The 228,494-nt window shown below is 69.7% G+C and carries 190 protein-coding genes, 1 tRNA gene and 25 pseudogenes (1 of these 216 running past the window's edge); 106 read left to right on the forward strand and 110 right to left on the reverse strand.

Annotated features, from left to right (window positions below):
* Positions 1 to 192, reverse strand: a pseudogene (locus FBY22_RS44555) (hypothetical protein); the annotation flags it as partial.
* Positions 193 to 1,220: 1,028 nt separating this feature from the next.
* Here FBY22_RS44555 and FBY22_RS45980 point away from each other — a divergent pair.
* Together FBY22_RS45980 and FBY22_RS45165 are read left to right on the forward strand one after the other, a co-directional pair.
* Positions 1,221 to 1,495: pseudogene (locus FBY22_RS45980) on the forward strand (AfsA-related hotdog domain-containing protein); the annotation flags it as partial.
* A 207-nt stretch (positions 1,496 to 1,702) separates the two neighbouring features.
* The gene (locus tag FBY22_RS45165) at positions 1,703 to 2,062 is read left to right on the forward strand and encodes an AfsA-related hotdog domain-containing protein (protein ID WP_260845011.1); all 360 of its coding nucleotides are present in this window, start codon (positions 1,703 to 1,705) and stop codon (positions 2,060 to 2,062) included.
* A 1,446-nt stretch (positions 2,063 to 3,508) separates the two neighbouring features.
* Here the strand turns inward: FBY22_RS45165 and FBY22_RS19775 are convergent.
* A pseudogene (locus tag FBY22_RS19775) lies at positions 3,509 to 3,981 on the reverse strand (DUF6584 family protein); the annotation flags it as partial.
* A gap of 100 nt (positions 3,982 to 4,081) precedes the next feature.
* On the opposite strand from FBY22_RS19775, the pseudogene FBY22_RS45170 reads away from it, so the two are divergent.
* The 3 genes and pseudogenes from FBY22_RS45170 to FBY22_RS19785 form a co-directional block, all read left to right on the forward strand.
* Positions 4,082 to 4,258: pseudogene (locus FBY22_RS45170) on the forward strand (transposase); the annotation flags it as partial.
* Complete coding sequence (locus FBY22_RS45175) at positions 4,219 to 4,353, forward strand: hypothetical protein (RefSeq protein ID WP_260845007.1); 135 nt, start codon at positions 4,219 to 4,221, stop codon at positions 4,351 to 4,353. The pseudogene FBY22_RS45170 and the gene FBY22_RS45175, both read left to right, overlap by 40 nt.
* A 291-nt stretch (positions 4,354 to 4,644) precedes the next feature.
* Positions 4,645 to 5,721: a medium chain dehydrogenase/reductase family protein gene (locus FBY22_RS19785; RefSeq protein WP_142146913.1), complete on the forward strand. Its 1,077-nt coding sequence runs from the start codon at positions 4,645 to 4,647 to the stop codon at positions 5,719 to 5,721.
* A gap of 539 nt (positions 5,722 to 6,260) precedes the next feature.
* Here the strand turns inward: FBY22_RS19785 and FBY22_RS19790 are convergent.
* Positions 6,261 to 7,129 (reverse strand): annotated as a pseudogene (locus tag FBY22_RS19790) (NAD(P)H-binding protein).
* 433 nt (positions 7,130 to 7,562) lie between these two features.
* Between FBY22_RS19790 and FBY22_RS19795 the strand changes: the two are divergent.
* Positions 7,563 to 8,252, forward strand: a complete 690-nt coding sequence (locus tag FBY22_RS19795) for a ScbR family autoregulator-binding transcription factor (protein ID WP_142146909.1) — start codon at positions 7,563 to 7,565, stop codon at positions 8,250 to 8,252.
* A gap of 311 nt (positions 8,253 to 8,563) precedes the next feature.
* Here FBY22_RS19795 and FBY22_RS19800 read toward each other — a convergent pair whose 3' ends face one another.
* From FBY22_RS19800 to FBY22_RS19805, 3 genes are all read right to left on the reverse strand, one after another.
* Complete coding sequence (locus FBY22_RS19800) at positions 8,564 to 10,171, reverse strand: FAD-dependent monooxygenase (RefSeq protein WP_142146907.1); 1,608 nt, start codon at positions 10,169 to 10,171, stop codon at positions 8,564 to 8,566.
* Between the two features lie 401 nt (positions 10,172 to 10,572).
* Entirely contained in the window at positions 10,573 to 10,713 is a 141-nt protein-coding gene (locus FBY22_RS44560) for a hypothetical protein (RefSeq protein ID WP_222127780.1), read from the reverse strand.
* A gap of 536 nt (positions 10,714 to 11,249) precedes the next feature.
* Positions 11,250 to 11,326: transfer RNA gene (locus FBY22_RS19805), tRNA-Trp, on the reverse strand.
* A 260-nt stretch (positions 11,327 to 11,586) separates the two neighbouring features.
* Between FBY22_RS19805 and FBY22_RS43955 the strand changes: the two genes are divergently transcribed.
* A complete protein-coding gene (locus tag FBY22_RS43955) occupies positions 11,587 to 11,745 on the forward strand; it encodes a hypothetical protein (RefSeq protein ID WP_160159900.1) in 159 nt (52 codons plus the stop codon).
* A gap of 246 nt (positions 11,746 to 11,991) precedes the next feature.
* Here the strand turns inward: FBY22_RS43955 and FBY22_RS19810 are convergent, their stop codons facing one another.
* Together FBY22_RS19810 and FBY22_RS45180 are read right to left on the reverse strand one after the other, a co-directional pair.
* Complete coding sequence (locus tag FBY22_RS19810) at positions 11,992 to 12,471, reverse strand: class I SAM-dependent methyltransferase (protein ID WP_260844924.1); 480 nt, start codon at positions 12,469 to 12,471, stop codon at positions 11,992 to 11,994.
* Between the two features lie 461 nt (positions 12,472 to 12,932).
* Positions 12,933 to 13,437, reverse strand: a pseudogene (locus FBY22_RS45180) (Ku protein); the annotation flags it as partial.
* Between the two features lie 135 nt (positions 13,438 to 13,572).
* Between FBY22_RS45180 and FBY22_RS19825 the strand changes: the two are divergent.
* Together FBY22_RS19825 and FBY22_RS44225 are read left to right on the forward strand one after the other, a co-directional pair.
* Positions 13,573 to 13,974 carry a hypothetical protein gene (locus FBY22_RS19825; protein WP_142147846.1) on the forward strand — a complete coding sequence of 134 codons (402 nt, stop codon included), beginning with the start codon at positions 13,573 to 13,575 and terminating at the stop codon, positions 13,972 to 13,974.
* A gap of 1,819 nt (positions 13,975 to 15,793) precedes the next feature.
* Positions 15,794 to 15,934 (forward strand): hypothetical protein, encoded by a 141-nt coding sequence (locus tag FBY22_RS44225; RefSeq protein ID WP_174267219.1) that lies wholly within the window; start codon positions 15,794 to 15,796, stop codon positions 15,932 to 15,934.
* A gap of 3 nt (positions 15,935 to 15,937) precedes the next feature.
* Here FBY22_RS44225 and FBY22_RS19835 read toward each other — a convergent pair whose 3' ends face one another.
* Positions 15,938 to 16,834: a hypothetical protein gene (locus tag FBY22_RS19835; RefSeq protein WP_142147849.1), complete on the reverse strand. Its 897-nt coding sequence runs from the start codon at positions 16,832 to 16,834 to the stop codon at positions 15,938 to 15,940.
* Between the two features lie 186 nt (positions 16,835 to 17,020).
* Here FBY22_RS19835 and FBY22_RS45185 point away from each other — a divergent pair.
* Positions 17,021 to 17,134 (forward strand): annotated as a pseudogene (locus FBY22_RS45185) (ATP-binding protein); the annotation flags it as partial.
* Between the two features lie 114 nt (positions 17,135 to 17,248).
* Positions 17,249 to 17,612, forward strand: a pseudogene (locus FBY22_RS19845) (phosphate signaling complex PhoU family protein); the annotation flags it as partial.
* 165 nt (positions 17,613 to 17,777) lie between these two features.
* Here the strand turns inward: FBY22_RS19845 and FBY22_RS19850 are convergent.
* From FBY22_RS19850 to FBY22_RS44565, 4 genes are all read right to left on the reverse strand, one after another.
* Positions 17,778 to 18,788, reverse strand: a complete 1,011-nt coding sequence (locus FBY22_RS19850; RefSeq protein WP_142147851.1) for an alpha/beta fold hydrolase — start codon at positions 18,786 to 18,788, stop codon at positions 17,778 to 17,780.
* A gap of 310 nt (positions 18,789 to 19,098) precedes the next feature.
* Positions 19,099 to 19,797: an SDR family oxidoreductase gene (locus FBY22_RS19855; protein WP_142147853.1), complete on the reverse strand. Its 699-nt coding sequence runs from the start codon at positions 19,795 to 19,797 to the stop codon at positions 19,099 to 19,101.
* 33 nt (positions 19,798 to 19,830) lie between these two features.
* Complete coding sequence (locus FBY22_RS19860; protein ID WP_260845012.1) at positions 19,831 to 20,298, reverse strand: PaaI family thioesterase; 468 nt, start codon at positions 20,296 to 20,298, stop codon at positions 19,831 to 19,833.
* Positions 20,299 to 20,389: 91 nt separating this feature from the next.
* Complete coding sequence (locus FBY22_RS44565) at positions 20,390 to 21,082, reverse strand: MFS transporter (RefSeq protein WP_222127806.1); 693 nt, start codon at positions 21,080 to 21,082, stop codon at positions 20,390 to 20,392.
* 32 nt (positions 21,083 to 21,114) lie between these two features.
* Here FBY22_RS44565 and FBY22_RS44570 point away from each other — a divergent pair, with 32 nt between their 5' ends.
* Complete coding sequence (locus FBY22_RS44570; protein ID WP_222127807.1) at positions 21,115 to 21,288, forward strand: hypothetical protein; 174 nt, start codon at positions 21,115 to 21,117, stop codon at positions 21,286 to 21,288.
* Positions 21,289 to 21,407: 119 nt separating this feature from the next.
* Here the strand turns inward: FBY22_RS44570 and FBY22_RS44575 are convergent.
* The 8 genes and pseudogenes from FBY22_RS44575 to FBY22_RS19900 form a co-directional block, all read right to left on the reverse strand.
* Positions 21,408 to 21,671, reverse strand: a pseudogene (locus FBY22_RS44575) (MFS transporter); the annotation flags it as partial.
* Positions 21,672 to 22,249: 578 nt separating this feature from the next.
* Entirely contained in the window at positions 22,250 to 22,756 is a 507-nt protein-coding gene (locus tag FBY22_RS19870) for a nuclear transport factor 2 family protein (RefSeq protein ID WP_222127808.1), read from the reverse strand.
* Complete coding sequence (locus tag FBY22_RS19875; protein ID WP_142147857.1) at positions 22,753 to 23,607, reverse strand: enoyl-CoA hydratase/isomerase family protein; 855 nt, start codon at positions 23,605 to 23,607, stop codon at positions 22,753 to 22,755. Before FBY22_RS19875 ends, FBY22_RS19870 begins: the two co-directional genes overlap by 4 nt.
* A 59-nt stretch (positions 23,608 to 23,666) precedes the next feature.
* Positions 23,667 to 24,284: a class I SAM-dependent methyltransferase gene (locus tag FBY22_RS19880; protein WP_142147859.1), complete on the reverse strand. Its 618-nt coding sequence runs from the start codon at positions 24,282 to 24,284 to the stop codon at positions 23,667 to 23,669.
* 57 nt (positions 24,285 to 24,341) lie between these two features.
* Positions 24,342 to 25,001 carry a response regulator transcription factor gene (locus FBY22_RS19885; protein WP_142147861.1) on the reverse strand — a complete coding sequence of 220 codons (660 nt, stop codon included), beginning with the start codon at positions 24,999 to 25,001 and terminating at the stop codon, positions 24,342 to 24,344.
* A 315-nt stretch (positions 25,002 to 25,316) separates the two neighbouring features.
* A complete protein-coding gene (locus FBY22_RS19890; protein ID WP_142147863.1) occupies positions 25,317 to 26,465 on the reverse strand; it encodes a low temperature requirement protein A in 1,149 nt (382 codons plus the stop codon).
* 162 nt (positions 26,466 to 26,627) lie between these two features.
* Positions 26,628 to 27,479 carry an alpha/beta fold hydrolase gene (locus tag FBY22_RS19895; protein WP_142147865.1) on the reverse strand — a complete coding sequence of 284 codons (852 nt, stop codon included), beginning with the start codon at positions 27,477 to 27,479 and terminating at the stop codon, positions 26,628 to 26,630.
* A 60-nt stretch (positions 27,480 to 27,539) separates the two neighbouring features.
* Entirely contained in the window at positions 27,540 to 28,358 is an 819-nt protein-coding gene (locus FBY22_RS19900) for an oxidoreductase (protein ID WP_142147867.1), read from the reverse strand.
* A gap of 165 nt (positions 28,359 to 28,523) precedes the next feature.
* Here FBY22_RS19900 and FBY22_RS19905 point away from each other — a divergent pair, with 165 nt between their 5' ends.
* A complete protein-coding gene (locus FBY22_RS19905) occupies positions 28,524 to 29,102 on the forward strand; it encodes a TetR/AcrR family transcriptional regulator (RefSeq protein WP_142147869.1) in 579 nt (192 codons plus the stop codon).
* A gap of 301 nt (positions 29,103 to 29,403) precedes the next feature.
* On the opposite strand, the pseudogene FBY22_RS19910 reads toward FBY22_RS19905, so the two are convergent.
* From FBY22_RS19910 to FBY22_RS19945, 8 genes and pseudogenes are all read right to left on the reverse strand, one after another.
* Positions 29,404 to 29,542: pseudogene (locus FBY22_RS19910) on the reverse strand (IS5/IS1182 family transposase); the annotation flags it as partial.
* A gap of 35 nt (positions 29,543 to 29,577) precedes the next feature.
* On the reverse strand, positions 29,578 to 30,783 hold the full coding sequence (locus FBY22_RS45190) for a hypothetical protein (protein ID WP_260845013.1): 1,206 nt from the start codon (positions 30,781 to 30,783) through the stop codon (positions 29,578 to 29,580).
* A 214-nt stretch (positions 30,784 to 30,997) separates the two neighbouring features.
* Positions 30,998 to 31,477 (reverse strand): annotated as a pseudogene (locus FBY22_RS45985) (TniQ family protein); the annotation flags it as partial.
* Positions 31,478 to 31,483: 6 nt separating this feature from the next.
* Entirely contained in the window at positions 31,484 to 31,789 is a 306-nt protein-coding gene (locus FBY22_RS19925) for a hypothetical protein (protein ID WP_142147875.1), read from the reverse strand.
* A 614-nt stretch (positions 31,790 to 32,403) separates the two neighbouring features.
* Positions 32,404 to 33,000: pseudogene (locus FBY22_RS19930) on the reverse strand (Ku protein); the annotation flags it as partial.
* Positions 33,001 to 33,018: 18 nt separating this feature from the next.
* The gene (locus FBY22_RS44440) at positions 33,019 to 33,357 is read right to left on the reverse strand and encodes a hypothetical protein (RefSeq protein ID WP_186363022.1); all 339 of its coding nucleotides are present in this window, start codon (positions 33,355 to 33,357) and stop codon (positions 33,019 to 33,021) included.
* 118 nt (positions 33,358 to 33,475) lie between these two features.
* Positions 33,476 to 33,913: a hypothetical protein gene (locus tag FBY22_RS44445; protein WP_186363023.1), complete on the reverse strand. Its 438-nt coding sequence runs from the start codon at positions 33,911 to 33,913 to the stop codon at positions 33,476 to 33,478.
* A 1,719-nt stretch (positions 33,914 to 35,632) separates the two neighbouring features.
* Positions 35,633 to 36,589 (reverse strand): Ku protein, encoded by a 957-nt coding sequence (locus tag FBY22_RS19945; RefSeq protein ID WP_142147879.1) that lies wholly within the window; start codon positions 36,587 to 36,589, stop codon positions 35,633 to 35,635.
* Between the two features lie 320 nt (positions 36,590 to 36,909).
* Here FBY22_RS19945 and FBY22_RS19950 point away from each other — a divergent pair, with 320 nt between their 5' ends.
* The 3 genes from FBY22_RS19950 to FBY22_RS19955 all read left to right on the forward strand — a co-directional run bounded on the left by FBY22_RS19950 (position 36,910) and on the right by FBY22_RS19955 (position 38,557).
* Entirely contained in the window at positions 36,910 to 37,188 is a 279-nt protein-coding gene (locus FBY22_RS19950) for a hypothetical protein (RefSeq protein WP_142147881.1), read from the forward strand.
* Between the two features lie 388 nt (positions 37,189 to 37,576).
* On the forward strand, positions 37,577 to 37,741 hold the full coding sequence (locus FBY22_RS43960) for a hypothetical protein (protein ID WP_160159918.1): 165 nt from the start codon (positions 37,577 to 37,579) through the stop codon (positions 37,739 to 37,741).
* Between the two features lie 564 nt (positions 37,742 to 38,305).
* Positions 38,306 to 38,557: a hypothetical protein gene (locus FBY22_RS19955; RefSeq protein ID WP_142147222.1), complete on the forward strand. Its 252-nt coding sequence runs from the start codon at positions 38,306 to 38,308 to the stop codon at positions 38,555 to 38,557.
* 367 nt (positions 38,558 to 38,924) lie between these two features.
* On the opposite strand, the pseudogene FBY22_RS19960 reads toward FBY22_RS19955, so the two are convergent.
* Positions 38,925 to 39,778: pseudogene (locus FBY22_RS19960) on the reverse strand (IS5 family transposase).
* 149 nt (positions 39,779 to 39,927) lie between these two features.
* Between FBY22_RS19960 and FBY22_RS19965 the strand changes: the two are divergent.
* A pseudogene (locus tag FBY22_RS19965) lies at positions 39,928 to 40,318 on the forward strand (transposase); the annotation flags it as partial.
* 110 nt (positions 40,319 to 40,428) lie between these two features.
* On the opposite strand, the gene FBY22_RS19975 reads toward FBY22_RS19965, so the two are convergent.
* Entirely contained in the window at positions 40,429 to 41,106 is a 678-nt protein-coding gene (locus FBY22_RS19975) for a metalloregulator ArsR/SmtB family transcription factor (RefSeq protein ID WP_142147885.1), read from the reverse strand.
* Between the two features lie 85 nt (positions 41,107 to 41,191).
* On the opposite strand from FBY22_RS19975, the pseudogene FBY22_RS19980 reads away from it, so the two are divergent.
* The 3 genes and pseudogenes from FBY22_RS19980 to FBY22_RS19995 all read left to right on the forward strand — a co-directional run bounded on the left by FBY22_RS19980 (position 41,192) and on the right by FBY22_RS19995 (position 44,693).
* A pseudogene (locus FBY22_RS19980) lies at positions 41,192 to 41,633 on the forward strand (hypothetical protein).
* 662 nt (positions 41,634 to 42,295) lie between these two features.
* Positions 42,296 to 43,411: a transaldolase gene (gene tal, locus FBY22_RS19990; RefSeq protein ID WP_142147887.1), complete on the forward strand. Its 1,116-nt coding sequence runs from the start codon at positions 42,296 to 42,298 to the stop codon at positions 43,409 to 43,411.
* A gap of 31 nt (positions 43,412 to 43,442) precedes the next feature.
* Positions 43,443 to 44,693 (forward strand): NAD(P)/FAD-dependent oxidoreductase, encoded by a 1,251-nt coding sequence (locus tag FBY22_RS19995; RefSeq protein WP_142147889.1) that lies wholly within the window; start codon positions 43,443 to 43,445, stop codon positions 44,691 to 44,693.
* A gap of 661 nt (positions 44,694 to 45,354) precedes the next feature.
* Here FBY22_RS19995 and FBY22_RS20005 read toward each other — a convergent pair.
* Positions 45,355 to 46,384: pseudogene (locus FBY22_RS20005) on the reverse strand (FGGY-family carbohydrate kinase); the annotation flags it as partial.
* A 78-nt stretch (positions 46,385 to 46,462) separates the two neighbouring features.
* On the opposite strand from FBY22_RS20005, the gene FBY22_RS20010 reads away from it, so the two are divergent.
* Entirely contained in the window at positions 46,463 to 47,797 is a 1,335-nt protein-coding gene (locus FBY22_RS20010) for a hypothetical protein (protein WP_260845015.1), read from the forward strand.
* Between the two features lie 25 nt (positions 47,798 to 47,822).
* Here the strand turns inward: FBY22_RS20010 and FBY22_RS20015 are convergent, their stop codons facing one another.
* Entirely contained in the window at positions 47,823 to 48,104 is a 282-nt protein-coding gene (locus FBY22_RS20015) for a hypothetical protein (RefSeq protein WP_142147893.1), read from the reverse strand.
* 12 nt (positions 48,105 to 48,116) lie between these two features.
* Here FBY22_RS20015 and FBY22_RS20020 point away from each other — a divergent pair, with 12 nt between their 5' ends.
* The 3 genes from FBY22_RS20020 (at position 48,117) to FBY22_RS20030 (ending at position 50,002) form a co-directional block, all read left to right on the forward strand.
* Positions 48,117 to 48,695, forward strand: a complete 579-nt coding sequence (locus FBY22_RS20020; RefSeq protein ID WP_142147895.1) for a Ku protein — start codon at positions 48,117 to 48,119, stop codon at positions 48,693 to 48,695.
* A gap of 84 nt (positions 48,696 to 48,779) precedes the next feature.
* Positions 48,780 to 48,968, forward strand: coding sequence for a hypothetical protein (locus tag FBY22_RS20025; protein WP_142147897.1), 189 nt, complete (start codon positions 48,780 to 48,782; stop codon positions 48,966 to 48,968).
* A gap of 17 nt (positions 48,969 to 48,985) precedes the next feature.
* Entirely contained in the window at positions 48,986 to 50,002 is a 1,017-nt protein-coding gene (locus FBY22_RS20030; protein WP_142147899.1) for an ATP-dependent DNA ligase, read from the forward strand.
* 598 nt (positions 50,003 to 50,600) lie between these two features.
* Here FBY22_RS20030 and FBY22_RS20035 read toward each other — a convergent pair.
* Together FBY22_RS20035 and FBY22_RS20045 are read right to left on the reverse strand one after the other, a co-directional pair.
* Positions 50,601 to 51,485, reverse strand: coding sequence for a Ku protein (locus FBY22_RS20035; RefSeq protein WP_142147901.1), 885 nt, complete (start codon positions 51,483 to 51,485; stop codon positions 50,601 to 50,603).
* A 151-nt stretch (positions 51,486 to 51,636) separates the two neighbouring features.
* Positions 51,637 to 52,878 carry an IS701 family transposase gene (locus FBY22_RS20045; RefSeq protein ID WP_142152409.1) on the reverse strand — a complete coding sequence of 414 codons (1,242 nt, stop codon included), beginning with the start codon at positions 52,876 to 52,878 and terminating at the stop codon, positions 51,637 to 51,639.
* Between the two features lie 228 nt (positions 52,879 to 53,106).
* Here FBY22_RS20045 and FBY22_RS20050 point away from each other — a divergent pair, with 228 nt between their 5' ends.
* The 5 genes and pseudogenes from FBY22_RS20050 (at position 53,107) to FBY22_RS20070 (ending at position 59,965) form a co-directional block, all read left to right on the forward strand.
* Positions 53,107 to 53,319, forward strand: coding sequence for a hypothetical protein (locus tag FBY22_RS20050; protein WP_142147903.1), 213 nt, complete (start codon positions 53,107 to 53,109; stop codon positions 53,317 to 53,319).
* A 341-nt stretch (positions 53,320 to 53,660) separates the two neighbouring features.
* Positions 53,661 to 55,388 carry an aldehyde dehydrogenase family protein gene (locus tag FBY22_RS20055; RefSeq protein ID WP_142147905.1) on the forward strand — a complete coding sequence of 576 codons (1,728 nt, stop codon included), beginning with the start codon at positions 53,661 to 53,663 and terminating at the stop codon, positions 55,386 to 55,388.
* Between the two features lie 960 nt (positions 55,389 to 56,348).
* Positions 56,349 to 57,044: pseudogene (locus FBY22_RS20060) on the forward strand (DUF6891 domain-containing protein); the annotation flags it as partial.
* Positions 57,045 to 57,102: 58 nt separating this feature from the next.
* Positions 57,103 to 58,089 carry an IS481 family transposase gene (locus tag FBY22_RS20065; RefSeq protein WP_142147907.1) on the forward strand — a complete coding sequence of 329 codons (987 nt, stop codon included), beginning with the start codon at positions 57,103 to 57,105 and terminating at the stop codon, positions 58,087 to 58,089.
* A gap of 319 nt (positions 58,090 to 58,408) precedes the next feature.
* A complete protein-coding gene (locus FBY22_RS20070; protein WP_142147909.1) occupies positions 58,409 to 59,965 on the forward strand; it encodes a DUF1109 domain-containing protein in 1,557 nt (518 codons plus the stop codon).
* 206 nt (positions 59,966 to 60,171) lie between these two features.
* On the opposite strand, the gene FBY22_RS45195 is transcribed toward FBY22_RS20070, so the two are convergent.
* The 3 genes and pseudogenes from FBY22_RS45195 to FBY22_RS45200 all read right to left on the reverse strand — a co-directional run bounded on the left by FBY22_RS45195 (position 60,172) and on the right by FBY22_RS45200 (position 63,947).
* Complete coding sequence (locus tag FBY22_RS45195) at positions 60,172 to 61,116, reverse strand: hypothetical protein (protein ID WP_260845017.1); 945 nt, start codon at positions 61,114 to 61,116, stop codon at positions 60,172 to 60,174.
* 1,660 nt (positions 61,117 to 62,776) lie between these two features.
* Positions 62,777 to 63,690 (reverse strand): annotated as a pseudogene (locus FBY22_RS20085) (IS3 family transposase); the annotation flags it as partial.
* A 125-nt stretch (positions 63,691 to 63,815) separates the two neighbouring features.
* Positions 63,816 to 63,947, reverse strand: a complete 132-nt coding sequence (locus FBY22_RS45200; RefSeq protein ID WP_260845347.1) for a hypothetical protein — start codon at positions 63,945 to 63,947, stop codon at positions 63,816 to 63,818.
* Between the two features lie 224 nt (positions 63,948 to 64,171).
* On the opposite strand from FBY22_RS45200, the gene FBY22_RS20090 reads away from it, so the two are divergent.
* Positions 64,172 to 64,630, forward strand: a complete 459-nt coding sequence (locus tag FBY22_RS20090; protein ID WP_142147912.1) for a hypothetical protein — start codon at positions 64,172 to 64,174, stop codon at positions 64,628 to 64,630.
* A gap of 1,381 nt (positions 64,631 to 66,011) precedes the next feature.
* Positions 66,012 to 69,311 (forward strand): S8 family peptidase, encoded by a 3,300-nt coding sequence (locus FBY22_RS20110; protein WP_174267358.1) that lies wholly within the window; start codon positions 66,012 to 66,014, stop codon positions 69,309 to 69,311.
* 272 nt (positions 69,312 to 69,583) lie between these two features.
* Here FBY22_RS20110 and FBY22_RS20120 read toward each other — a convergent pair whose 3' ends face one another.
* Entirely contained in the window at positions 69,584 to 70,018 is a 435-nt protein-coding gene (locus FBY22_RS20120) for a hypothetical protein (protein WP_186363024.1), read from the reverse strand.
* A 509-nt stretch (positions 70,019 to 70,527) separates the two neighbouring features.
* Between FBY22_RS20120 and FBY22_RS20125 the strand changes: the two genes are divergently transcribed.
* Together FBY22_RS20125 and FBY22_RS20130 are read left to right on the forward strand one after the other, a co-directional pair.
* A complete protein-coding gene (locus FBY22_RS20125) occupies positions 70,528 to 71,415 on the forward strand; it encodes a radical SAM protein (protein WP_142147918.1) in 888 nt (295 codons plus the stop codon).
* A 14-nt stretch (positions 71,416 to 71,429) separates the two neighbouring features.
* Entirely contained in the window at positions 71,430 to 71,846 is a 417-nt protein-coding gene (locus FBY22_RS20130) for an NUDIX hydrolase (RefSeq protein ID WP_142147920.1), read from the forward strand.
* 14 nt (positions 71,847 to 71,860) lie between these two features.
* Here the strand turns inward: FBY22_RS20130 and FBY22_RS20135 are convergent, their stop codons facing one another.
* The 4 genes from FBY22_RS20135 to FBY22_RS20150 form a co-directional block, all read right to left on the reverse strand.
* Entirely contained in the window at positions 71,861 to 73,561 is a 1,701-nt protein-coding gene (locus tag FBY22_RS20135) for a hypothetical protein (protein WP_142147922.1), read from the reverse strand.
* Positions 73,561 to 74,349, reverse strand: a complete 789-nt coding sequence (locus FBY22_RS20140; RefSeq protein WP_142147924.1) for a hypothetical protein — start codon at positions 74,347 to 74,349, stop codon at positions 73,561 to 73,563. Before FBY22_RS20140 ends, FBY22_RS20135 begins: the two co-directional genes overlap by 1 nt.
* Positions 74,350 to 74,556: 207 nt before the next feature.
* A complete protein-coding gene (locus tag FBY22_RS20145) occupies positions 74,557 to 75,126 on the reverse strand; it encodes a hypothetical protein (RefSeq protein WP_142147926.1) in 570 nt (189 codons plus the stop codon).
* 88 nt (positions 75,127 to 75,214) lie between these two features.
* Complete coding sequence (locus FBY22_RS20150; RefSeq protein WP_222127809.1) at positions 75,215 to 75,508, reverse strand: LexA family transcriptional regulator; 294 nt, start codon at positions 75,506 to 75,508, stop codon at positions 75,215 to 75,217.
* Between FBY22_RS20150 and FBY22_RS45990 the strand changes: the two genes are divergently transcribed.
* Positions 75,444 to 76,178 carry a hypothetical protein gene (locus FBY22_RS45990; protein WP_399211523.1) on the forward strand — a complete coding sequence of 245 codons (735 nt, stop codon included), beginning with the start codon at positions 75,444 to 75,446 and terminating at the stop codon, positions 76,176 to 76,178. The genes FBY22_RS20150 and FBY22_RS45990 overlap by 65 nt on opposite strands.
* Here the strand turns inward: FBY22_RS45990 and FBY22_RS44230 are convergent.
* Both FBY22_RS44230 and dacB read right to left on the reverse strand, forming a co-directional pair.
* A pseudogene (locus tag FBY22_RS44230) lies at positions 76,141 to 76,588 on the reverse strand (IS5/IS1182 family transposase); the annotation flags it as partial. The gene FBY22_RS45990 and the pseudogene FBY22_RS44230 overlap by 38 nt on opposite strands.
* A gap of 165 nt (positions 76,589 to 76,753) precedes the next feature.
* A complete protein-coding gene (gene dacB / locus FBY22_RS20165) occupies positions 76,754 to 78,325 on the reverse strand; it encodes a D-alanyl-D-alanine carboxypeptidase/D-alanyl-D-alanine-endopeptidase (RefSeq protein WP_260845018.1) in 1,572 nt (523 codons plus the stop codon).
* A gap of 825 nt (positions 78,326 to 79,150) precedes the next feature.
* Here dacB and FBY22_RS20170 point away from each other — a divergent pair.
* Positions 79,151 to 82,195, forward strand: coding sequence for a serine/threonine-protein kinase (locus FBY22_RS20170; protein ID WP_142147934.1), 3,045 nt, complete (start codon positions 79,151 to 79,153; stop codon positions 82,193 to 82,195).
* A gap of 221 nt (positions 82,196 to 82,416) precedes the next feature.
* Here the strand turns inward: FBY22_RS20170 and FBY22_RS20175 are convergent, their stop codons facing one another.
* Entirely contained in the window at positions 82,417 to 82,653 is a 237-nt protein-coding gene (locus FBY22_RS20175; RefSeq protein ID WP_142147936.1) for a type IV peptidase, read from the reverse strand.
* A gap of 174 nt (positions 82,654 to 82,827) precedes the next feature.
* On the opposite strand from FBY22_RS20175, the gene FBY22_RS20180 reads away from it, so the two are divergent.
* Genes FBY22_RS20180 through FBY22_RS20200 form a run of 5 tightly spaced genes read left to right on the forward strand, consistent with a single transcriptional unit; the run spans position 82,828 to position 88,430 of the window.
* Positions 82,828 to 83,907, forward strand: coding sequence for a GlxA family transcriptional regulator (locus FBY22_RS20180; protein ID WP_222127810.1), 1,080 nt, complete (start codon positions 82,828 to 82,830; stop codon positions 83,905 to 83,907).
* Positions 83,904 to 85,706 (forward strand): thiamine pyrophosphate-binding protein, encoded by a 1,803-nt coding sequence (locus tag FBY22_RS20185; RefSeq protein ID WP_142147938.1) that lies wholly within the window; start codon positions 83,904 to 83,906, stop codon positions 85,704 to 85,706. Before FBY22_RS20180 ends, FBY22_RS20185 begins: the two co-directional genes overlap by 4 nt.
* Complete coding sequence (locus FBY22_RS20190) at positions 85,678 to 86,331, forward strand: SRPBCC family protein (protein WP_142147940.1); 654 nt, start codon at positions 85,678 to 85,680, stop codon at positions 86,329 to 86,331. The genes FBY22_RS20185 and FBY22_RS20190 overlap by 29 nt, the downstream gene beginning before the upstream one ends.
* Positions 86,328 to 87,347, forward strand: a complete 1,020-nt coding sequence (locus FBY22_RS20195) for a 3-oxoacyl-ACP synthase III family protein (protein WP_142147942.1) — start codon at positions 86,328 to 86,330, stop codon at positions 87,345 to 87,347. Before FBY22_RS20190 ends, FBY22_RS20195 begins: the two co-directional genes overlap by 4 nt.
* A 3-nt stretch (positions 87,348 to 87,350) precedes the next feature.
* Positions 87,351 to 88,430: a histidinol-phosphate transaminase gene (locus FBY22_RS20200; protein WP_142147944.1), complete on the forward strand. Its 1,080-nt coding sequence runs from the start codon at positions 87,351 to 87,353 to the stop codon at positions 88,428 to 88,430.
* A gap of 955 nt (positions 88,431 to 89,385) precedes the next feature.
* Here FBY22_RS20200 and FBY22_RS20210 read toward each other — a convergent pair.
* Positions 89,386 to 89,964 carry an alpha/beta hydrolase gene (locus FBY22_RS20210; protein ID WP_260845019.1) on the reverse strand — a complete coding sequence of 193 codons (579 nt, stop codon included), beginning with the start codon at positions 89,962 to 89,964 and terminating at the stop codon, positions 89,386 to 89,388.
* A gap of 105 nt (positions 89,965 to 90,069) precedes the next feature.
* Between FBY22_RS20210 and FBY22_RS20215 the strand changes: the two genes are divergently transcribed.
* Positions 90,070 to 90,525 (forward strand): Lrp/AsnC family transcriptional regulator, encoded by a 456-nt coding sequence (locus FBY22_RS20215; protein WP_142147946.1) that lies wholly within the window; start codon positions 90,070 to 90,072, stop codon positions 90,523 to 90,525.
* Here the strand turns inward: FBY22_RS20215 and FBY22_RS20220 are convergent.
* Positions 90,520 to 91,443: a LysR family transcriptional regulator gene (locus FBY22_RS20220; protein WP_142147948.1), complete on the reverse strand. Its 924-nt coding sequence runs from the start codon at positions 91,441 to 91,443 to the stop codon at positions 90,520 to 90,522. The genes FBY22_RS20215 and FBY22_RS20220 overlap by 6 nt on opposite strands.
* Positions 91,444 to 91,515: 72 nt before the next feature.
* On the opposite strand from FBY22_RS20220, the gene FBY22_RS20225 reads away from it, so the two are divergent.
* Positions 91,516 to 91,905: a RidA family protein gene (locus FBY22_RS20225; protein ID WP_142147950.1), complete on the forward strand. Its 390-nt coding sequence runs from the start codon at positions 91,516 to 91,518 to the stop codon at positions 91,903 to 91,905.
* A 274-nt stretch (positions 91,906 to 92,179) separates the two neighbouring features.
* Here the strand turns inward: FBY22_RS20225 and FBY22_RS20230 are convergent, their stop codons facing one another.
* Positions 92,180 to 92,986: a thioesterase family protein gene (locus FBY22_RS20230; RefSeq protein WP_142147952.1), complete on the reverse strand. Its 807-nt coding sequence runs from the start codon at positions 92,984 to 92,986 to the stop codon at positions 92,180 to 92,182.
* Positions 92,983 to 94,389: a DHA2 family efflux MFS transporter permease subunit gene (locus FBY22_RS20235; RefSeq protein ID WP_142147954.1), complete on the reverse strand. Its 1,407-nt coding sequence runs from the start codon at positions 94,387 to 94,389 to the stop codon at positions 92,983 to 92,985. The genes FBY22_RS20230 and FBY22_RS20235 overlap by 4 nt, the downstream gene beginning before the upstream one ends.
* A 52-nt stretch (positions 94,390 to 94,441) precedes the next feature.
* Here FBY22_RS20235 and FBY22_RS20240 point away from each other — a divergent pair, with 52 nt between their 5' ends.
* A complete protein-coding gene (locus tag FBY22_RS20240; protein ID WP_142147956.1) occupies positions 94,442 to 94,939 on the forward strand; it encodes a helix-turn-helix domain-containing protein in 498 nt (165 codons plus the stop codon).
* Here FBY22_RS20240 and FBY22_RS44580 read toward each other — a convergent pair.
* Positions 94,908 to 95,192, reverse strand: coding sequence for a hypothetical protein (locus tag FBY22_RS44580; protein ID WP_222127811.1), 285 nt, complete (start codon positions 95,190 to 95,192; stop codon positions 94,908 to 94,910). The two genes, FBY22_RS20240 and FBY22_RS44580, sit on opposite strands and share 32 nt — an antisense overlap.
* A gap of 282 nt (positions 95,193 to 95,474) precedes the next feature.
* Between FBY22_RS44580 and FBY22_RS45995 the strand changes: the two genes are divergently transcribed.
* The 3 genes from FBY22_RS45995 to FBY22_RS20255 all read left to right on the forward strand — a co-directional run bounded on the left by FBY22_RS45995 (position 95,475) and on the right by FBY22_RS20255 (position 97,083).
* Positions 95,475 to 96,068: a helix-turn-helix domain-containing protein gene (locus FBY22_RS45995; protein WP_399211530.1), complete on the forward strand. Its 594-nt coding sequence runs from the start codon at positions 95,475 to 95,477 to the stop codon at positions 96,066 to 96,068.
* A 69-nt stretch (positions 96,069 to 96,137) separates the two neighbouring features.
* Entirely contained in the window at positions 96,138 to 96,710 is a 573-nt protein-coding gene (locus tag FBY22_RS46000) for an RNA-guided endonuclease TnpB family protein (protein WP_399212520.1), read from the forward strand.
* 154 nt (positions 96,711 to 96,864) lie between these two features.
* The gene (locus FBY22_RS20255; protein ID WP_142147957.1) at positions 96,865 to 97,083 is read left to right on the forward strand and encodes a nuclear transport factor 2 family protein; all 219 of its coding nucleotides are present in this window, start codon (positions 96,865 to 96,867) and stop codon (positions 97,081 to 97,083) included.
* 149 nt (positions 97,084 to 97,232) lie between these two features.
* On the opposite strand, the gene FBY22_RS20260 is transcribed toward FBY22_RS20255, so the two are convergent.
* From FBY22_RS20260 to FBY22_RS20270, 3 genes are all read right to left on the reverse strand, one after another.
* The gene (locus FBY22_RS20260; protein ID WP_142147959.1) at positions 97,233 to 97,637 is read right to left on the reverse strand and encodes a DUF779 domain-containing protein; all 405 of its coding nucleotides are present in this window, start codon (positions 97,635 to 97,637) and stop codon (positions 97,233 to 97,235) included.
* A complete protein-coding gene (locus tag FBY22_RS20265; protein WP_142147961.1) occupies positions 97,637 to 99,154 on the reverse strand; it encodes an aldehyde dehydrogenase family protein in 1,518 nt (505 codons plus the stop codon). The genes FBY22_RS20260 and FBY22_RS20265 overlap by 1 nt, the downstream gene beginning before the upstream one ends.
* A 126-nt stretch (positions 99,155 to 99,280) precedes the next feature.
* A complete protein-coding gene (locus tag FBY22_RS20270) occupies positions 99,281 to 100,516 on the reverse strand; it encodes a GAF domain-containing protein (RefSeq protein ID WP_142147963.1) in 1,236 nt (411 codons plus the stop codon).
* Between the two features lie 224 nt (positions 100,517 to 100,740).
* Between FBY22_RS20270 and FBY22_RS20275 the strand changes: the two genes are divergently transcribed.
* The 3 genes from FBY22_RS20275 to FBY22_RS20285 are packed head-to-tail and all read left to right on the forward strand — an operon-like array spanning position 100,741 to position 104,058.
* Positions 100,741 to 102,015, forward strand: a complete 1,275-nt coding sequence (locus FBY22_RS20275) for an iron-containing alcohol dehydrogenase (RefSeq protein WP_142147965.1) — start codon at positions 100,741 to 100,743, stop codon at positions 102,013 to 102,015.
* A 10-nt stretch (positions 102,016 to 102,025) separates the two neighbouring features.
* Entirely contained in the window at positions 102,026 to 103,396 is a 1,371-nt protein-coding gene (locus tag FBY22_RS20280) for a MadS family sensor histidine kinase (RefSeq protein ID WP_260845021.1), read from the forward strand.
* A complete protein-coding gene (locus tag FBY22_RS20285) occupies positions 103,393 to 104,058 on the forward strand; it encodes a MadR family response regulator transcription factor (protein ID WP_142147969.1) in 666 nt (221 codons plus the stop codon). The genes FBY22_RS20280 and FBY22_RS20285 overlap by 4 nt, the downstream gene beginning before the upstream one ends.
* 60 nt (positions 104,059 to 104,118) lie before the next feature.
* On the opposite strand, the gene mftM is transcribed toward FBY22_RS20285, so the two are convergent.
* The 4 genes from mftM to mdo form a co-directional block, all read right to left on the reverse strand.
* Positions 104,119 to 105,045 (reverse strand): mycofactocin oligosaccharide methyltransferase MftM, encoded by a 927-nt coding sequence (mftM, locus tag FBY22_RS20290; protein WP_142147971.1) that lies wholly within the window; start codon positions 105,043 to 105,045, stop codon positions 104,119 to 104,121.
* Positions 105,046 to 105,079: 34 nt separating this feature from the next.
* Complete coding sequence (locus FBY22_RS20295) at positions 105,080 to 106,615, reverse strand: VWA domain-containing protein (RefSeq protein ID WP_142147973.1); 1,536 nt, start codon at positions 106,613 to 106,615, stop codon at positions 105,080 to 105,082.
* A gap of 14 nt (positions 106,616 to 106,629) precedes the next feature.
* A complete protein-coding gene (locus FBY22_RS20300) occupies positions 106,630 to 107,847 on the reverse strand; it encodes a MoxR family ATPase (RefSeq protein WP_142147975.1) in 1,218 nt (405 codons plus the stop codon).
* An 86-nt stretch (positions 107,848 to 107,933) separates the two neighbouring features.
* Positions 107,934 to 109,226, reverse strand: coding sequence for an NDMA-dependent methanol dehydrogenase (mdo, locus tag FBY22_RS20305; protein ID WP_142147977.1), 1,293 nt, complete (start codon positions 109,224 to 109,226; stop codon positions 107,934 to 107,936).
* A 398-nt stretch (positions 109,227 to 109,624) separates the two neighbouring features.
* Here mdo and mftA point away from each other — a divergent pair, with 398 nt between their 5' ends.
* From mftA to FBY22_RS20355, 11 genes are all read left to right on the forward strand, one after another.
* Positions 109,625 to 109,732 (forward strand): mycofactocin precursor MftA, encoded by a 108-nt coding sequence (mftA, locus tag FBY22_RS20310; RefSeq protein WP_142147979.1) that lies wholly within the window; start codon positions 109,625 to 109,627, stop codon positions 109,730 to 109,732.
* 10 nt (positions 109,733 to 109,742) lie between these two features.
* On the forward strand, positions 109,743 to 110,054 hold the full coding sequence (gene mftB, locus FBY22_RS20315; RefSeq protein WP_142147981.1) for a mycofactocin biosynthesis chaperone MftB: 312 nt from the start codon (positions 109,743 to 109,745) through the stop codon (positions 110,052 to 110,054).
* Positions 110,054 to 111,355 carry a mycofactocin radical SAM maturase gene (gene mftC, locus FBY22_RS20320; protein ID WP_142147983.1) on the forward strand — a complete coding sequence of 434 codons (1,302 nt, stop codon included), beginning with the start codon at positions 110,054 to 110,056 and terminating at the stop codon, positions 111,353 to 111,355. Before mftB ends, mftC begins: the two co-directional genes overlap by 1 nt.
* Positions 111,352 to 112,524 carry a pre-mycofactocin synthase MftD gene (gene mftD / locus FBY22_RS20325; protein WP_142147985.1) on the forward strand — a complete coding sequence of 391 codons (1,173 nt, stop codon included), beginning with the start codon at positions 111,352 to 111,354 and terminating at the stop codon, positions 112,522 to 112,524. Before mftC ends, mftD begins: the two co-directional genes overlap by 4 nt.
* Before the next feature lies 1 nt (position 112,525).
* Entirely contained in the window at positions 112,526 to 113,287 is a 762-nt protein-coding gene (gene mftE / locus FBY22_RS20330; RefSeq protein ID WP_142147987.1) for a mycofactocin biosynthesis peptidyl-dipeptidase MftE, read from the forward strand.
* The gene (locus tag FBY22_RS20335) at positions 113,284 to 114,069 is read left to right on the forward strand and encodes a mycofactocin-coupled SDR family oxidoreductase (protein WP_142147989.1); all 786 of its coding nucleotides are present in this window, start codon (positions 113,284 to 113,286) and stop codon (positions 114,067 to 114,069) included. Before mftE ends, FBY22_RS20335 begins: the two co-directional genes overlap by 4 nt.
* Entirely contained in the window at positions 114,066 to 115,559 is a 1,494-nt protein-coding gene (mftF, locus tag FBY22_RS20340) for a mycofactocin biosynthesis glycosyltransferase MftF (protein WP_142147991.1), read from the forward strand. The genes FBY22_RS20335 and mftF overlap by 4 nt, the downstream gene beginning before the upstream one ends.
* Before the next feature lie 131 nt (positions 115,560 to 115,690).
* Entirely contained in the window at positions 115,691 to 117,667 is a 1,977-nt protein-coding gene (gene acs, locus FBY22_RS20345; RefSeq protein WP_142147993.1) for an acetate--CoA ligase, read from the forward strand.
* A gap of 218 nt (positions 117,668 to 117,885) precedes the next feature.
* Complete coding sequence (locus tag FBY22_RS44240; protein ID WP_174267220.1) at positions 117,886 to 118,221, forward strand: hypothetical protein; 336 nt, start codon at positions 117,886 to 117,888, stop codon at positions 118,219 to 118,221.
* Positions 118,221 to 118,796: an adenylate kinase gene (locus tag FBY22_RS20350; protein WP_222127812.1), complete on the forward strand. Its 576-nt coding sequence runs from the start codon at positions 118,221 to 118,223 to the stop codon at positions 118,794 to 118,796. Before FBY22_RS44240 ends, FBY22_RS20350 begins: the two co-directional genes overlap by 1 nt.
* A gap of 264 nt (positions 118,797 to 119,060) precedes the next feature.
* Complete coding sequence (locus tag FBY22_RS20355) at positions 119,061 to 119,981, forward strand: hypothetical protein (RefSeq protein WP_142147995.1); 921 nt, start codon at positions 119,061 to 119,063, stop codon at positions 119,979 to 119,981.
* 30 nt (positions 119,982 to 120,011) lie between these two features.
* Here the strand turns inward: FBY22_RS20355 and FBY22_RS20360 are convergent, their stop codons facing one another.
* Positions 120,012 to 121,205 (reverse strand): RNA-guided endonuclease TnpB family protein, encoded by a 1,194-nt coding sequence (locus tag FBY22_RS20360; protein WP_142147997.1) that lies wholly within the window; start codon positions 121,203 to 121,205, stop codon positions 120,012 to 120,014.
* Between the two features lie 158 nt (positions 121,206 to 121,363).
* On the opposite strand from FBY22_RS20360, the gene FBY22_RS20365 reads away from it, so the two are divergent.
* Positions 121,364 to 122,536: an FIST signal transduction protein gene (locus tag FBY22_RS20365; protein WP_142147999.1), complete on the forward strand. Its 1,173-nt coding sequence runs from the start codon at positions 121,364 to 121,366 to the stop codon at positions 122,534 to 122,536.
* A gap of 160 nt (positions 122,537 to 122,696) precedes the next feature.
* Positions 122,697 to 123,332, forward strand: a pseudogene (locus FBY22_RS20370) (MBL fold metallo-hydrolase); the annotation flags it as partial.
* Between the two features lie 49 nt (positions 123,333 to 123,381).
* Here FBY22_RS20370 and FBY22_RS20375 read toward each other — a convergent pair.
* Positions 123,382 to 123,834 carry a hypothetical protein gene (locus tag FBY22_RS20375; protein WP_142148001.1) on the reverse strand — a complete coding sequence of 151 codons (453 nt, stop codon included), beginning with the start codon at positions 123,832 to 123,834 and terminating at the stop codon, positions 123,382 to 123,384.
* Positions 123,835 to 124,230: 396 nt separating this feature from the next.
* Positions 124,231 to 125,346, reverse strand: a complete 1,116-nt coding sequence (locus FBY22_RS20380) for an alpha/beta hydrolase (protein ID WP_142148003.1) — start codon at positions 125,344 to 125,346, stop codon at positions 124,231 to 124,233.
* A 454-nt stretch (positions 125,347 to 125,800) separates the two neighbouring features.
* Between FBY22_RS20380 and FBY22_RS20385 the strand changes: the two genes are divergently transcribed.
* From FBY22_RS20385 to hypE, 7 genes are read left to right on the forward strand one after another with little or no spacing between them, the layout of a single operon-like run.
* Positions 125,801 to 127,519, forward strand: a complete 1,719-nt coding sequence (locus FBY22_RS20385; protein WP_142148005.1) for an enoyl-CoA hydratase-related protein — start codon at positions 125,801 to 125,803, stop codon at positions 127,517 to 127,519.
* Positions 127,516 to 128,112 (forward strand): hydrogenase maturation protease, encoded by a 597-nt coding sequence (locus FBY22_RS20390; protein ID WP_142148007.1) that lies wholly within the window; start codon positions 127,516 to 127,518, stop codon positions 128,110 to 128,112. Before FBY22_RS20385 ends, FBY22_RS20390 begins: the two co-directional genes overlap by 4 nt.
* Positions 128,113 to 128,163: 51 nt before the next feature.
* Positions 128,164 to 128,907: a hydrogenase nickel incorporation protein HypB gene (gene hypB / locus FBY22_RS20395; protein ID WP_142148009.1), complete on the forward strand. Its 744-nt coding sequence runs from the start codon at positions 128,164 to 128,166 to the stop codon at positions 128,905 to 128,907.
* Positions 128,904 to 131,243, forward strand: coding sequence for a carbamoyltransferase HypF (gene hypF / locus FBY22_RS20400; protein ID WP_142148011.1), 2,340 nt, complete (start codon positions 128,904 to 128,906; stop codon positions 131,241 to 131,243). The genes hypB and hypF overlap by 4 nt, the downstream gene beginning before the upstream one ends.
* Before the next feature lie 3 nt (positions 131,244 to 131,246).
* Positions 131,247 to 131,528 (forward strand): HypC/HybG/HupF family hydrogenase formation chaperone, encoded by a 282-nt coding sequence (locus FBY22_RS20405; protein ID WP_142148013.1) that lies wholly within the window; start codon positions 131,247 to 131,249, stop codon positions 131,526 to 131,528.
* Positions 131,525 to 132,667, forward strand: coding sequence for a hydrogenase formation protein HypD (hypD, locus tag FBY22_RS20410; RefSeq protein ID WP_142148015.1), 1,143 nt, complete (start codon positions 131,525 to 131,527; stop codon positions 132,665 to 132,667). The genes FBY22_RS20405 and hypD overlap by 4 nt, the downstream gene beginning before the upstream one ends.
* A complete protein-coding gene (gene hypE, locus FBY22_RS20415; protein WP_142148017.1) occupies positions 132,660 to 133,727 on the forward strand; it encodes a hydrogenase expression/formation protein HypE in 1,068 nt (355 codons plus the stop codon). Before hypD ends, hypE begins: the two co-directional genes overlap by 8 nt.
* Before the next feature lie 58 nt (positions 133,728 to 133,785).
* On the opposite strand, the gene hypA is transcribed toward hypE, so the two are convergent.
* The 8 genes from hypA to FBY22_RS20455 all read right to left on the reverse strand — a co-directional run bounded on the left by hypA (position 133,786) and on the right by FBY22_RS20455 (position 140,181).
* A complete protein-coding gene (hypA, locus tag FBY22_RS20420; RefSeq protein WP_142148020.1) occupies positions 133,786 to 134,133 on the reverse strand; it encodes a hydrogenase maturation nickel metallochaperone HypA in 348 nt (115 codons plus the stop codon).
* A 7-nt stretch (positions 134,134 to 134,140) separates the two neighbouring features.
* Entirely contained in the window at positions 134,141 to 134,326 is a 186-nt protein-coding gene (locus tag FBY22_RS20425; RefSeq protein ID WP_142148022.1) for a hypothetical protein, read from the reverse strand.
* 19 nt (positions 134,327 to 134,345) lie between these two features.
* Complete coding sequence (locus FBY22_RS20430; protein WP_142148024.1) at positions 134,346 to 134,552, reverse strand: hypothetical protein; 207 nt, start codon at positions 134,550 to 134,552, stop codon at positions 134,346 to 134,348.
* A 41-nt stretch (positions 134,553 to 134,593) separates the two neighbouring features.
* On the reverse strand, positions 134,594 to 135,190 hold the full coding sequence (locus FBY22_RS20435; RefSeq protein ID WP_142148026.1) for a DUF5947 family protein: 597 nt from the start codon (positions 135,188 to 135,190) through the stop codon (positions 134,594 to 134,596).
* Entirely contained in the window at positions 135,187 to 135,741 is a 555-nt protein-coding gene (locus FBY22_RS20440) for a NifU family protein (RefSeq protein ID WP_142148028.1), read from the reverse strand. Before FBY22_RS20440 ends, FBY22_RS20435 begins: the two co-directional genes overlap by 4 nt.
* Positions 135,734 to 137,527: a nickel-dependent hydrogenase large subunit gene (locus FBY22_RS20445; protein WP_142148030.1), complete on the reverse strand. Its 1,794-nt coding sequence runs from the start codon at positions 137,525 to 137,527 to the stop codon at positions 135,734 to 135,736. Before FBY22_RS20445 ends, FBY22_RS20440 begins: the two co-directional genes overlap by 8 nt.
* Positions 137,528 to 137,591: 64 nt before the next feature.
* On the reverse strand, positions 137,592 to 138,680 hold the full coding sequence (locus FBY22_RS20450) for a hydrogenase expression protein HypE (RefSeq protein WP_142148032.1): 1,089 nt from the start codon (positions 138,678 to 138,680) through the stop codon (positions 137,592 to 137,594).
* A gap of 1 nt (position 138,681) precedes the next feature.
* A complete protein-coding gene (locus FBY22_RS20455; protein WP_142148034.1) occupies positions 138,682 to 140,181 on the reverse strand; it encodes a hypothetical protein in 1,500 nt (499 codons plus the stop codon).
* A gap of 555 nt (positions 140,182 to 140,736) precedes the next feature.
* On the opposite strand from FBY22_RS20455, the gene FBY22_RS45205 reads away from it, so the two are divergent.
* On the forward strand, positions 140,737 to 141,360 hold the full coding sequence (locus tag FBY22_RS45205; RefSeq protein WP_260845022.1) for a hypothetical protein: 624 nt from the start codon (positions 140,737 to 140,739) through the stop codon (positions 141,358 to 141,360).
* 468 nt (positions 141,361 to 141,828) lie between these two features.
* Positions 141,829 to 143,457: a serine/threonine-protein kinase gene (locus FBY22_RS20465; RefSeq protein ID WP_313905474.1), complete on the forward strand. Its 1,629-nt coding sequence runs from the start codon at positions 141,829 to 141,831 to the stop codon at positions 143,455 to 143,457.
* Between the two features lie 219 nt (positions 143,458 to 143,676).
* Here the strand turns inward: FBY22_RS20465 and FBY22_RS20470 are convergent, their stop codons facing one another.
* Together FBY22_RS20470 and FBY22_RS20475 are read right to left on the reverse strand one after the other, a co-directional pair.
* Entirely contained in the window at positions 143,677 to 145,314 is a 1,638-nt protein-coding gene (locus FBY22_RS20470; protein WP_260845023.1) for a M4 family metallopeptidase, read from the reverse strand.
* A gap of 533 nt (positions 145,315 to 145,847) precedes the next feature.
* The gene (locus tag FBY22_RS20475; RefSeq protein ID WP_142148040.1) at positions 145,848 to 147,197 is read right to left on the reverse strand and encodes a PAS domain-containing protein; all 1,350 of its coding nucleotides are present in this window, start codon (positions 147,195 to 147,197) and stop codon (positions 145,848 to 145,850) included.
* A gap of 364 nt (positions 147,198 to 147,561) precedes the next feature.
* Here FBY22_RS20475 and FBY22_RS20480 point away from each other — a divergent pair, with 364 nt between their 5' ends.
* From FBY22_RS20480 to FBY22_RS20490, 3 genes are read left to right on the forward strand one after another with little or no spacing between them, the layout of a single operon-like run.
* Entirely contained in the window at positions 147,562 to 148,935 is a 1,374-nt protein-coding gene (locus FBY22_RS20480; RefSeq protein ID WP_142148042.1) for an acetyl-CoA carboxylase biotin carboxylase subunit family protein, read from the forward strand.
* Positions 148,932 to 150,962, forward strand: a complete 2,031-nt coding sequence (locus tag FBY22_RS20485; protein WP_142148044.1) for a PEP/pyruvate-binding domain-containing protein — start codon at positions 148,932 to 148,934, stop codon at positions 150,960 to 150,962. Before FBY22_RS20480 ends, FBY22_RS20485 begins: the two co-directional genes overlap by 4 nt.
* Positions 150,959 to 152,341, forward strand: a complete 1,383-nt coding sequence (locus FBY22_RS20490; protein ID WP_399211547.1) for an MFS transporter — start codon at positions 150,959 to 150,961, stop codon at positions 152,339 to 152,341. The genes FBY22_RS20485 and FBY22_RS20490 overlap by 4 nt, the downstream gene beginning before the upstream one ends.
* Positions 152,342 to 152,346: 5 nt before the next feature.
* Here the strand turns inward: FBY22_RS20490 and FBY22_RS20495 are convergent, their stop codons facing one another.
* The 3 genes from FBY22_RS20495 to FBY22_RS20505 form a co-directional block, all read right to left on the reverse strand.
* Positions 152,347 to 152,859 carry a hypothetical protein gene (locus FBY22_RS20495; protein WP_142148048.1) on the reverse strand — a complete coding sequence of 171 codons (513 nt, stop codon included), beginning with the start codon at positions 152,857 to 152,859 and terminating at the stop codon, positions 152,347 to 152,349.
* 133 nt (positions 152,860 to 152,992) lie between these two features.
* Entirely contained in the window at positions 152,993 to 154,819 is a 1,827-nt protein-coding gene (locus FBY22_RS20500) for a serine/threonine-protein kinase (protein WP_142148050.1), read from the reverse strand.
* 133 nt (positions 154,820 to 154,952) lie between these two features.
* Positions 154,953 to 155,942, reverse strand: a complete 990-nt coding sequence (locus tag FBY22_RS20505; RefSeq protein ID WP_142152415.1) for an ornithine cyclodeaminase family protein — start codon at positions 155,940 to 155,942, stop codon at positions 154,953 to 154,955.
* Between the two features lie 362 nt (positions 155,943 to 156,304).
* Between FBY22_RS20505 and FBY22_RS20510 the strand changes: the two genes are divergently transcribed.
* Both FBY22_RS20510 and FBY22_RS20515 read left to right on the forward strand, forming a co-directional pair.
* Positions 156,305 to 157,942 (forward strand): serine hydrolase, encoded by a 1,638-nt coding sequence (locus FBY22_RS20510; protein ID WP_399211549.1) that lies wholly within the window; start codon positions 156,305 to 156,307, stop codon positions 157,940 to 157,942.
* A gap of 235 nt (positions 157,943 to 158,177) precedes the next feature.
* Complete coding sequence (locus FBY22_RS20515) at positions 158,178 to 158,495, forward strand: hypothetical protein (RefSeq protein WP_142148054.1); 318 nt, start codon at positions 158,178 to 158,180, stop codon at positions 158,493 to 158,495.
* A 309-nt stretch (positions 158,496 to 158,804) separates the two neighbouring features.
* Here FBY22_RS20515 and FBY22_RS20520 read toward each other — a convergent pair whose 3' ends face one another.
* The 3 genes from FBY22_RS20520 to FBY22_RS20530 form a co-directional block, all read right to left on the reverse strand.
* On the reverse strand, positions 158,805 to 159,797 hold the full coding sequence (locus FBY22_RS20520) for a caspase family protein (protein ID WP_142148056.1): 993 nt from the start codon (positions 159,795 to 159,797) through the stop codon (positions 158,805 to 158,807).
* Positions 159,794 to 160,078, reverse strand: coding sequence for a hypothetical protein (locus tag FBY22_RS20525; RefSeq protein WP_142148058.1), 285 nt, complete (start codon positions 160,076 to 160,078; stop codon positions 159,794 to 159,796). The genes FBY22_RS20520 and FBY22_RS20525 overlap by 4 nt, the downstream gene beginning before the upstream one ends.
* 338 nt (positions 160,079 to 160,416) lie before the next feature.
* Entirely contained in the window at positions 160,417 to 161,208 is a 792-nt protein-coding gene (locus tag FBY22_RS20530; RefSeq protein WP_142148060.1) for a class I SAM-dependent methyltransferase, read from the reverse strand.
* A 459-nt stretch (positions 161,209 to 161,667) separates the two neighbouring features.
* On the opposite strand from FBY22_RS20530, the gene FBY22_RS20535 reads away from it, so the two are divergent.
* The gene (locus FBY22_RS20535) at positions 161,668 to 162,540 is read left to right on the forward strand and encodes a MurR/RpiR family transcriptional regulator (RefSeq protein ID WP_142148062.1); all 873 of its coding nucleotides are present in this window, start codon (positions 161,668 to 161,670) and stop codon (positions 162,538 to 162,540) included.
* A 93-nt stretch (positions 162,541 to 162,633) separates the two neighbouring features.
* On the opposite strand, the gene FBY22_RS20540 is transcribed toward FBY22_RS20535, so the two are convergent.
* The 6 genes and pseudogenes from FBY22_RS20540 to FBY22_RS45210 all read right to left on the reverse strand — a co-directional run bounded on the left by FBY22_RS20540 (position 162,634) and on the right by FBY22_RS45210 (position 167,905).
* Complete coding sequence (locus FBY22_RS20540; RefSeq protein ID WP_142148064.1) at positions 162,634 to 163,923, reverse strand: cyanophycinase; 1,290 nt, start codon at positions 163,921 to 163,923, stop codon at positions 162,634 to 162,636.
* A 117-nt stretch (positions 163,924 to 164,040) separates the two neighbouring features.
* A pseudogene (locus FBY22_RS20545) lies at positions 164,041 to 165,261 on the reverse strand (M20 family metallopeptidase).
* A pseudogene (locus FBY22_RS20550) lies at positions 165,258 to 166,010 on the reverse strand (amino acid ABC transporter ATP-binding protein). The pseudogenes FBY22_RS20545 and FBY22_RS20550 overlap by 4 nt, the downstream one beginning before the upstream one ends.
* 8 nt (positions 166,011 to 166,018) lie before the next feature.
* Positions 166,019 to 166,962: pseudogene (locus FBY22_RS46005) on the reverse strand (amino acid ABC transporter permease).
* Positions 166,963 to 166,982: 20 nt separating this feature from the next.
* Positions 166,983 to 167,696, reverse strand: coding sequence for an ABC transporter substrate-binding protein (locus tag FBY22_RS20560; RefSeq protein ID WP_260845024.1), 714 nt, complete (start codon positions 167,694 to 167,696; stop codon positions 166,983 to 166,985).
* The gene (locus FBY22_RS45210; protein ID WP_260845025.1) at positions 167,687 to 167,905 is read right to left on the reverse strand and encodes a hypothetical protein; all 219 of its coding nucleotides are present in this window, start codon (positions 167,903 to 167,905) and stop codon (positions 167,687 to 167,689) included. Before FBY22_RS45210 ends, FBY22_RS20560 begins: the two co-directional genes overlap by 10 nt.
* An 867-nt stretch (positions 167,906 to 168,772) precedes the next feature.
* On the opposite strand from FBY22_RS45210, the gene ctaD reads away from it, so the two are divergent.
* On the forward strand, positions 168,773 to 170,503 hold the full coding sequence (gene ctaD / locus FBY22_RS20565) for a cytochrome c oxidase subunit I (RefSeq protein ID WP_142152416.1): 1,731 nt from the start codon (positions 168,773 to 168,775) through the stop codon (positions 170,501 to 170,503).
* On the forward strand, positions 170,500 to 170,865 hold the full coding sequence (locus tag FBY22_RS20570) for a hypothetical protein (protein WP_260845026.1): 366 nt from the start codon (positions 170,500 to 170,502) through the stop codon (positions 170,863 to 170,865). Before ctaD ends, FBY22_RS20570 begins: the two co-directional genes overlap by 4 nt.
* A gap of 241 nt (positions 170,866 to 171,106) precedes the next feature.
* Here FBY22_RS20570 and FBY22_RS20575 read toward each other — a convergent pair whose 3' ends face one another.
* From FBY22_RS20575 to FBY22_RS20585, 3 genes are all read right to left on the reverse strand, one after another.
* Entirely contained in the window at positions 171,107 to 171,559 is a 453-nt protein-coding gene (locus FBY22_RS20575) for a hypothetical protein (RefSeq protein WP_142148066.1), read from the reverse strand.
* Between the two features lie 453 nt (positions 171,560 to 172,012).
* Positions 172,013 to 174,436: an ABC transporter permease gene (locus FBY22_RS20580; protein ID WP_142148068.1), complete on the reverse strand. Its 2,424-nt coding sequence runs from the start codon at positions 174,434 to 174,436 to the stop codon at positions 172,013 to 172,015.
* Positions 174,433 to 175,137 (reverse strand): ABC transporter ATP-binding protein, encoded by a 705-nt coding sequence (locus FBY22_RS20585; protein WP_260845027.1) that lies wholly within the window; start codon positions 175,135 to 175,137, stop codon positions 174,433 to 174,435. The genes FBY22_RS20580 and FBY22_RS20585 overlap by 4 nt, the downstream gene beginning before the upstream one ends.
* 188 nt (positions 175,138 to 175,325) lie before the next feature.
* On the opposite strand from FBY22_RS20585, the gene FBY22_RS20590 reads away from it, so the two are divergent.
* A complete protein-coding gene (locus FBY22_RS20590; RefSeq protein WP_142148072.1) occupies positions 175,326 to 175,892 on the forward strand; it encodes a TetR/AcrR family transcriptional regulator in 567 nt (188 codons plus the stop codon).
* Positions 175,893 to 175,987: 95 nt separating this feature from the next.
* Here FBY22_RS20590 and FBY22_RS20595 read toward each other — a convergent pair whose 3' ends face one another.
* Together FBY22_RS20595 and FBY22_RS20600 are read right to left on the reverse strand one after the other, a co-directional pair.
* Positions 175,988 to 176,182, reverse strand: a complete 195-nt coding sequence (locus tag FBY22_RS20595; RefSeq protein WP_142148074.1) for a hypothetical protein — start codon at positions 176,180 to 176,182, stop codon at positions 175,988 to 175,990.
* A complete protein-coding gene (locus tag FBY22_RS20600; protein ID WP_142148076.1) occupies positions 176,154 to 176,375 on the reverse strand; it encodes a hypothetical protein in 222 nt (73 codons plus the stop codon). The genes FBY22_RS20595 and FBY22_RS20600 overlap by 29 nt, the downstream gene beginning before the upstream one ends.
* On the opposite strand from FBY22_RS20600, the gene FBY22_RS20605 reads away from it, so the two are divergent.
* The 3 genes from FBY22_RS20605 (at position 176,374) to FBY22_RS20615 (ending at position 178,528) form a co-directional block, all read left to right on the forward strand.
* The gene (locus FBY22_RS20605) at positions 176,374 to 176,727 is read left to right on the forward strand and encodes a hypothetical protein (protein WP_142148078.1); all 354 of its coding nucleotides are present in this window, start codon (positions 176,374 to 176,376) and stop codon (positions 176,725 to 176,727) included. The genes FBY22_RS20600 and FBY22_RS20605 overlap by 2 nt on opposite strands.
* Positions 176,728 to 176,862: 135 nt before the next feature.
* The gene (locus FBY22_RS20610) at positions 176,863 to 177,732 is read left to right on the forward strand and encodes a DUF2182 domain-containing protein (RefSeq protein WP_142148080.1); all 870 of its coding nucleotides are present in this window, start codon (positions 176,863 to 176,865) and stop codon (positions 177,730 to 177,732) included.
* 139 nt (positions 177,733 to 177,871) lie between these two features.
* Positions 177,872 to 178,528 carry a DUF1326 domain-containing protein gene (locus tag FBY22_RS20615; protein WP_142148082.1) on the forward strand — a complete coding sequence of 219 codons (657 nt, stop codon included), beginning with the start codon at positions 177,872 to 177,874 and terminating at the stop codon, positions 178,526 to 178,528.
* 117 nt (positions 178,529 to 178,645) lie between these two features.
* Here FBY22_RS20615 and FBY22_RS20620 read toward each other — a convergent pair whose 3' ends face one another.
* The 3 genes from FBY22_RS20620 to FBY22_RS20630 form a co-directional block, all read right to left on the reverse strand.
* Complete coding sequence (locus FBY22_RS20620) at positions 178,646 to 179,890, reverse strand: ThuA domain-containing protein (RefSeq protein WP_142148084.1); 1,245 nt, start codon at positions 179,888 to 179,890, stop codon at positions 178,646 to 178,648.
* Between the two features lie 196 nt (positions 179,891 to 180,086).
* Complete coding sequence (locus FBY22_RS20625) at positions 180,087 to 180,935, reverse strand: SCO6745 family protein (RefSeq protein ID WP_260845028.1); 849 nt, start codon at positions 180,933 to 180,935, stop codon at positions 180,087 to 180,089.
* Positions 180,936 to 181,237: 302 nt separating this feature from the next.
* Positions 181,238 to 181,858, reverse strand: a complete 621-nt coding sequence (locus tag FBY22_RS20630; protein WP_142148086.1) for a hypothetical protein — start codon at positions 181,856 to 181,858, stop codon at positions 181,238 to 181,240.
* Between the two features lie 368 nt (positions 181,859 to 182,226).
* On the opposite strand from FBY22_RS20630, the gene FBY22_RS20635 reads away from it, so the two are divergent.
* The 5 genes and pseudogenes from FBY22_RS20635 (at position 182,227) to FBY22_RS20655 (ending at position 188,062) form a co-directional block, all read left to right on the forward strand.
* Positions 182,227 to 185,070, forward strand: coding sequence for an amino acid ABC transporter substrate-binding protein (locus tag FBY22_RS20635; protein ID WP_142148088.1), 2,844 nt, complete (start codon positions 182,227 to 182,229; stop codon positions 185,068 to 185,070).
* Between the two features lie 151 nt (positions 185,071 to 185,221).
* Positions 185,222 to 186,058: pseudogene (locus tag FBY22_RS20640) on the forward strand (penicillin acylase family protein); the annotation flags it as partial.
* Positions 186,051 to 186,468, forward strand: a pseudogene (locus FBY22_RS20645) (GNAT family N-acetyltransferase). The pseudogenes FBY22_RS20640 and FBY22_RS20645, both read left to right, overlap by 8 nt.
* On the forward strand, positions 186,465 to 186,689 hold the full coding sequence (locus tag FBY22_RS20650; RefSeq protein WP_222127813.1) for a hypothetical protein: 225 nt from the start codon (positions 186,465 to 186,467) through the stop codon (positions 186,687 to 186,689). The pseudogene FBY22_RS20645 and the gene FBY22_RS20650 overlap by 4 nt, the downstream one beginning before the upstream one ends.
* Positions 186,690 to 187,234: 545 nt before the next feature.
* Complete coding sequence (locus tag FBY22_RS20655) at positions 187,235 to 188,062, forward strand: hypothetical protein (protein WP_142148092.1); 828 nt, start codon at positions 187,235 to 187,237, stop codon at positions 188,060 to 188,062.
* A 303-nt stretch (positions 188,063 to 188,365) separates the two neighbouring features.
* Here FBY22_RS20655 and FBY22_RS20660 read toward each other — a convergent pair whose 3' ends face one another.
* Positions 188,366 to 189,064, reverse strand: a complete 699-nt coding sequence (locus FBY22_RS20660; protein ID WP_142148094.1) for a GAF and ANTAR domain-containing protein — start codon at positions 189,062 to 189,064, stop codon at positions 188,366 to 188,368.
* A gap of 614 nt (positions 189,065 to 189,678) precedes the next feature.
* Here FBY22_RS20660 and FBY22_RS20665 point away from each other — a divergent pair.
* Complete coding sequence (locus tag FBY22_RS20665) at positions 189,679 to 190,203, forward strand: hypothetical protein (RefSeq protein ID WP_142152419.1); 525 nt, start codon at positions 189,679 to 189,681, stop codon at positions 190,201 to 190,203.
* 117 nt (positions 190,204 to 190,320) lie between these two features.
* Here FBY22_RS20665 and FBY22_RS20670 read toward each other — a convergent pair whose 3' ends face one another.
* The 4 genes from FBY22_RS20670 to FBY22_RS20685 form a co-directional block, all read right to left on the reverse strand.
* Positions 190,321 to 191,028, reverse strand: coding sequence for a YqjF family protein (locus FBY22_RS20670; RefSeq protein ID WP_174267224.1), 708 nt, complete (start codon positions 191,026 to 191,028; stop codon positions 190,321 to 190,323).
* Between the two features lie 101 nt (positions 191,029 to 191,129).
* Complete coding sequence (locus FBY22_RS20675) at positions 191,130 to 192,224, reverse strand: glutamate--cysteine ligase (RefSeq protein ID WP_142148098.1); 1,095 nt, start codon at positions 192,222 to 192,224, stop codon at positions 191,130 to 191,132.
* A gap of 267 nt (positions 192,225 to 192,491) precedes the next feature.
* Positions 192,492 to 193,082, reverse strand: coding sequence for a hemerythrin domain-containing protein (locus tag FBY22_RS20680; protein WP_142148100.1), 591 nt, complete (start codon positions 193,080 to 193,082; stop codon positions 192,492 to 192,494).
* 10 nt (positions 193,083 to 193,092) lie between these two features.
* Complete coding sequence (locus FBY22_RS20685; RefSeq protein WP_142148102.1) at positions 193,093 to 194,292, reverse strand: hypothetical protein; 1,200 nt, start codon at positions 194,290 to 194,292, stop codon at positions 193,093 to 193,095.
* Positions 194,293 to 194,719: 427 nt separating this feature from the next.
* Here FBY22_RS20685 and FBY22_RS20690 point away from each other — a divergent pair, with 427 nt between their 5' ends.
* The 7 genes from FBY22_RS20690 to FBY22_RS46015 all read left to right on the forward strand — a co-directional run bounded on the left by FBY22_RS20690 (position 194,720) and on the right by FBY22_RS46015 (position 198,811).
* A complete protein-coding gene (locus FBY22_RS20690; protein WP_142148104.1) occupies positions 194,720 to 195,358 on the forward strand; it encodes a hypothetical protein in 639 nt (212 codons plus the stop codon).
* A 53-nt stretch (positions 195,359 to 195,411) separates the two neighbouring features.
* Positions 195,412 to 195,816 carry a hypothetical protein gene (locus tag FBY22_RS20695; RefSeq protein WP_174267225.1) on the forward strand — a complete coding sequence of 135 codons (405 nt, stop codon included), beginning with the start codon at positions 195,412 to 195,414 and terminating at the stop codon, positions 195,814 to 195,816.
* Positions 195,817 to 195,937: 121 nt separating this feature from the next.
* Positions 195,938 to 196,426, forward strand: coding sequence for a DUF2243 domain-containing protein (locus FBY22_RS20700; protein ID WP_142148106.1), 489 nt, complete (start codon positions 195,938 to 195,940; stop codon positions 196,424 to 196,426).
* Complete coding sequence (locus FBY22_RS20705; protein WP_142148108.1) at positions 196,423 to 197,262, forward strand: cytochrome c oxidase assembly protein; 840 nt, start codon at positions 196,423 to 196,425, stop codon at positions 197,260 to 197,262. Before FBY22_RS20700 ends, FBY22_RS20705 begins: the two co-directional genes overlap by 4 nt.
* A gap of 588 nt (positions 197,263 to 197,850) precedes the next feature.
* Positions 197,851 to 198,159 (forward strand): hypothetical protein, encoded by a 309-nt coding sequence (locus tag FBY22_RS20710; protein ID WP_142148110.1) that lies wholly within the window; start codon positions 197,851 to 197,853, stop codon positions 198,157 to 198,159.
* Between the two features lie 104 nt (positions 198,160 to 198,263).
* Entirely contained in the window at positions 198,264 to 198,401 is a 138-nt protein-coding gene (locus FBY22_RS46010) for a WD40 repeat domain-containing protein (protein WP_142148112.1), read from the forward strand.
* 215 nt (positions 198,402 to 198,616) lie between these two features.
* The gene (locus FBY22_RS46015; protein ID WP_142148115.1) at positions 198,617 to 198,811 is read left to right on the forward strand and encodes a hypothetical protein; all 195 of its coding nucleotides are present in this window, start codon (positions 198,617 to 198,619) and stop codon (positions 198,809 to 198,811) included.
* Between the two features lie 132 nt (positions 198,812 to 198,943).
* Here FBY22_RS46015 and FBY22_RS20725 read toward each other — a convergent pair whose 3' ends face one another.
* The gene (locus tag FBY22_RS20725) at positions 198,944 to 199,240 is read right to left on the reverse strand and encodes a hypothetical protein (protein WP_142148117.1); all 297 of its coding nucleotides are present in this window, start codon (positions 199,238 to 199,240) and stop codon (positions 198,944 to 198,946) included.
* 689 nt (positions 199,241 to 199,929) lie between these two features.
* On the opposite strand from FBY22_RS20725, the gene FBY22_RS20730 reads away from it, so the two are divergent.
* From FBY22_RS20730 to FBY22_RS20765, 8 genes are all read left to right on the forward strand, one after another.
* Entirely contained in the window at positions 199,930 to 201,978 is a 2,049-nt protein-coding gene (locus FBY22_RS20730) for a SpoIIE family protein phosphatase (RefSeq protein ID WP_142152421.1), read from the forward strand.
* A gap of 139 nt (positions 201,979 to 202,117) precedes the next feature.
* A complete protein-coding gene (locus FBY22_RS20735) occupies positions 202,118 to 204,199 on the forward strand; it encodes a HEAT repeat domain-containing protein (protein ID WP_142148119.1) in 2,082 nt (693 codons plus the stop codon).
* Between the two features lie 180 nt (positions 204,200 to 204,379).
* Complete coding sequence (locus tag FBY22_RS20740; RefSeq protein WP_142148121.1) at positions 204,380 to 204,895, forward strand: TspO/MBR family protein; 516 nt, start codon at positions 204,380 to 204,382, stop codon at positions 204,893 to 204,895.
* Between the two features lie 129 nt (positions 204,896 to 205,024).
* The gene (sigJ, locus tag FBY22_RS20745; protein ID WP_142148123.1) at positions 205,025 to 205,969 is read left to right on the forward strand and encodes an RNA polymerase sigma factor SigJ; all 945 of its coding nucleotides are present in this window, start codon (positions 205,025 to 205,027) and stop codon (positions 205,967 to 205,969) included.
* A gap of 121 nt (positions 205,970 to 206,090) precedes the next feature.
* Positions 206,091 to 207,287, forward strand: coding sequence for an NAD(P)/FAD-dependent oxidoreductase (locus FBY22_RS20750; protein WP_142148125.1), 1,197 nt, complete (start codon positions 206,091 to 206,093; stop codon positions 207,285 to 207,287).
* Positions 207,288 to 207,561: 274 nt separating this feature from the next.
* Complete coding sequence (locus FBY22_RS45220; RefSeq protein ID WP_260845030.1) at positions 207,562 to 207,696, forward strand: GNAT family N-acetyltransferase; 135 nt, start codon at positions 207,562 to 207,564, stop codon at positions 207,694 to 207,696.
* Positions 207,697 to 207,858: 162 nt separating this feature from the next.
* Entirely contained in the window at positions 207,859 to 208,890 is a 1,032-nt protein-coding gene (locus FBY22_RS20760; RefSeq protein ID WP_142148127.1) for a hypothetical protein, read from the forward strand.
* A 61-nt stretch (positions 208,891 to 208,951) separates the two neighbouring features.
* A complete protein-coding gene (locus FBY22_RS20765) occupies positions 208,952 to 209,530 on the forward strand; it encodes an SMI1/KNR4 family protein (protein WP_142148129.1) in 579 nt (192 codons plus the stop codon).
* Between the two features lie 59 nt (positions 209,531 to 209,589).
* Here FBY22_RS20765 and FBY22_RS20770 read toward each other — a convergent pair whose 3' ends face one another.
* From FBY22_RS20770 to FBY22_RS20820, 11 genes are all read right to left on the reverse strand, one after another.
* Positions 209,590 to 210,525, reverse strand: a complete 936-nt coding sequence (locus tag FBY22_RS20770) for a hypothetical protein (RefSeq protein WP_142148131.1) — start codon at positions 210,523 to 210,525, stop codon at positions 209,590 to 209,592.
* A 16-nt stretch (positions 210,526 to 210,541) separates the two neighbouring features.
* Entirely contained in the window at positions 210,542 to 211,267 is a 726-nt protein-coding gene (locus FBY22_RS20775; RefSeq protein WP_142148133.1) for a gamma-glutamyl-gamma-aminobutyrate hydrolase family protein, read from the reverse strand.
* Entirely contained in the window at positions 211,264 to 212,754 is a 1,491-nt protein-coding gene (locus FBY22_RS20780; RefSeq protein WP_142148135.1) for an aldehyde dehydrogenase, read from the reverse strand. Before FBY22_RS20780 ends, FBY22_RS20775 begins: the two co-directional genes overlap by 4 nt.
* A 109-nt stretch (positions 212,755 to 212,863) precedes the next feature.
* Positions 212,864 to 214,324: an APC family permease gene (locus FBY22_RS20785; RefSeq protein ID WP_142148137.1), complete on the reverse strand. Its 1,461-nt coding sequence runs from the start codon at positions 214,322 to 214,324 to the stop codon at positions 212,864 to 212,866.
* A gap of 267 nt (positions 214,325 to 214,591) precedes the next feature.
* Positions 214,592 to 215,206, reverse strand: a complete 615-nt coding sequence (locus tag FBY22_RS20790) for a TetR/AcrR family transcriptional regulator (protein WP_142148139.1) — start codon at positions 215,204 to 215,206, stop codon at positions 214,592 to 214,594.
* A 28-nt stretch (positions 215,207 to 215,234) separates the two neighbouring features.
* A complete protein-coding gene (locus tag FBY22_RS20795; RefSeq protein ID WP_142148141.1) occupies positions 215,235 to 216,080 on the reverse strand; it encodes a fumarylacetoacetate hydrolase family protein in 846 nt (281 codons plus the stop codon).
* 36 nt (positions 216,081 to 216,116) lie between these two features.
* Positions 216,117 to 217,070 carry a 3,4-dihydroxyphenylacetate 2,3-dioxygenase gene (locus FBY22_RS20800; protein WP_142148143.1) on the reverse strand — a complete coding sequence of 318 codons (954 nt, stop codon included), beginning with the start codon at positions 217,068 to 217,070 and terminating at the stop codon, positions 216,117 to 216,119.
* Positions 217,063 to 218,526 carry an aldehyde dehydrogenase gene (locus FBY22_RS20805; protein WP_142148145.1) on the reverse strand — a complete coding sequence of 488 codons (1,464 nt, stop codon included), beginning with the start codon at positions 218,524 to 218,526 and terminating at the stop codon, positions 217,063 to 217,065. The genes FBY22_RS20800 and FBY22_RS20805 overlap by 8 nt, the downstream gene beginning before the upstream one ends.
* Positions 218,527 to 218,560: 34 nt before the next feature.
* A complete protein-coding gene (locus FBY22_RS20810; RefSeq protein WP_142148147.1) occupies positions 218,561 to 219,367 on the reverse strand; it encodes an acetoacetate decarboxylase family protein in 807 nt (268 codons plus the stop codon).
* 29 nt (positions 219,368 to 219,396) lie between these two features.
* Positions 219,397 to 220,605 carry an NAD(P)/FAD-dependent oxidoreductase gene (locus FBY22_RS20815; protein ID WP_142148149.1) on the reverse strand — a complete coding sequence of 403 codons (1,209 nt, stop codon included), beginning with the start codon at positions 220,603 to 220,605 and terminating at the stop codon, positions 219,397 to 219,399.
* A gap of 3 nt (positions 220,606 to 220,608) precedes the next feature.
* Entirely contained in the window at positions 220,609 to 220,797 is a 189-nt protein-coding gene (locus FBY22_RS20820) for a ferredoxin (protein ID WP_142148151.1), read from the reverse strand.
* 354 nt (positions 220,798 to 221,151) lie between these two features.
* On the opposite strand from FBY22_RS20820, the gene FBY22_RS20825 reads away from it, so the two are divergent.
* Together FBY22_RS20825 and FBY22_RS20830 are read left to right on the forward strand one after the other, a co-directional pair.
* Entirely contained in the window at positions 221,152 to 222,507 is a 1,356-nt protein-coding gene (locus FBY22_RS20825; protein ID WP_142148153.1) for a glutamine synthetase family protein, read from the forward strand.
* Between the two features lie 74 nt (positions 222,508 to 222,581).
* Complete coding sequence (locus FBY22_RS20830) at positions 222,582 to 223,874, forward strand: cytochrome P450 (RefSeq protein WP_142148155.1); 1,293 nt, start codon at positions 222,582 to 222,584, stop codon at positions 223,872 to 223,874.
* Positions 223,875 to 223,955: 81 nt separating this feature from the next.
* Here the strand turns inward: FBY22_RS20830 and FBY22_RS20835 are convergent, their stop codons facing one another.
* Both FBY22_RS20835 and FBY22_RS20840 read right to left on the reverse strand, forming a co-directional pair.
* Positions 223,956 to 225,812, reverse strand: coding sequence for a hypothetical protein (locus tag FBY22_RS20835; protein WP_142148157.1), 1,857 nt, complete (start codon positions 225,810 to 225,812; stop codon positions 223,956 to 223,958).
* A protein-coding gene (locus FBY22_RS20840) for a DUF5682 family protein (RefSeq protein ID WP_142148159.1) crosses the window boundary here: on the reverse strand, positions 225,809 to 228,494 show its 3' portion. Its footprint extends 875 nt past the window's final position; 2,686 of the gene's 3,561 nt are visible here — the last part of the coding sequence; its start codon lies beyond the right edge, outside the window; the stop codon is at positions 225,809 to 225,811. The genes FBY22_RS20835 and FBY22_RS20840 overlap by 4 nt, the downstream gene beginning before the upstream one ends.

The raw sequence follows: 228,494 nt of genomic DNA on the forward strand, positions 1-228,494 counted from the left end.
CGGCGGCCTCGTCCTCGACCGCGCGCGCAGGTCCTGCTTGCTGGCGAAGTGGAAGTGCAGCGCGCCGTTGCTCACCCGGCCCGCTTGCTGATCGAGGTCAGCGAGGCCAGCACGAAGCCGTCCGGGCGAACCCTCGGCCGCCGCCCGCACCAACGACTGACGCGTACGCGCAGCCCGCTCCTGCTTCACCATCGCCCACTCTCCCTGACCTGCGGCCGGCCGCCACCGACCGGCTCCACCATTGCCGCCCGCCCGCGCGGCCCACCCCCCGGCCGGACCGCCCCGCCCGCACACGGCAGCACGCACCGCCAACAGACCAGACCAGACCGGGCCGGGCCGTATACGGCCCCACCAAAACAACCGGGCACAAATCCACAGGCGTCCGGGCGACTCGGCACGACCCCGGCCACCGAACCGCACGACACCGCACACGAGACACGCGAGAGCGCGCGCGCACGCACGCTCCCCTGCCTCGCAGACCGTCACCGCCGGCCGACCCACAGGATGGTAACAAACCGCGCACGCGGTCTCTATTTTAAATGTGAAGGTCTTGCAGAGCCAAGGGCCGCGCTCATGCGGTTTTCCGGGGACCGGAGCGCGGGAGCCGGGACGTCGGTGGCAGCCAGGCCGCCGGCGCCTCCCCCGGCGTCCGCCGCGCCCCCGCGCCGGCGGGCCTCTAGGCCGGACCGCGGCCGCCAATCCGCCCGCACGATCCCTCCCGGCCACCGTGATCAGGGAATATGCCCGCCGCATGGGAGAGACCCTCGGGCAGGCCGCTCGAGAACGACTCGAGAAGACGTGCGGAGGACACCCCCGCCGGCCCGGGGACCGCCGGAAGGCTCCACGGCGCCGCGAGGGTGCCGGAGGTGCCCGTTCAGCAGGGATAGAGAGCGCTTCGAGCACTCCTCTGCGGATTGGGAACGAGGTGCTCCACATTTTGCCCATGGGAACTCCGCATTCCTTCTAGAAATTAAACCGGGTGGTATGTATCTTCACTGTCCTCGGCGCTCCACCACCCACATTCCGGCCACATCCAGGCCACGGCGGCTCGGGGGGAAACCATGTCCATGTCTGTGAGCACCTACCGCACCACCCGCGTGATACCCGGCCTGACGCAACCGGCAGGCCCCGGCGCCCCCACCGGCGGCGCCCCCGTCTTCCAGCCACTGACCAGCACCGTCCCCAAAGAACTCGTGCACCGCGCATCCGTCGCCGAGGTCATGCTGACCGACTGGGCACGCCGGAGCGAGGACCACTTCACCCTGGCCGCCCAGTGGCCCCGCGGACACAGCTTCTTCACCACCATCGACGGCTGCCACGACCCCTCATCGCCGCCGAAACGATCCGCCAGGCCGGCCTGCTCCTGGCCCACGCCGAATACGGCGTCCCCCTCGGCCACTGCTTCCTGGTCAGCGACCTGAGCGTCGCTGTCCGCCCCGCACAGATGCGCGTGGCCGCCACCCCCGCCACCCTCGAACTCGAGTCCGCGTCCGCGACATCAAACAACGCCGCGCGGGAGGTGACCGGCTTCCGCATCGAGGTGGCCCTCCACCGGCGAAGGACAGGCTCACGCCACCGGATGGCGGCACCCCATACCTGCATCGCCCCCCGCGGTCTACCAGCGCCTGCGCGCCGCCCGCGGCCCCGGCGACTTCCAGGTCCGCCACTCACCGCCCCCGAACCCCCCCAGAGGGTGGGCCGCATGTCCCCCACCGACGTCGTCCTCTCCCCCCTCGGCCAGCCCCACCGCTGGCAGCTGCGGGTCGACACCCGCCACCCCGTCCTCTTCGACCACATCGTCGACCACGTCCCCGGCATGCTGCTGATCGAAGCCGCCCGCCAAGCCGCCACGGCCACCCTCGGCCACACCACCCTCCCCTCGCCATCACCAGTGAGTTCCTGCACTACGTCGAACTCGACACCTCCTGCACCGTCGAGGCACACCCGACCGACGGCACAGGCACCGACCCGGGAGGCACCCGAACCGTCCACGTCACCGCCCGACCAGAACGAAGAAGACGTCTTCCGCTGCACCCTCACCATGGCCCCACCCCTCACCTGACCACCACCCCGCGGGACATCTGCCGGACCCGACGGGCGGGGCAGGCCGTCGGGGACAGCAGATGCCACCCAGCACGGCAGCCCCGCCCACCACACCGAGGCGGAACGCACCCGGCAGGACCGCAAGAAGTACCAGCGCACCGGCCAACCCGCCTCCATGACGGGGCACTTGGAACGGACCCGCGGACTCCTCCGACCAGGCCGGCGCCTGCCACAGCGTCGCCGCCAAAACCCACCGCGTGACCCCGGCCGGCGGGGATGCCGCGTCCGCAGGAACCAACAGCCCATGCCGCGCGAGCACCGCCTGAGGGGAACCGATTTACCGGGTCGGGGCAGGGTGTGGCGAGACGCGCGGAGTCGTCGGCTTTCCGGGCTTGGCATCGGCATCACCGAGGTTGGAGACAGCTCCCGATTCACGACGAGGCGTGTTCACGAGCAGAAGGCCGATGATCTGCCCCCGTGTGTCCCGAACCTGCCAGGGATCGGGACCTCCCCAGTACACCTGCTGGTCGCTACGGTCTCCGGAGCGAGTCGTCCGCTCATGTCATGGCAGTCACGCCCACGGCTGTCGGCACACTCGAACAGGACAGCTGGGGAGCCGGTGTCATTGACGAAGGCGACAGAGCTGAAGTTGGCGGGGTCCGTGATATCCACGGTCGCCGGATCGCAGCACTCAGAACGCCCGCGACGAGTGCGGCGGCCAGCCAGGATCTGTGCGGGCCACCATCCACATCAAACCTCCGTTCGGCGACGGAGAGCCTACAGAAGGCACACGTTGCCTGACGGGGCGCCACGAACGTGCGGTGACCTGCCCGTCAGGCCGCTGTTGTGCAGCCAGCCCCGCTCGGCGAGCTTGGTCATTTTCGGCCCCCAGCGGCTCCAGCCTGCCGCGCACCGACACGTCCAGGCCGTGGCTCGCCAACCGCCCCGGCCTGCACCGGGCCATCCGCCTCCCGCACGATCACCAGGATCCGCGGCAGTCGGCCGGCAGCGCGCCCTCGCCGGCGGCGTCGGGCGGGCATCAGCAGACCGCCTGCACGGCACGGCCCCCTTCGCCGGCACCGAGCGAGCGTCGGCATCGGCCTGTCCTGCGCGGGCAGAGGATCCAACACCCGCTCGCGATCACCGGTTCCTCCGCTCGACCGCACCTCCTGCGGTAGTGCTCGGGTCAACTGCTCGGCGAGAGCATCCAGTTCGCTCCGGCGAGCGGGTGATCCTGCCGCTCCTGCCCTTCGCAGCCTCCCGCGGTCTCATGGCGTGCCGACTTGCTGACGAATCGCAGGCGGGGCCCGTCACCGGTGCAGTCGAACCCGGCCCAGTCCGCCGGAACCGGACACTGCCCGATGATCCACGCCAGGTCATCCGCCGCCAACCGGCATCAGTCCCCCGTCACGCACACCAGAGCCGTGACCTGTGATCTCACGAGGCACACCCCCCGGTCAGCCGAAAGGGAAAGGAGTCCCTTCACCCAGATCGCGAGGAACAAGAGAACGGCCAGCCGCTGGCCGCCAGCACACCGCCGACCGTCCACGGCTCAAAGGGCGCCTCGCGCTTGCCTTCCAGGCCGTCCCGGTAGGAGACGGGGTCGTCCCAGTCAACGGGGTGCCCCACCTCCTGGGCGCAGGCGGTCCGCACCATGACCAGCTGCTCCTTAGCGGAAGCGGTGACGGCCTTCGCCTGAAGGCCCCTGCCGGCAAGGGCCTTCATCCGCCACCCGGCACAGACATACCGCGCCTCGAAGGCAGCGGTCTCATCGGCGTTGCGGTCCTCTTCGAGGTACATCCAGCGTCCAGCCTCGGCAGCATCGCCGTAGAGCCGGTACACCTCCGCCAGACGACGACGGAGCGACAGATCGTGCGGGAAGGACGAGATGAGACCGCGCAGGCGCTGGCGCGCAAGGCGAACCCGGCCGCCGGCCAGGTCCGCATCAACTCGAGCAAGGGTCTCTCACCGGCATGAACGCATGATCAGCCACCACACGATGATGTGGCTGCCGAGTGCCTCCGGTAGATCGTCTTGCGTGACGCAAGCGCAACTGACGGATGAGGATCGGGAGTTCATCGATCCGCACTTGCCGACAGGCCGGTACGGCCCGTACCCCGAGCAGCTACGGCAGCAGTTCGAGGGCGTGATCTGGCGGTTCAAGACCGGCGGGCAGTGGCGGGAGATGCCGCGGGAGTTCGGCGCCTGGTCGACCGCTCCACGCATCCGTCGCGCGACGTCTTCGCTGACATCGCGTACACCTTCGACACCTTCGACACCTTCGACACCTTCGACACCTCGACCGCATGAACGCCGACATCCTGGCCGGCATCGACATCGCCGCCTGCGCGGGGCGGACGAAGATGGGAACGTGATGGTCGGCTTGACGGAGAAGCGGAGGAACTGCCTCCGCGTCAGTGCCGTGCCAGAGAATGTTTCTCGGTGGCTCTGGTGCCGTTCGCCGACACGGCGGCGGCCCCCTGCGGACAACAGGAGGCCACCGATTCCGAGAGCAAGAACCGCCGACCTGAGGAGGTCACGATTCCACCACCGCATGATCGATCGGATGCGAGGGCGGTGCAGCCTACCTAGGCTGAAGACGTGAAGCGCGTCGTCATTGATCATTTCGGCGGCCCCGAGGTTTTGCGGGTCGTAGAGGACGACGATCCCCGGCCGGGGCCTGGTGAGGTGTGCGTCAGGGTGCTGGCCGCAGGCGTGTCGTTCACCGATGCCCAACTGCGCGCCGGCACGTATCTGGGCGTACCGAAGCCGCCGTTCACGCCCGGCTATGAGCTCGTCGGTGTCGTCGAGGAGCTGGGCCCGGGCTGCTCGAGGCTGCGAGAGGGGGACCGCATCGGTGCGCTGACGGTGTGGGGCGCCGACGCGGAGCGCGTCTGCGTGCCGGAGGCGGAGGCGGTCGAGGTACCCGAGAACCTCGACCCCGCCGAGGTTCTGAACCTCGTGTTCACTTACATGACCGCCTACCAGCTGCTGCACCGCGTGGCGAGGGTGAGGAGCGGCGAGTCGGTGCTCGTGCACGGTGCTGCCGGCAGGGTGGGCACCGCGGTCCTCGAACTCGGAGCGGCCGCCGGGCTTCACCTCTATGGAACCGCGTCCGCCCGCGACCGGGCCAAGGTCGAACAGCTCGGCGCGGTGGCGATCGACTATCGCAACGAGGACTTCCTGGCGCGCGTACGCGAGCTCCCCGGGAAAGGCGTCGACGTCGTGCTCGACGGCCTCGGCGGCGCGGTGTCGCTGCGCTCCTTCCGCGCGCTGAGGCGCGGCGGACGGCTTGTCGTGTACGGCCACTACGCCACGCTCGAGCATGGGCACAAGAACCGGCGAGCGTGGGCAGAGTGGTACGCGGCTACGGGGGCCGTCGCGCTTTGGAGCCTGCTCTCGCCCCGTCGGCAGGCACTCGCCTACCGGATCCAGAAACTGCACGGTCGTCACCGCCAAGTGCTGCCCGTGGCCGGCAGCCACCCAGCGCTTCCCGTGGGTGGAGGTCCCCGCGACCCGGAGCAGTTCCGGGCGGACTTCCGCGCGCTGCTAGAGCTGCTCCGTGAACACAAGATCCACCCCGTCGTGGCCGAACGCCTGCCGCTGTCGGACGCTCGTCTCGCGCACGAGATGCTCGAGCGCTCGGCAGCGAAGGGAAAGCTCGTGCTCGTGCCATAAGACGAGGCCGAGGAGGACGTTCGCATATGGTGCGCGACCGGCCTGATCGGCGACCGGCACAATGTCGCGCTCGTAGGCACCGACGGGTCGGGGCAGCGGGTGGACCCGAGTCTCACCTGGACGGCAGAGCTATCCCTCGCAGCCGTCGCCCCACGGTGCGAGTTCTGACCCGCTGAAGGGAGCGCGGCGGTGTCCCCGACCTGGACCGTCCGATAGGAGGGCAACCCTGTGCACCGACGGTCCGGTCCGCACAATGCGTCGCACAGCCCGAACAGATCGTCGCCCCGCGCGGTCAGGCACGCCTACACATCCGACCGGAACGCCGTCACCACCATCAACGAGTCTCATTGAACCTCGGACTCGACCAGTCCCACGACCCCGGCCGCCGAGCTGCGCTGTCGATCAGCACGGGATCGGCCCTTGGCCCCTCACTCATCCAGTGAAACCGGGAAAACACCGAAAGAGCCTCGAGACCCCCTCGGCGCAGGACCATCAACGACAAGCTCAAGGGAAAGCAGTCACCCGGGCCCGCCGGCCGGTCACCCGCCAGGCGCGAAGGCCGCCAGATGGTCCCTCGCCCACGCACTGAACGTGCCCGCCGGGCGGCCGGTCAGCGCGGCGACCGTGTCCGTGACTCCCGCCTTCGCGCCGGCCCGCTGACGCTGCGCGCTTGCAAGCAGCGCCTCGGCCACCAGCGCCGGATAACGGCGCGCAAGCGCCGCGCGCGCCTGATCCAGGGAGAACTCCTCACACCGCAACCGGACGCCCAGCAGCCGGCCCAACTGCTCCGTCTGCCCAGCCGCGGTCACGGCCTCCGGCCCGGTCAGGGTATAGGCGCACCCCGCATGCCCCTCCTCCGTCAAAACCCGGACGGCCACCTCCGCCACATCCCGCGGATCCACACAGGCATGGGGAGAGGTCCCGTACAGCGCGCGCACGGTACGCGCGGATCGCACGGACGGCGCCCACGCCAGGGCGTTGGAGGTGAACGCCGCGGGCGCAGCAGCGTCCACTCAAGGCCCGAGCCGTACAGCAGCTCCTCCGCCCCGCGCTGCCAGCGGGTGATCAGATCATTCGCCTGCTCATCCAGCACCGCGGCGGCCGACAGCTTCACCACCCGCCGCACCCCCGCCCCTCGCGCCGCAGCCACAAACCGCTCATCATCCCCGCCCGCCACATCCGTCGTCACCAGGAACGCCGTCTGTACACCCTCAAGCGCCGCAGCCAGCGACCGCGGATCCCGAAAGTCCCCGGCAACCGCCTCCACCCTCCCCGCCACCCCCGCCGCCCGGACCAGCCCGGCCACCCGGCCGGGATCCCTGGCCATCACCCGCACCCGCCAGCCGACCGGAAAACGCCCCAGCAACTCCCGGCCCACCGTCCCCGTCCCCCCGGTCACCAAAATCACCGCACCCACCCCTTCTCTTCCCCGCCCTGCGAACCGTCCATGAACTCCCGCCCCCGGGCCGGAACCCGGCACCCGCCCCCGTTCCCTGGACGTGCCCGGCACCCACCCCGCCGGGTCCCGCGCGTCCCCTCCCTGCCGGGTTGCGGCGCGGACTTCCGCCCCCGGCCCGATGCACGCCTCCCGCCCCCCGGGTCCGGCGCACAACCCCCGCCCCCTCCACCGCCCCGCGCTCACCCCTCCGGATCCGGTACGCGACCGACGCCCCTGCCGCTTGCTGCGCAGCCTCCTGCCGCCCAGGTGGCGGCCCTTGGAGGCACAACTCCTTGAACGTTTCACGGCCGGAAGGGATGCCGCGCCCACCAAACACCTGTAATATACAAACTGGACGGTTTTTTATTGGGTCTTGGGACTCACCGGCAAGGAGGAGGCCGACATGGCGAAACAAGAACGGGCGGTCCGCACCCGGCGCGTCATCCTGTCGGCCGCGGCACGGGTCTTCGAAGAACGCGGCTACCAGGCCGCCACCGTCAACGAGATCCTCGCCAGCGCCGGCGTCACCAAGGGCGCCCTGTACTTCCACTTCCCCTCCAAAGAACACCTCGCCGAGGGCGTCCTGCACGCCCAGGACCTCGACGTGCCCATCCCCGAACGCGCCTGCAAAATCCAGCAGATGGTCGACACCGTCGTCCTGCACGCCTACCGCCTGCAAACCGACGCCATGGTCCGCGCCGGGGTACGCCTCTCCCTCGACCAGCAAGCCCAGGGCCTCGACCGCAGCGGACCCTTCCTGCGCTGGAGCGAGGTCGGCACCCAACTCCTGGATGAGGCCAAAACCCAGGGCGAACTCCTGCCCCACGTCACCCCCACCGAGACCGCCGACGTCCTCGTCGGCGCCTTCGCCGGCATCCAGGCCATGTCCCAGGCCCTGACCAACTACCAAGACCTCCCCACCCGCGTCAGCGCCCTCCTGCGCCACGTCCTGCCCAGCGTCGTCATCCCCTCCGTCCTCACCTCCCTCGACCTCACCCCCACCCGCGGCCACACCGTCTACACCGAACTCCAAACCCTCCACCCCGACCTCCCCACCCTCAACCCGTCGCGGGAACCCGCCCCCGCCGGCTGACCACCCCCACCAGCAGCCCCACCCCGGAGCCAGGCCGACGTACTCCGTCAACTGACGGCCCCGCCGACACACCGGCCCCCACGACGTGAGAGTCAGCACCCTGCCGCGCCGCATCCCGCCCGGCAGGGCCACCCGTTCCGCCCTCGCCGCCGCCGACCCCGATACGAGCGACGCCGGCGCCCACACCGAGCCGCAGGCCCTGCCAGCAACTACCCAGCCTGCAAACCGCGTTGAAGCCCCTATCGGCCAGCTGACCGCCCCGGCCGCCACGTCGGCGGCTTCCACTGCCGCGCCCCGGCCGACACCCTGAGTCAGCCGACCGCCCCGGCCAGCACACCGGGGGCCCTCACTGCCGCGGCCGGGCCGAAGAGCTCCGTCAGCACAGCGGCCAGCCCGCCGGCCCCCGACGCCCAGGCGGCCGCCCCCTCACCCTCCAATGCCCAGGCGACATACCCATCGGGCCGCACCAGCAGCGCACAGGGCAGACCGGACACCGGCTCGGCCTCCACCACCCGCACCCGCCCCGCCCACCCCCCAGCCTTTTCGGCACAGGCGTCGGTGCCACGGTGGCCGCCCAAGAGCAGCAGCAGCGGCAAGCCCTCGCGCAGCAGACCGATCACATCGGCCCGACCGTGGCGGGTGCGCAGGACGGTGTTGTGCAGGAACGTTCCCTCCCAGGCAGAACAGCCCGCACCTCGCGTCGGCAGCACCGTGTCCTGAGCGCTGACCATCGACGCCAGCACACCGCTCTCCCCGCCCCGGGCCAGCAGCTCACCGAACAGCGCCCGCAGCGGGTCCAGTTCCGGGCCGGGCCGCATCAACGCCAGCTGGGCACGCGTATGGTCGATCACCCGCTGCGCCGCAGGCCGCCGCTCGCTGTCATAGCTGTCCAGCAGCCCCTCCCCCGCCCAGCCGCGCACCGCCAGCGCCAGCTTCCAGCCCAGATTCACCGCATCCAGCACCCCCGTACTCAACCCCTGACCCCCGACCGGGAAATGCACATGCGCCGCATCCCCCGCCAAGAAGATGCGCCCCTGCCGGTAGGAGGCAGCCAGCCGGGAAAAATCACTGAACCTGCTCAACCACCGACCATCACGCAAAGTGATGTCCCGGCCGGTGACCCAACACACTTCACGCTGGAGCTCTTCCAGGACCAACGGCCGATCACGATCGGCGTGCGCACCCTGGCAGTTCAGCGTGCGCAGACGGACCCACCCCTCTTCGAGAGGCTTGGCAACGATCCAGCCCCGCTCCGTGCGACGCCACCCCGCCTCCAGACTGCCCCTGTCTCCCTCTACGCGGACATCCCCCGCCATCGCCGACACCGTCGCCGGATAGGCACGGGAGGCGAAGCCGGCCTCACGGCGCACCAGGCTGCGGGCCCCGTCGGCTCCCACCAGGTACCGGCCCGTACACACCACCGCCGCACCACCCGGCCCCCGCGCGGTGACCCGCACCCCACCCGGACCCTGCCGCACATCCGTCACCCGACACCCCCGCAGAACCCGCACACCCACCGCCCGCGCCCGCTCCTCGAAATGCCGCTCCAGCACCTCCTGCGCACACTTCAACACCGGCTCCGGCTCCCCCGCCGGCACCGAAATCACCAACCCCGCCAAACCCGCGAAGTGGAACGGACTGCTCACCGGCCCCCCACCGGTATCCGCCCCACCCGCCCCGCTCTCACGGCCAGTCATCCGCCCGCCGCTACCGGACACCAGCCCCGCGAGATACCCCCGCCGCACCAGACACTGCACCGCACGCGCATGCAACGTCGTCGCCCTCGGACACCGCGAAACCCCCGCCCGCGACTCGACCACCACCGTCCTCACCCCACGCCCCGCCAGCTCACACGCCAGCAGCAACCCCACCGGCCCCCCGCCCACGACCACCACATCCCCCTCAACCCCGTGCACCATCCCGGACCTCCCCCAGACACCGACCCTCACACGCGCGGCAGGGCGAAGGAGGCGCAGCACACAAAACACCCGCCCCCCACCCCGGACAACCCCAGCCCCCGGGAACAACCCACCTCCCCAAGGAAGTTGAACCGCTCCGCTGCTCGTACGGACGAGCCAACACCGAAAAAGATACCGGGTGAGCGGTTTTCCAGCAACGAGCGCGCACCACCCGAAACCCACCACACCCCACCCCAAAACCACACCCATCAACCCCCGAAAGAATCCCCGCCAGCACCCACCGCCGCGAGACCAACCCACCTCAAGCGGCCACCCTCGAAGTGCGGCTCCTCACCCTGATCGAACGCCAACACCTCGACAGACGCCGATCGCCGGGACCGAAAAGCTGGACGCCCGCTTCTTCAAAGTTCGCCGGGATCCTCCTCAGCCTGCAGCCGCGTACTGACGCTGGTGGCCCACTCCACGGCCCACATTCCGAGGTCATCGATCTGCTCGGGCCGGAGGCCGTAATCGGCGTAGTCCTCGTCGTCCCACCATTCCACGCCGCCAAGGCGGTCCCGGCGCTGTGGAGAGGCACTGGGAGGCAGCGTGGACCGTCACGCGCATCACGCCCGGCCCCGAGAAGGGCGGGAGCGGCTCCCGCCCCTCTCTTGGAGAGCGCAGGGCTGGAGCTTGAACCCAACTTCCGCTGATCTCGGCAGCCGGATGCACCACACTCAGCCCGGCCGCCGTGAGGGCGCCGCGACCTTCGGTGCCGCCTTCGTAACCCATCGGCCATCCCGCACCTCCGCCCGACTGCTCCTCGCTCTCGGGCTCAGGGCGGCAGGGGGAAGAGTTTTACAGGCATAGAGGCGCGCCACCTGTTACCGCAGCCCTGACAAGGGCCCTGCATGGGTGACCTGAGTCAGTCGAAGAGGGCGACGAGTCCATTCACCCAGACCGCAAGGAACCCCAGGGCCGCCAGAAGGCAGCCGGCACCCGCCAGCACACCGCAGACCGTCCACGACTGGGAGGGCGACTCGTATCCCTTCCCCAGGCGCTGATAAAAGGGGTGATCGCCGAGGCGGCCAAGCACGAGTGGCAGGGGCGGCAGGAGTCGAACCTGCGGCATCCGGTTTTGGAGACCGGCGCTCTGGCCATCTGAGCTACGCCCCTTTGGTGGTTGACAGCTTGGCATGATCGGCAGGTCCATCGCCAAGGGATTTCCGCCTGTGCAGAGAAGGCGTAGGACGCCGACGACCTTGCCGAGAATCCGTAAGGGGTCATCCGTCGCCTCCCACCAGATCCAGCACCGTGAGGACGACCAGTTGCGCAAGCCGGTCACCTGGTGGCTTCCGCGGTTGGAGACCGCGACTCCGTCCACCCCGGCGTCGGCGGCGAGGCGGGCGTCGCCCCAATCACCTACGTCCTCACCGGTGAAGTCTCTGATCACGGTCCCCCAGGCGCCCCTGTGGGATGCGGGCTGGCGCTGGCTCGGCACACTTGGCCGCTACTCGTGCCCCGACTGCCCGCCCGTCGTCCTCGTCGTGAACGGCGTCCACCGCGCCCCCGGCCGGACGGAGAGCGCAGCATGAGCGAGCAGGCCGTCATGCTGCACGGCCCGGCAGCAGGGAAGGTCTTCGACGTCGAGCTCAACGCCATCGGCCATCCGCCGCACTTCTTGACGGTGATCGCCGACCCGGCAGGCGTCCCCGGCTCGTCCGTCGAGCACCCGCAGCCCTACCGGCTGCTGCTGTGGCGTACCACCAACGCGCCGGCGAAGACGACGACGGCCGCTGGCAGTACGTGTAGCGCGGCGCCGAGGCGCGGTTCGCCTGAGGTCACGCCGGGCGGCGGGCCGCCACTAGCAGCGTCGCGGCCGCGCGCGGCCCCTCACCCGCAGGCCACTCCTCGACGCTGATGTCGGCGAACCCGGCCTCGTCGAGGAACTTGACCCACACCTGCTCCTGCAGCACCCAGCGCGGCATCCACGCGGCCTCGCCGTCCTGCGTCTTCACCGCGATCTGCCGGGAGACGACGTCGGCCTCGGCGACGTCCCCGGACAGGAAGTGGGCCAGCGTGGAGAACACCAGCCGCCCGCCCGGCGACAGCGCCCCACACGCCGCCGGCAGCAGCTGCCGCGGATCGGTGAAGTCGACCGCCCCGAACACGCTGTACAGCACGTCGTAGGAGCCGCGCGCGGCCTGCAGGTGAGCGACGACATTCGCGCCGACGATCCGCAGGCGCGGCACCTGCCCGAACGGGTCGGCGGCCATCGCAGTCTGGGCGGGCGAGGCGTCCACGGCGTCCACCCGGGCCATCGGCTGCCGCACCGCCAGGTGCGCGGCGTGCCGGGGCGGCCCCGCGCCGAGATCGGCGACGTACGCGCCCGTGAGCGGGCCGAGGACGGCCGGGGCCGGAGTCCTGGCCCCAGATCCAGCAGAACGATGCCGGGACGTCGCGGTCCGTTTCGGCGCGCGAGCGGCCCTAGTACTCCAGTGAGAGTTCGTGTCCTGAGCTGCGTTTTCGGTAGTGGCAGCGGCGGGCGGTGGCTTGGTGGTGTCTGCGCCAGTGGGACCAGTTCAGTGCGTGATCTCGTGGATGACCGCGAGGTCGGGGGCGGGTCCAGAGAATGTCCAGGAGCCTTCGGATCTCTGCCACGGTGAGTGCGGTGATGGTGCTGGTGGGGTCGTTTCTGCGGCCCCCTTTGCGGCCTCGTCGGCGGCGAGGCCGGCAAGGAAGGCGTGGGCCAGCATGGCGAGGGTGATGTGCCGGTACCCTTGATCTCGTCCTCGTCCACGTCGACGGGCGGACGGGAGGATCTCGGCGGGGTCGCGGATCTCGTCCGGCCACCGCATCGCGTGCAGCACCAGGGCGTCCTCGTGCACCCGCAGCAGACCCAGGCGCTCACGGCCGGACCATACGTACTTGGCAACAGCCACCTTGCTGGACCTGCCCAGCGCCTCGACCAGCAGCTTGTAGGGCTTGGCCGCCACCGTGCCGTCCGGAGTGAGGTAGTAGCCCTCGCCGATCTGGATCGGGTCGATCGGCTCCAACGGCACGAACGCGGCGATCTCGATCGCCTTCGCCGTGGGCAGCGGCAGGTTACTCAGCTCGTCATCACTGATCGGGACGACCTGGTCCTTGGCGTACTCGTAGCCCTTGCCGATCTCCGCATTCCCGACCTCGCGGTCCTCCAGCTAGCAGAACTTCCGCACCCGCACCCGGCCCATGTCCTCGAGGTGGTACTGGTGGAACTGGATCGCATGCTGCTCGGTTGCGGTGATAGGGCTCTTTGAAAATCGTCAGTGTTGCTCTTCCCTTCATTTGATTGCCTCGTGCAACTTTGTGGGGATGGTGGCGAGCAAGAGCATGGAGAGCCTGTCGGCGGAACTGTTCAGGGCCGTCGGTAGGGTTCGTCCATGGCTGTAAGACCCTCCGAGCATTGGCGTAGGGCGATCGCGGACGAGGCCCGCGCGGTCGCCGCCGGAGCTATGACTCCTGAGTCTGCGTCGTTTCTCGGTGTCTACTCAGAGAGCTTCCTGGCTGACACGGATGCCGCCCTGAAGACCTTTGAAGCCGATGTCAGGGGGCTGACGAAACCGTCGGACGAGCAGGTCTTCGCCATGATTGAGCGGGTAGTTCTGGCGCTGAACACGGTGAACGAGCAGTCCGAGACCGACACTTTCGATACCGACGAGCGAGAGCAACTGTGCCTGTTCATCGACGCGGTGTTGACAGAGCAAGGCATTGACGTTGAAGAGCTAGCCGTCCGTCGGGGCCTGAGCCGGTATGCGATTACCGACAGATGGCGCCGCTGGTGACTTGAGAAGGCAGGCAGGGCCCGCCGGCCGGAGGCCGGCGGGCCCTGAAGATGGGTGACGGTCAGGTGGTGTCCCTGCGGTCACCGGCGAGCTCGGTCAAGGAGTTCTGCGCAAAGGGATGACGTCTGGCCCGTTGGGAATGGCCGGTCGGGCCGCTTCCGGGGTGGCCAGCAGGGCGACGATCGTGATCGGCTGCTGGCAGTGGGGGCAGTTTCGGGTCGCGGCCGGCTCGAGTGGGTCCCGCTGGCTGGACGGGCGCGCGGCTCCTCGTGCTGTGGTCCTGGGCGTTTCCGGCACTGCTGGCAGGGCTTCTCCGAGTCTGAGGGCCCGCTGTTCATCGCGTTCGCGCTCGCGTCGCTTCTCTGCTTCGCGACGGCAGGTGGCCGAGCAGTAGACCTGGCGGAGGCGGGGGTTCGCCATGAAGGAGTCGCAGGTGCTGGATCGTAGAGGCAGACTCTGCGACGTCTTCGGGCAGTACGCCGAGCAGCTCCACGGGCGTGCGTCGCCCCACCAGAAGTTCCTGGCGGGGCGCGGCTTGGATGATCGGCAGGGGTGTTGTGAGTGCCATCGCCAGTGCTGCTGAAGTCACGTGCGGGTAGGGGTCGTGGTGTCCGACCCGTCCGCGAGGTGGATGACCCTCGTTGGTCATCGCAGGGCAGCGAGGGCGGTAGCGATGGCGGCGGCGAGTGTGAAGGTGGCCGTGAAGGCAACGGCGGCGCGGATTTCGCACGTAGTGCGTCACCGAAGACCCAGTAGAAAAGGCCGGTCAAGCTCGGCGGCCACAGCACCAGGCGGGCAGGCGATGGCTGAGCAGATGCTCCCCCACGACCGGCCGGTCCTACCGTGCGGGGTACCGCGCACGGGAGCACAACGAGGCCAGCATGGTCGATAGATGCCGTGATTGCACGCCACCCCGTCGCGCGGGATGCACTGGCCTGAGGGTTCGTCGCTGGGCTGCCACGTCGGGCTCGGTGGTTGAGCCCCATCGCCGGTGATGTGAGGCGTCAGTTACAGTGCCGGGCGGGGCCCGTATCGAGCGCACTCGGTACGGGCCCCGCCATGTGGTCAGCGCGTGTCAGAAGACAGACGGGAGTTTCATTGTTCGGTGCTGAGAGTGGAGCTCGACCCCGACCAAGAAGCATGACGTGCTCCACGAGATGAATCGCGCCAAGAGCCCTGGACCCATCTCCCGTTCATTCCAGCTACTCAGACTCAAAGATGCGTTCTGAGCAACGAAGCATGACCCGGCATGTACCACGGCCAGCTCAGGCGTTCCGGCAGTCGACGCCGTGAGGATGTTGTCCGTGGACAACGAGGATTGTGGAGGGGCCGCCCGGTCTTGTTGTCCGCGGACAACAAGGGTGTCCGCCACACGGCTCTGGGCCGGACGCTTCGCCCAATTTCTCCTGCTGAGGCCGGCTTTGCTTTCCAGTCGGCAATCAGCCCTTCCCCGCAGGCGTTGTGACCGCAGCGCCCGAGCCCGCGATCGGTGGCCTTCTGCCACCGATCGGAGCTCCCGCCTGCGATTGATGACGCAGCTGAACGTAACGCCGGTGACACCATCTAGGTTGGAGCCAGTGATGATGACGACCTGCTGCCGGCCACCGGTCCGGTCGCCGAGGTGACGGTGATGATGGTTGCCGCAGGTGGATGCAGGGCCCCCTACTAGGGATCATAGAATCCTCCACACTCCCATCCGTCCTCGCTGACGGAGATCACAAGCATGCATGGCTGGGCAACCGCCCCGGTGAGGGCATCGCGTAACTCGTCCGAGCTGTGGTCGAGGGTTGGGCGCCTACACCCCCAGCTGGTCAACGTCATGCTCAACTTGGTGGTGTTCCGCTCCGCCGACCAGGATCTAACCACCGCCGGCACCTACATCGAGATGGCGTCCCGCCTGGCCGAGCCCATTCTCCTGGGCCTGGCGGTCCTCGCCGTCCGCAACCGCGTCAAACGCTGACCTTCAATGGCGCCAGCAGCGCGGCAGGAGCGCGGCCCAGGTGAAGCGTAGGCGGTGGACGGGGACAGAGGGGGCCTGCTGGAGAAGTCGGGCGGTTGGCGGGAGCGACGGCACAGTGGGCGTAGCGTGCGGCAGCGATGCTGGGGGCGTGCGGACGTCGGTGGGGGCACTGGCTGCGACGGCGGTTGCCGGGATGGGCAGTTGTTGGGCGGTGGGTTGAGCGCCCCGTTGTGCGTGTTCGCGGGCGCGGCGCCGGCGGTGGCGTTCGCGGCCCTGTTCGGCACGTTGCAGGGCCGACATGGTGGCGTGGGCGGTGGCGGGACGGAAGTCGGGTCGTTTGGCGAGCGCCAGCAGCGGCTGCGGTACCAGGCCCCACCAGGTGGCCCCGTCGGTGGGGCGCGGGTGGGAGATGGTCCAGTCCCGTTTCCAGGAGGCCATGTCGCCGCTCCAGTCTTCGCCGGGCTGAGGGGTGTAGGTGCGTTGGCGGCCGCCGTAGGGGAGGAGGACGGTGTCGCCGGCGAGCCAGCCCACGGTGGCGCCGGCGGTGGCGAGCTGCCGCTGGGCGGGGGTGGGGCGCACTTTGGTGTGCGTGATCGTCTTGTCGTAGGGCTGGACGTTGATGGTGCCGGCTACGTCGCAGTGCAGCGGGTCGTCGCGGTCGAAGATCCACCAGTGGGCGGCCTTGGTGCCGTGCTGGTTGCGCGTGGCGGTGATGCGGTGTGCGACGGCGTCTGGGGTGAGCAGGCGGCGTGGTCGCTCCAGCACGATGACGTGCTCGCCGCGGCGCACGATCAGGGAGGGCGGTATTTCCCAGCGCTGCCCGGCGAGGTCGGGGTCGATGCGCAGGCTCAGGGCCGCCTGGGGCAGGACGCGCAGCAGCTGGTCGTGCAGGGCGAGCATGGTGGTGAGGTCAGCTTGGTGTGACTTTGATCGATAGATGGCGAGGGCGGGATCCCGAAGCACGAGGTCGGAGCCGTTTCGTTGATTCCTTGTTGGCGGCGCTGTTGAACGCTAGTTGGCGAGTTGTTCAGGGATGAGATGGTCGTCGTAGGCGGCGGGAGTGACGCTGCGTAGCTGGCGGTCCTGGCCGCCGATCCGAATAGGGTCGGCCAGCACAGGTTAGAGATCGTGATGGCCGTCTGCCGGAGCTTCGCCGTTCACCGGGAGCCGGTGGGCAAGCGGCTCAGCGGCTGTTTCTGAGCCTTGAGGAGCAGAGGGTCCGTCCCTTCCTGGAACGGGCGAGGGCTCTGCGCGAATGGTCTGCGAGGCTGGCAGCCGGTGGAGACGGGCTGCGGACTGGGCGGTGAGGGCTGGATGCGCGAGGCGTATCAAAAGGAGCTGGAGTCGATCAGCCAGACCGGTGGAGATGGCCAACCTGGTCGGTTCGGCCATGGGCCGAGCCACCGGCGCTCTGCTCGACGCCGATCTCCAGGCGGCGCAGAGCGCTACCTCTACTAAGGAGCAGGTCGAGGAGCTGCAGCGGGATCTGGAGGAACGGGCGATCGCAGTGCTGGCCCGCCAGCAACCGGTCGCCACGGACCTGCGGGTGGTCGTCACCTCACTGCGGATGAGCGCGGACCTTGAGCGCAGCGGCGTGCTGGCCAAGCACGTGGCCTCGGTAGTTTTGCGGCGCCATCCCCAGCACGCGGTCCCGGATGATCTGCGCCGTACCATCCTGGGGCGATCTCCGCGGCCCATGGGACCGGCAGCGGATACTCCGCCGCAGGCGCCGACGCCTCACCCTCGGCCGTGGTTGCCGCACTCCGTTCCGGCGGCGTATGGCCGCCGGTCGACGGTCGCCGTGCCTGTCGGGGCTGGCGACCGTCTCGCGCTACTGGTGCTGTCAGCGGTCGAGGAAGGCGTTCACCTCGGTGCCGAACTTGACGGCGTACTGGTCGAGGAAGCCGTGGCCGGCGTCCGGGTAGATGTGCAGCTGTGCGTGGGGGAGGTACTTGGCCAGGAGATGGGAGTTCGTGGGCGGCATCAGGATGTCGCTGTCGCCGTCGGCGACCAGGACGGGCTGGAAGAGGGCTTTCAGGCGGACCAGCTTGGACTTGTCGGGGATGCCCCAGTCGGACCACGCGGTGAGCTGGTGGTCGCGGGTGACGAGGCTGGAGGGGGCGTCGTGGTTGGTCGTGCGCTGCCCGAGGCGCTGCAGGAACTCCGTTCCGGCGGCCTGGCTGGAGGCGGTGGGCTTGAAGAACAGGAAGAGGTAGTCCTCAGGGCCGGGGTTGTCCTTCAGGGCCCGCTGCAGGATGTTGGGATCGGATGCGCGCTGATTCACTCCGCCCTGAGGGCCGGTGCCGGCCAGGACGACGCGACGGACCTGCCAGGGACGGCGCAGGGCGACCTCCTGGGCCACCTCGCCGCCGATGGAGAAGCCGAACAGGTCGTAGCGCGGCAGCTTGAGGGCGTCAATGAAGTCAATGGCGTCCAGGGCCATCTGCTGGATGGTGCTGGGGGTGGTGCCGGTGGAGCCGCCGACGCCGACGTTGTCCACGAGGATGACCTCGCGCTTGGCAGCAATGGTGTCGATGAGCTGAGGGTCCCAGGAGTCGAGGGTGCCGCGGAAGTGCTGGAAGAAGACCAGCGGCACGCTGCCGGCGCTGGGGTGGCCGAAGCGGCGGTACTGGTAGGTGACGCCGCCTGCGGCCGTGATGCGCAGGTTGGGGGCGGTGCTGGCGCTCTCGGTGCTCTGCGTCTGGGTGACCGCGTGGCGCGTCGGGCGCGAGCTGTCGCCCGCGGCGGTGGCCATGTTCGGCACCGCGCCGGCGACAGCGGCAACGACCGACATGATGGCCAGGGCTGTCGCAGCGCGCCGGGAGATACGGATACGTCGCTTGGTTGAGGACATGCTGATTCCTTGGGGTCGGGCCGGAGGTCTCTCCCGGCGCGTTGAATCTGCCGTGCGCTGCGCGTGCGGATGTTCTGCGGGACGCACGGATCGTGGGGGCTGTTCCTGACCCGGCGACTCGTCGAGCCGGGCCCGCCGCCGTACGGACCTGAAGGCCCTGATGGGTCGGGTGACCTCACGATCGGATCGGGCCCGGAGGTCATGGCCTGCACGAGTGTGGGGAGCGGGGAGTGACGGCGCCGGTGAGCCGGGGGGTTGAAGAAACTCCCGTGGAAATCGACGTGTGCGAAGGTTCCTGGGCAGCTGGCTCTCAGGGCAGTTCCGGGTAGAGCGCCGTGACGCCTCCGGCCAGTCCGGCCTGGACCTGACGGCTGATGTCGTCCGCGAGGATCTCGTACGCGTCGGCGGCGATGCCGTCGACGGCGAGCCGGGCGACCTCGGCGGGGGCGGTCTTGGCTCCGGAGACCTCCCGGATCATGTCGGTGTCCATGGGCCCGACGTGCAGCCCGGCCACCCGGATGCCCTGCTCGGCGAGTTGGGCGCGCAGTGCGTTGGTGAGCGACCACTCGGCGGACTTGGCGGCGCAGTAGGCGCCGGACTGCGGGAAGCTGAACCAGCTCAGGACTGACAGGATGTTCAGGATGGTGCCGCCACCGTTGGCCGCGATCTGGGGTGCGAAGGCGCGGACCACGGAGAGGGTGCCGAAGTAGTGGGTGTCCATCTCCAGGCGGACGTTGTCCAGGTCACCCGCGAGCAGGTCGGTGGTGGTCCCTATGCCGGCATTGTTGATCAGGACCGTCACGTCACCCGTGGCCTTGGCCGCAGCCGCGACCGAGTCCGGGTCCGTGATGTCGAGCGCGATCGGCCGGACGCCCGGCAGGTCGACCTTGTCGGGGTTGCGGGCCCCGGCGTAGACGGTGGCGCCGCGGCTGAGCAGTTCGGCGGCGAGTGCGCGGCCGAGGCCGCGGTTGGCGCCGGTGACGAGGACGGTGCTGGTGGAGAGGTCCATGAGAAGTCCCTGGTGCGTTGATTGGGGGGAAGGTCAGGCGGTCGGGTCGGTGCCCCGGGCGGCGTGCTGACTGATGCGCGCCAGCTGGTGACCGCCGATCGGGAAGATCTGGCAACTGGTGGTGGCGTGGGCGAGCAGCCTCCCGGTGAGGTCGGTGATGGTGGCGGTGGCGTAAGCGGTGCGCCGACCGATGTGGAGGGCGGTGCCTTCGCAGCGGATACGGCCGGTGTCGACGGTGACCGGGCGCAGGAAGGTGACGTTGACGCCCTGCGTGGTGTAGCCGGTTCCGGCTGGGAGGCGGCTGTAGACGGCGGCGCCCAGCGCGTTGTCGGCGAGGGTGGCGAGGACGCCGCCGTGGACGGTGCCCAGCGCGTTGTAGTGCCACTCCGCGGGGGTCAGCTCGAACACGGTGCGGCCCGGTTCGACCTCGCCGAGCTCGATGGCGAGGGTCGCTGTGGCCGGAGGTGGCGGCAGCGTTCCCTTGCCGAAGCTCTGCAGCACCTCCAGGCCACTCAGATGCTGGATGGCCTCGACGGACGGACGGGGGTCCTGCCAGGTGTAGGCGCGGTGGCGGGGCGGGGGGGGCTCGTGTTCACGAGGCGGTGGTCGTGGTAGTGGACATGGGTGTTCCGTTCTGGTGGGGGCGGTTGTGTACGGCGGTCAGGGCCGGCACGGCGGCGGCGAGGAACACGGCGGCGGTGACGGCCAGGCCGACGTGTATGCCGGCGGTGAAGGCGCTCTCGATCGCCGCGCGGCCGGCGCTGGACAGCGGTCGGGTTCCGGTGCTCCCGGAGGCGACGGCCGCCTCGACGGAAGCCCGGGCGGCAAAGGGGACGCCGTGGGCGGCGAGCTCGTGCGGCAGGTCCGCGGCGACGCGGCTGGTGAACAGCGAGCCGAGCAGTGCGGTGCCCATGACTGCACCGACCTGCCGGGCGGTGTTGACCGCGCCGGAGGCCATGCCCGCACGTTCGGGAGCCACACTGACCAGCGCGGCGGCTGTACTGGGCGCAACGACCAGGCCGCAGGCGGCCCCGAACAGGACGAACAGCGGCCACACCCGGTTGTAGGGGGTGTCCGGACCGATCGTGGTCAGCCCCAGGACAGCGAGAGCGCAGAGCAGCAGGCCGAGCGTCAGGGGCGCCTTGAAGCCGGTACGGCGGATCGCTCGGCCGGTGAGGTAGGCCGAGACGATATAGACGCCGAACAGCGGAAGCATCCGCCAGCTGGTGTCCAGCGCGTTCAGGTGCTGGACGTTGTTGTAGAACATCACGACGAGGACGGCCACGCCGGTGAAGCCGAAAAAGCGCCACCGCGGCGATGACCATCACGGCGCTGAACGAGCGCGAGGCGAACAGCCGCACATCGAGCATCGGCGCCGCGGCCCGCAGCTCGACGGCGACGAACGCCGTCGCGCCGGCCGCGGCCACGATGCAGGCGGTGATGACGGGGGCGGCGGTGTATCCGTCCTGGCCGCCCTGGATGAGCGCGTAGACGAGACTCGCGATCGTGACGGTGCCGAGTAGGGCGCCGGGGATGTCGAGACCTCCGCCGGGGCCCAGGGACTCCGTGGTGAACGGGACCGCGACCAGCAGGGTGATGACTCCGAGGACGGCGTTCGGGACGAACACCGCATGCCAGCCGGAGTGGCCAAGCAGGACGCCGGCGAGCAGCGGGCCGATGGCCAGGCCGATGCCCGACGACGCCGCCCACACGGTGATCACCTCGGTCCGCCGGTGCGGATCGGTGAAGGTCGCGCCCAGGATCGCCAGGCTGTTGGGCAGGATCAGCGCACCGCCGACGCCCGAGACCAGCTGTGCGGCGATCACCATGGCGGTGGTGCCGGCGGACGCGGCCAGCAGACCGCCGCCGATCATGACGACCACGCCGACACAGACATTCGTTTGCGGCCCCACAGGTTGCCCAGCGTGCCGGCCGACAGCACCAGACTGGCCACGACCAGCGTGTACGCGCTCGGGATCCAGATGAGCGCGCTCGGGCTGACGTGCAGATCGTCCCGGATCGCCGAGAGCGCCGAGATCGTGGCGGTGACCAGCAGGAACGTCATCATCACGCCCAGGCACGTCGCCACCAGCGTCAGCGTTTCCCTGCGCCGTGCGGACGTTTCCGGATCTGTGCCGGCTCTGCGGCCGCCTCCGCCGGTCGGCGGTCGTTCCGAAGCCGGCGTGGAGGTGCCGGACGAGCGCCTGCTGCGGACGCGGTCCGTGGTCATGGAGAATCCTTCATCGTTCGGCGAGGATGTGGGGGACCACCGGCACGAGCGCAGCCGCGCGGATCGGTTCACCGTCCTCGCACGGTGAACCGCGTTCCTCTCTCACGCGGGGAAAGGGCCACTGGGAGAAGCCGCCGTGACTGCGGCAAGAGACGGATTCCTCATTGCACACAGTCACGACGTACAACGGGTGGCGCGTGGCCGGTTCAGCCCCTGTCGGGGTCAGCCGGCGGCCATGCGCGTGGCCGCTTGCGATGCAAGGATCTGCACCGCGCCGGCGGGGCGCATCATCACCATGAAGTCGGTGATCTTGCCGTCGGCGTCGAACTCGACGAAGTCGGCGCCGGACAGGCGTGCGTCGCCGACGCGGGTGCTGAACTCCAAAACGTAGCCCGTTCCGCTGCCGAAGTGCCGCAGGTAGGTGAAATCCTCCATGAGGTCGAACACGACGCGCAGGATCGCCGACATCGTGTCTTTGCCCTGGTACGGCTCGTAATCTGCTGGAGAGCGGTACGTGACGTTCTCCGCGAGCAGTTGGGGGAGCCGGTCCCAGTCCAGCTCCGCGACGATGCGTCGCCACTCCGTGATTCCAGCCTGTGCCGCCTTGGGCGGCTGGGCCGTCTGTATGTGAGCCATGATGTCGATGTCTTTCGCTTCGGTTCGCTGCGGGTGGTCGACGTGCTTCTCGCCGGCTTCCGTACGGAGGAGGCGACGCGAAGCGGGCGTCATCGCGAGTGGACGGCGCTTATGCCTGTGTCGTTGATGAGGCCGGCGTAGTGGCCCAGGTTCTGCTCGATCTCCTCAAGACCGATCTCGGCGATGGCCTTTCCGAGCTGCGGCACGCGCGCCTGGAACCCCGGCCAGTTGACCGATTCCGCGAACTCCGCCCAGGACGCGCGCAGATCGGCCACCGGCGGCAGGGTCGACCGGTTGATCTGTGCCTTGGCGGCCAGGACGGACTGCTTGTCGAACGAGGCGATGCGCGCTGCCACGCCGCTCACGAGGTTGTCGAGTTCGGCGTCGGCGACGGCCCGGGTCACCCACCCGTACCGCTCGGCCGTATCGGCGTCGAAGTCCTGGCTGGTGAGAATCGCTTCGAGAGCCCGGTCCCGCCCCAGCAGCCGGGACAGACGGTCGCTGCCGCCACCGCCGGGGACGATGCCGATCGCGACCTCGGGCTGGCAGAAGAACGCCTCCTCACGGCTGGCGTAGCGCAGGTCGAAGGCCAGGGTGATCTCGTCCCCGCCGCCCCTGGTCCGCCCGCGGATGGAAGCGATGCTGACGAACGGGGCACTGGTCAGGCTCGTTACCAGGTCGACCCACGTCGGCGTCCCGTCGGCGCTGTTCAGCGCCAGGAGTTCGGGCACCTGGCCGAGATCGGCGTGGTTGAAGAAGTATCCGGGCGTCGCGCTGTCGAAAATGACGACCTGGACCTGCTCGTCCCGGCTCAGTTCATCGACGACGTCGACCAGTTGAGTAACGGTGTCCGCACCGACGACGTTCACCGGCGGATTCGAGAAGGTGACCTTGCGGATCTTCGGCGCCACTGTCTCGATACTGAACATGCTGTGCTGCGTCATGGTGTGCTCCAGTGCTGATCTTCTGAAAGTGCTGAGGGGACGAATGGCGAAGGTGAGAATCAGGGGGGCGTTGTCAAGGTGTTTCCGGAGGCTGTCGTCGGCGGCCTTTTGTGACAGGGCAGGGCGGCGCGGTGTACGTACGCCGGCGGGACGTTCGGCCACACCACCCGACTGCGCTCGACGGTGGAGAATCGCGCGGCCAGCTCGGCGGCGAACCGTCGGGCCGGCGGTGTCCACGCCGCGTGGACGTAGGCGAAGGTGCTGAACCGACCGCTCGGGGCGAGTGAGCCGGCCGCCGCGTCGAGGATCCGGCGCTGCCGCTCGTGCGGCATGACGGTCCACGGCAGACCGGACACGATGACGTCGACCGGATACGGGACGAGCGTCGCCAGGTCCTCGGCCGAACCCTGGACCATCTCGACGGCGCTGTCCTGATATCGGTCCGTGAGCCGGCGGGCGAACACCGGGTTCAGTTCGACCGCCACCAGCCGCGCCCCCGGAGCCAGCCGCCGCAGGATGGCCCCGGTGATCGCGCCGGTGCCGGGCCCCAGCTCCACGACGACTTCGGCGTGGTCCAGGCCGAGTCCGGAGGTCATGGCCTGAGCGAGGGTGGAGGAACTGGGAGCGATCGCACCGGTGAGTCGGGGGCGGCGCAGGAACTCCCGCATGATCGACATGCCCCGAACCTAGGTATCGGCTGTGTCGTCGGGCGTCCTCCCCAGCGCCCAGCCGGGTCATCCACCAGGACGAACCAGCCCGCTCTCGTAGGCAACGACGACGGCCTGTATGCGATCACGGATGTGCAGTTTGGTGAGAATCCGGGCTACGTGGGTCTTGACTGTGGTCTCGCCGAGGAACAGCTTCTCGGCGATCTCCACGTTGCTCAGCCCGCGGCCGACCAGACCCAGTACCTCCCGCTCGCGGTCGGTCAGTGTGTCGAGGCGTGCGTCGGTGAGCGGAGCGACGGTGCCGGTGATGTACCGGTCGATGAGCCGCCGCGTCACCGACGGGGCGATCATCGTGTCGCCGCGCAGCACGCCGCGGAGGGCGACGAGCATCTCGGCGGCCGAGGCGTCCTTGACGAGGAAGCCACTCGCTCCGGCACGCAGCGCCGCGTACGCGTACTCGTCGCGGTCACAGGCACTGAGCACCAGTACGTGTGTCCCGGGCAGTTCGGCGCGCACCTGCGCGGTCGCCGAGATGCCGTCCAGACACGGCATCCGCACCCCCATGACGACGAGGTCCGGGCGCAGAGCGAGTGCCTGCGCCACAGCCGTCTCGCCGTCCCCGGCCTCGCCGACGACCGTGAGGTCCGCCTGGCTGTCGACCACCCCGCGCAGGCCGGCCCGCATCAACTCCTGGGCGTCACAGATCAGTACGCCGGCCTCTGTCATGGCGCGCCGCCCTCTGACACGGCCACCCGCTCACGCGCACCGGTCGGCCTGTGTGCGAAAACCGGATGGCCGGGGTTGCGGGTACCGGCGTGGACGGCCGTGCCAGGGCCGAGCGGCTCGAGGGCAGGTGTCGGGGCGAGGCCCCGGTCGGCTTCGGTGGCGAAAACGGTGCTGGTGGACAGGCCCATGGAATCCTCCTGGTGCAAGGGGGTGCGTGAGAGGCGGGTCGGTCTCAGCGAACGGCCTGCCGATGTTCTGTGCGGACCGGACGCGTGTACCGGGGGTCAGGTGATCTGGTCAGTTGTGCGGGCGGCCTCAGGGGGCCGGCCTCGCATGCGCGTCGCCGGTCGGACGGCGTTCTTCGAGCGCGGCCAGTGCGACGATGATCGCCGCGGCGACGACCGCCGCCAGGTACGTGGTGGCCGCCAGCGTGAGCATGCCTGCGATGACCAGAGCGGACAGGGCGAGCAGCCGTGACCAGTGCAGGTCGTCGAACAGGTTGGCCCCGTGCCAGGTCTGCGTGGCGATGAAGAGGGCCGGCCCGCCGAACAGCAGCAGGTTCGTGGTGAGGCCGGCGTGCTCCACGGGGTGGGCGATGACGCGTTCGTCGGCCACAGCGGCGGCGATCAACCCGGTGACGGAGGCCATGAGGCTGATGACACCGCTGCGCCCGGCCCGCATCGGGTCTTCGGTCCGCTCGTAGTGGCGCACGACACGTTCGGAGCGACTGAAGAACAGCCAGAACAACGCGATCGTGCCGGTGAGCGCCACGCCTGCGGTCAGAAGGGTCATCGGCTCGTGCGGCGCCGCGGTGAGTGCGGTGCCGGTGGTCATCACCGTCTCGCCCAACGCGATGATCATGAACAGGCGGCCGCGTTCCAGCAGATGGCCGCCGGCGAAGCCGACCTGCCGGGACTGAAGCCTGCGGCCGGGCAAGGGATGCGCGGTCCAGGTGCCCGCCAACTCGACCAGGGTCGCCGCGGCCCACCACGCCAGCCGCGCGCCGCCGCCGACCGCCGCGCCGGTCAGCCACAGGGGTGCGGCCGCGATGAACCAGATCAGTACGCGAACGAAGTGCTCCTGGTTGACCTCATCAAGGCCCACCCCGAGCAGCCATACCGTCCGGCCGATGTGAATCAGCAGGAAGGTGGCGACGAAGACCCACCCGGCGTCGTTGAAGGCGCGTGGGATCGCGGCGTTCATGAACAGCCCGACGAGCATGACCGCCAGCAGCATCCGCCGGGTTCGCGGGTCCTCGGCCGGGACGAGGGTGACCGCCCAGGTGGTGTACGCCCACGCCGCGTAGACCGCGAGGTAGAGCACGAGCGTCTGGGCCGCGCCGGTCCACGTCGGGTGCGCCAGCAGCTGATGCGACAGCTGCCCGATCGCGAACACGTAGACCAGGTCGAAGAACAACTCCAGCGGCGTGACCTCCCGGCGCGACGGATTACTGGTCAACTCCACGGGGTCTCCTCGGTTGCACAGTCTGAGGGCGATGTCCGACAGTTGCCGGCCGGCCGCCGGCGGAACCGCTCAGGGGTATGTCGTCCCGGGCCGCGGACCTGGACCGTGACCATGGCCGGGGAGGCGTTGCGGTTTCCGGCCTGTCGGGCTTGGGACGAGTGGTCAGTCGGCGAGGAAGGCCGTCACCTGGCCGGCGAAATCCTTGGCGTGCTGGAAGAGGAAGGCGTGGCCGGCGTCGCTGTAGGCGACGAGGGTGGCGTTGGGAAGGTGCTGGACGGCGGTGTAGGCGGCCAGCGCGGGGATCATCGCGTCCTGCATGCCGGTCGCGTACAGGACGGGCCGGCTGATGCTCTCCAGGTCCGCTCGCACCTGCTCGAAGGCAATCGCCGCGTCTTTCCCGATCGCGGTGATCTGGCCCGTGGCCGCCGCCTCGGACACCTCGGGAACGCCGGTGGCCAGCCGGGTGGCCACCCTGGCGAGGTGGGCGTACCCGGCGGCGCGCCCGGTGTCCGTCTCCGGGAAGAACAGGAACACCAGGTCGTCCCCCGTGACCTCGGGCTTGGTCATGGTGGCCCGCACCTTCGGGTTCGGGTCCGGGGCGCCGGGCACCGTGCCGCCGGGGTTGGCGGCGGCCACGACCAGCCTGCGGACCAGGTCAGGCCGGGTGCGGGTGATGTGCTGGGCTACGGTGCCGCCCAGCGTCCAGCCGAGCAGGTCGACCTCCGTGAGGCCGAGGGCCTCGATGAACTCGACGGCGCCCTCGGCGAGTCCCTCAACGGAGTCCCGGGGGGTGCCGGTGGTGTAACCGGTGCCGACGTTGTCGAACACGATCACGTCGTGCTCGGCGGCCAGGTGGTCCAGGAGCTCCGGGTCCCACCAGTCGAGGGTTCCCCGGACCCGGTTCAGAAGGATTAGCAGGGTACCGCCAGTCGGGCCGAGGCGCCGGTAGGTGAACGTCGCGGAAGGACCTTCGACGGTGAGGTTCTCGGCCGCGTCTGCCAGGTAGGTGCTCATGGCGAGCTTCGCTTTCCTGTCGCTGTCGTCAGGTGGTGGCTGTGTGGGTGGTGGGGGGTGTCAGGCGGCGGGCAGGCGGTTGAGCTTGCGCAGCTGCTGGTCGAACATGCGGGTGGGGACGATGCGCCGCATGGCGCGGACGCGTCCGGTGATGCCGCCGGCGGTGTAGCGCAGCTTGGGCTTGGCGTCGGTCGCGGCGGCGACGATCTCCTTGGCGACGACGGCGGGGTCGTCGCCGTCCTTGACCGCGCCGGCCATGTACTCCTCGAAGATGTGGCGCTGGTGGGCGTAGACGTCCAGGGGGTGGTCGGGACGCACGCTGGCCGCGTCGAACGCGGTGTTGGTCCAGGCGGGTTCGACGAGCAGTACCCGCACGCCGTACTCGCGGACCTCGTGGTCGACGGACTCCGAGTAGCCCTCGACGGCGTGCTTGGAAGCCGCGTAGGCCGCCATGTAGGGCTGCGGCATGAACCCGACGATGGACGAGATGTTGATGATGCGTCCGCTGCGCTGGCCGCGCATGTACGGCAGGACGGCGTTCGTCATGCGGATGACGCCGAAGACGTTGATGTCGAACAGGCCTTGCGCCTGCGCGGCGGAGCTTTCCTCGGCGGCGCCCGCCGAACCGATGCCCGCGTTGTTGACCAGGACGTCGATCCGCCCGAACCGGTCCATGACCTCTGCGACCGCGGCGGTCACTGAGATGTCGCTGGTCACGTCGAGGTCGAGGAAAGTCACGCCCTTGAGGGCGCTGACGTGCGCGGTGTTGCGGCTGGTGCCGACCACCTCGTAGCCCGCCGCGGCCAGCGCGAGGGCGGCCGCCTTCCCGATGCCGGAGGAAGCACCCGTCACGAGGGCTACCGGCCGTGTTGTCGTCATCTTGGACTCCTGGTTCCGGGACCGGGGCGATCCCCGATCGGTATCACCAACGTATCAGTTAATTCAGAAGAAGCAACAAGAGAGCATCAATTAATGAGGTAGCCGTAGCGTTCACGTATCCTCTACAGAGGGTCAAGACGTGAGCCGACGAGACAGGAGACAGACATGGGTCGAGCACTGCGGGCAGATGCCGAGCGCAGTGTGCGCGCGATCCTGGAGGCGGCCGAGCGAGTCCTCGCCCAGGACGCGAATGCTTCGATGGAGCAGATCGCCGAGGCTGCGGGGCTGACCAGGATCACGGTGCACCGGCGGTTCGCGAACAGGCAGGCACTCCTGGAGGCGCTCGCCGTGTCCGCGAAGCAGCAGCTCATCGACGCCATCGAGGAGGCTCGCCCCGACGCCGCTCCCGCCCTCGTCGCCCTGTATCGGGTGACCGCGAACGTGCTGCGGGTAAAGAGCGCCTGGCGCTTCACCCTCAGCCACGCCACGGCTCACACCGAAGCGGCCGCTGCCCTCTGGGGCGAGATCAACGCCCACACCGTCAAGCTCTTGACCCGCGCACAACACGAGGGACTCCTCGCCCCGGACACGGATCTGGAATGGACGGGGCAGGTGTACTACGCCCTGATGAGCGAAGCACTCAACAGGCCCGGCGCCGACCAGGACCCTGCCGCGCAGGATCCGGACACGCTGGCCACACTCGTCATCGACACACTGCTGCACGGCGCCGGACCACACGACTGAGCCTGGCTGCTCGACCGAGTGAGTTCGACGCCCCCGCCTCGCGGACACCCTCGCGGTCGTCCTGTTGCGCCTGCCTGCCCAATCTGCGCTCATCATTGTTCCGGCGTTCTTCGACCGGGCCATGGAGCGTGCCAGGCATCCGTGCGGCGTGGTCGGCGTAGATCGTCGCCGAGCGCATACGGCACTTCGTCGACCTGCTGCTGGACCGCTCGGGACCTCGGCGAGAAGGTCGACGTCGGCCAGGGCGGCCGTGGTGGTCCTGTACTTTCGACTGGCCGACGGCAGAGCACGGCCGTCGAGGGGCGGGCCAGGCGGCGGGTCATCAGCGTGATCGCCGCCCATGCGATCAAGCATTCCGAATGCTGAATGAGCCGTTCGTAGTCCCGAGCATGCCGTCGAGCGCTCATCATCCAGGCCAGCGACCGTTCAACGACCCAGCGCCCCAGACGGTCACGTGCTGTGGCGAACCAGCGGTTCACGGCCGACTCGTGAGGATGAGCGAGTCGGAGTAGCGGATGAGGGGTGCTTTGAGCGTTTGGAAGAAGGAGATGCTGGGTGCGGGGCTGCGGAGGAGCTTTCGGACGCGGGCTTCCCTCGGCGGGGTGAGCTCGTCGCCTCTTGGCGTGGGCGCAGTTCTGGTGGGGGCCAGGCACCACTCACTGCCGGTGACACGGGACCAGATGAACTTCGAGGAGCAGTCGCGCAGGAGGCCGGCCGAGTAGGAGAACACGTGGTGGTCTCCGTGTCGGCGGCGAAGTTCTGTTTCGAGGTCTGCCCAGGCGTCTGTGCTCAGGGTCCAGCCGAGGAAGCGGAGGCGTCTGGAGCGGTAGTCGATGTACTCCTGGGCCTGGGAGACGTGTTGTGCCAGGGCGGTGAGGGAGGTGGCCAGGTCTTCTCTGCGCCAGAACCGGTAGTGGCTGTTGTAGCGGATTTTCAGGCCGGCGCTCCTGTTGTGCCCGCGGTGCCATTGGTCGGGGAGACCGAGGAAACTGGCGGCGTCGTTGAAGAGCATGTCGGATGCGATCTGGACCAGTTGAACGGCGGCATAGCGGCGGAAGGCGATGCTGCGGGCCATCGACCGGGCGTCCGTGAACATTACGGAAAACCAGTCGTCCGGCAGCCACTGCGGGATGTGATCTGGTTGGAAATGGCCGATCCGGGCCGGGATGACGGCTTGACGGGCCCGTCGGTGGACCGTTTCGAAGTAGTGGGAGCTGGGAGTGAAGTGGGCGGGGACTGCGCTGATCACGCGCTCTTGAAGCAGGTAGGAGCCGTGTCGTTGCAGAAGCCGCCAGGTGTTTCCCCAGCCGCTCGTCCGCTCGGGCGGCGCGGTGCGCAGCAGGACGCGAAGTGCCTGCTCAAGGGCTCCGGGGGGCAGGGCCAGGAGTCGGGAGCTGATGTCTAGGAGTCCAGCGGTCGCCAGGGTGGACCTCGGTGGCGTCACCCAGCGGTTTACCCTGGCAATGTGTGTCATCGCCGCCGGGTCCGCTTGGCGGACTTCTGCGACGTGATCGTCCAGGGCGCTGGCCAGAGGTCGTTCCGGAGTGACAGCAGCTGCGGCGGGCCAGGTCGCGTTGACGATCGCGGCGATGACCTGGAGATCGCTGAAGGCGGTGAACGCGCTGGTGGCGTCGTGCGAGGGGTGGAGCAGGTCTAGGAGGCGCTGCTGCAGTCGGATCATGTCGGCGCTGGGCGGGGCTGAGACGGTGAGGTGATCTGGGCTTTCCATCCGGTCGCGGCAGAGGTCGGAGGCTCGGGAGCCGACGACGTTGCGGGCACTGAGCCGGGTGCAGGCCGCCGATCGTTGCCGACGCGACGAGCTTGAGCGTGCTGGTCGGGTGGCCGCAGTGAGCCGGCATCGCGCAGGCAGGGCAGGTGTCCTGGAGGAAGAGCCGATGCTCGGTGCAGAGGAACACCACGCCCAGGCGCCATTGCAGTTTCCAGGCCCCGCCGTGCCGACGTTGGATGTCGCTGCCGTCGCCGGCCAGGCAGAAGGGGCAGTAGCGGGTGCTGGCGCCCAGGAGCCACGGAGGGAAGTAGCCGCGGGGGCGCAGCTGGGATGGATCGGTTGGCCGGGTCAGGGCCTCAGTGACGGGTGGAAAGCGCTCGAAGAGCGGTCGCATGGTGAGCTGGTCGGCCTGCTGGGGCGGCAGGCGGAGTGAACGGGCGAAGCGGTCGCGGTCGTTGGAGGTGAGCATCAGCAGGTGGCTCGTGGTCGACCTGCCGATGTGGGCCTTCCCGCCGTGGACCAGGCCCATGGCCAGGGACAGGCGCCCTGGCGAGAGGTCCAGGCGGTGGGCCAGCCGCAGGAGAAGTCCCGGAAGGCTTTCCCCTGGCAGGGGCAGCAGGCTACGCGGGAGCGGGCGGTCGTCCACCTCTGCCTATCCCTGAGCGGCGGAACGGGGCCCGTGGTCATCGAACACGGTGTTCCGGCAAGTGCGGCCGCCCTTCTGCCTCGCCGCGCCGGCCGTCTTGCTCCTGGGCTGGCGGGGGATGCCGGGGACGGGGGGAACTTCACCGGCGCCGGGGTCGCGGCCGGGGTCGTCGAGGCTGATGACGATCTCGTCGAGCAGGCCCTCGTCCAGGAACTCTTTGCCGCTGTCCATAGCTTCCTGGGCGCCGTCCTCGAGGAGCCGTTCGAGGAGGCCGACGACTCCGCCGGTGCGGCGCATCAGGTACTCGGGCATCCCGCCGGCTGTGAGCATGCCGCGCTTGGCCTTCAGCAGACGCAGCTGCTGTTCGATGCCGCGAAGGTGATCGGTGAAGGCCGCGATCTCCGCGGTCGAGGGACTCGCCCAGCCGCGGCGGCGGTGTCGGCTGACGTCCGGCGGATGCCTCGCGGCGCTGGCGCCGGTCAGCGTCGACGGCTTCGGCGACGGTGCGGGCCTGCTCCGGCCAGGGCATCACGTCTGCGGGCGTCTCCTCCTCTCCCGCTGCCGGTGTCCGGTCTAGCTCGGCGGCGCGGCTCTGTGAGGCCTTGCGCGAACGTGCGGTCCGCTCCCGCTTGGTCATCTGCGTCGGCCACTGATCGACCGGGATCGCTGAACCGAGCAGGTCCAGCAGGGTCGGCAGGAGTTCAGCGTCCGACTTCGGGGAGAGACGACGTCTCCTCACCTCGGCGAGCAGTTCCTCCGCGGTCCGGTCGGAGAACGCCGGAACCTCGCCCCTGGGCGGCAGGCCCCTCCAGGGCAGGACGTGCCAGTGGTCGTGGTCGGCCGGGTTCTGGAGGAACACGGTGCGGCGGTCACGGCGGTCAGAGCGGACGACCCACTTGCCTTTGTGCTGCCCGCCTCGGGCGGACGATCAGCTGCCGGGCGGTGTCCATCTCCTTGCCCTTGGCGCCTTCACGGCCGGGCAGCACCGGCAGCTCCTGGTGCGGGTCGCGGACCTCATCCGCCCAGTGCAGTGTGTGCAGCACCAGCACCGGTTCCTGCGCCCGCAATGCGACCAGGTACTGCTTGCCGCGCATCACGAACGTGGCGATGCCGGTCTTGTTCTCCTTCTCCAGCGCGGCCCGCAGCAGCTCGTAGACCTTCGTGTACTCCTCGCCCTTCGGCGCGAGGTAGTAGGTCTTGTCGAAGTACACCGGCTCGACCTCATCGAGGTCGACGAAGCCGCTGATGTCGATGACCTGGGACTTGCCCGGCGCGATCTCGTCCAGCTCGTCCGGCTCGACGATCACGTAGTCGCCGCCGCCCAGGTCGTAGCCTTTGACGATGTTCTGGTAGTCCACCTCCTTGCCGGTTCTCTCGTTCACCCGCCGGTAGCGCACGCGGTCGGAGGTGCCGCGCTGCAGCTGGTGGAAGTGGACGGTGTGGTCCTCGGTCGCGGTGAACAGCTGGACCGGCACCGTGACCAGCCCGAACGTCAGCACCCCGCTCCATATCGCTCGCGCCATGTCCCTGCCCTTTCTGCTTCATGTCCGGTGTGGTGTCTGTTCGGCGAGCTTGTGGACGTGTGCGGCGGCGTCCTTGGCCCGGCGCCGGCTATCGCGCACGGCCCGGTCCGCATCCCGTCGGCGGTCGCGGGCCTTCCGGGCGGCGTCCCGGGCCCGCTGCTGATCACGTTCGGCGTCCTGAAGCTGCCGGGAGAACTCGGTGACGCGCTGCTCGGCCTGCTGCTGCTCGTCCTCCGCCCGGCGCTGCTCCGTCTCGGCTGCGGCCAGCGCGCCTTCCCGGTCGTGGAGCTCCCGCTCGGCGTCCGCGGCCTGCTGCCGGGCCCGCTCAAGGCGCTCCTGCTGCTCCCGGCGTCGCACGCGCGCAGCATCCAGATCGGCTACCTCGCCCGCGGGCCGGGGGCGCGGCGGGGAGCTGGTGCCCGTGCAGGCTGCGGGACAGGGGTGGGGAAGCCGGCCGGAACGCTCAGCGGTTTCGTCAGTCGGCCCTTGGCAAACTGCTCGGCGGCTCTGGGTCGGCTAGCGCCGCGTGCAGGGTGTCCTGGACCTCCTGGCGCACATCGTCGCTGATGCGCTGCCCGGCCTGCGCCGTGAGCTGGCCGGCCTGCCGGGACAGAGTGAAGGTCAGCTGGTGCTGCTGCGCCGACAGCTCCCGCAGCTGCTCGCCGTCCAGGTTCTGGTGGGCCTGCCGCAGCACCTCACCGAGTTGCAGCAGCCGCTCGGTCTCGTCCGGCTGTTCACGCACCAGCAGATTGCTGGCCCACGCCGCCAGAGTCGGTCGGCGCAGCCGACGGATCCGCTCGGCCAGCTCCCGGTCGCCGGCAGCCCGGGCAGCCTTGGCCCGCTCGTCCCGGACGGCTGTGAAGTCACCCGGGGCCAAGCCGTACAACTCATCGGCGACCGCGTCCGGATCCACTCCTGCCTCCCGCCATCACCTCCACGATGTCAATTTTGTCAGTGTTTGATCTGACATGGTCGATGTGGACCGGCAGCCCTCCTGACCGCTCCCGACCGGACTGTTCCCGAGGCCGGAATCCGCCCGCGGGGAATGGCTCGTGGCTGGAATACGTGACGGGTACCAGCAGCCCGCCCTGACCTCTCCCCCGCCGATGTCCCCCTGCTGACGCGCTGATGCGGCACGGGGGCGGCGGCCCCGCCGACGCGCAACCAGTGAGCGCGCCTCGATCCCCGGCTGTGTCCGGCCGCCCATCCCGCCCTCCCTCATCCTCAACTCCAGCCAGGCATGGACGAAGGGGGTCGCAACGGGGATGTCAGCGGCCCGACCACGCCGTACGCCCGTGGTGACCTGGGCGGACTTCGGGGCCGCTGTGGAGGCCGGCGCAACACCTACCGCAACACTCAGCGCAACCTCTACCGCAACGCCCAGCGCAACACGGCGCCTTATGAGAGGAACCGACGGCCGGGCGGGCTGGTCACGGTGTCGCCCTGCGATCCGGTGCCCACGATCTGGAGCTGGTCGCCGGTCGCGCGCATCGCTGTCGCTAGGTCGTGCTCGTGCTCATCGTGCTGCCAGGCCCAACCACCCCGCGGACGGCGTCGGCACGCTGGCCCGGATCCGCACGAGCGACGGCCCGGACGGCGACGTCGTCTTCGAGCGGAGCGCGGAACGACCAATGGGGCTGTGGACCGAAGCCGGGGAGGAACTCCTGCGGATCGTGCCGCTGCTCGGTCCGGACGCGCCGCCGGCGGACGACCTCGAGGGCTGCCGACTGTGCCCCGGCTGCTACCGGCCCGTCTACGAAAGCTCTTCCTCGCACACCCTGATCGGGGCCGGTCCGATGCCAGTGATCGGGCTGTGCAGGCTGTGCGCCGAAGGCACCAGCTTCGCTCGCTGCACCAGATGGACGTCCCGGTCGACCCGCAGCAGCGCGCCGTCCTTGAGACCGTGGCCGCCGCCATGGCGTAGCCGCGTTCCGCCTACCGGGCCGGACGTCGGGCAGCCCCCTTGGGGCGAGACGTGCCCGGCGTCGCGCGCGCCGTCAGCGGCCAGCGGGTTCGGGGTAGCGCTCGCGGCGCCGGTACGGGTCGTCGACGCCGATCTCGTACCAGGGCTCGCCTTGCTGGAGCCGGGGCAGGGTGTCGCGACGCCGTGCGGACCGAACCCGGCTGACTGTTGGCGATAGTTGGCGGATCGCTTGGAGAGTCTCTGCAGGTCGCGGCGTTTCTGTTCACCGCAGTTGTCGGGACCTGTGCACGGTAGTTGGCGGCTCCGGGGCTCTAACCAAGCACTTCAGCAGCGAAGACGCAGCACGTGGTTGCGGCGCCCTCGCCAACTATCGCGAATGGACACACTGACCGAGTACAAGAACCTGGCGATCTTCCGGCTGGTCGCCCAGCGATGAGTTCGTCGCGCTGGCCGTGGCGGTCTGGCGGCTCCCCCGCTCCGCATGGCCCGACATCGCCGCGGTCGCCGTGCTGTCCGCGGCCTCGGTGTACCTGTGGCGGACCTCCGCCAACATGACGCAGCTCAACCAGGACGGCCTCCCCGGCTTCTCCGCCAACGACTGGGCCGCACCCGACCTCACCTACCGCCCAGGGACAACGTCCCTTCACCACCACGCCCTTGATGACGGCCTTTCCTCACCAGCCATTCCCGACCAGAAGGCGCGTCGAGTCACGCGCTGCGCGGCTTACGAGCGGCCGTTTTCTTCGCCGCCTTCTTGGCGGTGGTCGACTTCGAGGCGGTCTTCGTCGCCGTCTTCTTGGCGGGCGTCTTCTTCGCGGTCTTCTTGGCCGGGCTCTTCTTCGCCGTCGACAGGTCGTGGACGTCGGCGTCGCCCGTCTCGCCACGGGAGGTGCGCGCCTTTTGCACCGACTCCTGCAAGGCGGCCATCAGGTCCAGCACCTTCCCCGGCTGCTCTTCCGTCTCCGGGGCTTCGGGCAGCGGCTGGTCTCCCCGCTTCGCCTCGATCACCTTCGCCAGCGCCTCCGTGTAGGTGTCGTGGAACTCCTCATCGTCCAGGTCCTCGCGCGTCATCGTGTCCACCAGCGCCAGCGCACCCTTGATCTCGTCTTCGTCCACCTCCACCGGCGGCGGGACGATCTCGGCAGGATCACGGATCTCGTCCGGCCACCGCATCGCGTGCAGCACCAGCGCGTCCTCACGCACCCGCAGCAGCCCCAGACGCTCCCGCCCGGACCATGCGTACTTGGCGACCGCCACCTTGCTGGACCGGCCCAGTGCCTGCACCAGCAGCTTGTAGGGCTTGCCCGCCACCGTGCCATCCGGTGCCAGGTAGTAGCCCTCGCCGATCTGGATCGGGTCGATCGACTCCAGCGGCACGAACGCGGCGATCTCGATCGCCTTCGCCGTGGGCAGCGGCAGGTTGCTCAGCTCCCGGTCACTGATCGGGACGACCTGGTCCTTCGCGAACTCGTAACCCTTGCCGATCTCCGCGCTCGAGACCTCACGGTCCTCCAGCTCACAGAACTTCCGCACCCGCACCCGCCCCATGTCCTCCAGGTGGTACTGGTGGAACTGGATCGCATGATGCTCGGTCGCGGACGTGACGTGGATGGGCACGGTCACGAGACCGAAGCTGATCGCACCTGACCAGATCGTTCGGGGCATACCTCACCTCCGCGACAAGCCCCGAGCAGGTCCAGCCTACGAGCGCCCCCTCCACCCCGCACGTGTGTGGACGTCACGGGCGGCACGCCGGCGCCGATACTGTCGCGGCCGTCTCATAGCCAGGTAGACCTGGCCGACCTGGGCGGTCGCCGTCGCTCTGAGACCAGATCGTTCGGGGCACGGCAGACAGCGTGTGAGCCCCGAGAAGGCCCAGCCTGCGAGTCCGCCCAGAAAGGAACATATACGACAAAGGCTCTGAATAGGAGTTTCTTTCAGGGGCACACCGTCCAGGGAATGCCACCCCCCGAACGGAGCAGCCAATGATCATCAAGAAGATGCACGACCTGGGCATCCGCAGCGAACACGCTTACACCGCAGCCATGGTCTCTATCGGCCTGTCCGTCCTCACCTGGGCAACCAGCCTCAAAGGCGAACCCGGCAGCCACGCCGACCTCGCCCGCGCCGACCGCTGGGGCATCTTCGTCGGCGAATGGGCACCCACGTTCTTCGGCCTCGGCGTCGCCCTGTCCCACTACGAGCAGCAGGACGGCACGCTGACCGCCACCGTGCACGAGCTGCGCGAACGGAAGGCCGGCTGACCCGCACAAGCGCCCGCCGCGCCACGGGGCAGACACGAGCAACGGCCCCAGCCGCCCGCTCCGAAGAGCAGACGACGGGGCCCACGCACGTGTTGATCAGAGAAGGCACGAGACCGAAGCAGCTGAGGCCGGCCGCCCCGTCATGGCGGGTGACCCGTAGATCCGCTCCAAGGACCGGGAGGTCCTCGACGTCCCCTGGCAGCCGCTTGCCGCTCAGGAGTCACTCGGGCGGCTGATCGCGAAGCAACCAACCTCACTGCGGACTGACGTTATGTCATCTTTTGACCGGTCCGCCGTACTGACGGTAGGAGAAGTACAGGTCGCGGTCGAAGTCGAGCTCAGAGAACTTGCACCCGATGGCCCGGAATGGGGCGGCCTTCTGCGCGACGTGCCCAGGTGGCTCGCCGCCGCCATGTGCCAGGGCGAGAACGCCCGGCTGCGCCTGCCCGGCGGCCAGGAGCGCACCGTGTATCCGGCCGGGATGCCCCGCACGGACGCCCACGAGCGCATGCTGGTGCCGTTCCTGGGTGAGGGCACACCACCAGCCGACTGACGCCACCGACATGCCGCGCCAGCAAGGAAAAGCGGCGCCCATGCTGGACTGTCACCCTTGCAGCCAGGGGTGGATGGCTCCTTGTTTCTGATGCTGCGGAACTCGAAGGCGCCGCCTGCTCTGGCCGAGCGCTCACGACCGTCTTGGCCGAGGAGGCCACTGGCCGGCTTGGCCACGCCGGGGGAAGCGCGGCCAAGCCGGTCGGGCAAGGGCGGTCATCTGCGAAGAGACACCCGCCGGCCCAGGTAACGATGGACCGCCTGGAGCGCCCGGCCGTCGAGACTCCCGCGAACCCGGCGGTCCTCGCCTGCACTGCAGGCGAGTCCCTCGCAACGACGCCCGTGCCACTCCCTGGCGGCATCCAGAGCCAGACGGCCGGTACTGATGAGATCGCCATGCGAGGCGCGAAGGCACCAGGGCAGAGCGGTCAAAAGATCATGAGTCGAGCTGTAGGGCGGTCAGTGCGGTCGTCCAGTCGGTGACGATGGCGTGCTGCGCGGCGGTGAGCGTGATCTGTCCGGCGCAGACCGTGCGGCATGAGTTGGTTGGGGCAATGCTGATTGCATGAGCGATCTCAAGTGGCAGGACGCCCGGTCAGTGCGCCTGAGTGGAGACCTGATCTCTATGACTGTCGAGGCTCGACCTACGGACCTCGTCAACGAAGTCACCGGGGCCAAGGTCGCCTTTGACGGATCCTTCCTCCATATCCATCCGTCAGGAGACGCCCCGGTGACTGTAGTTCCAGCGGCGATGCTGAAGCGTGTGGTGTACGAGCGATCGACACCCTGGGCCGGGGTGGCCACCAGTAGCGGCTGAACTCAGAGCTACGTGTTCGGGGCCTGGCCAGCGGCTGTTTCGGCGCCGACCGGCTCGGGGCCGTCCCGCTGGGCATGCCGAGGAGTTCGTGCATCTCACGGACCCTGAATGTCTGGTCGGGGTGCTGGTTGAAGGCGTTCACGATGGCCTGGTAGGCAGTGGTCGACTCGAGCGGATCGGCCTCGTCTCCGCCTCCGGTCGGCGCGAGTTCGGCGATGACCTTTCGGGTGGTGGCCACGATCCGCGAGGCGGGCCTCGGTCTCGGCGAGCACGGCGGTCAAGTCCTCGATCTGGCTGCGAAGTTCACCGGCCCGGGCCGTGGCTTTGTCGTGGCGGGCCTGGAGATCGGTCAGGAACTCGGTGATGTTCACGCGGTCGCCCGGAGGGTGTCGCGCCAGGTGGGAGCGGGTGTGGTGAGGCGGCGGGTCATGTTCGCGGTGGAGGCCCAGTAGACGCGGGAGGCGGAGGTGTCGGGCCGGTGGTCGTACTCGCGCGCCAGACGCCGGTCCAGCATCAGCGTGCCGTTGACCTGCTCGACCACCCACCGCTTCGGCTGCGGGACGAAGCCCTTGCCCTGATCGGCCGGGTTGCGGCGGACGACCTCGACGGTGATGTCCAACAAAGCGCCGTGGATGATGCTTCGTCCTTGAAGCCCTGGTCCACCAGGGCCTTCTCCAGACGCATCCCGCACCGTTCGGCCGCCTGGTCGAGCAGGGCGGTGCCGGCGGCGTTGTCATGGGCGGAGGCGGCCAGGACGACGACGCCGATGATCAGGCCCAGCACATCGACGACCAGTCCCCGCTTGCGCCCAGGGGTCCTCTTGTTCGCGTCCAGCCCCGTCGTGGTCTTCGGAACCCCCGCGGCCGCGCGCACGGACTGGGTGTCGATGATCACGAGGGACGGGTCCTCTAATCGGCGAGCCTTCTCCCGCACCTGGCAGCGCAGGAGCTCCTGGATCCGCTGGTCGAGCCCGTCCTGGCGCCACAGCGTGAAGTAGTAGAACACCGCCGCCCAGGCGGGCAGATCGTGCGGCAGGTAGCGCCACTGACAGCCCGTCCGGTTCTGGTAGAAGATCGCGTTCACGACGTCCCGCAGATCACAGGTACCAGGGTCTCCCGTCGCCGAACGGCCCACCCGGTCCTACTTCCAGGCCGTGATCATCGGCTCGATCAATGGCCATCGCTCGTCCGACAAGTCGCTCGGATACGGTCTTCGCTCCATGCCCGCATCCCAGCATGATCATGGCGAACGGCCGGCCTGTACGGCGATCAGTACCACGAACGAGCGATCACGAACCGAGGAAGATCGGACTCAACGCCCTCTGAGAGTGCCAGTTGGGGCAGCCCGTGTCCGACGAGCAGCTCGTCGCGATGCTCGTGGAGCGTGTCCGGTCGGAGGCTGCAGTTGACCGGGCAGGGTGGGCTGCTACAGCAGCTGCCGAAGCGGGTGCTGGAGTCCGCCATGGAGGACGAGATCACCGATCACGTCGGCTATGACAAGCACGACGTGGCCGGCAGGAACAGCGGCAGCAGCCGTAACGGCAGCCAGGCCAAGACTGTGCTGACCGACGTCGGGCCGGTCGAGGTGAAGGTGCCCCGCGACACCGCGGGCACCTTCGAGCCGCCGATTGTCCGCAAGCGGCAGCGCCGTCTGACCGGTGTGGACGAGATGGTGCTTTCCCTGTCCGCGAAGGGCCTCACGCACGGGGAGATATCGGCTCATCTGGCCGAGGTGTACGGGGCGGAGGTGTCCAAGCAGACATCTTGCGGACGCGGCGGCCGAGTTCCCGGATCCGGTCGAAGACGACGACGGAGTCGTTGACGGTCAGCAGCGCGGCCAGGAAGACGCCGTCGATTCTGTCGCGTGTTCGATCAGGCGACCGGCTCCAACCGGACACAGCACCGGCCGGGGCTGGGCGACAGACAGGCTGCGTACCCGCACTCGCCCAGTCCGTGAAGGACACCGCGCAGCAGATGCAGGTTCATGCCGCAGACCGTCTGCGTGTACTCACGGGCCAGGGAGTGGAAGGGACAGTTGCCGAGCACGATGGCGCCTTCTCCGTGCCGCGGCTCGAACCCGTAGCGCTCCAGCAGATCGAAAAGACTTGCCCTGCCCGGCTCGCCCAACACCCTGCCGAGCTCTTCGGCCCTGCGGTGCAGCACCTCCTGCACCGGCGCACCGGTTGAGCCGGATTCCTCCACCGACTGTGCCAGGAGCCGCCCGGCGAGCTCGTAACGCCGGTCCGGCAGGCTGACCGCGATCTGTTTCGCCGAACGCCGGTACAGCTTGGCGGGCCGCCCCGCCCCCGGACCCGCCCGCCCGCTACGCCGCTCATAGACCACGTCGAGCAGGGACTCATCGGCCAGGCGGTCGAGATGGAACGCCGCGGTCTGCCGCGCCAAACCGAGCGCGGCGGCTGCCTCGTCCCGGCCGACCGGGTCCGGCTGGCGCACCACATGGTCGTACAGCCTCCTGCGCGTCGGCTCATCCAGAGCGGCGATGGCGGAGACATCGGCGTCGCGTACTTCGTTTGAGTCGTCCACGAACACCAGTGTAAAACCGACAGCCATTGACTAAAGAAGGGATCGGAGATTCTATAAGTAATGAAGTTCGTCGATAGAAAGAGAGGTCGCGATGTCCTCCGCAACCACAAGCCCCACATCCGCTGCCGCCCCGCAGCGTGCGCTTTTCACTGATCCCGGCTACCAGGCGTTCGTCATCCTGCGTACCGCCTTCACGGTGGCGCCGATCGTGTTCGGGCTGGACAAGTTCGCCAACCTGCTCGTGGACTGGCCCGCCTACCTCGCGCCGTGGATCAACGGCCTTGTTCCCGGCAGTGCCCAGGCGACCATGTACGCCGTGGGCGCGATCGAGATCGTGGCAGGCATCGCCGTGGCCCTCGCTCCCCGCTTCGGAGCCTGGCTGGTGGCCGGCTGGCTGGCTGGCTGGCATCATCGTCAACCTCCTGACCATCCCCGACTACTACGACATCGCACTGCGCGACTTCGGCCTCCTCCTCGCCGCTGTCGCACTCGCACGCCTCGCCGAGCGCTACCACGGCAAGCGGCAGCACTGATCATGGACAAGCTCGTCGCCGCCGGCCTGCTGCGCTCCCGCTACGACAGCCCGGACGGCATCCGCCGGATCGGCCGCAAGCCCACGGTCTACGAACCGGCTGACACCGACATCCGCATCAGCATCCCGGAGCGCCGCCCCGACGTGCTCGCGGAGATCCTCCTCGACGCGGTCCCCGACCAGCAGCCGGATCAGGACGCACAGTTGGCCGCACTGCGCTCGGCCCGCCGCCGCGGCGAGGACCTCGGCGCCGCGACGCGCGCCCGCAGCCGTCCCGGCCGCCTGGGACCAGAGCGTTCCGTCACCCTCGCTGAGACCGTGCTGGAACAGCACGGCTTCGAACCCGACCGCCAGGCCTCGACCGAACTGCGGCTGCTCAACTGCCCCTTCCATCCCCTCGCCGCCCGCTCGCCCGAGCTGGTGTGCGCGATCACCACGCCTTCCTCGGCGGATTCCTCACCGGAGTGCAGGCGGCCGGGATCGACGCCGTCCTCGCACCGCACCCGGGACGATGCTGCGTCCAGCCGCGTGCCGCATCAGGCGCCCGCGGCACGCCGAGCCCCACCATCGGCGCCGGAGGAAACGAGCCCGGCGCCATGGCACCGCAGGATCCGGACAGCGCGCCCTGAACGCAATCGCGTGAGGCGACGCAAGGAGAAGATCATGAATGAGAACCTGGACCGGCTGACCGCCCAGGGCGTGGCGATCTGGCTCGATGATCTGAGCCGGGAACGGCTTGCCGGCGGGGGACTCGCCGACCTGGTGCGCGAGCACCGGGTGGTCGGCATCACCAGCAACCCGACGATCTTCGCCAAGGCGATCCGTTCCGGTGACCGCTACGACGAGCAGATCGGTGATCTGACCCGGCGCTGGGTGCGGGTGGAGGAGGCCGTGCGGTTGCTGACCGCATTCGACGTGCGCTGGGCCTGCGACGTGCTACGCCCGGTGTATGAGGCCAGTGACGGGATGGACGGAAGGGTGTCCATTGAAGTGGATCCGCGCGTCGCCCACGACACCGCGGCGACGATTGCCGAGGCGCGCGCCCTGTGGTGGCTGGTGGACCGGCCGAACCTCTTCGTGAAGATCCCCGCCACCCAGAAGAGCCTGCAGGCGATCAGCACGGCGCTCGCGGAGGGCATCAGCATCAACGTGACACTGATCTTCTCCCTGGACCGCTACGACCAGGTGCTCCGGGCCTTCCTGGACGGCATGGCCCAGGCGCACGCAGCCGGACGTGATCTGGCATCCATCGCGTCGGTCGCCTCGTTCTTCGTCAGCCGGGTGGACACCGAGGTCGACAGCCGACTGGACAAGATCGGCACGCGCGAGGCCCGAGCCCTGCGCGGACAGGCCGCGATCGCCAACGCACGCCTGGCCTACCAGCACTTTGAGCGGGCCGCTGCCTCCCAGCAGTGGCAGGCGCTGGCCGCGGCCGGCATGCGCCCGCAACGCCCGCTATGGGCCTCCACCGGGGTGAAGGACCCCTCCTACGCCGACACCCGCTACGTCACCGAACTGGTGGCGCCCAGCGTGGTCAACACGATGCCGGAACAGACCCTGCGCGCGGTCGCCGACCACGGCCGTATCCAGGGCGACACCATCCACGGCACCTATCCGGCAGCCCGCCAGGTACTGGACGACCTCAAGGCCGTCGGCGTGTCCTACGACGACGTGGTGCGAGCGCTGGAGGACGAGGGCATCGCCAAGTTCACGGCGTCCGGGACCGACCTGTTCAGGAACCTGGACACCGTGCTGAACACCAAGCGCGACGCCGCCTGATGACGCCGCGGACCCGAGCAAAGGAGCGGACATGGCCGCGCACACGGCATTGGTGATCGTCGGAGCCGGGCTGGCCGGCGCGAAAGCCGCGCAGACCCTTCGGGAGGAGGGCTTCAGCGGTCCGGTCGTCCTGCTCGGAGAGGAGAGCGAGCACCCCTACGAGCGGCCGCCGCTCTCGAAGGGCTACCTGCTGGGCAAGGACGAGCGGGACACGGTCTACGTTCACCCGCCCCAGTGGTACGCCGACCACGACGTCGACCTGCGCCTCGGTACTGCGGTCGCGGCGATCGACCCCGCCGCCCACGAGGTGGCCCTCGCCGACGGCAGCCGCCTCAGCTACGCGAAACTGCTGCTGACCACCGGTTCCTCACCGCGCCGCCTGCCGGTACCCGGAGCCGACCTCGACGGCGTGCTCTACCTGCGCCGGCTCGACGACAGCGACCGGATCAAGGAAACCTTCGCGTCCGCGTCCCGGATCGCGGTGATCGGAGCGGGCTGGATCGGCCTGGAGACCGCAGCCGCCGCCCGCGCCGCCGGCGTCGACGTCACGGTGCTGGAGAGGGGGGAGTTGCCCCTGCTGCGTGTGCTGGGCCGCGAGGCCGCCCAGATCTTCGGCGACCTGCACACCGATCACGGAGTCGACCTGCGCTGCGGTGTCCAGGTGGCCGAGATCACCGGCGACGGTGGCCGGGCCGACGGCGTCCTGCTGACCGACGGGACTCGCATCGAGGCCGACGCGGTCGTCGTCGGCATCGGCATCACCCCCAACACCGGGCTTGCCGAAGCGGCCGGTCTTCAGATCGACAACGGCGTCCGCGTCGACGCCCACCTGCGCTCCTCCCACCCGGACATCTACGCCGCCGGCGACGTCGCCAACGCCGCCCACCCGCTGCTCGGAACACACATCCGCGTCGAGCACTGGGCCAACGCCCTGAACCAGCCCCAGACCGCCGCCAAGGCCATGCTGGGCCAGGACGTGTCCTACGACCGCGTGCCCTACTTCTTCACCGACCAGTACGACCTGGGCATGGAGTACACCGGCTACGTCGAGCCCGGCGGCTACGACCAGGTCGTCTTCCGCGGCCGTAGCGACACCCGCGAATTCATCGCGTTCTGGCTGTCCGAGGACCGGGTACTGGCCGGGATGAACGTCAACGTCTGGGACGTCACCGACCCGATCCGCGCCCTGGTGACCTCTGGCCGGGCCGTCGACACGACGAAGCTCGCCGACACGAAGGTGCCCCTGGCCGACCTTCTCAGCCAGGTGGACCGGGCCAGTTGACACCCGTGGACGTTTCAGATCAGACGGCGCAGTTGGCCGAGCGTCGCCGACAGAATCGTGAGCCGCCATGTGCCTGAGGCCGGATCCGGTGACACCGGGGAGCAGAGCTTCCGGCGGTGCAATCGGCGCGCTGTGCCTCGACGTCAGCCTCGGAGCAACTCGGCCAGAACCTCGGCTTCGCTGATCTCCGGCTGCTTGGTCGCGGTCAGGAGGGGCCTGCTCCACCTCGACTCCGCCCAGGTCGGCGTGGACCCCAACAGGCCGCGGGGGGTGTGCCGCACTCGCACGAGGGACAACCCGTGCGAGTGCGGGCCCAGGCCACCACCGCGGTCATCGAGTCCGGCCTCGCCGAGCGGATCGGCAGGCCGGCCGTCGAGGCGCTCAAGCAGGCCCTTGCGGCCGACTGGGGAGAGCCACCCGTCGTCCCCACCCGCTGATCGCGATCCCTCGACGATCTCGGCCATCGTGGGGTAACGGGCCGGCCGCCCGAGACCGCTCGAGTACTCGTCATGGCCAGACGTTGGCCTGTGCCCGAAACGTGTCGGGGTCGCTCTCCACAGGGAGTACGCACAGCAAATGACCGCCAGGCACTCGTAGCACTCGGCACTCCTGCCACCGCGAGACGTGCTTGGCGCCCAGGGCGATCAGGCGTGCGGTTTCCGAACCACGCGAAGATGTCGCCGACACCGCTCTGCCCGGCCTCGTAACCCCACAGCCCGGGCAGGATGCCACCGTCCATGACCCCGCACATGCCGGGCACGACACCCTGCTGGTCGGAGCTCATCACATGGCAGGTGGAGGTGCCCATGATGGCGACCATCCTGATGCCCTCCGGCAGCCCCGTCCAGGCGGCGGCCTCGGCCGTCAACACCCCGGCCGGATCGCCGAGTTGACCGACGCGGTGGTCCAGCTTGTCCGTCACGAAGTCGGCGAAGTCCGTGTTCAGGGCGGCGAGATAGTCCCGGGAGGGGTAAGTGCCGTCCTGGTATTGGCCCTTGTAACCGGCTGTGCAGGCGTTGCGGACGTACCTGCCGCAGAGGCGCCACACGATCCAGTCGGCCGCCTCCAGCCACCGCTCGGTGCGCCGGTAGATCTCCGGGTCCTCCTCCAGGACCTGGAGCGCCTTGGCGAACTCCCACTCCGAGGAGATCTTCCCGCCGTACCGCTCCAGCCACGGCTCCTTCATCTCGGCGGCCAGGACGTTGATCCTGTCGGCCTGATCCTGGGCGGAGTGGTGGCGCCAGAGCTTGACGTAGGCGTGCGGGCGGTTCTCCAGGCCGGGGAGTTCGCACAGCGGTGTGCCGTCGGCGAGGACCGGCAGGACCGTGCAGGCGGTGAAGTCGGTGCCGATGCCGATGACTTGCTCCGGCCGCACTCCGGCGCGGACGAGAGCCTCGGGCACGGCGTTGCGGAGCACGTCGATGTAGTCCGAGGGACCTGGAGGGCCCAGTCGGGGGGGGCAGCCGAGTGCCGTCGGGCAGGTTCCGGTCGAGGACGGCGTGGGCGTAGACGTGCTCCGCCGCGGCCAGTTCCGCGCCGTCGCGGACCCGTACCACCACAGCACGGCCGGACAGGGTTCCGAAGTCGACGCCCACGACACGCCGACGGCTGGCGTACAGCCGCCCTCCCGACCACGCAGCGAGCACAGACGGACACCGCGGGGCAGGCGGACTGCGAATCGCCACCCTCATCCGGCATCACCAAAAGCAATGGCACAAGGTGAACTCCTCATGCATTCTGGCGGGTTGCCCACACAGGAGGTCATACCCGTGGCAGAGATCCGCTCGCTGGAGGAGCTGCAGGAACCGGACAGGACAGCGCTTTGCTTCAGCCCGTTCGGACTGGGCCCTGCAATGCCGGCCGAGAAAGCAGCCGAGTTCCTGCAACGGCTGGTCGCGGACTGCGCGCTGGCTCCGGACGTGGCGGAGGGAACACGCCGGGAGTTCGATCGGCTCCAGCGCCTTTTCGCCTACGGTCTGCTCGACTACGACGTCTTCACCGTGGTCGACGACCGCGCCTTGCTGGTGATGGAGCAGGCACTGCGCGAGCGGTTCGTCCAGTGGTGCGCCGGGACGATCACGTTCGAGGAAGCCAACGGTTTGCAGTCGCCAGTAGTTCAGGACGTGCGCACCTACGACGACGTGTTCGCCGCGGTGAAGAAGGCGGGCAGGAGGAGCCGGCGGAGACCGCGGCAGCAGCCCTCGCCGCAGTGGCGGTTGAAGGTCGGCACCACGCTGATCGACTTCAACGGCATGCTGGCCGGGCTGCGGACCTGGGCGCGGGCGGCCGGTCTGCTGCGTGGTCAGCGCACACGTGGCATCGAGCATGCGAAGTCGAAGCTGCGCGATGCTGTGGCCCACCCGACCGGTTACCACCGCACGATGCCCGTGGAGGCGGCACGAACCCTGCATGACCTGGCAGAGTTCATCAATCAGTTGTGGGGACACCCGACCCCTGGCGGGCGCCTGTACCCCGCCCCGGTGGAACGCCACATCGTCGTCATGGCGTGGAACGACGAGGGAAGCGTCGAGATGGCCCATGCCGATGCCCTGCGCGGGGATTCCGATGCCGACGGATACCACTACATCCTGATCCGCAGCGCTTCTGGCCCCGGAAGCCGGTACGAGGACGGGTACTGGTCGGCGTTCGACGCCCGGTTCGAGACCACACAGTTCCCTGCGGACTACCTTTGGGGGCCCGGGAGCCGCCGTGATGCCCTGGCCTGGCTCGATGCAGAGCAGCCGAAGGGGGACACCGTCGACTACGTCGACCGCGTCTTCATGCTCCGCGAGCACGACGGCCAGGTGTACGCGCCGATGCACCCGGAAGTGGCCGCGGGGCTCACCGCGGAAGAGCAACGCGGTACCTGGCACACGGTGCGGGCCGACTTCCCCGAACACGCCTTCGCCCATGTACGCGGTCTCAGCGATGGTCCCGGGCACGCCCGGACCGGCGACTGCAGAAACTGCGCTGCTCATCACCTCGGCAGCGGCAGCCACGAACAGGCCTTGCGGGCCGCCGAAGACACCATCGGTGTAGTCACGCCCCGGAGGCCGCCCGCCGTTCGCATCCCTGACTCGTTCTTCTGGCCACACAGATTCTGAGCTCACGGAAAGCTGATGGGAGGGTTCATCGGTCGACGCCCCTCATACAGCGCACCTTGCACTGCGACCAGGCGTAGGTGGAGGGGCGGCTCCCGGCCCAGGGCGCAGAGTGCCGGGGCCGCCCGCTGGGCGGCGGCCGAAGTAGTTCGCCGAGCTGGTCGAGGCGTTCCTGCAGCGGGCGGGGGCGCCGGTCGGTGCCGGTGATGGCGAGGCAGTCGAAGACCAGGTACACGATCGGTGGCCCGCCGCCGCGGTCGCGACCGCGGCGGCGGGCCAGCGCGGTGAAGTCGAGGCCGTCGCCGACCACGGCGCACAGCTCTTGACGGGCATCGCCACGTTCGTGATGCGCGGCAAGCAGTACCTGGTCGCGTTGCGCGCGCAGGAACAGGTGCTGGTGCTGCACACCCTGCACTGGGCGGATGAGGTCCGCGACCCGCATCAGGAGCTGCCGGTGCTGCCCGGCCGCGAGGACGCCAAGGGCAAGGAGATGGATACCGCCCGGCAGCTGATCGGCGCCCTGTCCATGGACTGGAATCCGAAGGACTACCGCGACACGTACGAAGAGCGGGTCAAGGAGCTGGTCGACGCCAAGGCCAAGGGCAAGGAGATCGTCAGCGAGGAAGCCCCGCCCGAGGCCACCAACGTCATCGACCTGATGGAAGCCCTCCAGCGCAGCGTTGAACAGACCCGCAGCTCCCACGGCACGAAGCAGGAAACGAGTGGATCGAGCGCGGCAGGCAGCCGGGGCACCGGGAAGCGCGAGTTGCGGCAGCTGAGCAAGACGGAGCTGTACCGGCGGGCCACGGAGCAGGACATTCCGGTCCGGTCCAAGATGAGTCACGACGAACTGGTCGACGCCCTCGCTCGGGCCGGGCGCCGCAAGAAGACAGCCGCATAGCGGCCGGCCGAACCGGACCACACAGGCCACCCGCCTGGTGGTGCTCAGATCGCGCCTCGCCCGGCCGCGTCGTAGACAGATGACATGAACGCTGATGCCAAGGGCCAGATCTACCACCCGGGCGAAGTCGTGCCGCAGTCCGGGATCTACGAGTGCGACTGCGGGCAGTCGCACGAGTACAGCACGGACGTCAAAGGGCACCGCTTTCCTCCGCTGCAGGACGGATGCAGCGGCAGTGGCTGGAAGCTGAAGACGGCCGCCCAGCCAGGCTGAATGCCGGAGGCACGCGAATGGTGCTCCACCCGCCGGTGGAGCCGATGCTGGCGCGGGCCCGCGACGACCTGCCTCCCGCCGGTGCGCTCCCCGGCGACCTGGTGTTCCAACCGAAGTGGGACGGGTACCGAGCGCTCCTGTTCACCCCCAGCCCAGCACCCGGGCCTGTGCTCCTGCAGACACGACGGGGCAGCCTCATCGCATCCCGCTTCCCGGACCTGGTACGGGCGGCCTCGCACCTGCCCGATGGCTTGGTACTCGACGGCGAGCTGGTCATCTGGGACGGCGATCAGCTGTCCTTCGAGAGTCTGCAGCGGCGCGTGGCCTCCACCGGCCGCAACACCGCCCGGCTCGCCGAGGAACTGCCGGCGCACTTCGTCGCGTTCGACATTCTGCAGGTTCATGGGCAGGAACTGCTGCAGGCGCCTTACGGCGAACGCCGCACCCGCCTGGAGGCCCTCTTCGCCGAACAGCACCTCACCAACCCGTTCATGCTCTGCCCCGAGACAACAGACGTCGCCCGCGCACAGGACTGGTTCACCAACTGGACCGCCCTACCGGGCATCGAAGGCCTCGTCATCCGCGGCAGCCAGCAGCGCTACCAGCCGGGCGCCCGCGCGCTCATCAAAGTCCGCCGCCGCAACACCACCGAGGCCATCGTCGGCGCCATCACCGGCACACCAGACCACCCCCGAACGCTCCTGCTGGGGCGCCTGGACCACGTAGGAATCCTGCGGCACGTCGGCCGAAGCACGCCGGTGCGGCCCGACACCGCCCGGCAGCTGGCCGAACATCTGACGCCGGCAGCCCCAGGACACGCATGGGAAGGCGTCCGCTTCACCGCCTCCTGGGGATCACGCACTGCGCTCGACGTCGTCCTGGTCGAGCCCGACCTGGTCGCGGAAGTCGTCGTCGACACCGCACAAGAGCGCGGAACGTGGCGGCACCCGATCCGCCTCGCCCGGCTGCGCCTGGACGTCACCACCGCGGACGTGCCGCACTTCGGCGCGGGCGCCACACCCGCCGCAGGGTAGGCCCGCGCGGAACCCGAGTTCCTCCATCATCCGCTGGATCACGGACCATCCTCGCCGAGCCGCGGACAACGGATATGCGTGGCCCCTGTCCATGACTTCACCTCGTAGCGGGTCTGCCCGCCCGGGCCAGTGGTCCTCGGCAGGAAGGTGCCTCGCGGTGACGGGGCGCACGACGTCGACGGAACGGGCGTACGGGCACGTCCTGGCGGGCCATGGTGTCCAGTGCAGAGAAGGCTTCGCAGCGGGTGTGACGCGCGGGAGCGGAAGAGGAAATCCTCCGGTTGGGTGTGCGTGGCCGGGACGGTCGTGGGGTGTCGTCGCTGTGGCGGTTGGTGGGGCAGGATGGCCCTGTGGGAACATGGCGCGTCACGCTGCAGTTCAGGCCCGGCGGCCCGGCAGCGGAGGGCATCTGGACCGACCGCGCGGTGGCGTTGGAGAAGTTCGAGGGTTGGTTGGGCACGCACGGCAGCCGCGACGGGGTGAGCATCGTCTTGCTCGCGGAGTTCGACGGCGTGTGCGAACCGCTCCGCACGTGGACGAAGGAGCGGGGCGAGGTCGTCCATCGGGCCCGGCGAGGCTGCTTTCGCGGTGGGCGGCATCAGGCGCTGCGGGGCTTGCGGCCGGCCGTCTTCTTCGCAGTCTTCTTGGCAGTGGCCGTCTTCTTTGCGGTGCTCGATGCCGTCTTCTTGGCCGGCGTTTTTTTCGCAGTCTTCTTGGCCGAGCTCTTGTTCGCCTTCGCCAGATCGTGGACGTCGGCGTCGGTGCTCTCGCCGCGTGAGGACCGTAGCTTTTGCACCGACTCCTGCAGGGCCGCCATCAGATCCAGCACCTTGCCCGGCTGTTCTTCCGTCTCCGAGGCCTCGGGGAGCGGCTGGTGCTCGCGTTTGGCCTCGATCACCTTGGCCAAAGCGTCGGTGTAGGTGTCGCGGAACTCCCCATCCTCCAGGTCTTCGCGCGTCATCGTGTCCATCAGCGCCAGCGCGCCCTGGATCTCGTCCTCGTCCACCTCGACCGAAGGTGGGACGATCTCCGCGGGGTCTCTGATCTCGTCCGGCCACCGCATCGCGTGCAGGACCAGGGCGTCCTCACGCACGCGCAGCAGACCCAGACGCTCCCGCCCGCTCCATGCGTACTTGGCGACGGCCACCTTGCTGGATCGGCCGAGCGCCTGGACCAGCAGCTTGTAGGGTTTGGTCGCCACTGTGCCGTCGGGTGTCAGGTGGTAGCCCTCGCCGATCTGGATCGGGTCGATCGACTCCAGCGGCACAAATGCGGCGATCTCGATCGCCTTCGCCGTGGGCAGTGGCAGGTTGCTCAGCTCCTGGTCACTGATCGGGACGACCTGGTCTTTGGCGTACTCGTAGCCCTTGCCGATCTCCGCGTTCCCGACCTCACGGTCCTCCAGCTCACAGAACGGCCCATGTTCTCTGGGGGTTCCGGGTCCGTGGTGTGACGTCGTACGGCACCTCCTCGTTGAAGTCATAGGACAGGTTCTCTGGGTGTGTGGCTCTGCGGTGGATCGTTGCGATCGACTCGGCACTAGTACTCCAGTGAGAGTTCGTGTCCTGAGCTGCGTTTTCGGTAGTGGCAGCGGCGGGCGGTGGCTTGGTGGTGTCTGCGCCAGTGGGACCAGTTCAGTGCGTGATCTCGTGGATGACCGCGAGGTCGGGGGCGGGTCCAGAGAATGTCCAGGAGCCTTCGGATCTCTGCCACGGTGAGTGCGGTGATGGTGCTGGTGGGGTCGTTTCTGCGGCCCCCTTTGCGGCCTCGTCGGCGGCGAGGCCGGCAAGGAAGGCGTGGGCCAGCATGGCGAGGGTGATGTGCCGGTACCAGCCCGTGTAGCGGCGGACTTCGTACTCGTCCAGGCCGCATTCGTTCTTCGCGGCCTGGAAGCATTCCTCGATCGACCAGCGCATCCCGGCCACCCTGGCCAGATCCGCAACCGTGCAGGTCATGGGCGCGTAGGCGAAGTAGTAGGCAATCTCCTGTGTCCGTGTCAGGCTGCGGCGGGCCAGCACCCACCGGTGATGGGTGGGCTCGTCGCCGTCGAAGAAGCTGATCGCCGGCAGCCTGGCACTGGCCCAGTCATAGATCCGCGGGCCCTTGGCGCCCATGCCGCAGGAGATCCGTTGCCAGGCATCCTCGGGTGCTTCGCTGATGAGCTGGTCGATCCGCCAGAACCCTGCCAGGCTCTTGACCTGCTGCGACTTGGGAACAGCGACGACGTATCCGACACCGAGTTCCTCGAGCAGGCGGCGGAACTTCCACTCCTGACCGTAGGCCTCGTCCGCGGTTACCCACTCTGCCGGCAGGCCCGCGGCCAGCGTGCGGGTGACCATCACCTTCGCCAACTCGCCCTTGGTCGCGAAGGCCCGTTCATCCGGGATCTTCGCTGCCCGGCACCGCTCACGGTCGGCTGTCCAGGCCCTGGGCAGATACAACTCCCGGTCCACCAGGGCCCGTCCGCGGCCGGTGGCATAGGCGGCGAACACTCCGATCTGACAGTTGTCGATCTTCCCCGAGGTGCCGGTGTACTGCCGGCCCACCCCCGCGGACGTGCTGCCCTTCTTGACGAACCCGGTGTCGTCGATGATCAGCACACCACCCGGGCCGAGCTTCTGCCCGACGTAGTCCCGCACATCGTCACGGACCTCATCCGCCTCCCAGCGGGCTCCTGCCAGCAGGTGCTGCATTCCGGCGGGATCACGGTGACCTGCCCATTCGGCCAGCTGCCAGCTGTTCTTCCGGGCCACCGGAGCCAGCAGACCCCGCACATACCCCCGCATCCGCCACCGCAGATCCACCCGCGAAAACCGACCGGCAACCCGCCCGAACAACGACTCCAGCTCCGCCGCCCACACCTCGGCATCGACCATCCCCACCATGCCCTGACAACGACACACACCAGCTCAGGACACGAACTCTCACTGGAGTACTAGGCATGCCAGAGATCAGGTGTGGTGGCTGTCACCCGCTACATCCTGGACTCAGCCGCCCCGGGACACGCCGCGTCTCGCCCACTTCACCCCGCAGTGTGCGGGAGCCACAGCCGCGGCCTGCGCACACTCGCATCCAGGCCGGGATCAGTGCGAGTCGGAGCCCGGGTGGCACGGCCCGCACTTCGCGGCGTCGTCCAGGCCGGCGCGGCCGCGCAGCGGGGCGTTGCCGACGAGGAGCTTGCCCATGAGGCGTCCGTTTGGCTCATCGAGATCAAGGTCCTGGTCCTGGGCGAGCAGGGCGACAGCGACCCCGACTGCCCCAGCGGTCCCTCCACGATGATCTACTGGGCGATGGCCACAAAATGTCCCGCGAGCTGACCGGAGGATTCACACCAAGGGCAAGTCGGCACAGATCACGCAGCTATACCGATCTGAACGCTGATCAGATGCTCTCCAGATGGGCTTTTGTGACTGACGCGAGGCGACGTCGATCAAACGTTCGCTGTAGCCGCTGTCAGCCCGCGACGGCGACGCGCGCGACCAGGCCGGTGAGAGGGGGCCCAGCGCGCTGGCGGAAGGTTGCGAGTTTTCAGGATCCACGCCAGGTGAATTTTTGTTTTCATCTACCCCTTGACACCACCCCGCGCTCACCCCGAGTATCGGGGCCTGTCAGACAGGCAGACAGCCAGTCAGCCCGCGTCATCGGAGAGGCAGGGCCCATGCACCCTGGACCGTACGAGCGGCACCTGGGACTGCTTCGAGAGATCACCTGCGCCGCGGCGATCGGTGACTGCCGCAGGCCCTTTACTGAGTCGACCGGTCAGGAAGCCTCCGACGCGGGCATGCGAACGGTCCGCACCGCGACAAAGGTCTTCAGCTCGCTCCTGGGACGGCCTTTCGACCTCGACCAGCCCGGCCAGTCGGGATGGGTGGTCACCGAGTCCTCCCCCTTCGGCATTCTCATGGACGTCGGTTACCCGCGCTGTGATCCGGCGGCCGTCGTCGCGGCAGCCGTGCGGGCGACGGCCGGCTGGCGAGCCGCCGGTCTCCGCGAGCGCGCGGGCGTGGCCGTGGAGATACTGCGCCGCCTCAACACCCGCAGCCACGAGCTTGCCCTCGCTGTGCACCACACCACCGGTCTGCCACTCGAGGCCGCGTTCCGCGCCGCCGGGCCCCCCGCCCAGGACCGCGCGCTCCAGACCGTCGCCCAGACCTTCGCCGAGTGCGCGCGCGTCCCCGAGGAGACGCGCGCGGAAAGCTCCCGCCGACGCAGGCAACCACTGACCATCCGGGCTACCTCCACCCTGGTGCCGCAGGGGGTGTCGCTGCTTATCGGCTGCCCCGACCACCCCTTGTGGAACGGCTATCCAGGGATGTTCGCCAGTCTGGTGACCGGTAACCCCGTCATCGTGGGCCCCCACCCGAGGGCCGTGCTCCCCTTGGCGATCACCGTGCGTATCGCCCGTGAGGTGTTGACGGAGGCCGGCCACGATCCGGACATCGTGACCCTGGCCGTGGCCCAGCCCGGCGAACACCTCCACCGCAGGCTCGCGACAGACCCAGCGGTTCGCATCGTCGACTTCACCGGCTCCGCGCGCTTCGCCGACTGGCTCGAGCAACACGCCCGCCAGGCCACGGTGTTCGCCCACCGGGCAGGGCCGAACACCGTATTCGTGGACTCCACGGAGGACTACCGGGGACTGGTGCGCGGCCTCGCGGGTGCTCTCTGCCTGAGCAGTGGCACGGTCCGTACCACGCCGCAGAACATCATGGTGGCGGCCACGGGCATCGCGACCGATGAGGGGCCCAAGAGCCTACGCGACCTCGGCGCCGACCTGCGCGAGGCCCTGGACCGGCTGCTCGGGCATCCGGCACGCGCGGCGCGCCTGCTGAGTGCGATCGCCGGCGACGAAGTGAGAGCCGGGCTGGCGGAGGCCGCGCGGCACGGAAGGGTCCTGCACCCGTCCCAGCGACTGCACCATCCGAACCATCCCGCCGCCGATCTGCGTACCCCGCTGCTGGTGCGGCTGGCGGCACGGGACGAGCACATCTACTCCCGGGGATGGCCGGGTCCGGCCGCGTTCCTCGTGGACACCGACTCCATCTCGCACAGTCTGACGTTGTTCCGACGCGGCGCTCGCGCCCACGGAGCCCTGTTCGCCGCGGTCCACTCCACCAATCCACTGGTGCTGGCAGCCACCGAGGCGGCAGCCCTGGACGTCGGCGTGCACCTGGTGCAGAACCTCAGTGACGAGCTCCCGGCCGACCCGTCCTCAGCCATCACGGACCTCCCCGCCGCGGGCGCCCACTTCATCACCGGGCGATTCCGGGTAGCCCGCTCCTGGCAACACGTCGCCGCCACCAGCTGCGAGCCCGCATCGGTCGGCGCGACAGATTGGTGCACCGCGGCGCATGCCGAGTTCGCGGCTGGTCTGGTCGATGTCTGACCGGGCACCAGGCCTCCGCCTCTGTGGTACCACTGGAGGTCTCTCTCGCCGGGACGACCACAGCTGACTGGCCGTCAAACGGGCTCCGCAGACGCGCAGAAGTCACAGTCGTCCCCGGCCACAGAGAGCGAAGCGGGGCGCAGTACGCCGAGAGGGAGGCGCGAGTCCTGCTGGGGACCGGACCGAATCCGTTGGGGAACTGGTTGGTCAAGTGGTTGCACAAGTCCTACAGCAGGCTGAGCCATCCCGCGCCGGCCAGCGGCGGCACCTCTGCAGTCTGAGGCCGCCCACAGGCACAGGACAAAACCCCCGCAGGGCACACGCCTACGCAGGCGATCATCGCCTACATCCCGCGGCCGAAGCCCTCACCGCCGCCGCCACATCGCAGCCACAACCGGTGGCTGACCGCGTCCTGCAGGCCGGCCTCGATGCCAAGTCGATCGGCGACGCCCTCACCGGCTCGGAGCCCGCGCCCGCCTCGACAGCGATCGGGAATCCCTCCGAAAGGGGGCCCTGGGTCGCCTCTACCTGGTCCGCGCGCTCTCGACGATCTCCCGGCACGTTGCGCTCAGCGGCCCGCCGGATCCACGCCTACACACACGTCACTCCCGTGTACGAGGGTTTCCGGCTCACCGCCTCGGCCCACGACCGGTCCTGGTCGGCCACACCGTGGTGAGCGACCGGCCTCTGATTGGGAGGGTGTCAGGCCGGCGCCCACCTCCTGCGGCGAGCAATCGGGGGCCCCGTCGATATGGGTGACGCGACCTTCTCGACGTCGTGCTCCGCCGGGAGGGCCTGCGGCGGAGCGCTTCGTGGGTGTGTCCGGTCGCGGCCCCAGGGACTGTCGTCAAACCTCGGCCAACGACCGTCCAGTATTAGGACTGGTCGAGCTGTCGCAGCAGCAGTTGCGTCGCGGGTCCCGGGAGGTCTGCAGTGAGAGGGGTATGTCAGAGTCTGCGCATGCTCGAGATCGTGGTGAAGACGGAGAACTGGGAGCGGCATGTCCGTGTGTCCGCCGAGGAGCTGGCAGGGCTGGTCCGGCGGATCGGTGGTGACGGTGACCGGTTCCTGGTGGTCCAGCGGATACCCGACCTGCCTGACGTCTTCGCCCAGGTGTGGCACAAGACCGGTGGTGACTACACGCTGGAGTACCGCGACGGTGCCGCTGACCGGCAGTTCCAGGTGATCGTCGACGGGCCCGAGGTCGTGATTGCGACGATTGCCGGCTGGGCACACCAGGAGGCCGGATGGGACAGTGGTCTGGCTTGGTCGTTGCTGGACATGGGCCCCGCCCGCGAGGTGCCGCCGCTCGACCTCGGCGAAAACGAGCGCAAGGAGTTGGAGAAGTGCGTCCGTGAGGTGCTGGTTGGCGGCTACGCCTCTCGCGCCGAACTGGCCGAACTCGCTGAGGAGTATTTGGTCACCAATGACCGCCGGCCCGTCTCGCCCGAGCAGGCACAAGCGTTGGCCGACCGACTGTGGCTGGAGCGGGTCGCGGAGCAGGCCAAGTGGCAGGGCGAGACGGACCCTGAGCGGCTGACCCGCGCTTTCACCGCCCTGCAGGATGCCGGTATCACGGCCCGAGAGAACTTCACCTGTTGCCGTAACTGCGGCCAGTCCGAGATCGGCGGGGAAGGCGCCCCCGACGCCCGCGGCTTATAAAACTGCCGGACGTTGTTGACACCTGGGTCTCCGCCCACTACGGAGACCTGACATGCCTCCTTCCGTCAGACAGCAGCAGGACCGCCAGGCCCAACGGCGCCTGGCGGTCCTGCGCCACGCCGAGGAAGTCACCGGAAACGTCTCACTGACCTGCCGGTACTACGGGATCAGCCGGAACTGCTTCTACAAGTGGCAGCGCCGCTACCAAGAAGAAGGCCTCGAAGGGCTACGCGACCGCTCCAGCAGGCCCCACCACAGCCCGCACGCCACCCATGCCGACATCGTCAACGAGATCGTCTACCTGCGGAGGAACTACCACTTCGGCCCGATGAAGATCAAGATGTACCTCAAGCGGTACCACGACATCGACATCGCCTGCTCCGCCGTCTACCGCATCCTCAAGAAGCTGGGCATGAACCGGCTGCCCGCCTCCCAGCGTTACAAGCGCCACGACAAGCGCTACACCCGCTACGAGAAGCAACTGCCCGGCAACCGGGTCCAGATCGACGTCAAGTTCATCGAACCGATCGGCGTCCCAGCCGAGCCCGCCTCCCCGTCGCCGGTCACCGGCAAGCCCCCGAAGGTGCGGCGCCGGGCCAAGTACTACCAGTTCACGGCGATCGACGACTGCACGCGGCTGCGGGTGCTGCGCATCTACCCGCGGTGCGACCAGAAGACCGCCATCCAGTTCCTCGACCACGTCCTGGAGCGTCTGCCGTTCCGCGTCGAAGTGATCCAGACTGACAACGGCGCTGAGTTCCAGTCCGCCTTTCACTGGCAGGTGCTGGACAAGGGCATCGCCCACACCTACATCAAACCGGCGTCCCCGCACCTCAATGGCAAGGTCGAACGATCCCACCGCATCGACGCCGAGGAGTTCTACCGCATGCTCGCCGGCATCGTCATCGACGACACCGGCGTCTTCAACGACAAACTCCGCGAATGGGAGGACTACTACAACTACCATCGCCCGCACGGTGCCCTCGGCGGACAAACCCCCTACGAACGCCTCAAGCAAAAGACCCAGACCCCGGTGTAACCCAGCTCCGGCAGATGCACACCTAGCGCGAAGCGGATACCGCTACGGACATCCGTGAGGTGGGGTGGGTCGAAGGCGAGATCCTGTACGGCCGAGCTTCGTTCGAGTTCAACCGGTCCCGCATCCTCACCCAGCCATGAGATTCATGGGTCAGGGCTGGATGTTCTTCAGGTCCTCCAGAGGCTTGGGTGCGTCTGCCGGGTGTAGGCGCTGGACCAGGGCTGGTCGCTCGCGAAGATCTGGCCTGTCGGCTCCTCACCATTGGCCGTACACTGCCAATTCATAAGCAAGCGGGCTGTATTGACGGGGGGAGCCCACCATGTCTGGGGATTTCTACGGCCAGAACAGATTCGTACCGCCCATGCCGTCGAGTCCTCCGCCCGCGCCGCCGGACGCAGGGCGGGCCGTCGCCGTCGCCCTGCTCAACCTCAGCGGTCTGGGCCTGGGTTACGCGCTGATGCGCCGCTGGGTCCTGGCCGCCGTGTGCTGGGCGGCGACCGTCGTCCTGCTGCTGATGGCGCTGCCTGCGGACGCCGACGGCGTGCCCGGGCTCGCGCTCGGCCTGTACGTCGTGTTCCTGGTGCTGACCGCCGTTCACGGCGCCGTCGTCGCACTGCGCACGCGCCTGGCCTGGCCTGGACGGTCGCCGATCGCGATCCTGCTGGGCGTGGCGCTGCTCGCCGTACCGGTGGGCGGGTCCGTGCTGTACGACAACGCCCGCCAGGAGGCCATCGAGCAGGCCCTCCTCGACCGGCTCCAGAAGGCCGACGACCTGGTGACGGCGGCCGGCCGGGACTCGTTCGGCAGCGGCAAGTCCGACTACAGGTCGGCGCTCGAGACCTACCGGAACCTCGCGGTCCACCACTCGGGCTCCCGCGCGGCGGCCGAGGTCCCCGACCGGATGAGGACCTACTACGCGACGGTGGGCGCGGCCTACGGCCACAAGAACTACTGCGACGCCGTCGCACCGCTCGAGTACCTGCGCACGGTGCCCGACACCATGCCCAAGGACGCCATCGGCTCTCTGCGCACATGGCCCGACGACCGGCTTGCCACCTCGCTGTACGAGTGCGGTTCGCAGCGGATGTCCGGTGGCGACTCGGACTGGGTCACGCAGTACGGCAACCTGCTGGACACCTTCCCCGACTCCGAGCCGGCCACGAAGGTCGCCCCCGCGGTGAGTGCGGCCGTCGACGCCACCGCCAAGGAGGTACACGGCGACGACCCGTGCGCCGCCGTCTCCCAGCTGCGCGAGCTGAAGACCCAGATCGGCGACCTGTCCGGCAGCGCGGGCGAGCAGTCGAGCGACCTCGACAAGGACGCCGACCGGGCGGGCGCGAGGGCTGACGCCGGTGACTACGACTGCGGCGTCCACCAGTACAAGCACGGCGACTTCGATGAGGCCCAGCAGACCCTCACCGACTTCGCCTCCGCTCACAAGCACGACAAGAACCGGGCCCGCGCCCAGAAGATCGCCATAGCCGCCGAGATCGCCCAGACCATCCCGGCCGCCGGCAAGAAGCTGCCCACCACCGCCTCCGGCGGCGGCATCTCGGTGACGGTGAAGAACGACAGCCCCGACGACATCACCGTCCTCTACACCGGCCCCGTCACCGGCAGTTTCACCCTCAAGGCTTGCGGCAGTTGCAAGGTCTACTCCTTCGCCGACACCATCACCCCCGGCTTCAAGCCCTGCTCCAGCGGCAAGAGCTACCCCCAGCGCACCATCAGCCTGCCAGCGGGCACCACCTACTTCGTCCACAAGCCCAAGAACCGCACCACCTCGTCGCCCGCCAAGGACACCGCCAAGATCAGCTCCGGCTACATCTACACCGAGTGCTCCTACACCACGCAGAGCCTCGGCAGCGGTCACTGACGGTCCGTTCCCGGCCGGTGGCGCCGAGCGTCACCGGCCGGGGCGAACCGCCGGGTGTGCCATGAGCATGTAGTGCCCTCCTTCATCACGGGTCACGGTGCGATCACGTGCAGATCCGCGAATACCCAGGGACCGGGGCTCCATGCGTCCGGTGTCCGAGGCCGGCCGTCGAGGTGGTGCTCGCCGGCCGGCCACCGCACCGGCGCTCAGTCCTTGGTCTGCTCCAGTGTGGACTTGGTGTCCGACTTCAGCCAGTCACGGACCTCGCTGAGATCCGGCGGGCTTGTGTCACTGTCGTACGTCGTGCGGTACTCGGTGAACTCCATGGTGTACGTCATCCAGCCGTCCCGGACGGCGAGAGTGGCATGGATGGATCCGCTGGTCGTGCCGCTGGTGGTGTCGTTGCTGACGAGATACGCCTCGTCACCGATGCCCTTGACGATCTCCACGTCGTAACCCGAGTGGCTCTTGCGGTAGTTCTTCCACAGAGCGGTGAACTCCGCCGCCGGATCGGTCTTCTTGTGCAGGTCCATCTGCATGGTGAGATAGGCGTCCCCGTAGCTGGACGGGGTCTTCTTCAGGCTCAGGCTGCAGTAACTCTCGTCCAGCGCGTCGGACTTGAGGGAGTTGCGGAGCGGCGAGGAGTCGTCATCCGGGTACTCGTCCTTGAACGACGAGTAGTCCGCGCCTGTGCACAGGTTCGAGGGGGTGCTGTAGCCGCGCAGATCGGCGCTGTCGCCCCGGCCGAGGAGGAACACGCCACCCGCCCATGCGGCGGAGGCGACCACCGCGCCGACGACCGCCCACAGCACGGCCCGCCCGGCGCCGCCACCGCCCCCCGGGGCCGCTGGGACGGGCACGGGGCCGTAGTAGGGCTGCGCGGCATACGGGTTGCCCGGCTGGGGCTGGGGCTGGGCCTGGGGCTGCGCAGGCTGGCCGACCAGGGTGGGCTGGGCGTAGAAGTTCGGCTGGGCCGGTGTGGGCGCGGGAGCCGGCGGTGGGTCGGATCCCGGCGCACCCGGAACCGCGGGCTGCGGATTCGGGGACTGCGGCTTGGGGTGCGGATACGCGCTCGGGGTCTCCGGCGTCTCCGGCGTCTCCGGGATGCCTGGCTGATCAGATGGCTGCGAAGCCTCGGGTGGCGTGGACATGATGTGAAGATAGTCGGCGATAGGCGTCAAGTCCCATGACATCCAGGATCGTTATGGCCTGGGGACGGCTCTGGTACGGCGCAGAGGGAACCGAACGAAGGAACCGCGTTAGTCCGGAACCACCCCCCGTCGACGTCCGTCCCGCCAACGAGGCGGACGTGTCCGCCGTCTACGACCTCGTCAAACATCGCGACCAGCACGGATCAACTTCCGTACGGAGCCGCAAACTCCGCAGGAGTGTTGGACGACTTCACCCGCCTGCGCGCCCGCTACCCCCGGCTGGTCGCCGAGGCGGACGGCCAGATCGCCGGCATCGTACGCCTTCCCCTGAAAGGCCCGGCGCGCCCACGACTGGACGGCCGAGGCCAGCCTCTACGTCTCCCACCGCCACCAGCGCCGGGGCCTGGCCCTGTACACGCATCTGCTGAAAACTCTGGAGGCGCAGGGCCTTCAAGAGCGTGATCGCTGTCATCGGCCTGCCCAACGACCCCAGCGTGCGCCTGCACAAGGCGCTCGGCTTCACCCCTTGCGACACCCTGCGGACGGCCGGCTTCAAGCACGGGGAGTGGCACGAGGTCGGCTTCTGGCAACGAGAGTTCACACTGCCGGCCCCGCCCCGCCCGGTGCGTCCCGTGGCGGATGCCGCCGCAGATTACGGCGTTGTGCCTGATCGCAAGGTCGGCTGTGGACCTCGCTGTCGGCCGGACGCAGGAAGCCACTGACAATGCCGGGTGGGCAGGACCCGTCGCGCTGACCGTGCGTGGTCTCAATTCTGGTCTCGATTGCAACCGGATCCGCTGGCGTCCAGAGCGGTACGGCAGCGTCGGAGCGAAGGGTTGACCAGGCGCGAAGTCGGCAGTCCATCCCGCAGACGACCTCGCCGACGTCGTCCTACAGAGCGATCAAGTCGCGCATCCCAATTGGCGGTCGAGTCGTCGCGGGCGGCCAGCCATGTTCTCTGAGCCATCCGATCGGCTCCTCCATGACAGCCATACCCGGAGCCCCTGGGCCCACCGATCTTACGAATGACCAGCAGAAACCCACGCTTGAAAGGTAGGGTTCCATAATCTTGGGAGCCTGTGCCTGTCAACTCCCGGATGATCGCCAAGCCGGCGGACTGTCAGGAACCGGACGCCCGTGCAGCAACGCTGAAGCCTCCCGTGAGCCCTGCTAGGGCAATCGCCTGAGCCACAACACGGCAAGGCCGTGAGAAACAGCCGACACAGGTAGTCCCGTGAAGAACGTAGCCTCGTACGCCCAGTCGGGCAGCGTGCGCATGAAGAACCCGAACGTGACGTCGCGAGTGACGAGAGAAGCTGCGAGGGCGGCGAACATCGCACCCGCTGACTGTCGGGTCCACCCTCCCGGCTTCGAGGCGACGCGGCGATCCGGGAGAGGAGCAAGAGGGTCTGCCACTCGTTACTTGTACCGGTCCCGATGCCACTCATCAATGGCGCCGGCCCAGGCCCGCACGCAGCAGGGCTTTGACCTCGTCGCACGATCACGAACCGGACATCCTGCGACTACGCCGAAGCCCCGCCCGGGGTTCTGGTCGAAGTTCTGGAGGAATTGCACGATGCGGCGTGCCGAGGCAGTCGCAGCCATTAACGGGACTGTAAGAGAGCACCGGGTCTGATGCAGGTTTGGGTGACAGGTTCGGTCACGCGGCCTTGAGGGCCGGTGTGGTCATTACGGTTTCGAATTCGATGGGGGTCAGCCGGCCGAGTGCGGCTTGTCTGCGGCGTCGGTGGTAGGTCCGCTCGATCCAGGTCACGATCGCGATCCGGAGTTCCTCGCGGGTGGTCCAGGTCCGGCGGTCGAGGACGTTCTTCTGCAGCAGGCTGAAGAAGGACTCCATGGCCGCGTTGTCGCCGGCCGCCCCGACTCTCCCTATCGAGCCGGCCATCCGGTGGCGGTCGAGTTCCCGGACGAATTTCCGGGAGCGGAACTGCGATCCACGGTCGCTGTGCAGGATGCATCCGTCGACCTGTTCGCGCCGGGCGACGGCGTTCTCCAGGGCGGTCACGGCCAGGCGGGACTTCATCCGTGCATCGATGGAGTAGCCCACGATCCTGTTGCTGAAGACGTCCTTGATCGCGCAGGCGTACAACTTGCCTTCTCCGGTGGCGTGTTCGGTGATGTCGGCGAGCCACAGCCGGTTCGGCCCGTCCGCGGTGAAGTCGCGGCGGACCAGGTCGTCGTGCACCGGTGGTCCGGCCTTCTTGACTCTCCCGCGCTTCTTGCCGAACACGCTCCACCAGCGGTTGTCCCGGCAGATCCGCCACGCGGTGCGGTCCGCCATCCGGGCCCCGGCACCACGGGCTTCATCGGCCAGGAAGCGGTAGCCGAACTCCGGGTCGTCACGGTGCGCGTCGAACAGCGCGTTCGCGCGATATGCCTCCTCCAGCATGGCATTGCTCATCGGTTGGTCCAGCCAGCGGTAGTAGGGCTGTCTGGCGAGCTTCAGCACCCGGCACGCAACCGTGACGGGCACCCCGTCCCCGGCCAGCTCCTTCACGAGCGGGTAGATCCTTTTCCCGGTAGATGCGCCTGTGACAGATAGGCCGCTGCCCGCAACACAGGCGTGGGACCGGCTGCACCCGCGGTTGACCCGCCGGGCCGCCTGGCTCGACCATGACGGCCCATCATCGAGGCTGCCGCCTGAACCGGCCCTGGCCCGGCCCGCTCCTGGCCGTCGACTACACCGGCCCCTTGCACACCTGGATCCACACCAGCGCACCCATGACGAAAGCACCCGCCCCGGACGGCAGGTAGGTGATGGTGTGCAGCCACAGACGGTCGGCCGGGCCAAGGCACTCTCTGTCCTGCACGCAGCAGCATCAAGGGACCTCCGTCGAGCTGTGGTCCTGAGCAAGCGTCATACAGTGCTTCGCGGGGCCCGTGTCGAGCGCACTCGATACGGGCCCCGCCACGTAGTTCGTCGCTTGGAGCACAGGGCCAGTACGGTGTGGGGGCGGCTGCGAGGGCCTGCAGCCTGGCTGCTGGCGCTGCGGCACGGGTGAGTGGGGTGCCACGTGTCGGTAGCATCACGGGTATGCCCGGCTTATGGATCGGTCTCGATGCCGCTGCCCGGCGGAGGAATTGGTGGTGGACCGGGTTCTTGACGTTGGTGTGTGTCGGCGCGGCGCCAGCGGTGGCGCTGTCGGAGCCAGCGGCGGATCGATGGTGGTGGGTCGGCGGCGTCGCCGGGTTTTGGCTGGCCGGGTCCTTTTACATGATCAACCGTGGATACGGTCGGACGCTCCTCACGCCTGATGGGATGGAGTTCCGTACCTTCGTCAGTCGCAGATCGGTCTCGTGGTCCGAGATCGCCCGGATTGAGAAGCGGCGCCACCAAGGCCGCAGTGCTGAGTGGTGGGACGTGTCCGCGGTGCGGGTCCGTGGACGAGCGCTCACGATTCCGGGTGTCTTCACCAGCAGGCGGTGGGATGACGACTTCGAGAACAAGGTGGCGGTCATCCGCGAGTACTGGTCCCGCGCGGTCGCCAGCTGATGATTTTCAGGCCTCGTCATGAACAGAACCACCGCTGTGACCCCTATCCCGCCCCTGGCCTCAGAGCCCGATCCGTGTGCACTCATGTGCCCCGCAGACAGTGGGGTGCTGGACTGGCCCGCCTGTGCTCGCCGACGACCCCTGCGACGCTGAGCACCGTTCGGCGCTGGCAGCTCAACGTCGCCACGGTAGCCGCACACGCACTTAGTCTGGCAAATGATCACCACCAGCAGCCCTTGTCACCTAGATCAATGACGTTGCTGCGGTGGAACTGAGCCAGAGATGCTGGACCAATGCCAGGGCAGCGGAAGAGGAAACGTCAGCAGCAGGACGTGAGACGGCGGGCTGCACTCCGCACCCGTCCCGACGCGGGCCACTGGCAGGTGATCTTCGAGACCCAGGACGAGTCGAAGTGGCATGCTCACCTGCGTCAACTGCGTGCCGGACCGGCGCGGATCGACTGGGCAATGACTCGAATCGACACCCTCTGTGGACGCCTCGTGGAGCCGACCACGTACCGGTTGAGTGTGTTCGTACTTGACACTGCGTGCGAGCAGTGACGGCCGACGATTCCGCATCGCCGGTCCCGGTCGTACCCGTCGGCCTGAGCCGGCGGGCCCGGAGGTTCGTCGAGATAGACGGTATCCGTCTCCCTCGCCAGGACGCCCGGCGCCACCGTGACGCGTGGATCAGAGCGGGATCCCCGCCGCGGAGATCGAAATGGCCGCAGCCTTCCAAGACCGTTGGGGCAGCCTCGCCCTCCCACCGGCTCCGTTCTACGAGGGTGGCCCACGCATTCTGAACGCTGACTGCCCCGAAGAATCCGCGGCAGAGGGCTGGTCATTTCCTGCGGGGACTGCCAGGTGTCCATGGCCTACGGATTCGCGATCGGCCCCGATGGGGCATTCGGGATCGACGCCTACTACTGGACGCCTCTGCATGCGAGCACAGATGGATGGGTGGAGTCCCTGGCGCTCGCCGCGCATGCCCGGCGCTGGGCGACGACTGTCACACGGCTCACTTCGGGCACCGGCTCGTGGCCGCCAAGGCCAGTACGGCGGCGGCCTTGCCCGTGACGTCCCGCTGGTCCGGTCGAATGTGAGACCACGTCCACCGTGCGCGCGAACGCAGGTGCCTTGCGTCGCGTAACGCCGTTGAGACGGGCGGGAGTTCGCGATTAGGCCACAGTGTCTGCCCCGGCGCGTAACAGTTGTAGGCAGCGCTTTCACACCAGCCTCTCAACTCTTGAGCCCTCTGATCACCCCCGGCATACTTCGTCGTCCGGGGGGGTCGGTGTACACGTGTACGAGATACCCCTCGGTCGGGTGAACGGGGAATTCGCCCGATACCTCATCTCCAGGGGGAGATCTTGCGCAGACAACTGAAAAGAGCAGCTGCGGCCACAGTGGCCACCGCCGCAGCCGTCGCCCTCGCAGCGGGTATGACCAGCCCGGCGTCGGCGAAGCCCGCGCAGCAAGTCCAAGCCGCCGGCTCCTCACTCACCGTCAAGCACCACGTCACCCTGATCACCGGGGACCGGGTCGACCTCGACGCCAAGGGCCGCGTCGTCGGCCTGCGGCGGGCCAAGGGCCGGGAGAACATACCCGTCCAAGTCCGCAAGGCCCACGGCCACACGCTGGTCGTCCCGGCCGACGCGGCCCGCCTGGTCGCCTCCGGCAAGCTGGACCAGCGCCTGTTGGACATCACCGAGCTGAACAAGGCCGCCATCCGCAAGGCCCAGAAGAACGGCCTGAAGGTCATCGTCGGCTACAGCGGCGCCGCCGCGGCCGCCAGGACCGACGTCCGGGACGCCGGCACCCTGCGCCGCAGCCTGAAAGCGCTGAACGCGGACGCCGTGCAGACCCCGGTCAAGGACACCGCCGAGCTGTGGAACGCCGTCACCAACGGGGACAGGGCCGCCTCCGGCATCGCCCACGTCTGGCTCGACGGCGTCCGCAAGGCCGCCCTGGACAAGTCCGTGCCGCAGATCGGCGCCCCCGTCGCATGGGCCGCCGGCTACACCGGCAAGGGCGTCAAGGTCGCCGTCCTGGACACCGGTGTCGACGCCACCCACCCGGACCTGAAGGCCCAGGTCATCGCGTCCAAGAACTTCTCCACCGCAGCCGACGCCACCGACCACTTCGGGCACGGCACGCACGTGGCCTCCATCGTGGCGGGCACCGGCGCCAAATCGGGCGGCAAGTACAAGGGTGTCGCCCCCGACGCCCAGATCCTCAACGGCAAGGTCCTGGACGACTCCGGCTCCGGTGAGGACTCCGGCATCCTCGCCGGCATGGAGTGGGCGGCCGAGCAGGGCGCCTCCGTCGTCAACCTCAGCCTCGGCGGCCAGGACACGCCCGAGATCGACCCGCTCGAGGCCGAGGTCAACAAGCTCTCCTCCGAGAAGGGCATCCTGTTCGCGATCGCCGCCGGCAACGCAGGTCCCCAGTCGATCGGTTCGCCGGGCAGCGCGGACGCCGCGCTCACCGTCGGCGCCGTCGACAAGAAGGACAAGCTGGCCGACTTCTCCTCCACCGGTCCGCGGGTCGGCGACGGCGCCATCAAGCCGGACGTCACCGCGCCCGGCGTGGACATCACGGCCGCCGCGGCCAAGGGCAGCGTCATCGACCAGGAAGTCGGCGAGAAGCCCGAGGGCTACCTGACCATCTCCGGCACGTCGATGGCCACCCCGCACGTCGCGGGTGCCGCCGCCATCCTCAAGCAGGAGCACCCCGACTGGGGTTACGCCGAGCTGAAGGGCGCGCTGACCGGCTCCGCCAAGGGCGGCAAGTACACGCCGTTCCAGCAGGGCTCGGGCCGTATCGCGGTCGACAAGGCCATCACCCAGTCCGTGATCGCCGACCCGGTCTCGGTCAGCTTCGGTGTGCAGCAGTGGCCGCACACCGACGACAAGCCCGTCACCAAGCAGCTCACCTACCGCAACCTCGGCGACAAGGACGTCACGCTCAAGCTGAGCAGCACCGCCACCGACCCCAAGGGTCACGCGGCCCCGGCCGGCTTCTTCAAGCTGGCCGCGACCTCGGTGACCGTCCCGGCGCACGGCAAGGCCGCGGTCGGCTTCACGGTCGACACCAGGCTGGGCGGCACGCTCGACGGCGCCTACTCGTCGTATGTGACCGCGACGGGCGACGGGCAGACCGTCCGCACGGCCGCCGCGGTGCAGCGCGAGGTGGAGTCCTACGACGTCGCGCTGAAGTTCATCGGCCGTGACGGCAAGCCGGCCCCGTACTACAACGCCGGCCTGACCGGTGTGGCAGGTCTGGCCAACGGCCAGCAGCTGAACCGGTACGACAAGTCGGGCACGGTGAAGGTGCGGGCGCCCAAGGGCACGTACATCCTCAACGCCGCCGTCTTCGGGGACCCGCAGGACGCGAGCAAGGGCATCGACTCGATCGCCCAGCCGAAACTGACGGTCGCCAAGAAGCAGACGATCACGATCGACGCGCGCAAGGCCAAGCCGGTGAACATCACCGTGCCGGCCTCGGATGCCAAGTCCGTGTTCGCCTCGCCCGAGTGGGACGTCACGGTCGGCGACGGCCAGTACGGCTTCGGCTGGTTCCTCGACACGTACAAGAACTTCCATACCGCCCACCTGGGCCCGCAGCTGCCGGCCGGCACGCTGACCCAGCAGTGGGACGGCCACTGGACCAAGGGTGCCACCGAGCAGTACGACGTCACCTCCGGCGGCCCCGTCAGGCAGCTCGCCACCGGCTACACCAAGCACTACAAGGCCAGTGAACTGGCCACGGTGAAGGCACGGCTCGGCGCCTCCGTGAGCGGTAAGAAGGGCTCCGTCTCCGCTCTCGGCTGGCTGCCCGGCGCCTCCGGTGCCTCCGCCGTCTCCATCCCGCAGAAGCTGCCCGGCACCCGCACTCTGCACCTGGCCGCCAAGGGCGGCGTGAAGTGGGAGCTGGAGTTCGAACAGGACGGCGGCCTCGACCAGGACGGCTTCCCGATCGGCGAGGCCGGCTACGCCCTCGGCGCCCAAGCCTACACGGCCGGAAAGTCGTACACGAAGACGTTCAACACCGCGGTCTTCGGCCCGCACCTGAACGCCGACTTCGGTGTCTACCGCGACGGCAACCAGATCTACGGCATGCTGCCGCTGTTCGCCGACGGAGCCAAGCACGCCGGCTCCTCGCTCTTCACCTCGGTGAACACCACCCTGTACCGCAACGGCGACAAGGTCGGCTCCAACCACGACCCGCTGTTCGGCGAGCCCTTCAAGGTCCCGTCCGCAGACGCCGCGTACAAGCTGACCACCTCGGTCAAGCGCGCGTCGAACGTCGCCGCAGTCTCCTCGCGGATCGACGCCACCTGGACGTTCCGCTCCAAGAAGCCGTCGAGCGGCTTCGCCAAGCTCCCCGTCTCCGCCCTGCACTTCGGCGCCACGACCGGCCTGGACAGCCGGGTCGACGCCGGCAAGCAGGTCACCTTCCCGGTGACCGTCGAGGGCGCGGCCGCGGGCGGCAACCTGAAGTCCCTCTCGGTGTACGTCTCCTACGACGGCAAGACCTTCAAGAAGGCCACCGTCCACGGCGGCAAGATCACCGTGAAGAACCCGGCGAAGAACAAGGGCATCTCGTTCCGCGCCAAGATCACCGACAAGAAGGGCAACACGTCGGCGATCACCATCTACAACGCCTACCTCGGCAAGTGACATGCCGGTAGGCCGATGACGGACGGCCCGCGGGAAGCACCGCTTCCCGCGGGCCGTCCGGGTGCGCAGCCCCGGACCCCCGCCACCCGCGCGTCGGCCGAGCGCGACTCGGACGGCGGGCACCGAGCGAGTCGCGTCCATGTACCCGGTGCACCGGCTTGCTGCGTCGACTCGTCAATGTGCCCGGCCTCGGGTCGGTGCGGTGAAATCGGACGCTATGGAACGGTCCCGGCCAGCGCGTGGCAGCCAGGCAGCGTACAGATCTAGATGATCTATTCCAAGGGTCGCTCCTGGCGTTCGTCAGCTAAGTTGCCGTACTGACATGAGTAGATGGCGGTGATCCTCGCCTGTCGCGTCATCGTCGTCCGGTACGCCACTGAGCAGTACCCGCTGGCCAGGACCCAGAAGTTCAAAGCGCACTGCTTGCAGGCGTAGTTGCAGCCGAGGTGGGTCTCCCAGCTCGCCTTGCCGTAGCCCCGCTTCGACGGCTGGCGAACGAGGAGGAAGTCCGCGAGGGGCTGGCCGGTGACGTCCAGGTCGGGCCACGGGGCGGTGACGGCCTCGGCGAGCCAGGCCGGGGCCGGCTGACCCGGGTCGAGGACGCGCAGCTCGTCGTAGGCGGCCTCCGGCAGGAGGGCGCCGCCGCGGCTACCCGGCCGCATGAGGACGTACTGCTCCAGGAAGGGACTGGAGATCAGGGCATGCATGCAGGCTCCAAGCGGAGGGATGGGCCGCCCCGGCCGAAGGAGAGTCATTTCCATCGCGACCGGGGCCGGGGTCTGTGAGGGGGAAGGGCGTCAGTTGCCCGTGGCGAGGCCGCTGATGACTGCAGCTACGACAGCGAGGAGTGCTGAGGTTGTGGTGGATACCTGATCGCGTAGTTGGTGCCTGAAGCGCGCCGGGTTGCGGGGCAGGCGCACGGCGCGCGTTCGGCTTCTGCCGCGCTCACGCGGTGGCCTTCGCCGTGCTCGTCCTGCCCTCCCTGCTTCTGAAGGCGCACCGCCCCGCGTATCTCTATGCGGGGGTGCTGGAGCATGATCCGAGGATGCGGTCGCGCCGGGTTGCGGAGGCAAGCGTCCAAGCGTTTTTCCCGTTCGGCAGAGGCCGCTCACCAACCGGGGTCCTTGGGTAAATCGGCCCCGACTCGTTCTCAGAACGCATCTCGAGACGCGGTTTGCACACTACGCTCATCCTGCGCACGAACATCAGGAGAGCAATGCCCGACCCTGCCCTGCGGCTGCCGGCCTATGTCGATCTTCGTTTGCTCGGCAGATGCAATCTGAGCTGCCCGTTCTGTTTCGGACCTCGGCACGAGGTTCCGTCGATGGACGAGAAGGACGCCTTCCGGGTTGTCGAACTTCTGCGCCGGGCAGAAGTGAGAGGCGTGGTCATCTCGGGTGGGGAACCGACGCTGCTGCCCTATCTGACCGATCTGGTCGCGGAGTTGAGCGAGCCTCTGCCGTCGGGCGCACCGGGCCCGAGGGTCGTGCTGTCCACCAACGGGCTGGCTCCGGTGGTGACGATGAAGCGGATCCTGCCCCATCTCTCCTGGATCGCACTGCCCGTCGAATCCGCCGACTTGGAGCAGCATCAGCGTATGCGTACGGGAGTAGCACCGCACCGCGACCGCGTACTCGGTCTCCTGAAGGAGGTACGCACACGCCATGGACACGTGCGGGTGAAGCTCGGGACGGTCGTCACGCGGCTGAACGCGACCGGGGCGCACAGCGTCCTGGACCTGGTCCAGGAGGACGCCTGGCTGCCGCACGTCTGGAAGATCTACCAGATGTCTGAGACGAACTACGGTGCGGACAACCGCGACTGGCTGGCCGTCAGCGACGACGTGTTCGAGGACGTGGTGGAACGGTGCGCGAAGACGGCCGCCGACCGCGGTGTCCAACTTCAGGTGTACCGCAATTCCACCCGTAGCGGCAGCTATCTCTTCATCGATCCCGACTGCCAGGTGGTCGTCATCGACGAGGGCCGGGAGCGGCGTATCGGCGACCTTTTCGAGGACCAGGAAAAGATCGCCGCTGATCTGCATGGCGCGGTCGATCTCACAAGGAACGCGGGGAATTTTTCGGGCACTTATCCGGATCTGTGACACGGAGGAGAATCATGGACTCGGTCGTTCGTGTCGGCGTGCAGGCCATTGTCCGGTCGGCCGATGGCGTTCTGCTCGGGCTGCGCAAGAACACCTTCGGCCAGGGCACGTGGGGACTGCCGGGCGGGCACCTGGAGATCGGAGAGTCGATCTTTGAGGCGACCGCTCGGGAGCTCATGGAGGAAGTCGGCATCCGCCCCATCGCGCTGCGGGTCGCGTGTGTCACCGACCCTCAGCCCGAGGCCAATCACCACATGCAGATCGGTGTCGACGTGCTCGGACACGAAGGACGCATCACGGTCTGCGAGCCGCACCGCTGCGAGCGGTGGCAGTTCTGGCCGCTCGACGCGCTGCCCGACGCGCTGTTCATCGGTTCGATCAAGGTGCTGGACAGTGTGCGGGCGGGATCACTGCATCTGTCCGCTTCCTGACGACACCCTGCCGGTCAGCGGGAACCCGACTTCTTGTTGGCGTTGGTCAGGGTCGTCATCAGTAAGCGCAGCCGTGACTGGTACTGCTTTTCGTTGCGGCGGAAGTGGTCGAGACTGCTGGCGAGTTCCCACTGGGTCGCGAATCCCGCCAGGCTGTCCTCGTACAGGCGGGTGGCCCGGTTGAAGCGGACTTCGAACGTCTTCATGCCATGGCTGGTGCGGTATTCGGGGTCGGTCGTCACATAGGGCTCGTAGAAGCCGCCTTCCGAGGTCAGCAGCGTGGTCGCGGGGATGTCCATCGGAGTCAGGCGCAGTTCGATTGCCTCGCCGTACGTTCTGCGCAGTTCCTCGTAGGCCTCGGTCACCGCGACGAACGTATCGACGTAGTACCTGCTGTTCCTGATGATGTCGATGATGTTCTCGGCCGTGACCTCCCCATCGGGGTGAAGATCCTTGTTTATGAAGACACCAAGGCTGTTCCACGGATTGCTGATGATGATCTCGAAATGAACGTGCCGGGCCAGCCTTTCGAGGAGGATCGGCCGGAAGCGGTTGGCGTCTTCAAGCAGATACGACGCCCCTCCGTGAGCAATGAGCCTGACCAGCGACCCCTCCCGGCGCAAGGCCTCCTTCTTAGCGGCGTTGCGCTCCTCTCCGTCCTGCGGCAGATAGAAATGGTCGATCCGGTACGGCAGTTCGAGGGAGGAGGGCAGGTCGGGCAGTAGGCGGGCCCGGCTGTCGAGAGTCGCGAGGCTCTGGGGATGGTCGACACCGAGGACCGCGGACGTGGTGCCCGCGATGCGCTCGAGGGCGGCGAGCGCGCTGCTGCCACTGGGGTCGGAGCTGGCGCTGGTGGCTTCGAGTTCGGCGTTGGCGAGGACGGCGCGGACGGCCAGGGCGCGCGGGTCCTCGGTGCCGTAGGTGGCGGACACATGCAGGCCGATGATCTCCAGGGCCTCTCTGCCCCGCGCCGCCTGCTCGGGCTGCCCGGTGGCGGCTGCGTTCTTGATGGCTCGCAACGCCAGGTCGAAGGCGGCATTGAGGGAGAGGGAGTGGTGGTCACCGGCGATCTCGGAGAACGTGCGGGCGGCCTGCGCGAAGGAAGTCGTGGCTCCTAGGTCCTGCACGCCGGCCGGAGTCGCCGTAACGGCCGCCCGCACCCAGTTGATCATCAGCCGGACCGCGGCTTCCTCCTCCTTCCCGTCCCGATCCGCAGGCCAGGAACCGCCCATGGCGTCGAGTGCTTCCTCCGCCGAATCGGCCCACCTGCCGGCGTCCCGTGCGTTGCCCGAACGCAGGTTGACGGCGGCGAGATTGGCGAGGATGCGGGGCCGCAGGGAGTGTGCGCCTTCCCGCGCCTTACTCAGGCCCGTGACCAGCGCCGACCGGGCCTGGTCCAGTTGCTCGTGCTCGGCGAGGAGCACGGCCGCGTCGCTCCAGACCCCGGCCCCGCAGGCGTGCGGACCGGCCTCCGCCAGTTGCAACAGCCGCAGGCCCAGCCATACGACGCGCAGGGATGACGCTTCGAACCGGAGCGCCAGCAGCACCTTCGCCAAGTGGACCAGCCGCTCCGCTGATCGGGGCGGCAGATCGGCGGACTCGAGGTTGGTCGCGTAATCCTCGAACGTCGACTCGTCCGCCCTCTTGGCCCCTTGTGCCACACCGAGGAGAAGATCTTCGGCAAGGGCGACGGCCGAATCGAGGTCGGCATTCATCACCGGCCCTCCGTCTCGTCATTCGCGCGCGTAAGAGCGCTGGGGATGGTGACGGGGGTGACAAAGCCGAACTCGCGCAGGCGTGCGCGCATTTCACTGGCGTACCTGTCGCGGTACGGCGGGACGTTCGCCCGCTGCACCTCGTCGACCCCGAAGAGATCCATGGGCGGCGGGGGCTCCACGGTGGGTGACTGTGGGCTGCCGTCCGTACCCGTGATCGCGGGCCACATCGACTCGACGACCTCGGTGAGGCACAGACAGCGCAGTCGCCGCAGCGCTTCCCTGACCGTTGCCGCGACCAACCGAGGCTGCTCGTCCGGACCTTGGGCGGGGGCGACCGTGTGGTTGAGTCGCACGGCGACACCGAGCACGACGGGGAAACGGGCAGCCCCGGCTCGCTCGATCGGCATTCCCGCGCGCCCCGTGTAGGCCGTGCGGTTCGCCTGCTGTTCCTCGGCGTCGGCGCCGGCACAGTCGAGCACGAGTATCTCGACGGCCGACCGGCCGGAATCCGAGTGGTGGAAGGTGGAGGCCGTGAGCACGGTTCCGTGCAGCATCACGCTGTACGGAGTCGGGCGCGCCGTGCGCCAGGGTTCGCCTCTTCTGGCCTGGTCGAAATAGATCTCGGGACCCGGTAAGTCCTCGCTGTAGAGCCGAATGAGCGCCAAGTCCGCGTCCGGACAACGCTGTTCCACGGTGCCGGAGATTCTGCGGCCCTGCGGCAGCTGCAAATCCACCGTCGTGTCCTCGCGGATCTCGCTGCCGAGATGGTGGTCGGCGGTGAGCACGAAATGCCGTGTCATACGGAATCCCCCACCGAGGACTTTCTCCTTGTGGGACAGCTCCACCGTGTATTCAGCCGACGTCACCCGTGATCCCCCGATCGACGACAGGATCAGTATGCCCACGAGGTATGCTCACGATCCTGAATCGACAAGGATAGCGCGGCGGTTGGTGCGAATCGAGATGCTCCGCCGCAACTCCTGCCGACGCTGTCACGGCCGGTGCCGCCACCAGGTGAGGCGGGACAGGAGCGGATGTGCGGCCCCGTCCGCCTCCGGCTTCGTCTGGATCTCCACCTGGACGATAGCCACAAATTCAAGATCGGATTTTTGGGCGCGTGCCGCTTCCCGCAGCACTGCCGCCCACAGAGGGTCCCCGGCCGGATCCCGGAGGGGGGTTCTGCCCTGTGCCGCCTGCTCTTTCCATACCGCGACGCTCGTGATCCATTCCGTCATCGCGGCGACAGTGCTCGCGTGCGCGTTCACCACCCGGCGAGACCCGTAGATCTTCAGCCGCGCCAGCACCAGATCGGCCTCCACCTCGCGGCCCCGCTGCGCGGGCACCTCGGGCAGCTCACCCGTCTCCAGAACTCCCGCCCTGAACCGCTCCCCGCGGTGGACCGACGTGAGCGCGTCCTCGTAGACCGTCGCACGCCGCTCCCAAATCCGGTTCTCACGGTCACGCGCCAGGGTCGCCCTCTGGATGAGCAGCGTGCTGGAGAACGAAGCAAGTGCGCCCACGGCGGTGCCGATGAGCGTGGCCTCCACCGTAGTCAGCTGCATGGCGCTCATCATGACAGCTCACGGTCGGGCAGGTGCTTTGTGCGCAAGGAGTTCCCGGCGACCTGGGACGCGCCCCCCTGCGGGAGTTTCACAGCACGCGCAGGACTCCGGCAACCTTGCCGAGGATGCGCGCGTCGTCGCCGCGGCTCGGCTCGTAGGCCGAGTTGCGGGGCATCAGCCACACCTGTCCGTCCTGCGGGCGCAGCACCTTCACGGAGGCCTCGTCACCCAGGGGCGCGGCGACGATGTGGCCGTGATCCGCGCTGTCGGTGCGCTGGACGGTGACGATGTCGCCGTCGCAGAACGCCGCGTCGATCATGGAGTCGAGGGAGACGGTGAGGGCGAAAGCGTCGCTGTGGCCGCCGGTGATCTGGCGGGGCAAAGACCGGGAACTGCAACTCCTGCTACGACTGAGCCGTGACCGACTGACCGACTACGGCCTGCCGACCCCGGCCCATCGCGTCCTGGCCGCCCATCCGACGACTTCGGACGACCTGTTGTCCCGGCTGGGCCACGGTGACATCACGGTGAAAACCGCGCCCACACACGCCGACGCGAGTCATGTGTCCTTCGAGGACGGAACGTCTGAGGAGATCGACGCCATCATCTACTGCACGGGGTACGACAGCGCGTTCCCCTTTCCCGACGATGAGCTGATCAATCTCACCGACAACGACGCGGCGCTCTATCGACGGGTCGTCTCCCTCGATCAGCCAGGCTTGTATTTCATCGGTCTGATCCAGCCCCTCGGAGCCATCATGCCGGTGGCAGAGGTCCAGTCACACTGGGTGCCGACCTGCTGCAGGACAGGTGCGCACTGCCCGGACGGGAGGCGATGCTCGACGAGATCCGCGGTTATCGCATCCGAACGGCCCGCCGCTACGTCGCCTCCAACAGGCACACGAACCAGGTGGACGCACAGGCGTACCTCAAGGAGTTGGCCAGGGAACGTAAAAGAGGCCGTAGCCTCGCAGATGACCATGCTGCCGTGCCAGCGCGGACCGCATACGTGCGGTCCGCGTCACGGCGGGGGTACCGGATGCCACGGTTAGCCAGCCATCGTCGCAGGTGCCGATAGTCGTAGCCCTTGTCGCCTTGCGGCTTGCCGGTCCCCCGCACGGCCGTCGGCGGTTCGCGGCGGAGAGGCCTCTCGACAGGGCAACCCGCCGCGGTCGACGATCAGATGGGATTCCGACACGTCCTTGCCGCGGTGGGCCGGTCTTGGTCCCGTTGGCTGCCCCCTCTGAGAGCGCGGACGCTGACCGAGCCGCTCGCGCAACGGGACCAGTCCAGCTCGCCGCGGGAGCCGAACTGATCCAGGACCAGGCGATGGAGTTTGACCCACGTGTGCACCCTGACGTGGCCATGAAGATGATCGCGCCCGGCACCTCACGATCTCCTCGCCGACGGTGGCAGCGCCACCCTGCGTGCGAACGGGTGCCAGCGGCACCAAGCCCTCCATTGCGGCGACTGGTTCGTTCCCAAGATCGCATCAGTCCATCCGCACAGCCGAAGGGGCGGCACACGTGTGGGGCCGGCGGGGTGATCGCACGCCCGGGGCCGGTGAAGAGACGCGATCCCGGGCGTTTTCCGTACCGTTGGCGCTGGTAGCGGTTGCCGTGCGCCGTCACAGGTGTGCCGAGGCCTCCTCCTGCAGCAGTGCGGAGATCTGGTTGGTGTCGTCGAAGATGCGCATGACGCCCTGGATGTCGGGGGCGGTGGCGGAGTTGACCAGTTCAACGAAGATGACCACATGGCCGTCGTTGGTCAGCAAGTAGCCGGCCTGGCTCTGGTCCGCCACGGCGAGTCGGCCGTTGAGCCGGTCCAGGCCGATGACGGTTCCCGGTTTGGCGAAGACCTTGCCTCTGGCCGGGCAGTGAGTGCAGGAGTTCGCATTCGAGCCATCGACCCCCAGGATGGGCAGCGACAGCCGGAAGGCGGTCGCATCGGGAGTGCGCAGCCAGTAGGCGAGAACCTGGGCGAGGCCGACTGGGGTGGCCTTCTCTGTCGCGTCGCCGCCGCGTCCGTCATCGAGTTGGAACTGCGTCGGGTCGACGTGCGCGACCCGGGTCAGGAAGTCGTGCTCGACCCCGAATCCGCCGGCGAAGCAGTCCTTGCTGCCCCGCAGACCGGCCATGTTGCACAAGGCCAGGTTGGCGCCGAGGTTGTGACTGACCTTCAGGATCAGCTTGGCGTACTGCCGGTAGGGCGGGGAGACATAGGCGGCCACCCGCGAATCATGGTCGTAGGACGCGGGCAGTTTTCGCTCGGGGTTGGGACCTGTCTGCCGGGCGCTGACGGTGACGCCTGCCCGGCCGAGCGCCTCGATCAGCGCGGTGCGGCCGAAGGCGTTGGGATCCTGGATGGGTGAGGTCCTCAGGACGGGCTGCGTCCCGGCCGCGATCTGACCGGACACGGTGATCTTGGTGCCGTCCGGGGAGGCCTTGACCTCGATGTTCGTCGTACCGCCGGCGGCCACGGTCTTCACCTTGAAGTCGACGCTGTACGGCTTGACCTGCGGACGCCAGAACAGCTTGGCCGCGTGCCCGGCGGTGGTGGGGGTGGTGAGCAGGTCGATGAGGTTGTCGTTGATGATCAGCGGGGTGGGCTGCGGGTCCAGCTCCGGGGGCGTGAAGAGCCTGGGATCGACGACGACGTCACCCTGAACGCGGGTGATGCCTGCGTCGCGCACCTGCCGGGCGATCTGGTTCACTCCGGCGAGCGGGTTCTCCGGGGTGAGCGTGGCGCCGGGCAGGTCGTTGGCGGACGTGTGGTCGAGGTCGGTGTAGTCCACCGAGCCGTCGGGCTTGGTCCGCCCGCCCATCGTCAGGTCGCCCTGGGCGACCAGTGCCAGGTTTCCCTTCAACGTCGAGCCGTGGCGCGTGCCCGCCGCATACACGGGCGTGGTGAATCGGTGGCCGGGGCCCAGGCTGTGCCAAGCGGCCGAGAGGGTGACGAGTTTGGTGTCCGAGCCGGGGACGAAGGACTGCCGCGCGAACTGTGAGTGGATCACGTGCCCGTCCGAGGGGTCGACCTCGTAGACGCCCCATTGCGCATTCTCGTAGCCGGGCTTGTGCATGATCGCCTCGACGGCGGGCGGGAGGTCGCTGACGTGCCCCGTCTCGAGTGTGCGTGCCGGCGCGGCCGCCAGCGCCGCAGGAGCGGTGACGGCCACGCCCGCCAGGGTCACGATCGTCACGCAGGCTGCGCCCCAGGGCCGCAGCCGACTACGGAACATCGATTTCATGCACACCGCCGATTCGAGGAAGCAGTCCAAACCGAAAAGCCGTGAGGTATACGCCAAATTCGGCAGAATCGTACGGGCCAGGCCCCACTCACCCTTCCGGCTCCACTCCCCGATGACGGCATGTCGGGCGCAGATCATCCCTTCAGCCGATCACAGCCGAGCCCACGCCCCGGCCGGAGGCTGTGGGAGGCCATGTTTCCACCCCGGAAACTGCCCCGCTCTGCCTACCGGACGGGTCGGCGACGTCGTGGGATGCGGAGCGTGCGCCGGATCGGAGGCCGAGGAGCCGCCGTCTCCGGTCGTCACCTGCGACCACCGGTTGACCATACGCAGGATCAGTGACAGCGCATCGTGATGCTGGCCCTTGTCCCGCTCACTCGCGGCAAGTTCCCACTGCACAGTGATCAGTTCCTCACGCAGCTGCGCGGACTCGCACCGCGCCTGGTCACGGTCGGCACGGACAACATGCAGGTTCTTCAGCGCCCCGCGACAACTCGTGCCGCAGACGGCGGAGCCCTTTGGCCGTTCCTCCTCGGCCTGACGATCACGCGATAAGGAGGCAGGCAGTGTTCACCGTCACCGGCTCATTCCACGACGGTGCGATGAGCAACCCGTAGATCAGGGTCCTCAGGAAGCTCCACCCAAGCGACGGTACATGTCGCCACTGCACCGTGCCCGGACGGGTGAACCCGAAGCTGAACGCAATCCGGGGCGTCCGCAACCTCCCCGGACAGGACACCACACGCCACTGTCGGCCAGGCAGCGCCGGCTCCACCGGTGGCGGGATCGATCGTCAAGCCCTTGATGGAGAGGCTGCAGCTGCACGTCTGCGATGAAGGTGGCAAGCACGCACCAACAGACACAACGTCAATGATGATCCGCATCAACCGTTGCCCCCCATATGAGCGAGACATGCACGCTCCCCTGGAAATGGCTCGTGCGAGCGATCAAGTCTCACCGGATTACGGGTACTTTGGAGCGGCACGGACGACCGTGCGCGTGGCGTGTGTGCGCTCCGACCTGGGGGTGGGGTCTGTGGTGAAGTGGGGCAGGCGCAAAGCGAAGGAGACTTCGGACACCGAGGATCGTCCATCACCGTCGGCCGACGCCGCGGCGGCTGAGCAGGCAGGTGGGCGAGGGAACGCCGCCGAGGCCGTGAGCCGCTACGAGGCCGCCGTTGCAGAAGCCGTACGGCAATACGGGCCCGAGGCCATCGAGACACTGGCGATACGCCATCAATTGGCGCACTGGACAGGAGAGTCGGGGCGTCCTGAGCATGCGCTGGAACTGTTCGCCCGGCTGCTTTCGGACCGTGAAAGGCTCCAGGGACCGCACCACCCGGACTCCGAACTCGCCCGGCACCAATTGGCGCACTGGTACGGCAGGGCCGGCCGCTTCCAGGAGGCCGTGAACCGTTACGAGATCATGCGACGAGTGGCCGTACAACAGGACCGCCTCGAGACGGCGTTGTCCATGATGTGCGAGGTCGGGTACTGGCAGCAGCAGGCCGGGGACACCGCGGCCGCGCTGCGTACATTCGCCGAGATGCTGCGCAGTGCGCAGCAGGAACTGGGGCCGACGCACGAGCTGACCGGGATCGCCCGCCAGCGGTATGCGGAACTCGCCGGAGATCTCCCGTTCGGCAATGAGGGGGGCCACGACGGCCTGCAGAACCTCATCGCCGCGGCGGCGGAAGTCGAGGGCCGCGGTGACTTCCGCCGGGCCGGGCGCCTGTACGGGCAGATAGCGGCCCAGTCCGAACGCCTTTATGGACACGCCAGTTCACAGACCCTCGCCGCGCTCGTCGCGCAGGCCAAGGCCGCGGTGAACGCGGGGGACCACGCGGAGGCCGCCGAACGCTTCGACGCGGTCCTCACCTGCATGGAGCTGCAAGGACGCGGGCCGGGAACCCGCGAGTACGACATCCTTCGCGGCCAGCGCGACGAACTCGCCCGCAACGCCACACGCGTCACCTTCCGCATCGGGCAGCAAACCGGCGCGGTGTTGGGGCAGAAGGTGCAGGCCGCCCCCCAGACCGCGTGCGGCGTCCTGGCCCGCCGGCCGGAAGCCACGTCCACCACCTGTGTCGTCGCCGTCCTCGACGACACGGATGACGGTGCGCCGGCCGATATCCCTGCGGAGCAGTGGTCGGCGGTCATACGTCACCTGGCAGAGCAACGGTGGGAAGCGACGGCTGTGTACTTCGCCCGCCAGGACCGTCGGCCTACGGCCGCAGACGCCCAGCTGTGCCGACGTCTGGGGCTGCTGGGCGTGTACGTGTCGTGCATGGACTCCTCGAACGTCCAGGTCGAGGCCTACAGCTTCACCGGTTCTGAACCGGTGTACGCCCCGGTGGTCGTCGCAGCGGAGGAGTCGACCGCCCCTCAGCAGGCAGCCGCACAGCCCGCAGCCGGTGGCGTGGCGTTTCATCCGGGAGCCGAGGCGTTGGGGCAGTGGCGGGAGGTGGGTCGGGTGCGGCCCGCCACGGACGCGGATGGACCGTCCGCGTTCGGCAGCTACGAGGTACTGGAGCGAGTGGGGCGAGGCGGCTTCGGCGACGTCTATCTCTGCCAGGACCCCGACGGTGTGATGGTCGCGGTGAAGACCCTGCACGCCCAGTACGCGAACGTCCCCCCGATCAGGCTGGGCTTCGCCCACGAGGTGCAGGCGGCCCAACGGGTCAGCGGACGGTTCACCGTGCCGGTGATCGCCGCCGACCCCGATGGCGACACGCCATGGATGGCGGTGCCGTACGTGGCCGCCCCCTCGCTCCAGCAGCTCCTCGAACAGTGCGGCAAACTCGACGAGCCGACCGTACGCGGCCTGGGAGCCGGCATCGCCGCCGCTCTGAGCGCCATCCATGCGCAAGGCATAGTCCACCTGGATCTGAAACCGGGCAACGTCCTGCTCACCGCGGACGGACCGCGCGTCATCGACTTCGGCATCGCACAGATCGAGCGGCTGACCGAGCCGCGCCGCGGCTTCGCCGGAACCTACGCGTACGCGTCGCCCGAGCAACTGCGCGAGCAGCCGGTGTTCACCGCGGCCAGCGACGTGTTCTCCCTGGGCACCTTGGTGGCCCGACTGACGCTGGGGCGCAGTCCCTGGGGTGGGGACACGGCGACCGTGGTCGCCAACATCCGGGCCGGCGCACCAGACCTGCGCGGACTGCCCTCCTCACTGCACGATGTGGTGCGCTCGTGTCTGCAGCTCGATCCGACCCGGCGGCCGACGCCTCACGAGGTCGCCGAAGCCCTGCAACCCGGATTGGCAGACGGCGATCTCGGCCCGCTCCCTCTCTCGCAGGAAGCCCAGGACCTCGTCGCCGCGTATGCCACGATGCCCGCCACCCGCTTCTACGAGACACTCGCCGACACCAGGGCCGCTGTAGAGGGCGATGTGGCCCCGACGCGCCCGCCGTCGACCGGCGCCCTCACCGCGACCGTCGCCGACGGCCCGGAAGACGACGCTGACCGGCGTGCCGTGCCCTCCCGCGACACGACACCTGCCCACACGGCCGCCGCAGAACTCGAAGCGCGGATCCATGCGTGGGAGCAAGAGGCCGAGGACAAAGAGCAGGCGCAGACGCGTCACGAATGCGGCGAGTTCATGGAAGAGGCGCGTGCGCTCCTCGGCGCGACCCACCCCCTGACGCTACGACTGCGCGTCTCACACGCGATGCTCGGCTTCGACCAGCCCGGCGGGATGGCAAACGCCGAAAGGGCGATCGGGCAGGCGGCCAGGCACCTCGGCGAAGGGCACCCCACCGTGCGGGACGCCCGCGCGCTGCTGGCGATGGTGAAATCGACCGGAAGGACCTGAGCACCCGCCTTCGTGATCACGGGTGCCTGCGCGCTCAACGATTGCAGCAACGCAAAGGTCCTCATCTGAATGCGTCGACAGCGTCGATGCCGCTCGGATGGGAACGTGCCGGGTGGCACGGTGAGGCGCTCGGGCCCGTGTCCGTGCCCGAGCGGCGGGAGATCAAGAAGATCGCGCAGTCGACCCGATCCAGCGGCCGTCTCACTGCTGCAGCCCGTCTGTCAGGAGCCGCAGAAGCCCACGCCGGCGAGGGTCCGGGCGCGCAGTAACAGGTCGAACGGGATCCTGCTCCTTCGGTCGGCCCGGCCCACGAGCATCATGCCGATCCCGTAGAGCGCGCCAAGCAGGTGGCCGACGAGTGTCCCGACCAGGACGATCGGGCAGCCGTACCGGCCCAGCAGGGCGCCCAGGACGGTGATCGAGGCGTTCAGCGCTGGCCCCAGAGGGGGAACGCCCATGCCGCTGCCGTCGGCCCCGCGTCTGCAGCCCGCGCACTCGCCCAGCACGCCGTAGATCCGTCACAGCCGAGTGGTGGCGCGGTCCGCGCCCTGTGAGCTGTCTCACCCACCCCTGGCCGCTCACGGCACGAACTGCATGGCCAGCACTGCTCTTACGCACTCGACGACCGCTCGTTGGCCGGATACGTCAATGATCTGTCATTGCAGCCAGTGCGGCAGTCGATACAGGCTGTGATCGTGTTTGAGCGACGTGTTGTTGTGGTGGTGTACGCGGGCGCAATGGCGCTGGACATCACCGGACCAATTGAAGTGTTCGATACCGCCAACCGGTTCCTTGCTCCGGCGGGCGCCCCCTACCGGATCGAGCTCGTCTCCCCCGAAGCACCACTGGTGCGCATGAGTTCCGGGATGAAGGTGGAAGCCGCGCCGCTGGAGGCGGGTGAGGGTCCGATCGACACGCTCCTCGTGCCGGGCGGATGGAGCCTCAACGGGGCGCTTCAGGACCGGGCGCTGGTCTCCTGGATCCGCCAGGCAGCGGCCCGGTCCCGCAGAGTCGCCTCCGTATGCGGCGGATCCTTTCTGCTCGCCGAGGCGGGCCTCCTCGACGGCAGACGCGCGACCACGCACTGGGCATACAGCGATGCCTTGGCGTGCCGCTATCCGGACGTGACGGTCGACGCCGAGCCGATCTTCATCTGGGACGGCCCCTTTGTGACCTCCGCCGGCGTGTCGACGGGGATCGACATGGCGCTGGCTCTGGTGGAGGCCGACCACGGCTCGGCTCGCGCCCTGCAGACGGCGCGGTTTCTCGTGCTGTTCCTCAAACGGCACGGTGGTCAGTCGCAGTTCAGCGCAGTCCTCGACGCCCAATTGGCCGACCATCCGCCGATCCGTGCCGCGCAGGAGTGGATTCTGGACAACCTGCACAACCCCTTACCCGTCGCCGAGATCGCCCGGCGAGCCAACATGAGCCTGCGCAACTTCGCCCGGGTCTTCAGGCGCGAGGCGGGCACGACCCCCGGCCAGTACATCGAGCGGACCCGTATCGCCCGCGCCCGCGAGCTGCTGGAAACCACCGATCTGACCATCAGCCAGATAGCGCGCCGCTGCGGATTCGCCGCCCCCGAGACCTTCTTCCGCTCCTTCGGCAGAACGCTGGGACTCACCCCGACGGAATACCGGCACCGCTTTCAACTCATCTCGCCATCCGGCTCCATCGACCCGCACCCCGAGACGGACAGGAGCTCCGTATGACCCCAAAGAACGCGGACTTACCCGAGGCAGGAACGGTACGTCTGGTCGACCACCTGGCCGGCGAACTCGCCAGGGCCGGCGTCACCCACGTGTTCGGGGTCGGCGGCGCGAACATCGAGGACGTGTACGACGCCGTTCACCGCGTCGGCTCGATCCGCGGCGTCGTCGCCAAACACGAGTTCTCCGCCGTCACCATGGCCGACGGATACGCCCGTACGACCAGGCGCCTCGGCGTCGTCGCCGCCACCTCGGGCGGTGGTGCCATGAATCTCCTGCCGGGCCTGGCCGAGGCGTACGCCTCCCGGGTGCCCGTGCTGGCCCTGGTGGGCCAGCCTCCCACCGGGCAGGAAGGCCACGGGGCGTTCCAGGACACCAGCGGCAGGGCGGGATCCTTCGACGCCAGGGACGTCTTCGCACCTGTGTCCCGGTTCTGTGCGCGGGTCGATGGCGCGGAGTCGCTGAAGGAGTTGCTGCCTCGGGCCATAGCGGCGGCACAGGCCGATCCGCGTGGTCCGGCGGTGCTGTTGCTGCCCAAGGACGTGCAGCAGGCACAGGTGCAGTTGCCCGGGCGCAGCGTGGCCCAGATACCGGGTGTGCTGCCGTCGGCACCGACGGCGGCGGCACCGGCGGCACGGCTCGACACCGTGGCCGTCAGCGCCGTGGCGGACACTCTTCGCGCGGCCGGCCGCGTCCTCGTCATCGCCGGTGAAGACGTCGCCGCCACGGACGCACGCGCGGAACTTGCCGAACTGGCCCGACGCCTCGGGGCGTGGGTGGCGGTCACCCCCGACGCCAAGGACGTCTTCGACAACGGTGATCCACGGTTCGCAGGCGTGGCCGGGGTGATGGGTCATGCCAACGTCGAAGACTGTCTGCGGCGGGCGGATGTGTGCCTGCTGGTCGGCACCCGGCTGCCGCTGCTGGCACGCGGGGGCCTCGACCGGGCCCTGGCTGCCACAGAAGTCGTCTGCCTTGGTCCCGAACCGCCGTTCGTTCCGGGCACCACGCTGCTCGGGCATCTGCCGGACACGCTGCGTGCGGTGACCGACCTGCTCCCGCCGCGACGACGCGCCTGCCCTCAGCACTCCGGCCCCCTTCCCACCGTCATGCCGAGCCCGGCCCCTGAGGCCCGAGGCCGCACCATCCGCTACACCGAGGCTGTCGCCGCGGTGGAGGCGGCACTCCCCGACGACGCGCACGTCTTCGTGGACGCCGGCAACGCAGGGGCCAGCGCGGTCCATCTCCTCCCGGCACCGCGCCACGGCCGCTTCGTGGTGGCGGTCGGCATGGGAGGCATGGGATACACCTTCGGAGCCGCAATCGGCGCCGCGCTCGCCACCGGCCGACGCACCTATGTACTCGCCGGGGACGGGGCCTTCTTCATGCACGGGATGGAAGTGCACACGGCCGTGGAGCACGCCGCACCCGTGACCTTCGTCATCTTCAACAACAACGCCCACGCCATGTGCGCGGTGCGGGAGGAGTTCCTCCAGGGCGGCATCCGCAGCGACGACCTCTTCTCCCGGACCGACCTCGGCGCCGGGATGGCTGCTGCCTTCCCGTCGCTGGAGGTCACAGGGGCACAAGACGCCGCGCACCTGCGCAGGGCTCTGCTGCGCAGCAACGCGGGCTGCGGCCCGGCGTTCGTCGCGCTGGACTGCGAGCCAGGTGAGATCCCTCCGTTCCTCCCCTTCCAGTCCTTCACCGAAGCCGCCCGAGCCACCGAAGCCACCGAAGCCGTAGAAGGCACCGACAGCAAGGAGAACTCCCATGAGCGAGGCGTCGTCCACGTTGGCTGACATCCCCGGTCTGATGCGGATCGAGAACACCGGCAAGGAGGAACTGACCGCCCACTGCATGGAGCTCACCCATGCCGTCTACCCCCACCATCAGGTCTACGGGCAGTACTGCACCATCCACGAGTACGTCGACTGCCCCCCGGAGCAGGCCTACGACTACCTGCGCCAGGGCCACCACCTGGAGGAGTGGACCTGCACCCTGCGGGACTTCGCGCCCACCGGCACACCGGGGCTGTGGGCCGGCTACGACCGGCTCGAGGACGACACCAGGATCTACTGCAAGGTGGCCGCCAACCCCGAGGCCATGACCGTGGACTACCACTGCTCCTGGGACCAGAGCGACAGACTGTGGATGATCTACCTGATGCGCGTCGTACCGGCTCGCCTGGTCCTCGGCAAGCCAGGGTCGGTGATCACCTGGACCAACTGCCGCCACCCCTATTACGACGACAATCCGCACCCCGACATGGCTCCCCGCCCGGACCGGCCCTGGGTGGGCGACTTCTGGGATCTGTTCTACGCGGGGCACACCGTGGAGATGAACAACCTCAAGGCGATCCTGGAACACCGCCACCGCAATGGCCTGCCGGTGTGCGTGGCTCCGGTGAAGGCGGTGGCTCGGTGACCACGGTCAGTCTCACCGACGTCGCAAGCTACTTGCCCGGCGAGCCGGTCCCCGCGGCGTTCTACACCGAGTACCCGGGAGCCGAGGACAAGTTGCGCAGCCACCCCATGTTCAAGGTCCCGCCGTTGCGGCACCACGTGGCAGCGGACGAGACCAACGCGGACATGGTCGAGCGCGCCGTACAGCCCCTGATCGATCGGCACGGAAAGACCGAGATCCGAGGTGTGGACGTGCTGCTGGTGCACAGTCAGCTGCCGGACCTGCCGTTCGTGGGCGCCGGCACCGAGGTGGCACGCCGCCTGGGCCTGAACCCGGAGTGGCTGGTCGACGTGGCCAACGCGGGCTGCGCGTCCTTCGTGTACATGTTGAAGCTGGCGCGGCAGATCCTCATGACCACCGACGCCAAGACCGCTTTGATCTGCAATGCGCAGAGCGCCGCGGGCCAGTGGTTCACGCAGTCGGAGGTGCGCAGGCTCGCCCAGGCCGCGATCCCGGGCGACGGATGCGGCGTGGCGTATGTGACGACATCGGCCGACAGCCCCGTACTCGACGTGGAGACCCGGCATATCGGCGAGTACGCCGGGGACATGACCGTGGCGGTCGACGACGGCCGAAAGTACTGGGAGCCGGGAAAGTCCCAACTACGCATCGGATTCACCGACTCCAGCGTCGCCAAGGTCCTGGCACGCGGCAACCGCCTCGTCCCGGAAGTGGTCACAGACCTGTGCCGGCGGCTCCGCGTGGCGACCGCCGACATCGACGTCCTCATCACCAACCAGCCCAACCGCACCTTCCTTCGAAATTGGCGCGAGGCGCTGCAACTGCCCACCGAACGGCACCTGAACACCTTCGACGAGTACGGGAACCTGTTCGGAGCGGCGATGCCGATCACTTTGGACCACGCGGTCCGCTCACAGCAGGTGGAGGACGGTGACCTGGTGGTGCTCGGCGGATTCGCCCATGCGGGCGACTTCGCCGGTGCCGCCGCGGTCCGTTGGCACGGCGGGCGGGGATGACGTATGGACATCCCCGTGCTGCACCGACTGGCGCTGAACGAGAGCCCGTACCCCCCACTGCCGTCAGTCCGCAGGGCGATGCAACGTGCTGTGGCACAGGCCCACCGGTATCCGCCGTTCTACCCCGACGACCTCACGGAGCGGATCGCCGCATGGTGCCAGGTGAGCCCCGACCGCGTCGTGATCGGCAACGGTTCGGTGGGCGTGGCCCTTCAGTTGCTGCAGGCGGTGGTCGAACCCGGCGAAAGACTGGTCTACGCCTGGCGCAGCTTTGACGCGTATCCCCTGCTGGCGGCCATGGTCGACGCTCAGCCCGTCCCCGTGCCCCTGGCCCCGGACGGATGCCAGGATCTGGGCGCCCTGCTCGCGGCGCTCGACGATCGCACCCGCGTCGTGGTGCTGTGCAATCCGCACAACCCTACCGGCAGCCTGATCACCGCCGACGCGCTATCGGCGTTCCTGCGCCAGGTCCCCCGACACATCACCGTGCTCCTCGACGAGGCTTACATCGAGTTCGCCCGTGACACCGACATGCCGGATACACCCATCCTCTTGCTCCACCACCCCAACCTGCTTGTCCTGCGCACCTTTTCGAAGGCGTACGGCCTGGCCGCCCTGCGGGTCGGCTATGGACTCGGCGCTCCCGGCCTGGTGGCACGAATACGCCGGCAACAGCTGCCCTTCGGGATCAACGCGGTGGCAACTGCGGCGGTGAAGGCCTCGCTTCGCGCCGCCGGCGAGCTGCGCCGACGCGTGGACACCGTCATCGTCGAACGCGAGCGGCTCCACCACCAACTCGTTCAGCGAGGCTGGCACATACGCCCGGGCCACGCCAACTCCGTATGGCTCGCTGCCCCCGATCCGGTCGACGAGGCTGCCGCGGCACTCACCGCTGCCCGTGTCCAGGCGCGCCACTACCCCGGCGAGGGCCTACGGCTCACCGTCGGCAGCCGGCAGGCCAACGACGCCGTGCTCGCCGCGTTGACGGGGGTCAACCGGTACAAGGTGTCCGGCGGAAACCCCTCGACCGCACCAGCGGACGGGGCGATCGGCACGTACCGCGGACGGCCGGTGGATAGATAGGGGCCTGCAGACCGCACTCGCGGCCTTGGGCATGGCGGTTCACCGGTGGAGGGGTGCGCGGGGACTGCCGCCGCGGGGGCGGGCACGGCGGGCCGCCGCGACGGTCACCGTACTGATCGACACGGTGGGCGACACCGTGGACTGCGTCGGTGAGGACAGGCGACGGGCACGGCGCTGGTGCCTGTGGTGGTGCGGCGACGGACGTCGGGGAAGCATTGCGCCTCGCATTCACGAAGCCCGTCGACGAGGACGGCCTCATCAGACTCGGGACACACGAGCAGGCGAGGCGCGGGTGAACGGCAAACGGGCTGGCCACGGGCGAGCGCAAGCGGCGAGCGCGCCGCTCTGGTGCCGCAAGTCCCCGAAGACCAGCGAAGTGCTGCCGCTGCCCTGCCTCATGGTCTGTCCTCCGGTGACTTCGTACGGGCGCTTGAGCAGTTCCTCGGCTCGGCGGCCGGTATATCGCCAGGGTCACCCGGCTCACTCACAATGGCAGGGAGGTCATGCCCGAAAAGGGGCTCTGGTCTCGTTGTCCGGTCACTCGCGCCGGCCGGCGCGGACGGTGGTGAGGCGGGTGTCGAAGCCGTCGAGTAGGCCTGAAGGCCGAACGCGAAGGTGTTGTCGGCCGCTCCGGCGTACTTCGTGGCGGCCGTGTTGTCGAGACGTTCACGCGGACGCGGGAACTGCATGGTCGTCTCGGTGGCGCGCGTCGTGGCGTCGGCCATCAGTTGCCAAGCCCTTCGTCGGCCCGCACGCACATGCACCGTCGTCGACGCCCCGGCCGCCTCGAGCTCCGGCGACCGCGCCACCAGCACCGGCCTGGACAGCCTCAACCCCGCCGTGACCTCATTCCAGGCGCCGGCTCCCCCACCCCCACCCTCGCGCCGGCGTCCGGGGCAGAGGGGCGACGGTGGTGTGGCGGGAGATGTCCGTCAGTCGGCCTGCCATACGGCTTTCAGGGCCGTGCGGTGGTGCCCACGCTCGAGTTCAGGAGGTCACGGCCGTGCTGCCACGTGCCCAGGCCGCTGGCGGAGTTGATGTGTCCGCACGCGCCCGCCAGATGCCATCGTGCTCCCCAGATCGCCGCGAACCCGGCGGCTGCCTCGGGGGTGCAGTACGGGTCATTGGTGCTGCCCACCACCAGGGCCGGGCACGGCAGCGGTCGTACCGACGCCTCGGTGAACGTCGCGGCCGCATGGCGTGGAAACGCCGGCCCGTGCGGGTCGGGCGGTGCGACCAGGAACGCGCCGGCTGTCGAGCTCGAGGGGTTCTTGCTCAGCCAGGTGGAGGCGGCCCAGCAGCCCAGGCTGTGGGCCACCAGCACCACGTGGCGGTCCTGCTGGGCAGCGTCGTCGTACGCCTCCTGGACAGCGTCGACCCAGTCATTCAGATCAGGCTCGGACCACGACGCAGGGGAGATCCTCACCGCTGAGGTGCCCCACTGCCGTTCCCACAAGGTCTGCCAGTGCTGTCCGTCCGAGCCGTCGATACCCGGGATGATGACGTACGCGACCACTGCCCACCACCGATTCACTCGTCGACCCCTGAGATCCTGGGGCCCCCTGACGTAGATTCTGTTGGATCCATCAGAGCAGCGGCGCTCAAGCAAGCGATCTCAAAGAAAATGGTGCGGACAAAGATGGAATCACTCGACCGGATAGACCGAGACATCCTCGCCCTGCTCCAGACCGACGGGCGGCTGACCGGCGCGGAGCTAGGGCGCCTCGTCGGACTCTCCCAGCCCGCGGCCAGCGCGCGCATCCAACGGCTTGAGAAGAAGGGCGTCATCACCGGCTACCGAGCCGTGGTCGAGCCGGCAGCCCTCGGTCTGAACATTCACGCGGTCATCCGGCTACGCACCACACACGCCCAGCTCTCACGCGCCCTGGAGTTCGCCTCCCGGACCTCCGAGATTGCCTCCACGCTCAGAGTCACCGGGGAAGACTGCCTCATCTTCGACGTCTACTGCCCGCAGGCGGGACGACTCGAAGAAGTTGTCGACGCACTTGCTCGTTACGGCCCGGTCACTACGTCCCTGGTGCTTCGCACCTACCCTCAAAAGCCCCTGATCCACGCCGCGTCAGCGCCGTCATGACCCCCGACAAGTAGCTTCCGTCGGCGGATCCGGGCTGATGGTCGCCAAGAGCTGTGCGACCAGAGGATTGGAGTCGTTCTCGCGCCAGGCGACGGCCACTCGCGTGCGGGCGGTGCCGGGCTCGATCCTGCGGAAGGCGACGCCTCTGAGGCGGATGCGTCGGATGCTCGCCGGGGCCAGGGAGACGCCCAGACCGGTTTCCACCAGGGCACACACCGTTTGCCACTCCACCGCATGCTGAACCACCTGCGGCGCGAACCCTGCCGCGGCGCACAGGCCGATGATCCGATCGTGCAGGAGGGGACCTGCCGTGCGAGGCAGCAGCACGAAGGGCGAGTCCGCCAACTCTGCCAGCGGTACGGCCCGTAGGGCGGCAAGCGGATGGCTGGGCGGCAGCACGGCCACGAAAGGCTCGGTGAGTACTGTCCTGAAGCCGAGTTCCCTCTCGTCGACGGGGGGTTCGCGCAGGAGCCCGATGTCAATGGTCCTGTCATGCAGGGCGGCGATCTGGGGAGCGGTGGTCATCTCGTGGATGTCCAGGCGGACGCCGGGGAACCGGTGACGGAAGGTGCGCAGCAGGCCGGGCAGGATGGTCAGCGCGAGGGAGGCGGCGAAGCCGATCCGCAGACAGCCGGCCTGGCCGCTGCCGACGGCCCGGGCCGCGGCCAGGCCGTCCGCGAGATCCGTGAGGGCACGCCGGGCGGCGGGCAGCAGTTCGCTGCCTGCCGGAGTCAGGGTGACGCGCCCCGGGGCGCGGGTGAACAGCGCATGGCCGACCTTGTCCTCCAGGCGGCGTATCTGCTGACTCAACGGCGGCTGAGCGATGCCCAGGCGGGCGGCCGCGTGGCCGAAGTGCAGCTCTTCCGCGAGTACGACGAAGGCGTGCAGCTGGGGCAGGGGGAGTTCGGGGCGCTCCATACGTCCAGAGATATCAGACGATGCATGTAGCCGTATTAGACGTATCAGTGCTGGCCACTTAGCGTTCAACGCATGACACAGCGACGCGCGATCCTCAGCGGCTCGACCTTCGAGGACCAGATCGGCTATGCCCGCGCCGTGGTCGACGGCGACTGGGTGCATGTCTCCGGGACGACCGGGTTCAACTACGCCACCATGACGATCTCCGACGATGTGGTGGAGCAGGCAGAGCAGTGCCTGCGGAACATCGAGGCCGCCCTGACCGAAGCGGACTGCACCTTCGCCGATGTGGTGCGCGTGCGCTACCTGTTGCCCGACCGCGAGGACTTCGAGCCCTGCTGGCCGGTCCTGCGCCACTGCTTCGGCGATGTCCGGCCGACCGCCACGATGCTGGTGTGCGGTCTGGCCGACCCACGGATGAAGATCGAGATCGAGGTGTACGCACGGCGGCCCACCGTTTAGCCGTGCACAATCCGGCCGGCCGGGTGGGGCGGCGTGCAGGACTCCATGGTCCTGGATGTGTTGCCCTGAGACACCAGCCCCGTCATCGACAAGCGGATGGCGTCCCAGGGCGTGTCCCTCACGCCTGGACGGCCCGGCGAGTGGTGTGCTCAGATCCCCTCTCGGCCGGCCCACCTGGGCGCGCTGGGTAAGGGAACCGGCTCGCGCGCTGCTCGGCGAGGACACATGCCATGCGAACCAGCGATAGCGGCCCCCTGCCCCGTCCAGTTGAGGACTACGCGAATCTGATGCCCGCGAGCTGGTGGGACTGGGCGACGAGCTCTCCGGCGCTGTCGCGGATGGTGCAGGTCTCGTCCACGCGGCCATGCGCTATGGCGTTGGCCCGCAGCGTGATGTGCACGGGGCCGGGCGCGGGGATCGCGCGGACGTAGGTCGACAGGGAGAGCGTCGGTACCCAGCCGGTGAGCTGGATGTCGAACGTCGCGGGCGGGAGCACGTCGGCGGCGAGCAGCAGCGCGAGCGGGTCGAACGACGGCGTGACCGGGAGGTTGAGCCAGCCGCGGATCTCGCCGAGTCCGCTGGGTTCACCGGCGGCGAATCCCAGCGACTCGGGTTCGACGCGGACCTCGATCTGATCGAGCAGATCGACGGGGAAGATGTCCTTGGGCGGCTGGAAGCGCGCACATTCGGCGTACGGATGTCTGGGCGGCGGGCGGTCACCGGACAGCCACGTCCCGGACGGCGGCTGGGCCGCGAGCGTACCGAGCATGACGAGGGTCTCCACGCACGGCTCGCCCTCTTGGCTGATCCGGGCGCGGACATGCGTGGTCGTGCGCCCGATGCGGAGCACTTCGGTGGAGACGTTCACCTTGTCGGGACGGGGCGTTCGGATGAAGCTGCTCGTCGCGCTCAGAAGTTGCCCATGTGGTGCCACGACGCCTGCCGCGCGGCCCGCGACGGCCTGGAGGTAGCCGCCGTTCGGCTTGCCGACGACCGTCCACAGTGGGTCGAGATCGGCGGTGAACGCCCCGCACCCCGTCTGTGTGATCGCGGTTGCCTCAACGAACGTGCGCGGGCTCACGACGCCGCCTCGGCGGCAGTGCGTGCCGGGGCGGCGACCGGCAGCGGCGTCATGAGCGGGGCGCTGAGGGCTGCGGCCGCCGCGACCGCAGCGAGCAGCCACCACGCGTGCTGAAAGGCGGTGTGTGCCGCGTCGTATGTGGTGGGAGTGCCGAGGACGGCGACCACGAGGCTGACGCCGATGGCCGTGCCGATCTGGCGGCTCATGTTGACGATGGCGCTGCCGGTGGCCCCCTGGGAGGGCGGCAGGTCCGCGGTGGCGGCGGACAGGATGTTCGGCAGGGCGAGGCCGACGCCGGCGCCACCGATGAGCCAGCCGGGCAGAAGCGCGCCGGCGTAGTCCGGGCTCGCGCCGACCTGGGCTGCTACGGCAACGCTGCCCAGGCCGCACAAGAGGCATCCGACGGACACGATGACGCCGACGGGGAGCCGGCGAGACAGGCGGGTGGACACGATGGCGAACAGCGGGACCATCAGCGGGCCGGGAGCGACCGCGAGGCCGGTCTTGATGGCCGAGTAGTGCCAGACCTTCTGCATCCAGAGGATGTTCGTCAGCAGCGCCGCGGCAAAGGGGACGGTGAACAGCAGCGCGGTGACGTTCGACCAGGCGAAAGCCTTCACCCGTATCAGGGCGGGCGCGATGACGGGGGCGGGGTGACGCTTCGAGGACAGCAGGAATCCGAGCAGGGCGACGGCCGTGGTGGCCCAGGCCGCGTTCGTACGACCGCTGATCCAGCCCCACGACGGTCCTTCCACGATCGCGAGGGAGAGGGCGCCCACCGAGAGGGCCAGCAGGATTGCGCCGACCAGATCGGGGTTGCGGGTGATCGAGGTGTCGCGCGAGTCCGGCACCCACAGGATCGCCGCGACCACGGCCGCGACGCCGACGGGGATGTTGACGAGGAACACCCACTGCCAAGAGGCCTCCACGAGCATCCCGCCGACGGCCGGGCCGAGGGCGGCGGCCAGTGCACCGACGGCGGCCCAGATGCGCACCCACGCGGCGCGACGCTCCGGTGGTGCAGAGGCGACCACGAGGCCGAGGCTCGCGGGCGTCAGGATCGCGGCGCCGACGGCCTGGAGCGCCCGGAAGCCGACCAGGGTCCAGATGCTGCCGGCCGCCGCGCACGCCGCGCTCGCGCCGGTGAACAGGACGAGGCCGATGAGGAAGCCGCGCTTGCGGCCGTACCGGTCGGCGAGGCGGCCGGCGGGCACCAGCAAGGCCGCGAAGATGATCGCATACGCGTTCAGGACCCATGAGAGGTCGGTGATGCCGGCTCCGCGGAAGTCTGCCCCGATCGCGTCGAAGGCGACGTTGACGATGAAGACGTCGAGGCTTGCCATGAACGCGGCGAGCGTGAGCACGAAGAGGGTCAGACCCGATCGCTGACTTGTGTTTGCCATAGCCAGCGACCATAGAGGGCTGGCTATGGGCAATACAAGTTAGGCTGAGGATGTGACTCAGAACTCTGCGACCTTCGAGGACCGGCTGGCCGATCGGTCGACCTGGCGCATTGGTGACAACTGCCCGATCGCCAAGGCGCTGGACGTCGTCGGCACGCGCTCGGCCATGCTCATCCTCCGCGAGGCCTTCTACGGCACCACCCGCTTCGACGACTTCGCTCAGCGCGTCGAGATCACCGAGGCCGTCGCTTCGGCACGCCTGCGCGAGCTCACCGCTGCAGGCATCCTCATGCGGGTGCCGTACCAGGAGCCGGGGCAGCGCACCCGGCACGAGTATCAGCTCACCCCGATGGGCCACGACCTCGCGCCTGCGGTGATCGGGCTGTACGACTGGGGAGCCCGGTACCTCTCTCCCGGGGGACGTGCACCCCTCGTCCTCACTCACCAGGAGTGCGGCGCGCCGGTGCAGTCAGAACTCACCTGCCGGGACGGACACCCCGTGGCCATGCCTGAAGTGGTCATCCGCGCCGGAGGGAACCACAAGAACTGAGACCGCGGCGAACCACCGCCCGTGCGTGCTCCTCGAGCGACAGGCTGTCCGCCCCGTCAGGAGTCGCCATGTAGGGGAACACGCTGGACATGCGCTTATGAGCGAAGCGCAGCCACCGCGCCTCGGATCGGTAGCCGAGCAGTTCCTGGGCCACCGCCAGGCAGAGGAGTTCGGAGTCGCTGAGAAGGGGCGGGCGTCCCATCCATCGCGTTCCTCCGATCTCGTCGTCGATCTTCACATACAGTGCGGTCAAGAGGGTCTCCAAGTCGGGCGTCACAACCGGATCTTGGAGGCCCTCGTCCGGTCAGCAGGCCGGACACAACCTCGGCCGACCTCGGCCCACGTGAGGTCTTGGCCCGCTACCGGAGATCATTCGCAGGGCTCCGGCCTTCAGGCCGGGGGTGAGGCGAATCTTGTGGTTGCGATGCGAAGCGTCGCGGTTTCGTTCCGGCGGAGCCGGACCCCGCTTGGCGATGGTGACGGATCATCCCCATTCCCCTGACGACGTGGGATTGACTTGCCTAGTGTGATCGTCATGCAGCTCCGGTACGCCTTCAGGCTGTACCCCGACGCCGCTCAGCAGGCCGCGCTGGCCAGGGCGTTCGGGTGCGCACGCGTGGTGTTCAACGACGCCGTGCGTGCCCGCGAGGACGCCCGTAAGGCCGGAAAGCCGTTCCCGACGGCCGGGCAACTGTCCACCCGCTTGATCACACAAGCGAAACGGACTGCGGAACGGGCCTGGCTGGGCGAGGTGTCGGCCGTCGTCCTCCAGCAGTCTCTGCGGGACGCCGGGCCGCCTACAAGACTTCTTCGCCTGCCTCAAGGGCACCCGGAAGGGGCCACAACTGGGCCCGCCCCGGTTCAAGTCACGCAAGGACGCCCGGCAGTCGATCCGGTTCACCGCCAACGCCCGCTGGAGCATCACCGACGCCGGCCGTCTGAACCTGCCGAAGATCGGTCCGGTGAAGGTGAAGGTCCCGCACCCTGCCCGCCACGCCCACCTCCGTCACCGTCATCAAGGACGCGGCCGGACGGTACTTCGCCTCCTTCGTCATCGACACCGACCCCGCCGCCGACCAGGCACGCATGCCCGAAACCGACCGCACCATCGGCATCGATCTCGGCCTGACCCTCCCCCAGAGGGGGTACCCCCATCGCGGTCCTCTCCGACGGCACGAAGATCGACTCCCCCAGGTTTCTGCGGCGCGCGGAGAAGAAGCTGAAGAGGGCCCAGCAGGAGCTGTCCCGCAAGCACAAGGGATCCAAGAACCGGGCCAAGGCCCGTCTCAAGGTCGCCCGTGCCCATGCCAAGGTCGCTGACGCGCGCCGTGAGTTCCACCACCAGCTCTCCACCAGGCTGATCTGCGAGAACCAAGGGATCGCCGTGGAGGACCTGTCGGTGGCGGGACTGGCCCGCACGAAGCTGGCCAAGTCCGTGCACGACGCCGGATGGTCATCGTTCATCAGCATGCTGGAGTACAAAGCACAACGCTACGGCCGCGCCCTGGCCAGGATCGGCCGGTTCGAGACCTCCCAGACCTGCTCCACCTGCGGAGTCAAGGACGGACTCAAACCCTTAAACGTCCGGGAATGGACGTGTACCGCCTGCGGCGCGGTCCACGACCGGGACCACAATGCCGCGCTCAACGTGAAGACGGCCGCCGGACTGGCGGTGACGGCCTGCGGAGCGCCGGTAAGACCAGGAGCAATCCCGGCACAGCGCAAAGAGACAGGAAGCCACGGATTCCCGACCGGCAACCGTGCCGCATAGCGGCACAACAACCGGTAGAGAAGGCCAGAATCCTCGGGCTTCAGCCCGAGGAGCATGTCAACAGGGGCGCGAAGAGTTTCCGTCCGTCCGCACGGGCTATCGAGCGGCCTGGGGTGCAAGCCCGGCGCAGCCGCAGGAGATCCGCGAAGTCGTCGTGCATGAGAGCACCGACCCGGAGGTGATCGTCGTCGAGCAGATCTTCTCCGGGACTGTGACCACGACCGGCCAGTCCTTCAGCTTCCCCGGCCTCCTCGTGATCCGGGTCCGGAACAGCCAGATCGTGCACGTCCGCGACTACATGGATGGGCTCGGCGTGGCTCACGCGATGGGCCGACTGACCGCCGTGGCCGCCAGTCTCAGCAACCGCTCCTGAGCGTCTGACATCGGACTCATTCGTCTGGGTGCCGGGGCACCTCGTTACGGAGGAAGGGGGGCCGGACGTCCTGCTGTCCGGCCCCACTCTCGCCACCGCCTGCGTGGATGCGGTGGCTGGCGGATGGCCTGGTGCGCCGACGCGTCAGGTCATCCCGTCGTCTCCGCCCCGGTCGGCAGGGGCGGTTCCGCCTCCACGCGCTCCCATTCCTCGTCGTTGAGCAATCGGGAGCGGAGCAGGAACCGCACGCCCTCGGGGGCCTCCAGGGAGAAGCCGCTTCCCCTGCCCGGGACCACGTCGACGGTGAGGTGGGTGTGGCGCCAGTACGCGTACTGGCCGGCGCTCATCCAGAACGGTGTGTCTCCGGCTACGTGGCCGAGCAGGACGTCCGTGCCGCCGACGCGGAACTCGCCGCGCGGGTAGCACATCGGAGCGCTGCCGTCGCAGCAGCCGCCGGACTGGTGGAACATCACCGGGCCGTGACCGGCCGTCAGCTCAGCCACCAACTCGTTCGCCGCGTCGGTCAGTTCGACCCGCCGCACCCGGGTTCCCATCAGAAGAGGCCGACCTTCTGCTCCGAGTAGCTGACCAGGAGGTTCTTGGTCTGCTGGTAGTGGTCGAGCATCATCTTGTGGTTCTCGCGGCCGATGCCGGACCCCTTGTAGCCGCCGAAGGCGGCGTGGGCCGGGTAGGCGTGGTAGCAGTTGGTCCACACCCGTCCGGCCTTGATCTCGCGGCCAAGCCGGTAGGCGCTGTTGCCGTTGCGGGACCAGACGCCGGCGCCGAGGCCGTACAGGGTGTCATTGGCGATCTTCAGGGCCTCTTCGGGGGAGTCGAAGGTGGTGACCGAGAGGACCGGGCCGAAGATCTCCTCCTGGAAGATCCGCATGTCGTTGGTGCCCTTGAAGACGGTCGGCTCGATGTAGTAGCCGCCCTCCAGGCCGGGGACCGTGCGGGGCCCGCCGCCGGTGAGCAGCTCGGCGCCTTCCTGCTTGCCGATGTCGATGTAGGACAGGATCTTCTCGAACTGGTCGTTGCTCACCTGGGCACCGATCATGGTCTGCGGGTCGAGCGGGTTGCCGCCCTTGATGGCCTTGGTGCGCTCCAGGGCGCGGGCCATGAACTCGTCGTAGATCGAGGAGGCGATCAGGGCCCGGGACGGGCAGGTGCACACCTCGCCCTGGTTGACCGCGAACATCACGAAGCCCTCGATGACCTTGTCCAGGTAGGCGTCATCGGCGTCCATGACGTCGGCCAGGAAGATGTTCGGGCTCTTGCCTCCCAGCTCCAGGGTGACCGGGATGATGTTCTCGCTGGCGTACTGCATGATCAGCCGGCCGGTCGTGGTCTCGCCGGTGAAGGCGATCTTGGCGATGCGGGGGCTGGAGGCGAGCGGCTTGCCGGCCTCGACGCCGAAGCCGTTGACGACGTTGAGCACGCCGGGCGGGAGCAGGTCGGCGATCAGGTCGATCACGTACAGCAGGCTGACCGGGGTCTGCTCGGCGGGCTTGATGATCACGCAGTTGCCCGCCGCCAGGGCCGGGGCGAGCTTCCACGCGGCCATCAGGATGGGGAAGTTCCACGGGATGATCTGGCCGACCACGCCCAGCGGCTCGTGGAAGTGGTAGGCGACGGTGTCCTCGTCGATCTCGCCGACCGTGCCCTCCTGGCTGCGCACCACGCCCGCGAAGTACCGGAAGTGGTCGATCGCGAGCGGGATGTCGACATTCAGTGTCTCGCGGACGGGCTTGCCGTTCTCCCAGGTCTCGGCCACGGCGATCTTCTCGAGGTTCTCCTCCAGCCGGTCCGCGATCCGGTTGAGGATGTTGGCCCGCTCGGTGATGGAGGTGCGGCCCCAACGGTCGGCCGCGGCGTGAGCGGCGTCCAGGGCCAGATCGACGTCGGCTGCGGAGGAGCGGGCGACCTCGCAGAAGACCTTTCCGTTCACCGGCGACAGGTTCTCGAAGTAGCGACCCTCCACGGGGGCGACCCAGTCGCCACCGATGAAGTTGTCGTATCGCGGGGCGAAGTTGACGATGCTGCCGTCCGTTCCCGGCTGCGCGTACACCATGGCGGCTCTCCTCGGTGGGCGATGGTGAATGCTGTGTACGACGGCCCTCGCCGTCGTGGTGCGCATCACTGTGAGCCCGCGAGGTTGGCGCAAGGTTGGTGACGCCGGTACGCCGGTGGCGCCGGGTCAGCGCAGGGCGGTGGTGAGCCGGCCGACCGCGATCGCCCGGCGGGCGTCACCCGGACCTATCAGGCGCAGTGCGTGCTCGTGCACCTCGGCGTCGTACGGCGCCCGCTCGCCGTAGCGCAAAGCGTGCTCCGCACTGGCGCTCGCCAGGACCGCCTCCCGTACGGCCACCTCCAGACGAGTGCGCCACTCCTCGATGCCAGGAGCCTCGGAACGAGGGAGCAGCGGACCACGGTAGAGGCGCAGAGCCGTGTCCGTGTCACCCCGCTCCAGCGCGCGCAGCACATCGACGGCGTCGCAGGAGACCGGTGCGGTGAGTGCGTAGCGGCGGGCGGCGATGCCGCCGCCGAGGGCCCGGCGCAGATGCGAGATCTCCGCCTTGAACGTGGAGGCGGTCACGGGCCGGTCGCCGTACAGGGCGTCGCGCAGCCGCTCCGAGGAGAAGCCGTCCGGTTCCAGAGCGAGGAGGGTGAGGATCTCCAGTTGCCGGGGGCGCAGAGCGAGCAGAGCGCCCCCGCGCGTGGCTTTCTCCTCGCCCATGCAGGTCAGCCGCACCTGGGGCACGTCGTCCCGGGGCCCGGCCGGCAGTCCGGCGCGGAGCCCGGCCTCGATGGCGGACGCCAGACCGCGCACCGTGGACATGGCCAGAGGGTGTGAGCGGTCCCAGGTGGTGGACAGGTCCAGGACGCCGAGGATGCGCCCGTCGGGTCCGTGGATCGGCGCGCCGTAACAGACCCAGCCGTGCAGCGCGGCCACCAGGTGTTCGGCCGAGAAGACGGTGCTGGGGCGGCCGGTGCGCAGCGCCAGGGACAGGGCGTTGGTGCCCATGGCCTGCTCGTTCCAGCGGCCCCCTGGGGCGAAGTTGACCCGCTCGGCTCGCCGGAGCATGTCCTGACCGGCGCAGGTCCACATGATCGTTCCCGACTCGTCGGTGACCGCGGCGACGAAACCGGCGTCGTCGGCGACGCTGCGCAGCTCGTCGGAGAGGGCGTCGACCGGCCGGCGCAGCAGCGAGTCGGTCCAGCGGTTCCGGACCGTGCCGTCGTCGGCGGCCGGCGCGCTGTCCCGGGCCGGGTCCACGCTGCCAAGGGAGCGCACCCAGGAGTCGGCCACCTCATGGCGCAGCCCCTCGTGGCCGCTCGGCGCCGAGCCCGTGGATTTCACCAGCGACACCGTCCGGGACCACTCACCCTCGAGTGCGGCCCTGCGCTGCCGAAGGTCACTGCGCTGTGACATGTGCTTCCCTGTCGTAAAAAACGGGGCGAACCACAATTCTTCGCCTCAACGGTACAGGGCACACCTGCCCGGTCAGGCAGGTTCCCCTGTCCGGACGGGCAGGTGCCGCGTCCGGTTGCACGCCCCTAGCTTGGTCTGCGTTTGACGACAGTGTTATCGGCGAATGAAGCAGTGAAATCAAGGTTTCGCACAGGTTGCGGACCGCACGCCCTCGTGGAGGTCACATGTCGCTCACCTCCGGTGCCATGGTGACCAGCGGTATTGACCCGAGTGCCGACTGGAGCCGTGACGAGCACCACGGCGAACTCCTGGGGCCGCAGGAGACGGGCACCGAGGCTCTCCGGCAGTCCGCCAGGATGGCCAAGTTCCATGTGCCCGAGGTTCTCTTCGGGCCCGGCTCGCTGAGCGAGCTCGGTCACTGCGCGCTCAGGCTAGGCGGCCGTCGGCCGTTCCTCGTCACCGACCCGGGGCTGATCGAGGCGGGCTGGGTGGACGAGGCGGTGGGCCATCTGCGCAGGGTCGGCCTGCGGCCCGTCGTCTGGCACGACGTGACACCCAATCCCAAGGACCACGAGGTCGAGGCCGGCTTCCAGCGGTACGCGGCCAGCGGATGCGACGTGATCGTGGGTGTGGGCGGGGGTTCCGTCATCGACGCGGCCAAGGGCGTGGCGATCCTGTCCAGCAACGGCGGGCGCATCCTCGACTACGAGGGCGTGGACCGGGTCGGCCGGCCGATTCCGCCCACCGTGATGGTGCCCTCCACCTCGGGAACCGGGGCGGACGTGTCGCAGTTCGCCGTCATCACGGACACCGCCGAGCACATCAAGATCACCATCGTGAGCCGCACTCTGGTGCCGGAGATCTCGGTCATCGACCCGCGCCTGCTGACCACCATGCCGGGCTGGCTCAACGCGGCGACGGGCCTGGACGCCCTGACCCACGCCATCGAGGCGTTCGTGTCCCGGGCGCACAACCCGCTGACGGACATCCACGCACTCCACGCGGTGGAACTGATCACCCGGAATCTGGTGCGCACCCAGGTGCGGCCCAAGGACTTCGCCGCCCGGCTCGCGATGGCACAGGCCGCGCTGGAGGCCGGCATGGCCTTCACGAACGCGATCCTCGGGGCGACGCACGCGATGAGCCACCAGGTCGGCGGCCTGCTGGACGCCCCGCACGGCGTGGTCAACGGCGTGCTGCTGCCGCACGTCATCCGGTTCAACGCCGAGGCGCGGCCGCAGCGGTTCGTCGCACTCGGGACGGCGGCGGGCATCGCGACCGAGGGCGTACCACCCCGCGAGGTGGCCGCCCGGCTCGCGGACCAGGTGCGCGCGCTGGCGGACGACGTCGGTGTCCCCAAGGGCCTGGCCGGCCTCGGGGTCACGGAGTCCGACGTGCCCGTACTGGCCCGCACCACGCTGAAGGACGCCTGTATGGCGACCAACCCCAGGGATGTCGACGTGCGGGACGTCGAGGCACTGTTCCGCGAGGCTCTGTGAGGAGGTACCGGTGAGCGTCCCCGAACAGCCCGGACACGCCCCCGACCTGGGGGTGCTCACCGGCCTGCGGTCGGGCAAGCGCTCGTACTACCCGGCCTACGTGCGCTCCACCGAGCGGCTGGAGCGGACAGTGGAGGCGCTCGACGGCATCTCCCGGGCCCTGGTGCGGACGGCGGAGGGGCCGCGTGCCCTGGTCGAAGCGGTCGTACGGACCGCGGCCGAGCACCTGCAGGCGCGCTGGCTGCTGCTGGCCGTGGCCGACGGCGCCCTGCGCGCGGCCCGGCCGCGCTTCCTGCTGTACGCCGACGACGTACTGATCGACGACGAGACCCATGTGCCCGCCGAGGTGCGCGAACATCTGCGCGTGCTGCGCACCCGGCCGTGGGAGGCCGCAAGCCCGCACAACGGACCCGGGTGGGTGCGTGCGCCGATGACCCTGGACGGCGAACCGGTCGGCGGGATCGCGGCGCAGCCCGGCGCCGGCGTCGAGGTGGCGGACACCGACCTGGCGATCCTCAGGGTCCTTGCCAACCAGGCCGCCGTCGCCGTGCACAACACGTTCCTCTTCCACGCGGCGGCCACCCTGCGCGGGCGGACGGAGGAACTGTCCGAGGCGGCCGAGCGGCAGGCCCGTGACCTGGCGGCACGCAAGGCCGAGCTGGCCGAGACCCAGGCCCGGCTCCTCGACGCGATGCAACGGCAGGCCCTGGACGACGAGCGGCGCCGCATCGCCCGTGAACTGCACGACAGTGTCACCCAGTACGTGCTCAGCGCGGGTATGACCGTCGAGGTGTGCCGGGCCGAACTGGAGTCGCTCGGCGGGCGGGCCAAGGAGATCGCCGAGCAGCTGGCCGGCGCCAAGGATCTCAACCGGCAGGCGGTGGAACGCCTGCGTGCCGCCATCTACGCGCTGCACCGCACCTCGCAGGAGCCCGCGGGCCCGCTCCCCGTGATGCTCGAACGGCTCTCCACGGTGCATCTGACCACGGACCTCGACGTGCGGGTGCGCGTGGACGGCAGCCCACTGCCGCTACCGGGCGAGGCCGAGCAGTCGCTGCTCCGGCTGACCGGCGAGGCCCTGTTCAACTCCGCCACGCACGGCAGGGCCGGCCGGGCACTGGTCCGACTGCGGTACCTGCCCGGCTCCGTCGTGCTGACCGTCTCCGACGACGGCGGCGGCGACCCGGCCCAACTGCGCCGCGCCCTGCGGCTCGCCCGGGCCACCGACCTGTCCGGTCGCCACCGGGGACTGGCCAACATGCTCGCCAGGACGGAGGAGCTGGGCGGCAGACTGTCCATCCGCCGCTCACGCATGGGAGGCGTCCTGCTGCGAGCCGACATCCCGCTGCCGGTGCCCGAACAACGAGGAGAGCGCCGATGACCAGCGAGCAGCAGACGACGGCCCCCGCGGCGGCCCAGCGGATCGTTCTGGTGGACGACCATGCGATCGTCCGCCACGGGGTGCGCTCCATCCTGGAGCGGGAGAGCGACCTGGAAGTGGTCGGAGAGGCGAGTACGGCAGCCGAAGCGGCCGCCGTCGTCGAACGGACGAAACCGTCCATCGTGCTGCTGGACCTGAAGCTGTCGACCGGGACCGACACCGAGGGCTTGGACCTGTGCGCCCGGCTGACCGAGCGGCATCCGGGGCTGGCGGTGCTGGTTCTCACCACCTTCCTCGACGACTCCCTGGTGGTGGAGGCGATCCAGCACGGCGCCCGCGGCTACGTCGTCAAGGACGTCGACACCACCGAACTGCTGCGCTCCATCCGTGCCGTGGCCCGCAACGAGAGCGCCTTCGACTCGCACGCCGCCGCGGCGATGGTGCGCGCCATGCGCGTGCAGCCCGAGCAGCCCAGATTCACCGAACGCGAGGTAATGGTCCTGAAGCTGCTCGCCCGAGGGTTGAGCAACCGGGACATCGGGGCCGAGCTGTACATCTCGGAGACGACGGTGAAGTTCCACGTCCGCAACGTCATGCGCAAGATGGACGCGAACAGCCGCGCGGAAGTCGTGTACGAGGCGGGCAAGATGGGCGTGATCTGACATTGGGAAGGGCGAGGAGGGCCGGCTGTGGCCGGCGACGGCACCCGCCCGTGTCCGGTGTCAGCCGGGATCGACGATCAGCCAGCCGCCGTGCCAGGAGCCGACGGAGAAGCGGTGGCCGGTGCGGCGGCCCATTTCGGCGAGCTGGTCCTCGTCGAAGCACCGCACGTGCCCGTAGGCGGCGGTCGGCTCGTCCTCGTACGGCACCGCCACCACCACCCGTTTCCGGGCCAGCCGCAGCGCCTCCCGGACGACGGCCTCGCCGTGTCCGGGGTCCAGGTGCTCCAGCACGTGGACGACCGTGACGGTGTCCACCGAGCGGTCCGGCAGCGGCACCCGCGCGGCGTCGCAGACCAGGGTGTCCAGCCGCAGGCCGCGCACCCGGGCCACAGCGTCCAGCAGCCGCATGGTGCCCCCCGCGAGATCCGAGGCGATCACCGTGTACTCCGGCTTCTCGGCGAACAGCAAGGGCAGGAAGCCGAAGCAGGAGCCCAGGTCCAGTACCGTGCCCGCGCCGACCAGGTCCATGGCGTGGTGATACACGGGGGCGAAGCCGGCGATCGACGAGTGGTCGGCCGGTTCCGGGGCCTGCCGGGCTCCCCGGATGCGGGCCAGCGTGTTGGCGTAGAACGTGGTCCAGGCGGGCAGCGGCTCGTCCACACACGAGCGCACCACCCCCGTGAAGACGCGCTCGAAGATGTCACTGCCGGACAGCCAGCCGGGGGCGAACAACTCCTCGGCCAGCAGCCCCGCCAGATCGTTGTCCAGGTGCTCGGGGCGAAGCGAGTGGCTCAGCTCGACGCGTCGGCCGCGGCGGCGCAGGGCGAAGTGCTCGGTGCGGACGACCGGCCGGGGCGCCGCGCCGTCGCCGCGCGGGCTGCCGCGCACCACCCGGACCAGGTGATCGGCGTACACGCCCGGCGGGTTCGGCGCCAGAGGATCGATACGGCGCGCCGCGACGGCGATGCGGATGCTGGGGACGCTCATGACGGCGGCTCCTCCTGGCGGCGGGTGGGTGCGCTCATCGCCCGGTCGCCTCCGCCGCCATCCGGTGGCTCGTGCGCTGCAGTCCCGTGAGGTCCGCGACCACCCGGACGCGGTCGCAGTACTCCGCGTAGCCGGGCAGGTCGCAGGCGCCGAGGCCCCAGGAGTAGCGGGGTTCCGGGGTCAGCCAGACGGTGTGCCGCACCCGGCGCGTGATCTCGGCGAACGTCTCGGTCCGCGGATCGTTGCCGTTGCCGCGGCCGTCGCCCAGCACCAGGAGGGTCGTACGCCGCCCCAGCGCGGCGGAGTGCTCGCCCAGCAGCAGCTCGAACGTCCTGCCGTAGTCGGAGCGGGCGTCCACGTCGAGGAGTCCGCCGGCCGGCAGTCCGTCGAAGACCAGGCCGAGCGCCCGCTCCAGCGGGTGCTCGGCGAACAGCTCGGTGATCTCGGTGGGCTCGTCGACGAAGGCATAACTGCGGACCTGGCCGAACAGCGACTGCAGACCGTGCACCAGGTGCAGGGTGAAGCGCGCGGTGGCCCGGACCGACAGCGAGACATCCGCGAGGATCACCAGGCGGGGTCGGTCCTCGGCGCGGGTGACGGTGACGGGCCGGAAGGGTACGCCGTCGTAGCGCATGTTGCGGCGCATGGTGCGGCCCGGGTGCACGCGACCGCGCGGGGTGGCGCGCTTGCGGCTGGTCAGGCCGCCGTGCAGGGAGCGGCCGACCCGGCGCAGCGCCTCCTCCAGCTGGGCGCGCTCGTCCTCGTCGACCGTCTCGATCCGGGCGCGCTCGGCGATCCGGGCGGACTCCACGGCCACCGAGCGGAGTTCGGCCAGCCGGTCCAGATGGCGCTTCAGCAGTTCCGGCAGGTTCTCGATCACGCCCGCCAGTTCGGCGCGCCGGAAGCCGGGTCGCTCCTCGGCTTCGTCCTCGGGATCGTCCGTGAGGCGGCCGAGCAGGGCGTCCTGCCCGGCGACGGTCAGTGCCGTGTCGACCGGCTGACCGGTCGACGCCGCGAGCCGGCCGGGAACGCCCGCGCCGTGCAGCCGCAGGGTCTCCAGCTGGACGGCGGCCCCCGGGTCCCGGCCGCTGGTGCCGCCGTCCTGGGAGAGGACGATCTCGTCGGTCAGCGAGGCCAGGTCGATCTTGTTGGCCTCCTGGTGGAGGTTGTATTGCTGGGCCAGGTCCTGCTGGTCGAAGAAGTCCCGGATGTCGGACGGTTTGCCGTGGCTGTGCCCCTGCTCCGGGGTCTTCGAGGGCTCGTCGGAGACGGTGAACGCCTGAAGTTCGCCGGTGTCGGTCAGGTCGTCGTGCTCGTGGCCGTGGCCGTGCCCGTCGGGTTCCCCGGCCACCGGGAGGAGTGAGAAGAACGCGGTGAACAGGTCGTCGAACAGGGCGTGGTCGCGCCGGTCCTTCACCAGCGTCATGCGCAGCGCCTCCCGTAGCCCCTCCCGCTCGCCGAGGAGGCCGGGCTGAGCCGCCCCGCGCATGGCGTCCACGGCCTCCGACACGGAGACCCGCAGCCCGAACAGCCGCAGCACGCGCACGAACCGGTGCACACCCGCTTCCATGTGCGCCTCCCCCGTCAGTCGGCGCGGCGCCGCGCGATGGCGGCGAAGGCGCGGGCGCCCTGGCCGCCACCGGCCGCGGGGCGATTGGTCGGTCCGGCTCCGGGGGCGCCGTAGTAGCCCTCGTCGTGTCGGCCCTGCCGGTCCATGGCGGCCCGGACGGCGCGGCCGTCCACCTCGTCGGGCTCCTCGTGTCCCGGCCCGTGGTGGTGGTGCCCGTGGTGGTGATCGTGGTGGTGATCGTGGTGGTGATCGTCGCCGTCGTGCCGGTGCCCCGGCTCGGGCAGGACCCGGTTCGGGTCGATCAGGCGCGGCAGGACGTCCAGGGCACGGTGCAGGTCGCGCTCGTACTTGAGCACGACGTTGGCCGTGTCGGCGAGCACCGCCGGGTCGAGTTCGTCGACGCCCAGCACGGCGAGGGTGCGGGCCCAGTCGACGGTCTCGGAGATGCTGGGACTCTTTCGCAGTTTCAGGTCGCGCAGGCCCCGTACCACCTGCACCAGATGGCGGGCGGTGGCTTCCGGAAGGCCGGTGTCCTTCGACCGGACGATCTCCAACTCCCGCTCCGCGTCCGGATAGCCGAGGAAGAGGTGCAGGCAGCGCCGCTTGAGCGCGGCGGACAGGTCGCGGGTGTTGTTGGAGGTCAGCACGACATACGGGGGGATCTTCGCGGTGTACGTGCCGATCTCCGGCACCGACACCTGGTACTCGGCCAGGCACTCCAGCAGTACGGCCTCCAGTGCCTCGTCGGCCCGGTCGACCTCGTCGATCAGCAGGACGGCCGGATGCTCGCCGCGTACCGCGTCCAGCAGGGGGCGCGGCGCGAGGAAGCGGTCGGAGAAGAACACGCTGTCCTGCTCCTCGATCCGCTGGACGGCCGCGGCGAGGTCGGGGGCGTCGGCCGTCAGATCGCCGATCTTGTCGCGCAGCATCTGGGTGTACAGCAACTGCTTGCCGTAGTCCCACTCGTACAGCGCCCGGCTCTCGTCCTGGCCCTCGTAGCACTGCAGGCGCAGCAGGCGGCGCCCGGTGACGGCGGCGAGCGTCTTGGCGAGCTCGGTCTTGCCGACACCGGCCGGCCCCTCCAGCAGCACCGGTTTGTCCAGCCGGGTCAGCAGGAAAACGGTCGTGGCGAGCCGCTGGTCGGTGATGTAGCCGTCGGCGGCGAACCGCCGGACCACGTCGTCGACCGAGGCGAACGCGGGAGTGTCGGGGGGCTGGGGTGTAGCGGGCACGGTTCCTCCGTCCGGTGGAGCGGGGGCGGGGGACGGCGATGTCGTCGGTCCCCCGCCCCCCTGTGGGAAGGCTCAGCGGGTTCGGGTCAGCTGAGCAGGTCGTCCAGGTCGCCGGTCATGCAGTGCTCCACGACGGGCCGGACGGTGTCGAACGTGCACTCCTTGGCGTTGCCCGGGGTGCAGGCGTCACCGAGGACGTGGTGCGTGATGCGGTCCACGTCGGCGGCGTCGCCCGTGATCGCCTTGGCCTGTTCGTAGAACTTGGTCGGGCCCTGGCCGAGCCGGTTCTTGGAGTACGTGTCCTGATGGATGTCCGTGAACTTCTCCGGGATGCCGACGTCGCGCAGCAGCCGGATGCCCGCGGCGAGCGCCGCCTCGGCGGCCCTGACCTTGGTCATGCCGTGCGTGTCCACGCCCATCGCCTCGGCGATGTCCGCGAACCGCTCGTAGTGGGCGGGCATGTTGAACGCCCACACGCGGGGCAGCGCGATGGCGTTGTTGAGACCGTGGTGGGTGTCGTAGAAGGCACTGACGGCGTGCGAGATGGAGTGGATGATGCCCAGGCCGCCGGAGTTGAACGCCTGTGCCGCGATGTACTGCGCGTACATCATCCCCTCACGTCCGGCCAGGTCCTGGCCGTTCCACACCGCTTGCCTGAGGTGCCGGGCGGTGAGGCGGATGGCGTGCAGCGCGTTGCCCAGCGACGGCTGGAAGTTGAGCCGGGAGACGTACGGCTCGGAGGCGTGCGCGAGGACGTCGAAGCCGCACTGCGCCGTGTAGTCCAGCGGGCAGTCGTAGTACAGCGTCGGGTCGTCGATGGCGAGCGAGGCCACCGAGGCGTCGTCGAACGCCACGTACTTGTGCGGGTTGTCGGGGTCGGTCGTGGTGTCGGTGATGACGTACGCCCACGAGGTCTCCGAGCCGGTGCCGGCCGTGGTGGAGACCGCGATGTGCGGCGGGTTCCTGGGGTTCTCGGACTTGTTGAAGCCTTCGAAGTCGTTGACGTTGCGGCCGTCGTGCGCCACCGAGATGCGGGCGCCCTTGCAGGCGTCGTGCGACGAGCCGCCGCCGATCGACACGAACGAGTCGCACTTGTTCTCCTGGTACAGCGCCACGGAGTCCATGACGTTGTAGTCCTTGGGGTTCGACTCGACCTTGTCGTACACCACGACCTCCAGGCCGTGGTACTTCATCGACTCGACGATCTTGTGCACGGTGTCGCTGCCGCGCAGCCCCGTGGTCATCACGAGTGTCCGCCTGAACCCCAGCTTCTTGGCCTCCGGGCCGATCAGCTCATGGGCGCCGGGGCCCATCAGCGCCCGGGGGAAGGGGTGGAACTCCTTGATCGGAAACGGCTTGAGAAGTTCTTCGACCTGCATGATCGCGACTGTCCTCTCCGCGCGGTGGGCCGCGCGTACTGCGTCGACTGCTCCGTTGCCGGCGGCGCAGAGGTCCGTGGTGAAGCACGGATGGTCCGGTGGGAGCACGGACATGCCCTGTGCGTGGCGTGACTCACCTTCCGACGAAGGCATGGCGGGGCGATACCGGCCGCCCGGACGGCAGCGGGACGCGAACGGACGGGACGCACCCTGCCCGGTCGGAGGGGTGAGCCGCGGACACCGGCATCGGCGGCGCACACCTGCCCGACCGGACAGGGTGATCGCGGCCGGAAGCAGGGCGAGACAGGGCGGCGGCCTCCGTAGCGTCAAATACCGGCCGGTCACCGCACGGCGGTACCGGATCTCCGCGACTCCCCCACCCATTCAGGAGGTTGGCCATGAACGACAACCAGATCAGCGCCGAGCAGGACATCGCCTTCGACGAGGTGATCGAGGAGGTCCTCGTCGAAGAGGTGTCGATCGACGGCATGTGCGGCGTCTACTAGGCCCGCCGCCATGACCACCCACCCGGCGGCCCCGGCCGGCGCGGCCTTCGACACGGCGCACCCCTACCGGCTGAACCCCTCCGTCGCGCTGCGCCCCGAGCCGTTCGGAGCGCTCGCCTACCACTTCGGCAACCGCCGGCTGTCCTTCCTCAAGGCACCCGAACTCGTCGAACTGGTCCGGGGGCTCGACCGGCACCCCAGCGTCGGGGACGCCCTCGCCGGCGTTCCCGACGACCGGCGGGACGCCTTCCTGCGGGCGCTGGCCTCGCTGGCCGCCGCCGACATGATCGTTCCCCAGCGCAGTGGAACCGGAGCGCACTGATGACCCCCCTCCACGAGCCCCCGCACGCCGCCGAGCGGAGCGCGGCCGGAGCGAACGAGGGCGCCCCCGTGTCCGAAGGAGTACCGGGGAAGGTGCCCGCCCTCGTCGAGCAGTTCAAGGGAGGCCTCGCCGCCCCGATCTGCCTGACCTGGGAGTGGACCTACGCCTGCAACCTGTCCTGTGCGCACTGCCTGTCCTCGTCCGGGCGGCGCGATCCCCTGGAGCTGTCCACGGACGAGATCACGTCCGTGATCGACGAGCTTCAGCGCATGCAGGTGTTCTACGTCAACGTCGGCGGCGGCGAGCCCACGGTCCGCCCCGACTTCTGGGACCTCCTCGACTACGCGATCGACCACCAGGTGGGGGTGAAGTTCTCCACCAACGGCGTCCGCCTGAGTCCCGAGCGGGCACGGCGGCTGGCCACCACCGACTACGTGGACGTACAGATCTCCCTCGACGGAGCCACCCGCGCGGTCAACGACGCCGTCCGTGGCCCCGGTTCGTACGACATGGCCGTGCGAGCCATGGAGAACCTCGCGGACGCGGGCTTCCGGGACTTCAAGATCTCGGTGGTGATGACCCGTCACAATGTCGCGCAGCTCGACGACTTCGCCGTGCTCGCCGACCGCTACGGAGCCCAGCTGCGGATCACCCGGCTGCGGCCCTCCGGCCGGGGCGCGGACGTCTGGGACGACCTTCACCCCACCGCCGAGCAGCAGCGCCGGCTCTACGACTGGCTCGTCGGCCACGGCGGGAACGTGCTCACCGGGGACTCCTTCTTCCACCTCAACGCCCTCGGTTCCGAGCCGATCCCGGGGCTGAACCTGTGCGGCGCCGGCCGGGTCGTCTGCCTGATCGACCCGGTCGGGGACGTTTACGCCTGCCCGTTCGCCATTCACGACGCGTTCAAGGCGGGCAACGTCCGCTCACCGGGCGGCTTCGAACGGGTGTGGCGGGAGTCGGACCTCTTCGCCGACCTGCGTCGGCCGTCCTCCGGTGGGGCCTGCTCCGGCTGCTCCGCGTTCGACGCCTGCCAGGGCGGATGCATGGCCGCGAAGTTCTTCACGGGCCTGCCGCTGGACGGCCCCGACCCCGAGTGCGTCAAGGGCCACGGGGCCACCGCGCTCTCGGCCGTCGACCCGGCCGCGCTGCCGGGCCAGGGCAAGGACCACTCACGCCGCACGGTGGCGCTGGGCATGCCCGCCGTCCGCGCCCGCCGCTCCGACCGCTTCTGCGACGAGAGCCCGCTGGCCGGTGCCGACCTGGGCGGCCCCGTACCCGATGAAAGAGGAACGTCATGAGCAAGTGGATCGAGACGGTCGCCGAGGCCCAGCGGCGAGCGAGGAAACGGCTGCCGAAATCCGTGTACAGCGCGCTGCTCGCGGGCTCCGAGAAGGGCGTCTCCTACGACGACAACACCGCCGCCTTCGCCGAGTTGGGCTTCGCCCCGCACGTGGCCGGGCTGTCGGCCAAGCGCGACCAGGCCACCACCGTCATGGGACAGGACATCTCCCTGCCGGTGCTCATCTCGCCGACGGGTGTGCAGGCGGTGCACCCGGACGGTGAGGTGGCCGTGGCCCGCGCCGCCGCCGCCCGGGGCACCGCGATGGGGCTGAGCTCGTTCGCGAGCAAGCCGCTCGGGGACGTCCTGGCGGCCAATCCGCAGACGTTCCTCCAGGTGTACTGGATGGGTTCCCGGGACGCGATGGCCCGGCGCCTGAAGGACGCCCGTGAGGCGGGCGCCAAGGGCATCATCGTCACCCTCGACTGGTCCTTCTCGTACGGCCGGGACTGGGGCAGCCCCGAGATTCCCGAGCGGCTGGACCTCAGGGCCATGACGCGGTTCGCGCCCGAGGCGCTGGCCCGCCCCGGCTGGCTCTGGGACTTCGTGAAGTCCCGCAGCCTCCCGGACCTGAAGGCACCCAACATCGCCGAGCCGGGGCAGGAGGCGCCCACGTTCTTCGGCGCCTACGGCGAGTGGATGACGACCCCTCCGCCCTCCTGGGACGACGTGCGCTGGCTGCGTGAGCAGTGGGAGGGACCGTTCATGCTCAAGGGCGTCTGCCGGGTGGACGACGCGCTCCGCGCGGTCGACGCGGGCGTCACCGCGATCTCGGTGTCCAACCACGGCGGCAACAACCTCGACGCGACCCCTGCACCGATCCGCATCCTGCCCGTCATCGCGGACGCGGTGGGTGACCGGGTCGAGGTGCTCCTCGACGGCGGAGTCCGCCGCGGCAGCGACGTGGTCAAGGCCCTCGCACTCGGCGCCAGGGCCGTGATGATCGGCCGCGCCTATCTGTGGGGCCTGGCGGCGGGAGGCCAGACCGGTGTGGAGAACGTGCTCGACATCCTGCGCCGCGGCATCGATTCCGCCCTGCTGGGGCTCGGGCGCTCGTCGGTCCACGAGCTCACGCCCGACGACGTACTGATCCCGCCGGGCTTCACCCGGGCGCCGGGAGTGGTCTGACATGCCCGGCGCCCGGAATTCGCTCGCGGACCTGCGCTGGCCCGACCTGGCGGACCGCCGTCCCCTGGTGCTGCTGCCGCTCGGCTCCTGCGAACAGCACGGCCCCCACCTGCCCCTGGACACCGACACGGCGGTGGCCTCCGCGGTCGCCGAACGTGCCGCCGCCCGGCTGTGCGGCGAGGCGGATGTACTGGTCGCGCCCGCTCAGCCGTACGGAGCCAGCGGCGAGCACGAGGGCTTCCCCGGCACGGTGTCCATCGGCCACGACGCGCTGCGCCTGCTGGTCACGGAGACCGGTCGCTCGATGCTGCGCTGGGCGTCCCGCCTGCTGGTGGTCAACGGGCACGGCGGCCACCTCACCAGTCTGGCCGAGGCGGTCACCGGTCTGCGCGGCGAGGGTCGCGATGTCGGCTGGTGGCCCTGCCTGCCGCCGGGCTCCGACGCCCACGCCGGGCGTGCCGAGACCTCGATGATGCTGCGGCTTCGGCACGCGGCCGTCCGTGCCGAGCGGGCCGTCGCCGGACCGACCGAACCCGTTCACCTGCTGATGGACCGGCTGGTCGCCGAATCGGTGCGCGGGGTGAGCCCGTCCGGTGTCCTCGGCGACCCCGCCGGGGCCCGCGCGGGCGACGGCGAGCGGCTCCTGGAGCGGATGGCGGACCGCCTCGCCGAGGACGTCCGGGGATGGCGGGTGGGCGCGCGGGGCCGGCTCGGCCGGCCCGAGACGCAGCCGGTCGCCACCCCCGCCGGGGAGGGGCGATGACCGGCCGTCGGGTGGCCGTCGTCACCGGCGCCGCGCGGGGCATCGGGGCCGCCACGGTACGGCGGCTGGCCCGGGACGGCTGGGCGGTGGTGGCGGTGGACCGCTGCGCGGACGACTCCGACGTGCCCTATCCGCTGGCCGAGCCCGGCCGACTGGACCTGCTGGCACAGGAATTCCCCCTGATCCGTACGGTCCGCGCCGACGTACGCGACGCCGCCGCGCTGCAGCGCGCGGTGGAGCTGGCCGAGACCGAGTTCGGCGGCTTCGACGCCGCCGTGGCCGCCGCCGCGGTGATGCTGGGCGGAAACCCGGTGTGGGAACAGACCGACGCCCAGTGGCGGACCCTGCTCGACGTGGACGTCATGGGCGTGGCCAACCTCGCGCGCGCCGCCGTTCCCGCCCTGCTGCGCAGGCCGCACCCCCGGCACGGCCGCTTCGTCGCCCTCGCCTCGGCCGCCGCGCACCGCGGTCTGTGGCGCCTGGGCGCCTACTGCGCGGCCAAGCACGCCGTCGTCGGCCTGGTCCGCGGCCTCGCCTGCGACCTGCGTGACACCGGCGTGCACGCCGTCGCCGTCTCGCCGGGCTCGACCCGCACCGACATGCTGCGGGCCACGGCGGACCTGTACCACCTGCCTGACGTCGAGCAGCTCGCCGCCCAGCAGCTCACCGGGCGCCCACTGGAGCCCGAGGAGGTGGCCGCGGTGGTGGCCTGGGCCTGTTCCCCCGAGTCCTTCGCTCTCACAGGCTCCGTACTGCACGCGGACGGAGGGTTCACGGCATGACGGCACTCGCACACCGCACCCCGGCTCCCCCGACGAGCACTCCGCTGCCCTCTCCGGCGGACACCGCCCTGCCGTCCGGCCTCACCGTCGAACTCGCCGCCGGCACGCACCGGTCCGAGGACGGGCGGCTGCTGCTCGGCGGATCGCCGCTTCGCCTGCTCCGGCTGACCGCCCCTGCGGCACGCCTCCTGGACGGGGGCCGGCTCACGGTCACAGGCCCGGCGAGCGGCGCGCTCGCACGACGGCTGCTCGACGCCGGGATCGCCCATCCGCGCCCCGCGCCGGCGCCGGTGAGCGACACCACGGTGGTCATCCCCGTCAAGGACCGCGCCGACCAGCTGGACCGGCTGCTCGCAGCCCTGCGCGCCGACCAGCCGACCTCCCCCCTGCCGGTCCTGGTCGTGGACGACGGCTCCGCCGACCCCGCGGCCCTGGCCCGGGTGGCCAGCGCGCACGGCGCCGAACTGCTGACCCACCCACGCAACCTCGGCCCGGCAGCGGCCCGCAACACCGGCCTGCGGCACACCCGTACCCCGTACGTGGCGTTCTGCGACTCCGACGTGGTGCCCGAACCCGGGTGGCTCGCCGCCCTGCTGGCGCAGTTCGCCGACCCCGCGGTGGCGCTCGCCGCTCCCCGCGTGGTCGCACTGCCCGTCGCCGAACCCGGGCTCCTGGACCGGTACGAGGAGAAGCGCTCGCCACTGGACATGGGAGCCGGAGAAGGACCGGTCGTGCCGGTGTCCGCGCTGTCCTACGTCCCCAGCGCGACCATCGTGGTCCGCCGTGACGCCGTGGGCACCGGCTTCGACGACCACATGCGCGTCGGGGAGGACGTCGACCTGTGCATGCGGCTGCACGAGGCGGGCTGGCGGCTGCGGTACGTGCCCACCGCGCGCGTGGGCCACCGGCACCGCACCGACCTGCGCGGCTGGCTCGCCCAGCGAGCCGCATACGGCACCGGCGCCGCCGACCTGGCGCTGCGCCACCCCGGGCAGGTGCCGCCGCTGTATGCCGCCCCCTGGTCGCTGGCCGCCTGCGCCCTGCTGCTGCGCGGCAGGCCGGGGCCGACGGCCGTGGCAGCGGCCCTGACGGCGGTGACCGCCGTCCGCGTGGCACGACGTATGCCCGACGCCGACCACCCCTCCCGCGCGGGGGCACTGCTGTCGCTCGCCGCGCTGCGCGGCACCGCCGAGCAGTTGCTGCGCTGCGCCACCCGGCACCACTGGCCCCTTGCGACGGCCGCCGCCGTGGCGAGCCCGCGCGCGCGGTACGTGCTGATCGCCGCGGCCGTCGTCGAGGGGCTGGTGGACCACCGCCGCTCCGGCACCTCGCTCGGCCCCCTCGCGCACTTGGCGATCCGTCGCCTGGACGACCTCGCCTATGGCTGGGGGGTCTGGCAGGGCGCCCTGCGGCGCGGGACCACCGCACCGCTGCGACCGCGCCTCGCCCTGCGCCTGGTGAGCCGTTGGACCGCCGGAGGGCGGCCGTAGCCGCGGCCCCCGACCCGCCGCCAACCTCCCGCCAACCCTGACCGGCCACCGTGTCCACCTGGCGACGGCCGGTCGCGCCCTCGGAACGGCACCCGTGCCGTCAGCACCCGCACCCCACTGGAGGATCTGGTATGTCTCCGCGCTCTGCCCACCCCGCCCTTACAGAGAACCCGCTCGCCCCCCAGGGCGCCGCCGTGTCCGGACCGCTGGAGCCGACCGCGGACGACCGCCTCGCCTTCTGGGCGCGGGAGGCCGGGCAGCTCCACTGGGACACCGGCTGGGACCAGGTGCTGGACTGGACGGACGCGCCCTTCGCCCGCTGGTTCACCGGCGGGAGGCTGAACGTGGCGTACAACTGCGTCGACCGGCACGTCGAGGCAGGGCACGGCGACCAGATCGCCTTCCACTGGGAGGGCGAGCCGGGTGACACCCGCACGATCACCTACGCGGAGCTGAGGCGCGAGGTCTGCCGCACGGCGAACGCCCTGCTCTGCCTCGGTCTGACGCCGGGCGACCGGGTCGCCATCCAGCTGCCGATGATCCCCGAGGCGGTCTTCGCCATGCTGGCGTGCGCCCGGCTCGGCCTGCCGCACAGCGTCGTGTTCGGCGGGTTCTCCCCGGCCGCCCTGCAGTCGCGCATCGACGACGCCCAAGCCAGGCTGCTGATCACCGCGGACGGCCAGTACCGGCGGGGTGAGACCGAGGCCATGAAGGCGAACACCGACGAGGCGACCAGGGACACCCCGAGCATCGAGCACGTCCTGGTGGTCCGGCGCACCGGTACCGACGTGCCGTGGACCGAGGGCCGCGACCTGTGGTGGCACGACCTGGTCGACGCCCAGTCCGACGAGCACACCCCCGAACCCTTCGACGCCGAGCACCCGCTGTTCATCCTCTACACCTCCGGGACGACGGGCAGCCCGAAGGGCATCCTGCACACCTCCGGCGGCTACCTGACCCAGGCCGCCTACACCCACCGCACCGTCTTCGACCTCGACCCCGAGACCGACGTCTACTGGTGCACCGCCGACATCGGCTGGATCACCGGGCACTCCTACATCGTGTACGGGCCGCTCGCCAACCGGGCGACCTCGGTCATGTACGAGGGCACGCCCAACACCCCGCACGAAGGGCGGCACTTCGAGATCATCGAGAAGTACGGCGTCACGGTCTACTACACCGCCCCCACCCTCATCCGCACCTTCATGAAGTGGGGCGAGCAGATCCCCGCCCGCTACGACGTCTCCTCGATCCGCGTACTCGGCAGCGTCGGCGAACCGATCAACCCCGAGGCGTGGCGCTGGTACCGCACGCACATCGGGGCCGGCCGGGCGCCGATCGTGGACACCTGGTGGCAGACCGAGACCGGCGCCATCATGATCTCACCGCTGCCCGGGGGCACCGCCCAGCCCCCCGGGGCCGGGGCAGGGACCGGCGCGAAGCCCGGCTCGGCCCAGGCGCCGCTGCCGGGCCTGTCCGCCAAGGTGGTCGACGACCGGGGCCGTCAGGTCGGCAACGGCGAGAGCGGCTATCTGGTCCTCGACCAGCCCTGGCCGTCCATGCTGCGCGGGATCTGGGGCGACGAGGAGCGGTACCGGGCGACGTACTGGTCCCGTTTCGCCGACCAGGGCTACTACTTCGCCGGGGATGGCGCGCGCTACGACGAGGACGGCGACATCTGGCTGCTGGGCCGCGTGGACGACGTCATGAACGTCTCCGGGCACCGGATCTCCACCGCGGAGGTCGAGTCGGCGCTCGTCTCGCACCCCGCGGTGGCCGAGGCCGCGGTGGTGGGCGCGTCGGACGCGACCACCGGGCAGGCCATCGTCGCCTTCGTCATCCTGCGCGCCGGCGCCGACCCGGACCTCACGGCGGTGCTGCGCGACCATGTCGCACACGAGATCGGCCCGATCGCCAAGCCCCGCCAGATCATGGTGGTTGCGGAACTGCCCAAGACCCGGTCCGGGAAGATCATGCGCAGGCTGCTGCGCGACGTCGCCGAGCACCGGGAGGTCGGAGACGTCACGACGCTCGCCGACGCCTCCGTGATGGACCGGATCAACGCCGGTCTCAGTCATGGGCAGCAGGACAAGGCGGGCCCGGCATGAGGGGCGGCGGCCCGTCGCCCGGCCGGGTCGTGCGCCTCACCGGAGCGAGCGCCGCCGGCGGCCCCGACCGGGCCGTCAACACGGCCGTCGACCGTTGCGGGCGCCTGAATCACCTGGCCGTGTGCGAGGTTTGGTCCAGAGCCGCTGGGAGGCCGCCGGCTTGCGGGCGGCGAGCCGGCCGGCGTCGGACGGCCGCGCAGGACGGACCGGTCGTCGACGTGATCACGGATGCGGTCCGGGAGCGGTCGCGGGACACCGCCCTGGCCGGACTGCCCGGGCTCGCCGGGTGGCCGGCGGCCGAACCGACGCCCGGCACCGGCGTCCACACCGTCATGACCGGTCCGCCGGTCGGCGCGGACGCTTACCGCAGAGCGAACGCCGACGCGCTGTGCGGCCTCCCCGGCCCGCCGCGCGTGCCGGGCACCCGGGCCGGAAGCGGTCCCCGCCCAGGGGCCTCTCCGCCCGTCACGGGCCGCCCGACCGAAGCACGCCGACAACGGCGAAGACCAGGAACGCAGACCATGAACGACCACTGGAAGGCACGCGCGCGCTGATGCGAATCGTCCTCATCGGCCCTCCCGGAGCGGGCAAGGGCACCCAAGCAGCCATACTCAGCGAGAGACTCGGCATCCCGCACATCTCCACCGGAGACCTGTTCCGCGAGCACGTCACCCGCCGGACGCCACTCGGGCAGGAAGCCAAGCGGTATCTCGACGCCGGCGAACTCGTACCCGATCACGTCACCGGCGGCATGGTCCGCCAGCGGCTGCACCAGTCCGACGCCCGGCGCGGCTTCCTTCTGGACGGCTTCCCGCGCACCCTGACACAGGCGCGGGAACTCGCCGCGATGCTGGATTCCACCGGAGCCGGACTGGACGCCGTGGTGGAGTTCACCGCGCCCGAGGACATCGTGGTGAAGCGGCTGCTGAACCGCGGCCGGCCGGATGACACCGAGGATGTCATCCGCCATCGGCAGCGGGTCTACGAACGCCAGACCGCCCCTCTGCTCGACCACTACGCGGACATCCTGCTGACTGTTCAGGCCGTCGGACCGATCGACGGGATCGCCGGGCGGGCGCTCACGGGACTGTCGGGAGAGTCGGTCCGGCACCCTCGGCATGCACGGTGATCCCCTCGTCCCTCAAGGGAGGCAACCGGCCTCGCGGGACGCGGGGTTGGACAGTGGGGGGACGTTCGCGGTGCAAGGCGTTCAGGCTTCCGCCGAGGAAATCCGTGAGGGTGCCGGCCGGCGGGTCTCCGCCCGGCCGAGCCCCGGTCAGGTCATTGAAGTGAAGCGCGTCGCCACCCCGTCGGGCGTGGAGGGTGCACGAGCAAGCGCTGCGGCTGCTCGGCCCGGACGGCGTGTGCTCACCATGCTCCGAGGAGAGTCGCCATGGTGTTCGGTCAATCGGGTAGCACGGAGCGTCTGGCGTACGCGGGCGCCAGGCCTCCGGCCGAGAGCCTGCGAAGCGTTCAGTTCTCCTGTCAGTTGCTCTCCCGCAACCAGGTGCGGTTCGTGGACGGCTTCTACGAGAGCATGGTCGTTCTGGTGCCCCAGGTGCGGGAGTTGCCGCCGCGGGCAGGATGGTCGCTGTGCAACAGGCTGGCTCAGTCGGTGCTGTGGGCCGCACTGACCCAGGACGCACCGGAGGCCGTCGAGGCGACCCTGCGCCAGGTCGGTGGGGCAATCCAGCAGCAGGGATTCTTCGACGGCTGGCACTGGTCGTTCGGTGCGGCCCTGCTCGACACGGTGCGCCAGATACACAAGAGCGAATGGGGCTCCCGGCTCAGTTCCGACTGGATAGCGTTCTACACGTGGCTCAGCGGGAACCTCCGGCTGGGCGCGGATGCCGCCCGGCCGGGAACGGATCGCGCCCAGCCTCCGCCGGACTCCGATCAGTGGCAGGCGCGTCGCGGTACACCGCGGGACGACGGCTCCACTCCGGCCCACGTCGGCCCCGCGAGCGACCCGCCGCGGGAAGAGACACTCAATGGGATCCTCGCCGTGCTGCGCTCCCGCCACTTCCCCGACGACGACCGCGGGCTCGCGGCGATCTGCACCCGGGTCGCCCTGCGCACTGGCGTCGACCTGCGCTCTCCCCGCCCGGACCAGCAGACCGACGCGGCGGTGGTCTCCAGAGTCCTGAGCGTCCTGCTGGTGCTGGGCTTCTCGTTGTCGCCCTCGCCGCACCACCTGCTCTTCCACCCGTCGGACCCGGAGGACAGCGGCTCGCGGCAGCCCGGCGGCCAGCCCCTCGCCGCGGCGGGCCTTCGGCACCGCTTTCGGCGACTTCTGAACAAGGCAGACAGTTGACTTCCTCTCCCTCCTGAAGGAGGGGGAGTCCTACGGCTCGCGCCGTGGGGTTTTCTGCTTCATCGCCGATTGCCCGCCCGGAGTGCTCCGTTGAGGTCTTACATCAGCTCCACAGACAGTCGCCGTCAGCCCGACGGCCAGAATGTTCTTCGCCGCGTTCACGTCCCGGTCGTGGGTCGTCCCGCAGTCGCACGTCCACGCGCGGACGTTGAGCGGCATCGTGTCCTGCAGGCTGCCGCAGGCGGAGCACAGCTTGGAGGAGGGGAACCAGCGGTCGATCGCGATCACTGCGCGGCCGTACCACTGGGCCTTGTATTCCAGCATGCTCCGCAACTCGGACCAGGCCGCGTCGCTGATGGCGCGGGCCAGGCTGCCGTTCTTCATCATGTTCCGCACGGCGAGGTCCTCGATCACGATCGTTTGGTTTTCACGAACGAGACGAGTGGTGAGTTTGTGCAGGTGGTCGAGCCTGCGGTCGGTGATGCGGGCGTAGACCGTGGCCGCCTTCCGGCGTGCCTTGGCCCGGTTCGCTCCCTCCCCCTTGGCCTTGCGGGCAAGCTGCCGCTGGGCCTTGGCCAGGCGGGCTCGGTCGCGGCGCTCGTGCCGGGGGTTGGAAACCTTCTCCCCGGTGGAGAGGGTCAGCAGGTGATCGAGGCCGACGTCGACACCGACGGCCGCGTGGGTGGGGGGAAGTGGCCGGACGGAGAGGTCCTCACACAGCAGGGACACATACCAGCGTCCGGCCGCGTCGTTGGACACCGTCACGGTGGACGGCGACGCACCCTCGGGCAGGGGACGGGACCACACGATGTCCAGCGGCTCCGCCATCTTCGCCAGGGTCAGCCTGCCGTCCTTAAACCGGAACGCGCTGGTGGTGTACTCCGCCGACTTCCGCGACTTCTTCCGCGACTTGAACCGCGGGTACCTCGCCCGCCTGCCGAAGAAGTTCGCGAACGCCGTCTGAAGGTGCCGCAGAGCCTGCTGGAGCGGCACGGAGGAAACCTCGTTGAGGTAGGCGAGTTCCTCGCTCTTCTTCCAGGCCGTCAGCATCGCCGACGTCTGGTGGTAGCTCACCCGCTGCTCCCTCGCCCACGCCTGCCTGCGCGCCGCAAGGGCCAGGTTGTAGACCTTCCGCACACATCCGAACGTGCGCGACAGCTCGGCTGCCTGCGCACCGGTCGGATAGAAGCGGTACTTGAACGCCCGCTTCACGCCAGTGGTCACGGCTCACAAACTAATCCTCCGGCTTGTGACTATGTGCCGGTTCGTGGGAATCGACGCCGGTCCGCCCCGGCGGCGAACCGGCTTTCCCTGCCCTGCTCCGCAGAAGCTTCGCTTCCTCCCCGGCCCGAAGGCCGGGGTATCCACGAAGAAAGGCCCCGATGACGTTCTTCCCTCGCGTCCTACCCGGCGCTGGCGTCGTACGCGCCCATGTCACCGGACCGGCTCCGCAGGCGGTCGACCGGCTGCTGGCACAGCTCGACCGCGATCTGTCGGGACGCCGGGCGGTCGCGGTGATGTACTTCGCCTCCAGTGTTTACGACCCCGCCGAAGTCGCACCCGTCATCAGCTCGCGCTTTCCCGAAGCGGTGGTCATCGGCTGTTCCACCGCCGGGGAGTTCACCGACCTGCATAACGGGACCGGCGGCATCTCGGCCGTGGTGCTTCCGGACGGGCTGATCACCCAAGCGGTGGCGGTCCTCGGCGAGTTGGACGGCGACGCAGGCGACGGCACCGCGGTCGCCGTCCAGTCGCTCGAGGAAGCCCTCCAGGTTCAGCTCCGCCACCTCGACCCGGCCCACCACCTGGGCTTCGTGCTGATCGACGGCCTGCACGGATCCGAGGAGCAGGTCAACGAGATGCTGGGGAACGCGGCACCGCTGCTGGACTTCGTCGGCGGTTCCGCCGGAGACGACTTCGCCTTCCAGGGCACCTGGACCGCCGTGGGCCACGACGTGAGCTACCACGGGGCGGCGCTCATGGTGTGCCGGACCGCCGTCCCGTTCCGGGTGGTCAAGTCATGCTCCTTCACCCCGACCGGCAGGCTCCTGCGGATCACCCGTGCGGACGCCGCGTCCCGGACCGTCCTCGAGATCGACGGCCGGCCGGCCGCGGAGGCGTACGCGGATGCCCTGGGCGTGAGCGTCGACGCGCTCGACGCCGCCTGGACGGAGTACCCGGTGGGCCTCATGATCGACGGCCAGCCGTGGGTCCGCAGCCCTCAGGCGGTAATGCCGGACGGTGGCCTCCGGTTCTACGCCGAGATCATGCCGGGAATGGAGGTCGAGGTCATGCAGGCGGGTGACCTCATCGCCGAGACCACTGCCGCCCTGCGCCGAACCCGCGCCGAACTCGGAGGGCGGGCCGGCGGCGCGGTTCTCTTCAACTGCTGCCTGCGCCGCAAGGAGATCGACGCCAAGAACCTCTCCGCGGACTTCGTCGCAGCCCTGGGCGGCGTCCCGTCGGCTGGGTTCCACACCTACGGCGAGAGCTGGCTCGGCCACGTGAACCAGACCCTTGCCGGTGTCGTGTTCGGGCCCCCGGGCGAGGCGTGAAGCTGACATGGCCCACGCTGATGCCGGTACGACCCCCGCTGTAAAGCAGTCACATGCGCGGCATCTCTGAGTATGGGGATTCTCCATGACAACAATGACAGTCACTCACATCGGCGGTCCCACTATCCTGATCGAGTTCGGCGGATGACGGCTACTTACCGACCCGACATTCGACCCCCCGGGAGGAAGCTACTCATTCGGGTGGGGCACACGCTCTACCAAGCTCGCAGGCCCTGCCATCAGCGCAAGCGAGCTCGGCCCCATCGACGCCGTGCTACTCACGCACGACAATCACAGCGACAACCTCGACTCGCAGGGCCGCGCAGTGCTTCATCAAGCCCCGGTTGTCGTTACGACGGCGTCAGCCACACGGCGTTTGGGAAAGCAGGCGCAGGGGCTCGCACCATGGTCGACGACGTTTCTTCAAAGCCCACGAAGGACAACGATTCAGATCACCGCGACACCAGCACGTCACGGTCCACCTGGCAGCCGCCCTCTCGTCGGGGACGTCATCGGTTTCGCACTGCAATGGGCCGGGCAACAGAACGGCGTGGTCTGGTTATCAGGCGACACCGTGCTGTATCGGGACCTGCGAGAGGCGGTGCAGCAGCTTGATATCGGCGTCGCCATCGTCCACCTCGGGGGCGTGCGTTTCCCTATAACGGGGCCATTGCACTACACGATGACCGCAGAACGCGCGGTGGAATTGTGCAGCTTGATTGAACCCCGGCTTGTGATCCCCATCCACTACGAGGGATGGAGCCACTTCCGTCGGAAGGATCAACAGTGGGTTTGACGCGGCCCCCGCCGGTACCGGCCGACGGGGGCCGTGCGTCCGTCCAGGATCAGCAGGCGTCGTACTTCCAGTCGCCGCCCTCAAGCGCCCACGGCTGCCTCTCCTGATCGAACTTCGGTAGCCCCTTCACCTTGTACGAGACACGGCCCATACCCCCTGAGACGGCGGCGTGCACGTCCATCGCCGGGTGGTCGGGCCCATAGTCCTTCGCAGCCCGCTCCACGGTGGCCGCGTACACGGCCGGGTCCGCCTTGGCCCGGCAACGCTTCGACAAGAAGGCGTAGGCCCCCTTCCCGTCCCCTCCGAAGTAGAGGTCCGTGTACGTTTCCGCCACGCGCTCCAACTCGGTGGCGTCGGCAGGCGTCGGGGTGGTGGTCGGTGTCTCGGCGGTCGTGGTCGGGCTGCTGCTCGGGGGGTCGGCCTTGTCGTCGCTCGACGAGTCGCATGCGGCCAGTGTGGCGAACAGGGTGGCGGCGAGTGTGATGGTGGCGCGGGTGCGCATGTGTCCCCCATGGACTTTTGTGGCTGAAGGGGCATGGTGCCACGCGGGTCGGACAGCGGGCTCACCGGCCTCGACGGCGCGGCCCGACAATGTGGGTACGGACTCCGCGGGCCACGGTGTCGGGAGCCCTCCACACGCCGCTACCTTCTCCGAGCATCCCGCGGACCGGCGAAAAATTGGCCAACTCCCGGCGGTGCGCGGAGAGTCGGGCGACCGGTACGCCTGCACCGAGGAGGAATCCGCAGACGTGTGGCAGGGAGATCACCGCGTGTTCACCGAGGGGATGTGCGCCCTGCATCGCCCCAGCAGTCCGGTGCTGGGCCGGCTCATGGCCTCGACAGCCCGACGTCTGTGGCGCGACGACCCGGCCTACGCGTCACGCCGCCTCACGTTCGGTCAGCGCTTGCCGTGTACAAAGCCGTTGCCGCCATAACTCTCGGCCTGGGTGTCGACGCCCGGGAACCTCCTCGCGCCGGTCAGGACCGGCAGCGCCGACCTGTCGTTCTTCAGAGTGTAGGCGTAGAACGCACGTAGGTAGGTGACCGCGAGGCTCTGCTGCTGCGCGGCGGTCGGCCGCCCCGGGGTGTCCGAGCACGTGGTGTCGTCGCCGTCGGTCGGCCCCGGACCCGTCGTCCACTCGGTGTTGTAGAAGTTGTGGTTGCCCTTCGTCACCCGCAGCCGGAAGCCGCGTGCGCCGGTCCGGCCCCGGGCGTCATCGAAGTAGGCCTCGCCGCCCAGGGACCAGCACCCGGCCGAGACAACGGCGAGAGGTGTCCTCGTCACCAGCGTGTCGTAGAAGCCGCTGGGCCCGGGCGAGGCGACGGCGGCCACGCCGCGGATGCGGACGCCGGCCGGCAACTCGCCGCGGTGGGCGTCGGCGGCCTGGTACATTACGCCCTCGCCGCCGACCGAGTGGCCCATCGTGCCCACGCGGGTCAGGTCGAGCCGGTCTTCGAAGTCGACCCGCACGGGCCGGCCGGTACGCGGATCGGTGAAGTGGCCGGCGAGCGGGCCGCCTCCGGCCGTGTTCAGCTGCTGGAGCAACCGAAGATGCCGGTCGATGAGATGGGCCCGCTGCGGTGCGACGCCCATGTAGTAGTTGACGCCGTTCGCGCTCGGTGACACCACCATGTAACCGTCCCGGGCCAGCGCTTCGGCCAGGTAGTCGTAGCCCCGGTAGCTGGGATAGGGAACCACCCCCGCCGGGCACGGCCAGCTCCCCCAGTCCGCATCGTCGGCGGAGTAGCAGGAGAGTTGCTGCCCGTGCAGCAGTATGACCAGCGGCAGGCGACCTGCCGACTTGAGTGGGTAGTGGACCACCGCCCGGATCTCGGCGACGCCGTCCCAGGCCTGCGGGTCGGTGAACGCTTCGTCGCCCAGGTTGTACTCGACCACCCCGACCGCGTCGGCCGCCTGCGCCCGCGTGCCGGGAACGACCGTCAGCAGGACGGCGACGAGGACCGCGAGCGCGAGCCCGGTGACGCCGAGCCGCACCCGTAATACCTGGAACATGACCTGCCCCTTCGTGATGTGACCCTGACCGGAGGGACCCTAGGCGTCACATGTGAGGAAGACGTCAGCATGCGACCTCGCATGATGCCCAAGGGGCACCTCGGGCGAGTGGCGGACGCGGTTTCGCTCTCGCAAGGCGCGAGAGGTCTTCCGCCGCACGGCCCCTCCGCCGCCCGCCTCTCGCCTCGACGTCACGGCGCGTGCCCCGCCCTCCGCGGTCGGCTGTCCTGCTCCTCCATGCCCCCGCCGTACCCGCCGCGAGCCGTGCTCACGACCTGTGGAACGAGGTCGGAGAGCGCAACCGCAAGCGCCTCGGAGCGGGCCGAACGAGGCCGGCGCGGCGTTCCAATACCTGCGGGGTGCGATCCGGATGGCGGAACGGAACCGTCGGAGGACGACGAAACGCCGCCGAGGTCCTTCTCGGTCTCCTGCGAACCGGCGATCATGCCGCGTCATGGACATCTTGCTCGTCGCCAGCGCGTTCAACAGCCTGTCCCAGCGTGTGTACGCGGAACTGTCGGACGAAGGGCACCGGGTCGACGTCGTTCTCGCCTCGCACGGCGCCGAAGCGGTACGGACCGCCGTACACGAGGTGCGTCCGGAACTGATCATCGCTCCGATGCTCAAGACAGCGCTGCCGGAGGACGTCTGGCGGGAGCACACCTGTCTCGTCGTGCACCCGGGGCCACCCGGTGACCGCGGCCCGTCCTCCCTGGACTGGGCCGTCGCCGAGGACGCACCCCACTGGGGAGTGACCGTGCTCCAGGCCGAGGCGGGCCTGGACGCCGGCGCCGTGTGGGCGTCCGAGTCCTTCCCGATCGCGCCGGTCGGCAAGAGCGACCTCTATCGCAACGAGGCGTCCGACGCCGCCGCGGCCGCCGTCCGGCTGGCCGTTCGGCGGTACGCCGAGGGATCGTTCAAGCCGCAGGCGCAGAGCGATCCCTCGATCCGTGTGGTGTGGCGCGACTTCTTCCGCCAGGAGCAGCGCAGGATCGACTGGCACAACGACGACACCGAGACGGTACTGCGCAAGCTCCGCGGGGCCGACTCCCAGCCGGGTGTACTGGACGAGCTCCTCGGCCACGAGGTGTTCCTGCACGGCGGGCATCCCGAGGACCGGCTGCGCGGACGCCCTGGGGAACTGCTCGCGACGCGCGCCGGGGCGATCTGCCGGGCCACTGGGGACGGTGCAGTGTGGATTCCGGAACTGCGGCCCCGCAAGAATTCCGGCGACCCCGCGCCGTTCCGCCGTCCTGCGGCCTCTGTGCTGGCCGCCTTCTCCGCTCCGCCGCTGCCGCAGATCGCGACCCCGCTCGAGCTGCCTCCCGGCCGTAACACCTGGGCGGACATCCGGTACCGGCAGCACGGTGACGCCGGGTTCCTGACCTTCTCCTTCCCCGGCGGGGCCATGAGCACCGGCCACTGCCGCAGACTGCTCGCCGCCTACCGGTACGCGCTCACCCGCCCCACCCGGGTGCTGGTGCTCGGTGGGTCCCGCGACTTCTTCTCCAACGGCATCCACCTGAACGTCATCGAGTCCGCCGCCGACCCCGCGGGCGAGTCCTGGTCCAACCTCAACGCCATGGACGATGTCGTCGAGGCGGTCCTGCGCACCACCGATCGCCTCGTGGTGGCGGCGCTCGGCGGCAACGCGGCGGCGGGCGGCGTCATGCTCGCCCTGGCCGCCGACCAGGTGTGGTGCCGCGCGGGCACCGTACTCAATCCGCACTACCGGCGGATGGGCCTGTACGGGTCGGAGTTCTGGACGTACACGCTGCCGCGCCGCGTCGGAACGGAGACGGCCCGGCGGCTGACGACAGAGGCACTGCCGGTGAGCGCCGGCACCGCCGCACAGCTCGGCTTGGTGAACCGTCTCGTGCCGGTGCCGGCCCAGGCGTTCGCCACCGAGGTCGCGAACCTGGCGACCGCACTCGCCGATGACCCGGACCTCGATCGGCAGATCACCGCGAAGGCAGCGACCCGCCGGACGGACGAGGAACAACGACCACTGGCCGACTACCGGCGAGCCGAACTCGCCCGTATGCGCGCCATCTTCTTCGATCCGCACGCCCCCTACCACGCCCTGCGCTCTGCCTTCGTCCGTAAGCTGCCCGGCGGCGCAGCCCGGCCCCTGTCCCCGGTCGACGAGCCCGTCGCCGGGGGTGAGCGATGACAGGGTCCGCCACCCGGCTTCTGGTGGCGGGCGTGGGCAACATCTTCCTCGCCGACGACGCCTTCGGCCCCGAGGTGATCCGCGCCCTGGACCTGCGACCGCTGCCGCCCGAGGTGCGGGTGCGGGACTTCGGCATCCGCGGGATGGATCTCGCGTACGAACTGCTGGGCGGCTACGACACGGCCGTGCTCGTCGACGCGGCCGTGCGGGGTCACCGGCCGGGCACTCTGTCGCTGATCGAGCCGGAAGTCCCGGACGGCAGCGGGGTCGCCGCCCCGCCGGAGGCGCACGGCATGGATCCGGCGAAGGTGCTGGCCCTGGCCGCCCACCTCGGCGACGAGCCGCTGCCCCGCGTCCTCGTCCTCGCGTGCGAGCCCGAGCTGCGGCCGCGCGGCGACGAGGACATCGCCCCGGGCATCAGCGCGACGGTCCGTGACGCGGTCGAGCGGGCCGTCACGGCTCTGCACACCATGGTTCCGGTGCTGCTCGCCGACCCCACGGCCACGCCCCCGTTGAGCCGCCCGGACGAATCCATGGGCCCGCCCGCGGCCGGGCTCCCGCAGCCGGTGGCCGGCGGCGTCGAGGATCGGTGACGCAACCGACACCCGGCCCCTCCCCCACTCCGACCGTGAGGAGCACCGCCCATGTGCGAGTCCATGGAGGACGTCACCCAGGCTGTTCTGGCGAAGAACGACGGCCTGGCCGCCGGCCTGCGCGAGGAGTTGGCCCGGCGCGGGGTCGCCGTGGTCAACCTGCTGTCCAGCCCGGGCAGCGGCAAGACGGAACTGCTCGGGCGGGTGCTGGCCCTGGCGGTGGAGCGGGGTGTCCCGGTGGCCGCGCTCACCGCCGACCTGGCGACCGAGAACGACGCCCGGCGACTGGCCCGTTCAGGAGCACCGGTCAAGCAGCTTCTGACCGACGGGCTGTGCCATCTGGAGGCCCGGCAGCTCAGCGGACATGTGCGCGGCTGGCTGCCCGAGGACACCGCCGTGCTGTTCGTGGAGAACGTCGGCAACCTCGTCTGCCCGGCCTCCTACGACCTCGGCGAGCGCCTGCGGATCGTGCTCATGGCGGTGACGGAGGGGGAGGACAAGCCGCTGAAGTACCCCACGGCCTTCGGCTCCGCCCATCTGGTGGTGCTCACCAAGACCGATCTGGCCGAGGCCGCCGGTTTCGACGAGGCCGCCTTCGTCGCCCATGTGCAGCAGGTCAACCCCGGGGTGGAGGTCGTACGGTCCTGCGCCCGTGACGGCGGCGGCGTCGGCACCCTGCTGGATCGGGTGCTGGCCACGCGAGACGGGGCTCCCCTGCACCGTCCGCCGCTGGCCCCGCACCCCCACCAGCATGTGCGGAAGGATTCCGGCCTCGCGGCCGGCCGTCTCTCGTGACCGCCCCGGCCACGCAGGCGATGCGCTGCCGCGTCACCGTGCGCGGCACCGTCCAGGGCGTGGGTTTCCGCCCGTTCGTGCACCGCCTGGCGACCGACCTCGCCCTGTCCGGTTTCGTGAGCAATACAGCGAGCGGTGTCCTCATCGAGGTGGAGGGACTGCCGGAGGGGGTCGCTCGCTTCTGCGACCGGCTGGCCACTGAGCCCCCTCCGCTGGCCGCCGTCACCGGCGTAGGAGTCGAGGACCTGCCCGCCACCGGCGCAGAGGACTCCTTCTCCATCCGAACGACCGAACACTCCGCAGGCCGTACCCAGCTCCCACCCGATACCGCGACCTGCGTCGACTGCCTGCGCGAACTGGCCGATCCGGCCGATCGCCGCCACCGGCACCCGTTCGTCACATGCACCCACTGCGGCCCCCGCTTCACCATCGCCACCGGGATGCCCTACGACAGGGCGCTGACCACGATGACCGACTTCGCGATGTGTCCCAGATGCGCCGGGGAGTACGGCGACCCCGCGGACCGCCGCTTTCACGCCCAGCCCGTCGCCTGCCCGGAATGCGGCCCCCGGCTGCGCCTGGTGCCCGCGGACGGCAGCGGGCTGCGCCCCGCGCGCGACGGCGACGCCCTGGCGGCCGCCCGGGCTGTTCTGGCCGCCGGACGGATCCTCGCCGTCAAGGGCCTCGGCGGCTACCACCTGGCCTGCGACGCCACTGACGCCCGGGCCGTCGACACGCTGCGTGCCCGCAAGGAGCGTGGCGGCAAACCGTTCGCGGTGATGTGCGCGGACCTCGACACCGTGCGGTCGATCGCCGAGCTCTCCGCCGCCGAACGCGCGGTCCTCACGAACGCTCGCCGCCCCATCGTCCTGCTGCGCCGGCACGAACAGGCCGCGCACCTGCGGCTCGCTCCCGGCGTGTGCCCCGGCAGCCCGCACCTCGGCGTGATGCTTCCCTACACACCCGTGCACACGCTGTTGCTGGGTCTACCCGGTGATCCGCCGGGCCCTCGTGTGCTGGTCATGACGAGCGGCAACCGCTCGGGCGAACCGATCGTCACCGACGACGGGGAGGCGCTGACCCGGCTGGACGGGCTGGCCGACGCCTGGCTCGCCCATGACCGGTTCATCGCCTCCCCGTGCGACGACTCGCTGCTGCGGGTGCGCGCCGACGGCACCGAGCAGGTGCTGCGCCGCTCCCGTGGGTACGTGCCTCGCCCTCTGCGTCTGCCGGTGGCCGTGCGGCCCGCACTCGCGGTGGGCGGCGACCTCAAGAACGCGCTGTGCGTCGGCGAGGGCGACCAGGCGTGGCTCGGCCCGCACATCGGTGACATGGGCGACCTGACCACGCTGGAGGCCGCTCAGCGGGCGGAGGGGCACATGCGGCGACTGAGTGGCGTCACCCCCGAGCTCGTCGCGGCCGACCGGCACCCCGGCTACCACTCCTCCCGCTGGGCCGGCCGCCGCGCCGCCCAACTGCCCCATTCCACGCCCGTGTTCGTCCAGCATCACCACGCACACATCGCCTCCGCGATGGCCGAGCACGGCCTCGACGGCACCGCACCCGTGATCGGCGTCGCCTTCGACGGCACGGGCTACGGCGACGACGGCACCGTCTGGGGTGGCGAGATCCTGCTCGCCGACTACACCGGCGCCCGGCGCCTCGCCCACCTCTCCCCCGCGCCGCTGCCCGGCGGCGACGCGGGGGTGGCCAACCCGTGCCGTCTGGCGCTGGCCCGGTTGTGGACCGCGGGCATGCCGTGGGACTGCGACCTGCCCTGCGTCGCCGCCTGCTCGGCCACTGAACTCACCCTTCTGAAAGCGCAGTTGACCCGCGGAGTTGCCTGCGTGGCAACCTCCAGCATGGGACGCCTCTTCGACGCGGTGTCATCCCTGGTGGGGGTGTGCCACCGCGCGGGATACGAGGCTCAGGCCGCCCTGGAACTGGAGGCCGCGGCCGCTGCGGTCCGGGACGCCGACACCTCGGCGTACGCCTTCGGTATCGCCTCCGGGCTGTGCGACCCGGCACCCGCGCTCGGCGCGCTGGTCGCCGACCTGCGTCGCGGCACACCGATCCCCCTGCTCGCGGCGCGTTTCCACCGCGGCGTCGCACGGGCCGTCGCGGAGATCTGCCGGTGGGCGCGCCGGGACACCGGTGTGGCCACCGTTGCCCTCAGCGGTGGGGTGTTCGCCAACGCGCTGCTGGAGGAGGAGTGCACGCGGCTGCTGACCCAGGACGGCTTCGCGGTGCTGCGGCACGGCGAAGTCCCCCCGAACGACGGCGGTTTGGCCCTTGGACAACTCGTGGTCGCGGCGCACGAACGACAAGAGGAGTGACCCATGTGTTTGGCAGTACCCGGCAAGGTCGTCGCGATCGACGACAGTGCCGACCCGCTCACCGGGCTGATCGACTTCGGCGGTGTGCAGAAGCAGGCGTGCCTGGAGTACGTGTCGGACGTACAGGTGGGTGAGTACGTCATCGTCCACGTCGGGTTCGCGCTCCAGCGCCTGGACGAGGAATCCGCCCTGGCCTCACTGAAGCTCTTCGAGGAACTGGGCCTGCTGGAGGAGGAGTTCGGTGACGCCTGGGAGCAGGCGGCGAAGGAGGCCGGTACCGCGTGAAGTACATCGACGAGTTCAACGACCCCGCTCTGGCCCGGCGGCTGCTGGAGGAGATCCGCGCGACCGTCACCCGGCCATGGGCCCTGATGGAGGTATGCGGCGGCCAGACCCACTCCATCATCCGGCACGGCATCGACCAGCTCCTGCCCGAACAGGTGGAGTTGATTCACGGCCCTGGCTGTCCCGTGTGCGTCACCCCACTGGAGGTCATCGACAAGGCACTGGAGATCGCCTCGCGTCCCGACGTGATCTTCTGCTCCTTCGGTGACATGCTCCGGGTGCCGGGCACCGGCCGGGACCTGTTCCGCGTCAAGGGCGAGGGCGGCGACGTACGGGTGGTCTACTCACCGCTCGACGCCCTGGAGCTGGCCCGCCGCAACCCGGACCGGGAAGTGGTCTTCTTCGCCATCGGTTTCGAGACCACGGCCCCCGCCAACGCGATGGCCGTGCACCAGGCCCGCCGCCTCGGCCTGACCAACTTCAGCCTCCTGGTGTCGCACGTACGAGTGCCCCCGGCCGTCGAGGCCATCATGACGGCCCCCGCCTGCCGGGTGCAGGGCTTCCTGGCCGCCGGGCACGTGTGCAGCGTGATGGGCACGGCCGAGTACCCGCGACTCGCCGAGCGGTTCGGCGTACCGCTCGTGGTGACCGGCTTCGAGCCACTGGACATCCTCGAAGGCATCCGCCGCGCGGTGCGCCAGCTCGAGCGCGGGGAGCACCGGGTGGAGAACGCCTACCCGCGTGCCGTACGCGAGGACGGCAACCCGGCCGCCGTACGCATGATCGAGGAGGTGTTCGAGGTCACCGACCGCAACTGGCGTGGCATCGGGCCCATCCCCGACAGTGGCTGGCGGCTGACCGAGGCGTTTCGCGCGTACGACGCCGAGCACCGCTTCCAGGTCACCGACATCCGCACCGAGGAACCCGCCGAGTGCCGCGCCGGCGAAGTGCTCCAGGGGCTGATCAAGCCGACCGAGTGCGGCGCGTTCGGTACGAGCTGCACCCCGCGCACCCCGCTCGGCGCCACCATGGTCTCCAGCGAGGGCGCCTGCGCGGCGTACTACCTGTACCGCCGGATGAACGCCGCGACGCCGCAGGCCACCGGGGCCGCGGACAAGGAGATGAACCCTGTTGGCTGAACTCGCCGAAACCGTCGACCCCGCGAACTGGACCTGCCCCGCACCCCTGCGCGACCAGCCCGTCGTGGTCATGGGACACGGCGGCGGCGGGGCGCTGTCGGCGGAGCTGATGGAGCAGATCTTCGCCCCCGCCTACGGCAACCCCACGCTCGCCGCGCTCGCCGACTCCGCCGTCCTCGAACTGGGTGGCGCCCGGCTGGCCTTCTCCACCGACTCCTACGTGGTCCGGCCACTGTTCTTTCCCGGTGGCAGTCTCGGTGACCTCGCGGTGAACGGCACCGTCAACGACCTGGCGATGAGCGGGGCCAGGCCCGCCTACCTGTCGGCCGCTTTCGTGCTGGAAGAGGGCGTGGAGCTGACCGTCGTCGAACGGATCGCGCGCGCCATGGGTGCCGCGGCCGAGACCGCCGGGGTCGCCATCGCCACCGGCGACACCAAGGTGGTGGAGTCCGGGCACGGCGACGGCGTGTACGTCACCACCGCCGGGGTGGGGCTCGTCCCCGACGGGGTGGACATCCGCCCCCAGCGGGCGCGGCCCGGTGACGCCGTCATCGTCAGCGGGCCGATCGGCCTGCACGGAGTGGCGATCATGAGCGTCCGGGAGGGGCTGGAGTTCGGCGTCGAGCTGGCCAGCGACACCGCGCCGCTGGCGGACCTGGTCGCGTCCATGCTGGCGGTCACGCCGGACATCCATGTCCTGCGCGACCCCACCCGCGGCGGTCTGGCCGCGGCCCTCAACGAAATCGCCCGCGCCTCCGCAACCGGTGTCCGGCTGCAGGAGCGTGCCATTCCGGTGCCGGACGCGGTGGCGAACGCCTGCGGCTTCCTCGGGCTCGACCCCCTCTACGTCGCCAACGAGGGGCGGCTGGTCGCCTTCGTACCCCCGACGGAAGCGGAGGAGGTCCTTTCCGCGATGCGTGCTCACCCGCAGGGCGCCGGGGCCGCGCTGATCGGTGAGTGCGTCGCCGACCACCCCGGCATGGTCGTGGTCGCGACGGGCCTCGGCGGCACCCGGGTCGTGGACCTGCCGCTCGGTGAGCAATTGCCGCGCATCTGCTGACCCCGGATACCAGTAGGGCCCCGCCGACCCAAGGGGTGTCGTCGGGGCCCCGCTGGTGTCAGCGCAGGGCCTCGATCCCGGTGATCTCCAGTTCCCGGCCGCTGCGCAGGTCGGTGGACGGTATGTCGCAGCGCGGGCACCAGAAGAACGGGGGCATGCCCACCGGGAACTCCTCGGCGCACGGGCCGCAGTAGGCCTGTGCGGGGACCTGCTCGACCACGAGCCGGGCGGCGGCCAGGGCCGTGCCGTCACGGGCCACTTCGAAGGCGAAGTCCAGGGCGTCCGGGACGACACCCGACAACTCGCCCACCCGGACGGTCACCGCCGAGACGGTCTCCGTTCCGTCCGCCCGGGCCAGTTCATCGGCCCGCTCGATGATCGCGGTCGCGATCGACAGTTCGTGCACGGCCGGCTCACGGATACCGGTGGCCCGCGCGCAAGCCTCCGGCCATCCGGTAGATCCGCAACTCGCGCCGCAGACTCGGGAACTCGCGGACGAACAGCGCCAGCGCCACGGCCCCGGCCAGGGCGGCCTCGGCCATCAGCAACCGACGTCCCGACGTCCCGTCCTGTGCGCGCTCTCTTCGTTGGATCTTCATTCCGGCTCCCTGCTGTTCCTCATCCCGGCGGGATGTTCGGCATGACGTCCAGCAGGGCGTCGTGCCGCTTCCAATGGATCCCGGTGGAGCGGCGCGCGTCGGCGGTGCCGTCCTCGTGATGCCCGGTCTGATGGCCGTACGGCCCCACGTTGCCCTGGTGCATACCGCGCACGTGCCCGGTCGAGTCGGGCTTGGCCTGGGGTCGGCCGACTCTGATGGTGCCCATGGATGGTCTCCTTCCTCGCCTCCGCGCCGCGGAGTGCGGGCTCATGGCCGCTCGGTGAGGTCCTCGAAGAACCGATCGACAGCGGGCCAGATCCGGCCGCCGCCGGAGAGGCCCCGCCATTCCCGGCGTACGACGGCGACCATCCGGTAGCAGTCGTCGACGGGGACGATCCAGTGGTGGTCGTTGCCGTGGACGGTGTTCACGAGAAGTGCCTCCACGTCGGGTTCCACGGAGGCGAGCTGCGGACACGCCGAGGCCAGCCGCTGCCAGGCCTCCGCGTCGACTTCCCACCGCATGGTCCCGGCCGGGCTGGGGCCCTCGGCGGTGACCGTGCCGTCGGCCCGGGGCACGAAGAAGACCAGGCCGACCGGCACGCCCAGGGCATCAGTGTCCACCCGGGGCAGGCGGATCCGCCTGCGGGGGACGAGCCGGTAGCGTCCCTGCTCGGCACTCCCGTCGGCGAACAGCACCGAGCACGGGCCGCAGGCGCAGCACACCTGCTCGTCCGCGGTGTCGTAGAGGTGAGGGTGCTCGTCGGGCACGGGCGCGGCGCACAGGTCACACCGCTCCGCCTCGGGCACCGCGCTTCGGTCGGCGGAGGAGCGGATGAGGCGGGCCAGAGCGCCGTCCGTGGTCACGGTGTGCCTCGGTGGGTGAGCGTGGTCAGCGGTACGAAGGCCGGCGGCGCCGTGGTCGGCTCCGGTTCCACCGCGGTCAGCTCCGGAGCGACGGCGAGCACCGCCTCGCGGACCGCGGCGGTCACGTCGTTCGTTCCGCCGCCGCATCCGGAGCCGCAGCCTCCACCGGCCGTCAGCCGCACGCGGCCCACCTCTCCGTCCACGCCGGCCCACTCCACGTCGCCGCCGCGTTCCCGGACGGCCGGCCGCAGCCGCTCGACCGCGCGGGCCGCCCGGCGCTCGACGGGCTCCGGGTGGACCCCGTGCAGCACCAGAAGGTGACCCAGCAACTCGTCGTCGGCCAGACGTTCGGACAGCTGCGTGTCCGCGTGATCCATCACCCGGGCCAGTGCCTCGCCGTAGACCTCGGTGAGCAGCCGTACCGCCTCGATCGCGGAGCGGGTGGTCGGGCCCGGAGCGGACTCGAGGCCTTCCAGAACCTGGTCCAGACGGGCGAGCCGGGACTCCACGGCCGGGTCCGCAAGGCGCTCGGCGGTCGTGGCGTCAGCCATGGTTCGCGCCGTACGTCGGCGAGTGCAGGGTGGTCAGCGTCTTGCCCTTGCCGACGTACATGTGCACTCCGCACGGCAGACAGGGGTCGAAGCTGCGGACGGTGCGCATGATGTCGACGCCCTTGAAGTCGTCGGGCCCGTTCTCCTCGAAGATGGGCTGGCCCTGCACGGCGTCCTCGTAGGGGCCGGGGGTGCCGAACTTGTCGCGGGGACTGGCGTTCCACGGGGTGGGCGGATACGGGTGGTAGTTGGCGATCTTCTTGTCCTTGATCACCAGGTGGTGGGAGAGGACACCACGCACCGCCTCGTGGAAGCCGCAGCCGATCGCCTCGTCGGGCACCTCGAAGTTCTCGAACACCTTGGTGTCGCCGGCCCGCACGAGGCCCATGGCCTCTTCGAGGAACTGCAGGGCCATGGCGGCCGCGTAGGCGACGAAGTACGGCCGGGCGCGGTCCCGTTCGATGGTGTTGCTCCACTTCGGGATGCGCCACTCCAGGGTCGTCTCCGGCAGCGACTCGCCCTTGGGCAGCGAGATGCGCACGCTGTTGCCGGTGGCCTTGACGTACGGCGTGTCGACCAGGCCGCTCAGCGCGGTGGACCAGAGACGGGCGAGGGGGCCGCCGCCGGTGTCGAGGGCGAGGTGGTCGCCGCTGCGCCGGTCGTACCAGCGCGGGCTCATCACCCAGCTGTACTTGTCGTCGAAGTCGCGCTTCTGCGGCACGGGGACAGTGGTCTGGTTCCAGGGGTGGCGCATGTCGACGGGGTTGCCGAGCGGGTCGTGGGTGACGAAGGGCTTCTCGTTGACCCAGTCCTCGTAGTAGGAGCTGCCGAGCATGATCCGCAGTCCGAGGTTGATGTCGACGAGGTTGTTGGTGACCAGTTCGCCGTCGACGACGATGCCGGGGGTGACGTACATCGCCTTGCCCCAGGCGTTCATGTTCTCGTAGCGGTAGTCGACGACATCGGGGTCCTGGAAGGCGCCCCAGCAGCCCAGCAGGACGCGGCGGCGGCCGACCTCCTCGTAGCCCGGCAGCGCCTCGTAGAAGAAGTCGAAGACGTCGTCGTTCATGGCGACGGCCTTCTTGACGAAGTCGATGACCCGCATGAGCCGGCTGAGGTAGTCGGTGAAGACGGTCGGCTGCGGCAGCGTCCCCACGCCGCCGGGGTACAGCGTGGAGGGGTGGACGTGCCGCCCCTCCATCAGGCAGAACATCTCGCGGGTGACCCGGCTGACCTTCAGGGCCTCCTTGTACACCTCACCCTCGAAGGGGTTGAAGGCCTTCATGATGTCGGCGATGGTGCGGTAGCCGTGGATGTCCCCGCGGGGGGCGTCGGTGCGCTCGGCGCGGGCGAGCACGCCGGGGTTGGTGGCCTTGACCATGGCCTCGCAGAAGTCCACGAACACCAGGTTGTCCTGGAAGATCGTGTGGTCGAACATGTACTCGGCCGCTTCACCGAGGTTGACGATGTGCTCGGCGAGTCGCGGCGGCTTGACCCCGTAGGCCATCTGCTGGGCGTAGTCGGAGCAGGTGGTGTGGTTGTCGCCGCAGATGCCGCAGATGCGGGAGGTGATGAAGCCCGCGTCGCGGGGGTCCTTGCCCTTCATGAACACCGAGTAGCCGCGGAACAGTGACGACGTGCTGTGGCACTCCACGACTTCCCGGTTGGCGAAGTCGATCTTAGTGTAGATGCCCAGGTTGCCGATGATGCGGGTGATCGGGTCCCAGGACATGTCCACGAGCTGCGGCGGCTTGCGTCCCGTGGGCCGGGACTCGGTTGTGGTCATCGCTGTTACTGCCCCTTGCTGTCGGTGTTCGGTCGCTGCGTGGTGGGGTGGGTCTCGCGCGTGGTCAGGGCCGCCAGTAGGGGTCGTAACCGCTGGTCAGCTTGCGCTTGTTGTGGCGCCACTTGGGTTCGTGGTTCACCAGCTCGTTGGTGAAGCCGCGCAGGCGGCGGATGACGGCGCCGTACGGCTTGACGATCATCGATGACAGCGTCCCGCCGGGCGGCTCGTCCATGAACGGCATGAACGCGTCAGGGAAGCCGGGCATCGTGCAACCGATGCAGATGCCTCCGACGTTCGGGCAGCCGCCGATGCCGGCCATCCAGCCGCGTTTGGGGACGTTGCAGTTGACGACCGGCCCCCAACAGCCCGTCTTCACGAGGCACTTGGGTGAGTTGTAGTCCTTGGCGAAGTTGCCCTGCTCGTAGTACGAGCCTCGGTCGCAGCCCTCGTGGACCGTCTTTCCGAACAGCCATTGCGGACGCAGCATGTGGTCCAGCGGGGGCGGCGGAGCGGATCCGGCGGCGTGGTAGAGGACCCAGATCAGGGTCTCCATGAAGTTCTCGGGCTGGATCGGGCAGCCGGGGACGTTCACGACGGGCAGGGCGCCCTGGGACCTGAAGTCCCAGCCCAGATAGTCCGCCAGGCCCATGCAGCCGGTCGGGTTGCCGGCCATCGCGTGGATGCCGCCGAAGGTGGCACAGGTGCCGGCGGCCACCACCGCCCAGGCCTTGGGGGCGAGTTGGTCGATCCACCAGTTCAGGGTCTGCGGCTCACCGGTCTCGGGGTCGTTGCCGAACGACGTCCAGTAGCCGTCGCCCTCGATGATGTTCTGGTTGGGAATCGAGCCCTCGATGACGAGGATGAACGGGGCCAGCTCACCGCGTGCCGCCGCCCGATAGGGGGCGAGGAAGTCCTCGCCGCCCAGGCTCGGCGAGAGCACCTTGTTGACCAGGTTCACCTTCGGCAGGCCCGGGATCAGGCCGAGCACCAGGTCCTCGATGGAGGGCTGGTCGGCGGCCGTCAGGGAGACGGTGTCGCCGTCGCAGCTCATGCCCTCGGAGATCCAGAGGATGTGGATCTCGTCGAAGCCCTGCCGGTCCTCGGCGCGGTCGGGTTCGCCGCTGACCTCGGTGGTGCTGCTATGGGTTGTCATGTCAGCGGCCTCCGCTGCGGGGGGTGTCGGAGTCGGTCGAACCGAGTGGTTCGAGCTCGTCGGGGCGGAAGTAGTGGAAACGGCCGTACCAGGTGTGCAGTTCGGCCGCCGGATCGTCGTCAAGGGTGACGGCGAGGTGCACACTGCCGTCCACGTCATGGAAGACGGCAGCCACCTCGGCGGTCCGTCCGGCCAGGAACATGTCCTGGGCGTCGGCGCCCTGTCGCCGCGGGCGAAGCCGGACGCGGCTGCCGCCGCCCAGCGGCACGCCGTCGACCAGCACCGTGTCCGTGGACGGAGACAGACCGTCGTCGGCGCCCTCCTGCCACCAGGCGGGACGTTCGGCGGGAGGGGTGGGCGGGGTGACCGGGGACAGGGAGCGGATGGCGCCGTGCAGCCGTTCGAAGACCTCGGTGGGCATGGTGTCGACCCGGTCGAGGATCGCGGCGGCCCGCGGATCGGTGGCGCGTGCCTCGCGCTTCTCCTCGTCGGTCAGCAGCATCGTGCGCAGGGTGAGGATCTCGTCGATCTCCCCCGCGTCGTGCAGGTCACCCGGGCTTTCCGGGGCTACCTGCGGATGGTCCGGAAGGATGATCGGCGAGGCGAGCAGGACATGTCCGACGGCGCCGGCGGGGGAATCGCTCTCTGCCGGTTCGCCGCCGAGGACGGGGAAGCTGAATTCGTTGCGGCATGCGTCCGCATGAGCGCGCAGGTCCTCGGGCGGGTCGATCAATGAGGCGAACTCGACGCCGTCACCGCCGATGAGCGTGTGGATGGCGATGAGCGCGCGGCGCAACGCCTCGTCGCGCAGGGTCCGCGGATCAGGGGCGGGGCCGGTGTTCACGGTGCGTAGGCGCAGCCGGCAGAGGTTCTCCCCGAGCCGCTCGGCACTCACGGTCGTGCTCGCCCGTACCTCCTCGCGACGGCGCACCACCCGCCCGACGTCCTGCGGCAGTGCCTCGACGTCCATGCCGGCCGCGGCTCCGGTCGTCACAGTGCGTTCACCCTGGAGGAGGTCATCCACCGGGACCGCGATGTCGACTTCGCAGGGCACCGCCTCGTCGAAGGTCAGATGCACGGTGCCGTCATCGGTGAGCAGCGACTCGACGGCGCGGTGGCCACCGTCGCGGCGGGTCCTCTCCACCTGCTTGCGCTGCATCTGCAGATATCGAAGCCTCACCCGCAGGAGCGCGTCGGGCCGCCGGATCCTCAGCAGACACTCCGTCTGCTGGTACCAGGAGTCGGCGGACCCGGACACTCCAGGGATGACGGGTCCGTTCTGCTCCACCCAGTCCCGCGGGAACAGCACCCCGAACTGCCACCGGACGCGGTTCTTGGCCGACGACCGCCGGTAGGGATACAGGAGGTAGCCCTCGTAGAGGACCGCGTCGGCTACGGCGCCCAACTGTTCGAAGGCTCTCGGGGCCTGGTCGGAAGGCAGGTCTTTGGCGCCTGTCGTGGCAGCGGACGCCATGCCGCCCTCGACCGATCCGTCCGGCATCGCGCCTCCTCGTCTTCGCGTGCACGCCCATGCCTGCCACCACCGTCACATCGTTCACGCACCCTCGCCTCCCACGGCGCGGCGTGGTTGAGCCGTTGGAGCGAATACTCGGGATGCTCGGGTGTGGTTGGCGTCCGCAAGGGACATGAGGATCGGTCCAGCCTGGGGTGATTCAGCTGGTGTGAGTGGATACGGGCCAGGCGGTGGTGAGCGTGACCTCGCAGGGCTTGCGGCCCTTGTGTGGGGCGCGCAGTTGATGCCCGTTCCCCGCGTACTTCTGCCACCCCCGCAGGGCGGTGGGCCGGTGATCGACCAGGCCACCGTGGGGGCCCGAACGTCTGGCGGCGAGACTCACCGCACAACCGAGAATCCAACGCTCACTCAGTAAGCGTCCTCGGTGGATCCGGCTCCCTCAATGAGCTCACGGCAGTTCCGCGACTCAGCCCCACCTGCCGTTTGATCACGATCAGGTGAAGATGCGAAACATGAGGCAACCACACACTTTCTTCACCAGTCACACACCTGCACGACATCAAGCGCCTCTCAGAGGGAACCATGAGCAACCAATACCCGCAGCAGCCCCAGCCCGGCTGGGGCCAGCAGCCCTACGGGCAGCCTCCCTTCCCGCCGCAGCCCCCGAAGAAGACCGGTCCCGGGAAGATCATCGGCCTGGGCTGCCTCGGCATCGTCGGACTCATCGTGGTCATCGGCGTCATCGGCGCCCTTCTCGGCGGCGGCTCGGACTCGAAGAAGTCCAGCGGCTCGAACGACGTCAAGGCCGCCGCTTCTCCGTCATCGAGCAGCAAGCCCGCCGACGCCGGAAAGTCCAAGAGCAGCGAGCCGAAGGCCAGCCCCACGAAGACGAAGAGGGCGGAGAAGAAGACCGTCGTCTTCAAGGTGTGGGGAACCGCCCCCGCCGGCGCCCTCGGCTCGCTGGACATCACGTACGGCTCGGACTCCGACACTCGCAAGGGGACTTTCAAGAACGGCAAGTTCGAAGCCACGCTGCCCCTGAACAAGGACGCCATGTACTACAACGTCATGGCTCAGCTCCAGGGCTCCGGGGACATCAACTGCTCCGTCACCGTGGACGGCAAGACGAAGAAGGGCCACGCGTCCGGCGGCTACAACATCTGCAATGCGCAGCTGAGTTCCGGACTGCTCGGCGGCTGGGAGTAACCACCTGCCCTCCTGGACCAGGCCCGGCCGCACCCCATGGCGGCCGGGCCTCAGTAGTGAGACCACCGGGAGGGATATCGATGGCGCAAGGGAACACCCGGCAAGACGTGGCTGCTCGTGACGCACACGGCCGGGTCGGCCAATGCTCCGGCGAGCAGATCGTGGAGCCTATGGGTGCCGGCGTACACCACCGACGGGCTCGCGGTGTTGCCATCCTCATGCCCGCGGGACGGTGGCATGCCCGGCGCCAACGCCTTCCCGGCCACTCCACGGTCGCGAGGCCACATCCTCGGACCGGGCAGGCGGAGCACAACAGGATCTCATCTGGCGGCAACAGGAGTGCCGCGGCAGTGATCCCCGCTAGGGTTCACCCGTCGTCCACAAGTGCTCTCGGCGGGGGTTTGGTTCGTGTCTGCGGTCGTTGCTCGCCGTGCTTCGGACCCGGTCCGGATCGGGCGTTTCCGGGTGGTGGGGGTTCTGGGCGCGGGCGGGATGGGCACGGTATACGCCGCGCTGGGGGAACAGGGCGAGCGGGTGGCGGTGAAGGCCGTGCACGCCGGGCAGGCGGCTGATGAACAATTCCGCGCCCGGTTCCGCCGCGAGGTACAGGTCCTCCGACGGGTGTCGGGTCCGTGCCTGGTGCCGCTGCTGGAAGCCGATCCCGAGGCGGACATCCCATGGTTGGCCACTGCCTTTGTGCCCGGTATGACGCTCGGGGAGCACGTCGCGGTACACGGCCCCCTGGACGGGATCCAGCTGCATCTGTTCGCCGCAGGAACGGCCAGGGCCATTGAGGCGGTGCACACAGCCGGGGTGGTCCACCGCGACCTGAAACCCGCCAACGTGATCCTGGCACCGGACGGTCCTCGGGTGCTGGACTTCGGCATCGCCCACGTCGTCGACGGCACCGCGGTCACCTGCACCGGGATGCTGACCGGGACCCCGGGCTGGCTGAGCCCCGAGTACTACCGGGACGGCACCGCAGGCGCGCCCGGAGACGTCTTTGCCTGGGGCGCGCTGCTCGCTTTCGCGGCCACCGGCCGTCACCCCTTCGGCACCGGCAACGCCGAGGCCGTCGCCTTCCGTGTCCTCAATGCCGAGCCGGACCTCGCCGGCATCCCGGATGACCTGCTCAGCCTGGTGACGGCATGCCTGGCCAAAGACCCGGCCCGCCGGCCGTCGTCGGCCGCCATCGCCCAGCAGACCGACCGACTACTGGGCGAACAGGCGACCCAGGTACTCGGCGACATGCACGACCGGCCCACGCAGGTTCCGCGTCTGATCGCCGAGCAGTGGCATCCCCCGACCGTCCAGGATCCCGCCTGGCCCGCTCTCGCCCGCCGCCGAACGGGTCAGCGGGCCTGGCTCACCGTCGTCGCGGCCGCCGTGTTCGCCACAGCCGCGACCGGCACTTGGTTCGCGCTGGCCGCGCATCACGGTCCAGCGCGCGGTGGCAACTCCTCACAGCCAACCGCGGCCCACTCCATCCCGGCCACCCAACCGGCAGCGATCACGTCTCCTCTTGCGCACTCGGCCAACACCTCGTCACAAAGTCCGACCGCCGCGGCCCCGTCCACGCCCGAGCAGACCCAGGTGATCACTCTCAGCCCCTGGACACCGGGCGGAACCCCGGCAACCGGCATCACCATCACCGGCCATGCCGGCGGCTCCTGCTACGAGACCGCCGAATCCACGATGCGGCTCGACGCCTGGCGCTGCACCGCCGGCAACCGGATCCTCGACCCGTGCTTCTCCCCTGACTCCGATCCAGGAGACACCAGCGCTCTGTGCCTCGACGGAGCCCCCGACCGCATGGTGGAACTGTCGGTTCCCGACGGCTTTCCCGGCAACAACGACCACATGCCGGGCGGACCCGACATCGAACCGATCATTCTTGTCCTGGCCAACGGCACACGCTGCTCCTTCGCCGGCGGCGGCACCTCGTCGCTGGCGGGACAGCGACTGAACTACGGCTGCGGCGACGGCGGCTATCTGTACGGCTACCCGAACAAGACCGCCGCCCTGTGGACCATCTCCTACGCCGCCCCCGGCAGCGGAACCAGCGTCTCCACGCCCATCACAACCGTCTACCAATAGCCGCCTACATCCTGAGCCGCCCGCGGCGTCGTCGCCTTGGCCATGCTGGACGCGCCGCCATGCGTCAGGGCACGTCAACCCGCGCCGAGGCGCCCTTCGGCTTCGGCACACTCACCACAGGGACGCATGGCTTGAGCCCTGGCCGGACCGCGTACGCCAGGGCGGCACCCGGAAGCATCCCGGGTGCCGCCCGTCAGACGTACCGTCAGGCGTGCGGTGTCACTTGACGTTCACGGCGCTCCAGGCCGCGGCGACCCCCTTCGCCTCGGCGCTGTCCGCGCCGTAGAGGTCGCCGGCCGCCGACAGGGTGCCCTTGCGGGCGCCGGCGTAGTCGGTGGTGGACGTGAAGTAGGTGGTCAGGGCCTTGTACCAGATCTGCAGGGCCTTGTCCCGGCCGATCCCGGTGACGGTGGAGCCGTCCTGGGTCGGGGAGTCGTAGTCGACCCCGTTGATCGTCTTCTTCCCGCTGCCCTCGGACAGCAGGTAGAAGAAGTGGTTGGCGACGCCGGAGGAGTAGTGGACATCCTTGTTGCCGACGTCTGCGGACCAGTAGTCGGCCGAGCCGCCGTCCTTGCTGGGCTTGTCCATGTAGCGCAGCGGCGTGCCGTTGCCGTTGATGTCGATCTTCTCGCCGATGAGGTAGTCGCCGACGTCGCTGGAGTTGTTCGCGGCGAACTCCACACCGGTGCCGAAGATGTCACTGGTGGCCTCGTTCAGGCCGCCGGACTCACCCGAGTACTCCAGGCCCGCGGTGTTGGACGTGACGCCGTGGCTCATCTCGTGGCCGGCGACGTCGAGCGAGGTGAGCGGGTCGTTGTTTCCCTCGCCGTCGCCGTAGGTCATGCAGAAGCAGCTGTCGTCCCAGAAAGCGTTGACGTAGGCGTTGCCGTAGTGGACGCGGGAGTAGGCGCCGACACCGTCGTTCTTGATGCCGTTGCGGCCGAAGGCGCTCTTGTAGAAGTCCCAGGTGACCTGGGCGCCGTAGGCCGCGTCCGCTGCGGCGGTCGCCGCCGAGGCCGTGGTCCCGTCGCCCCAGGTGTCGTTGTCCTGCGAGAACAGGGTGCCGGTGCCGGATTGGCCGTGGGCGAGGTCGTACGTCTTGTGACCGCCGCGTGAGGCGTCGGTGAGCGTGTACGACGAGCCGGACTGTGTGCTCGTCAGGTCCACCTTCCCGCTGTACTTCGTGTTGCCGACGCCGGTCTCGACGCCCTGGTACTGGAACAGTTTTCGGCCGGTGGTGGCGTCGGTGATGACGTGCAGCTCGTTCGGGGTGCCGTCGTCCTGGAGGCCGCCGACCACCGTCTCGTAGGCGAGGACGGGCTTGCCGGACGCGGCCCAGACGACCTTGCGCGGCGCCCGGGAGGAGCGGGACTTCTCGGAGCCGGCGGCCTTCGCCACCCCCATTGCCTGCTGCTCGGCCCGGTCGGGGGCGATGTGCGGCGTGAGCGAGGCGGGCTTCAGCGAGCCCTGCGCCGCTCTGGTCACGCCCTCGCGCTCGCCGGGCTTCGCCGTGTGCACGATCAGGTCGCCGCCGAGCACGGGCAGACCCGCGTAGGTGCGCTCGTAGCGCGTGTGCACGGTGCCGTCGGCGTCCTTGACGACGTCCTTGACGACCAGCTTTTCCTGGGCCCCGAGGCCTATCGCCTTGGCCGTCGCGGCGGCCGAGGTCCGTGCCTGCTGGAGGAGGGCCGTGTGGGCGGTGGCGGACAGGGCAACCGGCGTCGCGCCGGGCCGGTCCTGTGCGGTCGGCTGTGCCGTGGCCGCGCCGCCGAGCGTGGTGCTGAGCAGTGCCCCGGCCGCGACGGCGGTGGCGAGGGCCAGCAGGGTGTGGTGGTGACGCTGGGAACGGGAGGTCACACAAACTCCTCTGAAGGGGTGTGGGGGGTGGTCCGAGCGGCAGGTGCCGGCCGGTTGGGCGTGGGGGTGGTCGGTGCGGCGCCGCGGCCTGGCCCGCGGACATGCCCGTTCAGCGCGGACTTTGTCCTGGACATGACAAGTTTCAACAACTTGCGGCGCCTTGGACGTTGACGGTCGACCCCGCGTGTTCGCGAGGGGACGGCATGTGTACGGCAAAAGGCGGACGACCGGACGTGCGAGGCCAGACTGCCGAGCGGTCGGCGGGGGCCGCATGCCCCGGCGGCTACGGTCTTCCTGCCGACCCCGGGCTCACCGAGTGACCCGTGGCCACTCGGACGATGGACGGCCTGAAGGTAGCGGTGTGCATGAAGTCTCCATGGAATGTGGGGGGTTGGAGAGCTGAACACGACAGAACCGCAGACATGACCGGGAGCGCTACACCCGTTTCCAAGGTCCGACAACTCCCCCACAGGTCCTTCACCGTCGGGGCACACATCGGCGGCCGGGCCGAGGCACATCGGGAACACGGCCGGTCAGGCGGGGCTGAGCGGATGCGTCGCGGTGGTGGAGCGCGGCGGCCAGGAGTGCGGGGAGAGGATGCCGAGCACGTAGGCGCGGGCCACCAGCGCCGGACGGGTGGCGGCGCCCAGCAGGCGCCGGAGGCGGGCGAGGTGGTAGTCGACCGTCTGCCGTGACAGGCGCAGCGCCGCGGCGACACCGGCGTTGTCATAGCCCGCGGCCAGCAGGGCAAGTATCCGCACCTGGGCCGGCGTGAGCGCGGGATGCGGCTCGTGGCTCAGGCCGGGCCGTGTGATGACCGCCCACACTCCCCCGTCCCGCCCCCGGGTGCGGTTGACGGCGCTCAGGTGGACCCACACGCGGCGCAGGCGCCGGTCCCCGTCGACGAGCACGGCACTGGACTGCGCGTTCCTGCGCCGCCCGCCGGTCAGGTCGCCCCAGACGGCATGCAGCGCGGCACGCTCCGGGGTCTCGGCCAGGAAGGCGTCAGCCGGGGAGCCCACCAGGTCGCACAGCGGCAGACGCAGCAACTCGGCGGCCGCGACGCTCGCTTCGCCCACCACCCCGTCCGCGGACAGCCGTACGCAGGGCAGGCCGCTGTGGTCCCGCAGGGCGCGCAGTTCCTCCTCGGCCCGGCGCCTGCCGTCCAGCGCGTGGGTGTACTCGCTGACGTCCACGTAGGTGCCCGCCACACAGCGCAGGGCACCCCAGGACACTGGAAAGCGGTATCCCGCCGCGTGGCCGGGCGAGCCGTCCGGGCGCCGGTACGTGAGCGTGTGGCGCAGGGAGTGGCCGCCGGTGAGGACCTCGTCGTCGAGCGCCATGAACCGGGCCGCTTCGTCCGGGGCGTCGAACTCGCCGAGGTGACGGCCCACCATGCGGTCGCGAGTGGTTCCGTACAGGTGGGCGTAGGCGTGGTTGGCCCACACATAGCACCCGGCGGCGTCGCGCACGAACATCGCCGCCGGGCTCAGATCGGCGAACGACGCGTAGGCACCGGCTCCCGCCGACGCGCCGCCGCCCACCTCCACCGCCACGCCCCGGCTGCCACGGCGCCGGGCGTCGCCACCCCGGGACGACCAGGTGACGTCGAAGATGCGGCCCTCGAACCGGGTGCGTCGGGGGCCGTCACCCGACGGTGCACCGTCACCGGGCCGGGCATCCTCGCCGAGCCGTACGCCGTCGCCCCACCGGGCGGTCGCCAGGCCCTCCGTTTCGGCTGAAAGGGCTTTCAGGAAACGGTGTGCCGTGCGCTCGTCGGTGAAGGCACCGCCCCCGCTGCGGACCCGCCCCGAATCGACGTCCGTCTCCCACCAGGACACCGGCAGACGGGCGAGCAGCGTCTTGAAATCGGTCTCGTTCACAGTCCAACTCCTTGAATCACGTACCGATATAACGGTGTGTCACATCTCATCCGTGTCCCGTACATGCCGAGCCATGCGGCCCACCTCCGGCCCGCGTGGCACCCGGCCGGCGAGCCCACTCAGGCATGTGCCTGAGACGACCACGCTCGAAGCGACAAGAGCCGGGAAACCCGACTGCTTCGCTGGACGGGAACCGTCACATGGCGCACACGGACGGCGGCCCTTAGGGCAGGCGCAGACACAGAGACGGCGCACCGGAACCCCGCCGCCTCGCCTCGCACTCGTCGCCGCAGCTGCCCCGCCGTCCGTCCGCGCGAAGCGACACCCGAGCAAGCCGCCGAACAGGAAGAGGAGTTGAAGTTCCATGGCCAAGGTGCTGTACGTGCACGCCAAGGGTGGTCCCCCGGTCGGGTACGCCCTGCCCAGGGTGGCCGCGAGGGCCGAGGTGCACCTGCTGGCACTGAGCGAACTGCCCGCCGGCAGCGCGGCGCGCACCCGTGCGTGGTGCGCCTCCGAGGTCGCCGCCGGGGACGTGGGAGCGGACGACCTGGTCGCGTCCATCACCTCCCGGGCCCGGGAGGTCGGCGCCGACGCCGTGGTCACCTTCTCGGAGTACGCGGTCGTCGCGGTCGCCGAGGCCGCCCGTCTGCTCGGCTTGCGCGGCGCCGGCCCTGCCACGGCCCTCGCCCGCGACAAGCGGCTCATGCGCACGGCCTGGGACCGCCAGGGCATCCCCCAGCCCCGCTTCCGCTCCGTCGCCACCTTGGATCAACTGCGAGGCGCCACATGTGAGTTACAGTCCCCGCTCCTGTTGAAGGCGGCCTGGAGCGCCGGTTCGACCGCGCACCAGATCATCTCGGCCCCGGCCGACGCCCCGGCCGCGTGGGCCCGTTCGCGCGCGGTGATGATCGACTCGGCGCGCCTGGGATTCGCCGAGCTCCATGTCGCGGGCGCCGGTGAGGACTTCATCGTGGAGGAGATCGTCACCGGCTGCGCGCAGGAGTGGTTCGAGGGGCCGGGCTGGGGAGACTACGTCAGCGTCGAGGGCGTGGTGGCGCAGGGCGTCTTCCGGCCGGTCTGCGTGAGCGGCCGGATGCCGACCGTGGCGCCGTTCACCGAACGGGCCGGCATCACCCCGGCCGCCGTCACGGGCGAGGCGCAAGCCGCGGTCGTGGCGCTGGCCCGGCAAGCTGTGGACGCGCTCGGCCTGGAGGACTGCGGCACCCACACCGAGATCAAGCTGGGAGCCGGCGGCCGCATGTGGGTGATCGAGACGGCGGCGCGCTTCGGCGGCGCGATGACCGTGCCGCAGATCGAGGAGGTCTTCGGTATCGACCTGGTCGGCCTGTTCACCGACCAGTTGCTCGGCGGCACGCCCGACTGGCCGTCCAGGGCGCTGACCCCCGCGGACGCCCGGGGCGCCGCCGGGTCCCTGGTCGTCCTCGCCGTGGACGGGGCGGGTGCGCCGTGGCCGGACCGGCACCTGTGGGACTCCACCGCGGTGGTCCGGTCCGCTCCGGTGGGAGCGCGCAGCAGGCTGCGCGTCGTCGAGGAGAGCTCGCTGCCGGACGGCGCCCCGGTCCCCGTCTACGACCCGGCCGCGGGCGCCAACACCATGGCCGCGCTGTGCCTGCTGTCGGCGGACCGGCCACAGGCCGTCGTCCGCGACTTCACCGCCCTCGTGGACGCCCTGCCGGACCTCCTGCCCCGCCACGCCACGGAAGGAGCGCGGGCATGACCTCCACCCTGGACCGCACCGACCCGGCCGGGACGGGCGGGGACCGCACCGTCGTCGGCGCCAACCTGACGCTGCCGCTGTTCCGCACCCTGTCCGGGGTACTCGCCGGGCACCCCTACCTGAAGGTCGTGGTCGACCGGCACACCTGCACCTGGCACCTCCTCGACACCCGCGTCCACCCCTTCCACGTCAACTACATCGCCACCCGCATCCTCGGCATGACGATGGACGAACTGGACGCCGACCTCGACGCGTTCAACGCGTCCGTGTACACCGACCCGGACCGCCGCTTCCTGCTGGGCGTGCTGTCCCTGCACACCGACCGGGCGGCGGACGGCACCGAGTGTCCCTTCCTGGTCCTGGAGACCACCGAGGCCGACACCATGCACGGCGCCCTGCTGGAGGAGTTCTACCTCTATGTGCGCGGGCGCGTGGACGGACGCCTCCCGCTGCTGCTGAAGCCCGCCAACCACGGGCAGGAGGGAGAACTCGCCTCGATCCCCGAGACGGTCGTCCCCCGCGTCCTCAGCCACAAGCTGTTCGGCGACCGCACCCGCACCTGCCTCAACCCCGGGCAGGCCGAGGGCCGTCTGCGGCACTTCCGCACCCTGGCCGCGTACGAGGCGGCCGCCGCCGACCTCGGCTGGGCGGACATCGTCGCCATGCCCCGCCTGCCCGACGACGTGCCCAGGGTGGCCGGCTTCATCAACACCGCGCCCACCACCCCGCTGTCCCACACCAACGTGCTCGCCTCCGGCTGGGGCATCCCGAACGCCATCGTGCGCGACCTCGACGCCCTGGACGACTCCGGCACCCTCGACGGGCGGGGCGGCCTGGACGGCACCTGGGTGCGCTACCGGGTGAGCGAGGACGCCGTCACCCTGGAGCCGCTCGCGGCGCCGCCCCGGCTGACCAAACCCGCCTGGCACCAGCAGCGCATCCGCATCGACACGCCCCTGCTCGATGACGCCCCCGTGCTGGCCCTGCACCGGCTGCGGCGCGCCGACCGCGACGGCTACGGCACCAAGGCGGCCAACCTCGGGGAACTTCACCACGTCCTCGACAGCCGTACCGCCGACCTGACGGTGTTCCACGCCCGGCCGCGCCCGCCGCGCCACGACCTCCTCGGCCACCTGGCGGCCCGGCTCGGCGAGCGAGACGCCTCACGCGAGCAACTCCGCGCGGCCGCCGCCCAGTACGTGGCCGACACCGTCCGCGCACCCGAGGGCGTGGCGCTGCCCTTCCGCCTGCACCACCTGTTCCTCACCTCCTCACCCGCCCTCCAACAGGGCATCGGTAAGCTGAAGATGGCCCTGGAACTCGAGGCGTTCGACCTGGTCGACCCCCTGTGCCTGAATCTGCAGCAGCTCGTGCGGTCCACGCCCGTACCGCCGGAGGTGACCCGCGCCATCACCTCCGCGGTGCCACGGCTCCTCGCGGACGGACGCCGCATGGTGGTGCGCTCCTCCTCCAACGCCGAAGACCTGCCCGGCTTCTCCGCCGCCGGGATCTACGACTCGGTGACCACCGTGCGAGGAGCTGAACAACTCATGGACGCGGTACGGCAGGTGTGGGCATCCCTGCTGTCACCGCGCAGCGTGCGCCTACGGCACCAGGTCGGCATCTGCCTGGACGACACCTACATGGGCGTGATCGTCCAGGAGTACCTGCCCGCGAGCCTCGGCGGAGTCCTGGTCACCTGCAACCCCACCCGCCGGGAGGACTTCCGCAACGTGTACGTCAACTGCGCCCCCGACTCGCCCGAGCACGTCGTGGACGGCTCGGTGCTGCCCCAGCAGTACCTGTACAACACCGTCGAGGGCGGTGGGCGCACCCTCGACGTCGGCACCGCCGGTGAGGACCTGCCCGCCCTCACCCGCGCGGCGCTCGCCCGACTGGCCCTCACCGGACGCCTGTTGCAGTCCCACTTCAGCGCGGACGAACCCGACGACGCCCTCGACATCGAGTGGCTGATGACCGGCGAAGGGGACTTCCGCCTGGTCCAGATCCGCCCCTACGCCCGGTGAGCCGCCCGATGCCCGCCCGCGCCGCCCGCCGCTCCGGCCCGGCCCCCTCCCCGGCCGCCCGCCGCGTCATCCGCCTCAACAACGGCTTCCAGCTTCTGTTCAACCTGCTGTGGTGGATGCCCGTCTTCTACGCCTACCAGCGTGACGCCGGACTGTCCGACAGTCAGATCTTCGGCATCCAGAGCATCTACTACATCGCGTTCTGCCTCTTCGAGATCCCGACCGGAGTGATCGCCGACCGCATCGGCGCCCGCAACTGCCTGCGCACCGGCGCCGTCGTCATGACGGCCGCCAACCTGGCGCCCGTCCTCGCCCCCTCCTACACCGGCTTCCTCATCCACTTCCTCGCCATCGCCGCCGGGCGCTCCCTCGCCTCGGGCGCGGCGAGCGCCTACCTCTACGACGCGCTGCGCGCCGAAGGGGCCGACGCGCACTACCTGGACGCCGAGGGCAGCGCGCGCTCCCTCGGGCTGGCCGCCAAGGTCCTGTGCTGGCCGCTGGTCGGCCCGCTGATGGTGCTGGCCCGGCCGACCCCCTACGTCCTCAGCGCGGCCTGCGCCGCCGGGTCGCTGCTGTGCACGCTGGCTCTGCCCCGCCTCGCAGCCCGCCCGGACGCCGGGCCCCGCGCGGGCGGACCGCGGCGCAGTGCCCTCCTGCACGACACGGGGGCCGCCCTGCGGGCGCTGCGCGCCTCACCCTGGCTGCCGCTGCTCATGGTGCAGGGGGTCGCGGTGTTCACGCTCGCCCGCATCTGCCAGGTCAACCTCTTCCAGCCGGTCCTCCTGGACCACGGCATCGGGGAGAACGCGCACGGCGGCGTGCTCGCGGCCATGACGGTGGCCGAGGCGGTGGCGTCGGCGCGTCCGCGGTGGCTGAGCCGCCGGCTGTCCGCCGCCCAGTGGGTGTCCCTGCTGAGCGTGGCGCTGGCCGTGACCCTCGCGGCCACCACCCTCGGCGGGCCGTGGCTCGTCATCGCCCTGCTGTGCGCGTTCGCCGCGATAACCGGGTTCGTGTATCCGGTGCAGCGCAAGCTCGTCAACGACGCCGTCCCGGCCGACGCACCACGCGCAACGCTGCTGTCCGTGGAAAGCATCGTGGACCGCGGTGTGTGCGCACTGGCGGCGGTCGCCGCGGGCGCGTACCTCACGGCCGGACGGCTCGACGACCTGCTGTGGCACAGCGCCGCGGTCACGTGCGTCCTGATTCCGGCCCTGCACCTGGTCCTGCACCGAAGCCGCCGGACGGGCGAGCCCCAAACCGACCACTCCACCGCCCCGACCCCCGGCTCCCAAGTCCCCCGGCCATCGGAGCAGCCGGCCTCCCTGCCGGCGGACGAGGGCGCCGCCCAGCCGCCGCTGGGTCTTCGCCGGAGCCGGTAGGTGCGTCACGTGCGATCGTGGACGTCCGCCGGCCGTGGCGGGGACCAGCCGTGCTGGACGCCGTAGGGCTCGCGGTCGTCCGTCCTGGTCACCACCGGGGTGTCGAAGCCCTGCGTGAGGACCAGGCTGCGCAGGGTGCTGTAGCCGAGCAGGACGCTGCCGGCCGCCGTGAAGAAAAGGCCGAACAGGTCGTCGTACCCCAGCCCGTCCCCTGTGCGCACCACCTGCACCAGGCCCCAGCCGCTCAGCACGGCCAGCACCGCCCAGACCGGCCACAGCAGCCGATGCGCACGCCGACGGCGCCGCACCTCGGCCGCCGACCTGAGGACGACCCGCACGCGGGCGCCGCACTGCTCACAGTGCTCGCTCCGCTCGTTGGTCCGGTCGGCGAAACGCTCCAGGCTCCTCGCCTCCGCGCCGACCAGCGTCTTCGTCTGCGTGCTGTCCCCGACGCGCCGCGTGACGTACGTGTGCGTGATGCTGTACCGGAATCTGTCCGAGATCTCGCTCGCCACCATGCCTCCCCCTTCGCTGGCCCCGCCCAAGTCCATTCCCCGTCGGCGCCGTTCGCACCCACAGGCCGCCGACGCGCTGTGTCCGCCACCGTGTCAGTCCGGTTCGTGGCTCCCCTGCTGCGCCGGCCGTCGCTGCTCAGGACGTGCCGCGGCTGTGGTGCAGGGCGGTGGGCGCACCGGCGGACTGGCTGCCCTCGTCGCCGAGGCTGATGGTGTCGGCAGCGGTCAGCTGGACCACGTACAGGTGGCCGCTCTCGCATTGCAGCGAGGTGTCCGAGCGGTTGGTCGCGTGGCTGGTGGCCGCGACGAACGTGGCCGTCGTGCCGCGCACCGACCGAAGTTCCAAGGCCTCTGTGCAGCCGACCTCGCGGCCGGTGCCGACCTCCTTGATGTTGCTGACCTGTTTGCCGGCCAGTTCGCCCACCTCGGCGGTGTGCAGGGTGAGGGTCACGGTGAACGACTCGGTGCGCGGGTGCTGTTGGCCGTCCGCGTCAGGGTTGCCCGGCCCCGTGCCGGTCCAGACGCCCGCCCACGCGGTGGAGAGGGCGGGCGCGGAGGACGACGGGGTCGGGGAGGCCGTGGAGCCGTCTCCGGTCGCCTCCTTGTCGAACGGGTTCCACAGCAGGACGCCGGTCACCAGGGCGGCCACCGCGAGAGCGGAGCCGGCGAGTGTCCAGCGGAGGCGGCGGCGTGCGCTCCCGTCCGTGTGGGGGGCGGGGGCGCCGTACGGCCCGAACCCGGCGGTGCCGGGGGCGAAGTGGGGCTGGGCGGTGTCAGGGGTGAACGGGCCGTACGGCGTGGGAGTGTCCGGGGCCGGCCGGCCGTACGGTGCCGGGCTGTTGGGAGGCGGCACGTACGGCGCGGCGGGGGTCGCGTGATCGAGGGATGAGGTCAGGGGCCCCGCCCCGGCGGTCGCCGGCACGGGCGGTCTCCCGCCGGCGGACGTCCCCGTGTCCGACGGCCGGAGATCCTGGCCGTGCGGCGGTACCGCGCACCGGTGCGCGACCTCCTCCTCGCGGGCCGCGAGGTCGGCGCCGAGTCCGGGCGGGAGCGCGTCCTTCCACACATCGGCCACTGAAGCGGGCCCGCCCTCATGAGCGGCCGTCCGTGGGTCGTCCGCAACCCGCCCCCGGCGCAGCCGGGCCGCCAACTCGGCGCTGTCCGGCCGCTTCTCGGGCCCCTTCGCCAGGCAGTCGCGGATCAGCGGGGCCAGTTCGGCCGGTACGCCGTCCAGGCGGGGCGGCTCGTGGACGATGCGGTAGAGCAGGGACGCGGCCGAGGGCTGCTCACCGGGATACTCGAAGGGTCCGGTGCCGGTCGCGGCGAACACCAGGACCGCGCCCAGGGAGAAGATGTCGCCCGCCTCGCCGACCGCTCCCCCGGCGGCCTGTTCGGGAGCGAGGTAGCCGGGCGAGCCGATGACACCGCCGGTGCTGGTGTGGCGGGAGTCGTCGGCGGCCCGGGCGATGCCGAAGTCGATGAGCATGGGGCGGTCACGGCCGAGCAGGACGTTGGACGGTTTGACGTCCCGGTGGGTGAGCCCGCAGGCGTGCACGGCGGCCAGCGCCGCGGCGAGTTCGGCGGCCAGGGCGCGCAAGGCGGCGGTCGGCAGTGGCCCGTGCCCGGCGACCCAGTCGGACAGGGCAGGAGCGGCGACGTACTCGGTGGCCAGCCACAGCGGGCGATGTCCGGGCGGGCTGAAGTCCACCACCGAGACGGTCCACGGGGAGCGGACGCGGTCACTGGTGCGGATCTCCCGGGCGAAGCGCCGCTCGAAGTCCGGGGCGGCGGTGAGGTCGGGCCGGACCGTCTTCAACGCCAGGGGACGGCCGGTCGGCGTGCGCGACAGATAGACCTGCCCCATACCGCCCGCGCCGAGCCGCGCCAGCAGCGGATAGCCGCCGATCGTGGCCGGATCCGTGCTCTCCAACGACTGCACGTACGCCTCCCCCTGGTCACTCACCCCGTGAAGGAAGCAGGATAGTAGGCGGCCCCGGCCGTGAACGGACCTCTGAAGGGTGCCTGACCCAACTGTGCGCTCTGCGTTGCGGATCGAGCAGCCGCTCGGGTGGGGCGATCCCCTGCTGGTGGCGGCGTCACTGCAGAGTGATCTCCTCGCCGATCGATTGCTCGCGGGCGGCCGCGACGACCAGGGCCGTGGCTGCGGCGTCCTGTACGGCCACACCGACCGACTTGTAGAGGGTGATCTGATCCGGCGCGGTGCGTCCCGCTTTGCTGCCTGCGATGAGTTCGCCCAGCTCGGCGTGTACGTGATCGGCCGTGATGAGACCGTCACGGATCGGCATGAGCAGGTCGTTGCTGCCGGCGGGTGGCGGGGCGAGCACGGCCTGGCGGGACTCGACGCACACCAGCGCCTCGGCCACCGTGGCGTCGTCGATCTCGCGGCCGGCCGGGTTGTAGCCCACCGAGGTGATGTGCACCCCCGGTGTCAACCAGGGGCGGCGGATCACGGGTTCGACGGCGTGCGTCGTCGCTGCGGCGATGTCCGCGCCGTCCAGCGCCTCGGCGTAGCTGGAGGCGGCCTGCACGTCGGCCTCGAGGACGAAGGAGAGTTCCTCGGCCAGGGCGAAGGCTCTCGCCGGGTCCCGGCCGGCCACACGGATCTGCCGGATCGGGCGGACCCGGCAGATAGCGCGCGCGTGGGAGCGGGCCTGCACACCAGTGCCCAGCACGGCCAGCACCGACGCGTCCTCCCGGGCCAGCAACCGCGCCGACAGCGCGGAGCAGGCGCCGGTCCGCGCTGCGGTGATGGCCGTACCGTCCAGCAGGGCAGCGGGCTCGCCGGTGTCCGGATCGAACGCCACGATCAGCGCCTGATGGGTCGGCATCCGAGCCCCGTCGTTGTGAGGGAAGAGTGACACGAGCTTGGTCATGAGCATCCCGGCCGATGACAGGAAGCCCGGCATGGCCGCCAGAAATCCATCGTGCTCGGGCACCAGGGCGGCGACGCGATCGGGCACCGAGGCACGGCCCGCACTGAGGTCCGCCATCACCGGGGCCAGGGCATCGATCAGCGAGTCCATGTCGAGCAGTTCCTCGACCTGCGAGCGGCTCAGCACCAGCATGCGCCTCAACCTCCTGTTGCCGGTCATTGGGCCGCGACCGCACAGCCCAAGCGTCGAGCATCGGCCGCCGTCGCACCAGTCATGACATGCCCCACTACTGGGCACGTTCATCCGTCCGCGGCTGAGCACATCGGCGTACACGCCGACAGCAGGACAGCAGTCAGGCCTCCAAGACCCTGGCGAAGGTGATGCCGAGGTGCGTGAACCGGCCGGCGATCGAACGGTTCGCGAGGGGCCATTGGGGGCTGTGGAAACGGCTACAGACGAAGCGTCGGGAGGGCGAGCGTGACGGCGTGCCCCGGATCCCCCGAATGGGCTGCCAAGGCGCGACAGGTGCCGGGGCCGGCATTTCCATGGAAGACATGCCCCGACTCGACAGCGCATGCCACCGGCCTCTTCGCTCCGCCGCGGTACTGGGCCTGGTGGCGGCGCTGGCCGTCGGCTGTACCGGGTCCGATGCCGACACCACCGCCGCCGTCGGGGGTGCGGTCGTCCAGGCGTCACCGCTGCCCACCGTCCCACCCGCCCAACCACCGTCACAGCTCACCCGGGCCAAGGTCGACACCGCGGTGAGCCGGCTGGACGGCGTTGTGCGGGACGCCATGCGCCGCACCGGTGTGCCCGGCGTCGCCGTGGGCGTGGTGTACGACGACAAAGTGCTGTATCTGAAGGGGTTCGGCGTACGGAAGGCAGGCACGAAGGAGCGGGTCGGAGCGGACACTGTCTTCCAACTCGCCTCGGTCTCCAAGCCCCTTGCGTCCACCGTGGTCGCCGCGGCGGTGGGCGAGAAGACCGTCGCCTGGGACGACCCGGTCGTCAAGCACAGCTCCGGCTTCAAGCTGAAGGACCCTTGGGTCACCCGTCATGTCACGCTGGCCGACCTGTTCTCGCATCGCAGCGGCCTGCCCGACCACGCCGGAGACCTCCTGGAGGACCTCGGCTACGACCGCTCGTACATCCTGGACCACCTCCGCTACCAACCCCTCGCCCCCTTCCGCGCCCACTACGCGTACACCAACTTCGGGCTGACCGAAGCCGCCGTCGCCGTCGCGCAAGCTGCGGGGACCAGTTGGGAGAAGCTGTCCGCCGAGAAGCTGTACGGGCCGCTCGGCATGAGCTCCACCAGCTCCACCTTCGCCGACTACGAGAAGGCGGCCGACAAAGCCTCCTTGCATGTGAAGACCGGGAACACCTGGAGTGCCGAGCACGTGCGTGACGCGGACGCCCAGAGCCCGGCGGGTGGGGCCAGCTCCACGGTCCGGGACATGACGAAGTGGCTGCGCCTGCAACTGGACAACGGCAAATTCGAGGGGCGGCAGCTCGTCGACGCCGACGCCCTGGAGCAGACCCACCTGCCGCACATCGTCTCCGAGCCGCCGCACGCGTCCGCGGGCAGGGCCGGGTTCTACGGACTCGGCTGGAACGTGAGCTACGACGACCAGGGCAGGCTGAAGCTCGGCCACTCCGGCGCCTTCGCGCTGGGGGCGGCCACCAACGTCACACTGTTGCCCTCGGAGAAGCTCGGCATCGTCGTCCTGACCAACGGCGAGCCCATCGGCGTACCCGAGGCGATCGCCACCACGTTCGTCGACACCGCGCAGACCGGCGGGCCCACCGTCGACTGGCTGACATTCCTCGGGCCACTCATCAAGCAGGCCGCGGCGGGAGAACGCTCGCCGGTCGACTACACCAAGCCTCCGGCCTCGCCCGCGCCCGCCAAGGCGACCAACGCCTACACCGGAACGTACGCCAACGAGTACTACGGCCCGATGACCGTCAGCGCCCAGGGCGGCGAGCTCACCATGCAACTCGGGCCCAAGAAGCAACGGTTCCCCTTGCGCCATTACGACGGTGACACCTTCAGCTACCGCACCACCGGCGAAAACGCCGTCGGTTTGTCCGGCGTGACGTTCACCGTCGGGTCCGGCGGACGCGCCGACAAAGTCCGGGTCGAGAACCTCGACACGACCGGTCTTGGCACCTTCACGAGGAACGAATAGGCCTGGCCAGCAAAAGCTCACACAAATCGCGTGAAGCAAATCCTGGGCCCTCACACACCAAGGGCCCCAGACGCTCCCTTCTGACGCGCATGAGCGACGAGCAGGACTGCCGCCTCACGTCGGTGGGAAGGCTGCGGAATACGGATCCAGAACGACCGCAGTAGCCGTCGCCCTCACGGCACTCGCGGGACTGGCGCTGGCCGGCGCGCCCAGCGCAGCGGCCGAAGACCGGGCCTTGTTCAACCTCACAGTCGGCGTCACCTACTTCAAGGGCACGATCGAGTTCTACAACCGGTCCGTCACTGTCAACGGCGTGCTGCGGGGTCTGAGCACCGGGTGCCGACGGGGCGCGGCCTGGGCGTTCGATTCCGCCGGGTCGCCACTGGACAACCGGTCCACGACCGCGGTGTGCAATGGGGCCGTCTCCAAGACGATCCCGCTCACGGCGGATGTGCCGGGCGGGGCCGCAGAGGTCGAGGTCGATCTCCTCGAAGGCAACGGCCACCGGATCGCCTCCTGCCACGTCCAACGCGGCTTCGAGTACTGCGAGTAGAACGAGCCGGCTCGGGTCAGGCGTGGCGAGGCGAGACGCCCGCGCCACGCCTGGATACTCGGCCCCAGCGCTGTCGTCGTCGGTGGAGTGAGGACCACGAGGGCGACCACGGCGATGGCCATGACGAGGGTGGGTAGTGCGAGGGCGAGGGCGAGGAAGAAGACTCCGGGCACGGCCAGTCCCATGATCAGGCCGACGAGGAGAACGCCGGCCGCGTTCGGGGCGTGGGTGCGGTGGGTGAGGAGGGCCATCGCAGCAGTGCGCGGGTGCGGTGTGCCCTTGCGCCAGGGGGTCCCGCCGCTGAGGCGGTCACCAATGGGGTTTACCCAGTAGATAGGCGAGGCCCAGGAGCACGGCCAGGATCAGCGCCGGGGTCGCCAGGCCCTTCGCGATCGAGGTCACTGTGTGCGTTGACCCGGCTGTCCGCCTGGTGTAGCGCTCCCGCCGTGCTGCTACGTCGTGCCGGGCGAACGCGCTGACGACCAGCGCCAGCGCAGCGGTGATCAGACACACGATGAGCGGTGGGAGGGCTCCGTGCTCGTGGATGTTGTCTTCGACGTTACCGCCCACTCCTTCGTTGCTCCGTTCCACGACGGCCACCGCTGCCGCCTGGAGTGTCCAGATGAGCGTGCCGACCGCCGTGACGGCGAGGGCGAGAGCGGCACCTGCATAGCCCAGAGCGCGTAGGGCCGGGGCTGACTGGTCTTTACGTGTCGGCCTTGCAGGAGTCAGCGGCGGCGTCTTGGGCGGGGGTGGGATGCGCGATGGCTCGACTACCACCGTGTCCTGCATGTCGTGCGAGACCTGCGTTGGTCTGGCGGAGCCGTTCGCGGGCCTGGGTTCGGGCTCCGTGTACCGGGCGGGTTCGTGTGCCGGGCCCACCACAGCCTCGACGTGGATCGCTGATTCGTCGGCCACACCTTTCAATGAGATGTCGCCGGACAGGTGTCCCTCGACAGCCGTGTCGACGCGGACCTCCAGTCCGCTTTGGGTCGGATCGACCCCGCAGCCACGGCTGCCCGGGCTGGGCCACGCAGTGGCGGGCCAGCGGCGGGCCCCGGACTCGCTCTTGAGGCCATGGCAGGAGAAGTGCAGCAGCAGCGTATCGGCGCGGCTGCGGTCGTTGAAGAAGCCTTGGATGCGTCTGCGCATGAGATCGGCCGACGCGTTGTGGATGACTTCCACCTCGAAGTCGCCGATCTGCGGATCGTGCAGCACCCTCTCGAGGGCCGCGGCATCCCGCGTCGGCGCTCTCAGCTTCTTGAGCCCGGAATCGTTGTACTGATCGTTCGCAATGATCAGTGCGTGTCGGGAATCCGGGCATGGTGCCTACCCATCCACGACCGAATCACGGCCATCACCTGGCTCAGAGCGTTGGCCGAGCTGCCCAGGGTAACCAGCAGGGCCCCGACCTGCGCGACGTCCACAGCCCGCGCACCGGGCGGGACCTCCCCGCCGGGGGGCGCCGTGACATCGTCCACGTCAAGATCAAGCAGCTCCTGACGCAGATAACCAGTCAGCTCCGCGACGTCTTCAGTTTCCGCGTCCCGGTCGGTCAGGAGGATGTGCAGTGTGTTCTCCACCGTGTCAGCCCCTTTGTCCGTGCTCCTCGGGGCGGCGCAGAGTCAGACTGCCGACGGCTCTACGTCATATCTACAGTTTCTGCTGCTGACAGATGGGCGGCAAGTTCTCCACAGCAGGTTGAATTTCACCGTTCAACCATGACATTCATCGGTCAACTTGGACGGGTTGTGGTCGGCTATACCCTGCGCTGCAGGGGCAATTGGACAACCGGGGGAGGCTGACAGCCTGTCAGCACACGCGCTCTTCCGAGAGGTTCTCGACACCTATGCATGCCACGGCTGCGCGTATCCAGTACTTGCTGAGACACAGCCGGGATGGCCGGCCAACCACGGCTTTATCAGCCCGGCTTGACCGCCAGCGTCGCAAAATAGTGCGACATGTATGAAGCGGATGCGTTGGATTGATGCGGCGCTTCCGCAAAGCCGGTGAGAACGAACCCCGCGGCGAGTTGTCCTCCGATCTGGCCGGTAAGGGTGTGGCTGTACTCAAGAGGGGCCTCCGCGCCGAATTTTGTGGCGCGCTCCTCGGCGGAGTACTGCGTGACATCGCTGTAGGGCAGTTTGTGCACGACGATCAGCTCGCCGCGCTCGTCGAGCGCCTCGTGGTCGAACAGGTACACGTCAGGATTGAGGAAGCCCGCGAGCAGACTTCCACGCGGTCGCAGGACCCGGAAGCACTCACGCCACACTGCGGCCAATTCGGGTGCGAACAGATTGGAAACCGGATGGAATACGACGTCGAATGTCGCGTCGCCGAAGACGCTGAGGTCGCGCATGTCGCCCAGGACGGTACGCACCTCGAGTCCGTCGCGCTCCGCCACCATCTCGTCCTGGCCGAGCTGGCGGGGTGAGTTGTCGAATACGGTGACCCGCGCCCCCGCAGCGGCGAGGATCGGACCCTGCTGGCCGCCGCCGGAGGCCAGGCACAACACGTCCTTGCCGGTCAGGTCCGCCGGCAGCCAAGAGCGGTCGAGGGGCTCACGCCCGATGAGAACAATCGACCAGTCGCCCGTGCGGGCACGCTCGACATCCTCAGCACTCACGGGCCTCGACCACTCGTTGCCCTCTTGGACCAACTTGTTCCATGCTGCCCGATTGTGGGCAACCGGATCGACAACACTGTCGGACACGTACAACTCCCAACGCGAGCCACGGGGCACCTCTGGCACCGACAGTCCGGTGCCGCCGCTAGAGAACACGATCGCAGGGCGCTACCTCAACGAAATTAGCGGGCACCGACGTGCCCCGGCTCTCAAAGCTCAGCGCGCGGCGCGCGTGTAAGGGGAGCTGACCGTCTCCGAGGTGAACCGGCGCAGCCGTTGCCGGCGCCGGGATCCTCTGTCGACGGAGGAGGGGCATGCCATGGACATGTACACCGCACCCGGTCAGCATGGCAGGTCACACCGGACGCGCCGGCAACCCCCAGCCGGACCTGCCTCACGGAGTCGCCGACAATTACCGCCACTCACGTAACGGGCGGTACATTGGGTACCGTCATCCGTCCCTTTGTATCGTCTCCTGTACGGCGAGCCCCCTGTCCGAGGGACACCAGGATGCCGTGACCTGAAGCTTCCGGGGAGGACCGTGTCATGAGCGGCACGCTGGCCGATGAGATCCGCAGCCGCCTGGGTGATCTCAGCCCTGCCGAGCGTAAGGTCGCCCGGGTGCTGCTGGCGGGCTATCCCGCCGCCGTCTTCGAGACGGTGGCGACCATCGCGGAGCGTGCGGCGGTGTCGACCCCCACCGTTCTGCGCTGTGCCTCCCGCCTCGGCTACCGGGGGTTTCCGGATCTGCAGGCAGCCCTGCGCGAGGAGTTGGACGCCCGCAACGCCTCCCCCATCACCCTGTACGAGTCCCAAGAGATCGCCCCGAGCGGGGAGCTGGACGAGGCCGGGGACGAGGGGCGGTTGCAGGGTCGTCTGGCGTTGATCCAGCAGGCCCTGTCGCAGACCTTCCACGAGGTGTCCCCGCACGAGTTCGAGACAGCAGTCGAGCTTCTGAGCGACGCCCGGCGCCGGGTGCATCTCGTCGGCGGCCGCTTCACGCATCTGCTGGCGCACTACCTCGGTCTGCATCTCATGCAGATGCGTGATCAGGTGTCCTTCGTTCCCGACCGTGACGTTGAACGGACATCCGTACTCACTCAGTTGACGCGCCGCGACGTCATGGTCATCTTCGACTACCGTCGATACGAGGCGGAGATGACGGTCGTCGCCGAACTTGTCCGTGAGCGGGGCGGGAAGGTCGTCGTCTTCACCGATCCCTGGCTCTCCCCCGCATCCGCCCACGCCGACGTCGTGCTCATCAACCAGGTCGCGTCCGATTCGCCCTACGACAGTCTCACCCCGACGCTCGCTCTCATCGAGACGTTGGTCTCGGCGGTGCTCGACCTGCTTGGCCCGGACGCGCACCAGCGCATGAAGGACGGCGAGGACGTCGCCCGCCGAACCGGTCTGCTCTGAGGGGACGTTGGGCTCGCCTGTGTGCGGAATGTCAGCGCGAGGGACGTCGCTTTCGTCAAGAACACGACGTCCCTGGTCATGCGCTCGGGACCGTCAGCGTGGGGCGATCGAGATGCGCAGGCCGACGAGCGTGTCGGCAGTGCTGCCATCGCCGCTCCAGGCAGCGAAGGAGTCGGGCTTGGTGAAAGTGACGTCGAAGCGCGGGCGGGATTCGAAGGTGGAAGCGGTCGCGCTGTTCTGGACGCCGGACTGAGCGAGCGCACGCGCTGTCCGGCGGAAGGAGTAGGCGCTTCCGCCGGAGTTGGCGACGGAGTGGAAGACGTCCGTGTTCGCGGGCACGGGAGCCGCGTCGGCGGCGGTCAGACGCTGCTTGCCGGTGGCGGGGCGCACTCGCCACGTGCGGGCGTCGTAGCGGTCGTGATCGGTGAGGTAGGAGTAGCGCGCACCGCGCAGGCTCCATCCGGTGAATGACGTGATGGCGCGGACGTGGCGCAGGTCAAGGATGGCGGCACCGTTGGGACCGAGGACGGTGAGCTGTTCGTGCGTGCTGCCCGGGTGGTCGACGACGAGCGCGGTGTTCTCGTCGAGGGCGTAGACACGGTCGTGTCCGGTGTCGGCGGCCAAGCGGTAGGCGCGCCCCTCTCGTCCGTACACACCGGTGTGGGTGTCGATGGGGGCCGAGCGCAGGAAGCCGAAACCTCCCCGGGGGATGTATCCCAGGCGGGTGGGGTCTTCGAAGTAGCCGGGAGCGCTGCCGTCGCGCAGTCCTTCGTAGGATTCGCCACCGCTGACCATGTCGGGTCCGGAGGCGATCTGGGCGCCCGCGGAGGATCCGGCGATGACAGCGCCGTGGGCCAGCTTGGCGCGGATGGCGGCCAGGACCTTGGAGTCCTTCTGCCGAGGCCCACGCAACAGGGTCTGGACGTAGCGGTACTGGTCGCCGCCGCCGAAGAAGAAGCCGGTCATGGAGTTGACCTGGGCGACGACGGCGTCGGAGTCGGCGTTGGCCACATGGTCGAGGTCGACGGGGATCCACTGGGCGTCCGCCGCACCGTGCTTCTTGAACAGTGCGGAGTAGTAGGCGCCGTTGCAGGCGGAGTTGCTGCACCGGTCGGGGTCGGCGGCGTCGAGGTCCTGACTTTCGGGAACGGAGGCCGCGGTGATGACGCCGATGCGCGCGCCGGCGCCACCGGCACGGTCGATGATCTCGCCGTACACCTCGGTGTTGTCGTCCTTGAGGGCGCCGCCGACCAGGACGAGTGAGCCGTCGTGGCCGGCAGGTCTTTCACCGCCGGCGTGTGCGACAGGGGCGGTGGCGAGGAGGGTGAGGACGAGGCTGCCGACGAAGGCGGCACGGTGCGTGAGGCCGCGGGGTGCGCGCATGGTCTCTCCAGTCGTGAGAGGTGGATGGAGGGCATGGGGCTGCCCGCCCGCGCCTGCGGGATCGGCCGGCGCGGCAGGTGACGGAAGCGGGTGAGAGTCCTGGCCAGGAGCAGTGGATCAGGGGGAGACGTCGGGCGTGTGGCCGAGCCCGGCGACGAGAGCGGCGAGGAGGGCGATGCGCTGAGGGACGCTGGTGGTGTCGAGCCATTCCTGGGGGGTGTGGTCGGCTCCGCCGATGGGGCCCAGCCCGTCCAGGGTCGGCACGCCGGTGCCTGCGATCAGGTTGGCGTCGCCGACTCCGCCGGTGGTGGTGGCCGCCAGGCTCAGTCCGATGGTCCGGGCCGCGAGTTGTGCCGTGTCGAGCATGTGGCGGGAGGCACCGGTGACCTCCATCGGCGGGCACAGGTCGAGCTGGTGGACGGTGATGCTGGTGCCGGGGACCGCGGGACGGCCGGCCGCCTCCTGGATGGCGCGTTCGACGCGTTGGACGTCGGCGATGGTGGCGGCGCGGACCTCCACGCGCAGCTCGGCGCCGGCGCAGACGATGTTGGCGCGGCTGCCGCCCCTGATGGTTCCGACGTTGACGGTGACGTCGTCCCAGTGGCCGTTGAGGGCTTGCAGGTCGACGATGAGGTGGGCGGCCGCGAGTGCGGCGTTGGCGCCGCGCTCGGGTTCGATGCCGGCGTGAGCGGCCTTGCCGGTGACGATGATGCGGAAGTCCGCGACGCCTTTGCGGCCGATGACGAGATCGCCGTGCTCGCGGGCGCATTCCAGGCCGAGGGCGTAGTGCATGCCGCGGGCGGTGCGCTCGATGAGGGGGCGGCTGGCGGGAGAGCCGATCTCCTCGTCGGGAGTGGCGAGAAGGACCAGCTCGTCATAGGCGGTTCACCGGTGCTCGTCGAGGATCTCCAGTGCGGTCAGGCCGGCGAGCAGGCCGCCCTTGTCGTCGCTGACGCCGGGGCCGTGGGCGAGGGACCCCTGGAGCGTGAACGGCCGTGCGAGAGCGGTGCCGCGGTCGAAGACGGTGTCCATGTGCCCGGCCAGGAGAATCCTGCGGCCGCCATCCGCGGCCGGCAGGGTGCCCTTCTTGCGCGCGACCAGAGCGTCGCCGGCCTGGTACGAGCCGTCGGCGGGGAAGTGCACGCGTTCGACGGTGAACCCCGTCCGTCGCAGGCGCCGTTGCACCCAGTCGGCGACCTGGTTGACGCCGTCGGGATCGTACGATCCGGAGTCGATGGCGACTAGTTCTCTGAGGTCTTGCAGGTATCGGGAGCGACGGGACAGGGCCAGGTCGAGCAGGTCTGCGGCGAGTTCCTGCTGGCTCGTCGGCGCGCTCACAGGACCTTGGACAGGAAGGCGCGGGTGCGTTCCTGGGTCGGTTCGACGAGGACCTGGCCGGGGTGACCGGCTTCGACGACGACGCCCTCGTCCATGAAGACGGCGGTGTCGCCGACTTCCCGGGCGAAGCCGATCTCGTGGGTGACGACGACCATCGTCATGCCGTCGGCGGCCAGTCGGCGCATGACGTCCAGGACGTCGCCGACGAGTTCGGGGTCGAGAGCCGAGGTCGGTTCGTCGAAGAGCATGAGCTTGGGTTTCATGGCGAGAGCGCGCGCGATGGCGACGCGCTGCTGCTGGCCCCCGGAGAGCTGGGCGGGGTAGTGGTGGCCGCGGTCCGCTAGGCCGACCTGCGCGAGGAGTTGCTGCGCGAGGTCGCGGGCCTGGCTCTTGGGAACGGCCCCGACCTTGACGGGCGCCTCGATGACGTTCTCCAGGGCCGTCATATGGGGGAAGAGGTTGAATCGCTGGAAGACCATGCCGATGTCCCGGCGGCGCTGGGCTACCTTCCGCTCGCGCAGCTCGTGCAGCTTGGTGCCGTGCTGGCGGAGGCCGACGAGGTCGCCGTCGACGGTGAGCCGGCCGCCGTCGACCTTCTCCAGGTGGTTGATGCAGCGCAGGAACGTGGACTTCCCCTAGCCTGAGGGCCCCAGCAGACAGCACACCTGCCCGCGCTCGACGGTGAGGTCGATGCCTTTGAGCACCTCGAGCTTGCCGAAGCGCTTGCGCACCCCTTCGGCCCGGACCATGGCAGTGGTCATCGGCCGTCCTCCTTGTTCTTCTTTCCGATCAGGCCGGCGGCACCGCCGAGCATCCGCTGGAGCGGCGAGGTGTGGCCGTCGCGGCCGGTGCCACGCCCGTAGCGGCGCTCCAGCCAGGCCTGGGGGATGCTGAGCACGCTCACCAGCGCCAGGTACCACAGGCTGGCCACGACGAGCATGGGGATGACCTGGTAGTTCTGGGCGTACACGTCCTGGATGTTGGACATCAGGTCGTGGGCGGAGATGACCGAGACGAGAGCGGTCATTTTCAGCATGTTGATGGTCTCGTTGCCCATCGGGGGGATGATGACCCGCATCGCCTGGGGAAGGACGATCCTGCGCATGGTCAGCGCCGGGCGCATGCCGAGTGAGTGGGCGGCCTCGGTCTGGCCGGGGTCGACGGACTGGATACCGGCGCGGACGATCTCGGAGGCATAGGCGGCCTCGTTCAGTCCGAGGGCGAGCAGGGCGGCGACGGCCGGGGTGAGCAGGGCGTTGGTCTCGGTCTGGAAGAACGTGATGTCGGTGAAGGGGACGCCGATCTTCACGTACTTGTAGGGGGCTGCGGCGTATCCCCAGAAGATGATCTGTACGAGGAGGGGGTGCCGCGGAAGACCCAGACGAAGGCGGTGGCGATGCCGTACAGGACGGGGCTGGCCGACAGCCTCATGACGGCGATCAGGGTGCCCAGCCCCAGGCCGAGGGTCATGGCGGCGGCGGTCAGCCAGAGGGTGGTGCCCAGGCCGTCGAAGACGAGGTGGGCGAAGAGGTGGTCGCCGACGATGTCCCAGTGCAGGTTGTCGTTCTTGGCGAGTGAGCCGATGAGTCCGGCGAGCGCCGTCAGGCTGATCACCGCGGCGATCCAGCGCCCGTAGTTGCGCACCGGGACTATTTCGGGTTCCTGATCGCCGGGATGACGGGCAGGTGGGGCGGCGAGCATGTACTTGGTGTCGATCATCGCTAGTCGACCGCCGCGTTCTTGGTGGCTGCCTTCGTGGCGATGGACGCCACGCCGTACTTGTCGTAGATCTTCTTGACGGTGCCGTCGTCGATCAGTGCCTGCAGTGCCTTCTGGATGGCGTCGGTCAGTGCGGGCAACTGCTTGCTGACGGCGATGCCGTTGGGCGAGGCGTTGTAACCTCCGGGCGCGGTGGGGTCCTCGACGAGGTCGAATGCCTTGCCGCCGTCGGCGGTCTTGGCGACCCAGCCGGCCGCGGGCTTGGTCAGGACTTGTGCGGCCACCTTGCCGGAACGCAGGGCGAGTTGGGCGTCGGAGTCCTTGGGGTAGGTCTGGATGTCGATCTTCCCCTTGCCCGCGGCGGAGCAGTCGGCCTGGTGGTTCTTGAGCAGGTCGAGCTGGTTGGTGGCCTTCTGCACCGCGACCTTCTGCCCGCACAGCGTGTCGAGGTTGGTGATCCTGCGGGGGTTGCCGTCGGCGACGAGGATGCCCGAGCCGGACTGGGAGTAGTCGACGAAGTCGACGACCTGCTGGCGCTGCTTGTTGTCGGTGATGGCCGACAGCGCGGCGTCGAACTTGCCGGCCTGGATGGCCGGGACGATCCCGTCGAACTTCTGCGGCGTGAAGGCGAAGGTCACGCCCAGCTTGCCACCGAGCGCCTGCCCCAGGTCGTAGTCCAGGCCGGTCAGTCCGCTCTCGCCCTCCTTCACGAACATCTCGAAGGGCGGATAGGGAACGTCGCCACCCGGACCTTCCCGGCCTTCTTGATCTGGCCGAGGAGCTTGTCGCGCAGGGCCTGGTCCGTGGTGATCTCCACTCCGGCGACCACGGACTTCCCGTTCACTGCGGGCGTGGTGTCGTCGCCGTTGTCTTGGCAGGCGGAGAGCGCGGTGAGAGCCAGGGCTGTGGTGGCGGCAGCCGCCATGCGCCGAGCGAGACGAGCGTTCACCGTGGTGGACCTCTCGGGGATCTCTGCCGACGAACACCTGCCGTCGGCACAGCAGGGAAGTTACAGAAGGAACAGATGTATGACTAGATGTATCGCGCGTTACTTTCGCGCAGCACCGCCACCGACGGCCTGCCCGGCCTGGTCAGCCACGGTTTGCCGGGGTTTTCGCCCCTCCAGAGCCAGCTATAGGCCGGAGAAGCGTCATACATCTTCCGACCATCTCAATGGTTTTGTATCTTCCGCTACCGCACCTGAAGCCTCTCGCGCTCCAGCCCGACGACGCCCCCATTGCCGCCCGGCCAGACACCGCATCACCAACCCCTGGGGCGTCCTCGTGGCGTACCGTCACGCCCGCAACGCCCTCTACGCCGGCATCGCCTGTGCACCCTGCCCCTGCCCTGCTCCAGACCGCACATCACCCCGCCCAGGCCGCCACCAACCGGATCCGACTCGGCAGCACTCCCGATGTCAGCCAACCCTCCTGAAAGAACGGGCCCGCAAGTGAGGTCCTCCCGGGCTCGGCACCCACCTCCGACAGCAAGACACCCGAGTGCGACACCGTCATGACCCTCACAGCGTCAACTCATGCACGACGCGAACCCTCAGTTCCGCGAGCGTCGCAGCGAACAACAGCGGCATTGCGCGCATGACATCGCGCATCCGGCAGGCAAGACGGGCAGTGCGAGCATTCGTCTGCGCGTGGGCGGCGCTCTACCCCCTTAGGGGTAATCGCACTCGGCCGACCGCGTGTTCATTCAACAGGGGGCACGCCCGAGACCTAGCCCTCCGTCAGAATGGCGACGCCTGCACCATAACCTTTCTCCGACTGAAAATGGGCACGACGTGAGCATCCTCAACGATCCCAGGCGTGCCGACTCGCCCGGTGGTCATTACTCCGACGAACTGCCGCTCCGGCGCAAGCGGCCGGGCAATGTCGTAGTGAAATGGCTGACGACCACCGATCACAAGACGATCGGAACGCTCTACCTTTCCACGTCGTTCGCGTTCTTCCTGATCGGCGGTGTCATGGCACTGCTGATCCGAGCCGAACTCGCCCGGCCCGGCCTGCAGATCGTCAGCAATGAGCAGTACAACCAGGCGTTCACGATGCATGGCACGGTCATGCTGCTGATGTTCGCGACGCCGCTGTTCGCCGGTTTCACGAACTGGATCATGCCGCTGCAGATCGGCGCCCCGGACGTGGCCTTCCCCCGGCTGAACATGTTCGCCTACTGGCTGTACCTGCTGGGATCGCTCATCGCGGTGGGCGGCTTCCTGACCCCGCAGGGCGCGGCCGACTTCGGCTGGTTCGCCTACAACCCGCTGTCGAACGCGACCCACTCCCCCGGCGTCGGGTCCGACATGTGGATCATGGGTCTGGCCTTCTCCGGCTTCGGCACCATCCTCGGCGCGGTCAACTTCATCACCACGATCATCTGCATGCGCGCGCCAGGCATGACGATGTTCCGCATGCCGATCTTCGTGTGGAACGTGCTGCTGACGTCCGTGTTGGTGCTGTTCGCCTTTCCGGTGCTGGCCGCGGCACTGTTCGCGCTGGAGGCGGACCGCAAGTTCGGCGCACACATCTTCGACTCGGCCAACGGCGGCCCCCTGCTGTGGCAGCACCTCTTCTGGTTCTTCGGGCACCCAGAGGTGTACATCATCGCTCTGCCGTTCTTCGGAATCGTGACGGAAGTGATTCCGGTATTCACCCGTAACCCGATCTTCGGCTATATGGGGCTGGTCGGCGCAACCATTGCGATCGCGGGTCTGTCCGTGACGGTGTGGGCGCACCACATGTACGTCACCGGCGGTGTGCTGCTGCCGTTCTTCTCGTTCATGACGTTCCTCATCGCGGTCCCGACCGGTGTGAAATTCTTCAACTGGATCGGCACCATGTGGAAGGGCAGTCTCTCCTTTGAGACGCCGATGCTGTGGGCGGCGGGCTTTTTGGTGACCTTCCTCTTCGGTGGCCTGACCGGCGTGCTGCTGGCCTCCCCGCCCCTCGACTTCCATGTTTCGGACTCGTACTTCGTGGTAGCGCACTTCCACTACGTCGTCTTCGGCACCGTCGTCTTCGCGATGTTCGCCGGCTTCCACTTCTGGTGGCCGAAATTCACGGGCAAGATGCTCGACGAGCGCCTCGGTAAGATCACGTTCTGGACGCTGTTCATCGGCTTCCACACCACGTTCCTGGTGCAGCACTGGCTGGGCGCGGAGGGCATGCCCCGTCGTTACGCCGACTACCTGGCGGCCGACGGCTTCACGGCCCTGAACACGGTCTCGACGATCGGCTCGTTCCTGCTCGGCATGTCGATCCTGCCGTTCCTCTACAACGTGTGGAAGACCGCCAAGTACGGCAAGCCGGTCGGCGTCGACGACCCGTGGGGCTACGGCCGTTCGCTGGAGTGGGCGACCTCTTGCCCGCCCCCGCGGCACAACTTCCTCACCCTGCCGCGGATCCGCAGTGAATCCCCGGCGTTCGACCTTCACCACCCCGACATCAGCCAGCTGGATCAGCTGAGCAACGCCGCTCCTGCCATCAGCCCTGCTTCCCCGGGCGAGCGACCGTGACCGCACCAAAGCCTGCCAGGACGTCTCCGCGCACCCAGAGCCCCGCGCTGGTCCAGGAGGTCGAAGGCTATCTGCTGTTGCAGGCCCAACTGGACCAAGCACAGCAAGAGGCCGCCGCACTGTGCGCCTGCCTGCCATGGCTGACATCAGGGCAGGCGGAGGACCTCACCCGGCACTACACCGAGCAGCGCAGACAACTAACACGCCAGATTTTGCAGGCCACCACTCAGCGGGCGGCCCAGCTGCGCAGTGAATACGAGGCCCGATACGTCGAGCTGCGGCGAGCGCTGCTGAGGAAGTACGTGCTGTCGCTGTGCCTCCTATTCGCCTGCTGTCCGGTGAGCTATTGGGCAGTACGCTGACGAGGCGGGCGGCGACTGTGCGGTCAGCGGTGACTCCGGCCCGCCCAGAAGCGGCGTCGAGCGTGACCGGATTGGTGGTCGCCTCCGCGATGATGTTCACCGCCCTCTTGGTCGCACGTCTCCGTGACATGGACCAGGAATCCCTTCCAGCGGGTTCGCAGCGTCGGGCCTAACGGGCGGTCAGATCGTAGAGGGAACGCGCGCGGGACACGCCGGCGCCTGGGTAGCCCGCGCAGGTCCTTCAGCAGGCGTCGTACTTCCAATCGCCTTCCTCAAGGGTCCACGGCTGACGCTGCTGGTCGAACTTGGGCAGACCCTTCACCTTGTACGAGACGCGGCCCATGTCTCCTGAGACGGTGGCGTGCACGTCCGTCGCCGGGTGATCGGGCCCGTAGTCCTTCGCGGCCTGCTCCACGGTGGCCGCGTACATGGCCGGGTCGGCCTTGGCCCGGCAGCGCTTCGACAGGAAGACATACGCCCCCTTCCCGTCACCGCCGAAGTAGAGATCGGTGTACGTTTCCGCGACGCGCTCAAGGTCGACGGGGTCGGCCAGCGTCGGGGTGATGCTCGGCTGCCCGGTCGTCGGGGTCGGTTTGCTGCTCGGGGCGTCAGACTTGTCGTCGCTCGACGAGGAGCAGGCGGTGAGAGTGGCGAGCAGGGCTGCGGCGAGTGTGATGGTGACGCGGACGCGCATGTGTCTTCCCCCGTGGACGTTGTGGTCAGGGGGCATGGTGCCATAGCGAGCACGGGTGAGGACGCGTGCCCCTGACTCCTTGGGGTCCCCGATCTGTGTCTTGGCGAGAAACATCCGGCAACGGCTGGGTGTCGATGGCCAGTTGCAGGCCCCCTCCCTCTGCGATCTCCTCCGCCCCGGACCCAAGCCGTGGGAGGCCGAAGGCGGCCGCGGCGGAAGTCGCTCGCGGCCGCCCGGCCCGACGCGGCAAGGGACGCCCGCTCGGGGTGGGCGGACGTCCCGTAGAGGCTCAGTGGCCGTGGGGGTTGAGGCTGCTGAGGGCGGGGATGCCGTTGACGGTGAAGTGGATGGCCGCCATCAGCAGGCCGACGCAGACGAGGGTCACAAGGATCTTGCGGTTACGGCTCATGGTGGTAGGTCCTCCGGGACGGGTCCTGCGGATCGGAGTGGGTGTTAGAGGCTGACGAGGGCTTCGCGTACGGTCGTCCGCGTGGCGCGTCGGGCGGCTGCGACGCCTGCCGCCGCGGCGCCGGCCAGGGTGAGCAGGCTCCACAGCACCAGTGCGGGGAACGAGAAAACGAAGGGGAGGTCCTGTCGGAATGCCTGAGTGCCGATGAAGTCCCCGAACACCCGGGTCAGGGGCAGGGTTACGACCGTCGCGAGGAGCAGGCTGAGCGTGGCCGTCAGGACGCCTTCGGTGACGACGACTGCGCGGATCGCGGAGGCGGTGGCGCCGAGCGTGCGGAGGACGCCGAACTCCCTGGTGCGCTCCAGGACGCTGGTGCTCAACGCGGAGGCGAGGCCCAGCAATCCGACGAAACCCATCACGACCGCGAGGGCGATCAGGGCATCGGCCAGGACCAGGACGTGCCCGTCCAGCGCCACGCGCAGGGTGTCGATGGTGGTGGCCTGTTGAATGCCCGTGCCCGCTCTGGTCAGGGCGTCGTCCAGCCGGTCGAGGACCACCTGCCGGCTCACGGCGTCGTGGCGGTCGGTGACGACGCGCAGCATCTCGGTCCGGCCGGGGGTACCGGTGACAGTGGCGAAGTCGCGGTCCGTCACGTAGGCCGCGCCGAGGGTGCCGAAGTCGGAGACGATGCCCACCACTCGACGAGTGACGGGGTGCCCGGCGACCGTGACGGTGACGGTGTCGCCGACCGTTGTGCCGGGTGCCTGCTGCGCGGGCACCAGGCTGTTCAGCACGACGGCGTCGGTGTCGTCGGGGCGCAGCCACCGGCCGGCCACGAGCGGCAGGCGCGTCAGGCGAGTGTCGGCGGGTGGCGCCAACACGGTGAAGCTGTCGTGGGCTTCGTCGGGGTAGACGTGCGCCACGTCGATGCGGCCGGCGGTGTGGACGGTGGCCGCGGTGCGGCCCCACGCCTCGGCGTCCGACACGCCTTGGGTCGCGCGTGCCAGTGCCGTGAGTCGGTCGGCGGGGTAGGGCTTGTCGAGCCGTATCTCGATGTCGTAGTGGCGTTGGCCGATGCTTTGGGCGACCAGGGAGCTCCAACCGCCCGCGGTGTTCAGGCCGGTGAGGAACATGGTGCCGGCGACGGCGAGCAGTCCGACGCTGAGGACCAGGCGCCCGCGGCGCCGGAACATGTTGCGCAGGGCCATCATCTGGGTCCGGCTGGGGCCGCGCAGGCGGGTGAGGACCCGATCGAGGAGGCCGCCCGGGGCGGCGGAGTCGGCCCCGTGGTCGTCGATGGCCTGGCGCACGGTGATGCGGCTGCCCCTCAGCAGCGGCACGAGGGCCACCAGCAGGGGTACGCCGATTCCGGCGCCGAGCGCGACGGCGTACACCCAGGCGGGCACGGACTCGGTGGTGATGTCGAGGTTGAGCAGACGGGCACCCTGCTCGGCCAGGGCACGTCCCAGGGCGAGTCCGGGTACGAGCGCGAGTGCGGTGGCGGTGACCGCGATGGCGGCGGCCAGTGCCAGGTACGTCCGCAGTATCTGTCCGGTGCGGGCGCCGACCGCCTTCATCGCCCCGATCTGCCGGATCTGTGCGGTGAGCATGCCGCCGAGCATGGTGGCGACCAGGATCGAGGCCAGCAGCAGCGCCATGAGCCCGAACGCCAGGAGCACGAAGCCGACCATGACCATCTGCCCCTGGTGGGGATGCCGGCCCGGTGGCGGGATGTCGATGCTGCTGACCGGATGGCCCAGTGCTTTCAACCGGGTGGCGACGCGCTGCGCAGTGCGGTCGATGGTCGGGGAGCTGGTGGACACCGTGGAGTGGTCGCCGACGACGATGCGCAGTTGGTCCAGGGTCGGGGGCCGGCCCAGGAAGGTCAGAGCGGTGGTGGTGGCGTAGCCGTAAGCGGTCTGCTCCTGCGCGGCCGGGGCGACTCCGCCGTCGTGCACCGAACCGGCCACCGTCATGGGGGTCGGTGTGCCACCGGGTGCCTCGACCGTCACGCGCTGACCGGGGCTCACCCCCAGGAACGCGAGGGCGGTGCGCTCCAGCAGCAGCGTTCCCTTGGGCGGGGGCCAGCTTCCGCTCTCCACGGCGACGGTGTTGATCCGCTGGGGATCGGCCCGGTCGGCGGTGAAGAGCACCATGGTGCGCCATGGCCCGTCACCGACCTTGACGCGGGCCTGGAGGGTGCCGCGGGCCGTGGCGTCCAGGACGCCGGGCTCGGCGCGTACGGCGGACAGGACGGCCGCGCCCACGCCGCCCGGGATGTGCAGGGTGGCCGAAGCAGGCCGGGTGGCCTGGTAGTTGCGGGTGATCTCCCGGCCGATGATCGCCCGGGCGGAGAGAAAGGCGGTGACCGCGAGCACGCTGACCGCGATCGCGATCGTCATCATCGCGACCCTGGAGCGGGTGGCCCACACGTCGCGCCCCAGTTTCCGCAGGCGCAGTCGGGTCACGAGGCCACGTCCTGTCGTGCGCTCCGGGTCGCCGTGTCCTTGAGGACCCGCCCGTCGGCGAGGGTGATCTGCCGGGTGGCATGGCGCGACAGGTCGCGTTCGTGGGTGACCATGAGCACGGTCCGGCCTTCTGCCGCCAGGTGAGCGAAGAGGTCCAGCACACTGTCGGAAGTGGCCGAGTCCAGGTTTCCGGTCGGTTCGTCGGCCAGTAGCACGGGAGGTTCGTTCGCCAGGGCCCGCGCGATCGCGGCGCGCTGCTGCTGTCCGCCCGAGAGCGCCGAAGGCAGTTTGTCCGCCTGTTCGCGGATGCCGACCTCGGCCAGCAGTTCCAGCGCCCGGCCGCGGCGCTGCCGCGCCGGGAAGGTGTGGCACAAATCCATCGGCAGCATCACGTTCTCCGCCACGGTCAGGGTGGGCAGCAGTTGGAAGAACTGGAAGACCAGGCCGATACACCTGCCTCGCCAGGCGGCGAGCTGCGAGCCCCGGAGCGTGTGGACGGCCGTACCCGCCAGAAGGATCTCTCCGGCCGTGGGCCGGTCGATCCCGGCCAGCAGGTTCAGCAGCGTGGTCTTGCCGCTGCCCGACCGCCCCACCACGGCGACGAACTCCCCTGCGGCGACCCGCAGGTCGACCCCGCCGAGCGCAGTGACCTCACCTGAGGGCAGCGGATAGGTCTTGACGAGCCCGCGAGCGGCGATCACTGGATCGCCTGCGGAGTTTTCCCTCGGGCGTGTCATACGGCACCACCTCATCCTTGTCGCAGTTTCTGGACGCCTGTTCACTAACGGATTAAGGTCCAGAAACGTGAGCCGGACAAGAAGCAGGCCGCGGCGCAGTGTGCCGAACCGGACAGCACTCGACGGCAGCGTCCAGAAACAGGAGGGTGACGATGGTCACAAGGCTCGACCGCAGGGTCCGTCGCACGCAGCAGGCACTCCAGCGCGCCCTTCTCCAGCTCATGGCGGAGAAGGGCTATGAGAGCGTGACGATCCAGGACATCATCGACCGCGCCGACGTCGGCCGCTCCACCTTCTACAACCACTACGCGAACAAGGACGAACTGCTCAAGGACGGCTTCGCCGACCTCCGTTCCCTGATCGACAGGGCTTCACCGAGCGGTGCAGCGGCACCCGATCGGGGCGCCCTGCGTTTCAGTCTGCCGTTCCTGCAGCACATCCACGAGCAACGCACCCTCGCCCAGGCCATCTTCACCGAGAGCGGCCTGCGCCTGGTGCTGAAGCACATCGAGGAACTGCTCGCCGACGTCGTCCGCGACGAGATCCCCGCCACCCCGCCTCACGGAGTGCCACGCGAGGCGGTCGTCCGCTTCGTCGTCGCCTCCCATCTGGCCTGCCTGCAGTGGTGGCTCACCGAGAGCCCGGACAGCACGCCGGAGGAGATCGACGAGATCTTCCGCACGCTGACGCAGCCAGGCATCGAGGCCGACGGACAGTGACCGATGTCCCGGCGGAGTCCGGGGCGGGGCGGACGGGCGCAGGAACCGTCCAGGGCGCCAGGCCAGTGCGCTCCCTCCGGGGGGTGAGTGGGCGTCTAAGAGTCGTCGAGACCGAGGCCGTAGTACATCTGGTCGGCGATCCAGGCGGTGTACTCCTCCTCGCTCCAGCCGCACGCCCCGATCAGGGAGCGGCAGTGGGAAGGATCGTTGAACACCCACACGACGTCCACGGCGCGCCGATCGAGGCCGGGCGGCCGGGCCTCAAGGGCCTCGATGAGATCGATCACCATGGTGGCTCCCGCGCCGGTTGCGCTGCATCGCCTCCCACAGGTCGGCCAACTCGGGACCTTCGTCGGCGGCCCGACGCACCACCTCGAAGACCTCCACGGCGCGCCCGCCGATGATGCGGCAGACCTCGGCGTAGGCGTTCAGGATCGCCTGCGGAGTCCGTCCTCGCCGCACGGGCCGGAGCCTGTCCGTCATGGACAAGGACCGTGTGCTCCAGTGGTACCCGCCGCTGGCCGCCCAGCCGGCCGGGCTCCAGCCGTTCCAGTCGGCACCGATACAGCTCGCCACCGGAGGCCAGGCCGACTTCGAGATCGTTCCGCCGGAGAGCCGGCGCTACCAAGTGGGCACGTTCGGCAACAGCGACGTCGTCCTGGCCCTGTTCGAGGAGACCGCCGACGGTCTGCGGTACGTCTCCGCCGACGACGACAGCGGACAGGACCGCAACGGACGCCTCGATGTCAGGCTCGTGAAAGATCACCGCTATATCGCCCGGACTCGCCTGTACTCCAGCTGGGGCAGCGGCTCGGTCGCGCTCATGTACTGGTGAGCGACCACCGCCGCCCCGGCGCCGGGAACACCCACCGATGGCTTTGGCGCGCATTCCCATAGCTGCCGGGCTGAACGGGCGGCGGCCCGACGGCGCGAAGAACCGCCCGGACCAGGTCGCGCGGAAAGCAGGGAAATGCTCTCCTGGAAGGAGCCGCAGGAGAACACGTCGATGCGCCACAGCCGGAGTTCCGCTGTCGTAGCCGGCCGGTCGGTCGCCCCGACCGGACCGGGTGGAGGTCTGCTGCCCACGCGGGATCTCGCGGCGGCCTGGTTCCTGGTGATTCTGATCGCGGTGCCCGCCTGGGTGCTGACGATCGGCCAAGCCCGGGACATGGGGATCGAGCCCGGCACGATGGGGATGGCGCTGCCGCTGTTCCTGGTGCTGTGGGTGACGATGATGGCGGCCATGATGCTGCCGTCCATGGCGCCCGTGGCGATCACCTGGGTGCGGGGCATCGGCCGACAGTCCTCCGGCTGGACCCGGACCGCTCGTACCGGCGAGTTCGCCGCCGGATATCTGCTGGTGTGGACGGCGTTCGGGCTGCTCGCCTACGCAGCGCTGGCCTTCACCGGCGCCCTCGTCGACGATCACCCCACGGCCGGTCGCTGGATCGGCTCCGTCGCCTTCCTGCTCGCGGGCCTCTACCAGCTGGGACCCCTGAAGAACGTCTGCCTGCGGCACTGCCGCGACCCCCTTGCCCACCTGGTGCACTACTCCGGCTTCCGAGGACCGGCCCGCGACCTGCGGGTGGGCCTCCACCATGGCGTCTACTGCGTCGGCTGCTGCGCCGGCCTGATGGTCGTTCTCGTGCCTTTGGGGGTGATGAACGTGGCGGCGATGGCCGGGCTGGCCGTGGTGATCTTCGTGGAAAAGCTCTGGTCCCGGGGCCTGCACCTCGCCCGCGGCGTGGGCGTCGTATTCCTGATCCTGGCCGTGCTCGCGCCCTTCCAGGACTGGCTGCTGCCGGGACTGCGCGACTCGATGCCACTGATGGACATGTGATCCCCTCCGGACGGTTCCGCACCGGGGACCGGAGGTGCAAGCTGGAAGGGAGACCGTCTCCCGATCCCGGGACCGGGCTCGGCACACGCGGTCTCGCCACTCCGAGTGGGCCCCTGGGGCTCGGCAGGAGGGAAGCGAGATGACTGAGCAAGCCACCCCTGCGACGCGCTGGCACATCACCGGCGACTGGTTCGATGTGTGCAAGTGCGCCATACCGTGCCCCTGCACGTTCGCGCAGCCCCCGACCTACGGCGACTGCGAGGGGGTACTGGCCTGGCACATCAGAGAAGGCCACTACGGTGACGTCCGGCTCGACGACCTCAACGTCCTGATGCTCGCCTCCTTCACGGGCAACATCTGGTCGGGCGAACACACCGACCCGTACGGCGCGGTCTTCCTGGACGAACGTGCCGACGAACCACAACGCGGTGCACTCGGGGCCGTCTTCGGGGGGCAGGCAGGCGGCTGGCCGGCCCAGTTCGTGGAGATGTTCCACGGCGAGATGCGCGGCATGGACTTCACACCCGTCCGAATCGAGATCGACGAGGACCTGGCGGGCTGGCGCGCCGAGATACCCGGCCGGGTCACGGCCACCGCCGAGGCGCTCGCCGGACCGACATCTCCCGACGGAGCGCGCGTCCAGCTCCACAACGCCCCGGGCGCCGAGGTCGGGCCAGGCCAGGTCGCCACGTGGGGCCGGGCCACCGTCGACCGCGCGGACGCGTTCGGCTTCTCCTGGGACCGCTCCGGCAAGTCGAGCAAACACTTCCCCTTCGACTGGAGCGGCCCCGACTGACGCCCCGCTCCCCCGGACCGGCTCAGGCACGACCCTGAGCGGCCTGCTCGGCCTCCTCGCTGCTGAACGTACTCGGCCGTCTCCCCGTACGACGCCTCGTACGTCGGCCGGGATCACCTACGAGGGCAGGGTCCAATTCTGGTTGGGCGCACCGGTGCAGGACCAGATCTGCAGCCGCGTTCCGTCGGCCGAACTCTGTCCAGTGGCATCAAGGCACTTGCCGGACTGCGGGTTGAGCAGTGCCCCGTTCGCTTGTGGCTGCCAGGTTTGCGAGCCGGTGCCGTTGCAGTCGTACAACTGGACCTTGGTTCCGTTCGCCGTGCCGGCTGCCGTGACGTCCATGCACTTGCCCAGCGCGGTCAACGTGCCCGAGCCGGTCACCGTCCACGTCTGGGCACTGGTGCCATTGCAGTCGTAGAGCTGTACGGCCGTGCCGTTGGCGGCGGCCCCTCCGGCGACGTCCACGCACTTGCCGCCGATGCCGCGGATGGGTCCGGTCGTGGTCTGTGGTGGGGTGACCGGACCTGACTGCCCCGCCGCCCACTTGATCTCCTGGAGCAGAAGCTGATTCTGCTGACTGCTGGCGAAGGTCGACGACAGGGTGGTGTTTGTCGCGTAATCCATCGCATTGTGGCCGAAGTTGTTGTAGACCATGCGGTAGTTGCGGTTGGTCCAGACGATCGGGTAGTAGCCGCTGTACCAGGTCTGGTCGGGGTCGGTTCCGATGGGGAACGTGGACTGGTCCATGGACGCCAGAATGTCGATGGCGGGGTTGCTGCGCAGGTCGTTCGACCAGCTGTACCACTCGCTCACCGACGAGGTGATCGTGGCGGGCAGGCCCGTGGTCGCCGCGTGGGATCCGTCCTCTACGCGCAGTGTCTCGGAGGTGGGGCCCCACGTGTTGCTCTTGAACGTGCCGGTGCCGAGGAACGTGTTGTGATACCAGGGCCAGTCGCTGGTGTCGTCGTTGAAGGCGGAGACGTGGAAGCCGACGAAGCCGCCGCCACCGGCCATGTACGCCTGAAATGCCTGCTGTTGGGATGCGGTGTGCGGGTAGTCGTCCAGGAACATGACCACCTGATACGAGGCGAGGCCGGCCGCGTTGAGCCGACTCCAGTCCGTGGTGGCGGTGTAGGTGAACCCTGCCTGTGCACCTTCCTGCGGAAACCACGTGTTGGCCTCGTGGTCGAAGCTGATGTGCGCCGCGTCGTACGTACCGTTGTAGAAGGCCAGTACCTTGAACGGGGTGGCAGCGTGCGCCCGGTATGCGGGGCCGGCCTGGACGCCGAGGATCACGATGAAAAGGGCCAGAAGTCTCGATGCGGTGCGAACCAAACCCGCTCGCGCGCTGAATCCGGTCATGCAGAGGCCTTCCTCGTACAGCTCGTGGGAGTGGAGTGCCTGCCGTGCTCGATTCAGGATTCTAAATCGTGTTCATGTCAATGACTATAGGTCTGGACCAAGCATTCCTGACTGACGGGCCGATGCCGAACCGGACATCGACACCCCTACGGGCAAGTGAAGCCAGATCATGAAGACCTGCAGCACCTTCTGCGTGTCACCGCGAGCCCGCGGTCACCAAGGTCGCCGTAATGGGTTCGAGCTCGGTGATCAGTTCGTCGAGTTCGGCGCGGGACAGGGCGTCGTAGGGCGGGGTGGCGAGTTCGTCGGTGAGGGCTTCGATGCGTGCCTTGGTCGCGCGGCCATCGTCCGTGAAGTGGCCGTCGCTGTCGACGAGTCCGCGTTCGCGCAGACCGTCCATGACCACGGCCAGGCGTTCTTTCGGCAGGTGATGGATGCGTCCGAATGACTCCGGGGGGTGGATGCCCTGTTCGAGAGCGGAGAGCACGTGGGCCTCCGTACCACCGATGCGCGCGCCGACGAGAGCGGCGATGTGCCCGTCGCCGCGGTGCTCGCGCAGCATGGTCGCGGAGTGCCACAGCCGGGCGACGGGGTCGCCGGGTACCTCAAGGGTGCGCATGCCGGCGTACATCACCCGGCCATTGGTGGGGGCGCTCGTCGCGGCCTTGGTGGTCAGGTCTGCGGCTCGCACCAGGCCCGGGGAGTCGGCCAGCTCGCCGAGGATGCGCCGTAGGGAGGCCGCGCTACCCCGCTCCCGCGCGGCGACGGACGCCTCGGGCGGGATCGTCTCCCAGGCGCTGGGGATGTGCCGTGCGGCTTCCCCGTCGGCGAAGTTGTAGAAGGCTGCGTGCACGACCTGCGCCGGCACACGCCCCAGCGGCGCGGCGCGGCTGGCGAAATAGCCGTCCCAGTAGGTGCGGTGGCCGAGCGCGGCCAGTTCCTCGTTGCACTCGTCGGCGAAGAAGGTAACCAGGCAGATCGGCTCCAGGAGCTCGAACATGCGACGGGCGATCTGGGTCATCGAATGCATTCGCATCTTGCTCATCGGGTCCTCCCTTTGTCATGTGTGCCGACTTGGACCGTCCGGCACACCGAAACTCATCGCCCGAAGGAAAGGCGGCCGGGCAGAACCGCACGGGCCCGGCACGTTCAAGCTGGCATGAGACTGATCAACGATGCACACATGACGGAGCCGGGCCTGGCTTCCCCCGCCGACAGGGCAGGCCGAACAGGGCACGGAGGGCGTGCGCGGCAGGCATGCCGTCGCCGACCGCGCTGCTCAGCGCGTCTGCGGCAGGCGCTGAGTACGACCAGAACGAAATCGTCGGCCCGCTCGGCGGGAGTACCTCAGCGGTTCGTCCCTCTTTGCGGATGCTGCACGTCTTTGGCGGGACGCGCCGCCGCGTCCGTGAGAAGGGCGAAGGCCACTGCGAAACCGAGCATGGTGAAGACGCCCTTGGGCCAGAAGATGTGGCTGTCGACGAACGACCAGCAGGCGGCGAGCAGGACGGCGGCACCCGGCAGTACGCGGGCTCCATGCCGCCGCCACAGCACCGTACACGTGGCGACCGAGGCCACGGCCAGTCCGTAGACTCCGGTTCGGCCCAACTCGTCACCGGTCGCGAACAGTTGTCGGGCGGCCCCATGGACACCATGGTCCACCACGGTGCCGGCGGAGATGCCGGCCACCGCGTCCAGACCGGAGTAGTACGCGGCGAAACAGAGGCACCCGGCCCAGGCGAGCAGTGTCAAAGCGCCCTCCGCATCAGGACGTGGTCTGCCCCACATAGGGACCAGCAGTCCAAGGACGAGAAGCGGGAAGACAGGCAGCAGAACGATGTGCAGCCCCGTCCAGTGGCCGGCCGTCGCCGCTGTCAGGTGGCGGGGATGGACCAGTCCGGCGACAGCCAGAAACAAGGGACCGGCAGTCACCAACGCCATCATGCGCAAGGTGCGGAAGGATCGCATCCAGTCACGCTAGGCGGCCGCCAGCCGGTCCGATGCTTCCGTCCGCAACGCGTAAGACATCTGTAAGACGGCTTGTCCACCGGCTGGGGGAAGGGGTGCGGCCGGACCGTTCCTCCTGCAGGATCGCCTACGTCAGTCGCCGGAAAGCCGTCGCGCGCGTCAGCAGCGATCGCCCAGGACCGCTATGTCCGCGCCGAAACCGACTACCAGCCGCCCGTCGGGCCCCCGGAGTCCTTCCGCATCCGTCTGAAGCGAACAGCAAACATCCGTAATCATTCAGTGGGCGCCTATTAGCAACAAACCATCAGAGACCACCCGGAGTTCACCCTAAGCTCGCCTCCTATTTCTCAGGATCCGGGAGGCTCTGCGTGGCCCTGCCCCATCGGACGAGCGAGAGCGATCTCGTCCTGCCCAGCGGCTTCGAGGACGTCGTCCGCATCATCGACCGTTACGTCGTCGACCGGCGAACGGGGGTCCCGACCAGGCATCGCAGGGCCAGACACCGATTGCCCGCGCTCTTGTTCACTCGCGAGCGGGCAGCCGGCGCGACCCCAGAGGGCGACACCGCGGTCGCCGTAGCGGCGGGCGACGCAGGGCGGGGCGAGCCGGACCCGGCGCTCTCGGCCCTGGTGCACGTCTACCACCATCGTCTGGTACGTCTGGGTTCCGGAGACACCGGGCACTTGGCCAGTCTCGTCCCGCACGCGATCGTCGACGAGGATCTGCTCACCTGCGAGCCGTCCGGGGAAGACGCCGGCGGGCAGGACGGCCCTCATGTGCGGCTGCTGGACCGGGTGGCCAGGCAGCTTCGCGCCACCATGCCCGACGGTTCCGGCACCTTGCGTCTGCCCGAGTTCGATGTCTGCCTGGCGGTCCTGCGGGCCAGCATCGCTGCGGGGGACGTGACGGAGGAGCGGCGCGCACTGCGGGACCACGTTTACGACAAGTGCGCTTGGAAGTTCGGGTTCGCCGCCGAGGTCAGCGCCCTCGGCAACGAACTCGGCGCCAAGCGCTGGTCGGCGATCACCAAGGTGTTCACCACCCCGCTGGCGTGGCTGTGGCGGTGGCTGTACGGCCGCCGGATCGACCGCGGCCGCCGCTTCCGCTGGGTAGGCGGCATGCTGGACGAACCGGGGCGCAGCTTCCTCAACGCCTCCATGTCGTTGCGCGACGCGCACGTGCGATCCCGCTCCCAGACCCGCGCCGATGAGGGACCGCCGGCCGACCCCGGGGCTGCGGCGGCCACCGCCAGGTCCGCGGCCGCCGCGGTGGCCGCCCGTGACGAAGCCGTGGTCCGGCAGATCCTGCTGACCGCTCTCATCCACGACCTGGCTCGCGCGGCGCGCCCGCCGCTGTGGAGCGTGCGAGGGCCACGGCGACGATGGCCCTTCGTCCTGCTGCTGCCGACGGTCGGCGGCGAGGACTCCCCCAGCCGCAGACTCCTCAACTCCTTCTCGGCGGTGTCCGAGGAGACCGTGACCTGCCCGTTGTTCGTTCTGGGCGCCGCCACGGCCGACCTCCCGCCGTACGCGGTCGGTCTGCCCCGGCCGGGCATTCCGGGCCAGGGCGTGCGACCGGGCGGCCAGGGCGCCACAGCCCGGGCGGTGGGTTCGCTGCTCGCCGCAGGCGCTTCCGGGCAACCGGTCGAAGCCGTCTATACGGTGCCGCTGTCACCGGTGCCCGACAACGGGACGAGCGCCGAACGACCCGTTGTACGGCGGCCCCTGCGCTCCCGCGAGGCACGCGGACGCGACTGGCTGCGCCCCGGCGTCGCCACAACCGTCGCCCTGGCGGTGGCGGTCGGGCTCGCCGACGCGCTCGTCCACGTGCCCGGACTCGGACGGACACGCCATGCCCCCGCAGCCAAGCCCGTCTCCCGGGCCACCGACACCTGGTGTCCACGCGTCGACACCGGGGAACGCGTGGGACTCACCGACGGCAGCGACCGGTGCGACCTCGCCCACGGCTTGTCCGCACACGAACTGCGCGCCCTCGAAGACCGGTTGGGCCGACAGAACGCGGAGGTCGACCAGACCAAGCCATATCGCACGCTGGTCTTCTTCGCCCCGCTCAGCGTCGGCTCCGCGTCACGCCGGACCGTGCCCACCGGTTTCCAGATGCTGCGGGGCGCGCTGCTCGCCCAGAAGCAGGTCAACGACCTCCATCTCAACACCCAGATGCCGATCCGGCTGCTCGTAGCCAACGCCGGGGAGTACTTCAGGTTCGGGTCGCACGGCGGACTCAACACGAAGAACCACAGCCGTGTCGACGTCGCTCGCATGATCACCGAACGGGTCCACCGCGACCACATCGCCGGCGTCATCGGTCTCGCGCAGAGCCGTCCGGAATCCCTCCAGGCGGCCGTCGAGCTCGACGCCCAGGGTGTCCCGGTCCTCGGCACCGGCGTCTCGGGCCAGCGCATGGTGCGGGACTCACCGGTGTCGTACTCCCAGCTCTCCGCCCCGGACGAGCGGGTGGCCCGCGTCATGGCCTCCTTCGCGCGACGCTCACCCCGGCTGGCCGCCTTGGCCAAGGTCACCGCCGGGCATACGGCACCCGCCGCCGTCCTGGTCTTCGACCCGAAGGACACCTACTTCAGCGTCGACCTGAAGGACCGGTTCACTCACGCCTACGGTTCGGCGGGGCCGGTCCACCCAGTGCCGTACGGCGAAGCGAGCAAACAAAGCCAGACCCCCTCCGTGGCAGCCAGTGTCTGCGCGCTCATCCGCAGGACCGACGGATTCATCCTCTACGCGGGCCGGTCCAGCGTCATGTACGACCTGTTCTACTACCTGCAGAACGACAAGCAGTGCCACACGCACCAAGGTCAGATCGCCGTACTCGCGGAAAGCCCCGCACCCCATCTGATCCAGCACCCAGAGCTGATGGTGCAGCAATACGGCTCCCTCCATCTCTTCTACAACCAGTCCGGTGTGCCTGAGAGCAAGGGCCCCTTCGCCGCGGACTTCAAGAAGGCATACGGAGTCTCCGTCGACAGCGACGCCGCCGGGGGTTACGACGCGGTCAGGGTCTATTTCCGGGTGATGAACGACATACCCGGTGAACAAAGAGGTCGACATCCAGGAGATCACGAGCGACGGCACCACGATCAACGACCTGACCTGCGGGGCCGTCGAAGCGAAGGCGGCCCCGGTGACGCGTTGGGGACCGTCCGGGAACTTCATCTGCCCATCGGACGACTGAGGTGGTGACACACGCGGGGCGTGGGAACAGCCGAGTCCGTTCCCACGCCCCGCGAACGAAATGCGGGCTCGCACCCCCCGATCGGGTTCCCGGGCCTGCTGATGGATCCTGATTCGGACACCGCCCCGCGCCGCGCCCCGAGCCGAAATCGCCGGCGCCATCGCGGTGATGGCCAACCAGCGCGGGCTGGCCACGCCCCTCGGCGTCGAGTTCGCCCCGCCGCACCGCGCCGACCGCATCGCCGCCCTGCTGGCGGAGCAGGACCGCTGGTCGCCCGCCGACATGCCCGCGATCCACACGGACACCCACCTCGGCTCCGCCGCACCCCTGTTGGACCACCTGCGGGCCCTGAAGAACCTGTCCCCCAAGGCCGCCGCCCTCCGCGACCGTCTCCTGGCCTGGGACCGCCGGATGGACGCGCAGAGCACCGACGCGGCCGCGTACGCAGCTGTGCGCGGAGCGGTCGTACGGCGACTCGCCGCGCACCCGGCGTTCGCCGCGCTGGCCGCCCCGCCCTCCTGCCCGGAGGTTCTCCTCCCCTGGCTCGCCCTGCTGCCCCGGATCGCCTTCGCCCTTGAACACCTGCTCCTTGCCGAGGAGTTGTACGAGATCGACCGGTCGGCGGTCGTAGCGGCGGCCTTGGAGGAAGTGGCCGTCCTGGCGCCGGCCGCCCCCTGGGGCCAGAGCCACCGACTCGCCCCGTGGCGTGCGCTCGCCACCACATCCGATGACGAACCCGGCCTCGCCGGCGACCACGACTGCGTGCCGTGCACCTCGTCCGTGCCCGGTCTGACCGACCTGAGCGCGCGAGGGCCCGCGGCCCGTTACGTGTGGGACCTGGCACGGCGGGAGGACAGCCGGTGGGTGGTGCCCTTCGGCGCCTCGGGAGTGCCGGGCTCACCGCATCACCGCGATCAGCTCCCCTTGTGGGTGAGGGGAGATCTCGTCCAGGTCGTCACCGACTTCGAGCAGCTCACCAAGGAGAGCGATGTCTGATTCCTACGACGCCCGCACCGCCGTCCACGAGCAGCGCCTCGACGGCTTCGGCACCGTCCGCATCATGCCGCTCGACCCGCACGCGGACGCGGACGTCGTGCACCGCTGGGTGCGTGAGGAACGAGCCGTGTTCTGGGGCATGAACGGGCTCGACCGAGAACAGGTCACCGAGATCTATGCAGTCGCTGCTCGCTGTCGTGACCGCGTACGTGCTGCCGGGGCTGGGCCGGCACCGGATCGTCGTCGATCCCGATGTGCGCAACGACAAGGCGATCGCCCGTTTTCTGCGGCAGGGCTTCGAGGCGGGGCCGGTGGTCGTCCTGCCGGAGATCGCCATCCCCGACGTGTATCTGCCCGAGAAGACCGCCCAACTCGCCTTCCTGGAAGGGACCGCTGTCTTCCCGACGTGAATTGCGCCGTCGACAAGTTCCCCCTCGGCGCGGTGATCAACAAAGGGCTGACGCTCCGGGGCGCCCAGCAGCACGGCCAAGACCGCCTGGCGGCCGGGGATCTGAGCACCTCACACCTGGCGACCCTCAGCGTGACCCTGGACGAGGCACCGCGGGCCTATGACATGTTCAAGGAGAAGACGGACGGCTGCGTCCGCGCGGTCATCCGCCCGAGCGGATGAGCGGCTGGACCGCCGCCCGCCGCTTGAGAGCCCGCTACTCGGGCACTTCCCGGGGGCGCGACGCCAGGCTGAGAGCGTCAGCATCCGGAAGCGGACTTCCGGTGGAAGGCAGGCCAGTGGTTCACGTCGTGTGGGGTCACGATGTGCCAGCCGATGCGGACGACTCCACCGCGTTCACGATCACCTGTGGTGGCTACGGGCGGAGAGCGGCGATCCGGTAGCGACGTAGGCCCCGCCTCGTAGTAGATCGTGCTCGCACCTAGGGAGCATGCCGACAGGTGTACGCGGCGGCGGCACTGGTGTAATCCGTCGTAGTGAAGACGGGCCCGATGTCGGCGGCGTCGTGATGTGCTGCCCGAGCCACCGACCGGCCTTGCTCCCAACTCTCCGGCGCGGGTGAGCCTGGACCTGCCGCTGGGCGGCGATGCCGGCCCGTCCGGAGCAGCCACACCTCGTGCAGCCTGCCGGTACTGCCCGGCGCTGATCGACGCCTGCCCCGTACCCCACCGAACTCATCGCGCACGGTTGACCGGTACCTTGCCGCCATGTGCATCTCGACGGGTGAGGCCGCGTTCTCCGGCACGATCGTGTATTGCGGAAGGCAGCACCACCCGGTGCATGGCCTGATCCATGTCCTGGGCTACCAGAACACCGCCGTCAATCTGGCGGACGGCCCGAACGCCATGCTCCTGCACCTGCCCACCGCGCAACTCACCCCCGGCCACTTCCTCTCCGCCGGGCGCACCGGCGACGTCCTGCACCGCATGGTCGCCGCCGTCGAACCTGTCGCCGCCGCAGCCGACGACATCGCGTGGATGGGTGCGGAACCGCAGGCCGTCCAGGTCTTCGACCACGACGTCTATACGGTGCTCCTGGCGACCGACCCCACCGCAATCCCCACCGCGCTGCGACAAGTGCCTGTGCATCGCCGCCCCGACCTCGACCCAGGTCTCCTGCGCTTCTACGCCGACCACTTTCCTGACCACGCCATCGCCGTGTGCTGCTTCGACAACGCCGACGCGCAACGGGCCAAGCCCCTGCTGCTGTGGTTTCCGCCGCTCGATCCCGACCAGTTGACCGTGCCGGCCCTGGACAGCCACACCGGAACGGCACCGGACCTCGATGCCGCCGTGACCGTGGACCACTGGGTCCTGTTCTCCACCGACCAAGCGCCTGCCGACTGGGGCGAACCCGTCGACTACCCCAGCAACATGCGCCACAGTCTGCGCGCCTTCCTTCCCTCCGCCGTAATGGGCCGGTACTACGACCAAGGACAGACTCTGCCCAACGGAGACTTCGCCATCAGCCACCGGAGCCTTCTAGCCGGCGACCTTGACAGCATCGGGCGCCGGCAACCGACTCGTCGGCGATAGAGCAGGACGACCGCGTTGCCGCGCGTCCTCAGACCCGGAGGCTGCGCGTTGGCCGTGGCCGGCCGGGCACCGACGCCGGTTGAGGCGGCGAGGGGTTGTCAGTGGCTGGTGGCGGGGTCATCGGCACGGGTTTCGTCCGTATCACTCCGACACTGCCTGTGGACTTGGCCGCGGCCTTTCCGGAACTGACTCCGTGGGTGCGTGCCGTGATTCGGCCGCATCCACGTACCGCGTTGAGCGCCGCTTGCAGCGTAGAAGCGGCAGCTGAATGCCGTGAGCGTACGGCGTTCTTTGGGTTCGCCTTTACGGCGTGTGCGGCGGATTTTTCAGGATGTCCCGGGTGATATCGGTCAGAGACCTGCCGGTGCGAAATGCTTCCGCGCGCATGAGGGCGAGCGCGTCCTCGGGGGTGATCCGCGATCGGGCCGCGAGCACTCCGACGGCACGCCAGGTGTCGAACCAGTGGGCACGGATCACCTCCTCGGGTTGCCACGCTGGGGCCTTGTTCCCCGTGAGGAGCATCTCGCGGGTTGGCATGAGGGCGGCCGTCACCGCGTCAGCCACATGGGAAGCCTGCTGCAGGGCTTCCGCACTGAGTGCGTGCGGTCGCATCGCCAGCAGGTCGACCGACCCGAGAACGTAGTCGCCGAAGAAGAGGGGAAGCGCGTAAACCGAGCGCACCTCTGGCAGCTTCTCGCAGGCCATGGCACCGAACAACGGCCAGGGCACCAATTCGTGCCGCAGGTCGTCCACGGCCATGGGCTCGCCGGTCTCCGCAGCACTGATGCAAGGCCCCTCCAGCACCGTGAACTGGATCTCCTCAAGCAGCAGCGCGGCATCATCCGACGCGGCCAGCAACTGGCGGGCGGGCGTGTCGGTCAGCAACGACACAGTGACACCGTCCACCTCGAGCCCTTCGCGCACCGCCGCGCACACCCGCTGAGGAACCTCTTCGACGGGTGCGCCGACCGAGGCCTCAGCGATCAGCCGCACAGCCTTCATCGCTTCGACCGCCGCCCCAGCCGCCGTTGCCCTGCCACATACGAAACGGGCCACGAAGCTGCGGCGCCGACCACAAGGACGGTCGGCGAGAGCCGTTTGCTGGCCAGGTAGAAGTCGTTCATGAAACCGGTTCCTTGTCGGGGCGCCTCGAGGACGGGTCTGCCGATTACCCCCTGTCCGGTCGGTCACGCCTAGAGCGACCGCCCCAGCCCGGAAAGAGTGCCGGGCTGTATCACACCTATCGCGGGCCTCCCGTGAGCGCGGACCCGCTGTGGTCCGAATACCTCACCAGGGGACGTTGCGCCGGGGACTCCTCCGGCTCCTCGTGTTCCGCGAAGTTTCCGGGCGCTCGATCATCTCCTGGACCATCGCGTGTACGTCCCGGCATTCCCCGCAACTCGCTGAAGACGCGTCGTGTTCGACACCGCCATGGTCCAGTTCGAACAAGACGTCCTCGCGCATCCAAGCAAGGAGGCGGGCGGCAGGGCGTGGTGTCTTTCCCGCATGAGCACCAGATTGGTGTTCGGCCACGCCACTTGTTCGACGGGCGTCCCCGTTGTGCGAAGGCACCGGCCATGAGGGTGAAGGAGGTGGGCGAGGGTACCCGCCGGGGCATGCTCAAGCGCGCGCTGTGGCAGGGACTGCTCGCCGGCACTGCCGGAGGAGTCGTGATGACTCTCGGTGAGAAGGCAGAGCAGGCCGTTACCGGCCGACCCGACTCCCATGTGCCCGCGCGAGTTCTCCAACGGCTGGCCGGCCTGCCCGAACGTCCCGGCAGACAGCCGCTGCCGGTCAACTGGGCCATGCACTTCGGCCAAGCCGCTGTTCTCGGAGTGTTGCGGTCGGTCATGGCCCAGGCAGGACTGCGCGGACCGATGGCCTCCGCCAAGTTCACGGTCGTCCGCCTCACCAACGACCAGATCCTCGAAAACGCGACCGGTGTCGGCGCCCCACCCACCACCTGGCCCCGCCAGGAGCTCGCCGTGGACCTTCTTCACAAGGCCGTCTACGCCTTCACAACCGGCGCTGTCGCCGACGCCCTCGCCGCCCGCAGTGGGCCTGGCCCTGGACAGCGTCATGCTGCGGTCCGCCCCGGCCGCCATGCCCGCTTCGGCCCCGTGCCCCGCAGGCACTCATAAGGTCCGGGGCCGGAGGATGAGTGAACGTCGAGCGCTTCCATCGAAAAGCCGGCTCATCCGCCGGTGCCCGTCAGGCGTGACCTGCGCCGCCTTGGCCCAGTAGGAGGCGGCAGGTGGTCAGGAGGGGCGACCGGCGCGCCTTGAGACGCAGGGCATGGTCAGCCCGAGCCGTACGTGCCTGACGCCTTCCGAGAAGTGCACCACGGGCTCGTCGAGCGGCGCCTCTTCGAGACCCGCCGCGGTCGTCACCGTCTCCTCCAGTACGTCGACGGTGGCGCGGGCCAGCGGCCACGGCTCGTGCTCGACCGGCGTCTCCCAGAGCATGCCGAGCCGCCGGGTGTATGCCCGCCAGCGTGAGGTCAGCCACACGTCGCGCTCCGTCGGCTCAATCGGGTCGCCGCGGCGGACGTGGAGGCGGTAAGAGGCGTCACCACTCCACCGCGAACCGGTGTACGAGAGAGTGCCCCCGTCCGCGGAGACGCTGAGGGTGCCGAGGTTGTACGGCGCACCTATGGCGCGGGCCGCCAGCATCGGGGGGAAGGCCACCTCGATGGACAGGAACCATATTCCGTCGCGCCCATCTCGGTGGCGGACGTAGGTCCGTAGGTTGGTCTCTGCGAACGTCGGGAGACCGGGCAGCGCGGCGGGGACCCCAGGCAGACGCACGTCCGCCATGACAAAGGGCGTCAGTCCCACCCATGCGCCGCCGTCATACTCGTCCACTTCCAGTTCCCCGGGCAGCAGCGCCTGTACCGCCTCCGGCCGGAAGGGCCAGTGGACGAAGGTCTGCGTCATCCAGCCGGCCCTCAGCACGGGCAGACGCACGCGCTGTTCCGCTTCATATGCCGCCACAGGCGGTGAGTCCCCACACGCGACCGAGGAAAACTCACGGGGCTCGCACCCGCCGGATCAAGGGGCGCTACAGGTCAGGGCATTGTGCTCGTGCCGATGATCAGGTCGGTGACAGCGGGCAGGCCGCCTTCGGCCAGGGCGGCGCGTTGGCGATCGGCGCCGGTGCCGTCCTGCAGGAGCCGGTGCACCAGGGCCGTCACCTGCCGGCTGTCACCGGACGCGTCCAGTGCGGGAGCGGCGTGGCGCAGCAGCTCGTACAGCATCTCCCCGGCCCGGCGCTGCCGGCCGCGGGGATCGATCAGGGTGCTGCTCAGACCGTGGCGGGCGGCGTGCCACATGCTCGCCTGCAGCAGTTCCTGGTCGCAGTCGAGTGCGGGGGTGTCGGCGGAGGCCTCCGCCAGCGCGGTCTCCACCAGGGCCCGGACCAGGCCCGTGAGCATCACCGCGTCGTCCACGCGCAGCTGCACGTCCAGGCACCGAACCTCGATGGTGGGAAACCGCGCCGAGAGCCGGGCCTGCCAGTACAACTGGCCCGTGTCCGAGATCAGACCGCTGTCGAGCAGTTGCTGCACGCGCCGATCGTGGTCGGTGATGTCGGCGAAGTGCGGGGGCATGCCGCTGACCGGCCAGCGACTGAAGATCACGGTGCGCCAGCTGGCGAAGCCGGTGTCGTGGCCGTCCCACAGGGGGGAGTTCGCGGACAGGGCCGTGAGGGTCGGCAGCCATACCCTAATCCGGTTCAGGATCCGCACGCCGGTCTCCCGGCTGTGCACGCCTACGTGCACGTGCATGCCGTTGACCAGCTGCTCCGCCACCAGTTGGGGCGCCTGAGCGAGCATGGCACGGTAACGGGCCTGGTCGGTGACGGCCACAGGGTGGCCGTGGCGCAGTGGGGGCGTGGCGCAGGCCGCGATCCGGCAGCCGTGCGCCTCGGCGGCCGCTCCGACGGCGTGCCGCAGCCGGAGCAGGTGTCCGCCGACCTCCTCCAGTGTGCCGCACACCGGGGTGGCCACCTCGACCTGCGCCTGCAGCAGCTCGGAGTGCACCTCTTGATCGGCTACAAGACGCCCCAGGCCGGCCGCGGCGCGCACCTTGTCCGCCACGGGCACCGGTAGACCGGTGACCGGGTCGAGCAGCAGATACTCCTCTTCTACACCGATCGTCGTCATCGATCGCCTTCTGTTCCGCCCGGCTTTGCCGCCGGACCGGCTCCCGATGCCTAACCGGTGCGTTGCACGGGCGAGGACTCGTCGGAAGAGGCACTCGCGCTGTCCGGGTGCCGCACTCACTTCGCGGTAAACCACTACCCGCCGCCGACGACGAACCCGGTGAGGCCTGCCGGCGCGGTATCGCGCCGGCAGGCCTCACCGAGCAACATCGGTCTCGAATCCCCCTTGGCGATCCTGAGGAGGTCGACCTGACGGCTCCCCGGTTTGTCAGCTCTTTCCCATGGCCTTGCGGACGGCGTCTTTCGTGCGGTCCATGAGCGCGGCCACCGGACCGAGGGCCACGTTGGCAGTGGCCGACTGGACACCGGGGTGGGGCCGGGTGGGGGCGATCGCCTCGGCGGCTTTGACGGCCTTGGCCATGGTGGCGAGGTTGGTGACGTCGGTGCTGCGGCGGATGTGGGAGAACTCGTAGCGTTCCTCCGCCCTTGCGTGCTCCTGCACCTCGGTGCGCAGTTGCATGAGCCGGGGCATGAACTTGGGGTCGTCGGTGTCCATGTCGTCCAAGGCCGCGAGGGTCTCCTTGGCCGACTTCTCCTCCGCCAGGCGGTCCTTGACGACCTGCTCGCCGCCCTCGACCGCCTTGCGGACGAAGGGATGGACGACCTCTTCCTCAGCGGTCTCGTGCACGGCCAGCAGGCGTACGAGGCGATGGAAGGCCTCCCGCCGTTCCTCGCCCTCACTCTGCTCCACCTCGTCGAAGAGGTTGCGGATGTCGCCGTGCTGGCGCATCAGCAGAGCCACTACGTCGATGTCGGGCGCCTGGTCGTCGCCGGCCTGAGGTGTTTGCAGCTCGGACATGTGCGGCGCCTCACTTCTCGCGCTGGGTGGGGTCGGGGTGCTCGCCCTCGCTCTGGACGCGGTATTCGCGGCCGAACATCTCATCGTGCTCGGTCATGACCTGCTCGCTCGGCGGGGCCTCGCCGCCGTGGATCTGCTCCTGCATCTTCTCGAACCGTTCGTGCGCCTCACGCACATAGCCGGCGCCGAGCGTGGTCAGGTCCATCTGCGTGTCCAGCAGCTCCCGCAGGTACTGCTTGTTCGGCTCGAACGTGAGCACGTTCGGCAGCTGCGGCGCCAATACCTCCTGCGGCTCCCGGCCGTCGTGGCTGCGCATCAAATCGCAGGCGATGTGCAGGTGCTCCAGCTCCATGTTCAGGTGCAGCTCCCAGATCGCCTTCACCTTGGGGTCGCTCTCCTGTTCCATGAACGAGTAGTACAGGTAGCACTCGTTGTACTCGTGGTTGACCAGCTGCTCCCACCACGTCTCCCCCGGGTCCACCAGGGATTCGTAGTGCGTGACGTGCTCCTCCTCGATCAGCCCGATCTCCTGGTAGAGCCGACGGGCGATGGGCTCCATGTAGGTGGGGCCGGTGTTCATGTAGAAGTTCATGGTCTGCTGCTCGGCGGACATGATCGTCAACGCGTGCAGCTTGGACAGCGGGTCGGTCTCGTCCTTGGCGTACGGGTCGCGAACGTTGTCGACCGGGTTGCGGTGGTGGTAGCGGGTGGGTCGGCCAGGCATGACCTCGGTCAGGCCGTCGACGATCGACTCCGCCTTGCGATGCTCGATCATCTCGTACAGGTTCGCGTACCGGTACAGATGGTCAAAGTCCTCCAGCACACCGAACTGATACGCCTGCTTCAGGTACGGGTCCGGCTCCATGCGCGCGACCCAGGCGGTCAGGTCCACCGCGACCTGCTCGTAGGCGATCGTCGTCTCCAGCACCGAGGAGACGCCGGGCAGCAACCAGTTGACGACCTTCTGCTGCTGGGCCTCGATGTAGCGCGTGGCGGCGAGCTGCCGCTTGACCTCCGGGTCGACGGTGTTGCGGGCGAGCTGGTGGCTGAAGAGGATCGCCTCCACCTCGATGCCGTTCATCGTGATGATCCGGCAGCGGGTGTACGGGTCACAGCGGTCGGGATCGATCGGCTGCACGTTCAGCTCACGCCAGTTGCGCAGCTGGCGGTCCAGCGGGATGCCCCGTTGTTCCAGGGGGTTGAAGGTCATGGCAGGCGCTCCTTGTGGCGGGACGGGCCGACGCAGTACCCCTGGCACCGCACTGCATGTTCGGCACCAGGGCACCGTAGTCACGTTTCAGCCACCCACTGGGCCCGGCCACCGCAAGCCCCCGAACGGCCGCACGCATCCTCCGTCCGGGTGGACCACGGGCTGTCCGGCGAGCGGCCGGGGCCACTCGTATCCGCGCGGCCACGGCCGTACGTTTCCCCCGGCTCGGCAAGGGGACCCGCGGTGCGTGGCGCCCTATCTGCGCGCGGCAGCGGGTGCGGCTGCGCGCGCTGCGGGTGGGCCGACTGACCCAGACGTTCGGAAGGAGTCAGGCATGCGCGGCCGGGAGCCATATTCCTGCCCGCCGGCAACCACCGCTCGCTGAGAACGTGCCACTGCGCGGGTCGATTCCGGTGGAGCCCTGGCAATGAATCCGATTCGCAAGCACGCCGCGCGCCGGCGCCGACTGCGCTTCGAGGGCTGGATCGCAGGTATCGGCACCTCCTCTGGGACCCGCGTCGTGCTCGGCCACTGGCAGCGATCACCGTTCGGCGCGTTCAGCGATGTGATGATGGAGCGGGCCGACGGGGAGCGGCTGCTACTGGCCCCCACGCGCGAGACCGCTGACTTCATCAGTGCCACGTATGTCTTCGACACCATGCGCGTCGTGCCGGTACAGGTCAGCGTCGCGGACCACACCTGGACCGTGGTGGCGGGCTCACTCGAGCTGCGCTTCGTCGCCGAACGGAGCGGACCTCTGGGCCTGATGCTGCGCGCCGTGCCCGGCGCGCTCGCCCGTCGCCCGGCGTGGAGCGCGCTCACCGACGGGCCGGCCCGTCTGCTGCTGCGCGGAGTGCGGACCCGGGGAAGTGCCCGTGCGGGCCGCCGCGAGTGGTACGGCGCTCGGGACCTACGGCCTGTCCGCCTCGTATCGGCGTTCTTCGACGGCTTTGATCTGGGGGTGACGGCCCCCGTCGCACCTCCGGTGCGCTTCGGCTTCGGTTCGGTCCCGAGGAAACCCGCGCTCACCAGGGTCACCACGACCGTGGTCGTCGGACCCGAGTGAGGGATACGGGCCCTGGGGTACCCGGCGGGCCCTCCCGACGAAGGGAAGCGGCGTTGCGCAGGACCACAGCGCGGAAATCCACGGATGGCATCCCCGTCGCCCACGGTGCCTTCAATGTCGTCGGCGGGCTGTGGCCGATGGTCCATCTGCGGAGCTTCGAGTGGGTCTTCGGGCCGAAGAAGGACGAGTGGCTACAGATGACAACAGGCGGATTGCTCGTTTCCGCCAATCTCGCGCAGCTCGCGGCGGCCTCGGAACCGCAGGGTGCTGCCCATGCCCGCCGTATCGGCCTGGGCACCGCGCTGACCTTGCCGGCGATCGACCTGGCCTACGTGCCCAGGGGACGGATCCGGCCCACATACCTCTTCGACGCCCTCATGCAGACGGGCTGGATCGCAGCCTGGCTGTTCAGCACGCGGCCGACGAGTGGGAGAGCAGCCAGGAGCGAGCAACGATGAGCCCCGGCACGCCCGCACGGCCAACCCGGAACTCCATGGAATCCGCTCATGAGCGAGAACACGCCGACACAGGCGGACGGCCCCGCAGCCGACGGGACGGATCAGGAAGGTACAGCCAGCCATGAGCGAGCCGGTCCGCCCTTCTGACCAGCGGGCGCCTGTCGAACGCGCGAGGTCGACGGTCGTGTGCGCGCTGATCGGCGCGGCGGTGATGGCGGCGCTCGATGAGATCGTCTTCCATCAGCTCCTGGGCTGGCACCACTTCTACGACCGGTCCACCGCAGGTGTCGGCCTTCTGTCCGATGGGCTCCTCCATACGGCCGAGTTGCTTGGGCTCGTCGCCGGGTTCTTCTTCTACGCCGACCTGCGCCGACGTCGGGCCTTGGCGCCGGCTCACGCACGGGCCGGGTTCTTCCTCGGGCTGGGGGCGTTCCAGTTGTTCGACGGGATCGTGGACCACAAGCTGCTGCGGGTGCACCAGATCCGCTACGGCGTGGACGTCACCCCGTACGACTGGGCATGGAACGTCGCAGCCCTCGTGCTGCTGCTCGTCGGCGTCGTCCTCGGCCTACGTGCGGTCCGCCGCGACAGGGCCGGTGCGGCGGCGTGAGGCTCGCGCACGTCCACCCGGACGCGGCCACCGGTTTCGGTGCGGCCGGGCTCTTGACTGTCGCGGCGGGACTGCTGGTGGTCGCCGCCTACGGGGCGGGTGCCGCGCGGCTACGGCACCGCGGAGACGCCTGGACTCGCCGACGGGACGCGTCCTTCACTACGGGCGTCCTCGCCATCGCGTGGGCTACTGCGGGACCGACGCCGGGACGTTCCTTCACGGGACACATGGCCGAGCACCTCCTCGCCGGTATGGCCGGCCCCCTTCTGATCGCCGTGGCGCGTCCCCTTACTCTGGCCCTGCGCGCGCTTCCCGCAGGCCCGGTCCGCCGCGGCCTGCTCGCCCTCGCGCACTGCCGGCCCATGAGCGGGCTCGTCTTCCCACCACTGGCGGCGCTGCTGGGCATCGGCGGCCTGTGGCTGGTGTACCGCACCCGGTTGTTCGCCGCCACGGAGCACAGCGCCCCCCTGCACGTCCTGGTGCAGGCGCATTTGGTGGCCGCCGGGCTGTTGTTCTCCTTCTCCATGTGCCAGCTCGATCCGCTGCGTCGTCGCTGGAGCTCCACCGTCCGCGGTGGCGCCCTGCTGGCCGCCGGTGCCATGCACGCCGTGTTGGCCAGGTCGCTCTACGCCTCACCGCCGCCAGGCACGACGTTTACCACCGGCGATCTGCACAGCGCGGCCCGCCTGATGTTCTACGGCGGCGACGTGGCCGAAGTGGGCCTGGCCGTGGTGGTGGGGATCGGCTGGTACACCGCTCGTGAGCGTCGGGACAGGCACGTCACCCCTGCGCTCTCCGCCAGACCGGGATGCCGATCGACCGTTTCCGAGTTGTAGCGCGTCCACGCCGGGCTGAGTACCGCCGTTCGAACGCCCGCCGGGCGGGCGTCAGCGCCGTGCCCCTCGGGCTCGTAAGTCACCGCTTCCACGCTTCCGTCGTCCACTGGTTGCTCTCTGCGGGTGCCTCATCGGCCAGACACCCCTCGACGCGAACGTCCACGCCAACGCAGATGGTTCATGCAGGATGGTGAGTCGCTCCGGCACGCGGCGATGCCCGTGTGAGGCCGAGCGCGGCCAGCTTCCTCGGCCGCACGTAGTCGCTCCGCCGCAGCTGGACGCAAGCCGGTCACGGACGTGAGCCGAGCGCCGAACTGCCCGTATCCGCCGATCAGCGCGCGACGCGGACGCGCGAGGAAGGGGCTTGAGTGAGTGTCAGGTCCATCATGCCTGGTCGGAGACGTTTTCGGTAGGACGAAGCGCACGCCTGTACGACCTTGTTGCGGGTGGTGTCGTACCCGCAGACTCGTCGTCATCCACTCTCCGGCCAACGTGCTGGCATCCTTCATCGGCTGCCGGCGCGTTCGCCGTGCTGTCTCGCCCTGGGACATGGCGCCGGTCGGGGAGGGGCAGGGACGAAGGGGATCGATGGATCGGGACATGGTCGTGCTGGCGAAGGTCAAGTTGCTCAGTGCCAACCGTCGGGTGGTGCGAGGCGTCGAGGGACTGTGGATCTACCGCCTGCTGACGCAGGTCGAGCCGGAGGTGTACGGATCGAAGCTCGCGTTCGTCCTGGTGGAGGAGAGTGACTCACCCCTGGTACGCAAGTTGCCTGAACGCAGGCTGGCCCTGCTCGACGAGGCCGTCGAGGTGGCCAAGGCGCTCAGCCCGGCGAACCCTTACCGGGAGAAGGTACTGCAGAGGGCACTGGCCGCGAGAGCTCGCATGATGCCGTAGACGAGCCACGTGGGGTCACGGTCGAGACCGTGGCCCCACGCCCCTCGGCGGCTGCGGGCTCTGGTAACCCGAGCAGATCGCTGGACTCGGCATCGAAGGAGGCAATGGCCTCGCTGGGACACACCCTCCTTGGCCACATTGACCGCGTCTACGCAGTGGCCTTCCGGCCGGGCGGGCGTGTTCTGGCCAGCGGCAGTGCCGACCAGACGGTCAGGTTCTGGGACTTGGCCGATCCTCTGTGAGCCAAACCGATCGTCTCCCCCCTCTTGGGCCATACCGAGACGGTCTATTCGCTGGTCATCGACCCCGAGGGGAACGTTCTGGCTGACGCCAGCGCCGATCAGAAGGTCCGGCTGTTGAACGCGACTGACCGGGCCAAGTCAGTGCTCCCTCAGCCGCCCGGTCACCGGCCACACCGACGCCGTCTTCTCGGTGGCCTTCAGTCCCAGCGGGGGAATTGCCGGCCGGCGGCAGCGGCGACCACACGATCCGCCTGTGGCGCGTCACCGCATCCACCAGCCCAGCCCCCATCGGGCACCCTGTCACCGGTCACCACGGCGCCGTCTACTCCGTGGCCTTCAGCCCGAACGGCAAACTGCCGGCCAGCGGCAGTGCCGACCAGATGATCCACCTGTGGAAACTCACCCAGTGAACGAGCAGCCGTCTGCCACTGCCCAGCCGCATTGGCGCATTGGATCGGAAGGGGCGGAGTTCCCCCAGCCGCTGGGCTGCCTTGGCCTGGGGGTGGCTCCAGCCCGCCCGGGTCGGCACGTGCGGACATCGCTCAGGGCGTGTCGCCCGAGTGGTAGAGACGGCAGCTCACACCCGGACCTGGTGTACGCGGCTCTCCAGGGCGCGGGTCGTACAGCGCCCGCCCGCCGGGAAACTGCCCGAGCTCGGTGGGCAGGGCCGCACCGTTCTCGATCTCTTCTGGTCGCCAGCCCGTGATGTCCAGCAGCAGTCCGTCCAGCGGCCCACCTATGAGCAGGGCATATGTCTGCTGCGGGCGCGGTCCGGGGTCAGGGTCGTCATGGTCGTGGCCGTAGACCCGGCCGCGCAGCAGCTGCTCATCTCCGTTCATGCAGTGCAGCCTTTCAGCTGCCACTGACAATGCGAGCCTGTCACCGACGCAGGCACGGGCACGGGCACGCCATGTCACATGTCCATAGCCCCTGCCACCGCCCACGACGGCTTCACCATGGGCCCCCGGCTCCTCAGAGGGCAACGGCTTGGTAGGGCGCCGTCACCGCATGGCGGGCGTATTGTCCGTGTATGAATGATCTGCGGTGCGGGTGGGGCGGTGCGGGACCGGCCGGGCCGGCGGCACACGGGGGCCGCTGTTGCGGGCCGGCGCACCGGCAGGCCGTATGGCAGGCCCGGCGCCGGTGGCAGCGGGCCGCGCCCCAGCGGGTAGGGGTGGCCGGGGCAGGTGAGGTCCTCCTGCTACACGCGAAGGGCCTCGCCCAGGGGTCAGGCGGCTCGCCCAGGCCGGGGCCATTGGCGGGAGGGCACTGCGCCACGGTTACCCGGATTACAGACCTGTCCGGAGAGCTGGTCCGTGCGGCGGTTGTCGCGGACGGGCGAACCGCGGCGAGATGGGTCGGGGCCGGTGCGGGGCTGGACATCGCCGCCGAGGCGGCCCGTGCCCCCTTCGAGCGCAGCCGCCGCGCGGCCCGCTCCGGCCGGGGTGGGCGGTGACTCGTGCAGGAGCACACGGCCCACGGCCCCGTTCACGGCACTCCGCTGCCGGACGACGTTCTCGCCGAGGCGATGCGGAGCACCAAGGCCTCCGTGGGGCTGCTGTACCTGCTGCCGCCTGAGGAGCAGGTCCTGTGGCTGGCCCTGGTGGGCGGCGTGTCGGGGCGGATCGCCGCCCCGTGGTCCCGCATCCCACTGGACACCGCGATCCCGGTGGCGGACGCGGTGCGCGATCGGCGTCCGGTCTGGGTGGGCAGCCAGGAGGACATCGCCCGCCGCTACCCGAGGATCGGCATCGTCCTTCCGTACGACTTCAAGCTCACCGCAGCCCCGATCATCGGCAACGGCACCGTGTGGGGCGGCATCGTGCTGCTGTGGCCCGTCTGGCACCCACCCGGGCTCAGTACGACCGAACAGGAGACGATCGATGCCTGCTGCCGCCGTGCCGCAGCCATCCTGGACGGGGCCGCCGACAGTGGCCACCCGCTACACGTTCCCGACGAGCCCCGTATGCTCCCGGTCCCCCGCCCCCAGGACGCCGATCCCGTACAGGCCGCCGCTGCCCTGGCTTTCACGGCGCGACTGCCGGTGGGCTGCTGCGCTCTGGACCTGGAGGGCCGGCTCACCTTCATCAACGCCGCCGGCGCCGATCTGGTCGGTGCCACCTCTGGTTCCCTGCTGGGCTACCGTCCCTGGGAAGTACTCCGGTGGCTGTACGATCCGATGTTCGAGGACCGCTACCGCGCGGCGGTGGTCAGCCGTCAGCCCACCTCCTTCACCGCCAGGCGGCCGCCCGACACCTGGCTGTTGTTCCAGCTCTACCCGGACGAGAGCGGGATCAGCGTCCACATCACACCCGCCGACCGGCTTCCGGCCGCCACCGCACCCCACCTGCCACAGCCGGCCGAGCCCATCGGTGCGACGGCGCTGTACCACCTGACACACCTGGCCACCGCCCTGGCCGAGGCCGCCGGCGTGCACGACGTGGTCGAGCTGGCGGCCGATCAGATCGTGCCCGCCTTCGGCCCCAAAGCACTGGCACTGCTCACCGTTGACGGGGGACGCCTGTGCATCACCGGTTACCGCGGTTACAGCGCCGAGCTGATGGCCCGCTTCGAAGCCGCACCCTTGACCTCCGACACCCCTGCCGTGCAGGTCATCACCACCGGCACGGCCGCCTTCTTCCCCACCTTCGCCGACCTCAAGAAGGCCTACCCGCCAGCCGTGCAGCGGGACGAGATGGCCTCGTGGGCGTTCCTTCCCCTGATCGTCTCCGGCCGCCCGGTCGGCTCCCTCGTGCTCGCCTACGGCGTGCCCCGTATCTTCCCGCCGGCCGAACGCGCCCTGCTCACCTCACTGGCCGGACTGATCGCCCAGGCCCTGGATCGCGCCCGCCTCTACGACGCCAAGAACTCCCTTGCCCACAGCCTGCAGACCGGTCTGCTGCCGCGCACCCTGCCGCACGTCCCCGGCCTCGAAACGGCAGCCCGCTACCGGCCCGCCGGTCACGGCATCGACATCGGCGGCGACTTCTACGACCTCATCCCCTGTGCCAACGGCACCGTCGTCGTGGTCATCGGCGACGTCCAGGGACACGACACCAGCGCCGCCGCCCTCATGGGGCAGATCCGTACCGCCGTGCGCGCCAACGCCACCGCCGGCTCCTCACCCGGCGACGTCCTCGCCCGCACGAACCGCCTGCTGACCGACCTCGACACCGGGCTGTTCGCCAGCTGCCTCATCGCCCACCTCGACCTGGCCCATCACCGCGCCCTCCTTGCCACCGCCGGCCACCCACCGGCCCTGCTCCGCCATCCCACCGGCCGCGCCGACACCCTGCACCTGCCCCCCGGACTACTGCTGGGCATCGACCCCGACGCCGACTACCCCACCACCGACGTTCCCCTCCCACCCGGCGCCGTCCTCGCCCTCTACACCGACGGACTCGTCGAAACCCCCAGCGCCGACATCGGCGACGCCACCGCCGCGCTCGCCCACCGACTCACCACCGCGCCGGACGAGAACCTGGAGACCCTCGCCGACAGCCTCCTCGACCACGCCGAACGATCCGCGCACCGCAACGACGACATCGCGCTGCTCCTCGTCCGCCCGCACCGTTGACCCCGAACCTGCGGGTGCAGGGATCCTGCCGGCCCGGGACCGGCACAGCGACTTCAGCAGGCGCACGAAGCAGGCCCGCTGACGCAGGTCGTCACAGGCCCCCGACCGTCCTGTCAGACCCGGCTGCGAATATCACGCCATGGATCTCACTGACGCCCTCGCCGGTCTCGACGCCCACCCCTGGGCCTCCGTCTCGCACGCCTACGGCACCGCCGAGGACCTGCCCGACCTGCTGCGCGCCCTCGCCGAGGGCGGCGGGGACGCCGAGGAGGCCATGTCCGAGCTGTACTCGTGCATCCTCCACCAGGGCACGGTCTATTCCGCCAGCGTGGACGCCGTCCCGTACCTCGCCCGGATCGCCGCTGCCGCCCGGCCTGGGACGACCGAAGTCCTGTGCCTGCTCGGCGGACTGGCCGAGAGCGATGATGAATGGGCGATCACGCCGGGCGCCGTCCGGGCCGCCGTCGCCACCCAAGTCCCGTTGCTGATACCGCTGTTGGCACACGAAGACGCGGACGTCCGGAGGCTCACCGCGTGGACGCTCGGCCACACCCGGAACGCCGAGGCCGCCTTGGCAGCCCTGCGAAGCCGGTGGACGGCCGAGGACGATCCCGGTGTCCGGGCCGAACTGCTCGTCGCCCTCGGCCGGGTCGACCTCCCCGGAGCCGCAGTCGAGACGCGTGTGCTGTTGGGTGGGGATACGCCCGCGCCGCTGCGCCTGGCCGCGCTCCTCGTCGCCCTGGCCGCCGGTGCGCCGTGGACCGACGCACACCACGATGCCGCGCTCGGCGTACTGCCCACACGTCAACTCACCGTCGACCGGTACAGCATGCACCACCGAGAGCCGCTGCACGTGATCGTCGACAGCCTGCTGGGCCGCGACACCGAGGAAGATCGCGAGAAGACCTTCGCGCTGTTGAACGGCGCCCTGCATGACGACCGCCCCGAGGTGCGGACCGAGGCACTCTCCGCGGCCGATCACGCCTGCTACCTCTCCCGCAGCGCTCCCCGACGACTCGTCCCGGCCATCGCGCCACTCGCCGCCGATCAGCAGGCATCAACCCTGCTCGGCAAGGTCGGCCCGGCCGCCGCCGAGGCCGCGCCCGCCCTGGCCGAACTCGCCGCCCAACCCGACGACGAGGAGGCTGACCAGGCATTGGCCGTCCTCGTGCGGGTCGCGCCCCGACAGGCCGTCCCGTTGCTGGCCCGGGACCTCGGCCGACGCCCCCGCGCCCTCGACGCCGCAGCAGACTTCCACGCTCCCGCCTTCCCCTTCGGCCCGGGCCTGCTTGCCGCCGTCCGCACACGCCTGGCCGCAGACGGGCTCGGCCACAATGACACCGCCGACCTGGTTCACCTGCTGCGCCAGTGGGGCCCGCAGGCCGCTGCCGCCTTGCCCGAGCTGTACGCCGTGCTGCCCCGCTTCCCGTACGCGGCCACCGCCATCACCGCCGTGCTAGCCACTGGCGGTGAGGCCCGGCGCGAGCAGGCCGGTGCCGTGCTGCGTGCAGCGGCCACGTCGCTGATGGTGGCGCGGGCCCACCATGACCTCACCGGCGAGACCGACGTCCTGCTCGACGCCGTCGCCAAGGCGCTCGCCGCCGGCCCGCGCGAGGTAGCCGAGGCCGCCGAGGCCGCAGCAACGCTCGCAGCGGCGGCCGCAGGACTGCTCCCCGCCCTGCGGGCAGCAGTCAGCGAGGACGCCGAGCCGACCACCCCGCAACTGGACTGCGACATCGCGATCGCCACCGCCCTGTGGCAGATCGAGGGCGACGCCGAGGAAGCCGTCACGATCCTGGCCTCCGTCCTCGACCGCACCACTGACAACCAGCCCTGGTACCGGTGGACCGTCGTCCGCGCCATCCGCGCAACCACTCTCCTCGGCGCGGACGCCCGGCCCCTGATCCCCCGACTGGAACTCCTGCTCGCCGACGCCGAGAAGGCCCCAGCCGCCGCCCTCGCCCTGCTCGCCATCACCGACCCCGACGTCGTCGACCTCGGCCGCCTCGCCGAGGCTGCGCTCCACTCCGCCGAAACCGCCGCGGACGTCTCCGGCGCCTGCGAGGCCTTCCAAGCCCTCGGCACCACCGCCCTGAGCCCTCACCAACGCCTGCGCGTCACCGAACTCGCCGAGCGGGACCGGCGCATCGTCGGCTCAGGCCTCGCGAACAACATCATCCGCGAGGACGAGCGACTCCGCGCCGTCCTGACCGCCATCTGATCCCTGGGCAGGGGCGGAAGAGTGACATGTCGGCGCCCTGGTCCGTCCCGGAGGGCGTACTGCCGGATGAATCCTGCTGCTGGGAACCCATGAGGGGATTTGAGCCCGCTCCAGGGCGCGCGATCCTTGCGTGCTGCAATGTTCGGTACGCGCTGTGCGGTGCGGGGAAGCCGTATCGGTATGAAGCTGATCAGCGAACGCACCCGCCCGGGAAAGGCGTCGGAACCATGGATGCGCTACGGCGCCGGCGCCGCGGCTGTGGCTGCCACGGCCGTGGCGGGAGCCGGCGCCGTCGATGCCGACAGTGCCTGGTACAGGTCCCTGCGCAAGCCTGTCTGGCAACCCCCGTCGTGGGCGTTCGGCGTCGTGTGGACGCCGCTGTACGCCACGATCGCCTATGCCGCCGGCCACGCTCTGGGCACCATGCCCGACCGGCGGGAGCGCACCCGCCTGACCACCAGCCTGGTCGTCAACCTGGCGCTCAACGCGGGATGGAACTGGCTCTTCTTCGGTCTGCGCAGCCCCAAGGCCGGTCTGGCCGGCACGCTGCTGCTCAACGTCAGCAACGCGCAACTCATCCGTCGCACCGCCCGCACCGACTCCACTGCGGCCCGTGCCCTCCTGCCCTACGCGGGGTGGTGCGCGTTCGCCACCGCCCTGAACGCCTCCCTTGTCCGGCAGAACAAGACACAGTGAGGGTCGATTCAGACCATGGGCCGGTTTGGTCGTCGCGTCTTTCAGGGCCTCTTCCCGTGTCCATTCACTCCCCGACGAGCCGTTCCACGCACCCAGCCCCCTCGCGCCCGCGCGGACTAGGATCGCGTCATGGCGATCACCGTGGGCGACGTGGAGCGGTTCGAGGAATCCAGGGGGCGGCTGGAGGCCATCGCCTACCGGCTGCTCGGGTCCGCGAGCGAGGCCGAGGACGCCGTACAGGAGACGTTCCTGCGCTGGCAGGCCGCCGACACGGGGCGTATCGAGGTCCCCGAGGCGTGGCTGACCAAGGTCCTCACCAACCTGTGCCTGAACCAGCTCACTTCGGCTCGCGCCCGGCGTGAGACCTACGTCGGCGAATGGCTTCCCGAGCCGCTGCTCGCCGGGGATCCGATGCTCGGTCCCGCCGACACAGTCGAACAGCGCGAGTCGGTCTCGTACGCGGTGCTGGTCGTCATGGAGCGGCTGTCGCCCAACGAGCGGGCGGTGTACGTGCTGCGGGAGGCGTTCGACTATCCGCACCGGGACATCGCCGAGATCCTCGACCTCACGGAAGCCGCCAGCCAGCAGATCTTCCACCGTGCCAAGAAGCACGTGGCCGAGGGCAAGGCCCGTGCCGAGATCGACGAGGCCGCCGCGCGGAAGATCGTCGACGAGTTCCTCGCCGCCGCGACCAGCGGCCGAACCGAGCCGCTGGTCCGGCTGCTCACCCAGGACGCCGTCGCGATCGGCGACGGCGGCGGCAAGATCCCGGCGCGCGCCAAGGGGTTCCAGGGGGCACTCGCCGTCGCGATGTTCCTGCGGGGGCTGTTCAAGCCCGGCAAGGCCAAGCGCGCCCTGGTCGGCGGCTCGCCCGACGTGTACGCGACGACCGCCAACGGCGGCCCCGCCGTGGTGGCCGTGCTCGATGGCCGGGTCGTCGGCGTCATGTGCCTGGAGGTGACCCAGGAGGGCATCGCCGCGTTCCGTAACCAGGTCAACCCCGACAAGCTCGAGCGGGCGACCCGCACGTGGGCGGCCGGTGAGCACGGCGAACCCCTGCTCACCGCCTTCTGAGCCGCCTTCGCGCGCAGAACGCAGCAGTGTGAGCTGCTTCACAGCGGCTTTCTGTCAGGAAACGGCGCGCCGTCCGGTTCAAGGGGCGAACGCCGACCACGGACCAGACAGGAGCACCGTCATGCAGCATCGCATCGTCGTCCTCGGAGCCGGATACGCCGGAGCCACGGCGGCCGGGCGGCTCGCCCGGCGCCTACGCCGCGAGGACGCCTGCGTCACGCTCGTCAACGCCGAACCCGACTTCGTCGAGCGGGTCCGGATGCACCAGCTCGCCACCGGTCAGGACCTCACGCCCCGGCCGCTCGACGAGATGTTCGCGGGCACCGGCGTCGACGTCACAGTCGCCCGGGTCACCGCCGTGGACGCCGACCGCAAGGCCGTCACCGTCACGACCGGCGACGGTACGGACGAGCTGCCGTACGACACCCTCGTCTACGCCCTGGGCAGCCACTGGAACGACCAGGGCGTCCCCGGCGCCGCCGAGCACGCCCATGAGATCGCCGGCCGCGCCGGGGCTCTGCGGCTGCGCCGGGACCTTGCCGATCTGGACGGCGGGCGGCCCGTCGTGGTCGTGGGCGGTGGGCTGACCGGCCTGGAGGCCGTGACGGAGATCGCCGAGGCGCGCCCGGATCTCGAGCTCGCCCTCGTCGCCCGCGCCGGTCTCGGCGACTGGTTGTCCGACAAGGGTCGCCTGCACCTGAAGGCCGTTCTCGAACGGCTCGGCGTCACCGTGCACGAGCACACCGCCGTGACCGCCGTCGAGGCGGACCGCGTCGTCACCGGCGACGGCACGGCCCTGCCGTCCGCCGTCACCGTGTGGACCACCGGCTTCACCGTCCACCCGATCGCTCGTGCCACCACACTGGACGTCACCGACACCGGCCGGATCGTGGTCGACGGGACGATGCGCTCGGTCTCCCACCCCGACGTCTACGCCGTCGGCGACGCGGCCTGGGCGAAGGGCCCCGGCGACAAGCCGCTGCGCATGTCGTGCGCTTCCGGTGTGCCCTCCGCCTGGCAGGCCGCCGACGCCATCGCTGGCCGCCTGACCGGCGCCAAGCACAAGGACGTCCCGCTGCGCTACTTCAACCAGTGCATCTCCCTTGGCCGACGTGAGGGCCTGATCCAGTTCGTCACCGCCGACGACCGCGCCGTCCGCCGCGCCCTGACGGGACGCCTCGCCGCCCTCTACAAGGAACTGGTCTGCAAGGGCGCGGCCTGGGGCGTCGCCCACCCCACCCTCGGCCTGCCGACCCGCCGCCGCCCCGTCGTGGAGCAGCAGACCCCCGCCGGCGCACCGGCCGAGGCCGCCGCGTGAGCGCGACGAAGCCGTGCTGAAGGTCTCGCCCGGACGCGAGGGATCCAACGCCCATAAGCACTGGATCCGCTACCACGGCACCGGCACCGGCACCGCAGGGGCGTAACAGGAGCAGGCAGGGCCCCCGCTCGAGCATCACATCTGCCGACGCGGACGCGGTGTATGAAGCCTGCCAGGACGAGGACATTCAGTTCTATGCCCCGGTGCCGGTGCCGTACCGGCGTGTGGACGCGGAGAAGCCACCCTCGGCGTCCACCGCATCGAGTAGTGGGCCATGGCCGGGAACGCCGGCTCGCGTGCCGTCGCCGAGAAGCTCGGATTCACCGTCGAAGGAACACTGCGCCATCGCGGCATCGCCAACGACGGCAGGCCACACGACCGGTGGGTGGGTGGACTGCTCAGATCCTGATGACGCTCAGGCCGGTGCTACGCCGGCTGCGTCTCAGCTCTTCCGCGCAGACGATCCGGCTCGGACAGTTCACGCTCTCAGGCGCTTCGCCCTCAGCAAGTAGTACGGTCCCTGGGGCGGGGCCCGGTGAGCTCTGCCAACCGCACAGGTAAGGGGGTTGTTGTGAGTCAGGTGCTGTACGGAGAGCGGTCGCGGAATCCGCTCGCACGCACAGTGGAGTTGACCGATGCCGTCCTGCGCAGGGGCAGCTGGACCACGCCTGTGAGCGAGTTGAACCTCGCCGCCATGGCCGAGGCGTTTCAGCGGGGCTATTGGCTCGGTGGCGGCGGAGCGGAACGCCCCCTGGAGCAGTTGGCTGACGGTGCCGGCATCGTCCCGGTGACGCGGGTCACCGGGACTGCCACGCCGGTGAGGGTTCGGCGTGCGGCCGAGTTCGCCCGCAGTCTGGGGGAATTGGCGGTACGGCAGTGCGGCGGGCCCGAGCAGGTCGCTGCCCTGGCGGCCCAGGCACGCGCCGAGGACGTACCTCTGTGGATGGCGCGGCGGCACGCGCCCGGACCCGCCGGGCCGGTCACCGTCGTCGTGGACCGGCGGCTGGTGCGTGTGGACGTGTGGGGCCCGCACGCTCCCGTCGTGCGGATTCGAGCACCGCAGGGCTTCCACCGCGATTCTCCCGAGCCGTCCAAGGGCCTGCGGCTGACCGTCGGCGACGCTCCGGCGCAGCTCTCCCTCAGAAAGAAGCTGCGGAAGTCCAAGAGTTCGGTGGAGGTACGGCTGCCCGGGCAGCACTGGGTCCTACGGCGCGAGAACACGGTGAGTTCGTGGCTGCTGCGCGACGAACGACCGGTCGCCCTCCTGACGTGCCCCGCGCGCCGACCGGCGCTCGACCCGAACACGGTCTTGCTGCCACTGGCCCCCGTGCGGCACGAGAGCCCTGACCCTCTGGATGCCGTCATGGCACACGTCTTCTCCGTGGCCTTCGGGCTGGGGGACACGACGGGTATGGCGCGGTTCGGGACGCAGCGGCGCGCGGTGAACGGCGGTGAGCCGTTTGCCGTGGACGGGGATTGGGACCGTCCGTGGTTCAGCAATCTGGGAAGAGCAGGTGAGGACAACGACCCTGGCGGCGGTGACGGCTGGGGTGCGGACGGCGGCGACGGCGGGGATTCCGGCGGGAGCGACGGCGGCGACTAGGATCCATCGAAGCCCTGATCCCCCGGAGCCTCCCAACGTGCCAACTGGCAGGATCCGCCGTATGACTTCCTCCGTAGTTGAGTCATGGACCCACATCGAGGCGTGGCTCGTGGCCAACGCACCACGCACCTTTGCCAAGTTGGCGCCTCCGGCCGACCGCGCGGTGATCGCCGCCGCGGAAGAAGCTCTCGGCCTGGCATTCCCCCCTGCCCTCACGGAATCGCTCCTTCGGCATGACGGCACCGCGTACGGCGTCCTGTTACCGCCGTTCTGGGCGATGCTCGGCACGCAGCACATCGTGGACGCCTGGAAGAGGCGGACTCACATCTACGAGCCGGAACCTTCGGACACCGAGCCGCACGATGCCGAAAGCGAGTACGGGCCATGGTGGCATCGGCAATGGATTCCCTTCGCCGCCGACGGGTCCGGTGACTACCTGGTGATCGATCAACGTCCAACCCCCAAGTGCGGACGGATCGGAGACGCGGACCACGAGGACGGCTGCCGCTTCAATCCGCACCCGATGTGGGCTTCCTTGCCGGAACTGCTGGACATGACCGCCACCGCACTTGAGTCCGGCGACCTCGCGGACTGCTACGAACGAGTCGTGCTCGACAGGGAGTTGACTTGGGAGTTCTGAGCGGTCGCCGGCGGACTCCTGACAGATACCGACCGTGACCCCGGCCCTCCCGAGGTCCGTCAGTCGCACCTCCGTCTCCAGTGGACGAAGCGTTCCACCGGGTCGCCCTCGACCTGCCACGGCCAGGGGCACACCAGGTTTTCCGTGGCGTGGAAGGTCAGTCGGGCCTCGTCGGTCCGGCCGGCCTTCGCGAGGGCGTAGGCCAGGAGGTTGAGGTCGGCGATGCGGGCCGCGTGGCGTAGGTAGCCGGGCTGGAGCCATTGGGGTGCGGTCCGGTCCAGGAGGCGTGCGTTTTGAGGCTGCTCCCAGTAGCGGGCGGCCACGAGTGCGCTCAGTCCGCTTCCGGCCAGCTCACGGTGGTACTGGTCGACGGCTGCCGCGAGTGGCAGGCAGGCGGGCGGCATCTGCGGTGGCATGACCGTGACCACGTCGTCGAGGAACTCCCTTCGCGCCGCCTGGCTGCCCTGTCCGTCCGGTGACAGGTGGACGAAGATCGTCAGGTAGGCCTCGCGGTTCCATGGGTCGCGGGCGGCGATCTCCTTCCAGACCGGGGTGAGTTCGGCGCTCGTGCGGCCCTCGACGCACAGGGCCGCGAGAAGGGCGACCCAGGGTGTGGGGTCGGCGGGGGCGGCGTCGGCGGCGCGCCGGCAGGTGTCCAGTGTGGCGGCCGCGTCGTCGAGTCGGCCGGTGAGACGTGCGGTGTGCACGTCGGCCCAGGCGTGCAGGACGAGGGCGTCGGCGCTGCGTGGGTGTTTCAGGCGCCAGCGCCGGGCGAGGGAGGGGGCGGCTCCGGCCAGTACGGTGACTCGGTGGCCGCGCCTGTCCCAGTCGCTGTTCGGGTCGCGCAGGAGGCGTTCGGCCTGGGCGATCAGGATGTCCTGGGGGCCCGTGCCGGGTGCGCCGGCCAGTGAGTGCAGAACGCGGCCGAGCGGTGCGTCGTCGAGTTCCGGCGCCAGTCGCGGGGTTTCGGCGGGACGGCGGCGGAAGAGCGCCATCAGCAGTGGCCTCGTCTCAGTGTGTTCCGTGTGCTGCCTGGACCAGCGCGTCGAAGAGACGCTGCTGGACGGGGTCCTCGTGCGCGGTGTCTTCTGGGTGCCACTGCACGCCGACGAACCAGTTCTGGCCGTGGGAGAGTTCGACGGCTTCGACCGTGCCGTCGCCCGCGCGGGCGGTGACGGTCAGTCCCTCGCCGAGCCGGTCCACGTGCTGGTGGTGGTAGCAGGAGGCCTCGGTCTTGTCGGCGCCGGTGATCCTGGTGAGGGCGGAGCCGGGGGCGAAGGAGACGGGGTGGCGGACGTGTCTGTGTTCGCGCTCGGGACCGCCCATGTCCTGGTGCAGGGTGCCTCCGAGGGCCGTGTTGACGACCTGCAGGCCGCGGCAGACGGCCAGGGTCGGAAGCCCGCTCGTGAGGGCCTTCCGGGCCAGTTCGAGGTCGAAGGCGTCCTGCTCGTCGTCGACGTCGTAGACGGCCTCGTGCGCGTCGGCCGCTCCGTAGCGGTGGGGTGCGATGTCGCCGCCGCCCGGGAGCAGCAGGCCGTCGAAGCGGGTGAGGCGGGCGGCGGTCTCGGCGGGGTCGGCGGTGCCTCCGGGGGCATGCGGGTGGAGGGTGGCGGGTTCGCCGCCGGCCCGCCAGACGGCCTCGATCAGGGCGCGGGCGTTGACCTCGGCGGCGTAGCGCAGGGCGGAGGTGGTGGCGGAGAAGCGGGCGGGGATCGCGATCAGCGGGCGGTGGGTCACAGCTGGATCCAGGTGGTCTTCACTTCGGTGTACTTCTCCAGGGCGTGCGCGGACTTGTCGCGGCCGTTGCCGGACTGCTTCATGCCGCCGAAGGGGACGGTCAGGTCGCCCTCCTCGTAGCAGTTGACCCAGACCGTGCCGGCCTTGAGGGCACGGGAGACCCGGTGGGCGGTGGACAGGTCGGAGGTCCACAGGCCTGCGGCGAGGCCGTACTCGGTGGTGTTGGCGAGGGCTACCGCCTCGTCGAGGTCGTCGAAGGTGAGGACGGACAGCACGGGTCCGAAGATCTCCTCGCGGGCCAGCCGGCCGGCCGGGTCGACCTGGTCGAAGACGGTCGGCTGGAGGTAGACGCCGCCGGTCTCGGTGAGGGTGCGTGCGCCGCCGGTGCGCAGCCTGGCGCCGTCGTCGACCGCGGCGTGGACATGGCCGAGCACCCGGTCGAGGTGGTCCTGGCCGACCAGGGCGCCCATCTCGGTGGTGGGGTCGAGGGGGTCGCCGACGCGCAGCGCGCGGGCGCGTGCCACGACGGCTTCGGTGACCTCTTCGGCGATGGACGAGTGCACCAGCAGCCGCGAGGGCGCGGTGCACATCTCGCCCTGGTTGAAGAAGATGCCCCAGGCGGCGGTGGCGGCCGCCTTCTCCAGGTCGGGGGCGTCGGGCAGGACGATGTTCGGGGACTTGCCGCCCAGTTCCAGCCAGACACGCTTGAGGTTGGAGTCGGCGGCGTAGCGCAGGAAGTGACGGCCGACGGCGGTGGAGCCGGTGAAGGCCAGGACGTCCACGTCGGGGTGGAGTCCGAGCGCGCGGCCCGTCACCGGGCCGTCCCCCGCGATGACGTTGAGCGCGCCCGCCGGCAGCCCTGCCTCCAGGGCGAGCCTGCCGAGCAGGAGCGCCGAGAGCGGTGAGTTCTCCGAGGGCTTGAGCACGACCGTGCAGCCGGCGGCGAGAGCCGGGGCGATCTTCCATCCGGCGAGCGTCAGGGGGAAGTTCCATGGCACGACCGCGCCGACGACTCCGGCGGGTTCCCGGGTGACCAGGGCGAGGGCGTCCGCCGCGGTGTGCGGGGACTCGTCGGTGAGCTTGTCGGCGAGCTGGCCGTACCAGCGGAAGGTGTTGATCACGGCACGCAGTTCGATGTCGTGGGCGTCCGTGATCGGTTTGCCCATCTCCAGGCTGACGGTGAGCGCCAGTTCGCTGCGGTGCTGTTCCAGGAGGTCGGCGAGGCGGATCAGGATCCGTCCGCGCTCTGCGGGGGCCAGGCGCGGCCAGGGGCCGTGGTCGAAGGCCCGGCGTGCGGCGGCGACGGCCGCGTCCACCTCGGCCGCGCCGGCGTCGGCCACCTCGGCCAGGACCTGACCATCGCGGGGCGAGACGACGCTGAACGTGCCGCCGCCCCCGAACTCGTCGGCGCCGTCGATCAGGTGGGCGGTGTGCGGGGCCAGGTTCTTGGCTCGGTGCAGCCAGTCGTCGTAGGTGGCGGTGGTCATGCGGTCCTCCAGACCACGTCGTTTGTGTTCTTGACGAAACAAAGAGGAAGAGGGCCTACCCGCGGGCGCGCGCCCGTGCGAGGTACGGGCGCGCGCCGAGGGGGGAAGGTCAAGTCGTCAGAGGTGCGGCTCGTCGGCGGCGCATGCGTTCGTTGAGCACGCCGAGCGCCATGACGACGGGCACGGTGATGACCAGCCACACGGCGGTGCTCGTCTCGCCGCCGATCAGGGTGGTGAAGTTGGCGAGGATGAGCCAGATCGCGCCCGCGAGGCCGAGTGCGCCGAGCACCGGTGCGACGAGGGTGTTCCAGGTGCGGGAGTCCGTGCGCCGGCGGCGGAAGAACACCACGACCGACACCGAGGTCAGAAGGTAGAGCAGCATCATCGCCAGGACGGCCAGGCCGCTGAACCAGGAGAACAGCGTCAGCACCGGGTCCTTGCCGGCCAGCGCGAACGGTACGACGAGGACGGCGGCGATCAGGGTCTGGACACAGCCGGCGATCCAGGGAGCGTGCCGGGTGTTGAGGCGGCACAGACCCGCGGGAATCTGACCGTCACGGCTGAGGGAGAACAGGTAGCGGTTGGCGGAGTTGTGGAAGGTCAGGATGCCGGCGAACAGGGAGGTGGCCAGCAGAACGGGCAGGACGTCGCTGACCCAGCCGCCGAACTGGTCGGCGATGGGGGCGAAGACGAAGCCGGCGGAGTCCCCGGCGGCCAGCGCCTTGCCCGCCGCACCCGGTGCCTGCGAGGCGCCGTAGGCGGAGATGAGCATCCAGGAAGTGAGGGCGAAGAAGCCGGTGACCACGACCACCGACAGATAGGTGGCCCGCGGAACGGTCTTCTTCGGCTCCTTGGCCTCTTCGCCGTAGATTGCGGTGGCCTCGAAGCCGAACATCGACGCCACGGCGAACATCACGGCGACTCCGGGCGCGCCCTGGAGTGCCGCCGACGGGGAGAAGCTGTCGGCGGCGCCGAGTCCTTCAGGGCCGCCGCCCTTGAACAGGGTGACGAGGGCGAAGACCAGCAGGATGCTGAACTCGGCGAGGACGAAGACTGCGAGGATCTTGGCGCCCATCTCGATACCGGCGGCACCCAGTGCCTGGACAACCGCCATCGTGACCAGGGCGTACACCCACCACCCCAGGTGGATCCCGGTGTGGGCGGCGACGAGGCCGCTGACGATCGAGCCGTACAGGCCGTACATCGCCGCCTGGATGACGCAGTACGCGAACAGGGCGACGCTCGCGCTGCCCGCGCCGGCCGTCCGGCCGAGGCCCGCGCCGATGTAGGTGTAGAAGGCACCGGCGTCCACGACGTGGCGCCCCATGGCGACGAATCCCACGGAGAAGAGGAGGATCACGGCCCCGGCCACCACGTAGGCGGCCGGTGTACCGGATCCGTTGCCGATGGCGATCGAGATCGGGGCAGCGCCGGCGATTCCGGTCAGCGGGGCCTGACCGGACAGAACGAAGAAGAGGATGCCCAGGACGCCCAGGGCGTTGGGCTTGAGTGTGGCTGAAGTGGGGGCGTCCCGTACGGTCCGCTCCGCGGAGGCCGTCTGACTGTCCACTCGGATCACCTGCCAGAGAGGGGGAGGATCGTTTCAGGCCAAACGAGTTGCCTCATCCTGGGGCCGAACTATCCGTTTGACAAGGGGGTGGGAGCAGGGAATCCCGCCGCTCGCCGAATTCTTACAGCGCCTCAACCGGCGACGACCGGCCGCACGGGCGCCGGCCCAAATTTTGGGTGTCCGGACAACGCGGACCCCGGCACCCGACCAGGTCGTCGGAACAGCCCAGACATCGGCCCACGACCAAAGACGTCCACGCAGCGCGGATCAGCCCTCGGCCCGGTCCTCCGCCAGCCCCTCCAGCAGGGTCCGCAACTCCTTCAGCGCCTCTTCGGTGACCTCACGCTCACCGAAGACGAGCTGGTGCAGTACCAGCCCCTCCAGCGCCGCGAAGACGAGCCGCGACGTGCCACGTTCCACCGTTCCCGGCAGCATGCGCGACAGCTCACGCCGGGTCGCCTCGAAGTACTCCTCGTACAGGCTGCGCAGGTGCGGCAACAGCTCGGGCCTGCGTCGCGCCTCCAGCAGCAGCTCGTACTGGAACGCCTGCAGTTCGGGACCGGATTCGACCATCTCCGTCAGGCCGGTGGCGAAGTCGGAGGGTCTGCCGGTGCCGATGTCGAGGGCGCTGCTGCTCAGCGAGGTGCGGATGGCGTGGGTGACGGCCTCCTCGATCAGCGCGTCCCGCGAGCCGAAGTGGTGCACGACCAGCCCGTGGGTGACCCCGGCCTCTTCGGCGACGGCCCGGTAGGTGAGCTTGCGCAGGCCGCCCCGGGCCACCACGCGTACGGCGGCGTCCAGCAACGCGGCCCGCCCCGCCCCGTAGTGCGTCACACGTTTGCGGGTACGGCGCTCACCTGCGGGCTCGACGGAGTCGGTCATGCCGACGACCCTACCGGCGGGCCTTCCGTCAGCGCCGGGGAGGGCGGATACCGCGGAACTCCCAGTCGCCGCCGAGCGCGGTGGAGAGCACCTCCTCGGACTCGGTGGGCTGTGCGCCGACGTCGGAGCGGATGGCGGTGGGCCCGGTGACGATGTGGTTGGTGAGCCGGCCCAGGCCGTCGACCTCGACCTCGACGACGTCGCCGGGTTGGACGGGCCGGGAGTTGGCCGGGGTGCCGGACAGCAGGACGTCGCCGGGGTACAGGGTGATCGTGCGGGCGATGTCGGCGACGAGGTAGTGCATGTCCCAGGTCATCTCGTCGGTGGAGCCGTCCTGGACCACCTCGCCGTTGACGTAGGTGCGCAGTCGCTTGCCGTGGAAGTCCCAGTCGGTCACCAGGCCCGGGCCGAGGGGGCACAGCGTGTCGGAGCCCTTGACGCGGAGCATCGAGCCGGCGTCGGTGTCGCGGAAGTCGTGCAGACCGTAGTCGTTGGCGATCGTGTAACCGGCGATGTACTCCCCCGCCTCGGCCGGGGCGATGTTCCGCGCGATCCTGCCGATGACGATGGCGACCTCGCCCTCGTAGTTGAGCCACTTGCAGTCCTCGGGACGCACGATCGCGCCCTGGTGGGAGTTGAGGGAGGAGGTGGGCTTGTGGAAGTAGGTCGGGGTGTCCGGCAAGCCGATCCGGAACTCGTCGACCCGGCTGCGGTGGTTGAGGTGAACGGCGATGACCTTGGAGGGGACGACCGGCGGCAGGTGGTGCGCGTCGTCGATCTTGACGCGGCGGCCGTCTCCGGCGATGAGTTCGTCACCGTCCCGGACGGTCTCGACGACAGCGCCGTCGAGGAGGATGCGGCGGTACTCGGGCATGGCAGGAGCCTTCCTACGGGGGCTGGGCGGCGTCGGCTAGGCGCGGCTGTGCGGGGTGCGAGGTGCGGGGTGCCTGTTTGGCGCGGCCGGCGCCGCCGGTCCGTGGCCGGTCCAGCCGTCGGCCGGGCGGTCGAACCACAGGTGGACCTGGCCGGTGCCGATGGAGTTCTCGTACGCGCCGTACTGGCGGGCCCTGGCGGTGCAGGCGTGCTCGCCGAGGGCGCCGGCCATCATCAGGTAGTGGAAGAACTTCGCCTCGGGCTTGTACTTCCAGAACTCGTCCATGGTGTCGAGGACCTTGTCGTGGCGGCCCTCCTTGAACCAGGCGATGCGCTCGAAGTCCGCCTCGCGTGCCTCGGGGGTGAAGATGTGCGCCGGGTCGCTGGCCTCATGGTCGCGCAGCTCGCGCAGCGGCCAGAAGGTGTGCGACAGGGCGCCGGAAGCGATGAGCAGCACCCGGCGGCCGGGGGTGGCGGCGATGCCGTCGGCGAGCGCGCGGCCCAGGCGCAGGTGGTCCTCCATGTCGCCGGTCTGGCAGACGCCGATGGTCACCCAGCGCTTGTCGGGCAGGCCCTCGCCGAGGTACTTCCACAGGTTGATGGTGGCGTAGTAGATCGGCAGGTACGCGTCGTCGATCGCGGTGATCCAGGTGCCGTGCCGGTCGGCGAACGAGGCGATGTTGTGGGCGAGTTCGGGGTCGCCGGGGAAGTCGTACGGCATGCGGCTCATGCCGCGCGGCAGTTCCTCGGAGGTGAACAGGCCGGCCCGCCGGTCCTGTGCGGTGACGACGAACTCGACGGTGGTGGCCCAGTGGGAGTCGAGGACGACGACGGTGTCGTAGTCGTCGCGTTCGAAGACGTCCTGGCGCAGCTGGCGCAGGCCGGTGACGAGGGTGATCTCCTTGCCCTCGTTCAGCTCGAGCCGGTCCGCCTCCGGCAGCACGATGGTGGGGACGTGGGCGAGCAGGCCCGCCCCGACGATCTCACCCATGGTCCTTCCATCCCTTCGGCGCGGTGACGGTGTTCTTGAGGTCGCAGTAGAAGTCGAAGCTCCAGGTGCCGCCCTCGCGGCCTACGCCGGAGTGGCGGGAGCCGCCGAAGGGGGCCTGGAGGTCGCGGACGAAGAAGCAGTTGACCCAGACGGTGCCCGCGACCAGTTGTGCGGTGACCCGTTCGGCACGCTCGGGGTCGCCGGTGGCGACGGTGGCCGCCAGGCCGAAGCGGGTGTCGTTGGCGAGCCGGACGGCCTCGTCCTCGGTGGTGAACGTCTGGAGGGTCAGGACGGGGCCGAAGACCTCTTCCTGGACGATCTCGCTGTCCTGCGCCACGTCCGTGAGCAGGGTCGGCGCGTAGTACTGGCCGTCCCCGCGCCGGCCGCCGATGACCGCGCGGGCGCCGGCCGCGAGGGCCCGCTGCACGAAGCCGTCGATCTTCTCCAGCTGGCGGGGGTGGATGTTGGGGCCGATGTCGGTGGCCTCGTCACGGGGATCGCCCTGCTTGAGGCAGGTCGCTTTGTCGATGAATCGTCGGGTGAACTCGTCGGCGACCGTCTCCTCGACGAGGATGCGGGTCGCGGCCAGGCACACCTGGCCGGCGTTGTCGTACTGCTCGACGGCGAGGTCGACGGCCAGGTCGAGGTCGGCGTCGGCGAAGACCAGCAGCGGGGACTTGCCGCCCAGCTCCAGGCTCAGGGGCGTCAGGTGGGCGGCCGCCGAGGCGGAGATGCGCTGGGCGGTCGGTACGGAGCCGGTGAAGCTGATGCGCCGCACGTCGGGGTGCGAGGTGAGGGCATCCCCGATCTCGGAGCCGTAGCCCTGGACCACGTTCAGGACGCCGGCGGGCAGACCCGCCTCGGTCGCGATGTCGGCGAGCAGCGAGGCGGTGAGCGGTGTCCATTCCGCGGGCTTCAGGATCACCGTGTTGCCCGCCGCCAGCGCGGGGGCGACCTTCCAGGTGGCCAGCATCAGCGGCGCGTTCCACGGGGTGATCAGCACGCAGGGGCCGGCCGGGTCCCAGCTGACGTGGTTGGTGTGCCCACGAGTGTCGAAGTCCTCGTGCCCCAGTGTCAGCAGCCAGTCGGCGAAGAAGCGGAAGTTGTGGGCGACGCGGGGCATGACGCCACGGCGGTGCGAGCGCAGCAGGGCGCCGTTGTCGGTGGTCTCGACGATGGCCAGCTCTTCGAGGCGCTTCTCCACGCCGTCGGCGATGGCGTGGAGGATGCGGGCGCGCTCGGCGCGGGGGGTGGCGGCCCAGCCGGGGAAGGCGGCCTTGGCGGCGGCGACGGCCGCGGCCGCCTCCGTCGCGGTTCCCCGGGAGATCTCGCCGAGGGTGCTGCCGTCGATGGGTGAGACGTCGGTGAAGGTCTCGGCGGAGGCGACGCGCTCGCCGCCGATGAAGTGCCGGGTGTCGACGGCGACGCCGGCGACGGTGGTGAGGTGTGCGCTCATGGTCGCGGGGCTCCTGGAAGTCGTGGGGGCGGGTTCACTCGGCGCCGGACGTGCCGGACTCCAGCAGGCGTCCGCCGTCCCAGACCACGCCGACCTGGCGGTAGTAGGCGGCGATCGGCTCGCGGATCTCCAGGCGGGCCAGCTCCTCCGTGGGCGCCTCGAACAGCTCCAGTTCGGCATCGCCCGCCCAGGGCTGTCCGCCCTCGAAGGAGGCGGCGCCGGACTCGATGAGCTCGTCGAGGGCGAGGCCCTTGCCCTTTTCGATGGAGGGCAGCCAGCGGTGGTGGGCCATGGGGTGGCCGTTGACGAAGCCGTTGGTCTCGGACGGCTCGCGCAGGGTGACGACCGCCTGGGCCAGGCGGCGGTCGGCGGCGGCGAGGGTGGCGCCGAAGCGGGCGCCGGCCTCGACGCGCGGGGCGGGCCCGTAGGGGTGCGGGCGGGTCTGGTGGATGGAGCCGAGCTTCTTGGGGTAGCCCTGGTGCAGTCCGCGGGCGATCGCGAAGTCCTTGTCGACCCAGATGTGGACGCAGCGGGAGTAGGTCTGTCCCTTGTACTTGCAGCGGACGACCGCGAAGGCCTCCTTGTACTGGGCGAGCACCGGGTCCAGCAGTTCGTCGCCGGAGGCGGAGCAGGACTGCCAGTCGGCCCAGATCAGCGCCACCGCGCCGGGGTCCTCGTCGGCGAGCTGGAGCGGCTCGGGCAGCAGCTCCCGTACGCGGGCGGGGTCGGTGCGGTACTCGATGGTGAGCAAATCACCGGAGTAACGCCACGGCGGGGAGGGGATCAGCGACGAGGCACCCGTCGCGGTCTTGGGGTGGAAGTATCCACGGACACGGGTCACTGGGATTCCTTACGGGGTTGCGCGGAGCGTTACGCGGTGAGGGCGGGCTGCTTGAGCAGTTCGGCGCGGTGGCGGGCTGCGGCGGCTGCTGCGGCCTGACCGCCGAGGGCGACGACACCTACGAGCCGGCCGGTGGCGTGGTAGCCGACCAGGACGTCCCCGCCGAGGTCGCCCTCCAGGACGCGCACGTCCTCCTTGCCGAGAGCGGGGGCACCGAAGGACTGGAGCCGGAAGTCGTGCTGGTCGCTCCAGAACGTCGGCAGCGGAGCGAACGGCGCGAGGCCGGCCTCGGTGCCGTTCAGGTGGGCGGCGAGGACGCGGGCGGCGTGCTTGGCCGTGTCCGTGGGGATGGACCAGTGCTCGACGCGGCGCGGTACGTCGTCGTAGCGGGCGTTGGGGAAGCGGGCGACGTCGCCGACGGCGATCACATCGGGGCGGCCGCCGACCCGGAGGTGCTCGTCGGTGAGGACACCGTCGGTCAGGTCGAGGCCGTTGCCATCGAGCCATTCGGTGTTGGCGACGGAGCCGACGGACTCGACGACGACGTCCGCGGCGAGCACGGTGCCGTCGGCCAGGACCACTCCGGTGACCCGGTCGTCGCCTTCGAAGCCGCTCACGCCGGCGCCGAGGGCGAAGCGGACGCCCCGCTGCTCATGGCGGTCGCGCAGCGCCTGGGCGAGCAGTTCGCCGAGCGGGCCGACCATCGGCAGCGGCAGCGGGTCGACCACGGTGACCTCGGCGGCGCCGAGGGCCACGGCGGTGGCGGCCACCTCGCAGCCGATGAAGCCCGCCCCGACCACGACCACACGGACGCCCGGCCCGGTCAGCGCCTCGCGCAGGTGCCGGGCGTCGGCCAGCGTCCGCACGGTGTGCCGGCCGGTGGCGGGCCCGGGGCAGCGCAACCGCCGGGGACGCATGCCGGTGGCGACGACGAGTCCGCCGTACGGCAGAGCCTCGCCGTCGTCGAGTTCGACGATCCGCCGGTCGAGGTCGGCGCGGACGGCCTTGGTCCCCAGCCGCCACTCGACGTCGGCGCAGGCGGCCCGGGGGCGGAAGGCGAGCGACTCGAAGGAGGCCTTGCCCGCCAGCACCTCCTTGGACAGCGGCGGCCGGTTGTAGGGCATGTGCGGCTCGTCGCCGACCAGGGTGATCGGTCCGGTCCAGCCGGCGGCGCGCAACTGCTCGGCGGCGCGCAGGCCGGCCATGGAGGCGCCGGCCACGACGATGGGTGCGCTCACGGCTCAGTCCTCGATCCGGATGGCCTGCAGCGGACAGACGTCGGCGGCTTCTTCGACTTCGTCGCGCAGTGCGTCGTCGGGGTCGGGCACGTAGGCCAGGCGGCCGTCGTCGTCGAAGCGGAAGACGTCGGGGGCTGCGAAGACGCACTGGCCGTGGTCCTGGCACTTGTTCATGTCGACGACGACCTTCATGGCCGGTCCTCCTGGTACTGAGGGGGGGCGTCAGGGAGGGAAGGAAGAGAGAGAAGAAAAGGGGCCCGGACCGCTCGGGGGCCGGGCCCCGGCCAAAGGGTGCGGATGTCGCCGCGCCCCAACTCGTTTGGCTTCAAACAACATAGAAAGCCGGGGACCTCTGGTCAATAGCTATCCATGTGGATAAATTTTTGCGTCGACACCCTTGCGGGGAGGTGACGAACCTCCCTACCGTTTGGCACCAAACAGAGCGGCCTCCTGCCTTCCCGCAGTGCGCGGCCGCCCTCACCCTCCCCTTTCTCCCCCAGCGCCCAGAGCCCTGGGAGGCGCCCCCTTCCCCCCGAGGAGACACCGGTGAGCGCATCCGACACCCCGCCCGTCCGCCGGCACATGGAACGCCTGGCAGCCGAGGGCATCGACGTGGTCCGGGTGACCTATCCCGACCTCATCGGCACCGAACGGGCCCGGGACGTCCTGCTGGACCACCTGCCCTCGGCCTGCGACCACGGCCTCGCCTTCTGCCGCGCCGTCTACCACACCAGCCCCCAGGGCGACGTCGTCCCCGTCTCCGGCGGACTCGACGCGGGCCTGCCCGACATCTGCGTACGCCCCGACCTCGACACACTGACCGCCCTGCCGTGGGAACCCGGCGTCGCCACCTGCCTGGGCGACGTCACCGACCCGGCCACCGGGCGGCCGGCACCGGAGTCACCGCGCGACCTCCTGCGCGCCGTCCTCGACCGGTGCGCCGAGCACGGCCTGCGCCCCGTCGTCGGCCCCGAGCTGGAGTACTTCCTGTGCGACGCGGCCGCGGACACCCCGACCGGATGGCGCAGGTACAACAACGCCGAGGGCGTCGTCTACACCGCGGGCCTGCGCGCCGACGACGACAACCACCTGCTGCGCACCCTGCGCCGGCTGCACGCCATGAACATCGGCGTCACCAGCGGCAACCACGAGTTCGACGGCGCGCAGTTCGAGATCAACCTGACCCACTCCGACGCCATGACGGCCGCCGACCGCGCCTTCCGCTTCAAGGCGGCGGTCAAGGAGCTCGCCCGCAAGGAGGGCCGCCTCGCCACCTTCATGGCCAAGCCCTTCAACGGTGCCGGCGGCTCCGGCTTCCACCTCCATCTCTCCTGCCTGGACGAGCACGGCACCAACGCCTTCGCGGACCCCTCCGCCCCCTACGGCCTGTCCGCCACCGCACGCCATGCCACAGCCGGCGTCCTGGCCCACGCCCCGGCGCTGGCCGCACTCGCCAACCCGACGATCAACTCTTACAAACGCTTCGGCCCCGACACCCTCGCCCCCTGGCTGATCGACTGGGGCCTGGACAACCGCAGCGCCATGGTCCGCATCCCTCCCGAACGCGGCTCCGGCTCCCGCCTCGAACTGCGCCTGGGCGACGCGAGCGCCAACCCCTACCTGCTCATCGCCGGCACCATCGCGGCCGCCCTGCTGGGCACCCTGGCCGGCGAGGAACCTCCCGCCCCCCTGCAGGGCTACGGCTACGACACCACGAAATCCCCCGTCCTGCCGATGTCCCTGCCCGCCGCCCTCGACGCCCTGGAAGCCGACACGGCACTGACCGAGGTGCTCGGCAAGGACTTCACCACTTCCTACCTCGCGTACAAGCGTGACGAGGTCGCGCGCTTCCAACGACACGTCACCGACTGGGAGTTCACCGAGTACGCCTACCACCTGTGAGTACGCCCGCCACCCGTGAGTACGCCCACCACCTGTGACGCCGGCCCCACCATGACGCTGAGGAGACCCACCGCATGACCACCACCACCCCGCCCCAGGCCGACGCCGTGCGCGAGCCACTGCCCCTGGCCCACGTCGACCTCGCGAACCTCGACAACTTCACCGACGGTGTCACCCCCTGGCGGATGTTCCACACCCTCCGCCACGAGGACCCCGTCCACTGGCAGCCCGAGGAGGCCCCCAACTCCGGTTTCTGGGCCGTGACCCGGCATGCCGACATCGCCCGTGTCGACCGCGACGCCGAGACCTTCACCTCCATGAAGTTCGTCAACCTGGAAGAGGTGGACGACGACCAGATCAAGAAGCGCGCCTCCATCCTGGAGCTGGACGGTATCCGTCACCGCGCCCTGCGCAGTCTGCTTCAGCGGCAGTTCGGCGCGAGCGTCATCAACAGCTACGCCGACTTCCTGCGCGGCCTGACCGCCACCACCCTCGACGCGGCACTCACCAAGGGCACCTTCGACTTCGTCAAGGAGGTCTCCGCCGACTTCCCGATCAACGTCCTGGCCCGCCTGCTGGACGTGCCTCCGGAGGACAACCAGCAACTCATCGACTGGGGCAACCGGATCATCGGCAACACCGACCCCGACTACGCCGACGTCCTGCTGCACAGCGCGGAGAGCGAGCAGTACCGCGACCTGCCCTTCCGCTCCCCCGCCTCCCTCGAAGTCTTCGCCTACGGACGGGAACTGGCCCGCCGGCGGCGCGGCGGCAACGGCACCGACCTCATCTCCCGGCTCGTCAACGAGACCCCGCGCGACGGAGTCCCACTCTCCCCGCAGGACTTCGACAACTACTTCCTGCTCCTGGTGGTCGCCGGCAACGAGACCACCCGGCACACCATCACGCACTCCATGCTCGCCCTCCTGCAACACCCGGAGCAGCTCGCCCGCCTCAGGGACGACCCGTCCCTGATCCCTGGGGCCGTCGAGGAGTTCCTGCGCTGGGCCTCGCCCGTCTACCACTTCCGCCGCACCGCGACCCGGGATGTCGAACTCGGCGGCAAGCACATCAAGGAGGGCGACAAGGTCGTCATGTGGTTCGCCTCAGGCAACCGCGACGAGGACGTCTTCGGCAATCCCTACGACTTCGACGTCACCCGGCAGGACAACGACCACGTCACCTTCGGCAAGGGCAGCCCGCACCTGTGCCTGGGCAACCTGCTGGCCCGCACCGAGATCCGCATCATGTTCGAGGAGCTGATCCCCCGCCTGGCGGACATCCGCCTGGCCGGCGACGTCCCGCGCGTGCGCTCCAACTTCGTCAACGGCATCAAGAAGCTGCCGGTCGAGGTCACCCTCGCCTGAGACAACAGGCATCAGGTAGCAGGCAGGGGCGGTCCTGGACGGGGACCGCCCCTGCAGTTCACGGGCGGGACATGGCCGCCGTCACGCGGCCACCGCGGGCTGCCACGTCGCCTTCACCAACGCCCGCTCCGTGCCCGACAGATACACCGCCGCGCTCAGCCACACCCGTGCGTATCCGTCGGGATCGGTCTCCTGGGTGCGGCCGAACACGTCGCGGCCCCGCCGGTCCGCCTCCGCGGCGAGCGCAGCCGCCAGTTCCGCGGCCGTCCGGAAACCGCTGCGGCGCAGCGCCGCCGCACCCGAGGCCCGGTCACCGTCCCGGGCGGGTTCCGCGGCGGCCCGGCGGCCACCGGACACCGCGACCTCGACCAGGCGCCGCAGCCGCCACAGCGGCGCCTCGGCCACTGGATCCGGCGGCAACGCGGCCGGACCCTCCACGGGGGGCAGTTCGCCGGCCGGCGGGAAGTGCGCGCCTTCGAGCCGGTCGTACCCCAGATCGGCGTGCCCCGCCCACTCGGGCGGCAGCGCCAGCGTCGCCGCACCGTCCGGCACGGGGCCGACCGCCAACGGCCGCAGTGTGGCGGCACGATCGGGATCGAGGCGCCCCACGACGCGCAGCCGCAGTCCCGGGCGGGCGGCCAGTTTGCGGAAGTTGGCCGCATGGGCCAGCTCCGGGTGGCCGTTGGCCGGCACCAACCGGATCAACAGGCCATCCTCGTCGGCTCCGTCGGTTGTCAGTTCCCGCGCGAACAAGTGGTCCTCGGCTGCTCCTACGACGATCACGTCACAGCCGATCAGTCCACCGGCCTCCGCCCCGAACCCCTCCTGGTCGTCGCTGGGGGCGAGTTGTGCCGCGGCAGCCTGCGCGAGCGGGCGGGCGAACAGACGGGCGAGCGGGCCCGACGTCCAGGACAGCCCCGCGACCGGGGTGGCCCGCACACCCTTTCCGGCGCCGAGGCGGCCGTCCGGGGAGAGCGTCGCGCCGGAGATCAGCAGGCCGCCCCGGGAGAGTTGCGCGTGATCGAGGCTGCCGGAGCCGAGCGCGACCGTGGCCGTCGCGGCGCCGCGTGCCCGCGCCGTTCCACCGGGTTTGACGTCGGACACGGACAACCAGCGCCCGTCGTCGGCGAGGACGTGGGTGACGACGCCGCCGTAGCCGGTGGCCGAGATGACCGGCTCCCGGCACACTCCGTGCACTTTCAGGCTTCCGCCGGGGCGGTAGCTGCGCCGTGCGGTGCCGACCAGGGACGGGTCGGGGTCGGACGCGGCGAGCAGGCCGCTGGTGAGCAGCAACTCCCGCAGCCCCGCGACCAGGTCGGACAGCCGGTGGCCGTCATGGCGGGCGCGGGCGGCGCGCAGCGCGCGGACCACCCTCAGGGCGGCCGCCTCGGCCCGGTGCAGGCCGGCGAGCCGGGCGGTGTGCGCGGCCCGCAACAACTCCGCCTGCGGCACGGCGCCCGCGCCGGGCACCCCGGCGGCCAGCACCGCCGCCGCCGCGGCCCACAGACCGGCAGCGACGGTGACCTGCACCGCGGTCGGGCCGGTCGGCGGTGCGGCGGTCTCGATGGTGTCCTGCGCGCCCGGCTCCCCCGCACCGACGTCCGGTTCGGCCGCCTCGGCGCCGCTCTCGGGCGGCTCATCGGCGGCATCGGCCACCGGTGCCGCTCCCAGGACCGCCGTGCGATGCAGACACCGGGGTGCCAGCAGACAGCTGCACTCGGCCTGGGCGGCGTCCGTGATCGCCCCCGACGGGCCGGGGGTGAGGGTGACTTCGGCGTCCTCACCGCACCGCACGCGCCGTACCGTGCCGTCGATGATCACGGGCAACGTGCTGTACGTCTCGATCGTGGCGTCCAGCTTCTTGCGGAGCCGGGACGTCAGTTGCTCCACGGCGGCGGCGACCACTTCGGGTGCCACGGGGGGCAGTTCGCTTTTCATCGGTGTTCTCCGCGGAGGCGGTCGCCCACCCAGCGGGCCAGGGCGAGGGGACTGAGGGCGGCGACCGGCATACCGGCGGCGACGAGCTGCTGGGCCACCGGAACCGAGTAGCGGGGAGTGCCGGTGTCGTCCAGGGCGGCACAGCCCATCAGGTGCACCCCGGAGCTCGCGAGGGCCCGAACCTCGCCCAGGAGTCCGCCGAGCGGATACCCCTCCTCGAAGTCACTGACCACCACGACAAGGGTCCGGCTGGGGACGGTCACCAGCGACCGGGCCCGGGCCAGGCCTGCGGCGATGTGGGTGCCGCCGCCGACCCGTACCTCCAGCAGCAGCGACAGCGGGTCGTCGACGCGGTCCGTCAGGTCGATCACTTCGGTGGAGAAGGCGAGGAAGTGGGTGCTCAGTGTGGGCACTCCGCCCAGGACGGCGGCGGTCAGTGCCGACCAGACGACGGATGCCTCCATGGACCCGGACACGTCGACCACGAGGATCAGCCGCCAGTCCGCCTCCCGGCGGGAACGGGTGCTGAACACCGGCCGCTCCGGGACGATGAGGGTGCGGCCGTCGTCGGTCCGACGGGTGTGGGCGAGGTTGGCCCGCAGGGTGCGGGGCAGGTCGATCCGGCCTCCCGGACGGCGAGTTGGACGAGGGGTGGCCAGTCCGGTCAGCGCCGGGCGCAGCCGGGAGGCCAGTTCCTTGGCCAGTTCGTCGACCAAGCGGCGCACCAGCGGGCGCAGTTTGGCGAGTTGCTGCTCGGGCATCCCGCCGGCAAGGGAGAGCACGGAGGTCAGCAGATCGACCGAGGGGCGTACGGCCTTGGGGTCGAGTTCGGCCAGGACGTCGGTGCGGCCCAGGTCGGCGGCCCGGGCCAGGACCTCCTCGCGGACGTCGGCGCCGAACAGCGCGTCGAGTTCCTGCGCCCATTCACGGGCGGTCGGGAAGGAGGCCTCCTGACCACCGCCCTGTCCGCCCTCCCGGCCGAGGTCCGCCGAGCCTTCGCCGCGGCCGGTGCCGTACAGCTCGTCGAGCGCGTGGGCGAGACGGCGGGCGTTCGCCGGCAGCTTCTCGCTCTCCCGGCCCAGCAGAAGGCGCCAGCGGTCGGCCGGCGTGAGGTGCGGGGCGGGGCCGGCCGGTGCCTCGACGGGCGCGGGTCGGTCGGAAGGGGTGCTGAACACCGGCCGCTTCGGGAACGGGGGCGCATCCGCCGTGGTACGCGCCGTGCCGTCCAGCCCCGTTCCCAGCGGCGGGCGCAGGGACGTCACCGCCGCCCGGCCGGCCGCGTCGGCGGCCGTCCACAGGGCGAGCAGCCGCGGGGAAGCGGTGAGCGACAGGTCGAGACGGTCGCCGAGGCGCTCGGTCACCGTGGATAGCAGCCGGTCGCGGCCTGCCGGGCTGAGGGTGTCGAAGCCGCCGCGCAGGGCGGGCAGCCGGTCGAGGAAGCCCTGGTCGGTGAGCGTGTCGATCCGGTCGAGCAGCGGGTCCAGCGCGGTCGGCGCCGACTGGAGCAGTGGTGCGGCGCCGGTGAGCAGCCCCGTGAGCCGGCGGTTCATCGCGTGCCGCGCGTCCGGCGCGGTGGCGTTGTCGATCCAGCCGGCGGCACGGTCACCGAGGGTGGCGGCGTCGTCCAGGTCGAGCATGACCCGGGCGGCGAGCGCGGCACCCTGCATGAGCGGGGAGGCGTGGCGTGCGAGGTCGTCCAGGGCGTCGTCCATGCGCAGGCCGAGGCGGTGTTCGCCCGCCCGTGAGGCCAGCGCCACGAGGGCGTCGGCGTCCTTCGGGTCGTCGCTGCCCGCCAGGCCCGGCAGGGAGCGTACGGCCGACTCCAGCAGCTCCGCGGCGAGTTCGGCGGCACCCTGCCGGCTCTCCGGTGTGGTGCCGGGCAGATGGCCGCGCCGCAGGGCCTCCAACAGGTCCAGAGCGGTGAGGAGTTCGGGCAGGGTGGCGCAGGCGGGGAGGATTTCGGCGGCGTCGGCCAGCCGCTCGGACACCAGGGCGGGCAGGTCGCAGCGGGCGGCGTCGCGCAGTCCCGCGAGGACCAGGGCGCTGGTGGGTCCGCCCTCCGCGGCCTCCCTGCGGAAGGTCTCGCGCAGGGTGCCCTCGGCGGCCAGGGCCGCGGTGACGCCCCGAATACCGGCCAGGTCCAGGCGGACCGGCACCGCCGGTGTCCAGGCGAGCCGCCACCGGGTGGTCAGGGCGGCCGCGTCGCCGGTGCCCGCCACCTGGATCGCTTCGCCGTAACCGGTTCCGCACACCGTCAGCCGCTGCAGGAGGATCTCGCGGCGGCCGTCGAGGGCCGAGCGCAGCGGGTCCAGCCGCAGTTCGCGCGGTGCGGGGTCGTCCGGTCCGGGCAGCCGCAACGCGGCGAGTTCGGCCTCGACGGACGGGCCGAGGCCGGAGCGCGGCGTGCCGGGGGCGATGCGGCCTCGGTCGGTGCCGACGAGGACGGTCTCCAGCGCACGGGCCAGCGCCCGGCCACGGCCGAGCGGCTCGCCCTGCCCCATGACGGTGGTGAGCGCCTCCAGCACCTCACCGCGGCCCGGTGCCGCGAGTCCGCGCAGCCGGGCCAGGTCGCACGCCACCCGCAGGGTCTCGCGTGCCTCGCCGGTGCCGGCGACGTGTCCGGCCGCCCGCAGCTCGCGGCACACGCCGGTGATCGCCCGAGCGGCCGCGTCGTGCAGCCGC

This window comes from Streptomyces sp. SLBN-31, assembly GCF_006715395.1.
Taxonomy (GTDB): Bacteria; Actinomycetota; Actinomycetes; order Streptomycetales; family Streptomycetaceae; genus Streptomyces.

Excerpts from the sequence above, each read along its gene's own strand:
- FBY22_RS19955 (WP_142147222.1), top strand. The coding sequence starts at position 38,306 with ATGAGCGATCTCAAGTGGCAGGACGCCCGGTCAGTGCGCCTGAGTGGA.
- FBY22_RS20605 (WP_142148078.1), top strand. The coding sequence starts at position 176,374 with ATGGACAAGGACCGTGTGCTCCAGTGGTACCCGCCGCTGGCCGCCCAG.
- FBY22_RS45995 (WP_399211530.1), top strand. The coding sequence starts at position 95,475 with ATGCAGCTCCGGTACGCCTTCAGGCTGTACCCCGACGCCGCTCAGCAG.
- FBY22_RS19870 (WP_222127808.1), bottom strand. The coding sequence starts at position 22,756 with ATGACGCCCGCTTCGCGTCGCCTCCTCCGTACGGAAGCCGGCGAGAAG.
- FBY22_RS20560 (WP_260845024.1), bottom strand. The coding sequence starts at position 167,696 with ATGTTCGTGAAGGAGGGCGAGAGCGGACTGACCGGCCTGGACTACGAC.
- FBY22_RS20285 (WP_142147969.1), top strand. The coding sequence starts at position 103,393 with ATGACCAGCGAGCAGCAGACGACGGCCCCCGCGGCGGCCCAGCGGATC.
- mftC (WP_142147983.1), top strand. The coding sequence starts at position 110,054 with ATGACCCCCCTCCACGAGCCCCCGCACGCCGCCGAGCGGAGCGCGGCC.
- FBY22_RS20295 (WP_142147973.1), bottom strand. The coding sequence starts at position 106,615 with ATGGAAGCGGGTGTGCACCGGTTCGTGCGCGTGCTGCGGCTGTTCGGG.
- FBY22_RS20135 (WP_142147922.1), bottom strand. The coding sequence starts at position 73,561 with ATGAATGCCGACCTCGATTCGGCCGTCGCCCTTGCCGAAGATCTTCTC.
- FBY22_RS20365 (WP_142147999.1), top strand. The coding sequence starts at position 121,364 with ATGACGTTCTTCCCTCGCGTCCTACCCGGCGCTGGCGTCGTACGCGCC.
- FBY22_RS20790 (WP_142148139.1), bottom strand. The coding sequence starts at position 215,206 with ATGACCGACTCCGTCGAGCCCGCAGGTGAGCGCCGTACCCGCAAACGT.
- FBY22_RS20045 (WP_142152409.1), bottom strand. The coding sequence starts at position 52,878 with ATGGTCGATGCCGAGGTGTGGGCGGCGGAGCTGGAGTCGTTGTTCGGG.
- FBY22_RS19895 (WP_142147865.1), bottom strand. The coding sequence starts at position 27,479 with ATGAGCACCTACCTGGCAGACGCGGCCGAGAACCTCACCGTCGAAGGT.
- FBY22_RS19885 (WP_142147861.1), bottom strand. The coding sequence starts at position 25,001 with ATGACAGAGGCCGGCGTACTGATCTGTGACGCCCAGGAGTTGATGCGG.
- FBY22_RS20265 (WP_142147961.1), bottom strand. The coding sequence starts at position 99,154 with ATGGTGTACGCGCAGCCGGGAACGGACGGCAGCATCGTCAACTTCGCC.
- FBY22_RS20335 (WP_142147989.1), top strand. The coding sequence starts at position 113,284 with ATGACCGGCCGTCGGGTGGCCGTCGTCACCGGCGCCGCGCGGGGCATC.
- FBY22_RS19925 (WP_142147875.1), bottom strand. The coding sequence starts at position 31,789 with ATGCCCGAGTACCTGATGCGCCGCACCGGCGGAGTCGTCGGCCTCCTC.
- FBY22_RS45190 (WP_260845013.1), bottom strand. The coding sequence starts at position 30,783 with ATGATCCGACTGCAGCAGCGCCTCCTAGACCTGCTCCACCCCTCGCAC.
- hypB (WP_142148009.1), top strand. The coding sequence starts at position 128,164 with ATGTGCGAGTCCATGGAGGACGTCACCCAGGCTGTTCTGGCGAAGAAC.
- FBY22_RS44225 (WP_174267219.1), top strand. The coding sequence starts at position 15,794 with ATGCTCAACTTGGTGGTGTTCCGCTCCGCCGACCAGGATCTAACCACC.
- FBY22_RS19825 (WP_142147846.1), top strand. The coding sequence starts at position 13,573 with ATGGCTGTAAGACCCTCCGAGCATTGGCGTAGGGCGATCGCGGACGAG.
- FBY22_RS20740 (WP_142148121.1), top strand. The coding sequence starts at position 204,380 with ATGAAGCTGATCAGCGAACGCACCCGCCCGGGAAAGGCGTCGGAACCA.
- FBY22_RS19995 (WP_142147889.1), top strand. The coding sequence starts at position 43,443 with ATGGCCGCGCACACGGCATTGGTGATCGTCGGAGCCGGGCTGGCCGGC.
- FBY22_RS19880 (WP_142147859.1), bottom strand. The coding sequence starts at position 24,284 with ATGTCGATCATGCGGGAGTTCCTGCGCCGCCCCCGACTCACCGGTGCG.
- FBY22_RS20145 (WP_142147926.1), bottom strand. The coding sequence starts at position 75,126 with ATGCAGCTGACTACGGTGGAGGCCACGCTCATCGGCACCGCCGTGGGC.
- FBY22_RS19950 (WP_142147881.1), top strand. The coding sequence starts at position 36,910 with ATGATCATCAAGAAGATGCACGACCTGGGCATCCGCAGCGAACACGCT.
- FBY22_RS20445 (WP_142148030.1), bottom strand. The coding sequence starts at position 137,527 with ATGACCACAACCGAGTCCCGGCCCACGGGACGCAAGCCGCCGCAGCTC.
- FBY22_RS45205 (WP_260845022.1), top strand. The coding sequence starts at position 140,737 with ATGAGCAACCAATACCCGCAGCAGCCCCAGCCCGGCTGGGGCCAGCAG.
- FBY22_RS20380 (WP_142148003.1), bottom strand. The coding sequence starts at position 125,346 with ATGTTCCAGGTATTACGGGTGCGGCTCGGCGTCACCGGGCTCGCGCTC.
- FBY22_RS20070 (WP_142147909.1), top strand. The coding sequence starts at position 58,409 with ATGTCTGGGGATTTCTACGGCCAGAACAGATTCGTACCGCCCATGCCG.
- FBY22_RS20350 (WP_222127812.1), top strand. The coding sequence starts at position 118,221 with ATGCGAATCGTCCTCATCGGCCCTCCCGGAGCGGGCAAGGGCACCCAA.
- mftB (WP_142147981.1), top strand. The coding sequence starts at position 109,743 with ATGACCACCCACCCGGCGGCCCCGGCCGGCGCGGCCTTCGACACGGCG.
- FBY22_RS20665 (WP_142152419.1), top strand. The coding sequence starts at position 189,679 with ATGCTCAAGCGCGCGCTGTGGCAGGGACTGCTCGCCGGCACTGCCGGA.
- FBY22_RS45195 (WP_260845017.1), bottom strand. The coding sequence starts at position 61,116 with ATGTCCACGCCACCCGAGGCTTCGCAGCCATCTGATCAGCCAGGCATC.
- FBY22_RS20830 (WP_142148155.1), top strand. The coding sequence starts at position 222,582 with ATGACCACCACCACCCCGCCCCAGGCCGACGCCGTGCGCGAGCCACTG.
- FBY22_RS20190 (WP_142147940.1), top strand. The coding sequence starts at position 85,678 with ATGAGCGAGGCGTCGTCCACGTTGGCTGACATCCCCGGTCTGATGCGG.
- FBY22_RS20270 (WP_142147963.1), bottom strand. The coding sequence starts at position 100,516 with ATGTCACAGCGCAGTGACCTTCGGCAGCGCAGGGCCGCACTCGAGGGT.
- FBY22_RS20615 (WP_142148082.1), top strand. The coding sequence starts at position 177,872 with ATGACTGAGCAAGCCACCCCTGCGACGCGCTGGCACATCACCGGCGAC.
- FBY22_RS20120 (WP_186363024.1), bottom strand. The coding sequence starts at position 70,018 with ATGCATGCCCTGATCTCCAGTCCCTTCCTGGAGCAGTACGTCCTCATG.
- FBY22_RS20025 (WP_142147897.1), top strand. The coding sequence starts at position 48,780 with ATGAACGCTGATGCCAAGGGCCAGATCTACCACCCGGGCGAAGTCGTG.
- FBY22_RS19810 (WP_260844924.1), bottom strand. The coding sequence starts at position 12,471 with ATGGCCCGGGTGGACGCCGTGGACGCCTCGCCCGCCCAGACTGCGATG.
- mftA (WP_142147979.1), top strand. The coding sequence starts at position 109,625 with ATGAACGACAACCAGATCAGCGCCGAGCAGGACATCGCCTTCGACGAG.
- FBY22_RS20090 (WP_142147912.1), top strand. The coding sequence starts at position 64,172 with ATGCCCGGCTTATGGATCGGTCTCGATGCCGCTGCCCGGCGGAGGAAT.
- FBY22_RS20735 (WP_142148119.1), top strand. The coding sequence starts at position 202,118 with ATGGATCTCACTGACGCCCTCGCCGGTCTCGACGCCCACCCCTGGGCC.
- FBY22_RS20620 (WP_142148084.1), bottom strand. The coding sequence starts at position 179,890 with ATGACCGGATTCAGCGCGCGAGCGGGTTTGGTTCGCACCGCATCGAGA.
- mdo (WP_142147977.1), bottom strand. The coding sequence starts at position 109,226 with ATGCAGGTCGAAGAACTTCTCAAGCCGTTTCCGATCAAGGAGTTCCAC.
- FBY22_RS20175 (WP_142147936.1), bottom strand. The coding sequence starts at position 82,653 with ATGGGCGTTCCCCCTCTGGGGCCAGCGCTGAACGCCTCGATCACCGTC.
- FBY22_RS20035 (WP_142147901.1), bottom strand. The coding sequence starts at position 51,485 with ATGACTTCAACGAGGAGGTGCCGTACGACGTCACACCACGGACCCGGA.
- FBY22_RS19900 (WP_142147867.1), bottom strand. The coding sequence starts at position 28,358 with ATGACGACAACACGGCCGGTAGCCCTCGTGACGGGTGCTTCCTCCGGC.
- FBY22_RS20575 (WP_142148066.1), bottom strand. The coding sequence starts at position 171,559 with ATGCGCGTCCGCGTCACCATCACACTCGCCGCAGCCCTGCTCGCCACT.
- FBY22_RS20405 (WP_142148013.1), top strand. The coding sequence starts at position 131,247 with ATGTGTTTGGCAGTACCCGGCAAGGTCGTCGCGATCGACGACAGTGCC.
- FBY22_RS20225 (WP_142147950.1), top strand. The coding sequence starts at position 91,516 with ATGACACAGCGACGCGCGATCCTCAGCGGCTCGACCTTCGAGGACCAG.
- FBY22_RS20700 (WP_142148106.1), top strand. The coding sequence starts at position 195,938 with ATGAGCGAGCCGGTCCGCCCTTCTGACCAGCGGGCGCCTGTCGAACGC.
- FBY22_RS20260 (WP_142147959.1), bottom strand. The coding sequence starts at position 97,637 with ATGGGAACCCGGGTGCGGCGGGTCGAACTGACCGACGCGGCGAACGAG.
- FBY22_RS20065 (WP_142147907.1), top strand. The coding sequence starts at position 57,103 with ATGCCTCCTTCCGTCAGACAGCAGCAGGACCGCCAGGCCCAACGGCGC.
- FBY22_RS20505 (WP_142152415.1), bottom strand. The coding sequence starts at position 155,942 with ATGCTGGTGCTGAGCCGCTCGCAGGTCGAGGAACTGCTCGACATGGAC.
- FBY22_RS20805 (WP_142148145.1), bottom strand. The coding sequence starts at position 218,526 with ATGAGCGCACACCTCACCACCGTCGCCGGCGTCGCCGTCGACACCCGG.
- FBY22_RS19855 (WP_142147853.1), bottom strand. The coding sequence starts at position 19,797 with ATGGACCTCTCCACCAGCACCGTCCTCGTCACCGGCGCCAACCGCGGC.
- tal (WP_142147887.1), top strand. The coding sequence starts at position 42,296 with ATGAATGAGAACCTGGACCGGCTGACCGCCCAGGGCGTGGCGATCTGG.
- FBY22_RS20795 (WP_142148141.1), bottom strand. The coding sequence starts at position 216,080 with ATGCCCGAGTACCGCCGCATCCTCCTCGACGGCGCTGTCGTCGAGACC.
- FBY22_RS20590 (WP_142148072.1), top strand. The coding sequence starts at position 175,326 with ATGGTCACAAGGCTCGACCGCAGGGTCCGTCGCACGCAGCAGGCACTC.
- FBY22_RS20655 (WP_142148092.1), top strand. The coding sequence starts at position 187,235 with ATGTGCATCTCGACGGGTGAGGCCGCGTTCTCCGGCACGATCGTGTAT.
- FBY22_RS20725 (WP_142148117.1), bottom strand. The coding sequence starts at position 199,240 with ATGAACGGAGATGAGCAGCTGCTGCGCGGCCGGGTCTACGGCCACGAC.
- FBY22_RS20750 (WP_142148125.1), top strand. The coding sequence starts at position 206,091 with ATGCAGCATCGCATCGTCGTCCTCGGAGCCGGATACGCCGGAGCCACG.
- FBY22_RS20215 (WP_142147946.1), top strand. The coding sequence starts at position 90,070 with ATGGAATCACTCGACCGGATAGACCGAGACATCCTCGCCCTGCTCCAG.
- FBY22_RS45165 (WP_260845011.1), top strand. The coding sequence starts at position 1,703 with ATGTCCCCCACCGACGTCGTCCTCTCCCCCCTCGGCCAGCCCCACCGC.
- FBY22_RS20220 (WP_142147948.1), bottom strand. The coding sequence starts at position 91,443 with ATGGAGCGCCCCGAACTCCCCCTGCCCCAGCTGCACGCCTTCGTCGTA.
- mftF (WP_142147991.1), top strand. The coding sequence starts at position 114,066 with ATGACGGCACTCGCACACCGCACCCCGGCTCCCCCGACGAGCACTCCG.
- mftM (WP_142147971.1), bottom strand. The coding sequence starts at position 105,045 with ATGAGCGTCCCCAGCATCCGCATCGCCGTCGCGGCGCGCCGTATCGAT.
- FBY22_RS20610 (WP_142148080.1), top strand. The coding sequence starts at position 176,863 with ATGCTCTCCTGGAAGGAGCCGCAGGAGAACACGTCGATGCGCCACAGC.
- FBY22_RS20485 (WP_142148044.1), top strand. The coding sequence starts at position 148,932 with ATGACCTCCACCCTGGACCGCACCGACCCGGCCGGGACGGGCGGGGAC.
- FBY22_RS20710 (WP_142148110.1), top strand. The coding sequence starts at position 197,851 with ATGGATCGGGACATGGTCGTGCTGGCGAAGGTCAAGTTGCTCAGTGCC.
- FBY22_RS20375 (WP_142148001.1), bottom strand. The coding sequence starts at position 123,834 with ATGCGCACCCGCGCCACCATCACACTCGCCGCCACCCTGTTCGCCACA.
- FBY22_RS20030 (WP_142147899.1), top strand. The coding sequence starts at position 48,986 with ATGGTGCTCCACCCGCCGGTGGAGCCGATGCTGGCGCGGGCCCGCGAC.
- FBY22_RS20820 (WP_142148151.1), bottom strand. The coding sequence starts at position 220,797 with ATGAAGGTCGTCGTCGACATGAACAAGTGCCAGGACCACGGCCAGTGC.
- FBY22_RS20430 (WP_142148024.1), bottom strand. The coding sequence starts at position 134,552 with ATGGGCACCATCAGAGTCGGCCGACCCCAGGCCAAGCCCGACTCGACC.
- FBY22_RS20540 (WP_142148064.1), bottom strand. The coding sequence starts at position 163,923 with ATGCGCGCACCCCGCGGCCTCACGCACCGTGCCGCCTTCGTCGGCAGC.
- FBY22_RS20200 (WP_142147944.1), top strand. The coding sequence starts at position 87,351 with ATGGACATCCCCGTGCTGCACCGACTGGCGCTGAACGAGAGCCCGTAC.
- FBY22_RS20780 (WP_142148135.1), bottom strand. The coding sequence starts at position 212,754 with ATGACCACCGCCACCTACGACGACTGGCTGCACCGAGCCAAGAACCTG.
- FBY22_RS20235 (WP_142147954.1), bottom strand. The coding sequence starts at position 94,389 with ATGGCAAACACAAGTCAGCGATCGGGTCTGACCCTCTTCGTGCTCACG.
- FBY22_RS20440 (WP_142148028.1), bottom strand. The coding sequence starts at position 135,741 with ATGGCTGACGCCACGACCGCCGAGCGCCTTGCGGACCCGGCCGTGGAG.
- FBY22_RS20425 (WP_142148022.1), bottom strand. The coding sequence starts at position 134,326 with ATGAAGATCCAACGAAGAGAGCGCGCACAGGACGGGACGTCGGGACGT.
- FBY22_RS20630 (WP_142148086.1), bottom strand. The coding sequence starts at position 181,858 with ATGCGATCCTTCCGCACCTTGCGCATGATGGCGTTGGTGACTGCCGGT.
- FBY22_RS20125 (WP_142147918.1), top strand. The coding sequence starts at position 70,528 with ATGCCCGACCCTGCCCTGCGGCTGCCGGCCTATGTCGATCTTCGTTTG.
- FBY22_RS20450 (WP_142148032.1), bottom strand. The coding sequence starts at position 138,680 with ATGACAACCCATAGCAGCACCACCGAGGTCAGCGGCGAACCCGACCGC.
- FBY22_RS20390 (WP_142148007.1), top strand. The coding sequence starts at position 127,516 with ATGACAGGGTCCGCCACCCGGCTTCTGGTGGCGGGCGTGGGCAACATC.
- FBY22_RS20385 (WP_142148005.1), top strand. The coding sequence starts at position 125,801 with ATGGACATCTTGCTCGTCGCCAGCGCGTTCAACAGCCTGTCCCAGCGT.
- sigJ (WP_142148123.1), top strand. The coding sequence starts at position 205,025 with ATGGCGATCACCGTGGGCGACGTGGAGCGGTTCGAGGAATCCAGGGGG.
- FBY22_RS20130 (WP_142147920.1), top strand. The coding sequence starts at position 71,430 with ATGGACTCGGTCGTTCGTGTCGGCGTGCAGGCCATTGTCCGGTCGGCC.
- FBY22_RS20495 (WP_142148048.1), bottom strand. The coding sequence starts at position 152,859 with ATGGTGGCGAGCGAGATCTCGGACAGATTCCGGTACAGCATCACGCAC.
- FBY22_RS20690 (WP_142148104.1), top strand. The coding sequence starts at position 194,720 with ATGAATCCGATTCGCAAGCACGCCGCGCGCCGGCGCCGACTGCGCTTC.
- FBY22_RS20185 (WP_142147938.1), top strand. The coding sequence starts at position 83,904 with ATGACCCCAAAGAACGCGGACTTACCCGAGGCAGGAACGGTACGTCTG.
- FBY22_RS20275 (WP_142147965.1), top strand. The coding sequence starts at position 100,741 with ATGTCGCTCACCTCCGGTGCCATGGTGACCAGCGGTATTGACCCGAGT.
- FBY22_RS20535 (WP_142148062.1), top strand. The coding sequence starts at position 161,668 with ATGAGCGGCACGCTGGCCGATGAGATCCGCAGCCGCCTGGGTGATCTC.
- FBY22_RS20660 (WP_142148094.1), bottom strand. The coding sequence starts at position 189,064 with ATGAAGGCTGTGCGGCTGATCGCTGAGGCCTCGGTCGGCGCACCCGTC.
- FBY22_RS20355 (WP_142147995.1), top strand. The coding sequence starts at position 119,061 with ATGGTGTTCGGTCAATCGGGTAGCACGGAGCGTCTGGCGTACGCGGGC.
- acs (WP_142147993.1), top strand. The coding sequence starts at position 115,691 with ATGTCTCCGCGCTCTGCCCACCCCGCCCTTACAGAGAACCCGCTCGCC.
- FBY22_RS20510 (WP_399211549.1), top strand. The coding sequence starts at position 156,305 with ATGCCCCGACTCGACAGCGCATGCCACCGGCCTCTTCGCTCCGCCGCG.
- FBY22_RS20675 (WP_142148098.1), bottom strand. The coding sequence starts at position 192,224 with ATGACGACGATCGGTGTAGAAGAGGAGTATCTGCTGCTCGACCCGGTC.
- FBY22_RS20770 (WP_142148131.1), bottom strand. The coding sequence starts at position 210,525 with ATGGCGCTCTTCCGCCGCCGTCCCGCCGAAACCCCGCGACTGGCGCCG.
- FBY22_RS20835 (WP_142148157.1), bottom strand. The coding sequence starts at position 225,812 with ATGAAAAGCGAACTGCCCCCCGTGGCACCCGAAGTGGTCGCCGCCGCC.
- FBY22_RS19850 (WP_142147851.1), bottom strand. The coding sequence starts at position 18,788 with ATGTCCTCAACCAAGCGACGTATCCGTATCTCCCGGCGCGCTGCGACA.
- FBY22_RS19795 (WP_142146909.1), top strand. The coding sequence starts at position 7,563 with ATGGCGAAACAAGAACGGGCGGTCCGCACCCGGCGCGTCATCCTGTCG.
- FBY22_RS19875 (WP_142147857.1), bottom strand. The coding sequence starts at position 23,607 with ATGACGCAGCACAGCATGTTCAGTATCGAGACAGTGGCGCCGAAGATC.
- FBY22_RS19800 (WP_142146907.1), bottom strand. The coding sequence starts at position 10,171 with ATGGTGCACGGGGTTGAGGGGGATGTGGTGGTCGTGGGCGGGGGGCCG.
- FBY22_RS20480 (WP_142148042.1), top strand. The coding sequence starts at position 147,562 with ATGGCCAAGGTGCTGTACGTGCACGCCAAGGGTGGTCCCCCGGTCGGG.
- FBY22_RS20625 (WP_260845028.1), bottom strand. The coding sequence starts at position 180,935 with ATGAGCAAGATGCGAATGCATTCGATGACCCAGATCGCCCGTCGCATG.
- FBY22_RS44570 (WP_222127807.1), top strand. The coding sequence starts at position 21,115 with ATGACCATCACGGCGCTGAACGAGCGCGAGGCGAACAGCCGCACATCG.
- FBY22_RS45210 (WP_260845025.1), bottom strand. The coding sequence starts at position 167,905 with ATGGCGGCTGCCGCCACCACAGCCCTGGCTCTCACCGCGCTCTCCGCC.
- FBY22_RS46010 (WP_142148112.1), top strand. The coding sequence starts at position 198,264 with ATGGCCTCGCTGGGACACACCCTCCTTGGCCACATTGACCGCGTCTAC.
- FBY22_RS20600 (WP_142148076.1), bottom strand. The coding sequence starts at position 176,375 with ATGACGGACAGGCTCCGGCCCGTGCGGCGAGGACGGACTCCGCAGGCG.
- FBY22_RS20800 (WP_142148143.1), bottom strand. The coding sequence starts at position 217,070 with ATGGGTGAGATCGTCGGGGCGGGCCTGCTCGCCCACGTCCCCACCATC.
- FBY22_RS19945 (WP_142147879.1), bottom strand. The coding sequence starts at position 36,589 with ATGCCCCGAACGATCTGGTCAGGTGCGATCAGCTTCGGTCTCGTGACC.
- FBY22_RS20595 (WP_142148074.1), bottom strand. The coding sequence starts at position 176,182 with ATGGTGATCGATCTCATCGAGGCCCTTGAGGCCCGGCCGCCCGGCCTC.
- mftE (WP_142147987.1), top strand. The coding sequence starts at position 112,526 with ATGCCCGGCGCCCGGAATTCGCTCGCGGACCTGCGCTGGCCCGACCTG.
- FBY22_RS45220 (WP_260845030.1), top strand. The coding sequence starts at position 207,562 with ATGGCCGGGAACGCCGGCTCGCGTGCCGTCGCCGAGAAGCTCGGATTC.
- FBY22_RS20685 (WP_142148102.1), bottom strand. The coding sequence starts at position 194,292 with ATGACCTTCAACCCCCTGGAACAACGGGGCATCCCGCTGGACCGCCAG.
- FBY22_RS20730 (WP_142152421.1), top strand. The coding sequence starts at position 199,930 with ATGCGGAGCACCAAGGCCTCCGTGGGGCTGCTGTACCTGCTGCCGCCT.
- FBY22_RS19835 (WP_142147849.1), bottom strand. The coding sequence starts at position 16,834 with ATGCTCGCCCTGCACGACCAGCTGCTGCGCGTCCTGCCCCAGGCGGCC.
- FBY22_RS45990 (WP_399211523.1), top strand. The coding sequence starts at position 75,444 with ATGGAGTCGAGGGAGACGGTGAGGGCGAAAGCGTCGCTGTGGCCGCCG.
- FBY22_RS19905 (WP_142147869.1), top strand. The coding sequence starts at position 28,524 with ATGGGTCGAGCACTGCGGGCAGATGCCGAGCGCAGTGTGCGCGCGATC.
- FBY22_RS20680 (WP_142148100.1), bottom strand. The coding sequence starts at position 193,082 with ATGTCCGAGCTGCAAACACCTCAGGCCGGCGACGACCAGGCGCCCGAC.
- FBY22_RS20455 (WP_142148034.1), bottom strand. The coding sequence starts at position 140,181 with ATGCCGGACGGATCGGTCGAGGGCGGCATGGCGTCCGCTGCCACGACA.
- FBY22_RS20055 (WP_142147905.1), top strand. The coding sequence starts at position 53,661 with ATGCACCCTGGACCGTACGAGCGGCACCTGGGACTGCTTCGAGAGATC.
- mftD (WP_142147985.1), top strand. The coding sequence starts at position 111,352 with ATGAGCAAGTGGATCGAGACGGTCGCCGAGGCCCAGCGGCGAGCGAGG.
- FBY22_RS20765 (WP_142148129.1), top strand. The coding sequence starts at position 208,952 with ATGACTTCCTCCGTAGTTGAGTCATGGACCCACATCGAGGCGTGGCTC.